205 protein-coding genes (2 of these 205 only partly in view) are annotated in these 228379 nt (G+C 69.3%); 95 read left to right on the top strand and 110 right to left on the bottom strand.

The window, feature by feature from the left end; all coding sequences use genetic code 11:
- The 3 genes from AC0662_RS04270 to AC0662_RS04260 all read left to right on the top strand — a co-directional run.
- On the top strand, positions 1 to 1141 hold the 3' portion of the coding sequence (locus AC0662_RS04270; RefSeq protein ID WP_478298428.1) for a sensor histidine kinase. Its footprint begins 608 nt before the window's first position; 1141 of the gene's 1749 nt are visible here — the last part of the coding sequence; the start codon falls outside the window, past its left edge; its stop codon occupies positions 1139 to 1141.
- Positions 1142 to 1336: 195 nt separating this feature from the next.
- Positions 1337 to 1711, top strand: a complete 375-nt coding sequence (locus AC0662_RS04265) for a hypothetical protein (RefSeq protein WP_478298426.1) — start codon at positions 1337 to 1339, stop codon at positions 1709 to 1711.
- A gap of 82 nt (positions 1712 to 1793) precedes the next feature.
- The gene (locus AC0662_RS04260; RefSeq protein WP_452200381.1) at positions 1794 to 2033 is read left to right on the top strand and encodes a hypothetical protein; all 240 of its coding nucleotides are present in this window, start codon (positions 1794 to 1796) and stop codon (positions 2031 to 2033) included.
- Positions 2034 to 2283: 250 nt separating this feature from the next.
- Here the strand turns inward: AC0662_RS04260 and AC0662_RS04255 are convergent, their stop codons facing one another.
- Positions 2284 to 2514 (bottom strand): hypothetical protein, encoded by a 231-nt coding sequence (locus tag AC0662_RS04255; RefSeq protein WP_452200383.1) that lies wholly within the window; start codon positions 2512 to 2514, stop codon positions 2284 to 2286.
- A 281-nt stretch (positions 2515 to 2795) separates the two neighbouring features.
- Positions 2796 to 3101: a hypothetical protein gene (locus AC0662_RS04250; RefSeq protein ID WP_452200385.1), complete on the bottom strand. Its 306-nt coding sequence runs from the start codon at positions 3099 to 3101 to the stop codon at positions 2796 to 2798.
- Between the two features lie 333 nt (positions 3102 to 3434).
- Here AC0662_RS04250 and AC0662_RS04245 point away from each other — a divergent pair, with 333 nt between their 5' ends.
- Positions 3435 to 3692: a hypothetical protein gene (locus AC0662_RS04245; protein ID WP_478298423.1), complete on the top strand. Its 258-nt coding sequence runs from the start codon at positions 3435 to 3437 to the stop codon at positions 3690 to 3692.
- Positions 3693 to 3841: 149 nt separating this feature from the next.
- A complete protein-coding gene (locus tag AC0662_RS04240) occupies positions 3842 to 5074 on the top strand; it encodes an NAD(P)/FAD-dependent oxidoreductase (RefSeq protein WP_478298421.1) in 1233 nt (410 codons plus the stop codon).
- On the opposite strand, the gene AC0662_RS04235 is transcribed toward AC0662_RS04240, so the two are convergent.
- Complete coding sequence (locus AC0662_RS04235; RefSeq protein ID WP_478298419.1) at positions 5068 to 6414, bottom strand: TIGR01777 family oxidoreductase; 1347 nt, start codon at positions 6412 to 6414, stop codon at positions 5068 to 5070. The two genes, AC0662_RS04240 and AC0662_RS04235, sit on opposite strands and share 7 nt — an antisense overlap.
- Before the next feature lie 142 nt (positions 6415 to 6556).
- On the opposite strand from AC0662_RS04235, the gene AC0662_RS04230 reads away from it, so the two are divergent.
- The 4 genes from AC0662_RS04230 to AC0662_RS04215 are packed head-to-tail and all read left to right on the top strand — an operon-like array spanning position 6557 to position 9426.
- Complete coding sequence (locus AC0662_RS04230; RefSeq protein WP_478298417.1) at positions 6557 to 7396, top strand: DUF4397 domain-containing protein; 840 nt, start codon at positions 6557 to 6559, stop codon at positions 7394 to 7396.
- Complete coding sequence (locus AC0662_RS04225; RefSeq protein WP_452200395.1) at positions 7393 to 8070, top strand: class F sortase; 678 nt, start codon at positions 7393 to 7395, stop codon at positions 8068 to 8070. The genes AC0662_RS04230 and AC0662_RS04225 overlap by 4 nt, the downstream gene beginning before the upstream one ends.
- A 53-nt stretch (positions 8071 to 8123) precedes the next feature.
- Entirely contained in the window at positions 8124 to 8702 is a 579-nt protein-coding gene (locus AC0662_RS04220; protein WP_452200397.1) for an RNA polymerase sigma factor, read from the top strand.
- Positions 8683 to 9426, top strand: a complete 744-nt coding sequence (locus AC0662_RS04215) for an anti-sigma factor (RefSeq protein ID WP_478298415.1) — start codon at positions 8683 to 8685, stop codon at positions 9424 to 9426. The genes AC0662_RS04220 and AC0662_RS04215 overlap by 20 nt, the downstream gene beginning before the upstream one ends.
- Here AC0662_RS04215 and AC0662_RS04210 read toward each other — a convergent pair.
- Positions 9388 to 10281 carry a MerR family transcriptional regulator gene (locus tag AC0662_RS04210; RefSeq protein ID WP_452200401.1) on the bottom strand — a complete coding sequence of 298 codons (894 nt, stop codon included), beginning with the start codon at positions 10279 to 10281 and terminating at the stop codon, positions 9388 to 9390. The two genes, AC0662_RS04215 and AC0662_RS04210, sit on opposite strands and share 39 nt — an antisense overlap.
- Before the next feature lie 308 nt (positions 10282 to 10589).
- Positions 10590 to 10730: a hypothetical protein gene (locus AC0662_RS04205; RefSeq protein WP_478300222.1), complete on the bottom strand. Its 141-nt coding sequence runs from the start codon at positions 10728 to 10730 to the stop codon at positions 10590 to 10592.
- A gap of 114 nt (positions 10731 to 10844) precedes the next feature.
- On the opposite strand from AC0662_RS04205, the gene ligA reads away from it, so the two are divergent.
- The 3 genes from ligA (at position 10845) to AC0662_RS04190 (ending at position 16734) form a co-directional block, all read left to right on the top strand.
- Entirely contained in the window at positions 10845 to 12842 is a 1998-nt protein-coding gene (ligA, locus tag AC0662_RS04200; protein WP_478298413.1) for an NAD-dependent DNA ligase LigA, read from the top strand.
- A 70-nt stretch (positions 12843 to 12912) separates the two neighbouring features.
- Positions 12913 to 14520 carry a DHA2 family efflux MFS transporter permease subunit gene (locus AC0662_RS04195; protein WP_452200404.1) on the top strand — a complete coding sequence of 536 codons (1608 nt, stop codon included), beginning with the start codon at positions 12913 to 12915 and terminating at the stop codon, positions 14518 to 14520.
- A gap of 93 nt (positions 14521 to 14613) precedes the next feature.
- Positions 14614 to 16734, top strand: coding sequence for a hypothetical protein (locus AC0662_RS04190; protein WP_478298411.1), 2121 nt, complete (start codon positions 14614 to 14616; stop codon positions 16732 to 16734).
- A gap of 19 nt (positions 16735 to 16753) precedes the next feature.
- Here AC0662_RS04190 and AC0662_RS04185 read toward each other — a convergent pair whose 3' ends face one another.
- Complete coding sequence (locus AC0662_RS04185; protein WP_478298409.1) at positions 16754 to 18859, bottom strand: transglycosylase domain-containing protein; 2106 nt, start codon at positions 18857 to 18859, stop codon at positions 16754 to 16756.
- Positions 18860 to 18949: 90 nt separating this feature from the next.
- Here AC0662_RS04185 and AC0662_RS04180 point away from each other — a divergent pair, with 90 nt between their 5' ends.
- A complete protein-coding gene (locus tag AC0662_RS04180) occupies positions 18950 to 19591 on the top strand; it encodes a GntR family transcriptional regulator (RefSeq protein WP_452200410.1) in 642 nt (213 codons plus the stop codon).
- Positions 19588 to 20817, top strand: coding sequence for an MFS transporter (locus tag AC0662_RS04175; RefSeq protein WP_478298407.1), 1230 nt, complete (start codon positions 19588 to 19590; stop codon positions 20815 to 20817). Before AC0662_RS04180 ends, AC0662_RS04175 begins: the two co-directional genes overlap by 4 nt.
- Here AC0662_RS04175 and AC0662_RS04170 read toward each other — a convergent pair.
- The 4 genes from AC0662_RS04170 to AC0662_RS04155 all read right to left on the bottom strand — a co-directional run bounded on the left by AC0662_RS04170 (position 20804) and on the right by AC0662_RS04155 (position 27053).
- Positions 20804 to 22534, bottom strand: a complete 1731-nt coding sequence (locus AC0662_RS04170) for a redoxin domain-containing protein (protein WP_478298406.1) — start codon at positions 22532 to 22534, stop codon at positions 20804 to 20806. The genes AC0662_RS04175 and AC0662_RS04170 overlap by 14 nt on opposite strands.
- An 82-nt stretch (positions 22535 to 22616) precedes the next feature.
- Entirely contained in the window at positions 22617 to 24407 is a 1791-nt protein-coding gene (locus AC0662_RS04165) for a hypothetical protein (RefSeq protein WP_478298405.1), read from the bottom strand.
- 65 nt (positions 24408 to 24472) lie between these two features.
- Positions 24473 to 26482 (bottom strand): MMPL family transporter, encoded by a 2010-nt coding sequence (locus tag AC0662_RS04160; protein ID WP_478298403.1) that lies wholly within the window; start codon positions 26480 to 26482, stop codon positions 24473 to 24475.
- 97 nt (positions 26483 to 26579) lie between these two features.
- The gene (locus AC0662_RS04155; RefSeq protein WP_478298401.1) at positions 26580 to 27053 is read right to left on the bottom strand and encodes a MarR family winged helix-turn-helix transcriptional regulator; all 474 of its coding nucleotides are present in this window, start codon (positions 27051 to 27053) and stop codon (positions 26580 to 26582) included.
- Positions 27054 to 27180: 127 nt separating this feature from the next.
- Here AC0662_RS04155 and AC0662_RS04150 point away from each other — a divergent pair, with 127 nt between their 5' ends.
- The gene (locus tag AC0662_RS04150) at positions 27181 to 28005 is read left to right on the top strand and encodes an SCO6745 family protein (RefSeq protein ID WP_478298399.1); all 825 of its coding nucleotides are present in this window, start codon (positions 27181 to 27183) and stop codon (positions 28003 to 28005) included.
- On the opposite strand, the gene AC0662_RS04145 is transcribed toward AC0662_RS04150, so the two are convergent.
- Positions 27996 to 28925 carry an alpha/beta hydrolase gene (locus AC0662_RS04145; RefSeq protein ID WP_478298397.1) on the bottom strand — a complete coding sequence of 310 codons (930 nt, stop codon included), beginning with the start codon at positions 28923 to 28925 and terminating at the stop codon, positions 27996 to 27998. The two genes, AC0662_RS04150 and AC0662_RS04145, sit on opposite strands and share 10 nt — an antisense overlap.
- A 100-nt stretch (positions 28926 to 29025) precedes the next feature.
- Here AC0662_RS04145 and AC0662_RS04140 point away from each other — a divergent pair, with 100 nt between their 5' ends.
- Together AC0662_RS04140 and AC0662_RS04135 are read left to right on the top strand one after the other, a co-directional pair.
- A complete protein-coding gene (locus tag AC0662_RS04140) occupies positions 29026 to 29853 on the top strand; it encodes a helix-turn-helix transcriptional regulator (protein ID WP_478298395.1) in 828 nt (275 codons plus the stop codon).
- Positions 29850 to 30827, top strand: a complete 978-nt coding sequence (locus tag AC0662_RS04135) for a helix-turn-helix domain-containing protein (protein WP_452200427.1) — start codon at positions 29850 to 29852, stop codon at positions 30825 to 30827. The genes AC0662_RS04140 and AC0662_RS04135 overlap by 4 nt, the downstream gene beginning before the upstream one ends.
- 1 nt (position 30828) lies before the next feature.
- Here the strand turns inward: AC0662_RS04135 and AC0662_RS04130 are convergent, their stop codons facing one another.
- Positions 30829 to 31359 carry a helix-turn-helix domain-containing protein gene (locus tag AC0662_RS04130; protein WP_452200429.1) on the bottom strand — a complete coding sequence of 177 codons (531 nt, stop codon included), beginning with the start codon at positions 31357 to 31359 and terminating at the stop codon, positions 30829 to 30831.
- Positions 31360 to 31532: 173 nt separating this feature from the next.
- Here AC0662_RS04130 and AC0662_RS04125 point away from each other — a divergent pair, with 173 nt between their 5' ends.
- Positions 31533 to 33113, top strand: coding sequence for a DUF4139 domain-containing protein (locus AC0662_RS04125; protein ID WP_478298392.1), 1581 nt, complete (start codon positions 31533 to 31535; stop codon positions 33111 to 33113).
- A 2-nt stretch (positions 33114 to 33115) separates the two neighbouring features.
- Here AC0662_RS04125 and AC0662_RS04120 read toward each other — a convergent pair whose 3' ends face one another.
- Together AC0662_RS04120 and AC0662_RS04115 are read right to left on the bottom strand one after the other, a co-directional pair.
- Positions 33116 to 34711, bottom strand: coding sequence for a multicopper oxidase family protein (locus tag AC0662_RS04120; protein ID WP_478298391.1), 1596 nt, complete (start codon positions 34709 to 34711; stop codon positions 33116 to 33118).
- A gap of 4 nt (positions 34712 to 34715) precedes the next feature.
- Complete coding sequence (locus AC0662_RS04115) at positions 34716 to 35111, bottom strand: hypothetical protein (protein ID WP_478298389.1); 396 nt, start codon at positions 35109 to 35111, stop codon at positions 34716 to 34718.
- A gap of 121 nt (positions 35112 to 35232) precedes the next feature.
- Between AC0662_RS04115 and AC0662_RS04110 the strand changes: the two genes are divergently transcribed.
- Positions 35233 to 36117 (top strand): LysR family transcriptional regulator, encoded by an 885-nt coding sequence (locus tag AC0662_RS04110; protein WP_452200436.1) that lies wholly within the window; start codon positions 35233 to 35235, stop codon positions 36115 to 36117.
- Here AC0662_RS04110 and AC0662_RS04105 read toward each other — a convergent pair.
- On the bottom strand, positions 36109 to 36606 hold the full coding sequence (locus tag AC0662_RS04105) for a DUF2505 domain-containing protein (RefSeq protein ID WP_478298386.1): 498 nt from the start codon (positions 36604 to 36606) through the stop codon (positions 36109 to 36111). The two genes, AC0662_RS04110 and AC0662_RS04105, sit on opposite strands and share 9 nt — an antisense overlap.
- A 61-nt stretch (positions 36607 to 36667) precedes the next feature.
- Positions 36668 to 37117 (bottom strand): N-acetyltransferase family protein, encoded by a 450-nt coding sequence (locus AC0662_RS04100; protein ID WP_478298384.1) that lies wholly within the window; start codon positions 37115 to 37117, stop codon positions 36668 to 36670.
- A gap of 227 nt (positions 37118 to 37344) precedes the next feature.
- On the opposite strand from AC0662_RS04100, the gene AC0662_RS04095 reads away from it, so the two are divergent.
- From AC0662_RS04095 to AC0662_RS04085, 3 genes are all read left to right on the top strand, one after another.
- Positions 37345 to 37923, top strand: coding sequence for an RNA polymerase sigma factor (locus tag AC0662_RS04095; protein ID WP_478298382.1), 579 nt, complete (start codon positions 37345 to 37347; stop codon positions 37921 to 37923).
- Positions 37924 to 38074: 151 nt separating this feature from the next.
- Positions 38075 to 38599: a hypothetical protein gene (locus AC0662_RS04090; RefSeq protein ID WP_452200443.1), complete on the top strand. Its 525-nt coding sequence runs from the start codon at positions 38075 to 38077 to the stop codon at positions 38597 to 38599.
- Positions 38600 to 38613: 14 nt separating this feature from the next.
- Positions 38614 to 38850: an antitoxin gene (locus AC0662_RS04085; RefSeq protein WP_452200444.1), complete on the top strand. Its 237-nt coding sequence runs from the start codon at positions 38614 to 38616 to the stop codon at positions 38848 to 38850.
- Positions 38851 to 38921: 71 nt separating this feature from the next.
- Here AC0662_RS04085 and AC0662_RS04080 read toward each other — a convergent pair whose 3' ends face one another.
- From AC0662_RS04080 to AC0662_RS04055, 6 genes are all read right to left on the bottom strand, one after another.
- On the bottom strand, positions 38922 to 39383 hold the full coding sequence (locus tag AC0662_RS04080; RefSeq protein ID WP_478298379.1) for a hypothetical protein: 462 nt from the start codon (positions 39381 to 39383) through the stop codon (positions 38922 to 38924).
- 173 nt (positions 39384 to 39556) lie between these two features.
- Positions 39557 to 40777 (bottom strand): sensor histidine kinase, encoded by a 1221-nt coding sequence (locus AC0662_RS04075; RefSeq protein WP_478298377.1) that lies wholly within the window; start codon positions 40775 to 40777, stop codon positions 39557 to 39559.
- A complete protein-coding gene (locus AC0662_RS04070; RefSeq protein WP_478298376.1) occupies positions 40774 to 41433 on the bottom strand; it encodes a response regulator transcription factor in 660 nt (219 codons plus the stop codon). Before AC0662_RS04070 ends, AC0662_RS04075 begins: the two co-directional genes overlap by 4 nt.
- A complete protein-coding gene (locus tag AC0662_RS04065; RefSeq protein ID WP_478298374.1) occupies positions 41430 to 42173 on the bottom strand; it encodes an FAD:protein FMN transferase in 744 nt (247 codons plus the stop codon). Before AC0662_RS04065 ends, AC0662_RS04070 begins: the two co-directional genes overlap by 4 nt.
- Complete coding sequence (locus AC0662_RS04060; RefSeq protein WP_452200453.1) at positions 42170 to 43240, bottom strand: glycosyltransferase family 4 protein; 1071 nt, start codon at positions 43238 to 43240, stop codon at positions 42170 to 42172. Before AC0662_RS04060 ends, AC0662_RS04065 begins: the two co-directional genes overlap by 4 nt.
- Positions 43237 to 44247: a lysylphosphatidylglycerol synthase transmembrane domain-containing protein gene (locus AC0662_RS04055; protein WP_478298372.1), complete on the bottom strand. Its 1011-nt coding sequence runs from the start codon at positions 44245 to 44247 to the stop codon at positions 43237 to 43239. The genes AC0662_RS04060 and AC0662_RS04055 overlap by 4 nt, the downstream gene beginning before the upstream one ends.
- An 81-nt stretch (positions 44248 to 44328) precedes the next feature.
- Between AC0662_RS04055 and AC0662_RS04050 the strand changes: the two genes are divergently transcribed.
- Positions 44329 to 45141: a PIG-L deacetylase family protein gene (locus AC0662_RS04050; RefSeq protein ID WP_478298370.1), complete on the top strand. Its 813-nt coding sequence runs from the start codon at positions 44329 to 44331 to the stop codon at positions 45139 to 45141.
- Here the strand turns inward: AC0662_RS04050 and AC0662_RS04045 are convergent.
- Both AC0662_RS04045 and AC0662_RS04040 read right to left on the bottom strand, forming a co-directional pair.
- A complete protein-coding gene (locus tag AC0662_RS04045) occupies positions 45128 to 45358 on the bottom strand; it encodes a DUF6069 family protein (protein WP_478298368.1) in 231 nt (76 codons plus the stop codon). The two genes, AC0662_RS04050 and AC0662_RS04045, sit on opposite strands and share 14 nt — an antisense overlap.
- Before the next feature lie 102 nt (positions 45359 to 45460).
- Positions 45461 to 45886, bottom strand: a complete 426-nt coding sequence (locus AC0662_RS04040) for a MarR family winged helix-turn-helix transcriptional regulator (RefSeq protein WP_478298366.1) — start codon at positions 45884 to 45886, stop codon at positions 45461 to 45463.
- Positions 45887 to 46041: 155 nt separating this feature from the next.
- Here AC0662_RS04040 and AC0662_RS04035 point away from each other — a divergent pair, with 155 nt between their 5' ends.
- The 5 genes from AC0662_RS04035 to crcB (AC0662_RS04015) all read left to right on the top strand — a co-directional run bounded on the left by AC0662_RS04035 (position 46042) and on the right by crcB (AC0662_RS04015) (position 49871).
- Positions 46042 to 46980: a hypothetical protein gene (locus AC0662_RS04035; protein WP_452200463.1), complete on the top strand. Its 939-nt coding sequence runs from the start codon at positions 46042 to 46044 to the stop codon at positions 46978 to 46980.
- A gap of 117 nt (positions 46981 to 47097) precedes the next feature.
- Positions 47098 to 47295, top strand: a complete 198-nt coding sequence (locus AC0662_RS04030) for a hypothetical protein (protein ID WP_478300221.1) — start codon at positions 47098 to 47100, stop codon at positions 47293 to 47295.
- Complete coding sequence (locus AC0662_RS04025; RefSeq protein WP_478300188.1) at positions 47292 to 48899, top strand: molybdopterin dinucleotide binding domain-containing protein; 1608 nt, start codon at positions 47292 to 47294, stop codon at positions 48897 to 48899. The genes AC0662_RS04030 and AC0662_RS04025 overlap by 4 nt, the downstream gene beginning before the upstream one ends.
- A gap of 124 nt (positions 48900 to 49023) precedes the next feature.
- Positions 49024 to 49506 carry a fluoride efflux transporter CrcB gene (gene crcB / locus AC0662_RS04020; protein WP_478298364.1) on the top strand — a complete coding sequence of 161 codons (483 nt, stop codon included), beginning with the start codon at positions 49024 to 49026 and terminating at the stop codon, positions 49504 to 49506.
- Complete coding sequence (crcB, locus tag AC0662_RS04015) at positions 49503 to 49871, top strand: fluoride efflux transporter CrcB (protein ID WP_478298362.1); 369 nt, start codon at positions 49503 to 49505, stop codon at positions 49869 to 49871. The genes crcB (AC0662_RS04020) and crcB (AC0662_RS04015) overlap by 4 nt, the downstream gene beginning before the upstream one ends.
- Here crcB (AC0662_RS04015) and AC0662_RS04010 read toward each other — a convergent pair whose 3' ends face one another.
- On the bottom strand, positions 49872 to 50438 hold the full coding sequence (locus AC0662_RS04010) for a putative glycolipid-binding domain-containing protein (protein WP_452200471.1): 567 nt from the start codon (positions 50436 to 50438) through the stop codon (positions 49872 to 49874).
- A gap of 35 nt (positions 50439 to 50473) precedes the next feature.
- Between AC0662_RS04010 and AC0662_RS04005 the strand changes: the two genes are divergently transcribed.
- Together AC0662_RS04005 and AC0662_RS04000 are read left to right on the top strand one after the other, a co-directional pair.
- The gene (locus AC0662_RS04005) at positions 50474 to 51829 is read left to right on the top strand and encodes an ADP-ribosylglycohydrolase family protein (RefSeq protein WP_452200472.1); all 1356 of its coding nucleotides are present in this window, start codon (positions 50474 to 50476) and stop codon (positions 51827 to 51829) included.
- The gene (locus tag AC0662_RS04000; protein WP_452200474.1) at positions 51829 to 53022 is read left to right on the top strand and encodes an MFS transporter; all 1194 of its coding nucleotides are present in this window, start codon (positions 51829 to 51831) and stop codon (positions 53020 to 53022) included. The genes AC0662_RS04005 and AC0662_RS04000 overlap by 1 nt, the downstream gene beginning before the upstream one ends.
- Here the strand turns inward: AC0662_RS04000 and hpnH are convergent.
- From hpnH to hpnC, 7 genes are read right to left on the bottom strand one after another with little or no spacing between them, the layout of a single operon-like run.
- Positions 53019 to 54014: an adenosyl-hopene transferase HpnH gene (gene hpnH, locus AC0662_RS03995; protein ID WP_452200510.1), complete on the bottom strand. Its 996-nt coding sequence runs from the start codon at positions 54012 to 54014 to the stop codon at positions 53019 to 53021. The genes AC0662_RS04000 and hpnH overlap by 4 nt on opposite strands.
- 2 nt (positions 54015 to 54016) lie before the next feature.
- Entirely contained in the window at positions 54017 to 55477 is a 1461-nt protein-coding gene (ispH, locus tag AC0662_RS03990; RefSeq protein WP_478298359.1) for a 4-hydroxy-3-methylbut-2-enyl diphosphate reductase, read from the bottom strand.
- Positions 55474 to 57393 (bottom strand): squalene--hopene cyclase, encoded by a 1920-nt coding sequence (shc, locus tag AC0662_RS03985; protein WP_478298357.1) that lies wholly within the window; start codon positions 57391 to 57393, stop codon positions 55474 to 55476. The genes ispH and shc overlap by 4 nt, the downstream gene beginning before the upstream one ends.
- Positions 57390 to 58400, bottom strand: coding sequence for a polyprenyl synthetase family protein (locus tag AC0662_RS03980; RefSeq protein WP_478298355.1), 1011 nt, complete (start codon positions 58398 to 58400; stop codon positions 57390 to 57392). The genes shc and AC0662_RS03980 overlap by 4 nt, the downstream gene beginning before the upstream one ends.
- Before the next feature lie 14 nt (positions 58401 to 58414).
- Positions 58415 to 59767, bottom strand: coding sequence for a hydroxysqualene dehydroxylase HpnE (gene hpnE, locus AC0662_RS03975; protein ID WP_478298353.1), 1353 nt, complete (start codon positions 59765 to 59767; stop codon positions 58415 to 58417).
- Complete coding sequence (locus tag AC0662_RS03970; RefSeq protein ID WP_478298351.1) at positions 59764 to 60636, bottom strand: squalene/phytoene synthase family protein; 873 nt, start codon at positions 60634 to 60636, stop codon at positions 59764 to 59766. The genes hpnE and AC0662_RS03970 overlap by 4 nt, the downstream gene beginning before the upstream one ends.
- Positions 60633 to 61466 carry a squalene synthase HpnC gene (hpnC, locus tag AC0662_RS03965; protein WP_478298349.1) on the bottom strand — a complete coding sequence of 278 codons (834 nt, stop codon included), beginning with the start codon at positions 61464 to 61466 and terminating at the stop codon, positions 60633 to 60635. The genes AC0662_RS03970 and hpnC overlap by 4 nt, the downstream gene beginning before the upstream one ends.
- A gap of 142 nt (positions 61467 to 61608) precedes the next feature.
- Between hpnC and AC0662_RS03960 the strand changes: the two genes are divergently transcribed.
- Entirely contained in the window at positions 61609 to 62811 is a 1203-nt protein-coding gene (locus AC0662_RS03960) for a PucR family transcriptional regulator (protein WP_452200488.1), read from the top strand.
- Here AC0662_RS03960 and AC0662_RS03955 read toward each other — a convergent pair.
- The 3 genes from AC0662_RS03955 to AC0662_RS03945 all read right to left on the bottom strand — a co-directional run bounded on the left by AC0662_RS03955 (position 62767) and on the right by AC0662_RS03945 (position 65341).
- Positions 62767 to 64047, bottom strand: a complete 1281-nt coding sequence (locus AC0662_RS03955; RefSeq protein ID WP_478298347.1) for a wax ester/triacylglycerol synthase domain-containing protein — start codon at positions 64045 to 64047, stop codon at positions 62767 to 62769. The genes AC0662_RS03960 and AC0662_RS03955 overlap by 45 nt on opposite strands.
- Complete coding sequence (locus tag AC0662_RS03950) at positions 64044 to 64817, bottom strand: SDR family NAD(P)-dependent oxidoreductase (RefSeq protein ID WP_478298345.1); 774 nt, start codon at positions 64815 to 64817, stop codon at positions 64044 to 64046. Before AC0662_RS03950 ends, AC0662_RS03955 begins: the two co-directional genes overlap by 4 nt.
- A gap of 98 nt (positions 64818 to 64915) precedes the next feature.
- Complete coding sequence (locus AC0662_RS03945) at positions 64916 to 65341, bottom strand: PRC-barrel domain-containing protein (protein WP_452200493.1); 426 nt, start codon at positions 65339 to 65341, stop codon at positions 64916 to 64918.
- Positions 65342 to 65526: 185 nt separating this feature from the next.
- Between AC0662_RS03945 and AC0662_RS03940 the strand changes: the two genes are divergently transcribed.
- Positions 65527 to 66327 (top strand): NPP1 family protein, encoded by an 801-nt coding sequence (locus AC0662_RS03940; protein ID WP_452200495.1) that lies wholly within the window; start codon positions 65527 to 65529, stop codon positions 66325 to 66327.
- Between the two features lie 64 nt (positions 66328 to 66391).
- Here the strand turns inward: AC0662_RS03940 and AC0662_RS03935 are convergent, their stop codons facing one another.
- The 16 genes from AC0662_RS03935 to AC0662_RS03860 all read right to left on the bottom strand — a co-directional run bounded on the left by AC0662_RS03935 (position 66392) and on the right by AC0662_RS03860 (position 89032).
- On the bottom strand, positions 66392 to 66979 hold the full coding sequence (locus AC0662_RS03935; RefSeq protein ID WP_452200497.1) for a TetR/AcrR family transcriptional regulator: 588 nt from the start codon (positions 66977 to 66979) through the stop codon (positions 66392 to 66394).
- Positions 66976 to 67914 (bottom strand): GTP-binding protein LepA, encoded by a 939-nt coding sequence (locus AC0662_RS03930; protein WP_452200499.1) that lies wholly within the window; start codon positions 67912 to 67914, stop codon positions 66976 to 66978. Before AC0662_RS03930 ends, AC0662_RS03935 begins: the two co-directional genes overlap by 4 nt.
- A 167-nt stretch (positions 67915 to 68081) precedes the next feature.
- Complete coding sequence (locus AC0662_RS03925) at positions 68082 to 70559, bottom strand: X2-like carbohydrate binding domain-containing protein (RefSeq protein WP_478298341.1); 2478 nt, start codon at positions 70557 to 70559, stop codon at positions 68082 to 68084.
- A gap of 48 nt (positions 70560 to 70607) precedes the next feature.
- Positions 70608 to 72239: a carboxylesterase/lipase family protein gene (locus tag AC0662_RS03920; RefSeq protein ID WP_478298339.1), complete on the bottom strand. Its 1632-nt coding sequence runs from the start codon at positions 72237 to 72239 to the stop codon at positions 70608 to 70610.
- A 92-nt stretch (positions 72240 to 72331) separates the two neighbouring features.
- Positions 72332 to 73774 (bottom strand): glucose-6-phosphate dehydrogenase, encoded by a 1443-nt coding sequence (locus AC0662_RS03915; RefSeq protein ID WP_478298338.1) that lies wholly within the window; start codon positions 73772 to 73774, stop codon positions 72332 to 72334.
- Positions 73775 to 74013: 239 nt separating this feature from the next.
- A complete protein-coding gene (locus tag AC0662_RS03910; protein WP_478298336.1) occupies positions 74014 to 75285 on the bottom strand; it encodes a hypothetical protein in 1272 nt (423 codons plus the stop codon).
- A 54-nt stretch (positions 75286 to 75339) separates the two neighbouring features.
- Positions 75340 to 77391, bottom strand: a complete 2052-nt coding sequence (locus AC0662_RS03905; protein ID WP_478298334.1) for a HelD family protein — start codon at positions 77389 to 77391, stop codon at positions 75340 to 75342.
- Between the two features lie 126 nt (positions 77392 to 77517).
- On the bottom strand, positions 77518 to 77910 hold the full coding sequence (locus tag AC0662_RS03900) for an antitoxin YezG family protein (RefSeq protein ID WP_452198910.1): 393 nt from the start codon (positions 77908 to 77910) through the stop codon (positions 77518 to 77520).
- Positions 77907 to 78563 (bottom strand): DNA/RNA non-specific endonuclease, encoded by a 657-nt coding sequence (locus AC0662_RS03895; RefSeq protein ID WP_478298332.1) that lies wholly within the window; start codon positions 78561 to 78563, stop codon positions 77907 to 77909. Before AC0662_RS03895 ends, AC0662_RS03900 begins: the two co-directional genes overlap by 4 nt.
- 40 nt (positions 78564 to 78603) lie before the next feature.
- Entirely contained in the window at positions 78604 to 81342 is a 2739-nt protein-coding gene (locus AC0662_RS03890) for an alkaline phosphatase family protein (RefSeq protein WP_478298330.1), read from the bottom strand.
- A 13-nt stretch (positions 81343 to 81355) separates the two neighbouring features.
- Entirely contained in the window at positions 81356 to 82717 is a 1362-nt protein-coding gene (locus AC0662_RS03885) for an ABC transporter permease (protein WP_478298328.1), read from the bottom strand.
- Positions 82717 to 83655, bottom strand: coding sequence for an ABC transporter ATP-binding protein (locus AC0662_RS03880; protein WP_478298326.1), 939 nt, complete (start codon positions 83653 to 83655; stop codon positions 82717 to 82719). Before AC0662_RS03880 ends, AC0662_RS03885 begins: the two co-directional genes overlap by 1 nt.
- A gap of 148 nt (positions 83656 to 83803) precedes the next feature.
- Entirely contained in the window at positions 83804 to 84820 is a 1017-nt protein-coding gene (locus tag AC0662_RS03875) for a ferritin-like domain-containing protein (protein WP_452198901.1), read from the bottom strand.
- A 96-nt stretch (positions 84821 to 84916) separates the two neighbouring features.
- The gene (locus AC0662_RS03870) at positions 84917 to 86710 is read right to left on the bottom strand and encodes an ABC transporter ATP-binding protein (protein ID WP_478298323.1); all 1794 of its coding nucleotides are present in this window, start codon (positions 86708 to 86710) and stop codon (positions 84917 to 84919) included.
- Entirely contained in the window at positions 86703 to 88454 is a 1752-nt protein-coding gene (locus AC0662_RS03865) for an ABC transporter ATP-binding protein (RefSeq protein ID WP_478298321.1), read from the bottom strand. Before AC0662_RS03865 ends, AC0662_RS03870 begins: the two co-directional genes overlap by 8 nt.
- A 119-nt stretch (positions 88455 to 88573) precedes the next feature.
- Positions 88574 to 89032: a nuclear transport factor 2 family protein gene (locus tag AC0662_RS03860; RefSeq protein WP_478298319.1), complete on the bottom strand. Its 459-nt coding sequence runs from the start codon at positions 89030 to 89032 to the stop codon at positions 88574 to 88576.
- A 53-nt stretch (positions 89033 to 89085) separates the two neighbouring features.
- On the opposite strand from AC0662_RS03860, the gene AC0662_RS03855 reads away from it, so the two are divergent.
- On the top strand, positions 89086 to 89592 hold the full coding sequence (locus AC0662_RS03855; RefSeq protein WP_478298317.1) for a winged helix-turn-helix transcriptional regulator: 507 nt from the start codon (positions 89086 to 89088) through the stop codon (positions 89590 to 89592).
- Here AC0662_RS03855 and AC0662_RS03850 read toward each other — a convergent pair.
- Genes AC0662_RS03850 through AC0662_RS03840 form a run of 3 tightly spaced genes read right to left on the bottom strand, consistent with a single transcriptional unit; the run spans position 89569 to position 91590 of the window.
- The gene (locus tag AC0662_RS03850) at positions 89569 to 89973 is read right to left on the bottom strand and encodes a hypothetical protein (protein ID WP_452198891.1); all 405 of its coding nucleotides are present in this window, start codon (positions 89971 to 89973) and stop codon (positions 89569 to 89571) included. The genes AC0662_RS03855 and AC0662_RS03850 overlap by 24 nt on opposite strands.
- Positions 89974 to 89989: 16 nt before the next feature.
- The gene (locus AC0662_RS03845) at positions 89990 to 90349 is read right to left on the bottom strand and encodes a VOC family protein (RefSeq protein WP_452198889.1); all 360 of its coding nucleotides are present in this window, start codon (positions 90347 to 90349) and stop codon (positions 89990 to 89992) included.
- A 44-nt stretch (positions 90350 to 90393) separates the two neighbouring features.
- The gene (locus AC0662_RS03840; RefSeq protein WP_452198887.1) at positions 90394 to 91590 is read right to left on the bottom strand and encodes an ROK family transcriptional regulator; all 1197 of its coding nucleotides are present in this window, start codon (positions 91588 to 91590) and stop codon (positions 90394 to 90396) included.
- 119 nt (positions 91591 to 91709) lie between these two features.
- Here AC0662_RS03840 and AC0662_RS03835 point away from each other — a divergent pair, with 119 nt between their 5' ends.
- Genes AC0662_RS03835 through AC0662_RS03810 form a run of 6 tightly spaced genes read left to right on the top strand, consistent with a single transcriptional unit; the run spans position 91710 to position 98367 of the window.
- Positions 91710 to 92657 carry an ROK family protein gene (locus tag AC0662_RS03835; RefSeq protein ID WP_478298314.1) on the top strand — a complete coding sequence of 316 codons (948 nt, stop codon included), beginning with the start codon at positions 91710 to 91712 and terminating at the stop codon, positions 92655 to 92657.
- Positions 92658 to 92688: 31 nt separating this feature from the next.
- A complete protein-coding gene (locus tag AC0662_RS03830) occupies positions 92689 to 94407 on the top strand; it encodes an ABC transporter substrate-binding protein (protein ID WP_478298312.1) in 1719 nt (572 codons plus the stop codon).
- A 45-nt stretch (positions 94408 to 94452) separates the two neighbouring features.
- On the top strand, positions 94453 to 95451 hold the full coding sequence (locus AC0662_RS03825; RefSeq protein WP_452198881.1) for an ABC transporter permease: 999 nt from the start codon (positions 94453 to 94455) through the stop codon (positions 95449 to 95451).
- A gap of 6 nt (positions 95452 to 95457) precedes the next feature.
- Positions 95458 to 96390 (top strand): ABC transporter permease, encoded by a 933-nt coding sequence (locus tag AC0662_RS03820; RefSeq protein WP_478298310.1) that lies wholly within the window; start codon positions 95458 to 95460, stop codon positions 96388 to 96390.
- On the top strand, positions 96371 to 97348 hold the full coding sequence (locus tag AC0662_RS03815; protein ID WP_452198877.1) for an ABC transporter ATP-binding protein: 978 nt from the start codon (positions 96371 to 96373) through the stop codon (positions 97346 to 97348). The genes AC0662_RS03820 and AC0662_RS03815 overlap by 20 nt, the downstream gene beginning before the upstream one ends.
- Complete coding sequence (locus AC0662_RS03810; RefSeq protein WP_452198876.1) at positions 97345 to 98367, top strand: ABC transporter ATP-binding protein; 1023 nt, start codon at positions 97345 to 97347, stop codon at positions 98365 to 98367. Before AC0662_RS03815 ends, AC0662_RS03810 begins: the two co-directional genes overlap by 4 nt.
- A 64-nt stretch (positions 98368 to 98431) precedes the next feature.
- Here the strand turns inward: AC0662_RS03810 and AC0662_RS03805 are convergent, their stop codons facing one another.
- Positions 98432 to 102043 carry a GH116 family glycosyl hydrolase gene (locus AC0662_RS03805; RefSeq protein WP_478298307.1) on the bottom strand — a complete coding sequence of 1204 codons (3612 nt, stop codon included), beginning with the start codon at positions 102041 to 102043 and terminating at the stop codon, positions 98432 to 98434.
- 135 nt (positions 102044 to 102178) lie between these two features.
- Between AC0662_RS03805 and AC0662_RS03800 the strand changes: the two genes are divergently transcribed.
- The 3 genes from AC0662_RS03800 to AC0662_RS03790 all read left to right on the top strand — a co-directional run bounded on the left by AC0662_RS03800 (position 102179) and on the right by AC0662_RS03790 (position 107093).
- Complete coding sequence (locus tag AC0662_RS03800) at positions 102179 to 103552, top strand: MFS transporter (protein ID WP_452198873.1); 1374 nt, start codon at positions 102179 to 102181, stop codon at positions 103550 to 103552.
- 137 nt (positions 103553 to 103689) lie between these two features.
- Positions 103690 to 105684 (top strand): heparinase II/III domain-containing protein, encoded by a 1995-nt coding sequence (locus tag AC0662_RS03795; RefSeq protein ID WP_478298304.1) that lies wholly within the window; start codon positions 103690 to 103692, stop codon positions 105682 to 105684.
- A 65-nt stretch (positions 105685 to 105749) separates the two neighbouring features.
- Complete coding sequence (locus tag AC0662_RS03790; protein WP_478298302.1) at positions 105750 to 107093, top strand: peroxidase family protein; 1344 nt, start codon at positions 105750 to 105752, stop codon at positions 107091 to 107093.
- Here AC0662_RS03790 and AC0662_RS03785 read toward each other — a convergent pair.
- The 3 genes from AC0662_RS03785 to AC0662_RS03775 all read right to left on the bottom strand — a co-directional run bounded on the left by AC0662_RS03785 (position 107071) and on the right by AC0662_RS03775 (position 110084).
- The gene (locus AC0662_RS03785) at positions 107071 to 108411 is read right to left on the bottom strand and encodes an NAD(P)/FAD-dependent oxidoreductase (protein WP_478298300.1); all 1341 of its coding nucleotides are present in this window, start codon (positions 108409 to 108411) and stop codon (positions 107071 to 107073) included. The two genes, AC0662_RS03790 and AC0662_RS03785, sit on opposite strands and share 23 nt — an antisense overlap.
- 20 nt (positions 108412 to 108431) lie before the next feature.
- Complete coding sequence (locus tag AC0662_RS03780; RefSeq protein ID WP_478298298.1) at positions 108432 to 109142, bottom strand: alpha/beta fold hydrolase; 711 nt, start codon at positions 109140 to 109142, stop codon at positions 108432 to 108434.
- 75 nt (positions 109143 to 109217) lie between these two features.
- Positions 109218 to 110084 carry a LysR family transcriptional regulator gene (locus tag AC0662_RS03775; RefSeq protein WP_478298296.1) on the bottom strand — a complete coding sequence of 289 codons (867 nt, stop codon included), beginning with the start codon at positions 110082 to 110084 and terminating at the stop codon, positions 109218 to 109220.
- An 83-nt stretch (positions 110085 to 110167) separates the two neighbouring features.
- On the opposite strand from AC0662_RS03775, the gene AC0662_RS03770 reads away from it, so the two are divergent.
- The gene (locus AC0662_RS03770; protein WP_452198861.1) at positions 110168 to 111022 is read left to right on the top strand and encodes an EamA family transporter; all 855 of its coding nucleotides are present in this window, start codon (positions 110168 to 110170) and stop codon (positions 111020 to 111022) included.
- A gap of 64 nt (positions 111023 to 111086) precedes the next feature.
- Here AC0662_RS03770 and AC0662_RS03765 read toward each other — a convergent pair whose 3' ends face one another.
- The 6 genes from AC0662_RS03765 to AC0662_RS03740 all read right to left on the bottom strand — a co-directional run bounded on the left by AC0662_RS03765 (position 111087) and on the right by AC0662_RS03740 (position 115133).
- The gene (locus AC0662_RS03765) at positions 111087 to 111758 is read right to left on the bottom strand and encodes an NADPH-dependent F420 reductase (protein ID WP_452198859.1); all 672 of its coding nucleotides are present in this window, start codon (positions 111756 to 111758) and stop codon (positions 111087 to 111089) included.
- Complete coding sequence (locus tag AC0662_RS03760; RefSeq protein ID WP_452198857.1) at positions 111755 to 112795, bottom strand: LLM class flavin-dependent oxidoreductase; 1041 nt, start codon at positions 112793 to 112795, stop codon at positions 111755 to 111757. The genes AC0662_RS03765 and AC0662_RS03760 overlap by 4 nt, the downstream gene beginning before the upstream one ends.
- Before the next feature lie 85 nt (positions 112796 to 112880).
- Positions 112881 to 113237 carry a nuclear transport factor 2 family protein gene (locus AC0662_RS03755; protein WP_452198855.1) on the bottom strand — a complete coding sequence of 119 codons (357 nt, stop codon included), beginning with the start codon at positions 113235 to 113237 and terminating at the stop codon, positions 112881 to 112883.
- Between the two features lie 12 nt (positions 113238 to 113249).
- Complete coding sequence (locus AC0662_RS03750) at positions 113250 to 114134, bottom strand: RNA polymerase sigma-70 factor (protein ID WP_452198854.1); 885 nt, start codon at positions 114132 to 114134, stop codon at positions 113250 to 113252.
- 19 nt (positions 114135 to 114153) lie between these two features.
- Positions 114154 to 114375, bottom strand: coding sequence for a hypothetical protein (locus AC0662_RS03745; protein ID WP_452198852.1), 222 nt, complete (start codon positions 114373 to 114375; stop codon positions 114154 to 114156).
- 2 nt (positions 114376 to 114377) lie between these two features.
- Positions 114378 to 115133, bottom strand: a complete 756-nt coding sequence (locus AC0662_RS03740) for an SDR family oxidoreductase (protein WP_478298292.1) — start codon at positions 115131 to 115133, stop codon at positions 114378 to 114380.
- 167 nt (positions 115134 to 115300) lie between these two features.
- Here AC0662_RS03740 and AC0662_RS03735 point away from each other — a divergent pair, with 167 nt between their 5' ends.
- Positions 115301 to 116494: a low temperature requirement protein A gene (locus AC0662_RS03735; RefSeq protein ID WP_452198849.1), complete on the top strand. Its 1194-nt coding sequence runs from the start codon at positions 115301 to 115303 to the stop codon at positions 116492 to 116494.
- Here AC0662_RS03735 and AC0662_RS03730 read toward each other — a convergent pair.
- Positions 116484 to 117047 (bottom strand): TetR/AcrR family transcriptional regulator, encoded by a 564-nt coding sequence (locus tag AC0662_RS03730; RefSeq protein ID WP_478298290.1) that lies wholly within the window; start codon positions 117045 to 117047, stop codon positions 116484 to 116486. The genes AC0662_RS03735 and AC0662_RS03730 overlap by 11 nt on opposite strands.
- Before the next feature lie 83 nt (positions 117048 to 117130).
- On the opposite strand from AC0662_RS03730, the gene AC0662_RS03725 reads away from it, so the two are divergent.
- On the top strand, positions 117131 to 118036 hold the full coding sequence (locus AC0662_RS03725; protein WP_478298288.1) for an SDR family oxidoreductase: 906 nt from the start codon (positions 117131 to 117133) through the stop codon (positions 118034 to 118036).
- Here AC0662_RS03725 and AC0662_RS03720 read toward each other — a convergent pair.
- The gene (locus AC0662_RS03720) at positions 118033 to 119025 is read right to left on the bottom strand and encodes a Gfo/Idh/MocA family protein (protein WP_452198844.1); all 993 of its coding nucleotides are present in this window, start codon (positions 119023 to 119025) and stop codon (positions 118033 to 118035) included. The genes AC0662_RS03725 and AC0662_RS03720 overlap by 4 nt on opposite strands.
- Before the next feature lie 11 nt (positions 119026 to 119036).
- Entirely contained in the window at positions 119037 to 120017 is a 981-nt protein-coding gene (locus tag AC0662_RS03715; RefSeq protein ID WP_452198842.1) for a Gfo/Idh/MocA family protein, read from the bottom strand.
- Positions 120018 to 120199: 182 nt separating this feature from the next.
- Between AC0662_RS03715 and AC0662_RS03710 the strand changes: the two genes are divergently transcribed.
- Together AC0662_RS03710 and AC0662_RS03705 are read left to right on the top strand one after the other, a co-directional pair.
- Positions 120200 to 121348 carry an ROK family protein gene (locus AC0662_RS03710; RefSeq protein ID WP_478298285.1) on the top strand — a complete coding sequence of 383 codons (1149 nt, stop codon included), beginning with the start codon at positions 120200 to 120202 and terminating at the stop codon, positions 121346 to 121348.
- Positions 121349 to 121444: 96 nt separating this feature from the next.
- A complete protein-coding gene (locus AC0662_RS03705; protein ID WP_478298283.1) occupies positions 121445 to 122875 on the top strand; it encodes a DUF4832 domain-containing protein in 1431 nt (476 codons plus the stop codon).
- On the opposite strand, the gene AC0662_RS03700 is transcribed toward AC0662_RS03705, so the two are convergent.
- The 4 genes from AC0662_RS03700 to ftsH all read right to left on the bottom strand — a co-directional run bounded on the left by AC0662_RS03700 (position 122865) and on the right by ftsH (position 131163).
- Complete coding sequence (locus AC0662_RS03700; RefSeq protein WP_478298281.1) at positions 122865 to 127670, bottom strand: Ig-like domain repeat protein; 4806 nt, start codon at positions 127668 to 127670, stop codon at positions 122865 to 122867. The genes AC0662_RS03705 and AC0662_RS03700 overlap by 11 nt on opposite strands.
- Before the next feature lie 26 nt (positions 127671 to 127696).
- A complete protein-coding gene (locus AC0662_RS03695) occupies positions 127697 to 128464 on the bottom strand; it encodes a cobalt transporter (RefSeq protein ID WP_478298279.1) in 768 nt (255 codons plus the stop codon).
- Complete coding sequence (locus tag AC0662_RS03690; protein ID WP_452198835.1) at positions 128461 to 129126, bottom strand: hypothetical protein; 666 nt, start codon at positions 129124 to 129126, stop codon at positions 128461 to 128463. The genes AC0662_RS03695 and AC0662_RS03690 overlap by 4 nt, the downstream gene beginning before the upstream one ends.
- A gap of 135 nt (positions 129127 to 129261) precedes the next feature.
- The gene (gene ftsH / locus AC0662_RS03685; protein ID WP_478300186.1) at positions 129262 to 131163 is read right to left on the bottom strand and encodes an ATP-dependent zinc metalloprotease FtsH; all 1902 of its coding nucleotides are present in this window, start codon (positions 131161 to 131163) and stop codon (positions 129262 to 129264) included.
- Positions 131164 to 131284: 121 nt separating this feature from the next.
- Here ftsH and AC0662_RS03680 point away from each other — a divergent pair, with 121 nt between their 5' ends.
- Together AC0662_RS03680 and AC0662_RS03675 are read left to right on the top strand one after the other, a co-directional pair.
- The gene (locus tag AC0662_RS03680; RefSeq protein WP_478298277.1) at positions 131285 to 132214 is read left to right on the top strand and encodes a nucleoside hydrolase; all 930 of its coding nucleotides are present in this window, start codon (positions 131285 to 131287) and stop codon (positions 132212 to 132214) included.
- Between the two features lie 81 nt (positions 132215 to 132295).
- Positions 132296 to 132985 carry an ATP-dependent Clp protease proteolytic subunit gene (locus tag AC0662_RS03675; protein ID WP_452198829.1) on the top strand — a complete coding sequence of 230 codons (690 nt, stop codon included), beginning with the start codon at positions 132296 to 132298 and terminating at the stop codon, positions 132983 to 132985.
- 71 nt (positions 132986 to 133056) lie between these two features.
- Here AC0662_RS03675 and AC0662_RS03670 read toward each other — a convergent pair whose 3' ends face one another.
- From AC0662_RS03670 to AC0662_RS03650, 5 genes are read right to left on the bottom strand one after another with little or no spacing between them, the layout of a single operon-like run.
- Complete coding sequence (locus AC0662_RS03670; RefSeq protein WP_478298275.1) at positions 133057 to 134031, bottom strand: quinone oxidoreductase family protein; 975 nt, start codon at positions 134029 to 134031, stop codon at positions 133057 to 133059.
- 11 nt (positions 134032 to 134042) lie between these two features.
- Complete coding sequence (locus AC0662_RS03665) at positions 134043 to 134402, bottom strand: hypothetical protein (protein ID WP_478298273.1); 360 nt, start codon at positions 134400 to 134402, stop codon at positions 134043 to 134045.
- Positions 134399 to 135262, bottom strand: coding sequence for a DODA-type extradiol aromatic ring-opening family dioxygenase (locus AC0662_RS03660; protein ID WP_478298271.1), 864 nt, complete (start codon positions 135260 to 135262; stop codon positions 134399 to 134401). Before AC0662_RS03660 ends, AC0662_RS03665 begins: the two co-directional genes overlap by 4 nt.
- Positions 135263 to 135273: 11 nt before the next feature.
- Positions 135274 to 136050, bottom strand: a complete 777-nt coding sequence (locus AC0662_RS03655; RefSeq protein ID WP_478298269.1) for a citryl-CoA lyase — start codon at positions 136048 to 136050, stop codon at positions 135274 to 135276.
- Positions 136050 to 137183: a CaiB/BaiF CoA transferase family protein gene (locus AC0662_RS03650; protein ID WP_478298267.1), complete on the bottom strand. Its 1134-nt coding sequence runs from the start codon at positions 137181 to 137183 to the stop codon at positions 136050 to 136052. The genes AC0662_RS03655 and AC0662_RS03650 overlap by 1 nt, the downstream gene beginning before the upstream one ends.
- Before the next feature lie 178 nt (positions 137184 to 137361).
- Here AC0662_RS03650 and AC0662_RS03645 point away from each other — a divergent pair, with 178 nt between their 5' ends.
- Genes AC0662_RS03645 through AC0662_RS03635 form a run of 3 tightly spaced genes read left to right on the top strand, consistent with a single transcriptional unit; the run spans position 137362 to position 140121 of the window.
- A complete protein-coding gene (locus AC0662_RS03645) occupies positions 137362 to 138801 on the top strand; it encodes an amidohydrolase family protein (protein ID WP_478298265.1) in 1440 nt (479 codons plus the stop codon).
- A 19-nt stretch (positions 138802 to 138820) separates the two neighbouring features.
- Entirely contained in the window at positions 138821 to 139642 is an 822-nt protein-coding gene (locus AC0662_RS03640) for an IclR family transcriptional regulator domain-containing protein (RefSeq protein WP_452198815.1), read from the top strand.
- 47 nt (positions 139643 to 139689) lie between these two features.
- A complete protein-coding gene (locus AC0662_RS03635; RefSeq protein WP_452198813.1) occupies positions 139690 to 140121 on the top strand; it encodes a VOC family protein in 432 nt (143 codons plus the stop codon).
- Positions 140122 to 140133: 12 nt separating this feature from the next.
- Here AC0662_RS03635 and AC0662_RS03630 read toward each other — a convergent pair whose 3' ends face one another.
- The 3 genes from AC0662_RS03630 to AC0662_RS03620 all read right to left on the bottom strand — a co-directional run bounded on the left by AC0662_RS03630 (position 140134) and on the right by AC0662_RS03620 (position 143913).
- Entirely contained in the window at positions 140134 to 140595 is a 462-nt protein-coding gene (locus AC0662_RS03630) for a hypothetical protein (RefSeq protein ID WP_452198811.1), read from the bottom strand.
- Positions 140596 to 140601: 6 nt separating this feature from the next.
- Positions 140602 to 141186 carry an RNA polymerase sigma factor gene (locus AC0662_RS03625; RefSeq protein WP_452198810.1) on the bottom strand — a complete coding sequence of 195 codons (585 nt, stop codon included), beginning with the start codon at positions 141184 to 141186 and terminating at the stop codon, positions 140602 to 140604.
- Positions 141187 to 141252: 66 nt separating this feature from the next.
- The gene (locus tag AC0662_RS03620) at positions 141253 to 143913 is read right to left on the bottom strand and encodes a CHAT domain-containing protein (RefSeq protein WP_478298262.1); all 2661 of its coding nucleotides are present in this window, start codon (positions 143911 to 143913) and stop codon (positions 141253 to 141255) included.
- A gap of 49 nt (positions 143914 to 143962) precedes the next feature.
- Between AC0662_RS03620 and AC0662_RS03615 the strand changes: the two genes are divergently transcribed.
- Positions 143963 to 145237 carry a S8 family peptidase gene (locus AC0662_RS03615; RefSeq protein ID WP_478298260.1) on the top strand — a complete coding sequence of 425 codons (1275 nt, stop codon included), beginning with the start codon at positions 143963 to 143965 and terminating at the stop codon, positions 145235 to 145237.
- Between the two features lie 176 nt (positions 145238 to 145413).
- Here the strand turns inward: AC0662_RS03615 and AC0662_RS03610 are convergent, their stop codons facing one another.
- Positions 145414 to 145719 carry a hypothetical protein gene (locus AC0662_RS03610; protein WP_478298258.1) on the bottom strand — a complete coding sequence of 102 codons (306 nt, stop codon included), beginning with the start codon at positions 145717 to 145719 and terminating at the stop codon, positions 145414 to 145416.
- A 235-nt stretch (positions 145720 to 145954) separates the two neighbouring features.
- Between AC0662_RS03610 and AC0662_RS03605 the strand changes: the two genes are divergently transcribed.
- On the top strand, positions 145955 to 147403 hold the full coding sequence (locus tag AC0662_RS03605) for an alkaline phosphatase PhoX (RefSeq protein WP_478298256.1): 1449 nt from the start codon (positions 145955 to 145957) through the stop codon (positions 147401 to 147403).
- On the opposite strand, the gene AC0662_RS03600 is transcribed toward AC0662_RS03605, so the two are convergent.
- Complete coding sequence (locus AC0662_RS03600) at positions 147372 to 148445, bottom strand: serine hydrolase domain-containing protein (RefSeq protein WP_478298254.1); 1074 nt, start codon at positions 148443 to 148445, stop codon at positions 147372 to 147374. The genes AC0662_RS03605 and AC0662_RS03600 overlap by 32 nt on opposite strands.
- Positions 148446 to 148524: 79 nt before the next feature.
- Between AC0662_RS03600 and AC0662_RS03595 the strand changes: the two genes are divergently transcribed.
- Positions 148525 to 149109 carry a TetR/AcrR family transcriptional regulator gene (locus AC0662_RS03595; protein ID WP_478298252.1) on the top strand — a complete coding sequence of 195 codons (585 nt, stop codon included), beginning with the start codon at positions 148525 to 148527 and terminating at the stop codon, positions 149107 to 149109.
- On the opposite strand, the gene AC0662_RS03590 is transcribed toward AC0662_RS03595, so the two are convergent.
- The 3 genes from AC0662_RS03590 to AC0662_RS03580 form a co-directional block, all read right to left on the bottom strand.
- Complete coding sequence (locus AC0662_RS03590) at positions 149075 to 150250, bottom strand: MFS transporter (protein WP_452198798.1); 1176 nt, start codon at positions 150248 to 150250, stop codon at positions 149075 to 149077. The genes AC0662_RS03595 and AC0662_RS03590 overlap by 35 nt on opposite strands.
- A gap of 23 nt (positions 150251 to 150273) precedes the next feature.
- Complete coding sequence (locus AC0662_RS03585; protein ID WP_478298249.1) at positions 150274 to 151575, bottom strand: BNR-4 repeat-containing protein; 1302 nt, start codon at positions 151573 to 151575, stop codon at positions 150274 to 150276.
- A gap of 108 nt (positions 151576 to 151683) precedes the next feature.
- The gene (locus AC0662_RS03580) at positions 151684 to 152124 is read right to left on the bottom strand and encodes an SRPBCC family protein (protein WP_478298247.1); all 441 of its coding nucleotides are present in this window, start codon (positions 152122 to 152124) and stop codon (positions 151684 to 151686) included.
- Positions 152125 to 152374: 250 nt separating this feature from the next.
- Here AC0662_RS03580 and AC0662_RS03575 point away from each other — a divergent pair, with 250 nt between their 5' ends.
- Positions 152375 to 153067, top strand: coding sequence for an isochorismatase family protein (locus AC0662_RS03575; RefSeq protein ID WP_478298245.1), 693 nt, complete (start codon positions 152375 to 152377; stop codon positions 153065 to 153067).
- Here AC0662_RS03575 and AC0662_RS03570 read toward each other — a convergent pair.
- Positions 153064 to 156489, bottom strand: a complete 3426-nt coding sequence (locus AC0662_RS03570) for an error-prone DNA polymerase (RefSeq protein WP_452198791.1) — start codon at positions 156487 to 156489, stop codon at positions 153064 to 153066. The genes AC0662_RS03575 and AC0662_RS03570 overlap by 4 nt on opposite strands.
- 227 nt (positions 156490 to 156716) lie before the next feature.
- On the opposite strand from AC0662_RS03570, the gene AC0662_RS03565 reads away from it, so the two are divergent.
- From AC0662_RS03565 to AC0662_RS03555, 3 genes are all read left to right on the top strand, one after another.
- A complete protein-coding gene (locus AC0662_RS03565; protein WP_452198789.1) occupies positions 156717 to 157505 on the top strand; it encodes a GNAT family N-acetyltransferase in 789 nt (262 codons plus the stop codon).
- 2 nt (positions 157506 to 157507) lie between these two features.
- On the top strand, positions 157508 to 157732 hold the full coding sequence (infA, locus tag AC0662_RS03560) for a translation initiation factor IF-1 (RefSeq protein ID WP_452198787.1): 225 nt from the start codon (positions 157508 to 157510) through the stop codon (positions 157730 to 157732).
- Between the two features lie 92 nt (positions 157733 to 157824).
- Complete coding sequence (locus tag AC0662_RS03555; protein WP_452198786.1) at positions 157825 to 158160, top strand: hypothetical protein; 336 nt, start codon at positions 157825 to 157827, stop codon at positions 158158 to 158160.
- Here the strand turns inward: AC0662_RS03555 and AC0662_RS03550 are convergent.
- From AC0662_RS03550 to AC0662_RS03540, 3 genes are all read right to left on the bottom strand, one after another.
- Positions 158147 to 158284: a hypothetical protein gene (locus tag AC0662_RS03550; RefSeq protein WP_452198784.1), complete on the bottom strand. Its 138-nt coding sequence runs from the start codon at positions 158282 to 158284 to the stop codon at positions 158147 to 158149. The two genes, AC0662_RS03555 and AC0662_RS03550, sit on opposite strands and share 14 nt — an antisense overlap.
- A 7-nt stretch (positions 158285 to 158291) precedes the next feature.
- On the bottom strand, positions 158292 to 160343 hold the full coding sequence (locus AC0662_RS03545; protein WP_452198782.1) for a transglycosylase domain-containing protein: 2052 nt from the start codon (positions 160341 to 160343) through the stop codon (positions 158292 to 158294).
- Between the two features lie 78 nt (positions 160344 to 160421).
- Positions 160422 to 165896 (bottom strand): ATP-binding protein, encoded by a 5475-nt coding sequence (locus AC0662_RS03540; RefSeq protein ID WP_452198780.1) that lies wholly within the window; start codon positions 165894 to 165896, stop codon positions 160422 to 160424.
- Between the two features lie 235 nt (positions 165897 to 166131).
- Here AC0662_RS03540 and AC0662_RS03535 point away from each other — a divergent pair, with 235 nt between their 5' ends.
- Genes AC0662_RS03535 through AC0662_RS03525 form a run of 3 tightly spaced genes read left to right on the top strand, consistent with a single transcriptional unit; the run spans position 166132 to position 169424 of the window.
- Positions 166132 to 167499: an FAD-binding oxidoreductase gene (locus tag AC0662_RS03535; RefSeq protein WP_452198778.1), complete on the top strand. Its 1368-nt coding sequence runs from the start codon at positions 166132 to 166134 to the stop codon at positions 167497 to 167499.
- Between the two features lie 27 nt (positions 167500 to 167526).
- Positions 167527 to 168687, top strand: a complete 1161-nt coding sequence (locus tag AC0662_RS03530; protein ID WP_452198777.1) for a pyridoxal phosphate-dependent aminotransferase — start codon at positions 167527 to 167529, stop codon at positions 168685 to 168687.
- Entirely contained in the window at positions 168684 to 169424 is a 741-nt protein-coding gene (locus tag AC0662_RS03525) for an alanyl-tRNA editing protein (RefSeq protein ID WP_452198775.1), read from the top strand. The genes AC0662_RS03530 and AC0662_RS03525 overlap by 4 nt, the downstream gene beginning before the upstream one ends.
- Before the next feature lie 11 nt (positions 169425 to 169435).
- Here the strand turns inward: AC0662_RS03525 and AC0662_RS03520 are convergent, their stop codons facing one another.
- Complete coding sequence (locus tag AC0662_RS03520; protein WP_478298241.1) at positions 169436 to 169801, bottom strand: DUF5997 family protein; 366 nt, start codon at positions 169799 to 169801, stop codon at positions 169436 to 169438.
- Between the two features lie 33 nt (positions 169802 to 169834).
- Here AC0662_RS03520 and AC0662_RS03515 point away from each other — a divergent pair, with 33 nt between their 5' ends.
- Positions 169835 to 170512: a LysR family substrate-binding domain-containing protein gene (locus tag AC0662_RS03515; protein WP_452198771.1), complete on the top strand. Its 678-nt coding sequence runs from the start codon at positions 169835 to 169837 to the stop codon at positions 170510 to 170512.
- Between the two features lie 32 nt (positions 170513 to 170544).
- Entirely contained in the window at positions 170545 to 171060 is a 516-nt protein-coding gene (locus AC0662_RS03510) for a VOC family protein (protein ID WP_452198769.1), read from the top strand.
- 79 nt (positions 171061 to 171139) lie between these two features.
- On the opposite strand, the gene AC0662_RS03505 is transcribed toward AC0662_RS03510, so the two are convergent.
- Positions 171140 to 173101, bottom strand: coding sequence for a GMC oxidoreductase (locus AC0662_RS03505; RefSeq protein ID WP_478298239.1), 1962 nt, complete (start codon positions 173099 to 173101; stop codon positions 171140 to 171142).
- A 33-nt stretch (positions 173102 to 173134) separates the two neighbouring features.
- On the opposite strand from AC0662_RS03505, the gene AC0662_RS03500 reads away from it, so the two are divergent.
- Together AC0662_RS03500 and AC0662_RS03495 are read left to right on the top strand one after the other, a co-directional pair.
- The gene (locus tag AC0662_RS03500; protein WP_478298237.1) at positions 173135 to 173905 is read left to right on the top strand and encodes an SDR family NAD(P)-dependent oxidoreductase; all 771 of its coding nucleotides are present in this window, start codon (positions 173135 to 173137) and stop codon (positions 173903 to 173905) included.
- Between the two features lie 60 nt (positions 173906 to 173965).
- Complete coding sequence (locus AC0662_RS03495) at positions 173966 to 175063, top strand: aldo/keto reductase (protein WP_452198763.1); 1098 nt, start codon at positions 173966 to 173968, stop codon at positions 175061 to 175063.
- Here the strand turns inward: AC0662_RS03495 and AC0662_RS03490 are convergent.
- Both AC0662_RS03490 and AC0662_RS03485 read right to left on the bottom strand, forming a co-directional pair.
- Positions 175050 to 175634: a TetR/AcrR family transcriptional regulator gene (locus tag AC0662_RS03490; protein WP_452198762.1), complete on the bottom strand. Its 585-nt coding sequence runs from the start codon at positions 175632 to 175634 to the stop codon at positions 175050 to 175052. The genes AC0662_RS03495 and AC0662_RS03490 overlap by 14 nt on opposite strands.
- Before the next feature lie 22 nt (positions 175635 to 175656).
- Positions 175657 to 176667: a hypothetical protein gene (locus tag AC0662_RS03485; RefSeq protein WP_452198760.1), complete on the bottom strand. Its 1011-nt coding sequence runs from the start codon at positions 176665 to 176667 to the stop codon at positions 175657 to 175659.
- A 62-nt stretch (positions 176668 to 176729) separates the two neighbouring features.
- Between AC0662_RS03485 and AC0662_RS03480 the strand changes: the two genes are divergently transcribed.
- Positions 176730 to 177374: a TetR/AcrR family transcriptional regulator gene (locus tag AC0662_RS03480; RefSeq protein ID WP_478298234.1), complete on the top strand. Its 645-nt coding sequence runs from the start codon at positions 176730 to 176732 to the stop codon at positions 177372 to 177374.
- Here AC0662_RS03480 and AC0662_RS03475 read toward each other — a convergent pair.
- From AC0662_RS03475 to AC0662_RS03465, 3 genes are all read right to left on the bottom strand, one after another.
- Complete coding sequence (locus AC0662_RS03475) at positions 177323 to 177697, bottom strand: DoxX family protein (protein WP_478298232.1); 375 nt, start codon at positions 177695 to 177697, stop codon at positions 177323 to 177325. The two genes, AC0662_RS03480 and AC0662_RS03475, sit on opposite strands and share 52 nt — an antisense overlap.
- A gap of 99 nt (positions 177698 to 177796) precedes the next feature.
- Positions 177797 to 178330, bottom strand: coding sequence for a chloramphenicol phosphotransferase CPT (cpt, locus tag AC0662_RS03470; RefSeq protein WP_478298230.1), 534 nt, complete (start codon positions 178328 to 178330; stop codon positions 177797 to 177799).
- Positions 178327 to 179574: an MFS transporter gene (locus AC0662_RS03465; RefSeq protein ID WP_452198754.1), complete on the bottom strand. Its 1248-nt coding sequence runs from the start codon at positions 179572 to 179574 to the stop codon at positions 178327 to 178329. The genes cpt and AC0662_RS03465 overlap by 4 nt, the downstream gene beginning before the upstream one ends.
- A gap of 76 nt (positions 179575 to 179650) precedes the next feature.
- On the opposite strand from AC0662_RS03465, the gene AC0662_RS03460 reads away from it, so the two are divergent.
- The 6 genes from AC0662_RS03460 to AC0662_RS03435 all read left to right on the top strand — a co-directional run bounded on the left by AC0662_RS03460 (position 179651) and on the right by AC0662_RS03435 (position 185907).
- The gene (locus AC0662_RS03460) at positions 179651 to 181579 is read left to right on the top strand and encodes a potassium transporter Kup (protein ID WP_452198752.1); all 1929 of its coding nucleotides are present in this window, start codon (positions 179651 to 179653) and stop codon (positions 181577 to 181579) included.
- Between the two features lie 8 nt (positions 181580 to 181587).
- Complete coding sequence (locus AC0662_RS03455; RefSeq protein WP_478298228.1) at positions 181588 to 182436, top strand: DUF6597 domain-containing transcriptional factor; 849 nt, start codon at positions 181588 to 181590, stop codon at positions 182434 to 182436.
- Positions 182417 to 183637 carry an FAD-binding oxidoreductase gene (locus tag AC0662_RS03450; RefSeq protein WP_452198748.1) on the top strand — a complete coding sequence of 407 codons (1221 nt, stop codon included), beginning with the start codon at positions 182417 to 182419 and terminating at the stop codon, positions 183635 to 183637. The genes AC0662_RS03455 and AC0662_RS03450 overlap by 20 nt, the downstream gene beginning before the upstream one ends.
- Positions 183634 to 184194, top strand: a complete 561-nt coding sequence (locus AC0662_RS03445; RefSeq protein ID WP_452198746.1) for a dihydrofolate reductase family protein — start codon at positions 183634 to 183636, stop codon at positions 184192 to 184194. Before AC0662_RS03450 ends, AC0662_RS03445 begins: the two co-directional genes overlap by 4 nt.
- Complete coding sequence (locus AC0662_RS03440) at positions 184191 to 184805, top strand: DinB family protein (protein ID WP_478298226.1); 615 nt, start codon at positions 184191 to 184193, stop codon at positions 184803 to 184805. Before AC0662_RS03445 ends, AC0662_RS03440 begins: the two co-directional genes overlap by 4 nt.
- A gap of 100 nt (positions 184806 to 184905) precedes the next feature.
- Positions 184906 to 185907 carry a glycoside hydrolase family 43 protein gene (locus AC0662_RS03435; protein ID WP_478298224.1) on the top strand — a complete coding sequence of 334 codons (1002 nt, stop codon included), beginning with the start codon at positions 184906 to 184908 and terminating at the stop codon, positions 185905 to 185907.
- Position 185908: 1 nt separating this feature from the next.
- Here AC0662_RS03435 and AC0662_RS03430 read toward each other — a convergent pair whose 3' ends face one another.
- Positions 185909 to 186517, bottom strand: a complete 609-nt coding sequence (locus AC0662_RS03430; protein WP_478298222.1) for a maleylpyruvate isomerase family mycothiol-dependent enzyme — start codon at positions 186515 to 186517, stop codon at positions 185909 to 185911.
- 88 nt (positions 186518 to 186605) lie between these two features.
- Here AC0662_RS03430 and AC0662_RS03425 point away from each other — a divergent pair, with 88 nt between their 5' ends.
- The 6 genes from AC0662_RS03425 (at position 186606) to AC0662_RS03400 (ending at position 194494) form a co-directional block, all read left to right on the top strand.
- Entirely contained in the window at positions 186606 to 187820 is a 1215-nt protein-coding gene (locus tag AC0662_RS03425) for a helix-turn-helix domain-containing protein (protein ID WP_452198738.1), read from the top strand.
- 196 nt (positions 187821 to 188016) lie between these two features.
- A complete protein-coding gene (locus AC0662_RS03420) occupies positions 188017 to 189843 on the top strand; it encodes a YncE family protein (protein ID WP_478298220.1) in 1827 nt (608 codons plus the stop codon).
- Between the two features lie 50 nt (positions 189844 to 189893).
- Positions 189894 to 191768, top strand: coding sequence for an NHL repeat-containing protein (locus AC0662_RS03415; protein WP_478298218.1), 1875 nt, complete (start codon positions 189894 to 189896; stop codon positions 191766 to 191768).
- 31 nt (positions 191769 to 191799) lie between these two features.
- Entirely contained in the window at positions 191800 to 193029 is a 1230-nt protein-coding gene (locus AC0662_RS03410; protein WP_478298216.1) for a DegT/DnrJ/EryC1/StrS family aminotransferase, read from the top strand.
- On the top strand, positions 193029 to 193769 hold the full coding sequence (locus tag AC0662_RS03405) for an amidohydrolase family protein (protein WP_452198730.1): 741 nt from the start codon (positions 193029 to 193031) through the stop codon (positions 193767 to 193769). Before AC0662_RS03410 ends, AC0662_RS03405 begins: the two co-directional genes overlap by 1 nt.
- Positions 193763 to 194494 carry an amidohydrolase family protein gene (locus AC0662_RS03400; RefSeq protein ID WP_478298214.1) on the top strand — a complete coding sequence of 244 codons (732 nt, stop codon included), beginning with the start codon at positions 193763 to 193765 and terminating at the stop codon, positions 194492 to 194494. The genes AC0662_RS03405 and AC0662_RS03400 overlap by 7 nt, the downstream gene beginning before the upstream one ends.
- An 18-nt stretch (positions 194495 to 194512) precedes the next feature.
- Here AC0662_RS03400 and AC0662_RS03395 read toward each other — a convergent pair whose 3' ends face one another.
- The 4 genes from AC0662_RS03395 to AC0662_RS03380 form a co-directional block, all read right to left on the bottom strand.
- Entirely contained in the window at positions 194513 to 195049 is a 537-nt protein-coding gene (locus tag AC0662_RS03395; RefSeq protein WP_478298212.1) for a GNAT family N-acetyltransferase, read from the bottom strand.
- Positions 195050 to 195110: 61 nt separating this feature from the next.
- On the bottom strand, positions 195111 to 195440 hold the full coding sequence (locus tag AC0662_RS03390; RefSeq protein ID WP_452198724.1) for a hypothetical protein: 330 nt from the start codon (positions 195438 to 195440) through the stop codon (positions 195111 to 195113).
- Between the two features lie 80 nt (positions 195441 to 195520).
- Entirely contained in the window at positions 195521 to 196309 is a 789-nt protein-coding gene (locus tag AC0662_RS03385; RefSeq protein WP_452198722.1) for a CPBP family intramembrane glutamic endopeptidase, read from the bottom strand.
- Positions 196310 to 196312: 3 nt separating this feature from the next.
- Positions 196313 to 196897: a TetR/AcrR family transcriptional regulator gene (locus tag AC0662_RS03380; protein ID WP_452198721.1), complete on the bottom strand. Its 585-nt coding sequence runs from the start codon at positions 196895 to 196897 to the stop codon at positions 196313 to 196315.
- 46 nt (positions 196898 to 196943) lie between these two features.
- Between AC0662_RS03380 and AC0662_RS03375 the strand changes: the two genes are divergently transcribed.
- On the top strand, positions 196944 to 199349 hold the full coding sequence (locus AC0662_RS03375) for a glycoside hydrolase family 3 protein (protein ID WP_478298209.1): 2406 nt from the start codon (positions 196944 to 196946) through the stop codon (positions 199347 to 199349).
- A gap of 19 nt (positions 199350 to 199368) precedes the next feature.
- Here AC0662_RS03375 and AC0662_RS03370 read toward each other — a convergent pair whose 3' ends face one another.
- Positions 199369 to 200340 (bottom strand): ArsR/SmtB family transcription factor, encoded by a 972-nt coding sequence (locus tag AC0662_RS03370; protein WP_478298207.1) that lies wholly within the window; start codon positions 200338 to 200340, stop codon positions 199369 to 199371.
- Between the two features lie 59 nt (positions 200341 to 200399).
- Between AC0662_RS03370 and AC0662_RS03365 the strand changes: the two genes are divergently transcribed.
- From AC0662_RS03365 to AC0662_RS03355, 3 genes are read left to right on the top strand one after another with little or no spacing between them, the layout of a single operon-like run.
- On the top strand, positions 200400 to 201647 hold the full coding sequence (locus AC0662_RS03365; RefSeq protein ID WP_478298206.1) for an MFS transporter: 1248 nt from the start codon (positions 200400 to 200402) through the stop codon (positions 201645 to 201647).
- Positions 201586 to 202401 (top strand): ABC transporter ATP-binding protein, encoded by an 816-nt coding sequence (locus AC0662_RS03360; RefSeq protein ID WP_478298204.1) that lies wholly within the window; start codon positions 201586 to 201588, stop codon positions 202399 to 202401. The genes AC0662_RS03365 and AC0662_RS03360 overlap by 62 nt, the downstream gene beginning before the upstream one ends.
- Positions 202398 to 203051: a hypothetical protein gene (locus AC0662_RS03355; RefSeq protein ID WP_478298202.1), complete on the top strand. Its 654-nt coding sequence runs from the start codon at positions 202398 to 202400 to the stop codon at positions 203049 to 203051. Before AC0662_RS03360 ends, AC0662_RS03355 begins: the two co-directional genes overlap by 4 nt.
- Here the strand turns inward: AC0662_RS03355 and AC0662_RS03350 are convergent, their stop codons facing one another.
- The gene (locus AC0662_RS03350; protein WP_478298200.1) at positions 203052 to 204107 is read right to left on the bottom strand and encodes a LacI family DNA-binding transcriptional regulator; all 1056 of its coding nucleotides are present in this window, start codon (positions 204105 to 204107) and stop codon (positions 203052 to 203054) included. It lies immediately after the preceding gene.
- 4 nt (positions 204108 to 204111) lie between these two features.
- On the bottom strand, positions 204112 to 206472 hold the full coding sequence (locus AC0662_RS03345) for a glycoside hydrolase family 3 N-terminal domain-containing protein (protein WP_478298198.1): 2361 nt from the start codon (positions 206470 to 206472) through the stop codon (positions 204112 to 204114).
- A 266-nt stretch (positions 206473 to 206738) separates the two neighbouring features.
- Between AC0662_RS03345 and AC0662_RS03340 the strand changes: the two genes are divergently transcribed.
- The 3 genes from AC0662_RS03340 to AC0662_RS03330 all read left to right on the top strand — a co-directional run bounded on the left by AC0662_RS03340 (position 206739) and on the right by AC0662_RS03330 (position 210078).
- Positions 206739 to 208094, top strand: coding sequence for an extracellular solute-binding protein (locus AC0662_RS03340; protein ID WP_478298196.1), 1356 nt, complete (start codon positions 206739 to 206741; stop codon positions 208092 to 208094).
- A gap of 141 nt (positions 208095 to 208235) precedes the next feature.
- On the top strand, positions 208236 to 209171 hold the full coding sequence (locus AC0662_RS03335) for a carbohydrate ABC transporter permease (RefSeq protein WP_452198706.1): 936 nt from the start codon (positions 208236 to 208238) through the stop codon (positions 209169 to 209171).
- 1 nt (position 209172) lies between these two features.
- Positions 209173 to 210078, top strand: a complete 906-nt coding sequence (locus AC0662_RS03330; protein WP_478298194.1) for a carbohydrate ABC transporter permease — start codon at positions 209173 to 209175, stop codon at positions 210076 to 210078.
- On the opposite strand, the gene AC0662_RS03325 is transcribed toward AC0662_RS03330, so the two are convergent.
- Complete coding sequence (locus AC0662_RS03325) at positions 210068 to 210427, bottom strand: DoxX family protein (protein ID WP_452198703.1); 360 nt, start codon at positions 210425 to 210427, stop codon at positions 210068 to 210070. The two genes, AC0662_RS03330 and AC0662_RS03325, sit on opposite strands and share 11 nt — an antisense overlap.
- Before the next feature lie 75 nt (positions 210428 to 210502).
- Here AC0662_RS03325 and AC0662_RS03320 point away from each other — a divergent pair, with 75 nt between their 5' ends.
- Together AC0662_RS03320 and AC0662_RS03315 are read left to right on the top strand one after the other, a co-directional pair.
- Complete coding sequence (locus AC0662_RS03320; RefSeq protein WP_478298192.1) at positions 210503 to 211078, top strand: TetR/AcrR family transcriptional regulator; 576 nt, start codon at positions 210503 to 210505, stop codon at positions 211076 to 211078.
- Between the two features lie 47 nt (positions 211079 to 211125).
- A complete protein-coding gene (locus AC0662_RS03315; protein ID WP_452198699.1) occupies positions 211126 to 211782 on the top strand; it encodes a hypothetical protein in 657 nt (218 codons plus the stop codon).
- Here AC0662_RS03315 and AC0662_RS03310 read toward each other — a convergent pair.
- From AC0662_RS03310 to AC0662_RS03300, 3 genes are read right to left on the bottom strand one after another with little or no spacing between them, the layout of a single operon-like run.
- A complete protein-coding gene (locus AC0662_RS03310; protein WP_452198697.1) occupies positions 211748 to 212536 on the bottom strand; it encodes an FAD:protein FMN transferase in 789 nt (262 codons plus the stop codon). The genes AC0662_RS03315 and AC0662_RS03310 overlap by 35 nt on opposite strands.
- Positions 212533 to 212994 carry an FMN-binding protein gene (locus AC0662_RS03305; RefSeq protein ID WP_478298189.1) on the bottom strand — a complete coding sequence of 154 codons (462 nt, stop codon included), beginning with the start codon at positions 212992 to 212994 and terminating at the stop codon, positions 212533 to 212535. The genes AC0662_RS03310 and AC0662_RS03305 overlap by 4 nt, the downstream gene beginning before the upstream one ends.
- 5 nt (positions 212995 to 212999) lie before the next feature.
- Entirely contained in the window at positions 213000 to 214382 is a 1383-nt protein-coding gene (locus tag AC0662_RS03300) for a ferredoxin reductase family protein (protein WP_478298187.1), read from the bottom strand.
- A gap of 238 nt (positions 214383 to 214620) precedes the next feature.
- Between AC0662_RS03300 and AC0662_RS03295 the strand changes: the two genes are divergently transcribed.
- Genes AC0662_RS03295 through AC0662_RS03285 form a run of 3 tightly spaced genes read left to right on the top strand, consistent with a single transcriptional unit; the run spans position 214621 to position 220489 of the window.
- Positions 214621 to 216870 carry a HelD family protein gene (locus AC0662_RS03295; protein ID WP_478298185.1) on the top strand — a complete coding sequence of 750 codons (2250 nt, stop codon included), beginning with the start codon at positions 214621 to 214623 and terminating at the stop codon, positions 216868 to 216870.
- Positions 216867 to 218711, top strand: coding sequence for an ATP-binding cassette domain-containing protein (locus AC0662_RS03290; RefSeq protein WP_478298183.1), 1845 nt, complete (start codon positions 216867 to 216869; stop codon positions 218709 to 218711). The genes AC0662_RS03295 and AC0662_RS03290 overlap by 4 nt, the downstream gene beginning before the upstream one ends.
- Positions 218708 to 220489, top strand: coding sequence for an ABC transporter ATP-binding protein (locus AC0662_RS03285; protein WP_478298181.1), 1782 nt, complete (start codon positions 218708 to 218710; stop codon positions 220487 to 220489). The genes AC0662_RS03290 and AC0662_RS03285 overlap by 4 nt, the downstream gene beginning before the upstream one ends.
- Here the strand turns inward: AC0662_RS03285 and AC0662_RS03280 are convergent.
- Both AC0662_RS03280 and AC0662_RS03275 read right to left on the bottom strand, forming a co-directional pair.
- On the bottom strand, positions 220480 to 220884 hold the full coding sequence (locus AC0662_RS03280; RefSeq protein WP_452198688.1) for a (R)-mandelonitrile lyase: 405 nt from the start codon (positions 220882 to 220884) through the stop codon (positions 220480 to 220482). The two genes, AC0662_RS03285 and AC0662_RS03280, sit on opposite strands and share 10 nt — an antisense overlap.
- 4 nt (positions 220885 to 220888) lie before the next feature.
- Positions 220889 to 221770, bottom strand: coding sequence for a helix-turn-helix transcriptional regulator (locus AC0662_RS03275; protein WP_478298179.1), 882 nt, complete (start codon positions 221768 to 221770; stop codon positions 220889 to 220891).
- 101 nt (positions 221771 to 221871) lie between these two features.
- Here AC0662_RS03275 and AC0662_RS03270 point away from each other — a divergent pair, with 101 nt between their 5' ends.
- Positions 221872 to 222909: a zinc-dependent alcohol dehydrogenase family protein gene (locus tag AC0662_RS03270; RefSeq protein ID WP_478298177.1), complete on the top strand. Its 1038-nt coding sequence runs from the start codon at positions 221872 to 221874 to the stop codon at positions 222907 to 222909.
- Between the two features lie 123 nt (positions 222910 to 223032).
- Entirely contained in the window at positions 223033 to 225462 is a 2430-nt protein-coding gene (locus AC0662_RS03265) for a transglycosylase domain-containing protein (RefSeq protein WP_452198682.1), read from the top strand.
- A 28-nt stretch (positions 225463 to 225490) separates the two neighbouring features.
- On the opposite strand, the gene AC0662_RS03260 is transcribed toward AC0662_RS03265, so the two are convergent.
- Positions 225491 to 225742: a hypothetical protein gene (locus AC0662_RS03260; RefSeq protein ID WP_478298175.1), complete on the bottom strand. Its 252-nt coding sequence runs from the start codon at positions 225740 to 225742 to the stop codon at positions 225491 to 225493.
- Between the two features lie 149 nt (positions 225743 to 225891).
- Here AC0662_RS03260 and AC0662_RS03255 point away from each other — a divergent pair, with 149 nt between their 5' ends.
- Entirely contained in the window at positions 225892 to 227283 is a 1392-nt protein-coding gene (locus tag AC0662_RS03255) for a hypothetical protein (protein WP_478298173.1), read from the top strand.
- 63 nt (positions 227284 to 227346) lie between these two features.
- Positions 227347 to 228379, top strand: partial view of a WD40/YVTN/BNR-like repeat-containing protein gene (locus AC0662_RS03250; RefSeq protein ID WP_478298171.1) — the beginning only. Its footprint extends 1361 nt past the window's final position; the window shows 1033 of its 2394 coding nt (coding positions 1-1033); the start codon lies at positions 227347 to 227349; the stop codon falls past the right edge of the window.

Here is a 228379-nt window from a genome sequence, read left to right as displayed (position 1 = left end):
CGCCCGCTTGTACGCCGACACCGAACGCCGCCGGCGCTGGCACGAGGTCACCGTCGAGATCACCCAGCTGATGCTCGGAGAGTTCGACCCCAAGGACATTCTCCAGCTCGTCGCCCGCCGGGCTCGGGAGGTCTCCGCCTCCCGCATCGGTGTGGTGCTCCTGACCGACGACGACGGGCTCGTGATCGAGGCGATCGACGGACCCGACGACCTGCAGCGGTACGTCGGACGGCGGATCGCGGCCGACTTCCCGGTGCTCGGTGACGCGGCACGGGGCGACAACCAAGAGGTGGTCGACGATCTCGCCCAGGTGCTGAAGGACATCGGGCCGCCCGTCGACGATCTGCCGGAGGTGCTGTCGCTCGGGCGTGCGGTCATGGCACCGATCCCGGCCGGCAGTCACGCGACCGGTGGACTGCTGCTCGTGGCCGCCGAGCGCGGCGCCGTCCTCGGCGTCACCGAAGGCACCGACCTGGTCAAGATGTTCGCGAACCAGGCGACCCTGGCGCTGGACCGCGCGCAGGCCCAGCGTGACCAGGCGATGATCGCCGTCCTCGAGGACCGGGACCGGATCGCCCGCGATCTGCACGACCTCGTCATCCAGCGGCTGTTCGCGACCGGCCTGCAACTGCAGTCCATGCAGCATCTCGTCCAGCCGGAGGCCCGGGGGCGCATCGGGAATGCCGTCGAGGACATCGACACCACGATCCGGGACCTGCGCGCGGCGATCTTCGAACTGTTGCACCAACCCGGCCGCAGCTCGCTGCGATCCGATGTCCAGTCCCTCGCCGCGGAGTACGCCGAGCCGCTCGGTTTCGCGCCGCGGCTCAACTGCGTAGGACCGCTCGACACCGTCGTACCGACCGTGGCGCGACCGCAGATCCTGGCCACGATCCGGGAGTCGCTGTCGAACGTCGTACGCCACGCCCGCGCCACCGCGGTCACCATCGATGTGGTGGTCACCGGCAACGAGGTTGTCGCCCGGGTCGCCGACAACGGGGTGGGAATCGGCCCCGGCGAGCGGCAGAGCGGCCTCCGCAACCTCCGCGAACGGGCGGAGGCGCTCGGCGGCTCGGTCAGCGTGCGCCCGAACGAACCCCACGGCACCGTCGTAGAACTCACCGCTCCACTCGACGCGTAACCTCCCCGTGCCCCTCCGGCCCTCGAGACCGGCACGAAAGCCCCCGCAGATCCGGGACCGTCGCCTCTGCTGACAACCGTTCCTGCTCCGTCAGACTTCTCTCCGGTGGTCGCAAGGACCACGTTCGGAAAGGGAGATGATGATGTAGTACCTCGTTGGGTTGGCGGTCGCTCGGTCGTGCTGATCGGGTGTTCCGTGCCGACCGACTCCGGTTCGGAGCCTGGGGCAACGAAAACCGCCGCGGCCGCGACCCGGAACGATCCGCGCCCGGTGCAGCCCGGCAAGGCGTTCACGCTCGGGAAGCACCAGCTGAACGCCGGCTGGAAGGTCGTCTACCAGGAGTACCTCGGCACCAAGGTCACCGGCACCGTGACAAACGTGTCGAAGTCCACCAGCACCGCCTTCTTCCACGTGAAGTTCCTGAACGGCAAGAGCGTCGTCGCCAACATGCAGTGCGCGTCCGACGACCTGGAGCCGGGACAGTCCCAGCCGATCGAGTTCCTGAACACCGTTCCCGGCGAGGGCAAGCTGCCGAAGTACACCAGCGTCACCGCCGAGGCCGATTTCTGAGCCTTGCCGGGTCCGGAACTGCGGGTCGACGATCACAACCAGGGGTGGGCGCTGCCGCACGGCAGCAGGCTGAGGGGTGGGAATGAGCGAGACATACACCAGCGACGACGAACCAGGTGACCAGCAGGCCGGGCTCTGGAGGGTCAAGCTGACCTTCCGGGCCGGGGGCATGACCGAGCAGGCGATCGACGATCTGTGCACCAAGCTCGAGGCGGAACTCATCGAGCAGCTCGGTGACCAGCTCTCGCACCCGATCTTCCTGATCGGCGGCCCGTTCCCCGACCACGAGTCCCTCGCGCACTCACTGGCCGAGGACATCTGACGGACACACCCGGCAGCCGGCTCCAGTCCATGGAGCCGGCTGACGTACTGGACGCCGCCGGCCGGGCCGCGCTGAACCGGTCGATCCAGGCGGCCGATCTGCGGGCCGATGGCGAGGTCATCCGAAGTCCCAGCCCTGCGGCTGACCCGTCGGAGGTACTTGGTTGCCTGGAGCATCACCACTCGACGCCGGCCATGTTCGCCCCCCATCGTGTTCGCGTTCCTGGTTCGATCGGACCGTCAGCCACGCCCTAGCTCGGAGCTCGCCGTCGGTGCTTTCCCCGCTGGTCCAGTTCGCGTTGCACGCGGAACCGGTAGACCTGCAACCTGATGTTGAGTACCCGCGCCCGGCCCTCGCGCTGCTGCCACCGTTTGTCGACGATCTCCTCGATCGTCGCCAGGGCACCGACCAGATCCTCGGTCGCCCAGTTGTCCAGGCGTTGCGCGCGCGCCAGCCGATCCAGATACTGCGTCCCCACCACTGGTTCATCCCCGGCAGTCATGACAATCGCCGCCCTCGGACCCTCTGGACACCAGAGTGAGAACGGCGAGACGATCATGCATAGATGGCACCTGACCCCCCAGGGCGTAGTAGCTTCGCCGCCGGGGTCCAGGGCAGCCTCAATGGACACCAAACGCTACCGCTCGACCCCGGGATGTCAAGTAGACCTGAACTCCCGGGCCGGACGGGGTGCAGCCGATTCGGTCCGCGGGACCCCCTGATACCCGCGGACCGAATCACCCCTCCGAGCCGGTCAAGAGGTCAATGGCTGTCGAGCGTCCCCAGGGCCGGGGCCACACCGGCGCGACGGTCGAGTTCGTACTGCAGCCGGCGCCGGTAGATGGCCAGCCTGATGTCGACCGTGCGCACCCCACTGCGCAACCGTGGCCGCTCGGCATCGAGTACGTCCATCACTGCCAGTGCGGCACGCAACTCGCTCGACGGCCAGGACGACAACCGCTCCGAATGGGCGAGCCGATCCAGCAGATCCGCACGTTTCCGTTGCGCCACAGCGCTCAACTCCTCGGGAGTTTTCTCCGCACCGAGGTCCAGGGCACGTGCCGTCAACACCTCGACGATAGCCCTGCCCGCGGCCTGGGACCAGAACGTCCGTAATACCCTCCGATAATCGTTGGCCGCGCCTACAGATCCGCGGAATGCGACAAACGATTGAACCTCGGTGGACCGCCCGGCAGCTGCGCCGACTGCCTGGTGGCCGGGCGGCGCCGGCAGTAATCTGGGAGCACTAATCCAGGCACGCCCCAGACCCCGGCGCCGACAGATCAGCGCCTTGGGGAGGGCACGGTGCACCGATCGTCTGATGACGCGCGGTCGCCTGCCGCGGGGATCGCGGCACGCGGTCGATCACTGCGGCTGTTACCCGCACAATCGCCCGAATGGGTGATCGTGCAGGTGATGCGGGACGCCCAGGGTCCGGAGTGGACTCCGGCGTCGGCGGCCGACCGCCTGATCGATCGGGTACCGGACCCGCGGGTACTCCGGCATGCCCGCGCGCATCTACGGACCATCGCCGGCAAACGGGTGACGATCCACCGATTGCGCGCGGTCGCCACCCTCAACCTGGCGATCCACCGCCTCGAGGACGGTACCCCTCCGGTCGCCGCCCGTAGTGCTACAGCGGCATCAGACGGGGGTTGACGGGTCGTGGTCGAGCCGACCCAGCTCGCGCTCGGGCAAGCGCTCGCCGACGCGGCCTGTTCCACAGCGTTGCCGCACGCTGCGCGAGTGCTGTCGCCGAGCTGCATCGATTGTGCACCAGTTTACCGCGACCGAGCCGGAGGTAGGACATGGACGACGCGGACGTCATTGTCGTCGGGGCAGGACTGGCCGGACTAGCGGCCGCGATCACACTGCAGTCCGCCGGACTTCAGGTCGCGCTGCTCGAGCAGGCCGACGAGGTCGGCGGCCGGGTTCGCACCGATGAGGTCGACGGCTTCCTCCTCGACCGCGGCTTCCAGGTGCTGCTCCCGGCGTACCCCGAGCTCCGGCGACTGCTCGACCCGGCGGCTCTGGATCTGAGGCCCTTCAGCCGCGGAGTCCTTGTTCAGGGCCGCGACGAGCGCTGGGACCTCGGTACGGCGTACCGGGACCGGAGCACTGTCGCGTCGCTGGCGCGGTTCGCCGGCAAGCGACCGCTCGACGCGCTCGCGGTCGGTGCGTTCAGCGTGCGCGACGCGGTCGTCGACGCGGCCCGGCTGCGCGGCGCGACCCCGAGGGAGACCGGACACGAGCTTCGTCGGTGGCATGTCTCGTCGCGCACGACCGAGGAGATCTTCCAGCCGTTCCTCGCCGGGGTGTTCCTCGATCCGGACCTGACGACGAGCTCCAAGATGTTCCACCTGCTCTGGCGATGCTTCGTCCGAGGCGGCGCCGCGGTTCCGGCCGGTGGCATGCGCGCCCTGCCGGAAGCCCTCGCGGACCTGCTCGTCGACGACGCGCTCCGACTCTCCACCGGTGTCGAGTCGATCGAGTCAGGCCTCGTCCGAACGGCGGGTTCCACCACCCCGCTCAGTGCCCGGGCCGTTCTGGTCGCGACGGACGGCACGGACGCCTCCGGACTGCTCCCGAGCGTCAGCGCACCCGAGTGGCGCGGCGTCACGACCTGGTACTTCGCGGCGCCGGACGCACCGCTCCACCGGCCGACCCTCCTGCTCGACGGCGCCGAGGGCTCACTGATGAACACCGTCGTGATGAGCGAGGTCGCCGCGACGTACGCACCGCCGGGCCGCGCCTTGATCGCCGCCTCGGTTCCGAACACGGCCTTCAGCACCGACGGAGCGCTCGCCCTGCTGGGCCGTCTGTATCAGACCTCCACGGCGGACTGGGAGCTCATCAAGGAGTACCGCATTCCGCGGGCACTCCCCCGGATGACGTCGAACCATCTCCTCACCCACCCCGCCAAGGTCGGCCCCGGCCTCTACGTCTGCGGAGACCATCGCGACACCAGCTCGATCCAGGGCGCTCTGTTCTCAGGCCGGCGCGTCGCGACCGCGGTCGTGCAGGACCTGACGCGTCACTGAGGAGAGTCTGCCGTTCGGCCGAGGACATGCCGGAGCGTGTCCTCGAGCTCGGGACGGCGGAACGTGTGCGCCAGATCGGTCAGGCGGCTCGGCAGCACTCGCTGGGATGCCAGCGCCAGTTCGTCGGCGCCTTCCTGGCCGAGGAGAACGCGCGGGCCGATCGAAGGAACGCGGAACAGCGCGGGCCGCCGGAGCACGCGCGCGAGCGTCGCGGAGTACTCGCTGTTGCGTACTGCAGTGGGCGCAACCGCGTTGACCGGGCCGGACAGACGGTCGTCGTAGAGCGCGCGGTGGTAGATGTCCACGAGATCGTCGATTCCGATCCACGACTGCCACTGGCTGCCGTCTCCCAGCGGGCCGCCGAGGCCGGTTTCGAAGAGCGGGTACTGCAGCTTCAGGACGCCGCCGGCCGGCGTTTGCACCAAGCCGGTCCGGACCTTCACGACGCGCAGACCGCCGTCGATCGCAGGCTGGGTCGCCTGCTCCCAGTCGTCGACCAGGCCGGCCAGGAACCCGTCACCACGGTCGCTGGTCTCGGTCAGTTCCTCGTCACCACGGTCGGGACCGTAGTACCCGATGGCTGAGGCGCTGACGAAGACCTTGGGGCCGTTCTCGGTCGCGGCGGCGGCTTCGGCCAGGGCGCGCGTCGGTCCGATCCTCGACGCTCGGATCGTGTGCCGATGCGCGTCGGTGAAGCGGCCGCCGATCGAGGCGCCGGCGAGATGGACGACAGCATCAACGCCCTGCAGCAGGGTCCGGGACGGTAGCTCCGGGTCCCAGAACCGCTCGTCCGGGTTGTCGGTCGGGCGCCGGACGAGACGGATGACGGTGTGTCCCGCCGTACTGAGCAATGCGGTGAGGGCCTGGCCGATGGTCCCGTTGCTTCCGGTGACGGCAACGGTCAGCGAACGCATGCCACCATCGACAGCGCGGTGCAGCGCGGACAGGTCGTCGGCGAGCTGCCGGTGCCGGTACGCGAGCATGGACTTCAGCAGCAGTCCCGGCACGTTGCTGTCGATCCGGTCGGTGATCCGCGTGCGATCCGGACCGAGCGCCTCGAACTCGTGGGTATGGCGCCAGCGCACAGCCCAGCGCAGCGGGGCCGAGTCGAGTTCGTCGACGAAGCGCTCGGGGGCCTCTGCACCACCGTGGCGAGCGACCCAGCGCAGCCCGAGCGGGAACCCGAGCACGGCCACACCGTCCGACAGGGAGTCGGCCTCCTGCTCGATCCGCACCGGCATCCACGGCGGGGTCAGCCGCACGATGGCGCCCGGCCGCCCGTGCCAGCCGTAGACCTCGTCCCGCGGAAAGTCCACCACACTGCTCTTGGTCAGGCCCACGACCACGATCCTTTCCTCGGCTGGGACGAGGCGCGTAGCTCCCGTCTGCACCACCTTTGCACAACTTTTCTGGTTGGTGCTGCATCCGGCCCGCCGACTCCCGCGGAAGAGGAGAGAAGAACCCGATCCCTAGGAGGGCTTCATGTCCGTGCGACGAGTCACTGCCCTGCTCGCCACCGGCCTCTTGGCCGCCATCGCCCCAGCCGTGGCTGCGACCGGCGCCGAGGCCAGACCGACGGCGACAGCGACCGTCTCCGTGCTGCACGCCGTGCCTGGTCCGACCGTCGACGTGTACGCCAACGGCAAGGCACTGCTCACCAACTTCAAGCCAGGTACCCTCACCGACCCGGTCAAACTCCCCGAAGGCACCTACGACCTGAAAGTGACCGCGGCCGGAGCCGGACCGAAGGGTGCGGCGGTCATCCAGGCGAACGACGTCAAGGTGCCCGGCGGCGCCAACATCACCGTCGTGGCGCACTTGTCAGCGGCCGGCAAGCCGGTTCTGACGCCGTACGTCAACGATGTCTCGAAACTCGCGGCCGGCCAGGCGAGGATCACCGTGCGGCACGATGCGGCGGCGCCCGCTGTCGACGTCCGCGCGGGCGGCAAGCCGGTGTTCAAGGGGCTGACCAACCCGAAGGAGGCGAAGGCCGATCTGCCGGCCGGCACGGTCAAGGCCGACGTCGTGCTCGCCGGTACGTCGACGGTCGCCATCGGCCCGGCCGACGTGAACCTCAAGGAGGGCACGAACACGATCGTGTACGCCTGGGGCAGCGCGTCCGGCAAGAACCTGAAGCTCGCCGTACAGACGATCTCCGGCCTGCACGGCAACCCGTCCGGTGTCCCGGGCGGTACCGGCGGTCAGGCCGCCGAGGTCGGCAACTCGAACAGCTCGCCGTGGCTGATCGGCGCTCTGGCGCTCGCCGGTCTCGCCGTGGTCAGTCTCGGTACGGCGGCGATCCGGGGGCGTGCCCGGTCGTGATCCGGCGTCGTGGTGCGGCCGTCCTCGTGATGGCCGCACTCCCCCTCCTCGGCCTGACCGGCTGCGCGGCATCGGACGGTGCCGTCGCCGGCGACCGAAGCGGGCGGGCGGAGCAGTCAGCTGCCACCCCTCCCCCGGCAGCGTCGCCAGCTCCGTCCGCTCGACGCCCTGAACCGGCGTACGGCGGAATTCGGACCCACTCCGCCGACCTGTCCACGACCGCGAGTACGGCGCAACCGCTGCGCCTGCGACTCGCGTCCGTGCGGATCGACGTACCGGTCGTCCCGGTAGGAGTCGCCGCGGACGGACAGATGCAACTCCCACCGAATCCGGCGACGATCGGCTGGTATCGGTTCGGTCCCAGCACCGCCGATACCCACGGCTCCGTGGTCCTGGGCGGTCACGTCGACAGCAAGCAGTACGGCGTCGGGCCGCTCGTTCGGCTCCGCACGCTCCGGGCCGGCGCGGCTGTGGTCATCGGACTGACCGACGGCACGGCGACGACGTACCGGGTCCAGAGTGTCCAGGACATTCCCAAGACGAGCATGGCGTTCGACCAGGTCTTCGACCGGGACGGCGCGCGGCTGCTGCGGATCGTCACCTGCGGCGGGCCGTACGACCCCGACCGCGGCGGCTATCAGGACAACCTCGTCGTCACGGCAGTCCCCGTATGACGCGGGACCTGTCGGCGAGCGTCGGACCGTGGGGTTTCGCTAGAGTTCCGAACGTGACCAGTACCGGGGCCGGGGAACCGTCTCCCGCGGACATCGCGAAAGGCTTGGCCGCCGGCCGCGAGGACAGCCTCGCGGATGCGTACCGGCGCTGGGCCGGCCTGGTCTTCACGCTCGCCCTCAAGGCGCTCGGCGACCGGGACGACGCGGAGGACGTCACCCAACAGGTGTTCGTGTCCGCCTGGCGCGGGCGGCACAGCTTCGACCCCGATCACGGTCAGCTCGGCGCGTGGCTGACAGGCATCACCAAGCACCGGATCGCCGACCGGCTCGCCACCCGGCACCGCGACCACCGCAACGCGGCGGCCGCGGCCGACCTGCTGGACGCCGAGGCGGCACCCGAGCAGGTGGACCAGCACACCGTCGATCGAGTACTGCTCGCCGACGAGATCGCGAGGCTCGACGATCCACGGCGAACGATCCTTCGGCTCGCGTTCTACGAAGACCAGACGTACCCGGCGATCGCGGAGCAACTCGCGTTACCGCTCGGGACCGTGAAGAGTCATGTCCGGCGCGGCCTCCTGCACCTGCGGGACCGCTTGGAGGAGGTGAAAAGTGACGACACATCTCGATGAGGAGCTACTGGCCCAGTGGGTCATCGACGGCGACATCCCCGATGACGCCGCCACCGATCACCTCCGGCGGTGTGCCCCCTGCAGCGAACGCTTGGCCGAACTGCGCACGATCGCGGGCGACCTCGGCGAACTCCCCCGGCTGGAGAACCCACCGAGCCACGTCTGGGACCGCGTCGGCGCCGAGCTCGGCTTCCAGAACGGCCGCGGGCACGCCCCGGCGATCGACCGTTCGGCGCCCGCGCAAACCGCCGTACCTGCTGAAGATGGGCGGCGTGGGTGGCGGCCGACGCGTACGGCGTTCGCGATCGCGGCGAGCGTTGCGGCGATCCTCGGCGCCGGTGCGGGAATCGTCGGCACGCGGTTGGCGACCTCGGACAACGCGGCGCAACCGACCACCGAGGCGGCGATCAGGCTGGAACCACTCGACGGCAAGTCCGGCGCCGGTAACGCCGACCTGGTCCGGGACGCCGGCGGCAGCCAGCTCCGGGTCACCGCCAGCGGCCTCAGCAAGACGCCGGGTTTCTACGAGGTCTGGCTGATCAACGAGGACGGCAAACGCATGGTCTCGCTAGGCGTCCTGGACCCCAGCACCGGCGGAACCTTCCAGGTCCCCACCGGCCTGACCAGCCAGGGCTACCGGATCGTCGACGTCTCACTGGAACCTGACGACGGCAATCCCGAGCACTCACACGACAGTGTGGTCCGGGGTTCGCTGCCTGGCTGAGGAGCGGTAGACGTCGATGACCTGGGCGACGGCCGCGTCGAGGTCATCGAGGTCGCGGTCGGGCCGCAGCCATCCGGGACCGGCCGTCAGCACCTGGTGCCCGTGGCCCTCGACGCGTCGTCTCAGCACGCTCTGGCCGGTCCGCCGGATGGTCGTCCACAACACCACCACGGCCGGCGCGGCACGGTCGGCCGCGGCCAGGATCGCCGCGTCGTTGCCACCCGCGGCGAGGGCGATCACCGGGATACCGCGTTCGAGCAGTACGGCGCGCAGTACCGTCAGCGGGACGGTATGACGCTCGTCCGGGCAGGGCACCAGCAGGCACGGCGTCCCGTGGTGCTGCAGTCCGCGACGCACGATGTAGCGCTCGATCGCTTCGTCGACGGTGCCGGCCAGCAGGACGGTCAGGTCGATGCAGTCGCCGGCATCCGCGAACCGCCGTTCGAGCTCATGGAACGCGGGCGCGACCACCTCGGTCCAGACGCGGGCTATACCGCGACTCTCGATCGACCGGTCGAGCATGTCGGCCATGGCGGCCACGTGGTACGTCTCCGCGGACGACAGCAAGGCGCTGGGTTCGGACACGGCCGGTCCGATCGGCGCGCTGAGGCGGGCGGCGTCGACGGGCGACGTACCGCCGGCGATCAGCGCGATCATCTGCCGCAGCCGGGCGACGTCCTCGGCGGAGTAGCGCCGATGCTGACCGGCGCTGCGTAGCGAGGGGCCGATCCCGTACCGGCGCTCCCAGCTCCGGATCGTCACGGTAGGGACGCCGAGCATCTCCGCGACGCGCCCCACCGGCCACACCACCTCCCCCGAGGCGGTGTACTGCGTGGTGCCCGAGCGACTTGCCATTTCACTACGATGTCACGAAACCCGCCCGCCGACACCGCTCTTCCCGGACTTCGTCAGGCGGTCCAACGGCTCCGAGTCCTCGACAGCGTGACGATCGGACCCGTCGGCGCGCGCATCCGTCAGTTCGGCGATCGTGGGTATCTGCACCGAGTCGGCGAAGTAGAACCGGCTCAGCGCGGCCCGGATCCGATCCCGCCGCCGGTGCGGCCGGACGACACCGTTCGCATCAGACGATCAGCACCCGGCAGGCCCAGGTGATGGTGTTGATCGACATGTGGAGTGCGTGGCGATCGGGTCGTTGCCGCTGTTCAGCCACCGGCGAAGAAGAAGAAGAAGAAGAAGAAGCCACCCGCCTTCGCGGCGTAGACCGGGAACAGCGGGAAACCGACCACGTTTCGCTCGGTCCGGCCGGGCCGCGGTACTGCGTGTGCTTGTGGTACAGCCTCCAAACGTGCTGGACGTCCGGGTTCAAACTTATGCACAGTTGATGCACATTTGGTCGCCCGAGGCAACCGCTCCGTGTCCGTACGGCCGTTGTCGGTGCCGACCGGTAGTGTCCGGACGTGGACGTTGGGGAGCGGATTCAGGACCTTGCCGATCGGATCGTCGTACTGCGGGACGCGTACTACCGCGGTTCGCCGGCGGTGGCCGATGCGGAGTACGACGCGATCGAGGACGAGCTGCGGGCGCTGATCGAGGCCAACCCGGAGTTGACGCCGATTCCGAACCCGCTGGACCAGGTCGGTGCGCCGACGGTGCTGCACGCACCGGTGCGGCACTCGCGGCCGATGCTGTCGCTGGAGAAGGCGACGCGTCCGGAGCAGGTCGAGGCGTTCTTCGGCCGCTTCCCCGGCCAATCGGTCGTGGTGATGCCGAAGCTCGACGGTCTGTCGCTGGCGCTCGTCTACGAGAACGGTCAGCTCGCCCGCGCGATCACCCGCGGTGACGGTACGACGGGTGACGACGTGACGCCGCTCGTCCGCGCCCTCACCGACGGGGTCCCGCAGCGCCTCGACGTACCGGATCGGATCGAGGTCCGTGGTGAGGCGGTGATGTTGCGTTCCACGTTCGCGGCGTACAACGCAGCGCATCCCGACAAGCCGCTGATCAACCCGCGGAACGCGGCCGCGGGCACCCTGCGCGCCAAGGATCCGGCCACGGTCGCCGAGCGGCGCCTGCAGTTCCTGGCGTTCGATCTGCTGAGCGACCGCGACGCCACGGACGCCGACCTCGAGCGCGCGCTGAAGGAGATGGGCTTCACCGCCGCCGACATGCGGCACTGCTCCGACGCGGCCGCGGCTCAGGCGGTGATCACCTCGATCGAGCGGCAGCGCAACGAACTCGACTACGACCTGGACGGCGCCGTCCTGCGACTGGCCGATCGCGACGCCTTCGCGGCCGCCGGCACCCGGTCGAGCTCGCCGCGTGGCGCGCTGGCGTTCAAGTTCGCCGCCGAGGAGAAGACCACGGTGCTGGCCGACGTGGTCTGGGACGTCGGCAAGACCGGCAAGATCGCGCCGGTCGCCTGGCTCGAGCCCGTCTTCGTCGGCGGTACGACGGTCACGCGCGCGACGCTCGCCAACCAGGAGGTGATCCGGGCCCGGGACATCAAGATCGGTGACACGGTCCTGGTCCGCCGCGCGGGCGACGTGATCCCGTTCGTGGCCGGCGTACTGGACGCCTCGAAGCGCACGGGCGCGGAGCAGGACATCGTGCCGCCGAGTGTGTGCCCGTCCTGTCAGCAGCCGCTGACCGAGCAGGGCAACAGCCGCGAACTGTTCTGCACGAACGTCTCTTGCCCGGCGCAGACCGTCCGGCGGCTGATCCACTGGGCGTCCCGCGCGGCTGCCGACATCGACGCGATCGGCGGGGTCTGGATCGAGCGGCTCGCCGAGGCCGGGATCCTCGAGAATCCGTCGGACTTCTACCAACTGACGGCGGAGCGGCTGCTGGAGTTCGACCGGATCGGCGAGGTCTCGGCGGCCCGGATGATCGAGTCGATCGACACCAGCCGCCAGGTCGGGCTGCGCCGCGCGCTGATCGGCCTCGCCATTCCGATGGCCTCCGAAGGCACCGCGGCCCGGCTGTGCCGAGCCGGCTTCGGGTCCCTCGAAGCGGTCGCGGACGCGGGCGTCGACGGACTCGTCGCGGTCGAGGACATCGGCCCGAAGGTCGCCGCCTCACTGATCGAGCACCTCACCCGGCTACGCCCCGAACTCGAACGGCTCCGCTCGGCAGGCGTCTCGCTCGACGTCCGCGAGGAGGACCTCCCGCCGGTCGTCGCGGCGGGCGCGCCGCTGGCCGGCAAGACGGTGGTCGTCACCGGCGCGATCAGCGACCCACGCTCCGGCGAGAAGGTCGCCCGCCCGGCGTTCCAGCGGCTCTGCGAGAAGGCCGGCGCCACCATCGCGTCCTCGGTCTCGGCGAGCACCGACCTGTTGATCACCGGCGCGGATGTCGGCGCCGCCAAGATCGCCAAGGCCGAGAAGCTCGACGTCACCGTCCTCGACCAGTCCGAGATCTGGCGGCAGCTCGAGGAGGCCGATCTCCTCCAGAATTGACACCGCCTTTTGTCGGAATCCGCGAGTAGTCTCGGGTCAGACATGAATCGTGCCCGAGGGGGGAACGACCGTGACCCAGCCCGCTACTCATTCCGACCAGCCCGACTATCCGGACAACATCGACGCCGCGGTCCTGAAGATCGCCGGCGTCGTTGTGCTGGGCGCCGTGATGTCGATCCTGGACATCACGGTGGTGAACGTCGCGCTGCCGACCTTTCAGATCGAGTTCGGTTCCGCGGAGAACCCGGTCTCGTACGCGCATGTCGCCTGGACCGTCACGGCGTACACGCTCGCGCTCGCGACCGTGATCCCGCTGACCGGCTGGGCGGCCGACCGGTTCGGCACGAAGCGGCTGTACATGATGGCGATCTTCTTGTTCACCGCCGGCTCGGCGCTGTGTGCGACCGCGTCGACGATCAACATGCTGATCGCGTTCCGGGTCCTGCAGGGGCTCGGAGGCGGCATGCTGATGCCGCTCGGGATGACGATCATGACCCGGGCCGCGGGACCGCACCGGATGGGCCGGCTGATGGCCGTCCTCGGCGTCCCGATGCTGCTCGGCCCGATCCTCGGACCGATCCTCGGCGGCTGGCTGATCGAGGTGGCGAGCTGGCACTGGATCTTCCTGATCAACGTGCCGCTCGGTGCGATCGCGCTGGTCTACGCCTGGTTCGCGCTGGAAAGGGACCACGCGCGCCGGTCGGAGTCGCTGGACATCGTCGGCGTCGCACTGATGTCGCCCGGTCTCGCGTTGTTCCTCTTCGGCATCTCCTCGCTGCCTGCCGAGAACGGTGACTTCGGCGCGCCGCGCGTGTGGGTCTCCATGCTGGCCGGGGTACTGCTGATGGCGGCGTTCGTCTGGCACTCCTTCCGGCCGGAGCATCCGCTGCTGGATCTCAGGCTGTTCCGCGACCGCAACCTGACGATCTCGATCATCACCATGTTCCTGTTCGCCGCGGCGTTCTTCGGCGGGCTACTCCTGGTGCCGACCTACTTCCAGGAGATCCGCGGCGAGTCGACGCTGCACGCCGGTCTGCTGGTGGCGCCGCAGGGGCTCGGCGCGATGGTGACGATGCCGATCGCCGGCCGGCTGGTCGACAGGGTGCCGGTGGGCCGGATCGTACCCTTCGGGATCGGGCTGATCATCATCGGCATGTTCGGGCTCACCCAGCTCACCGCTACCACGCCGTACCCGCTGATCATCGCGATGCTGGTCGTGATGGGCTTCGGGATGGGCGGCACGATGATGCCGTTGTTCACCACGGCGCTGCGGACGCTCGCCGGGCCGCAGGTCGCGCGCGGGTCGACGCTGCTCAACATCAGCCAGCAGATCGCCTCCTCCTGTGGCGTCGCGACGATGTCGGTCATCCTGACCAACCAGCTCAGCAACTCGCCGGTCATTCCCGGGACCGAGAACGTCCCCGGCCTCAACGGCGGGCTGCACGAGACCCAGGCAGCGATCCTGGCCAACACGCACCCGGAGAGCCTCGCCTCACTGCACATCGACCCGGCCGCCCTCGTCCGCGGTCTGGTCGATGCGGCCGCGGCCTTCGCGCACACCTACTGGGTCGCCTGGGTGCTGGTCGTTCTCACACTGATTCCCGCCCTGATGCTGCCGCGAAAACGTGCTCAGGCCGTCCCCGTCGACACCAAGGCGCCCGGAGCCGTCGTGGAGTGACGCGGGAAATCGCTGTCCAGAACCTGACGTCATGCTGGCGCCGGTGTGCCGGACCCGACAGGGTTGGCGGCAGTCGACGAACGGGAAGAGCGCATGACGACGAACAGCACCGACAAGCACGGCGAGGCAACCGGCTTCCAGGAGCAGGCGCCGTACGAGGCATCGATCGACCTCCGCACCGACTTCGTGATGGTGTACGGGCTCAACGAGAGCACACCGGAGCGCATCGCCCGCTGGCGCGAGGCCGGTTACCGGGTACACCTGATGACCGGCATCTCGTGGGGCACGTACCAGGACTACCTGGACGGCCGGTTCGACGGAGCCCGCCACTGGGCCGACGCCCAGACCGCCGGCGACGGCTCGCCGATCCTGCACGGGAAGAGTCCCGATATCCCGTACATGGTGCCGACCTTCGCCTTCACCGAGTACCTCGTGCAGAAGCTCCGACCGATCATCGAGCTCGGCGTCGAGGGCATCCACCTCGAGGAGCCGGAGTTCTGGGCCCGCGCCGGGTACTCGGAGTCGTTCAAACGCGAGTGGCAGGCGTTCTTCGGTGAGCCGTGGCAGGCCCCGCACAGCACCGCCGAGGCGCACTTCCGGTCCGGACAGCTCAAGCAGCACCTCCTGTCGCGCAGCCTGGATCGGGTCACCTCTGTCCTGCGCGACGATGCCCTCCAACAGGGTCGCGAGGTGCGTTTCTACGTCCCGACGCACAGCCTCCTGAACTACACGCAGTGGCAGATCATCAGCCCCGAGTCGCGGCTGCGGAGCCTGCCCTCGATCGACGGGGCCATCGCGCAGGTGTGGACCGGCACCTCCCGGACCCCCAACGTGTACGCCGGGAAGGTCGCCGAGCGCACGTTCGAAACGGCGTACCTGGAGTACGGCATCGCGCAGGACCTCACCCGCGGCACCGACCGCCGGATGTGGTTCCTGCACGACCCGATCGAGGACCACCCGGACCGCACCTGGGAGGACTACCTGGCCAACTACCAGCGCACCCTGATCGCATCGCTGCTGCACCCGGGCGTCTCGCGGTACGAGGTGGCGCCGTGGCCGAACCGGATCTTCAACCGCCCGTACCTGCGCGAAGGCTCGACCGAGCGCGAGCTGATCCCGCCGGACACCGCGACCAGCTACCTGGTCGCGATGAACAGCCTCCGGGACCTCGACCAGCCCGATGTGCGCTGGGCGAACGAAGGCCCGCGGATCGGCGTCGCGCTCTCGGACACCGCGATGTTCCAGCGCTGGGCGCCCGGTGGCGAGAGCGGGCATTACGACGGCCTACAGGACGCGCTGGCGCTGGAAGGTCGCGAGCAGCTGCACTTCTCGGACTTCTATGGTCTCGCGCTGCCACCGCTGTGCGACGGGCAGAAGGTCTGTCCGGTGCAGCTCGAGAACGTCATCGACACCCCCGACGCGCTGGACGATGTCGACGTACTCGTCCTGAGCTACGAATTCCAGAAACCGTTGGCGCCCGGCATCCACTACGCGCTGGCCGGGTGGGTCAGCCGCGGGGGCAGCCTGTTGTACGTCGGTGACGGCGCCGACCCGTACCACGAGATCCGCTCCTGGTGGACGGGTCGGTACGAGACCTGCGCCGACCACCTGGCCGAGGCACTCGGCGTGGACCGCAAACGGGACGGCGTGCAGCTGGTCGGTCAGGGCCGGGTGCGGTTCGTGCCGTCCAGGCCGGCCGAGTTCAGCGAATCACCGGAACGCGCCGCCGAGCTGGTCGCGGCGATCCGCGAACTGGCCGAGGCCGGTGGTCATACCTGGGAGACCACCAACTGGCTGTCGGTGCAGCGTGGCCCGTACCTCGTCGGCGCGGTGCTGGAGGAAGCAGGCGGCACGCATGTTGTCGAAGGCAAGTACCTCGACCTCCTGGACCCGCAGCTCGGCATCGTCCGGCAGCGGGAACTCGGCCCGGGACAACTGACCTGGCTGCGCGACCTGACCTATGACGACGAACCATTGCTGGCCTCCGCCGGCCGAGTCGTCGACTGGCAGCACGACGAGACCACGATTCGCTACAGCTGCGAGGCGCCGAGCAGCGTGCATGTCACGACCGCACTGCGCGTCCCGTCCGAACCGTCCGCCGTCACCGCCGACGGCACCGAACTCACCGACGTCCGCCACGACCCCGAGACCGGCATCCTGTGGTTGCGCCATCCCGGCGTACCCGGTGGAACCGCCATCGAGATCAAGCTCTGACACCCCTGCCCCGGGCGGGTCAGCCGCCCGGGGTATTCGTCGGGGACGGGGAGGCGGAGCTGGAGTTGGAGCTGGCGAAGCTGCCGAGGACCTGGTCGGGTGGGGCGGTGAACCGCTCCACCGGCAGGCCGTGCAGGGCGCCGCGCATCGTGGTCTCCCAGATCGGGCCCGCGGTACCCGATCCGGTCGGGTCGATGATGTCCTGGCCGTCGAGCCGCTGGCCGATCAGGTTGGTGTACGGCGGTGTCGCGTCGGCGACCACCGCGGCAGCGGCGAGGTTCGGGGTGTAGCCGGAGAACCACACGGCCAGGTTCTGGTTGATCGTGCCGGTCTTGCCGGCCAGGTCCCAGCTGCCGAACTTCAGGTGCCCGCCGGTCCCACCGGGTTCCATGACCGCGCTGAGGACCCGGTTGACGCCGTCGGCCACCCACGGCTCGAGAACCTGCTTGCAGGACTGCGCGGGAGTGTCGATCGGCTGGCCGTTCAGGTCGGTGATCGAGGTGACGAGCAGCGGCTGGCAGTAGACACCGCGGGCGGCGAAGGTCGCGTACGCGTTCGACAGCATCAGCGGCGTCACGTACCCGACGCCCAGCGTCATCGACACCACCTGGTCGAGCGGCCCCATCGTCTGCGCGTTGTACATCCCGAGGTCGGCGGCGATCGTCGCGATCGGGCACAGTCCGGTCTTCCGGGACAGTTGCAGGAAGTAGGTGTTCACCGAGTAGCGGGCCGCGTCGACCATGGTGAAGTCGCCGCTCCGGGTGGAGTTCTTCGGCTGGTAGTTGAAGTCCCGGGTGTACCCGTGGCAGGTCCGGTACCGGACGCCGCTCAGGTCGATCTGGCCGGGCGAGTTGATCTTGTAGTCGATCGGGATGCGCTGCTGGATCGCGGCGGCGATCGTGAACGCCTTCATCGTCGACCCGTTCTGGAACCCGCCGTACCCACCGGCGTACGACTTCTCGACGTTGTAGTTGTACGCCGTCTCGTGCCGCCCGTTGCCGTACGGCTTGCTCTGCACCATCGCCTTCACCAGCCCGGTCCCCGGCTCCACCACCGTGACCGCGGCGATCGTGTTGTCCCTGGGCTTGCTGTGCTTGTCGATCGAGAACTGTGCGTTGGCCTGGATCCGCGGGTCCAGTGACGTCCACACCGTCAGGCCACCGGCTTTCACGGCGTGGTCGCGTTCCTGCACGGTGGCGCCGAGCGCGGGATTCTGCAGCAGCTTGGAGACGACGTACTGGCAGTAGAAGGCGTACGCCGAGTTCGCGCAGCCGTTGAGTTCGGGGCGCACCTGCGACAGGTCGATCACCGGCGTCCGCAGCGCCGAGTTCGCCTCGGCGACCGAGATGACGCCGAGCTGGAGCATCCGCTCCAGCACCGTGTCCCGGCGCTCGCGGGCCGGCCCGGGGTTGGTCACCGGGTCGTAGCCGCTCGGATTCTTCACGATGCCGGCCAGCATCGCGGACTGCGCGAGGCTGAGGTCGGCGGCGCCCACACCGTAGTAGTGCTGGGCTGCCGCCTGGACGCCGTACGTGCCGTCACCGAAGTTGGCCAGGTTCAGGTATTTGTCCAGGATCTGGTCCTTGGAGTACGTCTGCTCGAGCGCGATCGCATAGCGCAGCTCGGTCAGCTTGCGCTGGTACGTCGGCGCGATCGCGGCCTGCTGCTCGGCCTTGGTGCGGGCGTTCTCCAACAGGGTCAGCTTCACGTACTGCTGGGTGATGTCCGAGCCGCCCTGCGTGGTCCCGTCGGTGTGGTTGCGGATCAGCGCCCGGAGTGTGCCTTTCAGGTCGAGCGCGCCGTGCTGGTAGAACCGGGAGTCCTCGATCGCGACGATCGCCTGCCGCATACTCGGCGCGATGTGCGCCAGCCCGACCGGGACCCGGTTCTCGTCGTACAGGTACGCGATCAGGCTGCCGTCGGCGGCCAGGATCCGGGTCCGGACCTCCGGTGGCTGCGATCCCAGCTGCTGCGGCACCCGCTGCAGCGAGCTCACCATCTGCTGACTGCCGACCCCGACCAGTCCGGCGAGCGGGATCACCAACCCGGCCGCCAACGCACCCGCCAACGCGCTGACGCCGAAAAACCGCGTCAGCAGTCGTACCCGCTGCCCCGCCCCACGCATCTGTCCAGGCTAGGTCGCTCCTCCGCCCGAGGCACGTGGCTCTCAGCGCCCTACAAGGTTCTTGCATGCAAGGTTGTATGCTTAGGACTTGTGACCGAGATTCCTGCAGCCGAGCGCGCGTACCTGTCACTGAAGGACGGCATCCTCTCCGGCACTGTCCGCGGTGGGGATCTGCTGAGCGAGGTCGAGGTCGGCGCACCGCTCGGGATCAGCCGAACCCCGGTCCACGAGGCGTTCCTGAGACTGCAGGCCGAGGGGCTGTTGCGACTGGTGCCCCGACGGGGCGCGGTCGTGGTCCCGGTCGAGCCCGGCGAGGCAACCGACGTACTGGAGGTTCGGCGGGCCCTCGAGACCGCCGCCGTACGCCGGCTCGCGGCGACCGGCAACGGGGAACTGCACGCCACGCTCATCCGGTTGCTCGCGACGCAGCAGGAGCTCGCGGACGCGGGCGACGTGCAGGGCTTCGTGGTGGCCGACGAGCAGTTCCACAGTGCGATCGTCGCGGCCAGCGGCAACGCGCTCTCGCTGCGGTTCTACTCGACCCTCACGGATCGGCAGCGCCGGATGGCCCTGAGCTCGATCGGCGCCCGCACCGAGCACCTCGCCACCCTGGTCGCCGAGCACCGCCGACTGGCCGAGTTCATCGAGCAGGGCGATCCGAACGGCTTCGACACGTCGTTGACGGCCCACCTCACCGCAACCCACGCGGCGTTTCTGGGTGGCGCCCAGTGACTGCTGACGTCCAGGTGCGGGCCGTTCCCGCGGTCCGCGTGGCGGAGCGCGCCTGGTGGCCGGTCGGCCTCGCGATGCTGGTGATCGGGTGGGGCGGCAACCAATTCACGCCGCTGTTGATGGTCTACCGCCAGCACGGCGGGTTCTCCCAACTCGATGTCGACGTCTTCCTCGGCGCGTACGTCGTGGGCCTCGTGCCCGGCCTGCTCATCGCCTCCGGACTGTCCGACCATTTCGGCCGCCGCCCACTGATGCTCGTCGGACTCGCGTCTTCCTTCACTGGCAGCGCTTTGCTCGCACTGGGCGACGTGGCCGGCTACCCCGCACTCTTCGCCGGCCGCGCACTGTCCGGCATCGCAGTCGGCATCGCCATGGCTGTCGGCACCGCCTGGGTGACCGAACTGTCGGCGTACGCGACCCCCGGAGCGGGCGCGCGTCGATCCGCGATCCTGCTCACGACCGGCTTCGCCGCCGGTCCCGCGTCGGCAGGCCTGCTGGCCGAATGGACCTCTCCCGCTCTCGTCTGGCCGTACGTCGTGCACCTCGCGCTGTGCCTGCCCGCGCTCTGGCTCGTGCTGACCTCATCGGTCGAGACGCGACGCGAGTCCGGCAAGGACATCCGGCTGCTCGACAGGCTGCGGGTTCCTGGCGTCGCGCATCGCCGGTTCCTGCACGTCGTCCTGCCGATGGCGCCCTGGATCTTCGGCTCCGCCGGCGTCGCGTACGCGATCGTCCCGCAGGTCGTCGACGCGTCCCTGGGCAAGTGGGCGCTGTTGTTCACCTCCGGCCTGACCGTCGCCACACTCGTCACCGGAGTGCTCGTCCAGCCGATCGCCCGTCGGCTCGACGACCGTTCCACCGCCCGCGCGGTCGTGGTCTCGATGGCGTTGATGACCGTCGGTATGGCGTTGGCGGCCCTGACCGCTGTGGTGGCCCGTCCGTGGCTCGCCGTACCGGTCGCGCTGGTCCTCGGAGCGGCGTACGGGATCGCGGTCGTCTCCGGACTCCTCGAGGTGCAGCGCATGGCCCGGCCCGAGGATCTCAGCCGACTGACCGGCGTCTACTACGCCCTCGCGTACGTCGGGTTCCTGCTGCCCGCCACGCTGGCCTTCCTCGGTCATTGGTTCGGCCTCCCGGCGATGCTGACCGCCGTCGCCCTGACCTGTCTGGCCTGCACACTGACCAGCTCGTCGGGCTGGTCGCGCCACCTGGTCAGCCGAAGCTGAAGGTGTAGGCGGAGACGCCCGGCGAGTACTTCAGCGTCATGGTGTCGCGGTGGACCACCTGGGTGTCGACGAGCGGGTAGGCGTTCGGCGTACCGTTCACGGTGATCGTTCGGTCCGGCTGCCCCGGAATCGAGACCGTGACGGTGCCGTGGCCGGACAGCACGTGGTAGACCTTCGCGGCGCGGTAGTTCAGACGCCCCTGGGCGCCGGTCGCTGCTGTGACGTTCTGCGTGCCGACAGTCCAGTTGCCACCCAGACTGTACGTGTCGTCGGGCTGGTAGGCGTTCAGCCCGAACGCACTCGCGGTCTTCCGCGGCGCCATCGAGCCGGTGCCTTTGAAGTTCTTCGACCGCGAGTACCCGAGATAGGTCTCCGGCGTCAGCCCCTTGCCCGCGACCTCGGCACGCACGCTCCCGTCCACGGGGTCGGGCAGCTTGATCCCCGGGTGTGCCTGGGTGAGCAACTCGCGGATCTGGTTCTCGGTCTGCGCGTAGGACCCCTCACCGAACTTGATCGACCGTACGACGCCGTTCGCATCGATCAGGTACTTCGCCGGCCAGTACTGGTTCCGGTACGCCGTCCACGTCGCCAAATTGTTGTCCTGAGCAACCGGATAGCGGATGCCCTCGGCACGGATCGCGGCGACGACGTTGCCCGCGTCCTTCTCGAACGCGAACTCCGGCGAGTGGATCCCGATGATCTCCAGCCCGAGGTCGCGGTACGCCTTGTCCCAGGCGAGCAGGTGCGGGGTGGCGCGCTGGCAGTTGATACACGAGTACGCCCAGAAGTCGATCAACACCACTTTACCCTTGAGGTCGGTGAGATTGACGGGCTTGCCGTTGAACCACTGCTGCGTGCCCTGGATCGCAGGCGCCGTACCGCACTCGGCGAGCTCGGCGGCGCCGGGCGTGCACTTGGACAGCTCGGTCGACGCGTTCCCGATCGCCGGTGCGAGCGCACCCTGCACGGTCTTGTTCTCCGCGACCTTCTGCTCCAGCCCACTCGTGTACGACGGCAGCGCGCGCTGGATCACGTCCGTGATGTTGAACGCCAACGCCACCGCAAGCGCCAGCATCACCACTCCCCCAGCGATCCGGAAACCCCGCGCCCGATCCCGATACGCCTTCACCCGCTGCGAAATCCGCGAACCGGCCGACGCGAACACCAGCAGCGGCAGCGCGGCACCGATCGCGAACGAGACCGTCAGCACCACGGTGCGCCAGCCGATATGTCCCGTCGCACCGGCGACCGTGATCGCGGCCAGCACCGGGCCGGCGCACGGCACGTACAGCGTGCCGAGACCCAGACCGAGCACGAACGCGCCACCGTCCTGACGATTGACCTTCGGCAACCGGTAGAACGGCCGCTCGATCAGATGCCCGAGCGCCGGGAAGATCAACCCGAGACCGACCAGTCCGAGCACCACGAGGCCGACCCAGCGCAGGAAGCTGTCGGGCAGTCCGAGCGCGGACAGGATCACCGAGCCGGTCAGCGTGAACAGGCTGAAACTGATCACGATCCCGGCGATGATCTTCAGCGGCCGCCCACCACGGCGGACCGGTGCCTCGTCGACCAGGACGCCGCCGCTCGCCGATTGCGCGGGCGCAGATCTTCCCGTCGTACCGGCGAAGAAGATGATCGGCAGCATCGGCAACACACAGGGCGAGACCCCGGTGATCAGACCACCGAGCAGACCGATGAGGGCGAGAGTGACCATGGTGCGACTCCAACGATCGACGACCGAAGCAACACCATCTCTTCGGCCCCGACGTCACCTCGGATGGGCCGAAGGCCCGCGATCAGCGCGCGGCGCGAGTGAGAGCCGGGTTGATCAGACCGGGAATCGTCGTTCCGGTGGTTTCCTTGCCGGCGATGCTCGTGACCGCGGTGCCTGAGAGGAACGGGAGTGCGACCGGTGTGCCGTACGTCTGCGCGCCGCGGTTCTCGCGGACGGTGATATGCGAGATGCGGCGGCTGCCCGCGGCCAGCAAGTAGGAAGCGCGGTTCGGGGCGCGCCAGAGCGTCGCGGCGACCACGTTCTGGGAAAACCGGCTGCAGGCGCTGGTGTTCGTCGCCGCCGACACGGGCAGTGCCGCACCCGAGGGAGGCTCCAGCCGGATGCTGGCCTGGCCGCCGCCGGTCCAGGTATCCAGCCGCAAGCACGTCCAACGAGCCGTGCCACCCGTGGGGAGCGTCTGTTCGGCGAACGCCCAACTGTTGATGAGCCGCGCCGAACTGTTGCGCCAGGCATCCAAACTGCACGCGTGCAAGGCCCACGAGTTGCGCGCGTCGGTGCTCAGCACCTCGCGCGGCGGGCGTGCCGCTCCCCCGTCCGGCGCCGGCATATAGGTGAGGTGCGTGGGCACGAAGGCATCCAGGTCCGCGAGCACGAACGCGTGCTTCTCCGCCACCGCGGGCGAACTGCGCAGTTCGAGAACGAACCGGCTCCGGCAACCGGCACCGCCCGCGGGAACCGCAGCGGTGAGCCCGTTCGTCACCGCGAGCGGACGCGACACCGCATCCCGTACGGCGAGATCGCGCACGCCGGCACCGGCGATCCACGGCGCGAGCAGATACCTGCGGCCCTGCGGACCACGGCTCACGACGAGCGCCGCCGACGTCATCAGATCCGCCGAGTCGACCCGGTCCAGCCGCAGACTGCCGCGGCCGCCGGCCTCGGTGTAGCGGCCGAGCCGCTGACCGTCGTACACCACCACGACCAGGGATCCGTCGACGTTGCCGGCGTACAGCACCGAGGGCGGGGTCGTCGGCGCCACGGTCGACGTACCCGGGGCCGCGTCGATCTGCGCTTGCTTCTCCCAGAAGCGCCACATGCGGTCCTGCAAACCCTTGTCCTGCAGGAGTTCGCCGCGCGCGGGCCACGCACTGAAGTCGAGCTTGGAGGTACGGCGCCACTCGTCGTCCGAGGCCGCCGCGCTGAAGGAGGCCTGCCGCGCCGGGCCGCGCGAGTCCGCCACGCCCATGCTCGTCGCCTGCGGCTGCGTCGTGGAGTCGCCGTTCAGCCGCCAGATCAGGCCGGCCGCGACCAGACCGAGCACCACGAGCACGGCCGGGATCGCCAGCAGCGCGAACCGCGGTCGCGTCCGCCGATTCCACTCCGGCGCCAGCTTCACCGCGCACGGGTCGAAGATCTGATCGGCCGGAACCGAGATCTGCCGAGCCGCGGCGAGCACATTCTCCGGCGCGGTGATCCCGGCATCGCGCAGTACCCCGACCAGCGCATCGTCCTCGAGCCCGGACCGGTGCAGCAGCGCCCACGCCGCACGCACCTCCGGCGCGGACCGGTACAGCTCGACCTCGCTCTGCAGCGGCTGCAGCGAATCGGTCACCGGGAAGAACCGCAGTCCCCGAATCCCCATCCAGCGCGGAACAGAACGCGCGACCAGAGCTTCCCTGATCGCCACGCTGAACACCGTGTCCGGCGTACCGTCTTCGAGGCCTTGGACGATCGCGTGCGCGAGCAGCACTCGGCGGTGCCGGCCGAGTCTGACCGGGGTGGCCAGAAAGACGACGTTCACCAACGCGTCGTACGACTGGGGAACCACCGTGCCGGCTTGTCCGCGACGCATGAATCTACTTCCTGTCAGGCCCCGTACTGCTCAGACCGAACTACAACGAGTAGTCATCGATCGCGTTACGCCACTGATCGATCGGCGCGTCCCGGCCACCAGAAACGGTCTCCCAGCAGGAAAGCCAGCGCCGGTACGACGACAGTCCGCACCAGCAACGTGTCGAGGAGTACGCCGACGCACACGATCACACCCACCTGCGTCAGCGTGATCAACGGCAGCACGCCGAGTACCGCGAACACGGCCGCGAGCAGCAACCCAGCGCTGGTGATGACGCCGCCGGTGACCCGCAACGCGGTGAGCATCCCGTCGCGCGTGCCGGACGTGGCCGCCTCCTCGCGGGCCCGTGTGGTCAGGAAGATGTTGTAGTCGACCCCGAGCGCGACCAGGAACAGGAACGAGAGCAAGAAGACCGAGCCATCCAACGCGGGGAACCCCAACAAGTGGTCGAACAACAGCCAACTCGCACCGAAGCTCGCGAAGAACGACGCGATCACCGTCAACAGCAACAGCACCGGCGCGAGCACCGACCTGAGTACGGCGACCAGCACCGCACCGACCAGCAACAGGATCAACGGGATGATCAGCAACCGGTCGCGCTGATCGGCCTTGTCCACGTCGAGTGTCTCGGCAGGGCCGCCGCCCACCAGCACCGACCCGCCGTCGACGACATCAAGCGCACTCCGCAACCCGCGGACAGCATCGACCGACTGGGGACTCCCCGGCTCGGACGACAGTACGACGTTGAAGGACACGACCTCGTCGCTCTTCCGGTCCGGCGTCACTTGAGCCACGCCGTCGACCGTCCGTGCGACCCGGGCGATCTCGTCGGCCGCCGAGGCCGGCCCGACGACAACCACCGGATCGGTGCTGCCAGCCGGGAACGCCTGCGCCAATACCTTGGCGCCCTTGACCGCCTCGGGCTCAACGCGGAACTGCTCGTTCTGTGCGAGTCCGGTGCGCGCGCCCAGTCCACCGATGGCGAGCCCGGCCAGGACGATCAGGGACGCGACCAGGATCAGGGCGGGTCGCTTGAGGACCGCCGTACCGAGGCGACCCCAGAGCTTTCCTTCGGACGCCTGGTCGCCGACGCGCGGGACGAAGGGCCAGAAGATCCGCCGCCCGAACAACGCCAGCGCGGACGGCAGCACGACCAGCCCGGCGAGCATCGCGAACGCGATGCCGATGATGCAGGACACCGCGATTCCCTGCAGGGTCTCGGTACTGGCGAGCAACAGCAGGGCCAGCGCGCCGATGACCGTTCCACCGCTGGCGAGAATCGGTTCCGCGACCCGGCGTACGGCGATCTGGAGTGCGACCAGCGCATTGTCGTTCTGCCGGAGTTGCTCGCGGTACCGGGCGATCAGCAGCAATGCGTAGTCGGTCGCCGCGCCGAAGACGAGGACGCTCGCGATGCCGGAAACCTGTCCGCCGCCGGGGAGGCCGAGCCGCGCGAGCACCTGCTCGGACAGACCGGTGGTCGTCTGCTCGGTCAGGCCGACAACGAGCAGCGGCACGAGGACGAGGCCTGGGCTGCGATAAGTGATCAGCAGCAGGATCGCGACCACGATCGCCGTGACGAGGATGAGATTGGTATCCGCGCCGTCGAAGACCCGGACGAGGTCAGTGGTGAACGCGGCCGGGCCGGTCACCGCCGCCTGCACACCGGAGGGCAGGTCCTTCAGGTCGGCGCGGAGCTTGTCGACCTGCTTGCTGATCTGATCGTCGTCGCCTGATGGCAGCGTCAGGATCGCCAGCGCGACTGTTCGTTCCTCCGACACCTGAACGGGCACCCGTACGCCCAGTGCCGAGGCGCGCTTCTGGATCTCGCCCTGTTGTGCCGCGTCGAGTGCCGCGCCGTCCGGCCGGTTGAAGACGATCAGCGCCGAGGTCTCGTCGGTGGCGCCCGGCAACTGGTCGCGGAGCCGCTCGACCTCGGCGGACTCGACCGACGACGACAGTCCGGTCGCCGAACGAGCCGTCGCGGCCTCGGGCTTCGGACTCAGCAGGGCGACGGCCGCCACCGCCAGCCCGAGCAGGACGAAGACCACCGCGGCGCGTCGGGAGGACGGCAAAGCTTTAACTCGGAACACAAGAATCTCCAGAATCTAGTATCTCGATTATCAAGATATTAGACCGTGGCGTTCCGCAGCCTCTCACCGGGTCCGGGGCTCAGGCCTCGTCGGCGAGATCGGCGCGGTACTGCTGGAAGGCCTCCAGGGTCGCCGAGAGGTAGCGCGCGACGACCGCGAGCTCGGCCTCGCTGAACTGCCGCATGACGCTGTCGTGCAACTCCCCCAGCGGGCCGAAGAACCGCCCGGCGAGCTCCAGACCGGAGTCGCCGTAGTGCAGGATCACGCGGCGTCGGTCGGCGGTGTCCCGCTCCCGCCGGACGTGACCGGCGCGCTCGAGCCGATCGATCAGGCTGGTCACCGTACCGGTCGAGAGCCCCAGGTCGGTGGCGAGTTCACCGGCCGTGAGCGGATGCCCGGAGCGGCCGGCAACCAGGATCCGGGTCAGCGCCTCGACATCGGTCGAGTGCACGCCGTTGCGCTGGCCGAAGACGTGACCGATCCGCTGACCCTCGGCCACCAGCGCCTGCGTCAGCCGGGTCAGCTCATCGCGACGACGGCCCGTTTCTCCCATCGCGACGACACCTCCGAGAAAACTCGACAACCGAGATAAATTACCATGTCGAAAGGCGTCGTCCCCGTTCGTAGCGAGGGTGAGAGACCGGCAACGGACCGGTCCGGTCATCGCTAGGAGCACTCGGATGGAATCCATCGCGCGCCGCCTCTGCCAGCAACTGCTGGAGCCGATCCACCTCGTCGCCTACATGGCCGAGGAGCCGACCGAGGAAATCAACGCGCTCGGCTTCGAGGGCTACTGGCCGGGGTACTTCGCAGCGCGGTCGGCGCCGCTCGGCAAGGTACCCGCCGAAGTCGTCGACGCCCTCTTCTACAACTTCGCCCCCGGCGAGGTCGCCGCCTACATCCCGAGCGTCTGGGAGGTCACCACTCCCGAAGCGGCGCTCGCCGCCCGCGAGCGGGGCGCGGTCAAGGCCCTCCGCCGCATCCTCGGTGACCTGGCCGACTCCCCCGAACTGGCCCGCGCCGCCGACCTCGCCACCAAGATCGCGTTCAACGCCCCGCCCGCGGGCCGCATCCTGTACGCCGGTCTGCGGTCGCTCCCGGTTCCGGACGAGCCGGTCGCCCGGATCTGGCACGCGGCCACGCTGCTCCGCGAACACCGCGGCGACGGCCACACGATCGCGCTGGTCGCCGCCGGCATCGACGGGCAGGAAGCCCACGTGTTCCAGGCGATCGACTGGGGCATGAAGCCGAGGGACTACGGACGGCTCAACCCCCTCACCGACGACCAGCTCGCCACCGTGGTCGACGGCCTCCGCGCCCGCGGCCTGGTCGACGAGTCCGACCAGTTCACCCCCGCCGGCTGCGACCTCAAGAACCACATCGAGTCCGTCACCGACACCCTGGCCGCACCGGCCTACGTGATCCTGAGCCCCCACGACGTCGACCAACTCACCGCCGACCTCACCCCAATCGCCGCCCACATCGCGGCCAACGGCTACAGGTAGGTGCTGAAGAAGGTCGTCAGCCTCGCCACGGCAGGTGTCACGTACTCCGGCTTGTCGTAGAGGTCGACGTGAGTTGCGCCGTCGATCCGCGACAGTTCCTTGGGGCCTTGGGCTCGTTGATAGGCCTCGACGCTCATCCACGAGGTGACGGCTGCTGAGCCGGCGATGAGGAGCAGGGGGCGTGGGGCGATCAGGTCGACTGTGCGGAAGGCGTCGAAGGTGATGATGCGGTCGACGCTCGACCAGGTCAGTGTCTTCGCGGAGCGCGGGTGCATTCCGCGCGGCGTGCAGTAGTACTCCCAGCCTTCGAACACGTGCTGACCACCCTGCCGCGCAACCTCTTCGGTCGCCGGGAACAGGTCGAAGGACTGGACGCCGCCGTCCCGAGCTTCCGCCGTACGAGCAGCTGCGGCGGCGTCGAGCAGGGACTGCAGTACGGCGGGATCCTGCGTGCCGTCTGCGCCCAGCCGGAACTGGCGGGCGATGTCGGCGGCGCTCACGGTCGCCACCGCCTTGATCCGGTGGTCGGTGCCGGCCGCGGCGAGGCTGTAGCCGCCGGACGCGCAGATGCCGAGGACGCCGATCCGGTCCGCATCGACGTCCGGCCGGGTGGTCAGGAACGACACGGCGGCCTTCAGGTCCTCGATCCGCTGCGCGGGATCCTCCAGCCCGCGCGGCTCACCGTCGCTCGCTCCCTGGTACGCCGCGTCGAACGCGAGCGTGACGAAACCCTGCTCGGCGAGCAGGCGGGCATACAAACCAGCCGCCTGTTCCTTCACGCCACTGCCAGGGTGGCCGACGACGACCGCCGGAGCGGGTCCGTCGATGCGAGGTGCGTAGAGGTGTCCGGCGAGCTTCAGGCCGGCGCTGACGAAGCTGACGTCGATGGGTTCGACTGCGTCCTGCTGTTGTTCGGTCATGGCTCCACAGTCCGCGCCCGCCGAACATGGTTCCAGGGAGGGTCTTGCCTAGGCAAGCCAGTACCAGGCACATATGCCATCCCTAGGAGACACTTGGATCATGAACGAACTCGGCGAGTTCCTCCGCTCGCGGCGCGCCGCCCTCGAACCGCATCAGGTGGGACTGCCGGACGACGGACGCCTTCGCCGAGTGCCCGGCCTCCGCCGCGAGGAGCTCGCCCAACTCGCGCACGTCAGCATCGACTACATCGTCCGCCTGGAACAGGGCCGCACCCGTCGCGTCTCGCGGCCCGTTCTCGACGCCCTCGCCGACGCGTTGCAACTCGCAGACGACGAGCGCTCCTATCTCTTCACCGTCGCCGACGTCGCACCCACTCAACGCCCGACCCGACCGGCGGTGGCACCGCACCTCCGGCAACTGCTCGACACCATGCACGACGTCCCCGCGATGGTGCTCAGCCGCACCATGGACGTGCTGGCGTGGAACCGCGGCGCCGTCGCACTCCTCACCGATTTCGAGGCCTTGCCGTCCGCGCACCGGAACCTGATCCGCCTCACCTTCCTCGACCCGCAGTTCCGTTCGCTGTACGCCGACTGGACGCGATCGGCCCGCGAGTGCGTCGCCGTACTGCGGATGGAGGCCGGCCGCACCCCTGGCGATCCGGCGCTGAACTCGTTGATCGGTGAGCTCAGCGTCCACGACGCCGACTTCCGGAACTGGTGGGCGACCCATCAAGTTCGTGGCCCGCGGCAACTGACCAAGACCTACGTGCACCCGGTCGCCGGCGAGCTCACGCTCGACGTGCAGCAGTTCACCGTCGACACCCACCCGGAGCAGTTCCTGGTCGCGTACACGGCCGCCCCCGACACCCCGTCGTACGACGGACTTCGCTTCCTGCTCCAGATGGCTGAGTACACACCGCGATGACGTCGACGGCCGGAGTGCGGCGCGAGAGTCTACGAGCATCTGGCCTGGACGCGGCCGTGCAGATGCTGAACCGCATGTACCCGGCCCGGCTGCACCTCGTCGGCCGGAACCGTGACGACGGCTTCCTCGCTCTCAGTACGGCGGACGGTGGCGGCGTCGGCGCCGATCGGTGCCGAATGCAGATGAGCTTCAACAGCCGCATCTACTCGTGGCGGGACCTCACCGCGGTCTGGCTGGTGAACGGCCGGCTCGGGGCCGACGACCGCGCCGGCGCGCACAACCTCACTGCCGGCGACTCCTTGATGTACTCGAGCAACGACATGATGAACTTCCGCGCCGAGCCGCTCGAGCTCGTCGTCGTGCGGGTCCCGCAGGCCGAGGTCGACCGAGTGGCGGCCCGGCGGTGCGACGTCGTACCGAAGCAGCTGTGGCCCGGCGCCGGCCGGCCGGTGTCGCGGGCGATGAACCTGCACTGGCAGGCACTCAGCGGTTTCGTCCGCCAGACACTCGGCACGGCACCGTCGATCGCCGACAACCCGCTGGTCGCCGCGCAGCTGTTCGAGTACGTCGCCACGTCGATGCTGACCGTCTTCCCGAACGCGACGATGCAACTCGACCACCTGCCGTCCCCCGGCTCGGTCGGTACGGCGAGTCTGCGCCGCGCGACGGCGTACGCCGACGCGAACGCGGCCGAGCCGATCACGGTCGAGGACATGGCGACGGCCGCCGGCACCAGCGCGCGGGCACTGCAGTACGCGTTCCGCCGGCACCTGTCGTGCACGCCACGTCAGTACCTCCGCCGCGTCCGGCTCGAAGGCGCGCACCGCGAACTCCAAGAGGCGGACCCCAACAGCGGCGACACCGTCGCCGACATCGCGCTCCGCTGGGGCTTCGCCTCAACTGGTTGGTTCAACCAACACTACCGAGCGACATACGGCCAGTCGCCCGGTACGACGTTGCGCGACGGTTGCTAGGTCAGGTCATCGCAGCGACGCGGGTGGCGAGTTCGTGCCGGTACACCGGCCGCGCCACGTCGGTGGTGTGGGTGAGCGTGCCGTCGCGCAGCATCTCGTGGATCTCGTCGACGCCGACACTGAGACTGCGCGCGGCGACCGACAACGGCAGCCAGCCCTGGCGCAGCCGCGCGAGCACCTCCACGTCCTGATGTCGCAGCGGGAATTCCTTGCCGTAGGCATGCAACAGCCCCGCGGCGATCAACCGCCGTACCCCGGTCTGGCCGAGGCCGAGCTCGGCGCCGGCCTCCGCGACGGACATCCATCGGTCCAGGCCGACCTGGACGACGTCCGAGAGCAGCAGCCGGCGATGCGCACGCGACCGGGCCGGCAGCCGTCCCGCGCGCACCAGCCCGACCACCCGCGGTGGCGACACGCCGAGCAACGCCGCCGCCTGAGCGGTTGTGATCAGCGGATCGTCGACCATGATCGGCTCCCCGAGCAACTCGGCCAACCGCTCCCGATACTCCTGCCCCAATGCCTTTTCAGCCACTGCAGCCCCTCCCCAGTTCGCTGCCGCACGCGAGCGGTTGACGGACAACACGCTCTGTAGCCATTGACTCATGATCAGATCTACACGGGCGAGGATCGAAATTCGCTCTCCGGCCGACCACTTCGGATTCCGGAGTCCAGCCGGCAGGTGGAGCGGCTGGCTACTGTCGTTGTATGAGTCGACTCGTGGTGGATGCGCCGATCGTTGGTGTGACTGTGTATCCGGATCGCGCGCGGGTGACCCGGCGCGGGCGGATCGCGGTGCCGGCCGGGGACCAGACGGTGTCCCTCGAACCGCTCCCGCTGTCCCTCGAACAGGACTCGGTCCGGGTCTCCGGCCGCGGGCCGGCCGCCGTGCTGGGTGTGGACATCGCGACACAGCACCACCCACAGGCACCTGACGAGGCCGTCGCCGAGCTAGAACGCGAGCGCCTCGACGCCCAGAACCACGTCGCCGAGCTGACGGACGCCGACGACGTACAGGCGCAGGTGGACGCCTTTCTCACTCAGCTCGCTCGGCGCGCCGGGGGGAGCTTCGCGCGGACGCTGGCGTCGAGCGAACCAGGCGCCGAGCTGGGTGACTTCACCGAGTCGCTCGCCGCCCGGCTCTCCGCCGTACGGGCCACGCGCCGGGAGCTCGCCGCACAGCGGCACGACGCGGACCAGCGTCTCGCGGCGGTCGAGCGTCGGCTGACCGCGATCACGAAGCAGCGCGTGCCGGACCGGCACGCCGCCGCCATCGCCTTGGCGGTGGAATCCCAGGCCGAGGTCGAGATCGAGCTCTCGTACGTCGTCCCCGCCGCCGGCTGGACCAGCTCGTACGACGTCCGTCTGACCGGCGACCGCCTCACGCTGAACTGGTACGGCCTCGTCACGCAGCAGACCGGCGAGGATTGGCCGGAGTGCGACCTGACACTCTCGACCGCGCGGCCGACCGTCACGGCGAAGATCCCCGAGCTCGACCCGTGGTACCTCGATCGCTTCCAGCCGCCGGTGCCCGTCGCCGCCCCGGCGCCCGGCGCCTGGGACGGGACCGAGACATTGCAGTCCGCGCCCGCCGGACCACGTCTCGGGATGCAGATGGCGGCACGCCGAGACCGGGCGTTCGCCGATTCGGAAGCGATCGTCGAGCAGGGCGTCACCGCCGCGAGCTACACGCCGCCCCGGCCGATCGCCGTCCCCGCGGACGGCGCGACGCACCGCGCCACGATCACGGCGATCGATCTCGAGGCCGAGCTGGACTACGTGACCGCGCCGGTGCGCTCGACCGACGTCCACCTGCGCGCGACCGTCGTGAACTCGTCCGCGCACACCCTCCCCGCCGGCCGCGCCGCGGTCTTCCACGACGCGGACTTCGTCGGCTCGGCCGCGCTCCCGCTGTGGGCCCCCGGCGAGGACGTCGAACTCGCCCTCGGCCTCGACGACCGCATCCGCGTCGAACGCAAGCTGGTACGCCGGGAAGCCACCAAGGCGACCCTCGGCTCGACCCGGCGCCGTCAGGTCGAGTACGAGACCCAGATCGAGAACCACACCCCACGCAGCGCGCGGATCACGGTCCTCGACCAGCTGCCGGTGGCTCGCGACCACGAGATCACCATCAAGCCGATCAGCACCCATCCGGACCCGGCCGAGACCACCGAACTCGGCGTCATCACCTGGAAGCTCGACCTCGCCGCCGGCGCCGAAACCACCGTCCGGCTGGGTTTCCGCGTCGACACCGGCAAGTCCGTCGATCTCACGGGCTGGCGCGAATAGGCTCAGGTGATCTCGAGGTTGGCCATCATCCCCATGTCCTCGTGTTCCGCATTGTGGCAGTGGAACAGGTACCGCCCGCGGTAGCCGTCGAATCGAGTGATGATCTCGGCGGACTCCCCCGGGCGCAGCGACACCGTGTCCTTCAGGCCCGCGTCGTGCGGAAGCGGCGCGTGGCCGCCTCGGGACAGCACCTGGAACCCCACGAGGTGCAGATGCACCGGGTGGTGGACGTCGGCAATCAATCGCCAGATCTCCACATCTCCCAGCCGCGTGGTGACATCGGTGCGATCCGGCGCGAACGGCCGGCCACCGATCAGCCATCCGTGCCCATCCCCGAGTTGCCCGGCGCGGAACGCGAAGTCACGGACCCGCACCGCCTCCGATCGCTGCCACTGCGGCAGATCCTCCGACAGCACAGGAGGAATCCGGCTCGGGTCGGCCGCCTTCTGTACGACGTCGAACGCCATCACGTCGCGCGTCCGCCCGGTCCCCGCGCGATTCACGATCCGCACCCGGCTTCCTACCGGGACCTCGGTGAAGTCGACAACGACGTCGTACCGCTCGGCGGGCGCGATCGGCAGGTTGCGATGCCTGACCGGTTCCCGAAGCAGGCCCTGGTCGGCGCCGATCTGGACGAGATCGAGTCGCCGTCCGTCGTCGAGTACCGCCTCGAGGTCGTAGTGCCGGGCGTTCGAGGCGTTCAGGATCCGTAGCCGGTACCGGGCCGCGTCCACCTCATGCACCGGCCACGGGGCACCGTTAACCAGGATCACATCACCCAGAACCCCTGCCATATAAGGCTCCTGGACACCCGGCTTGGACCGCAGCGTCGGATCCAGGGCGGGATAGCTGAACGATCCGTCGGCGGCGAAGGCCCGGTCGGCGATCATCAACGGCAGCTCCCGCGCCCCCGCCGGCAGACCGAGCGAGTCCTCGGCGTCATCGCGGACGATGTGCATCCCGGCCAGCCCGCGCCAGATCGCCGGCGCGGTGAAGTCCATCCGGTGATCGTGGTACCAGAGCAAGGTCGGCCGCTGATCCAGCGGGAACGTGTACTCCCGTGTCACCTCGGTCGTCGTCGCCCGCGGATCGTGCATCCCTTGCATTCCTTGCATACCAGTCATTCCCGGCATCTCGTGGGACAGGTGATCCGGGACCCAGCCCGTCGGCAGCACGAGGTCGGTCGGGTAGCCGTCGGACGCCGGCGGTGTCCGCCCACCGTGCAGGTGCACGACCGTCGGCACCGGCAACTCGTTGCGGTGCGCAACAGTGATCGCCTGGCCCCGTCGCGACTCGATGGTCGGTCCGGGGAACGTCCCGCCGTACGTCCACAACCCGGTCCGCAGCCCCGGCAGGATCTCCGCGGTCACCTCCCGCTGCACGATCTCGTACCGCTTCACACCATCCACCACCTTCACCGGCGCCAGCACCGAAGGCACCGGCAACGGCACCTCGAACGCCGGCGGCAGCGGTACGTCGCTCCGCAGCAGCGCCCCCGTCTGCGCCGGACGCCGCGCCAGCGCCGCAGCACTCGACAACCCACCCGCCGCGACCACCCCGAGCGCGCCACCGATGCCGAACAGTTGCCGTCGGCTCATTCGCTCAGGCAATGTCAGCACCCACCTCAGGCTCGGTCCGACGCACAATCGGCTGACGCCAGACGGATACGAACAGCAGGACCACTGCGGCCACCGTGATCACCCCGAGCGGGATGTGCAGCCACAACGCACCGTCCATTCCGGCGAAGTACTGGACCGTCTCGGCAGCCACCACCGCCAGCGATGCGACGAACGGCCAGACCTGCCGCAGCCGCCCCCAGACGACGACCGCGACGATCACTTGCAGATAGCCGATCGACGTCACCACGTCCGCGCCGGCCGCGTGCAACCGCAGACCGTCGAAGTCACCACTCAGATACACGCCGGCGAACACCGGCTGGGCGCAGATCGCCACCAGATGCGCGCTCACCACGCTCCGCAGTACCCACCCGCTGGTCATCGGGCAGCCTCCTCACTCAGGTTCTGGATGCGAAGCGACACTATGATTCGAGAGTTATGAGCGTCCAAGACCAATATCGCTATCCAGTTATGATCGAAACGGCATAACCGAGAGGACCGCGGTGGATCTCACCATGCTCCGGCAGTTCGCCGTCGTCGCCCGGCTCGAGCACCTCAGCCGGGCCGCCGACGAACTGCACGTCGCCCAGCCATCCCTCAGCCGCACCATCGCCCGCCTGGAGAGCGAGCTCGGTACGCCGCTGTTCGACCGCGCGAACCGACTGCGCCTCAACCCGACCGGGGAACTGTTCCGCGGGTACGTCGAACGCGCGCTCGGTGAGCTCGACGCCGGTCGCCGGGCCGTTGCCGAGGCGACCGAACAAGGCTCGGGTGCCGTGCGGGTCGCCGCCGAGACCTTCCTGGCCCTGACCGAACCGCTGGCTGCCTTCAAGCGCGATCATCCGGGCATCGAGATCGAGCTCCGGCAGATGTCGCCCGCGGACATGCCCAGCCAGTTGCGCGCACAGGACGTCGACTTCTGCGTCGCCTCCCAACCGGTGCCCAGCGCCGGCTTGGAATCAGCCGTCCTGCTGGACGAAGCCGTGTACGTCGTGACGCCGCTCGACCATCCGCTCGCAGGCCGCACCACGGTGACCGTCGACGACCTCGCAGACGAGCCGTTCGTCACGGCCCGGAGGGGCCACTGGCAACGACGCTTGCTCGACCGACTGTTCACCGAGAGGGGTCTGACACCGCGGGTCGTCTGCGAAAGCGACGAGGCGGGGACGATCCAGGAGCTGATCCGGACCGGCCTCGGCATCGGCTTCAATCCGGAGATCGCCCGCCGATCGATGCCCGACTATCCAGTCGCGTGGCTCATCGTCGACCATCCCGAGTGCCGGCGTACGCTCTCGTTGCTTTGGAGTGCGGACAGCCGACTGTCGACGGCCGCGCAGTTGCTGCGGACCGCTATCACCGGGTGGGACTGGACGCCTCGATCAGAGTGAGCCGTCCAACCAGGACCTGGCAACCTCGAACTTCTTCTCCAGCCGAGCCCGGACGGCATCGGCGACGAGCTGCTCGAGCCGGCTGCCGACCACCGGGACGGACGCCGTCACCTGCAGGTCGAACGCCTGCGCGGTCCCCCGGCCGTCGGGCACGATCCGCGTCGTGCCGATCAACTTCACCGGTACGCCGGTCAGCTCGCCGTCGACATCCGCCTCACGCGCACCGTTGACATCGGCGCGATGCCAAACCTTGCTCTGCGCAAGCTCCAGCGTGCTGCCCACGAACCGTCGCGCGACCACCGGGACGTCGGAGGCCTTCGTCTGCCAGTGGAACCGCACCGCCAGGTCGTCACCGTCGTCCCCCACCACGACGTCGTACGACTGCGCCCGCATCCGCTCGAACACCTGCTGCTGGAACGTGACATCGGTGATCATCGCGAACACTTCCTCCGGAGAGGCGTCGTACGACGTGGCGAGAGACAAATCCATGCGCCCATCTTGCCCGACCCCTACCGAGCGGTCACGAGTACTGCAGCTTCCGGCCTCCCGATCAGGACAGCACCAGCCGCAGCCGCAGCTTCGGCGGTTCCTCAGCGATCACCTGAAAACCAAGGCGTTCGTACAACTCCCGCGCACGATTCAGTTGCAGCACGTGCAACTCGACGGCCGCCGCACCTGACTCTCGCGCACGCTCCACGAGCCGCCGCAACAACGTCGTACCGACACCCCGCCCCTGCACCTCGGGAGCGATCTCGATGCGGGAGATGTAGTAGATGCCGTCCGCGTCTGGAGCGGCCTGCAGCATGCCCGCGCGGCGGCCGTCGACGAGCACGATCTCGATCGTCTCCGGACGGAACCAGTTCCGGTGGAACTGCCGTTGCACGGCGTCGTCCCACGGGCCCCAGGTCGCCTCGATCACGTCGCCCAGCGTCCGGCGGTGCAGGTCGTACAGGAACTCGCCGTCGGCCGACGTGGCAGGTCGCAGCCGGACGTCTTCCACGCCCCCTCCTCACACCTGTTGCCCTACGCAACTACCAGTCGCCGTCGCGTCAGGGCCGGCACGACGACGTAAGCGATATCGAAGTGATTTTCGGTACGTAGTGAAAGGGGCGTGACACGATGCGCAACCTTGTGTAACCTTTTCGTGATGTTCACGGCGTAGCTGACTGAGAACGGGGCTTGGGAAGCGCATGGAGCATTTCGCACCGGGCGGTGCATGACCGAGACATGTCCACACATGTGTCTGTACACACGCATACCGCCACCGACACAGACGACGAGGACGCACTGATCCGGCTCGCGCAAGCGGGCGATGGACCGGCCTTCGGCCGGCTCTACGATCGGTACCTGCCGTCGATCTACCGCTACACCTACAGCAAGACCTCGTCCCGCAGTGTGGCCGAGGACCTGACCAGCGAGACGTTCCTGCGAGCGTTCCGCGCGATCGGCAAACCACGGGCGCGGCTGAACTTCGCGGCGTGGCTCGTCACCATCGCCCGGAACGTGGTGATCGACCATCACCGGTCCGGCTGGAGCCGGCTCGCGGTCGTCACCGACGAGGTCGATCCACAGGTCGACGAGTCGGCCGGACCGGAGCAGGCGGCGCTCGCGTCGGTGAGCGAAGCCGCACTGCGCGGCGCCATGGCCGGGCTGCCCGACGACCAGCGTGAATGCCTGCTCCTGCGGTTCTTCACCGGCTTGTCGATCAGCGAGACCGCGGCCGCGATGGACCGCACCGACGGCGCGGTGAAGCAACTGCAGTTCCGCGCCACCAACCGCCTGCGCGGATTGATCAAGGATCGTTGAGGTCTGCGGGAGGCGCCGTGGATGAACGCGGGCGAAACACCGACGCGGAGTCCTTGCGCACCTATCTACCTTCCGGTAGGAAAGGGCGGGTGCCATCCGGCTCACGGCCGTGACACGGCCGATCCATCCATATCTCACGGGGAGATATCGCATGAGCAATCCTTACGACGACAACGGATCGTCGGACCGTTCCGGTGACCAGGGCAACGACTTCGGCGCGGATTCCAGCGGAGGGGAATCCCGCGGCGACAGCTCGTACGGCCAGGGCAACCAGGGCGACGACGGCAACGACAGCCAGGGCGGTTACGAGAGCCGGGGCAACGAGAACGACAGCGACAGCCAGGGCAATGACTACGGCCAGGGTGGCGGGTCGGAGCGCTCCGGCAACGAGTCCGGTGGTGACTACGGTCAGCGCGAGGAGTCGGGTAGCAGCAGCTACGGCTCCGGCGACGACTCGCGGGGCGGGAACGACTACGGCCAGAGCGGTGACTCCGGCGACGACTCGCGCGGTGGTAACGACTTCAGCCAGGGCGGCGAGTCTGGTGGTGACAGCGGCTACGGTCAGCGCGAGGAGTCCTCGCAGCAGGGCGGCTACGGCCAGGGTGGCACCGAGGGTTCGTCGGACGGCGGCTTCGGCTCGTCGAACGACGGCGACAACAACAGCTACGGCAACTGAGCGGAGATCTGACCATGGGTGTCTTCGACAACATCAAGAACGCCGCGGAAGGCCTGAAGGACAAGGCCACCGACCTGGTCGACGGCCACGGTGACAAGGTCGGCGAGGGCCTGGACAAAGCCGGCGACTTCGTCGACGAGAAGACAGGCGGCCAGTACGGCGACAAGATCGACGCCGGCGTCGACAAGGCCAAGGAAGGGTTGGACAACCTGGACGGCCAGAACGACGACATCCCGGACAACCAGGGCTGATCCGGCCCTGATCGAACTGCCGGAGGCGGTCGTGGACCTTGTCCGCGGCCGCCTCCGGCACGTCCGGCCTGCTAGAAGTCGTCGTCAGGCATGTCGACGGTGGCCAGCTCGATCAACCGTTCGGCGACCTGCGCGCAGCGTTCCTCGGCCCGGCCGCGCGCCGCACCGGCGTACCGCAGGCGGGCGGTCGCGGTCAGTGGGTCGGACCAGACTTCAATCAGCGCCCCGCCCGGTCGCGGCTGCACCTTGACCGCGATCCGCACCCAGCCACCCAGACCACTGCGCAGCCGTACGACGAGTTCGTGGTCCGGCCGCCAGCTCTCGACCACCGCGACGATCAGGTGCCGGTTGTGCGCGTGCCGCGCCCGCAGCTCCTTGCCGGTGTCGCGTTCCAGCGTGCTACCGGCCTCGGGCCAGTTGTGCGCGGGCCGGAGCTCGGACGGTACGGCGATCATCCAGTCGGCGAACGTCGCGGGATCCCGCAGCACCGCCGTCACGGCGTCAACGCCAACGGCGCCGAACCGCCATGCCATTACCATCCGAAGCCGCTTCCCTGTCCGCTGCCCGTACCTGGACCTGGACCTGTGTCTATCAGGTAGCGCCCTCGCCCGGCACTCTTCCTCGCCCGGCAGCACCGGCATCGGCGATTCCGATGCCGCAGGCAACATCGCACCACAGTCGGCCCGCAAGGTCTGCCGGACCGCGGTCACGGGTCCACCATAGCGGCGGGCAGGACCAGTTCGAAGGTCGCGCCGACCGTGCTCGGGGCGAGCCGCAACTGGCCGCCGAACCGGTTCGCCACGTCGTGCGCGAGCGCCAGGCCGAGCCCGTAGTGGGCCCGACCACTGCGCGGTCCGCTCGAGTCGAACCGCCGCAGGACCCGTTGCGCCGCTTCGGGATCGAGTCCGGGCCCGGTGTCACTGACCGCGAGGATCACCTCCGCGCGCTGCCGCCGTACGGCGATCCGGACCTCTCCCCCGCGCGGCGTGTGATCGATCGCGTTGTCCACAAGGGAAATCGTGGCCCGGCGAATCGCGCTCGGCGAGCCGATCGTCACCGCGCTGCCGTCGTCAGCGACCCACCGCAGCCGTACGCCGGCCTGCTCCGCATGGGCCGTCGCCGAGTCGCTCACCTCGCGCGCGACCCGGGTCAGGTCGATGGGTTCCTGCTGCTCGGCGCCGCGCGGATCGGCCGCCGCCAGCAGGTCGTCGACGACCTCCGCCAACCGCCGTGTGTCACGGATCACTCCGTCCGCGTCGCCCAGGACCTCGTCGCCGGCACCTTCGCGCCGGAGCGTCCGGCCGAGCAGTTGTGCTCGCGTGCTCAACAACGTCAACGGCGTCCGCAACTCGTGCCCGGCATCGGCCACGAACGCCCGCTGCAACGTCAACGCCTGCGCCAGCGGCCGGACGGCGCGACGTCCGATCACCACGCCCAGCAAGCCGGCGAGCAACAACGCCGGCACCGCGGCCAACGCCATCGACTGCACCAACCGTGCCTGGGCCTTGTGCGCGGCCTCGAGATCGAGGATCGCCTGCACCGGGCGGCCCTTCACCATCCCGGTCGCGACCCGGTACTCGCCGTCGCGCTCCGCGACCGTGCTCACGTCGATCTCCGGCGCGGCATCGGTTCGCAACGCCACCAGCTCCGGACTGAGATCGTCCGGCAGCCCGGGTGACGACGTCGTCCCTGACGGACCGGACAGAACCAGCCACGTGCCAGCCGGCGGATCACCGACGTCGTCGGCCGTCGCGACGGCGGATCGCAGCAAGTCGTCCGCCGCATCGGACTGTCCACGCACCACGACGACCGTGACGAGCGCGATCAGCAGCAGCATCGCCGCTGCCACCAAACCCGCGGCGCGGACGGCGACTCCACGGGCAGCTCGCTGGACGAGCACCTCGTCGCCGATCAGCTGTCCACTCATGTCGCACCCAGCCGGTACCCGAGCCCCCGTACCGTGCTGATCACGCCCCGTCCCAACTTGCGCCGGCAGTAGTGCACGTAGGTGTCTGCCACGCTCTCCGACTCCGCGTCGCCGAACACCAGGTCGAGCAGTTCCGACCGGCTGAAGACCACCCCGGGCCGCGCCGCCAGCAGACCGAGCAGTGCGGCTTCCCGCTCCGACAACTCCACGGTCCCGCCCGCGTTCCGGCGTACCGTCCGGCCGGCCAGGTCCAGTGAGCCACCAGGTACGGCGAGGTGGACGGCCTGATCGAGATGACGCCGGAGGAGGGCCCGCACCCGGGCCAGCAACTCGCTCAACTCGAACGGCTTCGTCAGGTAGTCCTCGGCGCCCGCGTCCAGACCGGCGACCCGGTCCTCGGTGCTGCTCCGCGCCGAGAGCACCAGGATCGGGGTGCCGACGCCGCGGCTCCGCAGCCGGGCGATCAGATCCAGCCCCTCGACGGCGGGCAGGCCACGGTCGACGATCATCGCGTCGACCGGACGCGTCAGCGCCAGATGCAGACCGGTGTGGCCGTCGCCGGCCCGCGTCACGGCGTACCCCTCGTCGGTGAGCACTCGGTCGAGCATGCCGATCAGGTCGGCGTCGTCCTCGACGAGCAGGATCCGTGCGGTCACGAGGTTCCCCAGCCGGCCGTCGAGAACATGTTGCCGTCAGCAAGAATGCCGAACCCCTCGAATCCCGGCAGCAGGATCGCGGGCCAGTCGTCACCGGCCACGAACGCGGCGGTGGCGAAGATGTCGGCGTACTCCAGGGACGGGCCGCTGACGGACACCGAGAGCCAGCGGCCTCGCACCGGACGCCCGGTCCGCGGGTCGTAGAGGTGCTCACCGCGCGCCGCCGTACCGCTGGTGGCCACCGCTCCCCACGTCCGGTCCAGGCTCGCGACGACCCGGCCCGGGTCCCGCGGGTCCTGGATGCCGATCGTGAACGCCTCGGCGCTGGGAGAGATGACGAGGACGTCGCCGCCCGCGTTCAGGCACCAGTCCACGTCGGCCACCGCGCGCAACCGCTCACCGGCGCGCTCGACGGCCCATCCCTTGACGAGCCCGGACGGATCCCAGCCACCGTCCGGCAGGTCGGCGTCGAACAGGCCGCCCGTCATCTCCCGGGCCGCGGCACACCGCTCGCAGACCTCGAGCACATCGAAGCCGGCATCGCTCCAATCGACCTCGCCGCGCATCAGCAGACTGACCACGCTGTCCGGCTTGTACGGCGAGAACAGCCGGTCGATGTCGCCAAGCTCGGCGTACAGGTCCTGGACGGCGGAATCCGCCGCGTCCGAGCCGGCCTGAGCTCCTCGGGCGAGCACACTGATGGGCATTCCCATCAAATGCTCGACCCAGCTCCGCCTCATGTAGCCGACGCTAGAGAACCTTCCCTGAGAGCCCGCTGAGCTGTGTACGCCGCGACGTGCTGCGCGACCACGCGCTCCCACGTCATCACCGGATCGGTGAACCGGTTGTGCTGCTGCATCCGGTTCAGTACGGCGGTGTCGGACAAGAGTGCCGCGACGGTCCTGGCCATCTCGGTGTCGGACTCGACCAGGAACCCCTCGACACCAGGACGGATGAACTCGCGCACGCCACCGGACGCCATCGCGACCACCGGAAGACCGGCGCAGCGCGCCTCGAGCGCCGCGACCCCGAACGACTCCAGCTCCGCCGGCGCGAGGTAGACGTCCGCCGACGCGTACAGCTGCTGGATCTCGTACCGCGTCAGGCGACCCGGCAGCTCGACCCACGGCGTCAGCGAACGGCGTCGGCTCTCCAGCGCGCGCTCGCGCGGTCCGGCGCCGACGATGACGCCCCGGAGCGGGACCTCGGGCGGCACGAGCTCGCGGATCGCTGCCAGGGTCCGGAGCAGCGCGGTCGGACGCTTCCGCCGGGACAGCCGCATCGTGCTGACGATCGTCAGTGGATGACTCACCCGTCCGGCGAGCCGCCAAGCGGTCGGTTCGACGCCGTTGTGCAGTACGTCGACCGCGCGGCCGGGCAGCGCCCGCCGGACGACGTTCGCCACCGCCTCACTCACCGCGGTCCAGGCGACGCCACCGCAGTACTTGTCGATCTGCGCGATCGGCCACGGCATCGTTGGACCGGGCAACGAATGCACGGTGATGATCGCGGTATCGGCCAACCGCGCCGCACGCCAGGCCAGCGGGGACACCAAGGACGAGTGAGCGTGGACGAGGTCGAACGTCGCCAGCTCGACCCGCAGCCGTTCGACGCCCGCAGCCGTTGGTACGCCGGCCGCGGCGGGCAGTCTGACGACCGGGACACCGCCGGAGGACGGCCCCTCCGTGATGGTGAACACCGTCACGTCGTGTCCGGCCCGGATCAGCTGGACGGCGAGATCGTGAACCTGCAACTCGATGCCCCCGAGGCGTGGCAGATAGCAGTCGCTGACCAGCGCGATTCTCATCCGGCCACCGCCTGCAGACGCGACGCGCGGTGCTGCAGCGACGACCAGATCGCGAGCAGGATGCCACCCACCGGGATCTCCATCAGGAACGTGAACCCGCGGAACAGCAGCAGGCCGGCCGCGACACCGGCCGGATCGCCGCCGAGGGCGACCAGCGCCGCCGTCGTACCGATCTCGACGACTCCCGCGCTACCGGGGGTGATCGGAACGAGGGTCAGCAGCCGCTCCACGGCCAGTGCGGTGAACAGCACCGGGAGGCCGAGCGGCACGTGCAGGACGTGGAAGCACAACCACAGCAGGGCGAGCTGCAGCGCGAGGTACGCGATCATGCCGACCGTCATCGTCCGCCAGCCGGTCCGCATCACGTGCAGCGTCGTACGGCGGAACCTCGGAAGTCGCTCGGCCATTCGCGACCGGCGGAACACCTTGTCGATCCCGCGACCGATCAGTGTCGCGGCGCGCTCGTCGACGAGGATCCAGACGCTGACCAGCACCGCGATCGGCACCGGCAGGAACAGCAGACTGCCCTTCCCGAACGCGGACGCACTGTGCAGGATCGGTGCCAGCGCGAGCGCGACCGCGATCACCCCGAGCTTCGAGAGGACGTTCAGCAGGGTGGTCACGGCGAGGAACCCGCCGAACGCGCGCCGTGTGAAGCCCCAGCGGCGGACCATGCTGAAGTTCAGCGCGGTGCCGACGGCGCCACCCAGCGGGAGAACGTTTGCCACCGCGCTGCCGGTCAGGCTCAGGGTCAGCCCGCGGCGCTTCGTCAGCCCGGGCAGCGACGCCGCGAGGACGAACGAGTGCGCCCAGAGGCCGGAGATCCACACCACTGCGAGCAGCAGCAGCGAGACCAGCGACACCCGGGCGAGGACGTCGCCGATCTGAGCCCAGGTGGCACCGACCGCTCGCGGTAGGAACACCACGAGCGCCGCCGTCACCAGCCCACTCAGGACGGAGGTCGTCAGGCGCCGCCGCCATCCTTTGCGCTGTTCGAGATCACTCATCGGTACCAGCGTGGAGCCCGGACGCTGAGAGGGTGCTGAGAGCAACTAGGCCGGATCGTGAGGGCGTGTCATCCTCGTAGGGTGGGCCAATCTTTCACCCTCGTGGCGTTTCACGCGCACCCTGACGACGAGGCGCTGCTGATGGGTGGCACCCTCGCGCGCCTCGCCGCGGAGGGGCATCGGGTCGTGCTGGCGATCGCTACCGACGGTGAGGCCGGCGCGGCGGCTTCGGCGTACCGGTCGGGTGGCGGGCTGGCGGCGTACCGGCGTAGTGAGCTGGATCGGTCGGCGGCGGCGCTGGGGTGTGCGCGGGTGGTGCGGTTCGGCTTCACGGACTCGGGATCGTCGGGACCGTCCGCGGAGGGCGGTTTCAGTACGCTCCCGGTCGAGGAGGCGGCGGCGCCGTTGATCGCACTGCTGCGCGAGGAACAGGCCGACGCGCTGACCATCTACGACCCGTCGGGTGGCTACGGTCACCCCGATCACCGGCAGGTGCACGCCGCCGGGACGTACGCCGCGGCCGCGGCGGGTACGCCGTTGGTGCTCGAGGCAACGATCGATCGGCGATTGATCCGGCGGCTGATCCGGATCGTCGAGGCCATCCCGGGCGTACTGCCCGAGGTCTCGGCGGCGGACTATGACGACGCCTACTCCCCCGGCACCGCGATCACGCACCGGGTCGACGTCCGCAGGTACCTGCCGGCGAAGCGTCAGTCGTTCGAAGCACACGCGAGCCAGGCGAGTGCCGACCAGGGCGATCGGACGCTCGCACTCCTGCTCAAGCTGCCGCCGTGGCTCTTCCGCCTGCTACTCGGCCGCGAGTGGTACGTCGAACACGGCCGCACCCCAGGCGCCCGACTCGACGACCTCTTCGCAACCCTCAGATCTTCCTGACGAACTGGAACGCCGGTACGGCGACCGCGGTGACGACCACATGCATGACCATCAGACCCGCGACCGCGAGGCCCGAGGTGCCCGGGATGAACTTCGTGGCCAGCAGGATCAGGTCGGGGATCAGTGAGAGCACCAGGACAGCGGGAACGAGCCACCGAAGGACGGCCTGCGGTCGCGCGAAGCGCCGTACGGCGGCTGTCCAACCGACATGCTGCACCTCCGCGTTCCGATCAGTACGAATCTCGTACCAATGCGAAGGTAGCCGACAGCGCCCCCGCGACACCAGGGGGAATGGCGAATTAGTCCGACACTCGTACTGTTAGTTCGCGTCTCCGGCGAGCAGCGCGGTCAGGAGTACGCCGAGCGTCTCCCGCTCCGCCGGGTCGAGCACCCGGAGCATCCGGCGTACCTCGGTCCGCAGGCGGCGCTCGAACTCCTCGGCGACGGCGACCCCGTGCTCGGTCGGCCGGACGACGAAATTACGCCGGTCGGTGTCGTCCGGTACGCGGACCACCAGGCCCGCCGATTCCATCCGGGCGACCACGCCGGTCATCGTCGACTTGGTCAGCCGCAGCTCCGCACCGAGGCCGAGCATGTTCGTCGGCTGCCGGTGCAGGATGAACAGCAACCGGGCCTGCTGCATGGTCAGCCCGAGGTCGGAACTGACGCGCTCGTAGTGCTCCGTGACGGCGGTGGCCACCCGGATCAAGGCCGGTCCGGCCGCCAGCACCTTCGGCTTCGACATACGTCCCTTCCCGTCCCCCGATCAGGCCTCACCTTAGTCCGATAACGAATGAGATCTTCCCGCAACGCGGCTGTGAACTTTTCGGCGGCAGCCGGAATCCAATGCGGTACGACGGAGGCTGGGGTGCCTCCGCGGCATTGGGGAGGACGATCGAGATGTTTCGTAAGACCGTAGGTCTGGCCTCGGCCGGCATGCTCGCGCTGGGACTCGGAGCGGCGATGGTGCCGTCCGCGCAGGCCAAGTCGTCGGCAGCAGACAGCACGACGGCGACCACCGCGGCGTGCGCGCTGCGGCTCGGGTCGGTGACGTCCACCGGGGCGTTCACCAGCCGGATGATCAATGCCACCGCGCCGATCACCGTCGGCGGCGTCCGTGGCACGGCCGGGGTGTTCGGTGCGAACCAGGTCCAGCACATCACCACCGTCGTCGGTACGCCGCTGGCGGGCAGCCTGGAGGCGCGGTCCGGGCTGACCGTGATGGGCGGCGCCTTGTACTCGAGCTCGTTCGTGGTCGACGGCGAGAGCCAGCTCGACCCGCACTACCCGCACAACAACCTCCGGGTCGGGGGCGGTTGGGCGAACTACCGCTGGATCGAGCAGTCGGTCCTGCAGCCGGTAAACGCCGGTGACCCGGCCCGCACCCTGCTGTACGGCCAGAGCACCAACGGCAGCACCACGCGCTGGATCTCCGACGGCAGCGGCTGGCGTGTGACCGCCGGCGTCGGCGGACTCAGCACGGTCAAGGGGATCGCACTGATCAACCGCACGAACATGTCGGAGACCTTCCTGGCCACCACCCGGTCCGGTGCCCTGGTGACGGTCAACTGGCCGACGAAGTACCTCAGCCCCGCCTCCAGCAAGGTCGTCCGGGGGTCGACCTGGCAGGGCTTCGAGCAGCTGATCGCGACCAAGTGCGGCGCGAACGGCACGTTGCTGCTCGGCATCGACCGGGACACCAAGTCCGGTTACCTGTACGCCGTTGGGCACGCCAACGGCACGGCCACGGCGATCAAGAGTCTGGGCAAGGTCCCGCTGACCTTCTCCGACCCGCAGTACTTCCGGATCGCCCCGAAGTACGACGTACTGAACGGCTGAAACATCTGATCCGGGGCCGGCCGCGCTGCTGCGGCCGGCCCCGGTGTGCTGTGACTTCGACGGGCGGTAAGTGCAGACTCGTGCCTAGTACGCGACCCCTGGCGGAGGGAACGGCACATGACCGACGACACGGCGAATTCCGGCGGCGACGGGCCGGCGGCCGACGGTGAGTGGTCGCAGCAGGACTACCAGCACCCGTCCGCCGGCTGGGGTGCGGCGAAGTCCGTGGCCTCGGTTCTCGGCCGCGAACACGCCGTACTGTCCGGGCCGCGGGCGATGTTGAAGATGAACCACGAGGACCCTCCGGCCGGCTGAGCAACGAGGCGACCTTCCTGTATCAGCTGTTCACCCGCGAGTACGGGACGAACAACCTGCCCGACTGCTCCAACATGTGCCACGAAGCCTCCGGCCGCGCCCTCCAGGCCGCCCTCGGCACGGGCAAGGGTACGGCGGACCTCCGCGACTGGGAGAACGCCGAAGCGATCTTCGTGCTCGGTGTGAACGCGGCGTCGAACGCCCCGCGGATGCTCACCGCGCTGTCCGACGCGTACCGCCGCGGCGCGCAGATCGTGCACGTCAACCCGCTCATCGAGGCCGCGGCCGGGCGGACGATCGTGCCGCACGAGTTCGTCGACATGGCGTTGTTCAAGGCCACCCGGACCGGCACCCTGAACCTGCAGGTGCGCGTCGGCGGGGATCTGGCCCTGCTGCGTGGCATCGCGAAGGCAGTGCTCGAGGAAGCACGCACCGATGACAAGGCGCTCGACGAGGTGTTCCTGGAGCGGTACACCGACGGCTTCGCGGCGTACCGGAAGGTGTGCGAGGAGACCGACTGGGCGGACCTCGAGAAGCAGTCGGGGTTGTCGGAGGCGGACATCCGGCAGGCGGCGACGATCTACTCGCGCTCGCGGCGCACCTTGTTCAGCTGGTGTCTCGGCATCACGCAGCACGAGCACGGCGTGGACACCGTCCGGACGATCGCCGCGATGCGTACCGGGGCGGTGCGGGTGTTCGTCGGGATGGGCGGGAACTTCGTCCTCGCTGCGCCCGACACCGTGGCGACGTCCGAGGGACTCCGGTCGTGTGACCTGACCGTCCACGTCAGCACCAAGCTGAACCGCAGCCATCTCGTCCACGGCCGCCACGCGCTGATCCTGCCGTGCGTCGGCCGCACCGAGATCGACGTCCAGCCCGGCGGGCCGCAGTCGGTGTCGGTCGAGGACTCGATGAGCATGGTGCACCTGTCGACCGGCCACAAACGCCCGGCGTCACCGCACCTGCTGTCCGAGCCCGCGATCATCGCCGGCATCGCACAGGCGACGCTGCCCGCGTCCCGGACGCCGTGGACCTGGTACGTCGAGGACTACGACCGGATCCGCGACATCATGGCCAAGGCCCTCGACGGGTTCGAGGACTTCAACCGCCGGGTCCGCAACCGCCTCGGCTTCCGGCTCCGGCAGCCCGCCCGCGAGCTCGTCTTCCGCACGCCGAGCGGGCGCGCCGAGTTCTCCACGGCCGACCTGCCGGACGTGGTTCCGGCTGAGGACGACGTCCTGATCCTGCAGACCATGCGGTCGCACGACCAGTGGAACACCACGATCTACTCCGACAACGACCGCTACCGCGGCGTGAAGAACCTCCGCACCCTGATCCTGATGAACCCGGACGACATGCGCAGCCGAGGTCTCGAGCAGGGCGCTCTGGTCGACATCATTGCGACCGCGCGAGACGGGTCGGTGCGCGAACTGCGCCAGTACCGCGTTCTGCGCTACGACCTGCCACGAGGCAACGCCGCCGGGTACATGCCGGAGATGAACGTGCTCGTCGCCGCGAACGACTACAGCACGCAGAGTGACCAGCCCCTCATGAAGAACATCCGGGTCCGCGTGACGCCCGCACGCGACCGACCGGTAGGATGACCGGACGTTAGACCGGCGGTGGGGCTCGCCGGACCGAACTGTCGCCATCCGGTGGCCAACAGTCCCTACCCAGGTAACCTCGCGGCGTCATGCCGGGAGGTCAGTCCAGGTAGGAGGCCTGTCTGTGGAGCACCGCCCTGTCGAACCCCTGCCCAAGGGGCCGGTCGATTCTGACGTCGATCTGCGGATCGACGGCCGCGCGGGACGTGCGCACGACCCGGTGATCCTCGGCGCGATCGCGATCGGCGGGGCGTTCGGCGCGACCGCTCGCTACCTGGTCGGGCTTGCCTGGCCGACTCCGGCGGGCGGGTTCCCGGTGAGTACGTTGCTGATCAACGTCGTCGGCTGCGGACTGATCGGGATCCTGATGGTCGTGGTGACCGACGTGCTGACCCGGCAGCGGCTGCTGCGCCCCTTTCTCGGGACCGGAGTGCTCGGCGGGTTCACGACATTCTCGACGTACGCCGTCGACATCCAGCGGCTCGTGACGGGTCAGCATGCCGGGACCGCGCTGCTGTACCTCGTCACGACGATCGTCGGCGCGTTGCTCGCGGTACGGGCCACGGTGTCGGCGACCCGCGCGCTGATCACCTGGAGGACGCGATGACAGCGCTCGTCCTGGTGATCGCCGGCGGCCTGATCGGGGCCCCGCTGCGGTACGTCGCCGACCGCGCCGTCCAGGCCCGTCACGACTCGCCGTTCCCGTGGGGCACGTTCAGCGTCAACGTCCTGGGTTCGCTGGTCCTGGGATTCCTGGCCGGTGCTTCGTCCGCGCTTCCGCAGGAGGTCCAGCTCTTCGTCGGTATGGGGTTCTGCGGCGCGCTCACGACGTACTCGACCTTCTCCTACGAGACGATCCGGCTGTTCGAGGACCGCGCGCGCTTCCTGGCCGTCGCCAACGTCACGGCGAGCATCGTCGCCGGCCTCGGCAGCGTCTTCCTCGGGGCCGCCGTCAGCCAGGCGCTCTTTTAGCTAGCGGTCGCGGGTGGCGATCCCCGGATAGTCGAGGACAAGGCCCGCGGCGTCGAAGGTCAGCTCGCACTCGAAGTCGAAGGTGGCGGACAGGTAGTGGAACACGTGCCGGTCCGCATCGGAGCTGAGCAGGGTGTAGCGCTGCTCGAGCCGCAGCACGCTCAGATCCTCGGCCTGAACGAACGCGGCCGGTATGTCGACGGGCGTGCCGACCACGAACGGCAGGCGGTGGATCGGCAGGGTGTTCGTCACCGCCGACGACTCGAAGTCCACGTCGTGGCAGTCGTCGAGATCCGGACGGGCCACCCCGTCGACGGTCCAGCCGATCCCGTCCCGCTCGAGCCGGACCTCGCGGTCACCGGCCGCCGTCGAGTTGACCGCGCGCACCGTCCGGGTCGTCCAATCGGCGTTCACCGCGATGTCGTAGCCGACGTACCAGGTCGCCTCCTGTTCGCGGGCCGACGTCCGGCCCCGGAGCCGGCCGGGAGCGGTGAAGAGAACCTCGAATCCGGCGCGAACGCCGGCATGCGTCCACGAGGCGGCGGCGGGCAGCGCGTGGAACTCCATGACGCGACCCTAGCCGGACATGATGGACTGTTCCCGTGACCGACGGACAGGTGGAGTTGGGGCCCGGGTACTCGAGTCAGTTCCACGACGCGATGCGACCGGTGAACCTCTTGTACGACGAAGTTCGGCAGCGGCGCGAGACGGGGTACGACGTCGACGCGCTGGTCACCGAGGCGAACCGGACCGACCCGAACGATCGGGAGGCCGTGCTCGACCTGGTGGACCGGATGTCGCTCGCGGCCCGGGCGCCGGGCTGGCGGTACGTCGAACCGGACGAGCTCGTCGACATCGAGGACACGCTCGGCGCGCTGCCCGAGGCTTCCGGCGTACCGGAGGCGGAGCTGGCGGACAAGATCCAGGCGGGGTGGCTCGGGCGGATCGCGGGGTGCAACGTCGGCAAGCCGGTCGAGTCGGGTGACTACTGGACGTCGGACCGGATTCGCGACTACCTCACGCTGGCCGACGCGTACCCGCTGCGGGACTACGTGCCGGTGCTGGACCCGATGCCGGACGGGTTCCGGCTGATCGCGTGCTGGCCGGAGACGACCCGCGGCAACGTCCACGGGTCGGCGCGGGACGACGACATCGACTACGCGATCCTGGCGCTGCACCTGCTCGAGACGCACGGCTCCGGGTTGCGGCCCGCGGACGTCGGCGTGGCGTGGACGCGGCTGTTCCCGATCGGCCAGGTGTTCACCGCCGAGCGAGCGGCGTACCTGAACCTGGTCAACGGGTTCACGGTGCCCGAGGTGGCGCGGCGGCGGAACCCGTACCGGGAGTGGATCGGTGCGCAGATCCGCGGCGACGTGTTCGGGTACGTGCGCGCCGGCGACCCGTGGGCGGCTGCGCGGCTCTCGTACCAGGACGCGGCGCTCTCGCATGTCGGGAACGGGATCTACGGCGAGATGTGGGCGGCGGCGCTGGTCGCGTCGGCGTTCACGGCGTCCGGTCCGCGCGAGGTGGTCGAGCGGGCGCTGGCCGTCGTACCGCCGCAGTCTCGGCTGGCCGAGGCGATTAGGGACGTGCTCGCGCAGCATGCGGCCGGGAGCACCTGGGAGGACGCGCTCACCGCGATCCAGCAGCGGTACGGGCGCTACTCGTGGGTGCACGCGATCAACAACGCGGCGCTCGTTGCCGCCGCGTTGCTCTGGTCGGACGGCGATTTCGTCACCGGGGTCGGCCGGGTGGTGATGAGCGGCTGGGACACCGACTCGAACGGTGCCACCGTCGGCTCGGTCCTCGGCGTCCTCACCGGCACCCGCGACCTGCCCGAGCACCTGATCGCACCCCTGGAGGACCGGACCCGCTCGGCCCTGTTCGGCTTCGACAACTCCCGGATCTCGGATCTCGCCGCCCGTACGGTGCGCCTCGCCGTACAGGGTCTCGAGTGATGCTCGATCGGTCCGAATCCGCGCTCGGCATCGTCCTCCGCTCCCGGTTCTACCGCTCGGCGTTCCTGTCGCTGCTGATCGCCGGTATCGGGGTGTCGGCGGCAACGCCCCAGTTCACGCTCTTCCTCGTCCGCGACCTCGGTACGCCGCTCCCGGTCGCCGGCCTGTATTACGTGACGAACCTGGCCGCCCCGGTCGCCGGATTCCTGGTCGGGCGCTGGTCCGACCGCAGTCACGACCGTCTGCTCTGGTTCCGGATCTGTGCGCTCATCGGGTCGGCGGGCTGGTTCGCAATGGCGGCGACCAACGCGATCTGGATGCCGTTCGTGATCAGCGTCCTGGCGTTGAGCGTCGCCGGCGGGTCGATGGCGCAACTGTTCGCCGCCTGCCGCGACGAACTCAGCCGCCACCCGACCCGCTCCGAGAACCGGGTGATCGCGACCATCCGGATGGCGTTCACGACAGGCTGGATCCTCGGCCCGGTGTTCGGCAGCTGGTTCGGCGGCGTGTTCGGTCTGCGCGCGCTGCTGATCGCGACCGCGGTGTGCGTATTCGCCCAGATCCTCCCCCTCGGCCGCCAACGGGTCGAGCGGTACGACGCTCCGCCCGTCGACACGCCCGTGGAACGCCGAAGCATCGACCACATGATGCCGCTGCTGATCTTCACCGCGGTCTGTGTGCTGGCGATGACGGGTGACACCATCAAGTTCGGCTACCTGCCGATCTACATGGCCGAAGAGTTGCATGTGTCGGACTCGCTGCGCGGTGTCGTGATCGGCGTGCAGCCGCTCCTCGAACTGGCCCTGCTCCCCGTGGTGGCCCGGCTCGCCGACCGGTACGGCGCGATGCGCGCGATGACGGTCGGCGCGATCCTCGGACTGGGCGGAAACATCGCCTACGCGCTCAGTACGTCGGTCGCCGGCCTGTTTCTCGGACAGACCCTGACGGCCGGTCTGTGGGCCTGCGTCGGCGCGCTCGGCGTCTCGATCGCCCAGCGTCTCTACCCCGAAGGGGTCGGTACCGCCTCCGGGGTGTTCCTCAGCGCGATCCCGCTCGGCTCCGCGATGGGCGGCACCATCGGCGGTATCGGCGTCGCGGCGATCGGCCTCCCCCACGTCTTCTTCATCCCAGCCGGCCTGACCGGGCTCGCGATCGTCGCCTTCGTGATCCTCAGTATGCGTGAACAGGTCTAGCTGACGGCAGCGCGGATCGACTCCCTCAGCGAGCCGAGCGTCGCGACCACCGCGGTCGGTTCGTAGCCGCAGTGCGCCATGCAGTTCGCGCACCGCGGGTCCTTGCCGCGCCCGTACGTGCTCCAGTCGGTCTCGTCGAGGAGCTCCTGGTACGTCGCGACGTACCCGTCGTCCATCAGGTAGCAGGGGCGTTGCCAGCCCTTGAGCGAGTACAGCGGGATCGCCCACGCCGTACAGCTGAAGTCGACCTTGCCCTCCAGGAAGTCGAGGAACAGCGGCGAGTGGTTGAGCCGCCACTTCTTCCGGCGGCCGTCGGCGAAGGCCTTGCGGAACAGCTGCCGGGTCTCCTCCGGGCCGAGCCAGTGCTCCTGGTCGGGCGCCTTGTCGTACGCGAACCCGGGTGAGATCTGCATGTTGTCCACGCCGAGGTCGTCGTTCAGATAGTCCAGTACGTCGATGACGTCCTGCGGGCTGTCGGTGTCGAAGAACGTGGTGTTCGTCATCACCCGGAACCCGGCCGCCTGCGCCTGCCGGACCGCGTCCACGGCCTGGTCGAACACGCCGTCCTTGCACACCGACTGGTCGTGCCGCTCGCGCAACCCGTCGATGTGCACCATCCAGGCGAAGTTCTTGTGCGGCGTGAACTTGTGCAGGTGCTTGGGCAGCAGGACGGCGTTGGTGCACAGGAACACGATCTTGTTCCGCGCCAGCAACTGCCGGACGATCTCGTCGATCTCCTTGTGCATCAGCGGCTCGCCGCCGGCGATCGACACCATCGGCGCGCCACACTCCTCGACCGCCGCGACCGCCTGCTCGACGGACATCCGCCGCTTCAGCCAGTCGTGGGTCTGCTGGATCTTGCCGCAGCCCGCGCACTTCAGGTTGCAGGCGTACAGCGGTTCGAGCTCGAGCAGGATCGGGAACTTCTCCCGGCGGCGGAGCTTCTGCTTCATCAGATATCCGCCCAGGCGGATGGACTGCCGCAGCGGCATGCTCACGGCTGAGTCACCTCTTTCGGTAGCGCGAAGCGGACGTCCTCGATCAGGCTTCCGTGCTCGCTGAGGCTGATCGGGCCGAGTCCGGACAGGCCGCGGACCAGGTCGTCGACGAGGGCCGGCGGGGCCGAGGCGCCGGCGGTGATGCCGATACGTCGTACGCCTGCGAGGCGGTCTAGTTCGAGCTCGCCCGCGTCGTCGACGAGGACCGCGTGGGCTCCGGCCGCCTCCGCGACCTCGACGAGGCGTCGGGAGTTGGAGGAGTTCTGCGAGCCCAGGACGACTACGAGGTCGGAGCGTTCGGCGATCGCGCGGACGCCGGCCTGGCGGTTGCTGGTCGCGTAGCAGATGTCGTCTCGGCGCGGAGCTGTCAGGTTCGGGAAGCGTCGGCGAAGTACTGATGCCGTCTCGACGGCTCCCTCGACGGCGAGAGTGGTTTGCATCGCGTAGCCGACGTTGTCGGGATTGGGCACCTCGACCGTCTCGGCTTCGGCGGGGTTGGCGACGACGATCACGTGGTCCGGGGCTTCGCCGACGGTGCCGATGACCTCTTCGTGGTCGGAGTGGCCGATCAGCAGGACGGTGCGGTCGCGGGCGGCGTACCGGCGTACCTCCTGGTGGACCTTCGCGACGAGTGGGCAGGTGGCGTCGATGACGTGAAGGTTGCGCGCCGCTGCCTGCTCGCGGACGGCCGGGGTGACGCCGTGCGCGGCGAGCACCAGGCGGCTGCCTTCCGGGACTGCGTCCACTTCCTCGACGAAGACGGCGCCGCGGCGCTCCAGGTCGCTGACGACGTGCCGGTTGTGAACGATCTGCCGACGGACATAGACCGGGGCGCCGAAGGTTTCGAGCGCGCGCTCGACGGTCTCGATGGCACGCTCGACGCCGGCGCAGAACGAACGCGGTGTGGCGAGCAGCAGCTCCCGCTCCCCCGTCGCCGCGGCCCACGCGTCGATTCCCGGCGCGGTCCGTCGCAACTGTCTCAAAGCCTGTGCTCCCCGGCGCGGCATCCCGATCCCCCGCAGCTGCCGCGACGGCGTATCCACGACCACCCGAACTACGACCGTCAGTCCGTCATCGCCCGCCAGCAATCCCGACTCGGTGTCGACGGCGATCGCTCCACTCGCAGCAAGCTCGCCGCGTTCCCGGGGCGAGTCGACGACGTGATCGCTCGTCACGGTCGGACCGGTGTGGACCGTCAGCCCGAGCCGCCGCAGCTCTCCCGCGACCAGCTCGGCCGCGCGACATGGCTTGACGCTCTGCCGGTGCCGAACCTCGGTAGCCACCACCACGTCGCCGACGGCGATGCCGTTGGTCAGCGCGCCGGCGACGCCCGCGACCAGCGCTGGGCCTTCGGTCGATCTGCCTTTCGATCGACCGGTGTGGATGACCCAGGTCGCGAGGTCGCCTCGCAAGGCCAGCCACTCGGCGAGCAGTGGTGTGTAGACGGTCGCCGTCATCGCGGGCTCCCGAGGTAGCGGCCCAGCGCCCAGATGGGGAAGACCAAGCGATAAAGGTGATAGCCGATGCAGAAGTCGCCGGGGAAACCCGTGCCGGTGTAGCGGTGCTCGTCCCAACCGCCATCCGCTCGCTGAGTGTCGACTAGGTAGCCGATCCCGCGCGCCACGGACTCACGACGCTCGTCCGCGGGGAGTAACGCGAGCAGAGCCCAGGCGGTCTGCGACGGTGTGGAATCGCCACGGCCGATCCAGGACGGATCGACGTACGAGCGATGGTCCTCACCCCAGCCGCCGTCCGGGTTCTGATGCTCCGCCAGCCAGCGCACGGCCCGCCGTACGACGGGATCGCGCGGTGACATCCCGGTCGCGATCAGCGCCGGTACGACGGCCCCGGTCCCGTACACGTGATTGGTCCCCCACCTGCCGAACCACGATCCGTCCACCTCCTGGGCATCGAGCAACCACCGCACGCCCCGACGGCACTCCTCCGACTCGGTCCGTCCCTCAGCCGCCAGCATCTCCACGACATGCGCCGTGACGTCGGCGGACGGCGGATCGATCACCGCGCCGAAATCGCAGAACGGAAGCTTCAGCGGCGTGGTGTCGGTGTTGTCCGCATCGAACGCGCCCCACCCGCCGTCGGCCGACTGCATCCCGGTCGTCCACGCGACCGCGTCGTCGAGCGCCATCCGCAACCGCGCCGGCTCGGGATGATCCACCCGCCGCAGCGCGAGCACGATCTCGGCGGTGTCGTCGGTGTCCGGATACCCGTCGTTCGCGAATTCGAACGCCCACCCGCCGTTGACCAGGTCCGGCCGCCGTACCTGCCAGTCCCCCGGCGCGTCGATCTGCTCGGTCAGCAGCCAGTCCGTTGCCTTGAGCACCGACTTGTCGTCACCCGGCACTCCGGCGTCCAGTAGCGCCGCGACGGCGAGCCCGGTGTCCCATACCGGCGACTGACAGGCTTCGAGCCAACGCACCGGCCCGTCGGCGGTCTCGGAGTGGACCGTGAACCCTTCGAGTCCGCGCAGGCCCGCCTCCATCACTGGATGGTCGAGTGGGTACCCCATCAACCGGAGCGCGATCAGCGAGTACACCCACGGTGGCTGGATCCCGCCCCAGCTGCCGTCCGCCTCCTGCCGCGCCACGATCCACTCGGTCGCCCGTCGCATCGCCAACCGCCGCAGTCCCTTGAACACCCCGCGACGGGTGTACCAGTTCAGTACGACGTCCAGCCGCTGGAAGGCTCCGTCGAGTCGCCAAGGCGATGCGAGCGGCGCGGACGGCGTACCCGCGCGCAGCAGGTCGACCGTGAAGTCCGCCGGATGCACCGGCCGGTGCGCGCTCACGATCGTCAGCGGCACGATCGTCTGCCGCGCCCAGCACGCCCAGTTGTAGATGTTCAACGGGGCCCAGCGCGGAAGGAAGATCAGCTCCGGCGGGAGGTCCGGGCAGTCGTCCCACTTCCAGAGCCCGAACAGCGCGAGCCAGATGTGTGTGAACACCCGCGCCTTCTCGACACCACCGGCGGAGCGGATGAACTCCGCCGCGCCCGTCATGTGCGCCGCCGCGGGATCGTCGCCCGCCATCCGCAACGCCACCCAGGACTCCACCGTCGTCGACAAGTCACCAGGTCCACCCGGGTACGTCGCCCACGTCCCGTCGTCCCGTTGCTGCGACCTGATCCACCGCGCGGTCTCCGCATCGGTCTGCGCTGACGCGACGCCGAGGAAGTGCCGCAGCATCAGATCCTCGGCGTCCATCGTCACGTTCGTCGCGAGATCACCCTTCCACCAGCCGTCTTCGTGCTGCAGCGACCGCAGATACTCGACCGCCGCGTCCAAACAGTCCTGTACGCCGGTCCGTTCGGCGAACCGTCGCTCGAGCCGTTCTTGGGGCACCCGCTCCGCCGTCACAGCTGCCGCTCCGCGACGAACTGGGCCAACTGGTCGAGCTGGTCCCGGTTGGCCGGCGCGATACCCGCGGCGTCCAGTGCCTTCCCGGCCTTCCGCACCCGTTCCTCCGCTTCCGCGAGCGCCCACTCCCGGCCGCCTGCGCGCTCGACGAGCCCGGCAGCTTCCGCGGCGTCGTCCGCCGGGTCCGCGAACCAGGCCGCCAGCTCGCGGCCGGGCGCACCGCCGTACTGGAGGGACCAGACGACGGGCAGCGTCTTCTTGTGCGCGAACAGATCCGAGAAGACGGGCTTCCCGGTCTTCTCCGGCGTACCCCAGATGCCGAGCAGGTCGTCGACGAGCTGGAACGCGAGGCCGAGCTCCCACCCGTAGCTGCGGAACGCTTCGCAGGTGGTCCGATCGGCACCGGACAGGATCGCGCCCAGCTCGGCCGCCGCCCCGAGCAGCGCACCGGTCTTGCCCGCCGCCATGTCGAGACACTCGGCCAACGTCACGTCGTTCCGGCGTTCGAACGCGACGTCCAGCACCTGGCCGCGGATCAGTTCACGGGTGGCGATCGCGAGAGCGTGTCCCGCGGGCCCGGCGTACGGCGTGTTGCTCTCGGCAAGTACTTCGTCGGCGAGACAGGCGAGCGCGTCACCGACGAGCACCGCGGTCGCGTCACCCCAGATCGCCCAGACGGTACGCCGGTGGCGCCGCTTGGTGTCACGGTCCATCAGATCGTCGTGGATGAGCGAGAAGTTGTGCACCAGCTCGACCGCGACGCCACCCGGCACCGCCGGTTCCGGTTGCCCGCAGACTGCCTCGCCGACCAGCAGCGTCAGTCCGGACCGGATCGCCTTGCCGGAACCTCCGGTGGCCGGTTGTCCTTCCTCGTCGCACCATCCGAGGTGATAGGACGCGACCAGCCGGCTGTGGTCGTCGAGCCGGTCGAGCGCCTGCCGCAGCGGCGGGTCCACCAGCTCTCGTCCCCGGGCGAGCAGCCCGGGTACCGTCGTTGTCTCCAGCATCCTCTCCACCGCGGTCACGAGACCACGTCCTTCGCGACCACGTCGGCGGGCTTGAGGCCGGTGATCCTGCTGGGCGTGCGCAGGACTGAAGCGGCAGCCGCCTCGCCGCTGCGGACCGCGCCCTCCATCGTCGCGGGCCAGCCGGTGGCGGTCCACGCGCCGGCCAGATGGAGCCCGGGCCGGCGAGTGGTCGCGCCAGGACGGAAGCGACCGGTGCCTGGCGCCGGTCGGAAGGTCGCATGTCGCTCTCGGGTCACGAAGAACTCCCTCACACGTGCGTTGGCCGCTTCCGGGAGCAGCCGCCGAACAGCAGGAACCAGCACGTCCCGCACCTTGGCCACCGGGGCAGCGATCAGGTCGTCGGCCGCCGACAACGAGACCGCGAGATACTGCTCGCGACCGTTCAGGCCGCGGTCGAACACCCACTGCAGCGGGCTGTCCACGGCGGCGACGAAGTGCTCGTCCAGGACCTGGCGATCGAACATCAGGTGCGCGTTGACGATCGGCGAACTGCCGAGCGCCTCGGACCAACCGCCGGGGACATCCAGCGCATCGTCGGGCAACAATCGCGCGGCTTCGTCGGGCGGGACCGCAAGTACCACGTCGTCGTACCGCTCGCCCCCAATCGTCCATCCGCCACCGGCAGCTGCCAGGTCACGCACGCGGGCACGCACCCGAACTCCGACACCTGCAGCCGCCAACGCCCGCCGGGCAGCGTCGCCGTGCAATTGCTGCAGGGGGACCAACGACCACCCGATGTCCGCGGCATCGGCCTGCTCCAGCAAACCGATCTGGAACACCGTCGCGGCGACCGCCAGCGATGCGTCATCGGCGCGCGCGTTCAGCGTCGCCACGCCGATCAGTTCCCACAACGCCTCGATCGCGCGAGCGTCCTGACCGTGCGCAGCCAACCAGCCGCCGAACGACTCCGCATCCGTCGCCGCCGCGTTCCGATCCACGCGCCCCATCGCCAGCGCACCCCGCACGGCGGCAACCCGCTCAGCCAAACTCAACCAGCGGTACGTCGCCAACGCGGGCCCAAGATGCAACGGCGCCGGCATCCCATTGCGCCAGATCCGCCCGACCCCGGGGCGCGTTCCGCTGCGTACCGGCACATCCAGTCGCGGCTGCAGATACACGTGCTCCCGCACCCCGAGCCGCTCCAGCAGGCGCAGGTACGACGTACAGCACCGCAGGAACACGTGTTGGCCGTTGTCGATCCAGCGCCCGTCACGCTCGAACGAGTGGGTCAGCCCACCGAGCTTCGGGCGACCCTCCAACAGCACGACCTCGCATCCAGCATCAGCCAGCGCCAGCGCGGCGGTGATCCCGGCGAGACCACCTCCAACGACCGCCACCCGCCTCACGACCGGGCTCCCGCCAGCGAAACGATCGCGACTTGTGCTTTCTCCCCCGCCGACAACGACAACCGTTGGTCGTACACCAGCACCGGGTTTGCGCCGATCCGCTGCAGCAGGTGGTGGTAGATGCCGGACATCGCGCGGCACGACGCACCGCTGCGCCAGTCCAGGTACGGCAGCAGGCGCCACCCCAGCGAGTACCAGTCCTGCGCGCGACCCGCGGCGTACCGGATGTAGCCGGCCAACCTGCCTTGCGGATCGTCGAGCCTGCCGTGCTCGTCGAGGGCAATCCGGACCCCGAAGCGTTCGAGCTCGTCGGCCGGGAGGTAGATCCGGTCGTTGATCAGGTCTTCGCGGATGTCACGCAGGATGTTCGTTTGCTGCAAGGCGATCCCGAGCTGGTCGGCGTACTGCGAGAGTGTCTCGACGTCGGCGCCGGCCGTCGCGGAGCCGAAGATCGACAGGCACAGTCGCCCGACTGAACCGGCGACGCGACGGCAGTAGACGACGAGCTCGTCGAAGTCACCGATCCGTACGTCGGCCAGATCCGTCTCCACCCCGGCGACCAACTCCTCGAACGCGCCGAGCGGCACCGGATAGCGACGCGCGGCGTCCGCGACCGCGACGTACACGGGCTCGTCCACGTCGTCCAGGCGACCGAGATCCTTGCGCACCCGCACGAGCGCCGAACGCTTGTCCTCCAACGGAAGATCACCGTCACCGATATCGTCGATCCGCCGGGCCAGCGCATACAGAGCGGATAACGCGTTGCGCTTCGGCGGCGGCAACAACCGGATGCCGTAGTAGAAGTTCCTTGCCTCGTTCCGGGTGATCTCCAGACAGGCGTCGTACGCCGCCTCGACAGTCGACGTCATCGCGACACCGCCCGGATCAGCAGTCGCACCGTGTCCACCTTCGAGGGCCGCGCCGGTCCGGCCAGCACCTCACCCCCGGTACGGCGCAACGCGTACACCGTCGCCTGTCCACCGGCCACGAACCCGGCCACCGCCACTCGCGCCCATCCGTGCAGTCGTCGCACGATCTCCGCCCCCTCGTCGAGCATCGCCGCGGCCCGGTCGGTCTCGAACCTCATCAGCGCGCGCACCTGCGGCGTCGCCCGATCCCGCTCGAGATCGCTCGCGGCGACGCCGTACTTTCGTAAGTCCTGTTGTGGCAGGTAGATCCGCCCGGCGCGGCAGTCCTCGCCGACGTCCTGCCAGTGCTCGACCAGTTGCAATGCCGAGCAGACGAGATCGGACAGCCGCTCGGTCCCCGGGTCGTGCACGTCGAAGACACCGAGCACCATCCGGCCGACGGGGTCCGCGGACAGCCGGCAGTACTCGATCAGGTCCTCGAAAGTCTCGTAATACTTGACGTTCTGGTCCTGCAGGTTGGCTTGAATCAAATGCTGGAAAGGTTCCGCGGTCAGCTCGTGCGCCCGGACCACGGGCAGCAGCCGACGCAGCACCGGGTGTTCCGGGTGCTGGTCGGTCCAGATGCGGTCGAGGTCGGTCGCGAACGCGCGCAGGGCCGCCGTACGGTCGCCCGGATGGCTGTCGCCGAACTCGTCGACCGTGCGGGCGTAACCGTAGACAGCGTGTAGCGCTTCTCGATGTCCGGAGGGCAAGAACTTCAGCGCGACCGGGAAGTTCTCGCCCCGCTCCTTCCTGCCCAGTTCCTTCTGCAGTCCGTCTGGATGCACCATTCCATGATCCGAAGCGGTTTCCTGCCAACTCTGCCCCGGTGGAGAACATTCGGCCGGGGAGAATTTGTCACGGAGTTACAGTTGCCTTGGAGCGGACAGTTGCCTTCGAGGGGGGCAGCTGCCGTCAAGGGGGTTGGCAGGCATGACCATCACGACTTTCGATCGCGCGAGTCTTGAAGAAGCGCTGCTCGACGGACTGCCCGCGCTGGTCGCCGAGGTGCGGGACGGACTGGCCGAACACTGGCCGGACTACGCGGCGTTCCTCGACGCCGACCGGGACGCGGTCGTCAAACCCGCCGCGTTGTTCGTGCATCGCCTGCTGGACATGTCGATCGCGAACCTGAACAGCCCGGACCGCACCACCGTCGACCGCGCGCTCGACCTCGCGGACGAGACGGTCCGGCGGGTGTTCGAGGAGATCGGCCGCCGGCAGCTGCAGGAGGGCAACGATCTGACCCGGCTGCTCACCGCGTTCCAGCTCGGCGCCCGGGTCGCGTGGCGGCACGTCGCCGCGACCGCACTCCAACTGGACTTCGCGCCGGACAATCTCGCCGCACTCGCCGACTCGGTGTTCGTATTCGTCAACCAGCTGTCCTTCTCGGCCGCGAACGGATACCTCCAGGAGCAGATCGACGACGCGATAGCGCGGGAGCGGCGCCGCGAGGAACTGGCCAACCTGTTGCTGTCCGGCCGCGCCGGCAGCGAGGCGATCCAGACAGCAGCGTCGCAGGCGGCCTGGCGGATTCCGGCGACGGCCGCGGTCGTGATCTACCGAGACGGTGAAGACGAACCACCCAGCACGCTGGTCGCCCGCCTCGAACCAGGCGCCCTGCCGATCCGTCGCAACGGAGTCCTGATCGGTGCGATCGTTCCGGAACCGTCCGGTCCGGGGCGCCGGCTGCAGCTCAGCCGGGACCTCGCCGGACGCGGAGCGGTGATCGGCAACTCGGTCGCGCCGGAGCAGCTCCCGCGCAGTCTGGAGATCGCGCGGATCGCGGTCCGGCTGCGGCGGACCGGCGTACTCACCGATGACCCTGTCTTCGCGGACGAGCATCTGGACGCGTTGATCGTCTGGCGGGACGAGTCGCTGGTCGCAGCGTTGCGCGAGGAGATGCTCGCGCCACTGGCCGGCCAGACCGTGGCCGCGCGGGAGCGGCTCGCCGAGACGCTGGCGAGCTGGTTGCGGCACTTCGGTGACCGGCAGGCGATCGCGCACGAACTGAGCATCCACCCGCAGACGGTGCGTTACCGGATGGCGCGGCTCAGGGCCTTGTACGGCGACCGCCTGGACGACCCCGAGTCACGCGCTCGTCTCTTCCTCGCCCTGGAGTGGCCCGGCCCCTGACTCGCGACGCAACCTCTCCAAGACACGATCGAGGTACGCCGCCAGCGCCGGCCCGTCGACCAGCTCGGGATCCGTCGCCAGCCCGATCCCGAGTACGCCCGACCAGCTGAGCGCGCCCACAGCGAGCGGCGTACCCGGGACCAACGGCAGGATCGGGTACGCACAACGATGCGGTACGCCGGCGAACGTCAGCGGGATCGTCGGTCCGGGCATGTTCGACACCACCGCGTGCAGGAACCGTGGCCCGTAGACGGTGCGCGCGAACCACCGGACGAACGGTTCCGGAACCACCCGCAGTCCGGTCGCCATCACGAACCGGGACGCCAGCGCCCGGGTCGGCCGGCGCAGCCGCTCGGTCCGCCGCGAGACCTCGGCGAGCAACTCGTCGAACGGACGTCCGTCGACCGGCACCTCCACCATGATCGCCGCCGTAGCGTTCCCCTCCGCCGAGCTCTCGGGCGTCCGCACCATCGTGGTGACCGAGAACCGCATCCGGTCACGCACCGGCTGCGGGAGCGCGGGCGAAACGGCGTACAGGCCGTCGGCGAGGAGGGCGAGGAGCAGGTCGGTGACTCGGACGCCGCGTGCCGTCGCGACTCGTCGTACGACGTCCAGTTCGACTGCGGCGACGCCGAAGTCGCGGCGCAACGATCCTGGTGGCAGCGGTGCGGAGGTGCCGTCGGTCGCGAGTTGTGCGAGGCCCACGGTCACTGCTGCCGCGCGGGCGAGTCGACCCGGCCCGGCGCCGGACGGCATGGTGAGCGTGGGACGGGGTTCGAACAGGCTGAGGCCCTGCAGCACCGTTCCGATGCCGTCGGCAATCGAATGGTGCACAAGCACCACCAGGGCATCGGCCCCGCCCGGCCCGACGTCGCGAACCCTGACGATCCGCCACATCGGTCGGTCCCGTGGCATCGGTTGCTCGGCGATGTCGCCGATGAACCGCAGCAGCCCGGGTACGCCGTCCGGCGACCGGTACTCGATCACGTGCCAATCCAGGTCGACGTCGCCGGCCTCGATCCAGCGCGGCCGACGCCACTCGGACGACGGCGCGAGCCGCTGGTGCATCCGCGGCAGCCGGGCGAACCCGTCTCCGACCAGCTTGCGGATCTCGTCGATCGACGGCCGCTGATCGGTCGGCTCGAGCATCACCACCCCGCCAACATGCTGAGCCGCGCCGGTCCGCTCGATGTGCAGGAAGAACGCATCGGCCGACGGTACGACGATGCCCTTCACCGGAACTCCTTCCGCGACTCCACCTGCGCCCCGAAACGCGCGGAGAGCCGCCGGTACGCGCCAGGGGCAACCGCGCGGACGGCAGGCGCGACGCGCAACCACCCCGGCACCCAAACCTCCGCCCGATCGTTGGCGATGCCATCGACCAGCGCCCGCGCGACGTCCGCGGCGGGCACTGGCCGGGGAAGCCTGCGGTCGTACGGCCGGCCGCGCGCCATGAAGAACCCGGTGTCGACAACGCCCGGGACCGTCAGACTCACGGTGACGCCGGTACCGCGAAGTTCCAGCCGCAGACTCTCCCCGAAGATGTCGACAGCCGCCTTCGTGGCGGCGTACACGGCCTCGCCCGCGACCGCGGTCCGCCCGGCAACCGAGCCGACGAGCGCGATGTGGCCGCTCCCCCGCTCGACCATCAGCGGCAAGAACCGGTGGACCAGCCGCAGCGGCGCGAGCAGATCGACTGCGACCAGCCGATCGATCTCCTCGTCCCGCATCTCCACGAACGGCCCCGACCACCCGACCCCGGCATTCGCCACGAGTACGTCGACCCGCCCGTGCGCGCGCAGCGCCTCGTCGGCCACCACGTCGGGCTCGGCGAGATCACCGACGACCGGCACTCCCCCGACCCGTGCCGCAACCGCTGCGGTCCGCTCATGGTCGCGGCCGTGCACGACCACCCGAGCGCCCGCGGCCGCGAGTCGCTCCGCCACCGCCGCCCCGATGCCCGCCGAACCGCCGGTGACGAGTGCAACGTTGCCGTCCAGTCGCATCGCACCCTCCCCACCCCAGGATGCACCCTACCGGCGACGGTGGCACGGCACCACCGTCGCCGGGTGCTGACGGCAACTACTCCGTCAGGTGAGGGAACTCAGCCGCGGAACGGGAAGCCCGGATAGCGATAACCCGGGGTCCAGAACGGGGTCATGCCGTAGTAGCCGTACACATCGTTGAGGTCGTCGGCAGGCTGGAGCTCTGCCAGGTCCGGATCGTACCCGGGAGCCTTGGCGATCTCGGCGCGGGTCCGGCCGATCGTGACCTGGTCGTCTGACACCTTCACGACGGCGTCGACAGGGATCAGCCGGTGCTCAGCGCCCAGCCCCAGCAGTCCGCCGGACTCGACGTCGAGCAACCGGACCCGGCGCTCGTCGGCGTCGACGAACAAACTGCGGACCTTGCCGATCTCGTCGCCGTCGGAGCCGACCACGGTCAGGCCGCGGACATCGTCCTCGGTCTTCGCGAGCGTCAGGTCCGTGTCGTCCATCCGAACGAGGCCGAGCGGTTCCTTCTCGGTCATGGTGTGCCACCTCCAAGAGACCTCCGGGTACCCACGCGCCCCGCCCGCCATTCGCACGCGCGCCGGGCCCGGACGTTCACGCACCGTCAACCTGTAGCCACGTGACGTATAGGCGATCGTGCACCGGTGCTGTCATTGTCGTGTCGTTGTTTTCCGCCCTGAAGTAAGTCCCGAAGGAGCGATCGATGCAGGACTCCGCCCCGCCTCCTCGTCCGCGCCGCGTCCGCCGGCTGCTCGGCGTCGTACTCGGAACCACCGGTCTGATGGTCACCTCGGCCGCGCTGGCGTACGCCGCCCCGCCGCCGAACCTCCCGCAGAACGCGGGCGGGTACGAGCAGTCGTTCTCGCCGGCCTACGACTACGACACCGACGGCTGCTACGCCACCCCGGCCATCGGACCGGACGGCACGCTCAACCCCGGTCTCAACCCGACCGGCGCCGTGAACGGCAACTGCCGTGACCAGTCCGACCTCGACAACTCCCAGACCTACGCCCGCTCGAAGTGCAACAACGGCTGGTGCGCGATCGTGTACGCCAGCTACTTCGAGAAGGACCAGGCAGTACCTGGTAGCAGCCTCGGCGGTCACCGGCACGACTGGGAGCACGTCATCTCCTGGGTGAACCAGGCTTCCAACCAGGTCGAGTACGTGAGCACCACGCAGCACTCCAGCCAGGTCACCTACACCCGCTCGCAGGTGCGCTTCGATGGCTCGCACCCGAAGGTCGTCTACCACAAGGACGGCGCCAGCACGCACTTCTTCCGGCTCGCCAACACCAACGACGAGCCGCCGGAGAACCACTACCACGACTGGCGCTACCCGCCGCTCGTCGGCTGGGACGGCTACCCCAGTACGTCGTTGCGCGACACCCTGATGACCGCCGACTTCGGCTCCGCGACCATCAAGATCACCGACTCCGGCGACCGGTTCCGCAACCTGCTGAACGCGTCCAAGCCGTCCGGGATCCCGTTCGACCCCTGGGCCTGACGACCACCGGTGGGCGCACTCAGGCCAGGCTCATTCAGGTCTGGCGCAGTCAGGTCTGGCGCAGTCAGGTCTGGGCGCGTCCACCGCAGGTCAGCGACTCCGCGATCAGGTCGATCATCGCCGCGTGCCGGTTCGTGGCGGTGTCGGCCTGGCTGAGCGCGAGCGTGTCGAGGAACACCCGGCTGACCACGAGCTCGGCCGCCGCCTGCACCCGCGCCGGATCGGCCACCACGTCACTCGCCCCAGCGAGTACGTCGGCCACCGTCTCGGTCGCCTCGGCGAACAGCTCGGCCGCGCGGGACGCGATCTCCGGCCGGGCCTGCGCCTCCCGGAACACGATGATGCGCGCGGCGCGGTCGTGCTCCAGTTCCTCGGCCATCGTCGCCACGATCGCCCGCAACCGGCGGCGTACCGTCCGGCCGCGGGCCGCGGAACGCAGTACCTCGCTCGGGGCCGGGCGTTCCTGGACGATCGCGAGCAGCAGGTCGAGCTTCGTCGCGAAGTGGTAGAACACCAGCCCCGACGGTACGCCGGCCTCGTGCGCGATCCGGGCCGTCGACGTGGCGTCGTACCCGTGCTCGGCGAACAACCGCTCGGCGGTCTCGATGATGACCTGCCGCTTGGTGTGGCGCGCGTGCGCCGGTGCGGTCATGATCCTGCTGGTTGGGCGGCGGGCCAGACCTCACCTTTCCGGTCGGCGGCGAGCTCGGCGGCCCGCCGCAGGGACTTGAACACGTAGTCCGGGACGCGGAGCCCGCGCCGGTGCGCGAACATCAGCTCGTACTCGGCCCGCCCGACCTGCCGCGCGTACTCCCGCAGCTCCGCCTCGCCGCCGTCACTCATCTTCAGCGCGTCCATCACGTCACCGAACTCCGCCACCTGGCGCTTGTTGTAGGCGCCCACCACTTCGAACGTACGCTTCCGCAGCCCGCGTGTCAGCCATTTCTGCCAGCCCGACAGCTGGTCCCACAACTGCTGCGCGGCCATCTGGTAATACGCGAAGTGACCCGGCTCCTGGCGCCGGATCGGCGCGATCACAGTCGCCGCGATCGCCCGCTCCCCCAGCTCGAGCAGCCCGGTGTGGAACTTGTTGTAGGCAATGACCGCGGAGCGCTCGGTAGCCAGCCCGGTCAGGTAGTACAGCATCCGGCTGATGTCCTGGATGCCGCGCACCCGGCCGAGCGCGCCGAGGAACTTGTAGCTGAACGAGACGTCGGCGAGGTTCGGATCGTGCGGGTCCACGCCGATCAGCTCCTGCAGCTTGTCCAGGATCTGCCCGTGCCGGGTCTCCTGCGGCATCCACACGTCGGCGTAGAAGTGCTTGTCGACCTCGGGCGGGTCGGGCAGCAGGATGTTCAGCTCCAGCACGTTGCGCTCGACCTCGAGCTCGACCCGGGTCATGTAGGCCAGCACGGACCCGAACTGCTCGGCCAGCACGTCCGGATTGTTCATCGTGTAGTCGACACTGTCGAGCGGGATCGGCGGGTGCTCCTCGCCGAGACGGTCGACGTGGTCGGCCAGCCGTGAGTCCTCCCGGCGGCGCCCCCGGCGCGACCTGACAGATGTGGTGACATCGCTCAACGACATACGCGGAACCTCGCTCCAAGGACGGAGATGCGGGCTCGAGCCCCCGGGCTCCAGAATAACCAGGTGACTGACTGATCAGTCAGTTTATTTCGGTGTGAGCCCGTGCACATACGCCTGCGGGTGGCGATCCCGAAGGACCACCACCCGCAGTTGTATTGGTGCCCGAACTATTTCGCGATCGTGTAGCGGATCGTGTCGTTGCGGAGTACGTCGCCGTTGACCTTGACGATCCGCACGGTGTGCGGCCCGTTCTTCAGGCCGGTCGCGCTGAACGCCTGCTTGGCCGTCACCCGGGTGTCGTTGTGCAGGTTCACCCGCTGGGCCAGCTTGCCGTCGACATACACGTCGGCGTCTCCCTGGTCCGGAGCCAGTGCGGTGATCCACTGGACGCCCGTACCGGTGAAGGTGAAGTTGACCGCGGCACCGTCCGCCTTCGTCGAGTGGATGTCGTCGCGGTAGTCACCACGGAACCGGAAGTCCAGCGACGTGTTCCCGACCGGCAGCGTCGCGAGGTACGCCTTGCTCAGCGTCACCGTGCCGCCAGTCATCGTGTAGTCGGTGCCCGCGACCAGGTCCTGACCCGCCTTCGAGATGCCGGCCAGCTCGCCCGGGTCGCGCCCGAGCTGAATGCTGACATCGGCCGGGGCGTTCTTGTCGAAGGCCGCCGTGTCCGGGTTCAGCAGGCTCTCCTGCCGGATGTTCAGCTTGTCGAGCAGCATGAACTGGCCGGACTTCTTCACCCCGCGGATCGTGTGCGTGCCGTTGGGCAGGTCCGAGATGCTGTACACGACCTGCTGCGGCTTGTTGTGCCCCTCCGCCGGATCGATGCGTGTACTCACGGTCTGCTTCAGCTCGCCGTCGATGTAGATGTCGACGTCGCCCTGACCGGGATCGGTCTCCGTCACGTAGTCGACGCCGGTCCCGACGAACTGGTACGAGAACGAGTCGTTGTTGCCCTCGGTCCACTGCACGTCGTCCTGGTAGTCACCGAGCCCACGGCCGGAGCTGTAGTTCCAGTTGCCGGTGTAGACGATCTGCGAGTTGTTGTTGTTGATCTCAACGGTCCGCGTCGCGACGTCGGCAGTCTTCGCCGCCGCCTTCGACTGAGCGGAGGAGTCCGTCACACCCACGGTCAGCGCCTGCGAGACGGCCGGGACCTCGTAGTTGTTGTTGCGCTGCCACGAGCCGTCGTACGTGACCCGCAGGTCGTCGTCGTTCACGCTGATCGCCGCGTTCTTCTGCGGCGTCACCTTCAGCAGCCGCACGCCGTGGATCGGTACGTTCTGCGCGGTGAAGCTGGCGTCGTACGAACCGACGTCCTTGCGCGCCCAGAGGTCACGCACCTTCGCGGGACCGTTCAGGCCGAGGTCCGCGAAGTTCACCGTCATGTCGGCGTCGGTCTGACCAAGGTTGAACAGGGCAACGGTGTACGAGCTGTCCGGGTTCAGCGAGAACCACACCTGCCGGTTGGTCTTCGTGGACAGCGGCTGCGCCGGGCGGCCGGCCTGGTCGACCGCGATCACCTCGGGGTTGGTGAGCAGGTCGAGACCGTACGAGTCCAGCTTGGTCATGTCGTTGCCGATGTACATCGGCGCCGCGGACACCGCCCACAGCGTGGCCGCCGTACGACGCTCGTCCTTGGTGAGACCGTCCATCTGGCCGTTGCCGACGTCGAGCGAGTCGAGGTCGTTCCAGCCGCCCGGCCCAGCGTGGCGCCACCAGTCGGCCAGCTTGGGGAACAACCGGTTGATGTTCGGCCACGCGGTCAGCGCGGTGCCGGTGCAGTAGCACTCGACGTCCCAGTCGATCCGCCAGCCGTTCGCGTACTGCTTCCAGTAGTCGGCGTAGTTGATGTCGAGCGCCCAGGAGATCTCGAGCCAGATCTTGTGCCGGGCGAGCCCCTGTGACCACGCCTTCACGTCGTCACGGGCGTCGACCGACAGGTCACTGATCCCCGAGCCGGGGGTCACGCTGTCGAACTTCAGGAAGTCCAGCCCCCAGGAGCCGAACAGGTCCGCGATCGAGTCGACGTACTTCTGCGCGCACGGCTTGGAGAAGTCGATGCGGTAGCCGATCCCCCAGTAGTCGCCCTTCTGCAGCGGCAGCACCGGCAGGTCCGCGGTGGTGCACTCCGGGGCGCCGTAGATCGGGAGCTTGGCGTCGATGACCGCCTTGCTGATCCCCGGGATCGCGTACAGCCCGACCTTCTGGCCGTTCGCGTGGATGTGGTCGATGACCGCCTGCAGGCCGTTCGGGTAGAGCTTCTTGCTCGGCGTCGGCCGGCCGTAGGCGTCCATCCCGTCGTTCCAGCCGGCGTCGATGTTGATGTAGTTGTACCCGTACGGCTGCAGCTTGGTGTGCATCGCGTCGGACTGCTTGATCAGCTGGTCCGCGGTGATCCAGCTGCCGCCGTTCGGGTTGTAGACCTGCATGCTGTAGCTGCTCCAGCCCATGTAGGGCCTAGCCGCTGTGTCACCTGCCGGACCGGCAAGTGGGGTCGTCGCGGTTGTCGTGGCGGTCGTGGCGGTCGCGCTGGTATGGGCCGGTGCTGCTGTCGACGTACTCAAACCTGCCGGCAGCAGCCCGGCGACCACGAGACCGGCAAGCGCGGCCCGCAACACCCTGCTCCGAACGGATCTGGTCATGGCGGTGACCTCTCTGAGAGAACCGAATCGGATAGGATATTGGAACTATTACTTAACCTTGTCAAGATTCTGTGCGAAAGTGGTGCAGTGATGACGCGCGGCGAAGTCCGTCGACAGCTGCGGCGCCGAAGTGGCGAGCGAGACGACCGTGCCGTTGTGCCCGAAGGACGGCCAGCCCGCGGCCGGCTTGCCGGTCTTCGCGAAGCTCACCCAGGCGGCCCGCATCGTGTCGGCGAGCTTGGTCTGCTCGGCGTTCAGCGCCACCGGGAACGGCGCGTTCGGCAGGTCGAACAGGTACCACATCTCCGACCCGTGGGTGGCCACGGACAGCGTCCCAGCCGGCGCGAAGATGAACGGCGCCGTGTCGTCGTTGAACTCGTACCCGTACGTCGGAACGTGCCGCCCGGCCCACGTGTTCACCTGAGCCGCCCCACACGCGAACGTCGCGTCGCCGATCAGCGTCCCGAACGCCTTGTCAGCCGTCGGGTACGACGCCAGCGGGTACTCGCCAGCGATCGCGGCGGCCTGAGTCGGCGTGACCCGGAGCGCGGACGCGATGTTGCTCTCGTAGTTCTGCGCCGTGACCGGGCTCGTGTAGGCGACGTTGTACCCGCGGCTCACGACCCGGCCGCCGAGCGTGAACAGCGCCTCCTCGTCGTGGTTGCTGCCGTTCAGGATCGGAACGTGGTTGAAGTGGCCCGCGGCGAGCGCCGTACCGATCGACTCCTTCAGTACCGCGCCGTCAACCACACCCGGAATGAGGGCGGTCGCCGTTGAGACGTTGTCCACCAGCGTCTGCGCAGGCACCATGCGCAGGCAGTCCGCGGACTGGTCCGCACAGCCGACCTTCGCGGCGAAGTCGGTACCGAACTTCTCGGCCTGCGCGAGCGACTCCTGCTGCAGCGCGAACGCGCCGCTCTCCACGATCGCCCGCTGGAACAGTCCCGCCGAGCCGCGTGACGCGACGTGCGCGAGGACCGACAGTCCACCGGCCGACTCACCGGCGATCGTGACGTTGTGCGCGTCGCCACCGAACTGGCCGATGTTGCGCTGCACCCAGCGCAGCGCCGCCTGCTGGTCCATCAGCCCGTAGTTGCCGGCCGCTCCCCCGGGCCGCGACGCGAGCGCCGGGTGGGCCAGGAAGCCCAGTGCGCCGAGCCGGTAGTTGATGGTGACGACCACCGCGCCGGCCTTGGCGAGCTTGGTGCCGTCGTAGTTGGAGCCGCTGTCCTGGATCAGACCGCCGCCGTGGATCCACACCAGCACGGGGCGCTTGGTCGCGGAGCGCACCGCCGGCGTCTGGACGTTCAGGTACAGGCAGTCCTCCTGCAACTGCCCGGGCGGCGCGATCCCCGGAGCCTGCGGACAACCGGGCGCGTACGACGTCGCGTCGCGCACCCCACGCCAGCTCGCAGCGGCTTGTGGTGCCCGCCAGCGCAGGTTGCCGGTGGGCGGCGCGGCGTACGGCAGACCGCGGAAGGCGGACGTGCCGTCGACGGTCAGACCCCGGACCACACCGTTGCCTGTGGCCACGACCGGGTCGGTGCTGGAGGTCCTGGCGTTGGACGTTGTGCTGGCGTCGGCCGCGCCGGTGACGGTCAGGCCGCCGACCAGGGCTGCCAGAGCGGCGGCACCCGCGGCGAACACGACGCGGGTGCGTCGCGAGAGAGCGGTTCTCATAGTTCGTTGCACCTCATGCTGGAGAGTGATTCCGTTTACGGATTCACTCTCCAGCCGCCGCCGCTGCGTCGCCCCAGGGAGAGTCCCTGGTGTCAGGCCGCGGACTCGCTGGGCTCCCGCCAGTCGGCCGGGCCGTCCGAGCCCGCGTCGTACTCCTGCAGCGGGACCTCACCGGCGCGCCACGCGGCGAGCACCGGTTCGACGATCTCCCAGCAGCGCTCGGCCACGTCACCGCGGACCGAGAGCAGCGGGTCGCCGCGCAGGATGCCGTTCAGTACCTCGCCGTACGGCAGCACCGGGGACGACGGGAGCGTCGCGTCCAGGAAGACCTGACCCATCGTGTACGGGCCGTCGACGCCGAGCGCCGGGACCGACAGCGACAGCTCACCCGGGTTCAGACCGATGCGTAGCGTCTCGCCGTCCCGGCCGCCGTGCAGGCCGGACGGCAGGTGCCGCAGCGGCTTGAACTTGACCACGATCTCCTTGCGCGCGACCCCGAGGGCCTTGCCCGACCGCAGCGTGAACGGGACGCCCGCCCAGCGGTTGGTGTCCACCTCGACAGTCACCTCGGCCAGCGTCTCGGTCTCCCGCTCCGGGTCGACACCCGCCTCGGCCGCGTACGCCGGAACCACGCGATCGTCGGCGATCCCGGCGGTGTACTGCGCCCGTCGGCCGGCCGCGGTCGCGGATCCGCGGTGCAGCCGCACGCTCCGCAGCGCGCCGGCCATCTCGCTGCGGACCTCGACGGCGTCCATCGTCGACGGGGCGTCCATCACGAGCAGCGCGAGGACGAGCAGCAGGTGGCTCTGGATCATGTCGACGAGCGCGCCGGCGTTGTCGTAGTACTGCGCGCGGCCCTCGAGGCCGAGCGTCTCGTCGTACACGATCTCGATGCTCTCGATGTGCTCGGCGTTCCACACCGGCTCGAACAGGCGGTTGGCGAACCGCAGGCCGATCAGGTTCAGCACCGCGGTCCGGCCGAGGAAGTGGTCGACGCGGTGCACGTTCTCCTCGGGGACGAGGGAGCCGACGAGCCGGTTCAGCGCGGCGGCGGACGCGGAGTCGGTACCGAACGGCTTCTCGAACGCCAGCTCCGTCCCGGCCGGGAGGTCGACCTCGCGGAGCTTCTCCACGATCGCGGTCGTCACCGCCGGCGGCAGCGAGAAGTACAGCACCGGCGCCGGACCGGCGAGCTCGAGGAGCGTGCGCAGGTGCTCGGTGTCGGTCGGGTCACCGGCGACGTACTCGGTGGTCGCCAGGGTCTCGGCCGCGACCGGGCCGATCTCGCCGCGGGACGCGAACGCCGACCGGACCCGGTCCGCCCACTCCGCCGGGCCGAGCGCCGAGCGGCCGGTGCCGATGATCCGGACGCCGGTCGCGCGCGGTCCTGCGAGCAGACTGCCCAGACCGGGCAGCAGCAACCGTGAACTCAGGTCGCCGCTGGCGCCGAAGATGACCAGCGTCCGCTGTTCCGTCCCCGCCGGCCGAGCCTCGACCGGCAGCAGGGCCGTCTGCGTAGTGATGATGCCTCCCAAGACTGTGCCGTGTGGCTTCACCTGTGGAGCCACACACCCTCAGACGCAACCGCGAGGAGGGTAACCGCATTCCCGTGTAGGCGCATCTTCCTGTCTCACGCCGTAGCGAGCAGGTGCTCGGCGGAGTGCCTCGGCGCGCTGGAGGGGAGGGGTCGATGTGGTTTCATCGTTCCCTCTCCTCCAGCGCGTCGAGGTGCCCGCCGAGCGCCGCGCAGTAGGCGTGAGACAGGAAGATGCGCCTACTGCGTCCTGGACGTCTCAAGGGCTGGGTACGGCGAGTCTGGCAGGCCGAGGTTCTTCCAGACGAAACGTGGCACCCGGGCCAGGAAACCGCGGATGAACTCCGAGCTGTGCGCGATCGCCGGCTGGCTGTGCTCGCCGGGCGAGACCCAGGCCCAGTCCTCCTCGATCGAGAACGGCGCCGGCGGGTTCGCCATCAGGTACTCCATCTGCCGTGGGTGCATCACGTCGTACGCGAACTTCGTGTCCGGCGAGTTCACCGCGAACCGCTTGTTGAACTCGGCGCTCTCGAAGCTGATCCCGCGGCTCAGCCCCTTTCGCCCGACCTGGAGCCGCGGCATCCGGATCGGCAGCTGGAACCCGAGGATCGGCTCACTGTGGCTCTCGGTCACGGTCCGGGTCTGGGTCCGGCCCTCGCTGTCGGTGTAGGTCTCGGTGCGCGTCGTCTTCCAGTGGTGCTCGAACGCGACGAACGGCGGCCCTCCGGCGTCCTGCCCGCGGACCACGTCGGTGGTCTTGTGGTCGTGCCCACCGCGATTCACCGGCGTGAACTGCAGCAAGCTGTCGTCGACGCCGACCCAGTACCAGTCCGGGTGCTGGTAGAAGGTCAGCCGCTGCGGTGGCTCCGGCTGACGCCAGCCGTCGAGCGGTGCGGCATCGATCGCGGCCGCGACGGCACCGAGCTGCTCCAGCCACGGGCCGAGCTTGTCGAGGTCCTTGCGCGGCGGGTCCAGGACGACGAGCTGGTCGCCGTCGATGCTCATGTTCACGCCCGGCTGCCCGGCTGCCAGCGCGTTCAGCTGCGCGGACAACTGCGGCGTCATCACCTCGGCCGCGAACCCCGGATCCACGACACCGACCTGCCATCCCGGTCCCAGCTCGGCCGGTGCGGGTACGGCGGTCACGCGGACGCCGTACCGCGGTTGGGTCTCGCCGCCGGTGATCCACAGCTCGGGAAGCCGGCGGGACAGCGTGACCATCCCGAGCCAGCCCGACCAGTAGGTGGAGGCGTACTCGATCACCTGGAACGAGCGGCCCGACGCGGTCACGCCGGTGATCTGGTCGTCGGGCTTGCGGTCGAAACCGATGCCGAACGGCGGGTTGCTGAGCCGCGCCACCGCGTCCCACGTCGGCGTGTTGACGAAGTTCCAGCCACGCCGGCGGATCGCGTCGATGTACTGCTGGCGGCGGACGAGCGCGACGATCCCCCAGACGATGCCGGCCACGGCGAGCACCGCGACGACCAGCAGAACGATGACCAGTGCGCTCACGTATGTCTCCCCAATCAGGCTACTTGCACACCGGACGATAGCGCCGGGACGGGATCAGGCCAGCGGTCCGGGCAGCGGGTCGGCGTGGATGATCTGCAACCGGCTGACCGCGCGGGTAAGGACGACGTACAGACGGTGCAGGCCGCGGGGCTCGGCGGCGACGATGCGGGCGGGCTCGGCCACGACGACCGCGTCGAACTCCAGTCCCTTCGCCAGCGTGGCCGGCACGCAGACCAGCCGGACGGTGTCGATCTCGTCCTCGGTCTCCCCGAGCAGCGCCGCTTCCAGGCCCGCTGCGGTGAGCGCGTCCCGCAGTACCGCGATCTGGTCGTCGGCGGCGATCAGCGCGACCGAGCCCTCACCGGCCAGCGCCGCCCGGCACTCGGCGACCACCTGGTCCGCGAACGTCGCCTCGTCGGCCCCGACGATCCCGAGCGCGTCCGCCACCGTCCGTACGCCGCTCGGTGTGCCCAGCGTCGGCGCGATCTCGGGAAGCAGCTTCGCGGCGAAGTTGATGATCTGCGCCGGCACCCGGAACCCGCGGTCCAGCTCGGCCACCACGCCGTCGCTCTTGTCGAGATGACCGAGCACCCGGTCCCACGAACCCGCGGCCCACGGCGTCGTCGCCTGCGCCAGGTCGCCGAGCACCGTCGCCGAACCGGTCCGGCACCGGCGGCCGAGCGCTCGCAGCTGCATCGCTGACAGATCCTGCGCCTCGTCCAGCACCAGGTGCCCCAGCGAGCCGGTCCGGCGCTCGATCAGGTCCTCGAGCTCGTCGAGCAGGACGGTGTCGGCGAACGACCACTTCGTCGACTTCCACGAGCGCGGCGGCTTGGTCCAGAGCAGCGCCGTACGCTCCTCGTCGGTCAGGTCGGCAGCTGCTTCGGCCAAGAAGTCGGCGTCGGCGAAGAGCCGGTGCAGGATCTGCTCGGGGACGACCCGCGGCCAGACCGAGTCGAGGACCTCCTTCACCGGCTTCGAGCGCGCCACCGCGTTCTGCACCCGGTCGTCCGGGGACTCGGCGCGTTCCTCCATCCGGACCAGGACGACGTGCGCGATCCGCTGCGCGAGGGCGTTCCGGCCGGGCGCGTAGCGGGTCGACTCGCGCAGGTCCGAGACGATGTCGACAACCTCGTAGTCGTGCACCCGGTACCGCCGGGATCCCTTGCTGTACAGGACTCCGTCGGTCGGCGTCCCGACGTACGACCACAAGGCGCGACGCAGTACGGCGGCCATTCGCGCGTCGCCCTTCAACGCCTCAGCCTCGACCGAGTCGGTCGCGGCGGTCGGCCGGGTCAGCAACTCGTCGATGGTGATCTGGCGTACGTCGACCTCGCCCAGCGCGGGCAGCACCTTGCGGATGTAGGACAGGAACGACTTGTTCGGGCCGACGATCACGACACCGCCGCGGCCGAGGCGCTCGCGCTCGGTGTAGAGCAGGTACGCGACGCGGTGCAGGCCGACCGCGGTCTTACCGGTGCCGGGCGCACCCTGCACACACACGCTCGGGTGCAGCGGCGCGCGGACCAGGTCGTCCTGCTCGGGCTGGATGGTGGCGACGATGTCGCGCATCGGCCCGGTACGCGGCCGCTCGATCTCGGCCCGCAGGAACGCGTCCGCCTGGTCGGTCTCGACGACCCCGGTCAGCGGCTCGTCCTCGAACCCGGTCAGCTCGGCGTGATCGGAGAACCCGTACCGCCGGCGCATCAGCACCTGCTGCCGGTCGCTCTGGGTCGCCCGGTAGAACGGCACCGACACCGGCGCCCGCCAGTCGATCACCAGCGGTACGCCGGACCCGTCGTGCACATGCCGGCGGCCGATGTAGATCTGGTCCAGGTCCGGGATGGTGCCGTGCTCGTAGTCGAGCCGGCCGAAGAAGAGCGGTACGTCGGGCAGGTCGAGGAGCGCGTGGGTGCGCATCTCCTTCGCCCGCTGGTTGGCCTCGTTGGTGAAGCGCTCGTCGTTGTCCTCGCCGCCGATGATCTGGACGTCGCGGTCGACGACATCGGCGTACATCATCCGCAGCGCGGCGCGGGCAGTACTCAGGTGGGCGCGTTCGGAGGTGAGTTCGGGCAGGGGTTCAGGTTGCGGTGCAGGTTGGGCCATCGGAGAGCAAGCCTCGAATCGTGAGCTTGGCTGGGTCCCGCCCCGGAGCAGATCCATCCGGTTCGATTCGATCCCGAAAAGACAGGCCCGCGACGTTACCACCCGCCCAGACGGGCTGCGACCGATTTACTGGAGCCAGTCGGGCGTGTGCTCCGCGTCCCGCGGGAACTCGGCCAGATCGGCCGGGTAGATGTCCCGGTCGACGTCGATCGACCACTCCGGCTCGTGGTCGTAGTCGAAGTCGGTCTCGAAGTGCCCGGTCGACGTGACCGTGAGCCGGGCCGTCAGCCAGGTGCCCTTGCCCGGCTGGTACATCGCCCGCCGCAGCTCCTCGAAACGGTCCTCGAGCCCGGCCGGCAGCTTGCGCAACTGCGTCGTCCCCGACGGACCGAGCACGTCGGCGTCCAGCTCGGCGTACGACGTCGTGGACCGGTAGACCGCGCTCACCTCACGCCACCCGGCGGGCAGGTCCGCGACCAGTGCGCGCGCGATCGTGTCGATCACACCGATCTCGCTCATCGCGCTCCCCGGGCCGTGGGTTTGGTCTCCTTGAAGGTACGCCGTGGGTCGCGCCGGCCCTCGTGCAGGGCCACCACGGTTCGGCTCGACGGTCGGCGCGTCGACCGGTTCGGGTGCGCGACGTCGATGGTCGCGTGCACCTGGATCCCGGCGGCCCGCATCGCCTGCCAGGTCTGTTCCATCCGGCGCCAGTTCTCGCTGCCCTTCACCGCCTGGTTCTGCGAGCGGGACTGGGCGGTCAGGTTGATCGACTCCCCCGGCCCGTTGAACGACGTACCGAACAGGTGGCCGCCGTCGTCCTCGCGTTCGCGGTCGGGCTTGCCGGCGTCGCGCTGCGCGTCCAGGTTGCGGCGTTCCTCGTTCTGCTCGTGGGGCAGCCAGCCGAGCCAGCCCTCGGCGTGCTTCACCCGGCCCTCGTCGTCGGTGACGTACAGGTAGCGCTCGTCGACGATGTAGACCGCCGACGGCTCCGGGTCCATCAGCCGCTCGTTCCACTCGTCCGCGCGGCCGGACTCCTCCTTGTGCACCGGCAGCCCGGCGTACTCCTCCGGCACCACCGGGACGTCACGGGGCCCGTAACCGACGTCGCGGACGTCGGCCGGATCGGCGTGCTGCTCGATCCGGGCCGGCGCCCGCGTCGCTCGTTTCGGCATGCGCTGTTTCTACACGCCGAGTGTTAACAAGGGGTAGACCTCAGCCGTCGTTCTCGGCACCCGGGATGACAGCACCCGGGACGTTCTGCGGCGCGAAGATCTGGGCCTCACCGGGGTACGGCGTGGACCAGTTGTGCGCCTCGTACCAGTTGTAGTGGTTCATCTGCGCCGGGTTGGCGAAGTCGGCCTTGGCGTTCGGACCGGTGGTGCGCTGCTGGTCCTTCCACGCCGACCACTGCGCCGCCGTCGCCTCCATGCCCGCCGGGACGGACGCCGTCGGAGCCGCCGCCACGTTCGGGTTCTGCGCCGCGGGGGTGTCCGCGCCACAGGTCGGCAGCGGGTTCACGCCACCGGTCAGCGAGGTCCGGTTCGGGACCGCGGTGAACGGGGTGAGGTTCGGCTTGTTGGTGAACGCGCCGAACATCGGGGTGGCCGCGGTGTCCTTCTGGTTCATCGGGTGGATCCCGAGGATCTGCTCGATGGTGCGGATCATCGTGATCTGCGTGTAGTAGTGGCTGTCCACCGCGCCGTGCTGGGCGTACGGGCTGATGATCTGGATCGGCGCCCGGTGCCCGTCGACGTGGTCGAGACCCGCCTGCGAGTCGTCCTCGACGATGAAGATCGCCGAGTCCTTCCAGTACTTGCTGTGCGTGATCGCGTCCACGGTCCGGCCGACGGCCAGGTCGTTGTCGGCCACCTGCGCCGGGCCGTTCGCCGTCCCGCCGGTGTGGTCGTTGGAGTACCAGAACATGTTCAGGTTCGCGGGACCGTTCTTCTTGAAGTCCTTCTCCCAGACCTGTTCCTTGTAGATGTCCGGCACCGTGGTGTCGAACTGCGGGAAGCCCTGCACCGCGACCTTGTTCAGCGACGGGATCGCCGAGCCGACCTGGATCGGGTACTTCGTGTCGGCGCCGCCCTGCATCGCCAAGGTGTCGCAGTACAAGTTCTGCCAGCTCGCGCCGGCCGGCTTCTGCTCGATCGACAGGAACTCGCCGAAGTCCTTGACGGACTTGCCGGCCGCCTGCGCGCCGGTCCAGATGAAGCCGCTCTTCTGGTGGCCGAGGGCGTCGTTCTCGGTGTCGTAGCTGCGCAGGTACTCACCGGCCGAGGACTCGGTGTACTCCGGGTTGTCGGCCTGCATCAGCCAGTTGTGACCCTCGGCGGAGTTCGTGCCGACGTCGTAGGTGTTGTCGTACAGCCCGAACTGCTTGGCCAGCGCGTGCTGGTTCGGCGTCACGTTCTCGCCGTACTGCGCCAGCGCCGGGTTGCCGTTGCCCTCCGGGATGTCGCCGTACACCTGGTCGTAGGTGCGGTTCTCCTTGACGAGCAGGAACACGTGCTTGATCGTCGACGGGTCGCCGAGCTTCGCCGGGACCGCGACCGGGCTGCGGTGGTCGTTGCTGGTGGCAACCTGTGCCGAGCCCTTGGTCCAGCCGTTCTGGTCGAAAACGGTCCGGGTGTACTTCTGGATCGCGTGGTCGTCCGGCAGCTGGAACTTGGTCAGGCTCGACGTGGTGTCGTGCGTGGCGTGACCGGCGGCCGTGGTGTCCCGGCGGGCGTCGACGCCGCGGGTGTTCGACACCACGATGTCCTTGCCGACCTGGGCGAGCTCGGCCGGGAAGTAGTCCGTCGGCAGCAGACCGACGTAGCTGACCGGCTCGAGCGGGTTCTTGTACTTGTAGACCGCGACCGCGTTTGCTCGGCCGAGCGAGACCAGCAGGTGGCCGTCGTCGGTGAGCGTGACACTGTTCGGCTCGTACCCGACCGAGGCCTCCGGCCACGGCTGGGTCGCGATCGTCTGGGTGACCTTGTTCTTCGTCGCGTCGATCACCGAGACGGTGTTGCTCGACGTGTTCGTGACGAACACCGCGCCGTACTTGGCGTACACCGCGGTCGGGTGCAGACCCACCGCGATACTCGCCGGTGCGGCCGACGCGTTCTTGGTGTCGATCACGGAGACCGTACCGGTGGTGGTGATCGCGTCCTGGTTCGCGACCACGTTCGTGCCGTACGAGTTGACCGTGCTGTCACCGGCCTGCGCCGTCCGGCCGCCCTCGTTGCTCACGTACAGCTTGTCGCCGACCATCACCAGGTCGCGCGGTGCGTTGCCGGTCGCCCAGGTCTGCTTGATCGCACCGGTCGCGGTGTCGATCGCGACGACCTTGTTCTGGCCGTTCACCGCGGCGTACACCGTCGAACTGTCCGCGGAGAACACGGCTTCCGAGGCCAGCGCGCGCTTGCTGCCGTCGGCCGGGATCGCCACGAACGCCGGGTTCGCGAGCGAGCCGTCCGAATTCACGGTGAACTTCCGGTAACCGTCGGCCTGCCCCAGCCAGACCTGCTTGCCGTCCGGCGAGTACGTCGGTCCTTCCTGGCCGATGTCGTTGCCGGGGATCTTCAGGTCGGCCGCGTTGTTGTTGCCGACGTACTGCTGGACCTTCCAGTTCTTCAGGTCGACGATCGCCAGCGCCATCCCGCCATCGGTCACCCCGGCGGCCATGTGGCTGCCGTCCGGGCTGACCGAGGACGACATGATCTTGCCCTTCTGGAGGACGAGACGGTCGCCGATCGGCTTGATGTACTGGTCGGAGGAGATCACTTGACCCTTGTCCGTGACCTGCCCGACCTGCTCCTTCCCGAACCCGGTCGTGGAGGCGACCGCGGTGCCGGCGAGGGCCACTGCGACGGCCGTGGCGCCCGCCGTGACCAGTGGTACTCTGCGCCGAAGGGGGCTGGACGGGCCCTGTACGTCACGCCTGCGGCGGCGTGTTACCTGCATGGGAGACATCCCTTCAGTGGGTGGGTAGCAGTTCGACTGTGCCGTCGAACTGCCACAGGGGGTTCGGTTCGTCCCCGGACCGGGTGCGGACCAGGAAGAAGCCATTCACTTCTTTCGGTCCGTCCCCGTCGGACACGTACCGACCGAGTGGGTTGATGTCGAGTTGGTAGATCGCCGAGCCGGCTGCCTCCACCCCCGGGATGTGCCAGCTGACCACGCACCGCCAGTCGTTGCCGGGCCCGCGGGCGGCGACCTGGTCGCCACCCTTGGTGCACTCGGCAGCGGTCTGCAGTTGCTCCTCGGTGACATCGGCCCGATTGAGCTGTCTGGTCTGCAGACGGTAGAGATGCGCGAACTCCACCGCGACCGCACGCTGCACCTTGTCCTGGTCGATCCCTGAACCGAATCCGGTCACCGGCGTGAGGACCGCGGTGGTCAGACCGAGCAGGACGACGAGGGGCAGCAGACCAGCCGTCAGAGCGCGCCGGCCGGAGCCGTCGTGCGTCGGGTTGGTGAAGTCGCGGCGGACGAACAGGAAGTAGGCCAGGCCGGTCGCGGCAAGCGTCCAGACCAGGCTGACGACGACACCGATCAGCAGCGGGCCGACCTGTGCCGGTGCGGTGAACAGACCGTTCCAGCTGACGAACGCGTAGCCCGGGAGCGCCAGCCGGAACGCGACCGGGACCGGCAGTTGCTGGACGATCTGCATCGCGAGCGCGACGACGGCCGGGAGCAGCAGGCCCATCGGTGAGCGGCCGAGCGCGACCGAGCCGAGGAGACCGATCGCCGCGAGGGCCAGCGTCGGAGCGAGCGCACACAGCCAGGCGAGCAGCACGGTCCCGGCCGCGTCGCCCGGCGAGAGCAGGTGGCCGTCGAGACCGATCAGCGCACGATTGCCGATCACCAGCAGACCGCTCACCGTGCTCGACACGACCAGGCCGAGTACCAGCGCGACGATCACCGTCAGGCTCGCCAGTGCCTTCGAGACGAAGATCCGGCGCGGCGAACGGACCGCCACCAGGAGGTGGCGCCAGGTGCCGAGACGGTCCTCGGAGGCGAACACGTCACCGGCGATCAGCGAGGTCAGCAACGGGAGTGCCCACGAGCCGGAGAAGCCCAGCAGGACCAGCGGCCCGGCCCAGCCGGTCGCGTGCATCATCCGGCCGAACAAGGTGTCGACCGGTAGCGAGGCCTGCTGGCTGACCACGGCGACGAAGACCGCGGGCGCCAGCCAGCACGCGACGATCAGGACGCGGACCCGCCACTGCGTGAGCAGCTTGACGAGTTCGAAACGGTACCCACGGACGAGTGGGACGCGGTGGGCGCCAGGGGTATCGGGCGCAGGGATGTCGGGGGCAGCCACAGTGGCCGTCATCAGTTGGTCTCCTGCTGCTCGGTGAGGGCGAGGAAGGCGGCTTCGAGCGGCGACACCACTGGCGCCAGCTCGCGGACCGCGATGTCGTCCTGGACCAGCCGCTTCACGAACTCATCGAGGGCTGGAACCGGCGCCGAGATCACGAGCAGCTCGACGTCGTCCTGGACGACGGCTTCGTCGCGCAGGCGGACGCCCTGGACCTGACGGGCGAGCCGGCGGGCCGCGACCGGGTTCGAGGTGCGGACCCGGTAGTCGAGTTCGCTGGTCTCGCACGCGAGCTTGCTGATCGGTCCGGTGAACGCGACCCGCCCGGTGGCCAGGATGGTGACCTCGGAGCACAGCGCCTCGACGTCGTCCATCCGGTGACTCGAGAGCATCACCGCCGTACCGTCGGCGGCCAGGCGGGTGAGGACGCCGTACACGTGTTTCTTGCCGGCCGGGTCGAGGCCGTTGGAGGGCTCGTCGAGGATCAGCAGGCGGGGCTTGGTGAGCAGCGCGGCGGCCAGGCCGAGGCGCTGGCGCATGCCGAGCGAGAAGCCGCGGACCCGGTCGTCGGCGACGTCGGTGAGGCCGACCTGGTCGATCGCGTCCTCGATCTTCAGCGTCCCGCCGTCGTCGCCGCGGAGCTGGGCCAGCGCCGCGAGGTTCTGCCTGGCGGTCATCGACGGGTACAGCCCCGGGCCGTCAACGAACCCGGCGACCCCCGCGGGTACGGCGAGGGCGCGGCCGACCGGCGTACCGAGAATCTCCAGGGTGCCGCGGTCGGCGACGGCGAGGCCGAGCAGGAGGCCGAGGAGCGTGGTCTTGCCGGCTCCGTTGGGTCCGACCAGACCGTGGATCTGGCCGGGGGCGACGTCGAGATCGACACCGTCGAGCGCGATGACCTCGCCGAAACTCTTGGCGAGGCCGCGGGCACGGACAGCGGGCGGAGTGTCCATGGTTAATACATTAGAAAGCAATGTACGGAGAGGTGAAGACCGAAGGTTAATGATTGTCAAACTGGGGGCGTCTTTTTTCCGGGACGCTCTCAGCCGGCTCTCAGTCACCGACCGCCCGAGCGACGTTTCACTGACTAGTTCGTTGGCGTCACCGCCGGTCCTCCGGAGCGACGTACTGGAAGGTCGGTCCCGCGGTGGAGCGACCGTCTTCGCTGAGCTGCATCAGTTTCAGGGCCTCGCCCTTCAGGGCGAACATCGCGCGGGTCGCGTCCCGGATCAGCGCGGGCTCGCCGGTGAAGGCCTGGTCGAGGAGGTACAGCAGGGTGCAATAGGCGCTGTCGAACTCCGCCTGTGCTGCCCGGATCTGGGAGTTGGCCGATCGGCGCGGGTTCGGTTGCATCGGAGAGACTCCGGTGGGATCGAACGTCACGGGCTCGCCGCCGGGGCCGGACTCCGGGGTGTCGCCACGCTGGTAGCGGCGGCCGAGTTTCAGCTCCTCGAAGCGGTAGTAGTGCGCGACCTCGTCGCGGTCGGGATGGAAGATGTCATGGTCGCCGTCCCAGACCTCACCGCGTGACGTCCCTTCGCCCTGCTCGACGATCTCCTCCAACGCAGCCAGCGCCGACGCGAGGCCGGTGACCGGTCGCAGTACGCCGCCGGTGTGGTGGAACGGGCCGGCGGTCACCTGGCGCGCCGGGTCACCGGAGAACACCTTGTCCTCGCCAAGGGTGTCGGTCAGCGAGCGCAGGCCGTCCTCGATCGCGTCGTAGAACTGGCCGATCGTCTCGTAGTGGTCGCTCTCCCCCGGTGCACCCGGCTTCTCGGGTTTCTCCAGCCGGAGGAACATCTCCAGCGCCTCCGAACCGAACGGGAGCAGCGACAACTCGATCGACCCGTGCGGCAGCCGCCGTGGATACCCGGGCAACATCTCCGGGACGTCCAGCCGTGGCTCGCCACCGACCGCGTTCAGCAGGTTGGACGCCAGCGCGAGGTGGATCATCTCCTCCACGAACACGCTGCTCACCAGCTCGACCGCGTCCGCGTTCCGCGCCGGGTCGAGCGAGTACAAGGCACACAGGTACGGCGGGATCGTGGCGTGCTCGAGCTCGATCGCCCATTGCAGGTGCTGATGAAGACTGTCGATGGTGTCGATGCGCTGACTCATACCTGGTGAGACAGCACAGACACCTCACCTGTGACGGTCGGGTAGGTCGTCGAAGGGAAACGAGCTCGCCGAGCGTGCCGGGCGGCGCGCCGGCGATCAGCGGTAGGCGCGGGCCTGGAGTTCGAAGAGGTCGGCGTAGCGGCCGGCGGCGGCGAGGAGGTCGGGGTGCGTGCCGAACTCTTCGATGCGGCCGTTGTGCATGACGACGATCAGGTCGGCCATCCGGACGGTCGAGAACCGGTGGGACACCAGCACGGTGATACCGCCGGTCTCGGCCGCGGCGACCTTCGCGGCATCGGCGTACTGCTCGTACAGCCGGTGCTCCGCCTCCGGGTCGAGCGCGGCCGTCGGCTCGTCGAGCAGCAGCAACAGCGGCCGCTCCCGCATGAACGCCCGCGCCAGCGCCAGCCGCTGCCACTGCCCACCGGACAGCTCGACACCGTCGGCGAACTTCTTGCCCAACTGTGAGTCGAGCCCGCGCGGCAGTCCGGCGATCACTCCCTCCGCGTCGCCTCGCGCGATCGCTGTCCGAACCGCATCGTCGTCGGTGGCCCGCGCCAGGTCGCCGATCCCGACGACCTCGCGCGCGGTCAGCTCGAACTTCACGAAGTCCTGGAACCCCGCCGACAACTGCGACCGCCAGTCGTCCGGCCGGATCGTCGCGAGGTCCACACCGTCGACGAGGATGCTCCCGGTCGTCGGGTCGTACATCCGCGCGAGCAGCTTCACGAGCGTGGTCTTGCCGGCCCCGTTCTCGCCGACCAGCGCGACCGCCGACCCGGCCGGCACCTTCAGGTCGACCCCGCTGAGCACCGCGGACTCCGAACCGGGATAGGAGAACCCGACGTCCCGCAGCTCGATCCCCGAGGTCAGCCGCTCGGGCGCCGGCGTGACGCTGGACTGCCACGCGTTCTGCTTCGCGTACTCACGCAGCCAGTCGTACCGGCTGAAGCTCCGCACGACCTCGCCGACCCAGTACACGTTCTGCGCGATACCGCCGGTCATCTGATCCACCTGCGGCGCGAGCAGCAGCACGAGTACGACGTCACCCGCGGACGACTGCCCGTTCCGCGCGCGAACGACGACCCAGACGACCGCGGCGGCGTACGCGACACCGAACACGAGCCGCACCACCCCGTCGACCTTCCCACCCCAGCGGGCGGCCTCGACGCGACGGTTGAACCGCTCGGTCTGCAGCGTGAAGATCCGCTCCAGCAGCACCCTGCCGAGCCCGAAGACCCGCAGCTCCAGCCCGGTCCGCGGATCTTTCGCGACCTCGATCAGCCGATCGATCAGGCGCTCCTGCGGCATAGAGTCCTCCCAGGCCTTCTGCTGCCTGGTGCTGCTCAGGTACGCCGACCAGATGCGGGCGCCACCAAGCAGCGGGAGCACGAGGAGCACCGGGTGCACGGACCCGAGCAGCGTGAGGACCGTCGCGGTGTTCGTCACCGTCGCGAACGCCCACAGCAGCACCTCGGCGCCGACGCCCATCCGCCAGGCCCGCTCCCGGACCAGCTCGAGCCGGTCCGCGACATCCGGCCGCTCGTGGTGCGACAGACCTGGAATGCCGGACGTCACGTCGAGCAGATCCGCGTGCACGCGACGGGCCATCCGCTCCTGCGCGGTGTCCTGCAGCGGCCACCCGAGTCCGTCGGCGAGGAACGAGACCGCGAGACCACCGACGATGATCCCGATCCCGAGCGCGATCGTGCTCGACTCGTCCGACGCGATCCCGTCGACCAGCCGGCTCACGCCGTACGTCTGGGTCGGCGCGGTGATGGCGCGGGCCGCGACCAGGATGGTCGAGATCGCCATCAGGCCCGGCGCCGCCTTGAACGACGTGGACAACCACAGCCACAGGATCCGCAGATTTCGGGTCGAGTTACGCATCGACGGCCTCCGGTCCGGTCACGTAGCGCTCGGCCTGCAGCCGGAACATCCCGGCGTACTCCCCGTCCTGTGCGAGCAGCTCCTCATGCGTGCCGTCCTCGACGATCTGGCCGTCGGAGAGCACACAGATCCGGTGCGCGTTCCGCACGACGGAGAAGCGGTGCGAGATGATCAGCGACGCGACGCCCGAGGTCAGCTCGAGGTACCGCTCGACCAGCTCCGCCTCCGCCCGTACGTCGAGCGCCGCGGCCGGCTCGTCGAGCACGAGCACCCCCGCGCCGGCATGCACCGCGAACAGCGCCCGCGCGAGCGCCACCCGCTGCCACTCGCCGCCGGACAGGTCGACACCACCGTCGAACGTCTTGTCCAGCACGGTGTCCCAGCCCTTCGGCAACCCGCGCACGACCTCGTCGATCCCCGACTCGCGCGCGACCCTGGCCAGCGTCAGCTCGTCGCCTGCTCGCTCGACCGCGCCGAACACCACGTTGTCCGTCACCGACAGCGGGAACCGCAGGAAGTCCTGCACGATCGCCGCGACCCGCCGCTGCCACACGGCCAGGTCGAGCTCCGCGAGGTCCACTCCGTCGACCAGGATCCGGCCACTCGTCGGCCGGTACGCGCCGCCGAGCAGCTTCACCAGCGTCGACTTGCCGGCGCCGTTGACACCGACCAGCGCGAGAGCTTCCCGCGCGCGGATCGTGAGGTCGAGATCCCGCAGTACGTCGACTTCGGAGCCCGGGTAGCGGAAGCTGACCTTCTCGAAGCGGATCTCGCGGGCCGGCATCGTCTCGATCCGGTGCTCCACGCTCGCGACCGGCTCCGGGTGCCGCTCGGCGATCGTCGTCGGCAGGTCCCGCATCGCGCGGTACGCCGAAAGTCCGCGGCGGACCTGCACCACGCCGTACCCGTTGTTGGTCTGACCGATCGCCAGGATCGCGGGCAGCGTGGTCGCGACCTGGGTGAGCGGCAGCGAGCCGTTCAGCGCGGCGCGGCCGACGGCGAGGATCGCGATGCCGTTGGCCACCAGGTGCACGCCACCGAACAGGATCGACCACTTCGCGTTCCGCTTCCGGCGGGCCCAGACCGGGCGGTAGCCGGCCGTCCAGTCGCGGAAGTACCGCTCGACCAGCCAGGTGTGCAGACCGAAGACGCGCAGCTCCTTCGGAGCGTCACGCATCCCCAGGTTGAACAGGTAGTGCGCCCGGCGCTGCTCCTCGGTGTTGCCCCACCAGACGTCGATCTCACCCTCGACGAGGCGTCCGCCGTACCACTCCACGATCAGGGCGACGCCGACCAGCAGGACCGCCACCCACCAGGAGAACATCACGCCGACGATCACCGCGGAACCGAACAGCGTGACCCGGCTGGCCAGCAACCAGGGCAGCTGTCCCATGCCCTGCGCCAGATGGAACCCGCCCTTGCCCTTCGCCCGCTCCTGCACGTCCAGCACCTCGGCGTCCTCGAGATGCTCGATCCGGCGCGGCGTGAGCAGCGGCTCGGAGATGCCGGTGCCGATCGCGCGGACCAGGCCGGCGTCCATCATCAGCGACGCGACCTGGCGCAGCGCGGGCAACAGGCTGTCGACCACGAAGACCACCAGCAGCGCGCCGAGCAACCAGCCGAACTCGGCCAGCGGCATCGCGCCGGGGCGATTCTCGATCACCCCCGGAACCGCCCCGACGACCCGCCCGGTCAGCAGCGTGACAGCCATCCCCAGCAGGGCGCCGAGGATGGTCAGACCCATCGTCAGAAGGGTGCTTCCAGGTGCAACGCGTACGCCGTAACGGAACAGGGTCAGCACCTGATCGACCGTAACCGCGGCCACCGACAGTTCGCACCCGAGTTTCCGGCCGGGCCCGCAATTCAGCCGACGATCGGCTCCGCGTGCGCCTCGGCGTACCCGGCCGCGGCGAGCCGGTCGAGGGCGCGTTCCGGGACGGCGGTGTCCTCGAGCGTCCGCACCTCGGTGATCTTCCCCCACTTGATCCGCAGGAACTGGTGCACCACGTTCTCGTACGCCGACCCGTCGACCACCGTGACGTGCACGGTGACCGCGGTCGCGACCTGGGTGTTCCACGGCGGGCCGGCGACGACGACGTCCTGGACGTCGAACGTGGTGCCCGGGAGCAGCCGGTGGCAGCGATCCCACCAGCGCCGCAGCGCCTCGTGGGTGTGCCGCTCACCGCCGAGCGCGTGCTCACCGTAGAACCGGTAGCTGAACGACGGCGCCATGCCGGACACCATCGCGTCCGAGTTGCCCGCACTGATCTGCGCGAACGTGCCGCGCACCTTCCGCGCCACGATCCGGTGGTAGATGCCCATGACGGCAGCCTAGGAGTAGTGAGTTCAATAACGCAACTGACTAGACTGCGGACATGCGGAACACCAGCTTCGCCTCGATGCACTGCTCGCTCGCTCAGTCTCTGGAGCTGATCGGCGACTGGTGGACACCGCTCGTGCTGCGGGACCTGTACCTCGGTCTGAACCGCTTCGACCAGTTCGTCACCGACCTCGGGATCTCCCGCAATCTCCTGACCGACCGCCTCGCCACCCTGACCGAGGGCGGGCTGGTACGACGCACGCCGTACCAGCAGAATCCGGTGCGCTACAGCTATGAGCTGACCGAAGCGGGGCGGGAGCTCGTACCGATCTTGATGGCGCTGACGGCGTGGGGCGATCGCTGGGCGACTCCCCCGGCCGGCCAGCCGATCCGGTTCACGCACACGACCTGCGGCAACATCACGACGCCGTCGGTGTGCTGCTCGCAGTGCGGCGAGGCGCTGCGGATGGACGACGTCGCGCCGTCTCCCGGACCGGGCGGCCGAACGGCACCCGGTACGGCGTTGATCGCGAGTGTGCTAGGACTCGAGCCGAAGGCGTAGCAGGTCGGCGAGCGGCATCGACTCGCCGTCGCGCGCACCCTGACCGACGACGAGCGGCGGGTCGGACGGCAGCACGTTCACCCCGGCGACGCGCGACTTCAGACTCGCCGGTACGCCGAGGATGTAGAAGTTGCCGTCCACGTCGACGGCGAGCGAACGGTTGCGGCGCAGGTACCACCCGGTGAGGTTGGTGCGGTAGCTGGCGCTGGAACCGATGACCTGCGCGCGCAGCGGCTCGGGCTCGACCCCACGCTCCTTCAGCGTCGCGATGAACCCCGTCAGCAGCTCACGGGCCTGCGCGGTCTCGGAAGCCTTCTTCCGCTCCAGGGCAGCCGCATGCTCGGCCGCGGCCGCCCGTCGTTCATCGCGCCAGCTCGTCACACCGTCACTCTATTTGTTAGTCGACGCAGAGGCAGAACGGGTGGCCGGCCGGGTCGAGGAAGACGCGGAACGACGTACCCGGCTGGTGTTCGGGTTTGGTGGCACCGATCGCCAGTACCTCGGACTCGGCCTCGTCGAGGTCGCGGACCATCACGTCGAGGTGGAGTTGCTGCGGCACGTCCTGGGTCGGCCAGGTCGGTGTCTTGTAGTTCGCGACCTGCTGGAAGCAGATGCAGTTGCTGCCGTCCTCGGGGCGGATCTCGGCCCACCCGTCGTCGGTCTTCACCTTCCAGCCGAGCAGCTCACCGTAGAACTGCCCGAGCTGGGCCGCGTCCGGACAGTCGAGGACGAAACTGGGGTACATCGCGATAGCCATGGATCGCACCTTACTGAGCATTCCGGACGTTCCGCGTCCGTTACTCAGACAGAACTCCCGGCGCGGCCGGCCAGGGTCAGCCAGGCGCGGTCGAGACCGGAGGCGATGCAGCCGGCTACGACGGTTTCGGAACCGAGCACACTCGCCTTCACCTCAGGCAGCACCGGCGCGAGCTGACGCAACTGCCGGGTGACCGCCTCCAGAAAGCCAGGCGCCTGCCCGATCCCGCCACCCAGGACCACTAGGTCGGGATCCACGACCGTGATCACCGTGCACACCGCCTTGGCGACGAGCAGTGCTTCCTCGGCGACGACCGCCGCGGCCAGGGCGTCGCCCCGAGCCGCGGCCGCGAACACCTTCTCCGCCGTCGAAGCCCCACGGACCCCGGCTCGGCGCGCCGCCCGGACCACCGCTGCCGCGGACGCCGACGCGTCGAAACCACCGCGTTTGCGAGCGTCCCGCGGATCACTCCCGCTACCTTCCGTGAACGGCAGGTAGCCGATCTCACCCGCCACTCCGTGCGAACCGTGCCGGAGCTTGCCGTCCAGGACCAGGCCCATGCCGATACCGGTCCCGACCGAGACGAAGGCGAAGCTGTCGACGTCGCGGCCATGTCCGTGCACCCGCTCCGCGAGCGCGGCGGCGTCGACGTCGTTCTCGATCATCAGCGTCGGGCCGAACTGATCGCGCAGCGCCGCGAGCGTCGCGGGCGAATCCCAGCCGGACAGCCGCCCGGTCAGCGTCAGCGCATCGAGCCGCGGATCGTAGACGCCCGGGCTGCCGAGCACGGTCTGGGTCAGTTGCGTGACCTCGATACCGGCTTCAGTCGCGAGCGTCGCGGCCAGGACCGCCAACTCCTGGATCCGCGCCATCGCGTCCCCCGCCTTGGTCCGCACACTCAACCGCGCCCGCACCGTGCCGGCGAGGTCCGCGATCGCACCCCGGAGAAACTCCCGCCCGACATCAAGTCCGAGGACGTACCCCGCCTCCGGGCGCACCTCGTACAGACTCGCCGCCGGGCCGGGTACGCCGGTGCGCTGGCCGGTAACGTGCACGAGACCGGTCCGCTCCAGCGAGCTCAGCGCGGCCGACACTGTCGGCTTCGACAGTCCGGTCAGACCGGCGAGCTCGGTCCGCGAGAGAGGCCCGGAGCTGCGGATGTGGTCGAGCAGGACCTGCTCGTTGATCTCGCGGATCAGCTGTGGGCGCGCTGCGGCAGCACCACCGGCGACAACCGTCACGTCGACCCCCTTCTCGCTAACAACTCGGCCACCAAGTCGGAGTTAAGCCTTGTGGGCCGCGTGGTTGTTAAGTTAGTTTCCAATCGATTCTATTGGTCGGCACGAGGAGGTGCCACCCCGTGATTCCAGCGCCGGTCGTCCTCGGACTCGACTTCGGTGGGACGAAGATCGCCCTGGCTGTCGGTGACCTCGCCGGCCGCCGTCTGGGCGACCGCACCATCGACAGCCGGGTGGACAGCCACGACGGGTCCGGCGGTGCCGCGGCGGCACTGGCCCGCGGCTTGACCGCGGCCCACGAACTACTCGCTGATGTCGCCCCCGGCCAGCAGCTCGCCGGTGTCGGCGCGGCTACTCTCGGCATCCCGTACGACGACCGCGTCGAACTGGCCCCGACCTTTCCCGGCTGGGGCGAACTGCCCTTCGGGCGACTCGTGCGGGACGCCTTCCCCGGCGTACCCGTGCGGCTGGCCACCGACGTGAAGGCGGCCGCGGCGGCCGAGCTGCGCTGGGGCGCGCTGGCCGGCTGCGACCCGGGCCTCTACCTGAACCTCGGCACCGGTCTCGCGATCGGGATCGTTGCCGGCGGCACCGTGATCACCGGGGCGCACGGCGCCTCCGGCGAGATCGGCTACAACCTGCGCTCACCCGCCGACGTGTACGTCGACGAGGGCGGGCGCACGATCCTGGAGCACGTCGTCAGCGGCCAGGCGCTCGAGACCACCGGGACCACCCGGCTCGGGCGACCGGTCACGGCCGCCGACGTCTTCACGATGGCGCGGACCGACCGGGACGCCGCCGTCCTCACCGACGAGTTCGTCCGGGAACTGGCGATGCATCTCGCCAACCTGACCATCGCCGTCGATCCGGAACGGATCGTCGTCGGCGGTGGCCTGGTGCGTTCCTGGGACCAGATCGAGACCGGTCTGCGACGCGCCCTCGCCGCGGCCGTTCCGTTTCCGCCGGAGTTGTCGGTGGCGCGCTTTCCTTCGGACGCACCGCTGATCGGGGCGCTCGCTCTCGGCGTCGAGGCGGCCGGTGCCGCCCTCGGCGAAGAGGCATTCGCATGAGCAGGATTACCAGGAGCGAAAGGCAGAGACGATGAGGGGCATCACACGCATCGGTGTCGCCGCGATCGCGGTCGGCACACTGGCCGCGGGCTGCGGCAGTGGCGACAAGCCGATCGGGAACGCGGGATCGTCCAGCCCGTCGTCCACGACGAGCGCCAGTGGCGGTAGCGGCAACGGGCAGTACAAGAAGGGCGGCACCGTCACGATCGCCAACGTCGGCGGGCAGACCTGGCCGTGCCAGTTCAACCCGTTCAACCCGGCGGTCAACCAGGAGGCTCTCGGTTTCGTGTACGAGCCGCTGACCTTTGTGAACGTGCTGAAGAGCGGCGCCACCACGCCGATGCTGGCCACCGGCTTCAGCTGGTCGCCGGCGAAGGACTCGATCGTCTTCACCATCCGCGACGGTGTGAAGTGGAGCGACGGGCAGCCGTTCACCGCCGACGACGTCGTCTACACCTTCAACCGGATGAAGGAGCAGCCGGCGCTCGACCTGTACTCCTTGTGGACCGGCGCCGGCCTGAGCAGTGTCACGGCCGCCGGCAACAAGGTGACGCTGAAGTTCAAGGCCGCGGCCGAGCCGTACTTCTTCAACTTCGCCAACCAGGTCGGCATCGTGCCCAAGCACATCTGGTCCACCGGTGAGGCGGCCACCAAGCCGGCCACCTGGGCGGACCCGAAGCCGGTCGGCACCGGGCCGTTCACCGTCGAGTCCTGCTCCAGCAACAACATCACGTACACCGCGAACCCGACGTACTGGCAGCCGGGCAAGCCGTACGTCGAGAAGGTGCAGTACCCGGCGTACCTGGACAACAACCCGGCGAACCTCGACCTGGCCAGCGGCAAGGCGCAGTGGGGTGGTCAGTACATCCCGAACATCGACAACTTCTACAAGGCGAAGGCGCCGGAGAACAACTACTGGTTCCCGCCGACCGCGAACGTCGCGATCGTCGCGAACAACGACCCGTCCCGCCCGGCGACCAGCAAGCTGGCGGTCCGGCAGGCGATCGCCTACGCACTCGACCGCGAGCAGGTCTCGAAGATCGGTGAGAGCGGCTACCAGCCCGCGGCGAACCAGAGCGGTGTCGTGACGCCGACGTTCGACAAGTACTACGACAAGGACGCGGTGGCCGCGGCCGGCTACGACAAGCCGAACATGGACAAGGCCAAGCAGCTCCTGCAGAGCGCCGGGTACTCCGACTCGAACCCGCTGAAGCTGAACATCATCACGGTCACCGGCTACACCGACTGGGACGCGTCGCTGGCGGTCGTCAAGCAGCAACTGGCCAAGGTCGGCATCGAGCTGACCATCCAGGACCTGCAGCAGCAGTCGTACAACCAGAAGCTGTACACCGGCGACTACGACCTCGCGTACTCCAGCCAGGCCGGCGGCCCGACGCCGTACTACGAGTTGCGGCAGCTGCTGTACTCGAAGAACAGCGCCCCGATCGGCAAGCAGGCGAGCTCCAACTACTCGCGCTACATGAACCCGGCGGTGGACAAGCTGTTCGACCAGTACGCCGCCGCGGACCCGGACACGCAGGTCAAGCTGGTCAAGCAGATCTCGTCGTACATGATCAAGGACGTGCCGGTCATCCCGACCACCGAGTCGGTCGACTGGTACCAATACAACACCAAGGACCTGCAGGGCTGGCCGACGCAGGACAATCCCTACGCCCAGCCCGCGCCGTACAACATCCCCGACGTGGGACAGGTCCTGACCAGTCTGTACTCGAAGTCCGCCCAGAAATAGGCCCAGAAGTAAGGAATCTCGCGTGAGCACGAGGAGCTGGTGGTTGTGCGATACCTGATCCGACGGCTCGGGTTCTTCGTGCTCACGTTGTGGGCGGCGATGACGCTCAACTTCTTCATCCCGCGGATGATGCCGGGCAGCCCGGAGGACGCGCTGCGCGCGCGGTTGAGCAAGGGCGGTTCGGTCGTCACGGAGGAGCAGTTGCGCACCGTGCTGGCCGAGTTCGGGTTCGACCCGGGCAAGAACCTGATGCTGCAGTACCTGGAGTACCTGAAGTCGATGGTCAGCGGTCACTGGGGCGTGTCGATCGGCAGCAGCCTCGGCGTACCGGTGACGTCGCTGATCGGTGCCGCGTTGCCGTGGACGCTCGGCCTGGTCGGGATCACCACGATCCTGGCGTTCGCCCTCGGCACGCTGATCGGCACCATCTCCGGCTGGCGCCGCGGCGGGCTGATCGACGGCGTCGTACCGCCGGTGTTCATCGTCACCTCGGCGCTGCCGTACTTCTGGGTGGCGCTGCTGCTGATCTCGACGTTCGCGATCGGCAGCAACCCGGTGCTGCCGAACGACTTCAACTACGACCAGGGCCTGACGCCGGGATTCACCGGTGAGTTCGTGCTGAGCGTGCTCAAGCACGGGATCCTGCCGGCCGCGACGATCCTGATCACCGCGGTCGGTGGCTGGATCCTGACCATGCGGAACAACATGATCACCACGCTCGCCGAGGACTACGTACGGATGGCCCGCGCGAAGGGCATCCCGAACCGCAGGATCATGTTCGGGTACGCCGGGCGGAACGCGTTCCTGCCGAACCTGTCCGGTTTCGCGATGTCGCTCGGCTTCGTCATCTCCGGCACGATCCTGGTCGAGTACGTGTTCAACTACCCGGGTCTGGGTTACATGTTCTACAACGCGACGGTGAGCACCGACTACCCGTTGCTCCAGGCCCTGTTCCTGCTCGTGACGCTGGCGGTGCTGATCTGTGTCCTGCTCTGCGACATCGCGGTGTTCCTGCTCGACCCGCGCGCCCGGACGAAGGGGTAGCTGCCGATGAGTGCGATTGTTGCCGGCACCGCCGCGCCTACCACCGCCTCGACCCGCCGCCCGCGCGGTGGCCTCTTCCGAGCCGCTCTGCGCAACCGCAAGGCCATGGTCGGTGCGGCTCTGCTGCTGCTGTTCATCCTGCTCGCCGCGTTCCCGCATCTGTTCGTGCCCTGGCTGCACGGCGATCCCCGCGCGATCGGCGATACCCCGTTGGCGAAACCGTCCGGCGCCCACTGGCTCGGCACGACCGGCCTCGGCCAGGACGTGTACGCCGAACTCGTCTACAGCACCCGTGAGTCCCTCGTCATCGCGATCGTCGCCGGTCTCGGCGCGACGATCCTGTCGGTGATCATCGGCGTCTCGGCCGCCTATCTCGGCGGATTCGCCGACGACGGGTTGTCGATGCTGACCGACATCTTCCTGGTCCTCCCGACGTTCCCGCTGATCATCGTGCTGGCGACGTACGCCGGCAAGGGCAACCTGACCGTGATCATCATCGTGCTGATCCTCACCGGCTGGTCGTACGGCGCCCGGCAGATGCGGGCGCAGGCACTGTCGCTGCGGAACCGGGACTTCCTCGAGTCGGCGCGGGTGCGGGGCGAGCGACGCTCGTACATCATCGTCGTCGAGGTGCTGCCGACGATGATCTCGCTGATCGTCGCGAACTTCCTCGGCGCCGCGCTGTACTCCGTGCTCACCGCGGCCGGACTGCAGTTCCTCGGGCTCGGCGACCCCAACTCACTGAGCTGGGGCACGATGCTCTACTGGGCGCAGAACCAGGGCGCCCTGGTGAACGGCCTGCCCGCGTGGGCGCTCTCGCCGGGTCTGGCGGTCGCGCTGCTCGGTGTGTCCTTCGCCCTGCTCAACTACGCGTTCGACGAGATCAGCAACCCCGCACTGCGGCCGGTTCGGAGGCGACGTGCCAAAGCCACTTCTTGAGGTTCAGGACCTCACGGTCGAGTACGACACCGGATCCCGTCCGGTCGTCGCGGTCGACCACGTGGATCTCGACGTCCACGCCGGTGAGTTCGTCGGCGTGGTCGGCGAGTCCGGCTGCGGCAAGTCGACGCTGCTGTTCGCGATCGCGCAACTGCTCACCTCACCGGCCGCGATCACCGGCGGCAGCGTGACGTTCCAGGGCCAGAACCTGGTGACGATGAACGAGCGGAAGCTGTCCGCGCTGCGCTGGCGGGACTTCTCGGTCGTGATGCAGAGCGCGATGAACGCGCTGAACCCGGTGAAGAGCATCGGCGCACAGTTCAAGGACACGATCATGGCGCACGACGAGGCGGTCGACGAGAACCGTCCGGCCGAGGTACTGCGCCTCGTCGGCATCGACCCGATTCACCTGCGCAGTTACCCGCACCAGCTGAGCGGCGGCATGCGGCAGCGGGCGATGATCGCGATGGCGCTGCTGTTCACCCCGGACCTGATCATCATGGACGAGCCGACGTCCGCGCTCGACGTGGTCGCGCAGCGGTCGCTGATGGTGCAGATCAAGGAGTTGCAGCGCAAGCTCGGCTTCGCGGTCATCTTCGTCACGCACGACATGTCGCTGGTCAGTCACTTCTCCGACAAGCTGGTGGTGATGTACGCCGGTCAGGTGGTGGAGTTCGGTGCCACTCGGGCGGTGTTCGACCATCCGGAGCACCCGTACAGCGCCGGGCTGCTGGACGCGTTCCCGTCGATCCGCGGGCCGAAGGTGCCGCTGACCGGGATCCCGGGCAGCCCGCCGAACCTTGCCGATCCGCCGAGTGGCTGCCGGTTCCAGCCGCGCTGCCCGAAGGCGTTCGAGGACTGCCCGAAGATCGCACCGGAGCTGTACTCGGTCGGCGCCGTCGAAGCGCGCTGTCTGTTGCACGCACCATCGCTGGAATCCGCCCGGGAGGTGTCATGACGAGCGTCGACGCCGAGCAGACCGAGGCCACACCGGCCAGCACACCGTTGCTCGAGGCAAAGGAGCTGACCCGGCACTTCCGGGTCGGGCGCGGGTTGTCGCGGCAGTTGCTGCACGCGGTCGACGAGGTGAACTTCACCATCGGTCAGCAGGAGATCGTCGCGCTGGCGGGTGAGAGCGGGAGCGGCAAGAGCACGATCGCACGGCTGCTGGCGGGCGTGTACAAGCCGACGAGCGGCGAGATCTACTACCAGGGCCGGGCACTGTCGACCTACCGGTCCCGGAAGGATCAGCTCGCATACCGGGCCGACGTACCGATGGTGTTCCAGGATCCGTTCAGCTCGCTGAACCCGGCGTTCCGGGTGTCGCACGGGATCTTGCGCAGCCTCAAGCTGCACCGGCCGGAGATCAACCGGCAGCAGCGGTACGCCGAGGCCGAGCGGGTCGCCGAGGCGGTCGGGCTGTCACCGGCCGGGGACATCATGAACCGGTTCCCGTACGAGCTGAGTGGTGGCCAGCGGCAACGGATCGGGTTCGCGCAGGCGCTCGCCCACAAACCGAAACTGATCCTCGCCGACGAGCCGGTGTCGATGCTCGACGTGTCGATCCGGATCGGCCTGCTGAACCTGATGGCCGAGCTGCGCGGCAAGGAAGGGGTGTCGTTCCTCTACATCACCCACGACATCGCGAGCGCCCGCTACGTCGCCGACCGCCTGATGATCATGTACGCCGGCCACGTCGTCGAGACCGGCCCCACGGAGTCGGTCCTCCAGAACCCGAAACACCCCTACACGGACCTGCTGCTCGGCGCGGTTCCCGACCCGCGGGCTCCCCTCTCGACCGGCATCGAAGGCGACACCGGCGAGCCCCCGAAGGTCATCGACCCCACCCCCGGCTGCCGCTTCCGCTGGCGCTGCCCGCTCGCAGTCGACAAGTGCCACGAGGTCACCCCACTCCTCCGCCCGATGGGCGACAACCACCAGGCCGCCTGCCACGTCGCCGAGCCCGACCCGACCTAAGACACCTCGTGGTGACTGGAGACTACCTATAGCAGGTCTCCAGTCACCGGTGCGGGTCTCAGCCTCAGGTGAGAGTGATCTGCAGGGCGCCGGCTGGGGTGATCGCGGCTGGGCGGGTGAGGGTGACTACGGCTCGGTTGCCGGTGGCAACTACGGTGGCAGGGACCGAGGCGCTTCCGATGCGAGCCTTGACCTGGTGTGCGGGGCGTGCGGTTTCGAAGGACAGCGTGGTCAGGGACGCCTGGCCGTAGCGGATGTCGATGGTGGCTGTGAGGGTGGTTGGGGTTCGGCGTTGGGTGTAGAGACCCCAGCCTTCGGCGGTGGTGAAGGCGGAGCGGAAGTTTTCTGGGTGGATGCGTGGGGCGAAACCGAGGTGGCCCTTGGGGCCGTGGTACTCGTAGCCGCAGGCTGCGAGGTAGACGCCGAAGCCCATCATGGCGCGTGCGTAGTGGTCGCTGGCCTCGATCTCGTTGTAGGGATTGCGTTTCGTCGCCGAGTAGCGCTCGTACATCGCCCGCGTGACCGCGAGGCCCTCCGACGTCATGCCCTCCGAGAACAGGTGCGCGGCGAACTGGTACTCCTGACCGGTCCACACCTCGTTGAAGTACATCAGGCCGCGGGTCTCGTCCGACCCGCCGTGCGGCCAGGTCGCCATGATCACGCCGCTCTCGCCCTCGGTGGTGTAGACCCGGCCCACCCCGATCCCCGGCGGCCGGTACGTTCCCGGCTCGACCCGGAAGTTCGACTCGTACAGCCGTGACAGCGCCGTCCGCGCCTGGTCCGCGGGAAACACCCGGGGCAGCCCGAGCTGAGCGGCGTACGTCTGGCCGTACATCTGGTCGACGAACAATCCCCGGTTGCTGTTCTCCGCCGTCGGATGCGCCGGATCGACCTTCTGCACGTAGTACCCGTACTCGTCGTTCCACAGCTTCCCCGACAGGTACGCCGACCCTCGGTCGGCGATCGCCGCGTACCGGGACGCGCTCGCGGTATCCCCCACCTCACCGGCCATCGCGGCGGCCGCTCGCAGAGACGCGACGTACAAGCCACTGATCCACGGAACCTCGCCGAACCATTCGGTGTCGAGCGTGTTCCACTGGCTGCCGCGGAAGATCCCGTCCTCGTCTTTGCCGTCCCGCTGCGTCACCAGGAACTCGACAGCGGTCCGCACCCGGGGCCAGACGCGGCGCAGGAACGTCGCGTCCTTGCTCATCTGGTGCTCGCGGTAGATCCGCAGGATCGTCCCGGTCTGCCCGTCGGCGAACGAGCTCGACGCATCGCCCGACTCGCCACGGTTCCCGATCTCGCCGGTCGGCCGGAACGCGATCCCGAGGTCGACGCGTTCGCGGGTGTCGCGTTCCAGGTCGGGGAACAGCCGGCCGATCGCCTGCGCGTAGTTCCACACGTGCTCGCAGGTGCCGGCGCAGCAGTACGTGCCTTCCCACGCGTAGAAACGGCCGTCGTCCCAGCGATAGCACGTACTGGTGGCGATCGTGGACGCGGTCGCGAGCGTGCGTTCGAGGAACCAGTGCGGCAGTGACGAGTCGTCGTACCACGTCTTCACCCAGGTTCTCGTGTCGCGCTCGAGGCGGTCGACGTGCTTGCCGACGTACTCGACGACTTCGCGGGCGGACGCGAACCGGCTCGCGTAGTGGCGGCGGAACGTCGAGGCGCCGACGAGCTCGGAGAAGAGCTCGCGTTCCGGGTTCGGGAAGAACCACCCGTAGGCGAAGCGGATCGTCCTGGACTCCCCCGGCGCCAGCGTGACGCTGACCGCGACGGTCCCGGCCTGCGGACCGTCGGAGTCCACCGGACCGGCGACCGAGTCGAAGAGCTGGGCAGTGCTGTCCCACTTCGCGATCGACGGCCGGGCGACCGCGCCCGGTGCGAGCGCGGCCAGCGCGAACGTGCCGCCGTCCGGCCGCTCGGCCACGGGCTGCCGCCGGATCGGGCGGTCACTGAACAGGATCCGGTCGACGTTGACGTGGCCCCAGCCGCCGGTGTTGCTGTCGACGATCTGGATGTGCGCGGTCCGCCCGGCGTACTTCCCGACATCCATCGACACAGCATTCAGCGGCTCGACGTCGGTACCCGCCGTGCTCGCCACAACCTGACCGTCGACCACCACGTTCAGACAGGTCTCCGCCTTGTGGTGCCCGCCACCGACCCACGCCGTCACGAAGCGGCGCTCGATGACGAAGTCCCGGCTCGTCAACGACCCGGTGTACCGATCCGGATCGCCGGTGCCACGGAAGTTGTACGACGTGACGAACCGCCCGCTCACGTTCAGCTCGGTCCGGACCCCGAACGGCCGCCGGAACCCGTCCGGCGTCTCGGCCGCGGTCACCGGCCCGGCCCCGAACGCCTCACCGGCCACTGTCCAGCCGTCGTACGTCGTCTTGTCCCAGTTCTCGAACACGATGTCCGGGCGGTCGGTGAACACGATCGCGTCGCAGCTGATGTGTCCCCACGCACCCGTGGTCGCGTCGACGATCTCGATCCGCGCGGTGCGGCCCTGGTAATCGCCGACGTCCAGCATTTGCGCGACCAGCGGTTCGCTCTCGTCACCTGTCGCCGACGCGACGACCTTGCCGTCGACCACCACGTTGACGCCGGCCTGGCGTCCGCCGCTCACCCCGACCGCGACGTACCGGCGCTCGATGGTGAACTCGCGGCTTGTCAGCTTCCCGGTCGCGCCGTCGTTGCCGCCACCCCGGAAGTCGTACGACGTGACGTATCGCGTCCCCGACACGTTCAGGTCCCCGAAGCGCTTCATCAGGTTCGGTACGTCGAGCGGCCGCACGGGACCCGGCCCGAACGCGTCGCCGGTCACCGTCCAACCGTCGTACGTGTCCTTCTCCCAGTCCTCGAACAGAATGTCGCCCTGCTCGGCCGCCAGGTCGTCGACCGCGCCGAACTGGATCCCGCTCGAGAAGCTCCGCGCCTGCAACGTGGTGGGTTGGCGATCGCGGCTGTCGATGCAGACCGGGTTCTCGGCGTACCCGAGCAGTGTCGCGTGCACCGCCGCGGCGGACGTGTTCCGCAGCGTGAACGCCATGATCGTCGTCGGCAGCGTGGAGTCCAGCGTGGCGAGCGGGATGAACGGCGAGAAGGCGTCCAACTCGACCGCGACCGGGCTGGCGGAATCGGCGTACGAGACCTGGCCGATCGGATACGTGCCGGTGAACCGGACGTCGCGGAAGCCGGCCGCGTCGACGGTCCGCGTCGTCGCCCGGCCGCGCGTGGTGGTCCGCAGCGCGAAGCCCTGACCGAACTGGGACGCGCCCGGCTGGTCGGCCGAGAGCGGATCCGCGTAGTTGTGCCCGGAGAAGTCCGCGCCACCGAGCGGGAACGACGACGGGTTGAAGATGTCCCACGCCCACAGGCGTCCGTCGCCGGCGAGGTACACCTGGCCCGTCGTACCGCCGCCGACCGGCATCCCGATCTTGGGCAGCGCGGCGCCGCTGTACGTCGTCGGCTTGCCGCGGTCGAAGAGCACACTCGGGTCCGGAGCCGGCGGTGCGGCGAACGCGGCGACGGCTTGGCCCGGGACGGCCAGCGCACCGGCGGCACCGGCCCCGAGGGCGATGAAGGTACGGCGACTCAGATGGGCCCGGGGACAGTCACCGGCACAGGAACGGTTCGCACAGCCGGGCGGAAGATCGCTGGCGGTCATTCGGTTCTCCTGACGGGCGGTGTGTGGGAGAAATCGATTTCCGACACCGTAGTCAGGACCCGCGCGTAGGTCAACGGGTCCCGTCGAGTGGTCTATTGTTCGACGCGTGTCAAACAATGTCGTAGGGTGAGTTCCATGCCCGTCGAACACCGCCGGTCCGTCGTCGCCCTGGCCCTGATCGCCTCGTTCATGGTCTTCGTCGACAGCACGATCGTGAACGTCACCTTGGCCGAACTCGGCACCCATTTGCACGCGTCGCGGGCCGAGCTCGAGTGGTCCTTGAACGCCTACACGCTGTCGTTCGCTGCACTGATGCTCGGCGCCGGAGCGATCGCGGACACCCTCGGCGCGAAGCGGGCCTTCCTCACCGGGCTCGTCGTCTTCACGCTGTCGTCGGCTGTCTGCGCGGCGGCCGGCTCGATGCTGATGCTCAACCTGGCCCGGCTCGTCCAGGGTGCGGGCTCCGCGCTGCTGCTGCCGAGCGCGCTCGTCCTCGCAACCGCCTCGGCCACCGACGAGCAAACGCGGCACCGCCTGGTCAGTTGGTGGGCGGCGGCCGGCGGCGCCGGCATGGCGGCCGGTCCGTTGCTCGGTGGCGGTCTGGTGGCGCTCGCGAACTGGCGGGCCGTCTTCGCGGTCAACGTGGTGATCGGTATCCCGGCCGCGATCTGGGCGCTGCGCTCGATGCCGGCCGTCGTACGCCGTGGTCGTCGGCTCGATGTCGGCGGAATGGTCGCCGCCACGGCTTTCATCGGCGGTCTCGTGTTCGCCCTGATCGAGGCGCCGTCCCGTGGCTGGCTCGATCCAGCGATCCTCACGGCGGGCGCGTTGACCGTCGTCGGTCTGGTGGGCTTCGTCCTGGTCGAGCGCTCCGTCCGCGGCCCGCTGCTGCCTCCAAGGCTGTACGCCGATCGCGGGTTCGCGGCCGCCGCGCTGCAGGGCAGCCTGCTGAACTTCGCCTTCTACGGCGTGCTGTTCTCGATGAGCCTGTTGCTCCAGCAGGGTCGCGGCCTCAGCGCACTCGTGACCGGATTGCTGTTCCTGCCGCTGACCGGCCTGATCTCGATCGCCAACCTCTGCTCCGCGCCCCTGACCCGCCGGCTCGGCCGCCCGACCGTGCTCGCCCTCGGCCAGGCCGTCCTCACCATCGGACTGCTCGCGCTCGCCTGGGCCAGTACGGCGTCCGCAGTCTGGCCGATGGTCCTCGCGCTGCTCCCGATCGGCTTCAGCTCCGGAATCCTCGTACCGACCATGACCGCGCAGTCCATCGCCGCCGTCGAGCCCGACCTGCACGGCGCGGCGTCGGCAGCGTTCAACACCTCCCGCCAGATCGGCGGCGCGATCGGTGTGGCGACGTTCGGCCCGCTGCTCGGCACCGCCCACAACCTGAGCACTGGCTTCGTCACCTGCGCGATCGTGGCCGCCGCGGCCAGCGTCGCCGGTCTCTGCGTGACCGCCCTCGGCCGCCGCGCGCCCGTCCTCGTACCCTCGGCGGCCTGCGACTCGTGATGCGGGTAGCTTGTCTGCGGGTCACCGGCCGGGGCTTGAAGAATTCGCTCGTACGAGCTGCAATCGACCAACCGGGGCCGGATGCAACCAATCGGGGGACTCGGAGCGTCTAGTTCTCGGAAGGGTGGTGGGGGCGGGTGGGTGCGCGGCCGGCGAGGCGGTGGGGGACGACCGTCGCGCTGACGCTTGTCTGCGTCCTGGTCTGTGGTGTGGCCTTCGCGGGCGCCGTCTTCGTGCTGATGCCCGGCGCCCGCGACCGCAGTACGCCGGTCGCCGCGAGCGGATCGCCGACGCCCAGCACACCCCGCCCGAACACGCAGCCCGCCGCGACCCCGAGCGTGCCGTCGTCGACCGACGAGCCGCTGCCGGGTGTCGACACCCCGGCCACTCCCCCGCCGTCGACGCCGGTCGCGAACACCGGGACGTACGAGTGCCCCGGCTTCAGCGGGATCGACTCCAAGGTCCCGGTGTCGATGCTGATGAACGACACCTTCCTCTGGGGCGACGACCCGGCGTACAAGGTGGGGAACGGCAAGGGCGACATCAACTGGCGCTCGAACCCGTACCAGAAGCCCAGCTGGTACATGTGGCTGCACTCGTTGCGCTGGCTCGGCCAAGGCATCGCCGCCGGGCAGCGCGGCGACCGCAAGACGCTGAACCACGTGCTGGCGATCATCCACGACTGGGTGCAGGACAACCCGTACTCGTGGAAGGGCGACGTTGGCGCCTGGGAAGCGACCATGCACCGCACGAACGTGCTGCTGTGTACGCGGCAGGCGGTGCTCACCGGGATGCACGTCCGCACGCTGCCGACGCAGTACGCCTGGCTCGACAAGGCGCTCGTCGACCATGCGCAGTTCATGATCGCGAACTGGAGCGGCTCGTCGAACCACGGGACGGACGAGAGCATCGCGATGTTCGGCGTCGGCTGCACGCTCAAGCGGCCGGAGCTGAAGAAGCTGGCGGTCGACCGATTGACCCAGGCGATCACGATCGCGATCGACCCGCAGGGGTCGACGAACGAGCAGTCGGTCGGGTACGCGATGTTCAACTACCTGCTCTGGGGTCGCGCGACCACCGCCCTGCAGCGCTGCGGGTCGGATCCGGGCCAGGTGATCTCGCGGCGCCGGGCCGCGCTGTCCGAGTGGCTCGCGCTCGCGACCAAGTCGACCGGTGAGCTGCAGCAGGTCGGGGACGCCGTACGGCAGAAGCCGACCGGGGCCGTCGGTACGTCGCTGGACTACGTCGCCTCGCTCGGGAAGCAGGGCAAGGCGCCGGCGAAGCGAGTCGCGGTGTTCGACGCCGGGTACGTCTTCGGGCGGACCGGATGGGGCCAGACGCGACCGTTCGCGAACGAGTCGACGTACAGCATCAGGTACGGCGTAGCGCGGCGGCTGCACGGGCACGACGACCACATGTCGATCACCTACTCCTCGCACGGGCGGGACGTCCTGATCGACCCGGGGCACTCGGGGTACCAGCTCGACAAGTGGCAGGCCTGGTCGAAGAGTCAGGCCGCGCACAACGTGATGACGATCCCGTCGGCGCAGACGGCTTCCGTCGAGACCCGGCTGGTGCGCGCCGCGATCACGCCGACCTGGGAGTCGTACTCCCTCGAGGACTCGCCGGCGCCGGAGGTGACCCGGAAGCGGGACGTGCTGGTGCTGAAGGACCCCGACCTGATCATCACGCTGGACCGCGGCCAGTCGACGAGCAGCCAGCGGTACGAGACCCTGTGGCATCTGGCGCCGGACCAGAAGGTCACCGTCCAGTCCCCCACCACCGCGATCGCGAGCAAGCCGGGTGACAAGACCAAGACCCACCTGCTGCAGATCCCGTACCAGCAGCAGCCGCCCGCTGACGGCATCACGGTCGTCCAGGGTCAGCAGGACCCGGTCCAGGGCTGGTACTACCCGGACATCTTCCACCGGCAGCCCGCTCCGGTCGTGAAGTTCAACCGCAACGGCACCAGCGCCAGCATCCTGTCCGCTGTCGTCCCTGCCGGCGCCACCGAACCGGTCTCCTTCACCACGCGCACCGTCGGCACGATGTTCTTCGTCGACCTCACCGTCGGAGCCCGCAAAACCACCATCCGGGTCCTCCCCGACGGCCGCCTCACCCGCATCAGCTGACCCCTCGTCACAGGGGGCCGAGGTGTGCTGTCTTTCTTGTGGAGACAACGCTGAGGAGGACTGGGATGAGTACGCATCCGGCGGCGCGCGACCACTGTTTGAGCTTGGTGCGGAGCGTGGACCGACCGACAGGTGGGGCGCGGTACGGGCGGATGTTCGGGGGCCTCGAGCCGCTCGGGACGGATCCGCACGTGTTGATGCGGGCCGGTGCGGACGGCGGGGTCTGCGACGCCGCGGCCGCGCTGGATCTCGGGAGCGGTGGTGATGACGCAGAGCAGGCGGCCGGATGGCCGTTCTTCGGGCAGTTGGTGGCGCACGACACGACCGCGGACCGCTCACCGATCGCCGGGGTTCCCGCGGACACAGACGGTTTGCGGAACGCCCGCTCGCCTCGGCTCAACCTCGAGATGCTGTACGCCGACGGTCCGATCGGCACGCCGTACCTGTTCGACGTGGACGACCCGGCCAAGTTCCTGCTCGACCCCGACGGGTACGACGTACCGCGGAATCCCCAGGGTGTGGCGCTGATCGGCGACCCGCGGAACGACGTACACCTGTTCTCGTTGAGTCTGCACGTGGCGTTCCTGCACGCGCACAACCGGATCGTGGACCGGCTCAGGGCGAGCGGCGTGGCCGAGGAGGACGTGTTCGAGAAGGCCCGGGTGACGCTGACGTGGCATTACCAGTGGATCGTCGTCCACGACTTTCTGCCGCGGCTGGTCGGCCGCGAACTGGTCGACGAGGTGCTCGACAAGGGCGGCAGTTGGTTCGCGCCCGAACCGTCGCGGGGGTTCATCCCGCTGGAGTTCGCGGATGCGGCGTACCGGTACGGGCACGGGCAGATCCGGCACAAGTACCGGCTGGTCGAGGGCGGCTCGGAGTACCCGCTGTTCCCCGACCTGGTGGGTTTCGGACCGCTGGCGGCCGAGCGGCGGCTCGATCTCGCGCAGGTCTTCGACGTCCCCGGACGTCCGCGGGCGCAGCGGTCGAAGCGGCTCGACGGGCGGCTGGCCGCGAGCCTGATCGGGCTGCCCGAGCGAGTGACGGGTGCGGTGGACGAAACGGCGTACCGGTCGTTGGCGGTGCGGGATCTGTTGCGCGGTGACACCACCGGCCTGCCGAGTGGCGAGGCGGTGGCCAAGCTTCTCGGCGTACCGGCGCTCACCGAGGAGACCTGGCCGGGCGGTACGCCGTTGTGGTTCTACATCCTGAAGGAGTCGGAGTACTTCGCTCACGGCGATCGGCTCGGGCCGGTCGGCGGGCGGATCGTGACCGAGGTACTGATCGGGCTGCTGCGCGCGGACCCGGCCAGCTACCTCAGCCTCGAACCGGACTGGCAGCCGACACTGCCGGCCGCCGGCGCCACGTTCGGCCTGCCCGATCTGCTCATCCCGGGCGGGACGCGCTGAGCTTCGGTGCCTTGGCCTCGGTCGTGAACGCCTCCCGTGGGCTCTGGACCGAGGCCAGCGACACGATGTCGCGGCCGTAGACGAACGACACCAGCCAGATCGCCAGCACCCGCACCTTGCGGTCCCACGTCGGCACCGCGAGCACGTGGTACCCGCGGTGCATCAGCCAGGCCGGCAGACCCTTGATGACGAGCCGCCGGTACTGGAAGATCCCGGTGCCCAGGCCGAGCGTCGCGATCGCACCGAGGCTGTGGTGCACGTAGTTCTTCGGCGCCCGTCCGCGCAGCGATCGCAGCAGGTTCTTCGCCAGCAACTTCCCCTGCCGTACGGCGTTCTGCGCGTTCGGCACCGTGTACGCGCCCTCGCTCGACGCGGCGAGATCGGGCACCGCCGCGTCGTCACCGGCCGCCCACGCGTCCGGGACCACCTCGTTCGCGGTCCCGATCCGCAGGTCGGCCCGCACCTGGACCAGACCGCGTTCGTTGTGCGGCAGGTCGGTGTGGTTGCGCAGCAGCCGGGTCGCGGCGTTGCCGGCCGTCCAGACGATCAGCTCCGAGTCGAACTCCGACCCGTCGGACAGCACCACGTGCCCGTCCGCGGCCGACGTCATCGTGGTCTTCAGGTGCACCACCGCGCCGCGCTTCTCGAGCATCTTCACCACCCACTCGCCGGGCCGGTCGCTGACCTCGGGCAGGATCCGGCCGGTCGCCTCGACCATGTGGAAGGCGAGGTCGTCGGCCGACAGCTCGGGGAACTTCTTCAGCGACGCCCGGGCCAGCGACTGCAGCTCCGCGAACCCCTCGACGCCGGAGAACCCGCCACCGACGAAGGTGATCGTCAGCAGCTTGCGCCGCAGCGGCCCCGGCTCCAGACCGGCCGCCTGGTCGAAGGCGGTGAACAGCCGGTCCCGGATCGCGACCGCCTCCTCGACGTGCTTCATGCCGATCGCCCGCTCCGCGACGCCGGGGACGTCGAACGTGCGGGTGACCGCGCCGGCGGTCACCGCGATCACGTCGTACGACAGCTCGTAGTCCGGTCCGAGCGCGGGGCGGATGGTGACCGTCCGGTCGGCGTGCGCGATGTGGGTCACCATGCCGTCGACAATCCGCGTCCGGCGCAGGTTCCGGCGCAGCGAGACGGCCGCGTGCCGGGCCTCGACCGAGCCGGCCACCACCTCGGGCAGGAACGGCTGGTAGGTCATGTAGGGCCGCGGATCCACCACGATCACCTCGGCCTCGCCGCGCCGGAGCTTCTTCTCCAGCCGCCACGCCGTGTAGAACCCGGCGTACCCTCCGCCCACCACCAGGATCCTGCGCATCCGTCTTCTCCGTCCGATCGTCAACTCCCCATCGCGTCCAGGATCGTAGTCGCGACGGCCTCCGGCTGCGAGACGCTGACCGCATGCGAAGCACCGGCGATCTCGCGAGTGACCTTCGCGCCGGCACGCTCGGCGAGGAAGCGGTGCAGAGCGACCGGGATGTTCAGGTCCTGATCGCTGAACACGAACCAGGACGGGATCGTCCGCCACGCCGGCGTGGACGTCGGCAGCGGGTCCGTCAGCGCCGCCTCGGTGGCCGGACGCTGGGTGGCCGCCATCAACGCGGCCTGCTCGGCGGGTACGTCGGCGCAGAACTGGGTCCGGAACACGTCGGCCCGGATCGCCAGCTCGTTGCCACCGCTGCTGACCGGATAGGCGTTCAGCGCGTCACCGAGCGTGCTGCCCGGGAACTGCAGCGACAACTGGAACGCGGTCTCACCGTGGTCCGGCGCGAACGCGCAGACGTAGACCAGCGATCGCACCGCGTCGTTGTCCGCCGCGGCCTGCGTGATCACCATGCCGCCGTACGAGTGCCCGACCAGGACGACCGGTTTGCCGATGCCCGCGATCACGTCCCGGACGTACTGCGCGTCGCCCTCGAGACTGCGCAGCGGGTTTGCGACGGCGACCGTCTCGATCGACCGGGCTTGCAACCTCTCGACGACACCGTTCCAGCTGGCCGACTCGGCGAACGCACCGTGCACCAGGACGACGACCGGACTTTCACTCATGGGTCTTCCCTTTCCTCGATCTTGTTCCCCGAGCTATTGAGAAAGACCGGGCAGCCGGGCGGTTTGTGACCGGGGTCAGTGCAGGTGGCTCAGAACCAGTGACAGTGGCGGCCAACCGGTGCGTCCGGCGCGGGTCAGGGCGTACGCGCGGATGCGTGGCTCGGGGTCGCGGAGGCGGCGGAGCGAGACGCCGGTGGTTTTCGGGTAGGCGGCCGGGAGGAGGGCGACGCCGAGGCCGGCGACGATCATCTCCTGCACCAGTTGCAGGCTGTCCGCACGTTGCGTGACCCGCGGCTCGAAGCCGGCGAGCGCAGCGATGGTGCGAATGACCTGTTCGTCGGCGACGTGACGGGAGTTCACGATCCAGTCACTGTCGGCGAACGCGCCGAGCACGTCGGCCGCCGTACCGGAGGTGCGGCGGGAACGCGACGGTACGGCGAGACTCCACGCGGTGTCCCAGAGCGGGGTGGCGTGCAGCGCCGGGTCGATCGCCGCGGGCGCGAGGTTGTAGTCGTAGGTCAGGGCGAGGTCCACCTGATCGCGCTCGAGCATCGCCAGCGCGTCGGGTGGCTCCTGCTCCTGGATCTCCAACCGCACCGCCGGCGGCAACTGCGGTACGACGGGCAGCAGGCTGTCCCGGATCGCGGTGTGGAACGCGGCGACCCGGACCGTTCCGGCAGGTTCCGCGGACGGATCGAGATCGGCCCGGGCCGCCTCGTGCGCGGCGAGGATGTGGACGGCGTGCGTGGCGAGCCGGCGACCGGCCGGGGTGAGCCGGACGCGACGGCCGTCGGGTTCGACGAGCGGCAGGCCGACCTCTTTGGCGAGTGCGGCGATCTGTTGCGAGACCGTCGACGTCGCGACACCGAGCGTCTCCGACACCGCATGCATCGAGCCGAGCCGGGACAGCGCGAGCAGGAGTTCGAGACGGCGTACGTCCATCTCGTCATTGTTCAGCGATCCCGAACGATCTGTCCATGATTCTCACGTGGACGCGAACGGAATCGCGGGCTTCACTGGACAGCATGCGCACACGTGACACCGGTATCGCCTTCGCGGTGCTGTCGATGACGATGGTCCAGCTGGGACTGGCCGCGTCGGTCGGGCTGTTCGACCGCGTCGGGCCGGAGGGTGCGGCTTGGTTGCGGCTGGTGTGCGCGGGGCTGATCGTGCTGGTGCTGTTCCGGCCGCGGCCAAGCTCGTTCGACCGCAAGTCGTTCCTGGCCGCGGTCGGGCTCGGTGTCGCGACCGCGGGCGTCACGTTGCTGTTCATGGCCGCGGTGGCGCGACTGCCGCTCGGGACGGCGAGCGCGCTGGAGTTCCTCGGTCCGCTGTCGGTCGCCGTACTGCGGAGTCGCGGGCGACTGGTGTGGCCGGGGCTGGCGTTCGCCGGTGTGCTGTTGCTGACGCAGCCGTGGCGTGGAGCGGTCGACCTCGTCGGCGTGCTGTTCGCGCTGGGTGCGGCGGCGTGCTGGGCGGCGTACATCGTGCTCACCCAGCGCGTCGGGAGCAGCGTGACCGGACTTCAGGGCATGGGCGTCTCGCTGCCCGTCGCCGCCGTCGTCGCCACCGCGGTGGCCGGGCCGAGCACGATCCCGGTCATGACCTGGCAGCTCGTGATCATCGGCTTCGGGCTGGCGCTTCTGCTTCCGGTCATCCCGTTCAGCCTCGAGTACCTCGCTCTGCGCCGCCTCGACGCCGGAGTCTTCGGGACCTTGATGAGCCTCGAGCCCGCCTTGGCGCTGCTGGTCGGCTGGGTCTTCCTCAGCCAGTCCCCCACGCTGCTGCAGGCGATCGGCATCGCCTGCGTCATCGCCGCCGGCATCGGCGCAGAACGAGCCGTCCGCCCGAAGCAGCAACAGCAGGTCCTCGCAGCCTGACCCACTGGCGCGTTGTTTCACCGCTGACGCGGTACAACACGCCAGCGGTCGCACAAGCCGCCAGTCAGCCGGCCCGGACTTGCGCTACCTCCTGGCCCTGCACTGTCGACGGGTAGCGGGCCAGCATCTCGCGGAGTTCGTCCGCGTCCACGTTGGCGCCGAACGCCTCGGTTCCGGGCTCCAGGCGTTTGCCGTGGGACAACGGCCCGGACGGAACGGGCTCGAAACCCAAGGCGTCGACAACGGCCGCAACTTCCGCGACGTCGTCCGGCTCGCCGGCGATCGCGATCGCCTTGCGGTCCGGGGCGCCGGCGGGGCGGGCGCCCTCGTCCAGGTCGTGGTACCCCATGTGGTTGAACGCCTTCACCACCCGGGCCCCGGCCAGGAACTCCTGGACGATCTCCGACGACGACGTCCGCTTGTCGGTGAGATCGTCGCGGATCCCGTCGACCTCCCACCAGTAGTTCATCGCGTCGATAACGAGCTTCCCGCCCAACGCCGCAGCCGGGATCGTCTGGAACTTGCCGAGCGGCAGCGCGAGGATCACGACGTCCGCCTCAGCGACCGCCTCGGCCGCTGTCGTCGCGACGGCGCCCGGGGTGACGACCTCGACGATCAGGGCGATCTTCGAGACGTCACCCGAGCCGGCGATCAGGACGCGGTAGCCCGCCGCGACGGCGAGCCGCGCCAGCACGGTGCCGACCTTGCCGGCCCCGAGAATCCCGATCGTCGTCACTCCGACTCCTCCGCGAGCAGCTCCCGCACCATCGGGACGACCTTGGTCCCGTAGAGCTCGACGGCCTTCGTCCGCGCGCTGACCGGCAGCGGTCCACCTGAGTAGATCAGGTCGAACCGTCCGACATCGAGCGTCTTCACCGCGGCAGCGATCCGCCGCGCGACGGTCTCGGGCGAGCCGACGTACATCGACCCGTGCAGCACCTCGGACTCGAACTCCTCACGCTTCAGCGGCGGCCAGCCGCGCAGCGCGCCGATCCGGTCCCGCATCACCTTGTACGGCGCGTAGTAGATCTCCTTCGCCTGCTCGTCGGTCTCGGCGACGAACCCCGGCGAGTGCATTCCGATCGGATGCGCGACGCTCCCGAACTGCTCCGCGGCCCGCTTGTACAGGTCGACATACGGCCCGAAGCGCTCCGGCGATCCGCCGATGATCGCGAGCATCAACGGCAGTCCGTAGTACGCCGTCCGGACGACGGACTGTGGCGATCCACCGACACCGACCCAGGTGGTCAGCCGGCCGGACTCGGTCTTCGGGTACACCTCGATGTTGTCGAGCGACGGCCGCACCGTGCCTTCCCAGCTGACCGGCTTCTCGTCGAGCAACCGTACGAAGAGCTGCAGCTTCTCCTCGAAGAGCTTGTCGTAATCGGCCAGGTCGTACCCGAACAGCGGGAAGGACTCGGTGAACGAGCCGCGCCCGAGGATCACCTCGGCCCGCCCGTTCGACAGCGCGTCGACGGTCGAGAACCGCTGGAAGACCCGCACCGGGTCGTCCGAGCTCAGCACCGTCACGCCGGAGCCGAGCTTGATGTTCGAGGTCTGGGTCGCGATCCCGGCCAGTACCGTCTCCGGTGTCGAGATCGAGAACTCCGGCCGGTGGTGCTCACCGAGGGCGATCGCGTCCACGCCGATCTGGTCGGCCAGCACCGCCTCGTCGACCACCTGCCGGATCGCGGCCGCCGCCGTCACCGGCGCGCCGCTGTCGTCCACCGGGATGTCCCCGAAGGTGTCGAGGCCGAACTTCACCTCAGTCATGTCCGCACGCTCCTTGTCCACTCACACCAAGTCTAGGTTGACACGTCAACACCAGAGTGAGTGGGGTTCATTCCCGGGAGCGGCATCAGCCCCAGCCGCGCAGTTTGTCCGGGTTCAGCACGATCCACACCGCCGCCACTTTCGCCCCGGTGAGCTTCAGGCTGACCACCGCGACCACGCCCGCGGTCCCCCGCAGTACGACGCCAGGCTCCCCGTTCACCGCCTCGACGGTCAGCGCGATGTCCGGACCGAGCAACTCGGTCACGCACCGGGCCACCTGCTCCGGTCCGTGGACCGGACCGAGCGCCGCGGGCACCCGTCCGCCGCTGTCGCTGACCGCGACGACCTCGGGCGCGAGCAGGCTGCGGATCGCGCCCGGACTGCCCGCCCGCCACGCGGTCGCGAACCGGTGTACGACGGCATGATCGCCCCGCTTCGACACAGCTCCTCCAGCTCAGGCGATCGCGGTCAGCTTCGCCGGGTTCATCATCCACAGCACCTCGTCGATGCCGTCCTCGGATGCGGTCACGGTGCACACCGCGAACGTCGTACCGTCGCGCCGGAGCAGCGACACCGCGCGGCCGTTCGCCATCCCGAACTCGACGTCGACACCAACCCAGAACCGGGTGTGGAACGCCCTGTGGTACTTCGCCACGCGCAGCCGCCCGACGACCGGGAACTTCGACGCCCGCGCCGCGCCGCCGCCGTCGGAATAGCTGATCGCATCTTTCGCGAGCAGAGTCTCCAGCGCGCTCAGATCACCCGACCGCGCGGCCACGATGAACGCCGACAGCAGCGTCTGCTGCTCGCTCCCACTGACCTCGGTACGCCGTTCCGCGCGGATCCGTTTACGAGCCCGGCTGACCAGTTGCCGTACGGCCGGTTCGGTCGACTGCAGCATGGTCGCGAGCTCGCCGTACGAGTAGTCGAACGCCTCCCGCAGCACGTACGCCGCCCGCTCGGTCGGCGACAGCCGCTCGAGCACGAGGAGCACCGCGAAACTCAGCGCCTCCCCGCGCTCGGCTCCCAGGTACGGGTCGGCGCTGGTGTCGACGGGCTCGGGCAGCCACGGGCCGATGTAGGTCTCCCGGCGGGCGCGGGCGGACTGGCTCGCGTTGATCGCGAGCCGGGTGACCGCGGTCGACAGGTACGCCACCGGGCTCTGCACCGCGGCCCGATCGGCGGCCTGCCAGCGCAGCCACACCTCCTGGACCAGGTCCTCGGCCTCGGAGTGACTGCCGAGCATCCGGTACGCGATCCCCATCAGCCGCGGCCGCACCTCGTTGAACACGGCGACCGCGTCGTCCAGGTCACCCACGTCGTCCACGTCGTCCACCATCGGACAACCCCCTCGGATCTCAGCTGGAGGATACGTTCGGATCCACCCCCGAATCACCCTCCAGGGCCTCGATCGCGCCGTGCAGGCTGTTCAGGTCCGCGGCCTCCGCCTCCACCTCGAAGGGATCGGCCAGCCACTCACTCGGCGGCTCGTCGTCAGGTGCGGTACCGGCCGCGTTCAGCGCGATGTCGGCCTCGACCTCCACGTCGAGCGCACGCAGGAACGGATCGTCGCCGGCCATCGTCACTGACCGTCCTGTGCGGCGTACCACTTGTCGTAGTGCCATTCCCCCAGCGTCGCCTCGCCGACCGGCACCAGGCTGCGCTCGGTGAGCTCGGAGCCGAAGTACCGCGCGTGCTCGTCGGCGACCACCTCGCGGGTGTCCCCACGCTGCGCGAGGGCGGTGCGGAAGAACTCCTCCATCCGGTACTCGTCCGGGCCCGCGATGTCGATCCGGGTGTTCAGCGGCGCACCGGTGGCGGTCCGGCCGAGGATCGCCGCGACGTCCTCACCCGCGATCGGCGCCCAGGCGACCGGCGCGATGTGCACCTTGCCGTCGTTCCAGGTGCCCTCGTCGGCGATCGCCGCGACGAACTCGAAGAACTGGGTCGCGTGGATCAGCGAGTACGGGATCCCCGAGCCCTTGATCAGCTCTTCCTGGGCGATCTTGGCAGCGAAGTAGTGGTTGTCCGGCATCCGCTCGGTGCCGACGATCGAGATCCCGACGTGGTGCCGGACGCCCGCCGCGGCCTCGGCCTGCAGCACGTTCCCGGTCGAGGTCCGGAAGAACTCCATCACCGGCCCGGCCTCGAACGACGGCGAGTTGGCCACGTCGATCACCACGTCGGTGTCCTTCAGGACATCCGCCAGGCCTTCGCCGGTGATGGTGTTCACTCCGGTGCTCGGCGCGGCCGGCACCGCCTCGTGGCCGTGCTCGGTGAGCTTCGCCACCAGCTTCGTACCGATCAGGCCGGTCCCGCCGATCACGACGATCTTCATCGCTTGAACCCTTTCGTTGACGTTTCGTTGACGTGGGCGGTGGATTCCGCCCTTGTCATGAGGTGAGACAGGGCAGTACGCCGTCTTGTGACAGCTCCCGTCCGGTCACAGCCGAGGTTTGTGCGCTGTCTCACTGGATGAGGACGTCCGACGAAGGGAGCCCGCAGGTGTCAAGCCCAGGAATCCGCATCCGGGTGCGGATGACGGCGCGGCCGATCGACGAGCCGCACCGGGTGTCCAGTCAGCTCGAGCTGCTGTTCGACCTGACGTTCGTGGTCGCGGTCGCCGCGGTCACCGAGCAGTTCGCGCACACCATCGCCGACGGTCACGCGAGCGACGGCGTACTGCCGTTCCTGCAGGTGTTCTTCGCGATCTGGTGGGCGTGGATGAACTTCACCTGGTTCGCCTCGTCGTACGACACCGACGACGTCACGTACCGGATCCTCACGATGGTGCAGATGGCCGGCGTACTGCTGCTCGGCGCCGGCGTCCCGGCCGCAGCGGACCACGGTGACTACCTGATGATCACGTTGGGCTACTTGATCATGCGGCTCGGGTTGATCTCGCTGTGGTTGCGCGCCGGCATCGAGGACCCGGCCTCCCGGCGTACGGCGTTCCGCTATGCGTTCGGGATCGGGATCCTGCAGGTCGGCTGGTTCGGCCGGCTGTATCTCGCGACCACGGGCGCTTCGGATCGCGTCCTGCTCGTCACGTTCGTCGTCCTGGCCGCCCTCGAGTTGTGCGTGCCGCTGTGGGCCGAGCGTCCACACTCCACGAACTGGCATCCGCATCACATCGCCGAGCGGTACGGCCTGTTCACGATCATCCTGCTCGGCGAGGCGGTCCTGGCCTCGTCCAACGCCGTACGGCGAGCTGTCGTGGCGACCGCGGTGAGCGCGGAACTGATCGCCGTCGCGGCGTGTGGACTGGTGATCCTGTTCGCCCTGTGGTGGCTGTACTTCCTGCGCCCGGCCGGTCCGCGGCTCGAGGACCGGCGGGACCGCTCGTACCGCTGGGGCTACGGTCACTACGGCATCTTCGCCTCGCTCGCCGCGCTCGGCGCCGGCCTCGAGGTCGCGGTCGAACAGACCAGTCACGAGCTCCATCTGTCCCCGACCGGCGCGAGCTACGCGGTCGCCGTACCGGCCGCCTGCTTCGTCCTCCTACTCTGGGCCGTGCACCGCTGCGTCGGCGAGCCGTCCCGCGCCCACCTCGGTACGGCGGCCGGTGGCGCCGCGGTACTGCTCGCACTGCCGCTCGCGACACCGCAGATCGGATCGGTCGCCGACCTCGCCCTACTTGCGGCGACCTGCGTTGCCCTGGTCGCAGTCGCCTCGTGGACCGAGACCGTCAGGCAGTGAGCTCGGACAGCGTCTTCAGCGTCGACCGGATCACCTCAGTGATCGGTACGTCGTCGGACGCCGCGATCCACCGCTCGAACGACACCCGGAACACGGCGACACCGGTCTCGGCCGCCAGCGCTGCGACGTCCCGATCGACGCCCCGGTCGAGCAGCGCGTTGGTGATCCCCGCCGTCAGCGACGCCATCTTGATCAGCTCGCGCTCTCGCAGCTCCGGCGTCGAGGCGATCACCGTCGCCCGGCGGCGCGAGTACTCCCGGCGGATGTCGTCGAAGAACTCCGCCGACGCCAGCACCCCGGCCACGACCGCCTCCATCGGCGTCGCGGTGGGTGGCGCCTCCCGGAGTGCCTTCACCATCTGGTGCTCGAGCATCTCGGACCCGGCGAACAGCACCTCGCGCTTGTCCGCGAAGTGCCGGAAGAACGTGCGGGCGGTGACGCCGGCCCGGTCGGCGATCTCGGCGACGGTCGTGCCGTCGTACCCGCGCTCGGTGTAGAGCGCCATCGCCGCCTCGCGCAGCCGCCCGGCCGCGCCCGGTTCCCACCGTCCCATGGCTCGATCCTAGCCGATGTCATTCAATGACATCAGGGTGTACGGTCGTGATGTCACACACTGACATCACGAAAGGAAGCAGCATGCGCGTCTTCATCACCGGAGCGTCCGGGCACGTCGGGTCCGCCCTCGTCCCCGAGCTCCTGCACAACGGCCACCAGGTTCTCGGCCTGGCCCGCTCCGACGATTCCGCCAAGCGGTTGACCGACTGGGGCGCCGAGGCGATCCGCGGCGACCTCCACGATCTCGACCGGCTGCACGCCGCGGCCACGGCCGCCGACGGCGTCGTCCACCTCGCGTTCCGCCACGATGCGATGGCGGCGGGCGACCTGGCCGGTGCCGCGGAGTCGGATCTCGCCGCCCTGCGGACGATCGGCGACGCTCTCGCCGGCACCGACAAACCACTCGTGAGTACGTCGGGCACCGGCATGCTCGCCCAGATCGTGCGCGACCGGACCGCCACCGAGGAGGACTACGACCCGAACGGCGGCTACCGCATCGACGCCGAGAACTTCGTCGTCGACCTGGCTGCCAAGGGAGTCCGCTCGTCGATCATCCGGCTGCCGCAGATCACCCACAGCCGCCTCGATCTGCACGGTTTCGCGCCGACGCTGATCGCCTTCGCCCGCACCAACGGCTTCGCGGCGTACGTCGGTGACGGGACGAACCGCTGGCCGTCGGTCCACACGCTCGACGCCGCCCGGCTCTACCGGCTGGCGCTGGAGTCCGCCCCCGCGGGCAGCCGGCTGCACGCGGTCCAGGACGAGGGCATCGAGTTCCGCACGATCGCCGAGGCCATCGGTCGCGGCCTCGACCTTCCGGCGCGCTCGGTCGCCGCTGAGGACGCAGCGCAGTACCTCGGGTTCCTCGGTCGGTTCGCGAGTATGAACAGCCCGACGTCGGCGGCCCGGACAAGTGAGCTGCTCAACTGGCAGCCCACCCATCCGGACCTGCTCGCCGACCTGGCGGCCGGGTTCTACTTCGGTTAGACCTTGAGGACCGGGGCGATGACCTTCGTCCGCGAGCCCTCGTACGCCGCGAGCAGGATCCCCAGGACGGCGATCCCTTCCTCCTCGGTGTGCAGCGGACGCGTCTCGTCGGCCAGCGAGTCGGCGAAGTGGCCGATCTCGGCGACGAAGGTGTCGACCGGTTCGAACGAGAAGGTCTCGGTCTCGCCGGAGCGGAGCCGGTACGACAGCGTCGTACCGTCGCTGGTCAGGGAGCCGAGCTCGCCGACCACGGAGAAACGCTCAGTGCCCTCGGCCGGCTGGTAGGCCCAGCTGGTCACCATCTGGCCGACGACCCCGTTGTCGAACCGGATCAGGACCTGCGCGGAGTCCTCGCCCTCCATGAACTTCAACCGGTGCGTGGAGAGCAGTGCGGTGGCCTCGACCGGCAGCCCGCCGGCCAGGTGCAGCATCAGGTAAGTGGGGTGGTACCCGGTGTCGATGAGCTCGCCACCACCACTGGTCTTGCTGCTCGCCCGCCAGCCCATCGAGCTCGGGTCGAAGTCGTTGTAGAAGCTGTCGGTCGTCCGTACTTCGTAGACGGTGCCGATCGTCCCGGCCGCGAGCAGTTCCTTGGCCTTCGCCACCGCCGGCATGAACAGCTGGTTGTGCGCGCACATCAGCGTCACGCCGGCCTTGGTGACCGCTGCCCGGACGTCGGCGGCCTCCTCCGCGCTGAGGCACAACGGCTTCTCGCAGAGCACGTGCTTGCCCGCCTCGGCCGCCGCGACGATCGCGTCCCGGTGCAGATGGTGCGGCAGGCAGATGTCGACCGCGTCCAGCTCCTCGTTGGCGAGCATCTCCCGATAGTCCGTGTACGACGTGGCGCCGAGCTCCTCGCCACGCTTCTTCGCGGTCTCCGCGACCGCGTCCGCGACCGCGGTGATGCCGATCTTGTCCGCGTGCTCGGCGTACCCGCGGATGTGCGCCGAGGCGATTCCACCGGCGCCAATGAGCCCAACCTTGATCATCGGAACGCTCCTCAGCTGTAGGAAATGACGCGGTTCGACTCGGCGGCCGCGTTCGCCGCGACCACCAGGCGGGTCAGCTCGATCGCGCGCGCGATGTTGTCGTCGGCGCGGGTGTCGTTGGCGATGTGATCGACCCACTGCGCGAACGCGTCGGTCGAGTGCTCGGGCACCGGGACCTGTTCGCCGTTCACCGTGAGCACGTTGCCCGCGTCGGTGTACGTGAGCGTGCCCTCGGTCCCGAACAGGTCGATCGTGAACGGGTTGCCGCTCGCGAATCCGGCCTCGATCACACCGATCTTCTGGTCGCCGTACCCGGCCACCACGACAGCGTTGTCTTCCAGACCACGACCGGCCACCGAGCGGTACGTCGCACTCACCGTCTCGGGCGTCGCGCCGAGGAAGAGCTGTGTCAGGTAGACCGGGTGACACCCCAGGTCGGTGAGCGCGCCGCCGATCGCGGACTTCGGGTCGAAGAACCGCTGCGGCAGCCAGCCCTCGTTGCCGTCCCGCCCGATCGCGCCGTCGTGCGACAGCCGGACCCGGCCGTACGTCAGCTGACCGAGGGTTCCCTTGTCGAGTACTTCGCGGATCGCCGTCGTGTACCCGTGATACAGCCGCGGCAGCGAGACGATCAGCTTCACGCCGGCCGCGTCCGTCGCCGCGACGATCTCCTCGGCCTCCGCGACCGTCGGCGCCAGCACCTTCTCGGTGAAGATGTGCTTACCGGCCTGCGCGGCCTTCACCATGATGTCGCGGTGCACGTCGGTCGGGGTGGTGATCACCACGCCGTCCAGGTCGTCCCGGGCGAGCAGCGCGTCGAGGTCGTCGGTGTACTCCACGCCGAACTTCTCGGCGCCGGCCTTGCCGCGCTCGGCGTCGTCGTCCCAGACGGCCACCAGGTCCGTCCCCGGGTGCGCCTGAGCCTGCCTCGAGTAGTCGCCGGCGTGCACGTGCCAGAAGCTGAGCGTGGCGATCTTCAGTGGATTGGACACGCAGGTCCTCCTCATTTCGGATGCGTTCGGAAACGTTTCGGATCGACCGTCGGCTGATCACGGTACAACGTTGTCAGGAGGTCTGGACAGGGGTCTGGCGCGCCCTTTCACACGCTGAGACCGGTGCGCAGACGCGGTGCTTATAGTTATCCAGGAGTCCTGGATTAGGTGAGGAGCCGCGGATGACTGAGGAGCCGGCCGGCGGGGACCTCTCGCGGTTGCGCCAGCTCAACGCGGTCGCCGTACTGCGGGAGTTGCGCGGGGACCAGCCGCTGACGCTCACCGAGTTGTCCAAACGCACAGGACTGTCGCGCGCATCGACCGAGGACGTCGCCCGGGACCTGCTCGGACGCGGCTGGCTGGCCGAGGTGGCGCCGGCCGTGGGGTCGGTCGGGCGGCCGGCGCGGCGGTACCGGTTCAACGCTGGGGCCGGGCGGTTGCTCGGGGTGGACATCGGTGGGCACAAGGCGCTGGCGGTCGTCACGGATCTGGACGGCGAGGTGCTGCATCAGACCCGGGTCGAGATCCGCGCCGAAGCCGGCCGCCGGGAACGCCTCGCCGCCCTCGACCGCTGCGTCACCAAAGCCCTCGCCGGCGCGCGCGTCGACGCCGGGTCCGGCGAGATCTGGGCGACCGGCGTGGCAACCACCGGCCTGGTCGACGGCGCCGGCAAGGTGATGCTGTCCGACTCCCTCCCCGAGTGGACCGGAGTGGATCTCGCCGCGCACGTACGCCGCCTGGTCCCCGGCCCCGTCCGCGTAGAAAACGACTGCAAACTAGCCGCACTCGCCGAGACTTGGCGAGGCGTAGCCCGCTACGCCAAAGACGTCGTCTTCCTCCTAGCCGGCCTCCGCACCGGCGCCGGCCTAATCATCGACGGCAAACTCCACCGAGGCTTCGCCAACTGGTCCGGCGAAATAGGAGCGCTCCCAGCCGCAGGCTGGCAGGAAGCCCCCAAACACCTCCAAGCCTGGCTAGCGAAAACCGCGCCGCCTACAAATGGTTCGGGTGAGTTTGAGCGGGTGTTTGTGGCGGCTCGGGAGGGTGATGCGGGTGCTCTGGAAGCGGTGCGGGGGTATGTGAAGGATCTGGCGGTGGGGGCCTCGGCGCTCGTGCTCACACTCGACCCCCAACTGGTGGTGATCGGGGGTGGGTTCTCGCGGTCGGCGGATGTGATGGTGGAGCCGTTGCGGCGGGAAGTGGATCGATGGTGTCTGCGAACGCCGGAGATCCGGGTGTCCGCGTTCGCCGACGAGGGGGTCGCGCTCGGCGCGGTCCGGCTGGCGCTCGAGGAGGTCGAGTCGACGATCACCTCCGGCCTGAGACCTTGACATAATTTCCCTGGACTCCATGATTATCCCCATCGCCACGCCCAGCGAAAGGGACGCTCGCTCCTGCACACCGCCAGCATCAGCTAGGAGACGACCATGAGAAAGCTCGCTGCAGCCGTCGCCGCGATCGGCCTGCTGCTCCCCGCCCAGCAGGCAATCGCCACACCGAACACAACACGCACCTACACCACGTTCGACGACGTGATCGCCAACCAGGAGCGTGGTTTCTACCACCACACCGAGACGCATTACCGGGCCGACAACACCGGGTACGTCCCGCTCGACGTCACCACCCTGCGCGGCTTCCGCACGCAGGAAAACATCACCCAGATACTCCGCGTCTTCTACCTCGAGAAGTTCGCGACCCAGGACACGCTCGACAAGCAATACCTCGACCTGGTCCGCGCCGACTTCCGCACCGCCCGTGCAGCCGGCGTGAAGGTGATCGTCCGGTTCGCGTACGCCCTGCCCGGTGACGGCTGGCCACCACCGACGCCGTACGGCGATGCTCCGGTCGCGCGCGTCCTGAAGCACATCCAGCAACTCACCCCGGTGCTGCGCGAGAACTCGGATGTCATCGAGCTTGTCCAGTCCGGTTTCGTCGGGCTCTGGGGCGAGGGCTACTACACCGACCACTTCTCGAACCCGCAGGACCCGAGCCAGGTCTCGGACCAGAACTGGCTCGACCGCCGGGCCGTCATCGACGCACTCCTGAAGGCCTTGCCGAAAGACAAGATGATCCAGGTCCGTACGCCGTACATGAAGCAACGCATGTACGGCGTACCCACCGGCACCGCTGGCGCGTTGACCGCGCAGCAGGCGTACGACGGTTCGGCGCTGGCGCGGATCGGGCACCACAACGACTGCTTCCTCGCCAGCCCGGACGACTTCGGCACCTACCTGAGCGACCCGATCCAGCTCGACAAGGACTTCGTTGCCCAGGACACCAATTACGTGCCCGAAGGTGGTGAGACCTGCGCAGTGAACTCACCACGATCCGACTGGCCGTCGGCGTCGGCCGAAATGGCCCAGCTGCACGTGTCGTTCCTGAACACCGATTACAACAAGGACGTCCTGAACACCTGGGGCGACAACATCACGACCGCGAAGCAGAAGCTCGGCTACCGCTTCGCACTGACGCAGAGCACGGTCACGAGCCGCCGCGGGAAGGTCCAGGTCGACCTGCAGATCCGCAACGACGGCTGGGCAGCGCCGTTCAACCCGCGACAGGTCCAGCTGGTGTTCCAGAACGACAAGCACACGTTCAAGGTCGACGTACCCGCCGATCCCCGCCGCTGGGGAGCCGGCGGCTCAACCGACCTCACCTGGACCGTGCCCGCTCCGCCGGTGCCCGGGAAGTACAAGGTGTTGCTGAACATCGCCGACCCGAAGCTGCAGTCCCAGGCCCGCCTGCCAGGTTCCAGCGAGACCTACAACGCTGTCTACGCGCTGCGTCTCGCCAACAACGGAACCTGGCAGCCGAGCACCGGGTACAACGACCTCGGCCAGACAGTGACTACCGGATAGGCGTCCAGGGCCCGTACGGATCGCCCGGAGCCTGGTTCCGGGTCCACCACTTGGCCTGGTACCGCTTGTCCTTGAACAACACCACGTCACCCTTCTCGAAGATCCGGGACGCGGTCCACAACGTCGTACCGTCCTCGGTCATCGCGAGCTCCTGCCAGGCGCCGTACGGGTCCCCCGGCGTCTGGCGGATGCTCGCCCAGGCGGCCAGATACGGCTTACCCTGGTACGAGACCGTGGCGTCACCCTTGTACAGGGTCTTCGCGTTCCACACCGGTGGCAGGGCGACAGTGACATTCACCGCGCCCTGCGCCGGCTCGAAGGTGTCGCTACCCGAGTACGCCGCGGTCAGTGCGTGCGCACCGGCACTCAGCCCGACCGGCAGGGTGAACGTCGCCTTGCCACCCGAGACCGGAGCCGCACCCCGGACCTTGGTGCCTTCTCGAAGCTCGACCGTGCCGTCGACCGGCAGGTTGCCTGCGGCAACGGTGACAGTCACCTTCGCCGCCCTACCCCACGGTGTGGTCACCGCCGGAGCCGTGACGACCGGCTGACCCTTGCGAGTCCGGAACACCGACGGCTGCGCAACCGCCGTACCATCGTCCGCGCTCCGAGCCGTGACGATCCAGCCGTACGACGTAGCGGGGGTCAACCCGTTCCACGTCGTGGTCGCCGTACCGTTGGCGGTCACGGTGTCGGTGCCGATCACACCGTTCGGCACGTACGCCGCCAGCGAGTCGGTGCTGAACGACGTCTTACGCGTGCTCAGGTCGACCGGCAGCGTGAGGTTGTCCTCGGCACCGTTGTACCGCGGCTTCGTCTGGCTGCCGTCCTGGCGCAGGTCGTACTCGGTCGCCCCGAAGTTGTTCAGGAACGGCGAGTACGTGTCGATGTGCATCTCGGCCCGCTTGACGTCGAACTGCAGCAGCCGCAGGAAGCTCGCGCCGAACTGCAGCCGGTCGGTCGCCTTGTGGTCCGGCGTACCGTCACCGTTGACGTCGATGTTGCCCGAAGCATCGACCAACGACGGCCACAGCTCACCGGCCGGCACCGTGTAGAACTGGTAGTCCGCGAGCAGCTCCACGACATCGTGCGCGACCGTCACGCCGACCTTCGTCTTCAGGTTGGTGCCGACGCCGTGCTCGTGACCGGCGAGCACCAGGAAGACGTTCGGGTTACTCTCGACGACCTGCTTGTACAGCGGCGAGCCGTCCGGTGCCGAGAAGCCGGCGTCGCGACCGTCCGGGTTGGTGGACGGGCGCAGGTAGTCGTGCGACAACAGGATCCCGTTGCGGTCCTTGTACCGCTTGAAGATCGAGTCCGCCCAGTTCGCTTCCTGCGGAGTCACGCCGTACGACAGACCGACCGCGACGAAGTCCAGACCGCCGGCCGAGAACAGCACGTAGTTGTTCTGGTTGTCCTTGCCCGGGGTGATCGACCCGTCGGCGTTCACCTTCTCGTCCCAGGCGTGGTACTCCGCGCCGGCCGGCCAGCCCTTCGCGACCTCCTGGTACCGCTCGGCGCTGAACGTCTTGCTGAACCGCGACGCCGGGCCGGTCTCCGCACCCAACTGGTTGTCGTGGTTACCGGCGATGACCTGGTTGACGACGCCCTTCTTGTCGAGGATCGCCTGGTAGCTCGACGCCAGCGCGAGCTCCTTCTCCACCTCTTCGTTCAGGCCGGGTCGTTGCAGCGAGCCGTCCGGCTTGGTCGCCAGCGGGTCGTAGTAGTCGTTCTCGATGATGTCGCCGGTGTGCGCGGCGTACTGAATCTTGCGGCCGGCGCTGTTGTCGGCGATCCACTGCACCTCGTTGCGGTACGCCGCCGCCCAGATCGCCTGCTCCTCGGCGGTCATCACGTCGCTGGGCTCCTTCACGCCGTCCCAGTCGTCGTAGGTGCCACCGGCCGCGCCCTCGGTGAGGTACTGCGTGTCGGTGAAGTGGGCGATCGCGAAGTCGTACGACGCCGGGTCCTCGAAGTGGTCCTTGTCGTTCTGGGCCGACGAGTCCCGCGGCGACAGATCGTCGGCGAACGGGTCCTCACCGGTCACGAGCACGTGAACGACGCTGCCGTCCCGGTACTGGTTCTCGACCTGCGTAGTGAGGACAGTGGTCCGGCCGGTCTGACCCCGGCCGCTCGTCAGCGCGACCCACTTCTGCGCCTTCGGATCCCACGCGCGCAGTGCGACAACGCGCTTCGGGTCGATCGTCCCCTCCCACCGCAGCGTCGGCGGCGAGGGCGTGGCGCCCAAGTTCAGGTCGTATCGCTGGAACACCACGGCCCGGCTGGACACCGTGTCGACGGTCTTCCCGTCGAGCGGCCGGAGCGACTTCACGTCGACAGTCTTGTCGTGCGCGACGTCCAACGTGGTCGGTACGTCGGCCGCCTCGCCCTGGTACCCGGTCGACGGGACAAACTCGTCCGCCTTCGTGAACGTCGCCGTCAGCGGTACGCCGTCCTCACCCGGAATCTTCGCGGACAGCGTCGCTGCCTGCTCGTTCACCCCGCTGACCGTCGTACCGAGATCGGTCGGCACATCCGGGATGCTCGCGCTGGTGAACTTGATCTCGCGGGTGGCCGTGTTGCCGAGCGTGTCGGCCGCGGTCACCGCAAGAGTGTGCGCGCCGGCCGGCAGGCCGTGACCGATCTGGTCGCCCTGCTTCACCGGCTTGCCGTCGAGCGTGATCAGCGGCGTACCGGACAGACCGGTGGCGTCCTTGACGTTCACCATCAGCGCGACGGTCGAGGTCAGTCGTTGGCCCGCGGCCGGGACGCTGTTCTCGACGGTCGGTGCAGAGTTGTCGACGGTGAAGTGCCGCGTCGCGGTCTTGTCACCGACGACCGCCTCGATCGTGTGCGCGCCGTCCGCGATCCCGGTGGTGTCGACATCGGCCCGGCGGCCGCGCGCCGCCAGCGGCGACCCGTCCGTCGCGGTCACGTCGAACAGGATCGTCTTGCGTACTTCGGCATTGAAGCTGCTGCCACAGCTGCCGTCCCCGATGTACACGGTCACCGGCGAACCGGCCGGGTACGTCGCGCCGCCGATCGTCACGTTGCTCTCGGCAACCGACTTGGTGAGCTGAGTGGCCTTGCCCGCGGCCGGGGTGAGCTCGAAGTCCCGCAGCGTGTAGTCGTCGTAGTTGTCGCACCCGCCGGGCTTGGCGCTGCCGTGGTCGGTACCGGCCACGAACTCGATCACGTTGACGCCCGGGACCAGCCACTCGTTCGGGAAGGTGAGGTCCGCGGTCTCCTTCTCCCAGATCCCCAGGTCCAGCGGGATCCCGTTCACGAGCACCTTGTTGTCGTACCCGTTGTCGGCGCCGTTGCCACCGACGTACACCTTCAGGTGCGCGTCGCCCGCACTCCCGAGCGTCTCGACCGTCCTCGTGGTCGGAGCATCCGCGATCGTGAAGTGGAACTCGGCCTCCTTGTTCGGCCCACACGTGCCGTCGCCCAGCGCGAGGATCGCGTCGCTCGTCGCGGCCTTCGTGGTGGTCGAGCCCGTCGTCGTCAGCAGGTACGTCGTACCGCGCGTGACCGTGCCCGCGGCGCTGAGGACCGGAGCGCTGATCTTGAAGTCGTCGTGGTTCGCGCAGGTCGCGCCGTTCAGCGTGCCGTTGTAGTCGCCGGTCTTCAGCTGAACGGTGTTGTCACCGAGCTTCAGGAAGCGCTGCGGGAGCTTGATCGAGACCGGCTCCGCGCCGCTCACGCCGTAGTCACCACCGAGGTCGACGCGCTTGCCGTTGACCAGCAGGTAGTTGTGGTAACGGGCCTCGACGGAGTTCCCTGCTTCGACCGTGAGGCCGAAGGTCGCCGTACCCGCGGCCAGGGTCTCGTCGTTCTGCGCGGGCGCACCGTCGATCGCCAGCGAGTCCACCTGGGCGTCACCCGGGACGGCGGCGATCACAGGCTGCTCGCCCTTCACGACCGTGCCGTCGGCCGGGGTGATCTTCGGGGCGCCGGCGGGGGCGTTGTTGACCTGCACGGTGGCAGTCGCGGTCGCGCCGGAGGCGGTCGTTGCCGCGATCGTGTGCTCGCCGTTGGTCAGCTGCGTGGTGTCGAGATCCTTGCGGAGTCCCGCCGTACTGCCGGGCTCGCCGGAGACCACGAAGGTCAGGTCCTGGGTCAGTAGGTGCTTCGAGCTGCCGCAGGTGCCGTCGCCGAAGCTGTAGCTGAAGTCGTTCTGCTCGCCGTCGATCGCGGTCCCGAGCAGGCTCAGGCCGATGCTGCTCAGCGGGAAGTCGTCGTAGTTCGGGCAGCGGCCGCCCTCGCCGTACGGGAGCACCTCGTAGCCGACCGCGGCGGTGTTGGTGGTGTCCACCCAGGCGGCGCCGGCGTGCACGGTGACCGTGTTGACGCCGGTGTGCAGCCACTCGCCGGGGATGTCGAGGCGCCCGCTCTGGCCGCCCGCGATGTCCGGGAAGAACACCTTCTCGGTGCGGCCGTTCACGGTGAGGTAGTTGTGGTACCGCGCCTCGGTGCCGTTGCCGCCCATGTCGAACGCGAAGTGCGCCGTACCAGCGGTCTTCGCGGCGTCGACCTGTGCACCGTCGACCTTGAGCGCGACCACCGAGTCGTTCTCGGCGGACGGCTCGGCGGTGACGGCCGCCGTACCCTCGAGGGTCTGGCCGTCGCGGACGTTCAGGCTCGGCGCGCCGGTGGACTCGGCCGCGGCGGCGGCCTCGGCTCCTGACGTGGTGGAGACGATCGCGGCGCCGGAGCCGGCGACCAGCGCGGCCGCGAGCATCGCCGAGACGGCGCGCGCCCGTCTGAATCGGTGTCTCAGGGCAGGTGTCATGGCAGGGAACTCCTTCATAGGCGGATTTACAGTCGAGCTGAAAGACGGATGGCGGCGTCCGCGGTGATCACGACGCCGGCCAGGGTGATGCCTGCGGCGGCCAGCAGGGGTGCCACGCGGGTGGCGACGGACAGCAGGTGGTGGGAGCGGCCGCCGCGGACGACAACGTTGCTTCCGGCAACGGCGAGCAGGCCGACGCCGAACAGCACCACCGCCATCCCGACGCCGAAGGTGATGACGAGCAGCAGCGCGAAACCCGCGCGGCCGAGGAAGAGCCCGGCCACCAGGACGAGGAACGCCGACGGCGAGGGTGTCAGCCCACCGGAGATCCCGAGCAGCACCAGCCCCGGCCGAGAAGCCTGCCCGTGGCCGTGTCCGTGGCCGTGTCCGTGACCATGTCCGTGACCATGTCCGTGACCATGGCCGTGACCATGACCGTGGCGCTGCTTGTGACGGCGGAACAACCAGAGGCCCGTTGCCACCACCAACAGACCACCGACCAGTTGCAGCCCAGCAGTCAGCTGCTCCAGCTGCACAAAGTCCGCCAGCGACAGGAACGTCCACGCGACACCGATCACCAGCACCGACACCGTGTGCATGACCGCGACCGATCCACCCAGCCACGCCGCGTCCCGCACCCGGCCGCGCTCCCCCACCAGGTACGCCGCCGCGAGACTCTTCCCGTGCCCCGGCATCACCGCATGCCCGGCCCCCGCCGCGAACGCCAGCACGAACGCGAGCGGCGGCACCCCCGGCGAGTGGACGAAACCCTCGAGCTGATCCGCGACGCTCACGCGCGCCGCCAGCGCCGTACGCCGAACACGCCACCGACCGCCAGCACCAGCACGGCAAGCGCGATCGCTCCGACCTGGATCGCGGCGCTCCGCCCGAGGTGCGTGTCCTCGACGGAGCCGACGGTCCAGTCGTGCCGCTCGTTCCCGTCGCCGTACATCGCGCGAGCACCGTTGGGCCCGGTCGCCAGCGTCTTGTACGCCGGGTTCAGATCGGTCAGCGTCGTCACGGTCAGCGCGATCTCGCCAACCGCGGCGGGACACGTGTAGTCGATGGATACACCAGCCTTCGCCACATCGGCCGCCGACGTGACCGAGCCCGGGCAGTCCTTCCCGCGACTGGCGACCGTGATCCGGCGCAGCAGGTAACCGGTGAACTTCGGCGACGGGCCGATCGCGGCGCTGTCGGCCGGCTGATACATGACCGCGCCGTCCATCAGCACGCGGTCCTGCGGCAGTACGCCGAGGGCGACGCCGAGCAACGTCAGGTCGTCGAGCCCGCCGACCTTCCACCGCACGTGCACGACCGCACGGTCCGTGCCGTCAGCGGTGATCGACACCGTCTGCGGATCCCCGAACGGGTGCGCCGCCGCCGGCGACATCCCGGCGATCACCAGCACCACTCCGGCGGTCAACCCCAGACCCAGCCGCCTGAACCTGCCCACGCGTCAACGCTCCGAATGCTCACGGTCCCCCAAGACACGCGCATACGCGACCGGCGCGAAATCTGTCAGTGAGCAGGTAACGGTCCACCCCCGCCCGATGGTCAACAAGCGACTCGGAGGTGAACGATCGACGCCCTAGGCGCCGTCCCGCGGCGCCGCCTGCGACTGCCGCGCCGGTTCCGCGACCGGTTCTGCCGCTGATTCCGCGGCCGCATCGGGGACTGCGGGCTCCGGTGCCGGGAGCTGACGGGGTTCGTGCGCGATCCCGGCCGCGGCGTACGCGTCGGCCTCGTCGAGGGTCTCGTGGATCAGCAGCTGACCGGCGATCGAGTCCAGCTTCGCACGGTTCTCCCGCAGCAACCGGCGCGCATCGGCGTAGCACTGCTCGATCAGCCGTCGTACCTCCTCGTCGACGGTGTTGAGGAGCTCGTCGGACACCCCGGCCGTGCGCGCGTCGCCTTCCGACGGCAGCACCGACACCGGCCCGATCGCGTCCGACATCCCCCAGCGGCCGACCATCGAGCGGGCGATGCGGGTTGCGGTTTCGAGATCGCTCTCCGCGCCGGTGGTGACCATCCCGAGTACCTCCTGCTCGGCGGCCATGCCGCCGAGCGCCCCGATGATCCGGCCGCGCAGGTAGTCCACGTCGTACCCGTAGCGGTCCGTCTCCGGCGTCGACAGCGTGACGCCGAGCGCCCGTCCGCGCGGGATGATCGACACCTTCCGCACCGGGTCCGCGCCCTTCTGGATCATCCCGAGCAACGCATGCCCACCCTCGTGGTACGCCGTCCTGCGCCGCTCCTCCTCGGGCATCACCACGTTGCGCGCCGTACCGAGCTGGATCTTCTCCAGCGCGTCGGTCAGGTCGCGCTGGGTGATCTGCGACTCGCCCTGCCGCGCCGCCGCGAGCGCCGCCTCGTTCAGCAGGTTCGACAGGTCGGCGCCGGTCATCCCGGGTGTGGACCGGGACAACGCGGCCAGGTCGGCGTCCGGCGCGAGCGGCTTCCCGCGCGCGTGCACCTTGAGGATCGCCTCGCGCCCGGGCTGGTCCGGCGCGTGCACGGTGATCGTCCGGTCGAACCGCCCGGGCCGCAGCAGCGCCGGGTCGAGCACGTCGGCCCGGTTCGTCGCCGCGAGCACCACGACCCCCTCGGTGCCGGAGAAGCCGTCCATCTCGGTGAGGATCTGGTTCAGCGTCTGCTCGCCCTCGTCGTGCCCACCGACCGACCGGGCGCCGCCGCGGGCCCGGCCGATGGTGTCGATCTCGTCGATGAAGATGATCGCCGGCGCCACCTTCCGCGCCTCGCCGAACAGCTCCCGCACCCGGCTCGCGCCGACCCCGACGATCATCTCGATGAACTCGGACGCGCTCGCGGAGAAGAACGGTACGCCGGCCTCGCCCGCGGTCGCCCGCGCCAGCAGCGTCTTGCCGGTGCCGGGCGCGCCCGCCAGCAGCACACCCTTCGGCGCCCGCGCCCCGAGCCGCCGGTACTTGTCCGGGTCCTTCAGGTAGTCGACGACCTCTTCGATCTCGGCCTCGACCTCGTCGATTCCGGCGACGTCGGCGAACGTCACCCGCACGGTGGTCGGGTCGACCGGCTTCTTCTGCTGGCCGCTGCCCCCGAGCAGCCCGCCCAGACCGCCGCCGGCCCGGCTACGCCGGATCAGCCACCAGTAGAAGGCCGCGATCAGGACGAACGGGCCGAGCGAGATCAGCAGGTTCCAGAGCACGCCACGCTGCGCGACGACCGGCGTCGCCCGGACCGTGGCGCCGCCCTTCTGCAGGTCGCCGTACAGGTTGTCGTTGGCGAACGTCGGCCGCTCGGTGGTGAACTTCGTGAACGTCGAGCCGCTCTTGCCCGGCACCGGCGCGGCGTTCTTCAGCCGGCCCTCGATGGTGTCGCCCCGGGCGAAGATCTCGGCCACGTTCTGCTTCTGGACCTGCGCGGTGAAGTCGGTGTAGGCGATCGTCTGTTCGCCGCCGGACAGCTGGTCCTGCATCGTGGTGAGCAGGAAGAGCACCAGGTAGCCCCCGATGATCCAGGCGGTCGGCCGAGGACTCGTCCTTCGCCGGCTGATCCTTGTCGGTCATGCAGCCCAACATAGGACCTCGAACCGCCTGCCACCCAGCACCAACCCGAACGACGTACGCTGGCGCATGCCCACCCCGCTGGTCCTCGACTGCGATCCCGGCCACGACGATGCGATCGCGATCCTGCTCGCGGTCGCCGATCCAGCGATCGACCTGCGCGCCGTGACGACCGTGGCGGGCAACCAGACCGTCGAGAAGTGCACCCTGAACGCCCGGCGCGTGCTGTCCCTCGCAGGTGCGCCCGACATCCCGGTGGCGCGTGGCGCAGAGCAGCCGTTGGTACGCCGATTGCGGATCGCCGACGACGTCCACGGGCAGACCGGTCTCGACGGCCCTCAATTCGCGGACGAACCGTCGGTCCCGGAGTCGCCGTACTCGGCCCAGCAGATCCTGACTGACGTACTGCGGACCGGGCCGGCGACGATCGTGGCGACCGGAGCGTTGACGAACGTCGCGCGCCTGCTCTCCGAGGAACCCGGTCTCGCGTCGAACATCACCGAGATCGTCTGGATGGGCGGTTCCACTGGCCGCGGGAACATCGCCCCACTCGCCGAGGCCAACGCCGCCGTCGACCCCGAGGCAGCCGATCTCGTGGCCCGGTCGGGAGTCCCGTTCACGATGTGCGGCCTGAACGTCACCCATCAGGCGCTCGTGACCGACGAAGTGGTCGCCCGTCTGGACCGGATCGGTACGCCGCTGGCGCGGGTCTGCGTCGAGTGGATGACGTTCTTCGCGTCGACGTACCAGGAGCTGTTCGGGTTCGTCGCGCCGCCGCTGCACGATCCGGTCGCGGTCGCGCGGGTGATCGACCCGGCGATCGTCCGGTGCGTCGAGGCCAACCTGGTCGTCGAGACCCAGGGCGAGTGGACGGCCGGCGCGACGGTGGTCGACCTGGATCACTACACCGGCCGCCCGCCGAACGCCCGGATCGCGATGGAGCTCGACCGCACCGCGTTCTGGGACCGGATCGTCGGCGCGATCACCACGCTCGGCTGATCGCATTCGTCTGCTGACAGCGGAAGAGGGTTCTCCGAGCCGTCCGCCTACCGCAAGGTGGAGAGGTCGAAGGAGGACACCATGTACGTCGAAAAGCCCGCCGCGACCTGGCCGGGCAAACCCGAGATCCCGCAGCCGAATCCGGGAACGCCACGACCCGGCCCGTTCCCCGGTCTGCCGCAGCCTGACGCGCCGCAGCCTGGAACGGTGCCGCAGCCGATCCTGCCGGCTTGGTTCGAGCCGATGTCGATCAGCGTCGAACAGGAGATCGCCGACCGGTTGCTCGCCGAGCGGGTGCTGATCATCGGCGGCCACCTCGACGACCGGCTGGCGAATCACGTCACCGCGCAGCTGCTGCTACTCGATGCCCGCAGCAACGACCCGATCACCCTGCAGCTGTCCGCCACCGAGTCCGACCTCGAGGCGGCGCTCTCGGTCGTCGGCGCGATCGGCCTGATCAGCGCCCCGGTGCACGCCGTCGCGCGCGGTACGGTCCGCGGCCCCGCGATCGCCGTACTCGCTGCTGCCGGACAGCGCGAGGCGCAGCGGCACACGATGTTCGTCCTCTCGGTCCCACACTTCGCGGCCGAAGGCACCGCCGACGAACTGGCGACCCTCGCCGAGCAGCACACACGCCAGACGGCCCGTCTCCGCGACCTGATCGCCGACGCAACCGGTCGCTCGCCCGACGAGGTCGCCCACGACCTGGAAGGCCGCGTCCTCTCCGCCGAGGAAGCCCAGACGTACGGCCTCATCAGCCGCCTGCTGTGAGGGTGGCCGCTGGCAGGTTGTTTCACCGGTGCCGTGTTACAACACGCCGGCCGGCAAACAACCAGCCAGCGCTAGCCGTCGATCGTCAGGACCAGGCGGCCCGAGGTGTCGCCGGATGACTGGCGCGACCAGGCGGACGCGACGTCGGTGAGCGTGACGGTTTCGTGGGCCACGGCGATGGCGCCGGTCGCCGCGTGCTCGAGTACGGCGGTCAGCGCGTCCCGCCGCTGGTCCGCCGTCAGCGCGTTGTTGGTGTACCCGAGCACGCTCGCCGTCTTGCTCCGCAGTACCGCCGACGAGAACACCGCCTCGTCACCGGACGACCCGCCAAGGTTCACCAGCCGCCCGCCCGCGGCCAGCACCCGCGCAGCAGCCGTCGCGGCGACCCCGAACACCGGATCGATCACCACGTCGTACGTCGGTTCGCCCAGCCGCCCCGTCAACTCGTCGACATCCGTGCTCAGGGCAACCACCTCGTCAGCGCCGGCCGCCAGCGCGCGTTCCCGCGACGCGTCCGACCGCACCACCGCCACCACCCGCGAGGCACCCAGTACTTTGGCGGCCCCGATCGCCACCTGACCGACCGCGCCACCACCGCCGAGGACCAGCACCTGCTCCCCCGCCTGCATCCCGGCCCGCCAGGTCAACGTCATCCACCCGGCCACGCCGGACAGTCCGATCGCAGCCACCGCGGCGTCCGAGACGGCCTCGCCGCCGGTCAGCCGGATCAGGTCCTCGTCCGGCACCGCGGCACGCTCGGCGAAGCTCCCGTCCCCCGCGGCCATCCCGGCCGACGTCGCGAAGAACACCCGCGTCCCGGGCGCCACCACCTCCGACTGCTCGACCACGCCGACACCCTGGACACCCGGTACGTACGGAACCGCCGGCGGACCGAAGTACGACGTACCGGAGGCGCACAGCAGGTCGAGCGGGACCACCGGCGCAGCAGTCACGCGGACGATCGACAGCCCGGCCGCGGCGACCGGATCGGGGTGTTCGGCGTGGGTCGGTGGTTCACCGTGGGTTTGCAGGACTGCTGCGCGCACGCGAGCTCTCCTCAGGTGGCGACGTCGGGATAGGGCAACGACAGGTGCTGCAATGCGCGACCATACGCCTTCTGATATTCCAGCGGTCCGTGGTCCCGTTCGAACATCGCGATGAACAGCGTCAGCGTGAGGAACGGATGCGCGCCGAGGCCGAACAGCGCGACGTGATCGTGCTCCCGCAGTGCGCGCCGCTCCTCCTCGGTGAACTCCTGCCAGGTGGACTTCTCCGCGACCGCGCAGTTCAGGAGCTGGTTGGCGATCTCCTGCTCCCACCAGGCCACCGTCCCGGCGGCGTCGTCGCGGTACCGCTCGACCAGCTCCGGGTCGCGGTCGACGGTGTAGAGGAACTTGTTCAGCAGGTACTTGCTCATGCCGGCACCCCGTTCGGGTACCAGGTGAAGTAGGCCTCCATCGTGTGGAACAGGTCGAGCGAGTCGACGTGGTCCGCCTTCTGTCCCGCGCCTGCGACGCCCATCATCAACATGAAGTCCATGAACCCATGGGTCGCGTTCCCCGGCTGATGCAGGCTGTCCAGCGTCACCTCGGACAGGCACCCCTCGATGTCGCCGCCGGCGATCCAGTCCACCGCCTTGCGGTCGAACTCCGGGTCCGGCCCGTGCGCACCGAACTGCCGCGGCCCGCCCAGCTCCAGCGACAGGTGCCCGGTTCCGATGATCGCGACCCGCTTGTCGATCGGCCACGACTCGACCAGCTGCCGGATCGTCCGCCCGAGCTCGACGAACCGGCCGGGACGCGGCAGTGGCGGCGCGAAGATGTTGGTGTAGATCGGCACGATCGGCAGGTCCGCCTCCGGCCGCAGCGTGATGATCGGGCAGGTGATGCTGTGGTCGATCCGCAGTTCGTTGCTGAAGGCAAGATCGAACCCGGCGTCCAGCCCGTTCCGCAGGATGTGCCCCGCGAGCTGCTCGTCCCCGGCCAGCCGCATCCGCGGCAGCCCGAACTCGCGCTCCTCGTTGTACCAGTTGGCATCAAAGTACGGCGCCTTGCCGACCAGGAACTGCGGCATGTTGTCCAGCCACAACTGGTGGAAGTGATCGCTCCCGACCATCACCAGGATGTCCGGTCGGGCCTTCGTCAGCGTCTCCCGGAACGCCTCGATCTTCGCCACCCACTCGTCGGCGAACGGCGGCCGGTCGGCACCCGTGGCGGTGCTCGCGCGGTAGTAGAACGGGTGGTGGGTCGAGGCGATCACCGCGGCGACTGTGGCCATCTGGTCCCCCTTCAGGACTCCGGATCGACGTACTCGGCGTTGCGGTCGACGGTCAGGTAGGCGTCCATGCCGATCGGGCGGCGGCGCTCCTCGGCGATCTGCCCGAGCAGGCCGGCCGCCCGCGCGAGCAGCGCGAATCCGCGCAACAGTTCGACCGGCAGCCCGAGGTCGGCCAGCGCGGCGCCGCAGACCCCGGCGCCGTTCAACGGCAGCTTGCGCCCGAGGACCTGTTCATGGACCCGCCCGATCGCCTCGAACAACCGCAGATGGTTGCCCCGCAGGCCCTCCTCCTCAGCGATCCCCAGCAGCACAGGCGTGCGCGGGTCCTGCACCTTGTGCACCGGATGACCGAGCCCGGGGATGTATTTCCCGTCTGCTCGCGCCTTCTGGACAACGGCAAGCGCGAGCTCGTCCCAGCCGGCGTCGTCCGTCGGCACGTCGTGACCTTCCAGAGCCCGGTGCAGGAACAGCCCGCAGTCCTCGGTCACTCCGAGGAAACGCGATCCCCCACCGAGCAGCCCGGCAGCGAGCGCCCCCTGTAACGAGTCCGGCGCCGACAAGTACGTCAGCCGCGCGGCGATGGCCGTCGGCGTGAACCCGTGATCCGCGAGCGCGACCAGCACGGCCTCGAACACGCGCGTCTCGGACGGCGTCGGCCGCCGTAACGCGACCAGCCAGAACGCCAGCTCCCCGAACCCGACCTTGCCCATCAGGTCCGCGGTGAGATCCTGCCCGAGCAGCCGGATCTCGTCCTCCGTCGACGTACCCAGTGATGTCGGAAAGGTCATCAGGTCAGCCACTTCCTCAGCTCGTCACCGTGTTCGTCCAGGGACGGCGGCGGCAGCCGGTACGACGCTGCACTATCCGTGCCTCCCGTGAACGTGATCGGATTCCGCACCGTCGGGATCCCACCGACGGTCACCACCGGGTCCAGCCCGATGTCCGTGGCGAACGCGACCCCGCCGTCGACGGAGTTGATCGGTCCGCACGGCACCCCGGCCGCGATGATGTCGGCGAACCACTCCAGCTTCGTCCGCGTCATCAACCGGTTGACGAGCAGCGGCCGGAGCTCCTCCCGGTTCGCGGTCCGCTTCTCGTTCCGGTCGAACCGCGGGTCGTCGGCCAACTCCGGGACCCCGAGAACCTCGACCAGCTTGCGGAACTGGCCGTTGTTCCCGGCAGTGATGATCAGCTCCCCGTCCGCGCACGGCAGTGGCTCGTACGGGAACAGACTCGGATGGCTGTTCCCCATCCGCCGCGGCACCACGCCACCCGCGACGTACGCACTCGACTGGTTGACCAGGCCGGACAGCGCCGACGACAGCAGGTTGACCTCGACGTGCTGACCGCGACCCGTCTCGTGCCGGGCGTTCAGCGCGGACAGTACGCCGATCGTCGCGTGCAGCCCCGCCATCACGTCGAACACCGAGATGCCGGCCCGGAACGGCTCGCCGTCCGGATCGCCGGTCAGACTCATCAGCCCGGAGATCGCCTGCACGATCAGGTCGTACCCGGGCAGCTCGGCACCCTTCGGCCCGGACCCGAACCCGCTGATCGACGCGTACACCAGCCGTGAGTTGCCAGCGGCAACGGTCTCGTAGTCGAGCCCGAACCGGGCCAGCCCGCCCGGCCGGAAGTTCTCCACCAGGACGTCCGCGCGCCGCGCCAGCTCCTGGGCCGCGGCGAGATCACCGGAGTCCTTCAGGTCCAGCGCGATCGACCGCTTGTTCCGGTTCACCGCCAGGTAGTACGTCGAGATGCCGTCGCGGACCGGCGGCTGCCAGGACCGGGTGTCGTCACCGGCCGGCGCCTCGACCTTGATCACGTCGGCGCCGAGATCGGCGAGCAGCATGGTCGCGTACGGACCGGCGAGGATCCGGGAGAAGTCGGCCACCAGCAGGCCGGACAACGGACCGTTCACCCTGACCTCCCGGCGAGATCTACGGACATCTGTCCGCACCAGTTTCCGCACGCCTTCCGTCGCCTGTCAACCACCCGGCGCGACCTCTTGACAGGGTCCACGAGCGCTCCAATAGTGAGCAGCAGCGCCCCATGTGACCGTGATACGGACGTCTGTCCGAACTGTTCTGGAGGGGATCATGACCAAGTTGCTGCTGCGGGGCGGGACCGTACTGACGATGGACGACCGGCACACGATCGTCGAGGACGGCGACGTGCTGGTCGACGGCGACCGGATCGCGGCCGTCGGCCGGGACCTCGACGTCCCGGAGGGGACCCAGGTGATCGACGCGTCCGGCGGCATCGTGATGCCGGGCATGATCGACACCCACCGGCACATGTGGCAGACCGCGATGCGCGCGTACGGCGCCGACTGGACGCTCACGCAGTACTTCGTCTGGTACTACCTGGAGCACGGGAAGACGTTCCGGCCCGAGGACATCCACGCCGGCAACCTGACGTCGGCCTGGGAGTCCCTCGAGGCCGGTGTCACCACGACCGTCGACTGGTCGCACGGGTTGCAGACCGTCGATCACGCCGAGGCGGCGGCCGACGCGTTGCGCGCCGTACCCGGGCGGTTTGTTCTTGCCTACGGCAACATCCAGGCGGGGCCGTGGGAGTGGACCGCGGACCCGGCGGTGCGGGCGTTCCTGGAGCGGATGCGGGACGACTCGCAGCTGGGCCTGCAGCTGGCGTTCGACGTCACCGGCGACCCGGCGTTCCCGGAGCGGCCCGCGTTCGAGGTGGCGCGCGAGCTCGGGCTCGGTGTCACCACGCACGCCGGGGTCTGGGGTGCGACCAACGACGACGGCATCCGGCTGATGCACGAGAACGAGTTCATGACGCCGCAGAACATCTACGTGCACGCCGCGTCGCTGAACACCGACTCGTACCAGCGGATCGCCGCGACCGGCGGATCGATCTCGGTCTCCACCGAGTCCGAGCAGAGCGCCGGTCAGGGCTACCCACCGACCTGGCAGGTACGCCGCCACGACATCCCGGTCTCGCTGTCGCAGGACACCAGTGTGTGGTGGAGTGGCGACCTGTTCAGCGCGATGCGGACCACCCTCGGCGCGGACCGCGCCCGCGAACACCTCGAGGCGCACATGAAGGGCGCCACGGTGACGCACAGCCATCTGCGCGCCGAACACGTCGTGGACTGGGCGACCCGCGGCGGCGCTAAGGCCCTCGGCCGCGACGACCTCGGCAGCCTCGAACCGGGCAAGAAGGCCGACGTGGTGCTGATCAAGAACGACGCGTCACCGGTGTCGTTCCCGTTGATCAACCCGTACGGTCAGGTCGCGTTCCAGTCGCAGCGCGGCGACGTCCACACGGTGATCGTGGACGGTCGCGTGGTGAAGCAGGATCACCAGCTGGTCGGTTGCGACCTGGCCGCCGTACGGCGGGAAGTGGAGGCGACCGTCGACCACCTGCGCTCGTCGCTCGGCGAGGAGGCCTGGCGGAACGGGATGAACCCGGAGCTGCCCAAGGGCGAGGTTCTCGACAACCCGTACCAGTACACCGAGTACAAGTCCGACTCGACCCGTGAGGCACGTGGCACCATCTTCGGTGAGTCGTAGTCGACCGACGGAGGAACAGATGGCAGGGCGTGGCGCAGGGCCGGATTTCGTCGAGGCGCTGGCTCGCGGGCTGGACGTGCTCGCCTGCTTCGACGCCGACCACCGGACGATGTCGCTCACCGAGGTCGCGACCGCGGCCGGCCTGGCCCGGCCGACCGCGCGCCGGCTGCTGCTCACCCTCGAGGAGCTCGGCTTCGTCCGCACCACCGACGGCGCCTTCCAGCTGACCCCGAAGGTGCTCACCCTGGGGATGGCGTACGTCGGTTCGCTCGGCCTCTGGGACATCGCGAAACCGCACCTCGAGGCGCTCGTCGCGCGCACCGGCGAGTCCTCGTCGATGGCCCAGCTCGACGGCTCCGACATCGTGTACGTCGCGCGCGTGTCGGTACCGAAACTGATCGCGCTGCGCGTCGACATCGGCACCCGGTTCCCCGCGGCGCAAACGTCGCAGGGCAAGGTGCTGCTGTCCGCGCTGACCCCGGACGAACTGGCCGACGTCCTCGCCCAACCGAGTCGCGCCGGACTGCCGCCGTACATCGGAAGGACCGCGGAGCAGCTGCGGGACGAACTCACCGAGATCCGGGCACGCGGGTGGGCGCTGGCGGACGAGGAGCTGGCGCCCGGCGTCCGGTCTGTCGCAGCGCCGGTGCGCGACGGCAACGGGACGGTCCGGGCGGCGATGAACGTGACGGTGCACGCCGCCGAGACCTCCGTCGAGACGTTGCTGCACGACCATCTCCCGCTGCTGCTCCGGACCGCGGGCGACGTCAGCGCGGAGTGGGCGTTGTGGCAGTCCCGCCCGCACGTCGAGTCCGGCCAGCGGAACGCGACCACCGCCTGAGCTGCCTGGAGCTGCCCTGCGCCCGAACGTAGGCGACGATGGACGCCATGACCGTTCTCGACTCCCCCGTTCCCCGTTTCCACCTCGCGATGCCGGTCGACGACCTGGACGCGGCCCGGCACTTCTACGGCACGGTCCTCGGCCTCGAGCAGGGGCGCAGCTCCGAGACGTGGATCGACTGGAACCTGCGCGGCCACCAGTTCGTCACGCACGTCGCTCCCGAGCGGCAGCAGCGCATCCACAACCCGGTCGACGGTCACGACGTACCGGTGCCGCACTTCGGGCTGATCCTGAGCGTCGAGGAGTTCCAGAAGTTCGCCGAGCGGTTGAAGGCGGCCGGTACCGAGTTCGTCATCGAGCCGTACGTCCGGTTCCAGGGGCAGACCGGTGAGCAGTGGACGATGTTCTTCCTCGACCCGGCCGGGAACGCCCTGGAGTTCAAGGCGTTCGCGGACGACTCGCAGGTGTTCGCCGCCTGAGCAGCACTATCCCTACGGCGTGATCCAGCCGGTGAGGATCGTCGTACCGGACGCGGTGGTGCAGGACAGCCGGTAGGGAATAGTCGGTGGTGGGCGCAGGACGAAGAACCCGAGGTCGTCGATCTCCGCGGTCGGCCAGTTGCCACCGGCCCCGCGGACGGCGACCGTCCCGGCCTCGGGCGGGTCCAGTTGCCCGAGGACGGCGTCCGGGGTCAGCTCGACCTCGACCGTCCAGCCGTCCGAGGCGAAGGTCAGCGACCGCAGGATCGCGCTCTCGGAACGAATCGCCAAGGCGTCCAGCGAGTCCCACGCCGAGTCGTAGGTGAGCGCCGCGAGTTCGGCGTCGATGGTGCGCCACGCGAACGCCGCCTTACCGGCCTCGACGAAAGCCTCCGGCACCTCGCCGGCCGACGCCAGCGCGTCCCGCAGGGCCTCGATCAGCTTCTCGTCATCGCTCCACTCGGGGTCCAGCACGGTCGCTCACCTCCTCGTCGGGTCATCGGGTCCGTCCGCGACCAGCACCGCGAGCGCGGGGGTCTGCCGGAGCCGGGTCAGGCAGCGGGCCCGGTTCGGCCCGATGCTGCCGATCGGTAGCCGCAGCGTCCGGCCGATCTCGTCGTACGGCGTCGGCGGGTCCTGCATCAGCAATGCGAGCAGGAGCTGGCACTTGCGCGACAGCTCGGCGAACGCGGTCCGGAGGATCCGCCGGCGTTCGTGCCGCAGTACTTCCTCCTCGGCGATCGCCGGCTCGGGTACGTCGGCCGACTCGGCCGGATCGACGGGTTCCACCCGGCTCGTCGAACGGATCAGCCGGAAGCACTCGCGCTGCGTCGTGGTCGCGATCCAGCCCGGCAACGCGGCCGGCTCCCGCAACCCCGGCAGGTGCTCGACCAGTCGCAGCCACACACTCTGCCCGACGTCGTCGATATCCGCCTGCGGCAGCCGGTATCGGCGGCAGACCGAATAGACGAGCGGTGCATACCGCTCGACCAGTTCGTCCCACGCGCTCTTGTCGCCGTCCCTGGCCCGGGTGACCAGGTCGACGACCGACGGATCGTCCCGCATGCCGTCCCCCTCTCGCACCGGACCGCTACTTCTACAGAGACAGTCCGGATGTCCGCTGATACAAACTCAGGCCCCGAGTGCGACGAAGGATCGCCCCGCCGCCAGCGCCACCGGATCCCCGCGCGCCGCCGACCGCGCACCGGCGAACGCGGCCGCCAGCGGCTGACCGGCCCGCAGGTTGTCGTGCAGCGCGAGCATCAACGGCGCCGTCGCCGGATCGTTCACCGGTACGACGCTCGCCAGGATCCCCGCCGCGCCCAACGGGATCAGGCTGCTGCTCAACCCCAGCAACTCGTCGGCCCCGACCGGCTTCGCCAGCCCGGAATCGCAACTCGACAAGACCATCCGGTACGGCGCTCTGCGCAGCCGCTCGAAGTCGTACACGGTCAGCGGGCCGTCGTCGAGCCGCAGCGACGAGAACAGCGGACTGTCCGCGCGGAAGGTTCCGTGCGCGGCGATGTGCGCGATCCAGGCACCGTCGAGCTCCCGCAGTACCTTCTCCGCGGTCGCCTCACCGTCGGCGAGGACGGTCGCGTCGGGGTACTTCTTGGCCAGCCGCAGTACCTCGGCCCGACCGGCCGACAAGCCTGGCCCGAGCACCAGCACGACTCGCCGGTCGGCGGGTGGTCGCACTTGCCGGGCGCGCAACCAAGACGCGGCCGAGGGCACAACGTTGACCGGCCGATCGGCCAGCTCCGGTACCAATCCCCACGGCAAAGCCTGCAGGCGAGCAGGCGGCACCATCACCACCGGACGATCCCCGAGCAGCTCCAGCGCCGACCCGAGAATCGCTCCCCCGAGCCGAGCACCCAGCACCTCCAACGACGGCCCCAGCTGCATCTGCCCCCGGCCCTCACCGTTGGACCGTCCAATCACTCGGCCGTTGCCGTTGGGCCGTCCTGGGGAGCGGCCGTGGGCCAGTCGCCGCAACCGGAAACGCGAGCGCTCGACCTCGAGGGCCGCCGCGGCCATCGGCCCGACTTCCCGCCGGGTGATCCGGCCGTCCCGCACCACCACCGCATGCAACACCCCGTCGACCTCGACCAACTCGACGAGCACCGTGTCGCCCAGCGCGCCGACCAACTCGTCCAAGTCGAGCCGCGATGCCCCACCACCCAAGGCAGCACCTTGCGCCAGCAACGCCCGGTCGCGAACGGATTTCTCCAGTCGCCGCCGCTCCTTCTCCAACCCCGGATCGGGATCCGCGTCCGAGCGCCGTACGACATCTCGCAGGGCGGCAAGCTCCGCAGCGAGGTGCGTGTCGTCCGACGACCGCACCGGCGGTACGTCGAGCGCCGTGGCCCGCCATCGCTCGGCCCACACCAGCAATCGCCGCGGATCATCACGCCGTACCGCGTCCCGCAACGCCAGCCCCGCCAACTCGGCACCCTGCCCGGTCGCCAACGCGCGCAACTCGGTCGCACCCATCAACAACCGATGCTCGTCGAGTGCGTCGAGCCCACGACCACACGCCGACAACATGCCGCGCACGTCCGCCCGCGCCTCGGCCCGCAACGCCCTCCCGAGCCAGGCCGCGCTCCGCGCAATCGGCGGGGCGCCTTTCGCGTGCCGGCCGGCCGACTCCAACTGACGATCCGCGGTCCGCGACCGCCCGTCGGCCAGCGCGATCCGCCCCGCCAGCAGATGCGCGGCCGACGCCTCGGAAGATCCCAGCGCATCGAGCCGGCGCGCGACCTCGCTGACCCCTCGCAGCAGACGCGGCCCCCGCTCGCCCGCCTGGTAACGGGCCTCGAGCAACACCAGCGACGACCGCACCGACCACCACTCCCGACGGTGCGCCGAGAACGACCGGCGCGCCCGCTCGGCCCGCTGCCGCGCGGCTTGCGGATCTCCGGCCGCCAACGCGGCCGTCGCCGCTGCGAACAACAGCTCGCCGCGCTTGGTCGCCGTACCGCCGTCGGCATCCATCCGGGCGATCGCCTGGTCCATCTCCGCGAGCGCCTCGGTGCTCAACCCGGCGGCCAGCAGTACGCCGCAGCGGTCGATCGCGAGGTCCGGCCAGACCACGCCGACCGCGGCGAACCGGCGGCCGGCGTCGTCGAGATACCGCAAGGCCGCCGGTAAATCGCCGCGCGCGTACGCGACCAGTCCACGGTTCTGCCGAGCTTCGGCGTACTCGAACTCCTGACCCGTTGCGGCGTACAACTTCTCGGCGACCGCGAAATCCGCGTCCGCCCGTTGCGTCCCGCCCAACGCCAATTGGATGAATCCACGGTAGTTCCGCGACCGCGCTTCCCAGACCTGGTCGCCGGATCGCCGCAACCGGGTGATCGCCGACCGCAGATCGTCGAGCGCCTCCCGATGCCGCCCGAGCACCAGCAGTACGTCGGCCCGCCGCAACAACACCCGCCCGGTCAGCGCACCGCGGCTCAGGTCGACGGCCCGGTCCAGCCGCTCGAGCCCCTCCCGGCTGCGGCCGGCCCGGCCGAGCGTTGCGCCCAACGTGGCAAGGACATCCGCCTCCCGCTCGGACCGCCCGGACTGCTCGGCGAGCCGCAGCGCGGTCCGCAACTCACGCACCGCCCGGGTCACGTCGCCGAGCTGGCGCAGGCCGATGCCCCAGGCCTGGTGCGCGATCGACGCCTCGCGGGCGGCCGGAGCGGCGGCAAGCAGCAGCCGCGCCGACGCGATCGCGTCGTGCGGACGTGACAACGCGAGCGGCAGCAGATTTTCCGCTGCTTCGGCACTCCCCCCGGCCGTCGGCACTCTGGAATGATATCGGTCATTTCGCTGATTCAGAGGGGGAATGCCGGAAATGGAAAATCAAACGACCGAGCGAAAGTACATCGCCCAGATCGAGCTGATTCTCGAGGCGTTCGGGCGCGCGGTCGAGGTTTACCCGGAGGACTGGGAGAAACGCCCGGAAGGGGCCGACTACCTGTATCGGACCGGGGTGGTGCTGGTCCGCGACGAGGACCTCGCCCGAGTGGTCGAACTGTTCGAGGGCGGACGCCCGGCCGAGGGCGGGATCGGCGGCGTCACCCGGCTGCTGCTACCGGACAAGGTCCCGGCCGACGCACCCGAGGATCGTTCGCCCACCCAACGATTCCTGAGACATGCCGATCTGCGGCTCGGTCGCGGCGTGGTCACCCCGGAGCACCTGTTCTACGTGAGCCCGAGTGTCAGCCCGTGCCCGGCCACCGAGCCCGAGGAGGTACCGCCGGGGATCCCACCGGATCCCGTACTACCGACCCCGTTCCTGCCCGCGGGTGCCGCGGACGGTCGCGGGGTGAAGGTCGTCGTACTCGACGTGGGGTGGTCCGACGCGCCGGCGGCGTACTGGCTGAACGGCGTGACGGGTGATCCGGAGAACGCGTTCGACGGGTCCGGGCGAATCCGGCCGTACGCGGGCCACGGGACGTTCATCGCCGGCGTACTGCGGGCGATCGCGCGGAACGTGGAGGTCGTGGTGAAGAGCTACTTCACCGCGGCCGGCGCGATGTGGGAGTTCGACCTCGCGCAGGCGCTGGACGAAGTACTCGATTTGGCGCCGGACATCATCAGCCTGTCGGCCGGGACGCGGACCCGCTTCGACCTGCCGGCGCTCGGGCTGGACGTCTTCATCCAGACCCGGCTGAACCGTGTCAACGGACTCACCCTCGTCGCCGCCGCAGGCAACGAAGCGAGCCGGGACTACTTCTGGCCGGCCGCGTTCCCGGAGACGGTCGGCGTCGGCGCGCTGGCCGACAACGGCCGCGACCGCGCGTCGTTCAGCAACTTCGGCGGCTGGGTCGACGTCTATGCACCGGGCGAGAACCTGGTGAACGCCTTCCTCACCGGCGACTACGAATGCACCGAACCGCCGAACACCGGCCAACTGCGCTCCTTCGCCGGTATGGCGCGCTGGAGCGGTACGTCGTTCGCGACGCCGCTCGTCGCGGGCCTGATCGCCGGCCGGATGTCGGTCACCGGCGAGAACGCGAAGCAGGCCGCCGACGCCCTGCTCGCCTTCGCGTTGTCCCAGCCCGAGCCCGGCACCGGTCCAGTCCTGCGGGCCGGCGACGCATTGGCGTCACTCGAGCAGCTCTAGCTCCACGCTGACGCGGTGCGGGCTCCCGGCCTCATCGGCCAGGCCCCCGCACCGCGTCACCCCCCTCTACGCACCTGCGCGCCGTTCTCCCTCCTGCAACGGCCCGAAGGCTTCCCCCCTATTGCTGCGGAGTCACCCTCGGCCTGCGGTGATACACCGCGTCCCGAGGAAACTTTTCAACGCGCCGGACCCTGCGGATGCTCACAGAGGAACGGCGCCCGGTGCCCGCCGGAGTGGTACTGGTACTGCTTGCCGCCGGCCTCGAGGATCGTCCGGTTCCCCGGCACCAGCGCCTGGGTGTACCGCATCCCGGGCTCCGGGCAGCCGAGGCTGCCGTCCGGCCAGGTGACCTCCTCGGAGCTGACCACCGTCACCTCTGCGGCGGCGACGCCGAGCCGCGTGGCCAGGTCGGCCTTGGCCTGGTCGGCCGGTCCACCTGACGGCACGCTGCTCGACGGGCTGCCTGTCGGGGTATCGCTCATCGAAGGGGTCCCTCCCGATCCGGGGTCATTGCCGCAAGCAACCAGCAGTCCGGCCACCAGCAGCACGACGCTCACTGTGCGCATCACCATCACCTCCCACAGTAGACGCCGGGGGCTGTGCATTCGTTGCAGATGGATCGCACGAATGTTGTTCAGGTGTTGTTTCCCAGCCGTCAGTCCACGGCCTGAAGGATCTGGGCAACTCGGGAACCGCTTTTTCCAAGGAGTCAACACCATGTCAGTCGATCGTCGTTCCGTCCTGCGCGGTGCCGCCGTCGGCGCCGCCGGAGTCGGCATCAGCACCGTCGGCGCGATGCCGACGCTCGCCGAGGCCGCACCCGCGTCGCACGCCGACCGCTCGCCGTTCCCGCAGCACCGGCCCTTCCCGCCGCTGCTCGACGACCCGAAGGGCCTGCTCGCGCTGCCGGCCGGGTTCAAGTACAAGGTCGTCACCCAGGCCGGCCAGACCAAGCTCAAGACCGGCCAGCCGACGCCGACCCTGCACGACGGTACGGCGGTGTTCAGCGCCGGCCAGGGCCGCTACCAGCTGATCCAGAACCACGAGGTCGGCAGCGCCAACGCCCTCGGCGTACCGCCGGTCGAGGGCACCGTCTACGACGCGGGTGTCGGCGCGGCCGGCGGCTGCACGGTCATCGACGTCGACAAGGACGGCAACAACCTCGGCGAGTGGGTCGGCATCTCCGGCACGCTGACGAACTGCGCCGGCGGCCCGACCCCGTGGGGCACCTGGATGACCTGCGAGGAGACCGAGAACAAGGCCAACGGCACCACCCGGCTGAAGGACCACGGGTACGTGTTCGAGGTCTGGGGTGACGGCAAGACCGCGCACCCGGTGCCGCTGAAGGCGCTCGGCCGCTACGCGCACGAGGCGCTCGCGATCGACGAGGACCGGACCCACGTCTACCTGTCCGAGGACGCCTCCGGCCCGAACGGCACCTTCTACCGCTGGTCGGCGCCGCGCGGCTACAAGCTCGGCCCGCGCAGCTGGCAGGACCTGCAGAACAAGGACTTCGGCACCCTCGAGGCGCTGGCCATCCTCGGTGACGACGGCAAGCCGATCCCGGACGTCGCGTACCTGACCTCGGCCCAGCTGCTCCGCCCGTTCCGGGTCAAGTGGATCCCGGTGCCGGACCGCGACGGCGCCACCACGTCGGTCCGCAAGCAGTTCACCGACGGCCAGATCACCCGCGGTAAGAAGTTCGAGGGCGTGTTCGGCACCAAGAAGGGCGTGTACGTCGTCAACTCGTACGCCGAGTCCGGCACCGCCGACCTGCCCGCCGACGCCGTACCGCACGACGGCATGGTCTGGTTCTACGACTACGACGCGCAGACCATCCAGCTGGTCACCTACTTCCCGGAGAACGCCGCCGCGAACAAGGGCCGCGCCGACGTGAAGTACGACGACCTCAACTTCGACGGCCCGGACAACGTCACCGTGACCCCGTGGGGTTCGCTGATCCTCGCCGAGGACGGTCAGGCCAGCAGCCACGTGCTCAGCGCCACGCCGGGTGGCCCGACGTACGCCATCGCCCGGAACATGCTGAACGACTCGGAGTTCACCGGCCCGGCGTTCTCCGAGGACGGCAAGGTGCTGTTCGTGAACATCCAGACGCCGGGGATCACGCTGGCCATCACCGGCCCGTGGCGCGACTACCTCGGCTGAGCGCTCCCAGCAGACTGAGCGGGCGCCCGTCCGGAGCGGCGCGCACCTCGTTCATCAGATAGGAGTAGGCGGTCTCGCGGCCCGGCCAGGCGCCGTGCCGCGAACCGCCCGCTCCGGCGTGACCGAACGCGTCCGCCGGTCCGTCACCGGTCTGCAACTCGAACCCGGCGCCGTAGGCCATCGGACTCCCCCACGTCGGCTCGATGCCGCGCCGGATCTCCTGGCGCCCGAGCTCGACGGTCGCCGGCGCCAGCACCCGAACGCCGTCCACCTCGCCGAGCAGCGACGCGTAGAACCGCGCCATCCCGCGCGCGGTCGCGTACCCACCGACCGCGGCCAGGCCGGCCGATCGGTACTCGTCACTGTTCCAGATCTTCTCGGCACCCGGCACCCACAACGGATTCGGCCCGTCGAACAGCACACCCTCCGGCGCGACCATCGTCGCCGCCCGCCAGTGCAGCTCCGCCGGCAACCCGATCCACACCTCCAGCCCCAGCGGTACGGCGAACTCCGCGGCGAAGAACTGTCCCACGGTGCGACCGTCGACCCGGCGTACCAACTCGTCGAGCAGCCAGCCCCACGTGATCGCGTGGTAGACGAACCCGTCCCGAGGATCGGCCGACGGCGCCTGCGCCGCCAGGTGTGCCGCCATCACGTCGTGGTCGAGAAGGTCGGCGTACCCCGCCTCGACGTGCGGCAGCCGCGCCTGGTGGGACAGCACGTCGGCGATCGTGACGGATTCCTTGCCCTCGGCACCGAACTCGGGCCAGTAGCGGCTGAGCGGATCGGCCGGCCCCACCTGCCCGCGTTGCACCAGCAGCAGGACGCACGCGGTCGTCAACCCTTTGGTGCCCGAGAACATCAGGTGGATGGTGTCGCGGTCCCACGCCCGTCCCGTCTCAGGGTCGGCGGTCCCGCCCCAGAGGTCGACCACCAACCGGCCCTGGTGGTACGCCGCGAACGCCGCGCCGACCTCACCGCGTTCGACGAAGTTGCGCTCGAAGGCCTCGGCCACGCGCTCGAATCCTGCCGCTGTCCACATGACGTTGATAGTACCGATCGTTCTTATCTACGTCCAGATAACACCGATCGGTATTATGGAGTCCGGAGGTGGTGACCCGATGCCGGTCAAGGCAGGTGAACGACTGGACCCGGAGGCGACCAGGGCCCGGATCCTGAAGGCGGCGGCGGACGTGTTCGGCCGCCGCGGGATCCACGCGGCCGGGATCAACGAGGTGGTCGAGGCGGCCGGCGCGTCCAAGCTGACCATCTACAAGAACTTCGGCTCCAAGGAGGGCCTGGTCGAGGCCGTCCTCACCGACCGCACGCACCGGGTCCGCGCCTGGCACCACGAGGCCGTCGCCGCGGCACCGCCCGGCCGCGACCAGGTCCTCGCCGTCTTCGACCTGGTCGCGACCTGGTACGCCGAGTCCGGGTTCCGCGGCTGCGCGATGATGAACGCCGCCACCGAGGACCGCGGGTACGACGGGGCGCCGCGCCGGCTCGCGCGGGACCATCTCACCTTCTACCGCGAACTCTTCGAACGCCTGCTCACCGACGCCGGCGCCCGCGATCCCGAGACGACGGCGCGGCAGTTGGTCGTCGTACTGGAAGGGGCGACGCTGATCAGTGCGGTTGACCAGGATCCGGGGCTCGGTGCGGAGGCGCGGGTCATCGTGGAGACACTGCTCGCCGCGGCATTCTGAGCAGTACGGCGACACAGGCGACGCCCGCTCCGGCCGCGAGACCGAACGCGGCCGGATAGCCCGCGCGGTCCGCGGTCAACCCGCCCAGCGGACCTGCGACCATCACGCCGAAGTCCCAGAACGACGTCATCACGCCCATCGAGACGCCCGGCCGCAGACCACGGACGCGATCGAGCGTCATCGAGACGCAGGCCGGATAGATCAGCGCCATACCGACGCCGGCGAGCGCGGTGAAGACGAGCGCGCCGGCCGGGCCGTCGACTTTTGCGAGGCCGAGCAAGGCAACGATCTCGATCGTGACGGTCGTTGCCGCGACGACGCGTCCGCCGTACCGATCGACCAGTGGGCTGCCGGCGAAGCGCACGATCAGGAAGGCGAGCGCGAAGACGGCGAGGGCGATGTTGTCGACGCCGATCGCGTCGGCTCTCAGTCTGAGGACGAGTAGCGCCGCCACGGTGCCGTAGCAGTAGGCGGCCAGGCCGATGATTGCTCCCGGCAAGGGAACGCCGACGGGGATCAGATCCCGGATACTGCGGATGCGTGTCAGCGGCTCGCTTCGGCCTGGATCGCGACGGGTCGTGAGCACCAGCACCACGGACACGAGCGACAACACCACGACCGCCCACCAGACGACATCCCCACCTGCGCCGCCCGCACCGCCCCCACCACCCGCGCTTCCCGCACTCCCGACGATTGTCGCGAGGACCGGGCCGCCGGCCAATCCGCCCCACATGGACAGGCCGAACCATCCTGCCAGCCGGCCGCGATGGGCCATCCGCGTTCCGGCCAGCACCCAGGGCAACGCCGCCGAGAACAGCGCCGCCTCGCCCGCGCCCATCACCAGTCGCGCGACCAGCAGCACCGCGAGATCCGGCGCCAACAGTTGCCCCAGGCCTCCAAGCGCGGCCAGCACTCCCCCGGTCAGCACGACCGGTCGCGACCTGCCCGCGTCCGCCAGCCGACCGGCGAACGGGCGCCCGAGAGCCGTGGCCAGAAACGCGATCCCGACCGCGGTCCCGCTGGCCAGCGCGCCACCGCCGTACCTGCTCGGCACGTACGACGGCAGCGCCTGCAACGCGGCTCCGAACGCGAGGTATCCACACAGCACCGCTACCCACAACCGCCGAACCGGCACACCCATGGGTCAGATGGTACCGCTTGTTACTATGTCTGTCGCGGCTGATCCCGGAGCACGACCTCACACGCGTAGTGCTGCGAGGCCGTCATCTCGCCGCGGAACCACAGCAGCGGGACCCTCCCCGGATCGCCTGGCGCGACGATCGGCCGGAGATTGTCACCGGTCGAGTTCTCCGTCACTGGTGTCCACGTCCACGTCGCGCCGCCGTCCGCCGTACGGGCGTGGAAGATCTCGTGGTGCTTCAGGGCGGCGCCGTCCCGCGGGTCGATCGGCGTGGAGACGTACAGCGAGTCGAGGTCGTACGGGTCGATCGCGACCAGGCCCGTGTAGTCGTTCTCGTGCGGCAACAGACCGTGGCCCGCCTTGGCGAGTTGGTGAACCTGCCAGGTCCCGCCGGGCGCGAGGCGCGCGTAGAAGAAGCGGTGGTCAGGGACCGGGTGCAGCCGCTCGAAGGCGTCCTCCGGCTTCTCAGGCGTGTCGTGGCGAGCGGTCAGGACCGCCACGATCGTGCCGTCGTCGCCGCGGCGGATGTCGGTCGTCCAGCAGTGCGTCATCGGTTCGCCACCCCAGACCGAGTCGGCGGCGAGGAGAGTGGTCAGCTCGACCTGCGAGGGTGCGTCCGCGTCGAGCGCGACCTCGTCCACGACGGTCCCGTCGGTGCGGTGCAGCGCGCCGGCTTCCAGGTACCCGTGGTAGATCGAGTTGTTGTAGTCGCGCGGGTGGTGGTCGGTCGTGATCAGGTCGACGCGCTTCGGCGTGGAGACGTAGCGGGTGTAGCCGTTGACGTACCCGATCTTCGGGCGCGTGAACAGCTTCCCGGCGTACGTCCAGGTGTCGCCCTCGTCGTCGGACACCAGCGCACACGGGTCGTCGTTCACGGCGCGCGCGAAGCAATAGAGACGGCCGTCGAGCTCGTGCAGGTTCGAGTAGGTGACGCCGCGGCCGCCGGTGAACTCACTCCAGTCGAACGTCTGCTCCGGGCCCCACTTCCGCGGATCGCCGGGCTCGCTCACCCGCCACCGCGTCAGGTCGTCGGTCTTGTGCTTGGTGTAGACCGCCAGCCACCGACCGTCCCGCCGCCGCCACAACGCCGGTACGTCGTGGTCGTCGGCCTCGAACTGCTCATGCAGGACCACGACGTCGGTCGCACCGGACCGCAGATCGACCACGGTCAGCTCGACATTGCCGGCCCGATCAGCGCCACCGGGACCTTCCGGCGCCGCGATCGACCCGACGACGAGGACCCCGTCATTCGGATCGACCAACGCCCGCTCGTCCTGGAACCAGCACCACGCACCGTTGTCATTGATCACCAGAGGCGAAGTCATGGACACCCAGTGTGGCAGAGTTCGACAGCCTTCGGTAAGCGCTTGCCAGCATGTGGTCACCTTGGCGCACGAGAGTTGCTGGAGGCACAGATGTTCCCACCGGCCTTCTCAGCGCGACTCGAGAACCTGCCTCAGCCGCGCGAGATCCTTGGTGTTCGCGCGCCGCATCGCCGCCGCCATCAGCGGCGCCGCAACCCCGGCGAACCCGCTCGGCTCACCCCGATTCCGCAACGTCATCCGCGTGGCGTCCTCGCTCACGGGAGACCACTCGTAGCTCGTCTCCATCGGGAACGGCCCCTGCGCGGTCCGCATCACCAGCCGACGCCCCGGCACCAGTTCGACAACCTCGTACGTATAGGCGAGCCGACGCCCGAGAAAGTGCGCAACAAAGTCCATCCGCGAACCAACCCCGACCGGCGGTTCCGTCTGCCACTGCACCGACTCGATATTCGAGTACCACGCCGGCGCATTGCCCGGATCCCCGACGTACCCCGCCACAACATCAACCGCCCGAGCAATCACGCACTCGGTCACGACATCAACACCCACAACCCGACTCTACGACTCCCTCACGCTTCAACGCCGTACCAGCACGACCGGCCGACCTGCTCCGCCGAGTCGTGAGGAACGGCTCGACAAACCCAACCCCAATTCACGATTCGCCAATCAGGGCACGAACCAAACGCCACGACTCGGCGAACGCGGAGATGGCGCGCGGGCAACCGGCGCTCGAAGCGGGTACTGCGAGAGTTTGCGACAACTCGGAGATCTGTCGGTAGCGGCTGACATGCTCTGGCGCATGACGGAGACTGTGGTTCCGAAGCTGCACCAGTGGACGATCGAGGCACGCGAGTACGCGCGGCACGAGGCGCGGCGCGGGAAGCGGCACGCTTACCAGGAGCTGGTGCCGGAGCGTACGGCGCTGGTGGTCGTCGACATGGTCTCGTTCTTCGTCGAGCACGACGACTACGCGCGCGGCATCGTGCCGAACATCCAAGCGCTCGCCGGCAACCTTCGCTCCCTGGGCGGCACGGTCGCGTGGGTACTGCCCGGGCGCACCGAGATCACCCCCGTGACAGTTGAGTTCCTCGGGCCTGAGATCGCCAGAATGTTCAGCGAATCGGGAGGTACCGGTCCGTTGCGAGACCGCGTCTGGCGCGAATTCGACGTACGGGACGAAGACCTGATCGTGGAGAAGACCGCCACCAGCGCGTTCTTCCCAGGCCGTTGCGACCTGTCGGACCTGCTGGCAGAACGCGGCATCGACACCGTCCTGATCACCGGCACCGTGGCCAACGTCTGCTGCGAATCAACCGCCCGCGACGCCAGCACCGTCGGCTACCGCGTCGTCATGATCGCCGACGCCAACGCCGCCCGCCGCGACCAAGACCTCAACGCCACCCTCCACACCCTCTACCGCACCTTCGCCGACGTCCGCCCCACCGCCGAAGTACTAACTCTCCTCCAACCCCACCCGACCAACCGTTTCTAGCGGAAGTCGCGGGATTTGGTTTGGGCGGCTAGGGGGAGGCGTTGGAGGTGGTCGGCGGAGAGGTTGGTGACTTCGCCGGCGCGTTCTACGCGGCCGCGGATGATCAGGGCGGCGGCGTTGCGGGCTACGGCGGCGTGGCGGTGCCAGCAGCCGACGGTGATGACGATGTTGGCCATGCCGGTCTCGTCCTCGAGGTTCATGAACGTGACGCCGGAGGCGGTCGCGGGGCGCTGGCGGTGGGTGACGACGCCGGCGACGCGGACCCGGGCACCGTTGGGGGCGGCCTTCAGTTCGGCCGCGGACAGGATGCCGTCGGCACGGAGCTGGTCGCGGACGCGTTCCATCGGGTGGTTGGTGGTGGTGATCGAGGTGGACCACAGGTCCGCCATGTCGGCCTCGATGTCGCTCATCCCGGGCAGTGTCGGCGGCGGGCCGGCGGCGGTGATACCGGCCAGCTGTCCCGGGCGTTCCTCGGCTGCCCGGCCGGCTTCCCACAACGCCTGCCGGCGGTCGAGCCCGAAGCAGTCGAACGCTCCCGCGGTGGCCAGCGCCTCGACCTGGGCCGCGGTGATCCCGGTACGCCGGACCACGTCCGCCATCTCGGTGAACGGTCCGCCCCGCTCCCGCTCCTCGACGATCAGCTTCGCGCCCTTCTCCCCCACCGTGCGGACCTCGGCCAGCCCGAGCCGGACCGCGAACACCCCGTCCCGCCGATGACTGGTGGTGTCGAACGGTGCCTTCGGGTCGAACGGACCGACCAGCGGCTGCGGGTCCTCCAGGCACTGCGGCGATCCGGTCGGCCCGGTGCGCTCCTGCCCCTCGACCAGCAACTCCAGCCCCGCGTCGACCCCGGACAGATGCAGGTGCGGACGCCGTACTTCGACACCGTGGCGGCGCGCGTCGGCGACCAGGGACTGTGGTGAGTAGAAGCCCATCGGCTGTGCTCGCAGCAGCGCGGCCAGGAACGCGGCCGGGTAGTGCAGGCGCAGCCACGTGCTGGAGTAGACGAGCAGCGCGAAGCTGATCGAGTGCGACTCGGCGAACCCGAAGTTCGCGAAGGCCTCGATCTTGGCGTAGATCTCGTCGGCCAGGTCACCGGTGATCCCGTTGCGCGCCATCCCGCCGTACAGCTTGTCCTTCAGGGAGGAGATCTTCTCGATGCCGCGTTTGGAACCCATCGCGCGGCGGAGCAGGTCGGCCTCGTCGCCGTCGATCTCGCCGACCGCCATCGCCATCTGCATCAGCTGCTCCTGGAACAGCGGCACGCCCATCGTCCGCTCCAGCACCGGCCGCAGCTTCGCGTGCAGGTACGTGACCGGCTCCTCCCCGGTCCGGCGCCGGATGTACGGGTGCACGGCGCCGCCCTGGATCGGGCCGGGCCGGATCAGCGCGATCTCGGTGACCAGGTCGTAGAACCGGCGGGGTTTCAGCCGCGGCAGCGTCGCCATCTGCGCGCGGGACTCGACCTGGAAGACACCCACCGAGTCGGCCCGGCAGAGCTGGTCGTAGACCCCGGCCTCCTCCCGCGGGATCGTGTGCAGCTCCCACGACTCCCCGATCCGCTCGCGGACCATGTCCAGGCAGTACTGCAGGGCGGCGAGCATGCCGAGCCCGAGCAGGTCGAACTTCACCAGCCCCATCCAGGCGCAGTCGTCCTTGTCCCACTGCAGGACGGTGCGGTCCTCCATCCGGGCGTGCTCGATCGGCACCACCTCGCCGACCGGGCGCTCGGTCAGCACCATCCCGCCGGAGTGGATGCCGAGGTGCCGCGGGAACTTCAGCAGCTCGGTCGCCATCGCCACCACCTGCGGCGGGATGTCGTGCTCGGTCGAGGTGATCTCGGGGCTCCAGCCGTCCACCTGTTTCGACCAGGCGTCCTGCTGACCGACGGAGTACCCGAGCGCCTTGGCCATGTCGCGGACGGCGGACTTCGGGCGGTAGGAGATCACGTTCGCCACCTGGGCCGCGTTGCGCCGGCCGTACTTGGCGTAGACGTGCTGGATGACCTCCTCGCGACGCCCCGAGTCGAAGTCGACGTCGATGTCCGGTTCCTCGGCCCGCGTGGTGGCCAGGAACCGCTCGAACGGCAGGTTGTAGAGGATGCTGTCCACCGCGGTGATCCCGAGCGCGTAGCAGACCGCCGAGTTCGCCGCGGATCCCCTGCCCTGGCAGAGGATCCCGTGGTCGTGGGCGAACCGGACGATGTCCTCGACGATCAGGAAGTACCCCGGGAACCCCTTCTCCTCGATGACGTCGAGCTCCCGCGCCAGCCGCTCATACGCGTCCGGGCGCTGTTCACGTGTCCCGTAACGCTTCAGAGCCCCCCGGAACGTCAGCACCCGCAGCCACGACATCGGCGTCTCCCCCTCCGGTACGTCGCGGAGCGGGAGCTTCGGTTTCGCTCGGGCGAGATCGAACGCGAGCTGGTCGGCCAGCGTCACCGAACGCGCGACCGCCCCGTCGAAGCGCCGGAAGCGGACGGTCATCTCCGCGCCCGACCGGACGAACGCCATCCCGCCCGCCGGCAGCCAGCCGTCCATCGCGTCCAGGTCGCGGCGGGCCCGGACCGCGGCCAGCGCGGCGGCCAGCTTGTGTTTGGCGGGGGTCGCGTAGTGAACGTTGTTCGTAGCAACGACCGGGAGGCCGCGGTCGGCGGCCAGGGCGGCCAGGATCCGGTTCCGGGTGGTGTCGGCGGGGAGGTGGTGGTCCATCAGCTCGACGACCACTCGGTCCTTGCCGAACAAGGTGGTGAGCCGGTCCAGCTCGCGCCCCGCGGCGGCCGGGCCGTCGGCGCGTCCACCGAGCTCGAGCGCCTGCCGGACCAGCCCCTTGCGGCAGCCGGTCAGGATCATCCAGTGGTCCTTCCCGCGCGCTGCCAGCTCCTCCAGGTGGTAGACCGGCTTCCCCTTCTCGCCACCGGCCAGCTGCGCTTCAGTGATCTCACCGGCGAGCTTGTGATACCCCTCCTGTCCCTCGGCCAGCACCAGCAGATGACTGCCCTCCGGATCGGCCACGCCGTTCTGCGGGCCGGTCAGCTCCAGCGACAGCTCCGCGCCGAACACGGTGGGCAGCGAGTACGCCGCGGCGGCCTCGGCGAACCGCGCCGCGCCGTAGAACCCGTCGTGATCGGTCAGCGCCAGCGCGTGCAGCCCTTGCCGGACGGCGGCCTCGACCAGGTCCTCCGGCTGGGAGGCGCCGTCCAGGAAGGAGAAGTTCGAATGGACATGCAGCTCGGCATAAGGCACCGCGTGGTCAGGGCGGTGGACGGGCTCGGGCACATAGGGCCCGCGGTGCTGGGACCAGGCCGGGCTGTCTCCGCCGTCAGCGGTGACAGGACGGCCGCCGTGGCTGCCCGGGCGGTGGCGGTCGGACAGCTTCCGCTCCAGCTCCGACCACTTGATCGGCGGATTGTTGTATCCCATCGCACACCTCCATCCGAGATCAAGAATAGAACACTTGTTCGAAGGACCAAAATCGGTGGCCCACCCGACGGCGCGGTTGGTACCGTTCTGTGGTCCGTGACATCACACCTGGAGGTGAGGCCCCGATGAACGCTGCAACGCAGTGGGTGCTCCCCCTCTCGTGGTCACGGGCGGGCTGACGTAGGTGTCGTCGGGAGCGCCCCCAGAAGCTCCCGAAAGGAACACCGATGAACTCTTTGCCTTTCAGTCCGGGCGTTCACGCCCACAAGGTGACCGTCTCACGCGTCGCCGACAATCAATGGCATGCGATCGAGAACGACCTGGTCGTCGGTCGCGGCCACGCCAGCCGTCGGCTCGACGGCCGAACCTTCCTCAGCATCGACACCTGGCGGGACGAGGTCTTCGACCGGCTCGCCGCCGCGATCCTGGCCGACCAGCCGGCCCCGCGCTACACGGTTGTCGACGCGACCGACCACGACCTCACAGCCCAGTGGATCCGCGCCGGGTTCACGATCTGGCGGCGCGAGGCGGAGTACGCCGTACCCACAACACCAACTGCCACGACATCTGGGCTGTCCATCCTGACCGGTGACGACGTGGCCGAGGCGCCGTTGCGCGAGCTGGACCAGGCGATTCGCGCCGAGGTCGGGTCCACCGTCGGATGGCACACGATGCCCGCAGAGGTCCTGCCCTGGCAAGGTGGGACGAGACCGCTCGACCCGTCGAAGTACACCGTCGCGGTCCGGGACGGTCGGTACGTCGGCCTGCTCCGGCTCGCGACGATGACCCGACTCCCGCGGATCGGACTGGTCGCGGTCCTCGCCGCCGAGCAACGATGCGGGATCGCCCGGGCCTTACTGGCTCACGCCCTGACCCAACTGCACCACTCCGGCAAGGAAGCGGCGACGGCAGAGGTCGACGAGACCAACACCGCCGCGACAAGGCTGTTCGAAGGTTTCGGCGCCCACCGAACGGGCGGCAGCCTGGAACTGGTCAGCGGACCGGGAAAGGCCTGACGATGCCCAGAACAGCAGGCGGTCTCGAGATGGAAGGCACCGTCGTCGAGTGCCTCCGGAACGCCAACTTCCGGGTCGAACTCAGCAACGGTCACCGGGTCCTCGCGCACATCAGCGGGAAGATCCGGAAGAACTACATCAAGATCCTCCCCGAGGACCGCGTCCTGGTAGAACTCAGCCCCTACGACCTGACCCGGGGCCGGATCATCTTCCGCTACCGCAACTGAGTCCGGCCGGGCGCACCGTGTCGTCCATCGCACACACCTCCTGTCGACATCAAGACTAGAACATATGTTCGACAAGGCGGTAATCTGAAAACATGCTTGGTCGGTTCACGGTGCGCCCGTCCGACGACGGAACCAACAGGTTCGGCGTCTGGGACGGTGCGGTCAACGGGTGGCGTGCAACAGGGATCGACGACGAGACGGAGGCCCGGCAGGTGGCCTCCGATCTCGACGTCCAGTACGACGCCCACGGGCCCCGGCCCGCGGACGCGATCCGCAAGGTCGATCCCAGCCAGTCGGTCCAGCGCGCCACCTGGGCGGCCGGCGAGCTCGACATCTGGATCCGCGACAACGGCGAATGGCTCGGCCGCTTCCGCGACAAGGACGGCGAGATCGCCTGGGTCCCGGGCTCGGACCTCAGACCGCTCTAGGCGCGGGTGAGCAGCAACCAGGTCGGAGTACGCCGTGGGTGTAGCCGGCGCCGAGCGCGAGCAGCAGGATGCCGACCAGCGTGCCGAGCGACCCGTCGAGCGCGATCAGCAGGGCGCTGGTCACGCTGGGCTCAGCGGGGACTGTTCGGTGTGGGCTTCCCCGAGGCCGGGGGTTTCGGGTTGCCGATCATCTTGCGCGGCGGGTTGGCGAAGCGTTCGACCGGGAGGCCGTGCAGGGCGCCCTGCATCGCGGTCTCCCACAGCGGACCGGCCGTACCGGAGCCGGTCGGGTCGACGATGTCCTGACCGCCCAGCGTGTGGCCGTACATCAGGTTCGTGTACGGCAGGTTCGCGTCGGCGACGACCGCGGCGGCGGCGAGATTCGGGGTGTAGCCGGAGAACCACACGGCCAGGTTCTGCTGGATCGTCCCGGTCTTGCCGGCCATGTCGCGGGTACCGAACCGCAGGTGGCCACCAGTACCGCCCGGCATCATCACCGCGCTGAGAACCCGGTTGACCCCGTCCGCCACCGCGCGCGGCAGCACCTGCTTGCAGTCGAAGCCGGGACCGGGAATCGCCTTTCCGGACTTGTCCCGCACCGAGGTGACGACCAGCGGGTTGCAGTACTTCCCGCGCGCCGCGAACGTGGCGTACGCGTTCGACAGCATCAGCGGCGTCACGTACCCGACGCCCAGCGTCATCGACACCACCTGGTCGAGCGGCCCCATCGTCTGCGCGTTGTACATCCCGAGCCGGGACGCGATCTTCGCGATCGCGCACAGACCGGTCCGCTGCGACAGCTGCAGGAAGTAGGTGTTGGTCGAGAACCGCGCCGCCTCGACCATCGTCAGGTCACCGCTGTGCGTCGAGTTCTTCGGCGTGTACGTCGGGTCGCGGGTCGTGCCGTGACAGGTCTTGAACTTCGTGTTCCGCAGGTCGATCTGCTCCGGCGAGTTGATCCGGTAGTCCATCGGGATGCCCTTCGCCAGGGCCGCCGCGATCGTGAACGCCTTCATCGTCGAGCCGTTCTGGAACCCGCCGTACCCACCGGCGTACGACTTCTCGACGTTGTAGTTGTAGTTCGTGTGGTAGCGCCCGTTGCCGTACGGACGGCTCTGCACCATCGCCTTGACCAGGCCGGTGCCCGGCTCGACGACGGTGATGGCAGCGATCGCGCTGTCCTTGCGCTTGGTGTGCTTCACGATCGACGCCTGGGCGGCCGCCTGGATCCGCGGGTCGATCGAGGTCCGGATCAACAGGCCGCCGGTCTTCAGGTAGTGGTCGCGGTCCTTGACGGTCGCGCCGAGCTCCGGATTGGCCAGCAGCTTGGAGACCACGTAGTCGCAGTAGAACGGGTACCGCGAGTTGGCGCACCCGTTCGGCACCGGTTCGACCGCGGCCAGGTCGATGACGGGCGTGCGGAGCGCCTGGTTCGCCTGCCGGAGGGTGATCGCGCCGAGTTCGTGCATCCGTTTGATCACCACGTCCCGGCGGGCCCGGGACCGTTGCAGGTCGTTGGTCGGGTCGTACCCGCTCGGGTTCTTCACCAGGCCGGCCAGCAGCGCCGCCTGCGGGAGCGTGAGCTTGTCGGCGGTGGTCCGGAAGTAGTGCTGCGCCGCGGTCTGGACGCCGTACGCGCCGTCGCCGAAGTTCGCCAGGTTCAGGTACCGCTCGAGGATCTCGTCCTTGGACAGCTCGCTCTCGACGGCGATCGCGTACCGCAGTTCGGTGAGCTTGCGCTCGTACGAGACCTCGGTCGCCTTCTGCCGCTCGGCCGCCGTCCGCGCCTTCTCGACCAGGCTCATCTTCACGTACTGCTGGGTGATGCTCGACCCGCCCTGCTGGACCTCGCCGCCGGTCGAGTTCCGCACCATCGCGCGCAGCGTGCCCTTCAGGTCCAGCGCGCCGTGGTCGTAGAACCGGGAGTCCTCGATCGCGACGATCGCCTTGCGCATGATCGGGCTGACCGTGCCCAGCCGGACCGGGACCCGGTTCTGTTCGTAGAGGGTGGCGATCAGCGAGCCGTCCGCGGCCAGGATGCGGCTGCGGACGGCGAGCGGATCGGTCTGGAATTCCTTCGGAAGGTTCTGGACGGTCCCCGCGACCTCAGCCGCACCACGTCCGGCGAAGCCCGCGAACGGCACCGCCAGCCCGGCCGCGAGCGCACCCGAAAGTACGCTCACGCCGATGAACGTGATCAACGACCGAGCCCGACTGCGACCGCCCCTGTCGGTACGCACCCTTCCAGGCTAGAGGAATCATCACAGTCCGGGTACCCCGGAATTGATTGCCTCGATCAACTGTGGCCGCAACTCGGCCGCGCTGATCACCGCGTCGACGGACCCGACCTCGCGGGCCCGCTGGATACTGTGCACCCGGTCGAACTCGGCCGCGACCTCGCCCAGTTTCTCCGCCCGGACGACGGTTCGGACGTCCGCGAGCTCGGTCGCCAGCGCCGCGCGCTCGGCTCCGGTCGCCTCGCCGACCCGCTCCGCGAGCGTCGCGACCCGCGGGTCTGCGGCCGTCCGCGCGTCGACCTCGGCCGCGAAAACGACCGCCGCGGCCGGCGCGCCGCCGAGTACGGAGGCGAACGAACCCTCCACCGCGAGCACCGTCATCGACGGATTCAGCGACTTCGAGAACACCACGAACGCGCCGCCGTGGTACCGCGAGACCACGCAGAAAACGATCGGTCCCCGGAAGTTCACGATCGCGCGCCCGATCTCCGCGCCGTACTCCAACTGCAGGTTGCGCATCGAGTCCGGCGAGCCGTCGAATCCGGACAGGTTCGCGAGCACCACCAGCGGCCGGTTGCCGCTGGCGGAGTTGATCGCCCGCGCGACCTTCTTAGACGACCGCGGGAACAACGTGCCCGCGGTGTAGGTGTCCGGGCCGTCGGTGGGCGGGAAGCCCCGGCGCGGCACCGACCGGGACTCGATCCCGACCAGACAGACCGGGTACCCACCGAGGCGCGCGTCCTGCACGACCGCGGTGTCGGCGTCGGCCATCCCGGCCCAGCGCTCCAGCACGGGGTGGTCCTGGTCGGTCACCGCCCGCATCAGGGTGCGGATGTCGAAAGCCTTCTTGCGGTCCGGGTTCGTCGCCGCCGAGAAGATCTCACCGATCGTCTTGAAGTCGCTCCCGGCGACATCGTGCGGGTACGGCGTGACGTCGCGATCGACCGGGTCGGTCGTGACCGCGCGCCGTGGACCGTTCTCGCCCGGCAGGACGTAGGTGTGGTCGTAGTGCGTCATCAGCACGTCCCGGGCGCCCTTCAGGTCCGGCGCCCAGTACTGCGCCTGGCCGTTCGGGCCCATCACCCGGTCGTACCCACCGATACCGAAGTTGTCCTCGGCCGAGACGCTGCCGGAGAAGTCGAGCGTTTGCTTGCCGGTCAGCACCATCGCGCTGTCCGGCGTCATCACCAGGATGCCCTTGGTGTGCATCAGCATCGTGGCCTCGGCGTTCCAGTACGGCTGCGCGCCGACGTTGATGCCCGCGACCACGACGTTGATCTCGCCGCCGGCCTGGGTGAACTCGACGATCCGCTTCAGCGCCTTCGCGACCCAGTCCATGTTCTCGGTGCCGGAGTCCATCGAAATCCGGGCACCGGCGGACAGCGAGTACCACTCGACCGGGACCTGCATCCGCTCGGCCAGGTCGAGGGCCGCGATGATCCGCGAGCACTCCGCCTCGGCGACCGCACCGAGCGCCTTCGTCGGGTCGCCGCTGAGCGCCACCCGGGTGACGCCCTCGGGGTACCGGTCGGTCGGCGTGGTGACGAGGCCGAGGATCACGCCGGCCTTGTTCAGGCCCTTCGGCCGGTCGACCGGGACCAGGTTGCCGCTGTCGTCGAGGTCGTGCTCGACGAACCTGCCGCCCTGGCCGGCGACCATCCCGCTGACCTCGTACGGGTAGATCGTGTTCCGCCGCCGGGACCGCTGCACCTTCTGCGCGTAGTCGTCGAGCGGCAACAGCCGACCGGTCGGCGGCTGCTCCACCGACGTCACGACGCCGGCGCCGTGCTGGTAGTAGAACCGGGCCGTGACCGGGTTGATCGTGCCGTCCGGGGCCGCGACGCGACCCTGGACCAGGACCTCCTCGATCCCGGCGCCGGCGGTCAGCGGGGCGATGTTGCGCTGCAGCGCGGTCACCTCGTCGACCTGCGCCTCGACCACCGGCCAGATCTGCACCCAGACGTGGTTCATGTCGAGCTTCGCGCCCGCCGCGCCGCGCGCCGTCCGGGCCCGGCGGATCGCCTCCAGGCAGTTCGCGATCGCACGCTCGGCGTGCGGCAGCGACGTGACCTGGCCGTCCTCGTCGCGGACGACCGCGAACTGACGGACCTGGGCCAGCGCGACGAGCCGCCGGTCGGCCTCGTTGTCGCGGGCGACGCAGTAGTACAGGAGTACGTCGTCCGGCGCGTCCAGGCGGGTGATCCGGAAGTCGCGCAGTCGCCACAGGTTCAGGCGGCGGCCGACCATCGGGTGCACGCCGCGGACGTTGTCGTCCTCGGCCATCGAGCCGCCCGCGGGGCGGTAGGTGAAGTAGGACACCGGCTTGCCGTGGCCCGGGGCGATCGCGACCGAGATCCGGCGTACCCGCTGGGCGATCGGCAGGTCGGCGACCAGCCGGCGGTAGCGGTCGGAGGCCTCCTGCTGGGACTCGGGCAGCTCCGGGCCGTGCAGGTAGAGCTCGACGACCGCCTCGTGACCCGCCGTACGGGCGTCGATCTGCGCGGTCAGCGCCCGCGACAGGTCGCTGTCGGGGTCGGCGAGCTCGGCCACCGTGCCGACCGTCGTGACCAGGTGACTCGGCTTCTCGTCGATCGAGTAGCTGGCGGTCGCGAACGGCCGCCCGTCGACCGCGAACTCCCGCAGGTCGTGCAGCTCGTACTCGCGGTAGTGCCGCCGGACAAGCACCGCGAGCATCGGCTCGCGCTCGCTCCAGCCGCCTTCCAGCCGCTCGGCGAGGAACCGGACGATCGGCTCCGGGATCGCGGCCAGCGCGTCCACCCGCTGCTGCCGGTCCGGCGCGTCCGGGTTCGCGGCCAGGTCGGCCACCTCGTCACCGACACCCGCGATGATCGACGCCCGCTCGGCGTCCACCTGCGGCTGGTCGAACCAGCGGAACCGGACACTCCGTGCCAGGTCCCCGACCACCGGGAACCGCAGCTGCGTGGCCAGCACCAACCGGTCCAGCAGTTCGTGCACCGACTCGCCGTACGGCGTCTCCGGCAGTGGCTCGGCGATCCACCGCTGGAGCACCGACGTCACGATCAGTACGTCGGGAGTCGAGCGCAACTGTGCCAGGAAGATCCGGAAGACCGCCTCCTCCAGCTCCGGGCTCCGCTCCAGCGCAGTCACACCGTAGTGACTCAGCACCCGCGTCAGACGCCCCTGGAACTCGGCCGGCAACCCACCACGGTCCGGGTCCAGGCTCTGCAGGTAGGTGTAGAAGTACTCGCGCGGGCTGTGCACCCGGTTCTCGATGCTGGTGTCCGCTCCGGCGGGCCGGTTCCGGCTCAGCTCGGCGAAGTCCGCGAACACCGTCAGCAGCTCGATCTCGGCGCCGACGGGCGGCCCGGACTGCTGGTGCGCGAGCTCCGACCGGGCAGCGAGGTAGTCGGCCAGCATGCCGCCCTCGTCCTGCGGGTCGATGTCGAACCCGAGCAGCATGCTCCGCAGGTCGTCCAGCCCGCGCTCGACGCGCTCGACGGCGGACTTCTCCCCCGTCCCGTTCGGCAGGTCCAGCTCGACGCCGTTCTGCACCGGAGCAGCCGCCTCCGCGGCACCCTCGTCGGCGGCCGGCTCCAAGCGGAGCAGCGGCGCACCGGTCTCGACCTGGCTGCCGGTCGAGACCTGCAGCTCCTTCACGGTCGCCTTGAACGGCGCGTACAGCACCGTCTCCATCTTCATGCTCTCCAGCACCAGCACGGGCGCGCCGGCCTCGACCTCGGCCCCCGCCTGCACCGGCGTCGCCACCACGAGCGCCGGCGCGGGCGAACGCAGTACGCCGCCCTCGTCGCGGCTCACGCGGTGGGTCACGCCGTCGACCTCGACCAGGTGCACCGGGCCGTGGGTCGCGGTGACGAGTCGGAACCGCTGCCCTCCGACCAGTAGCCGGCTCGTGTACTCGTCCAGGCGCTCCAGCTCGGCGTCCACCATCTTCAGGTGGTCGTTGCCGTTGCCGACACCGACCCGGAACCGGTCCGGACCGATCCGCGCCACGGTCACCCGGTAGCTCGCGCCGCGCAGCTTCAGGTCGATCGCGCGACCGACCTCGTGCTGCACCTGCGGACGGCCGCCGTGCGCGGTCTCGAAGAGCCGGATCCGCTCGACCTGCTCGGCGTCCTCGTACCCCTCGATCGCGGCCGCGACCAGCGCAACGCCGGAGTGCCGGTGCGATACCAGGCGGCCCTCGCCGCGGACCCGGTCGATCCAGCCGGTGTCCGCGCTGCCGTCGATCACCTCGGGCTGGTCGAGCAGGTCGAGGATGAAGCTCTTGTTGGTCGCACCGCCCTCGATCAGCACGGTGGTCGCCTGCATCGCCCGCCGCAGCCGCGCCATCGCCTCCTCGCGGGTCCGGCCGTAGCCGATGATCTTCGCGATCATCGAGTCGAAGTCGGCGGGGATGCTGTCGCCGGCGCTGACGCCGGTGTCGACCCGGATCCCCGGACCGGCCGGCAGGTCGAGGACGGTGATCCGCCCCGGCGACGGCGCGAAGTCGCGGTCCGGGTCCTCGGCGTTCAGCCGGGCCTCGACCGCGTGGCCGCTCTCGAGCGGCTTGCTGCCCTCCAGCCGGCCGCCCGACGCGACGTGCAGCTGGGCCTTCACCAGGTCGAACCCGGTGGTCAGCTCGGTGATCGGGTGCTCGACCTGGAGGCGGGTGTTCACCTCGAGGAACGCGAACGACTTCTCGCCCGGGTGGTACAGGAACTCGACGGTCGCGGCGCCCTGGTAGCCGACCGCGAGCGCCAGCCGCTCAGCGGACGCCTTCAGGTCCTCGACCTGGGACGCGGCGAGCAGCGGCGAGGCCGACTCCTCGATCACCTTCTGGTTGCGGCGCTGCACCGAGCAGTCGCGGACGCCGAGCGCCCACGCCGTACCTTGGCCGTCGGCGATCACCTGGACCTCGACGTGCCGGGCACCGGTGACGAGGCGTTCCAGGAAGACGATGCCGCTGCCGAAGGCGCGGGCCGCCTCGTCACTGGTCCGCGCGTACGCGTCGGACAGCTCGTCCGCGGAGCGCACCACCCGGATGCCGCGGCCACCGCCGCCGGCCGTTGCCTTGAGCATCAACGGGTAGCCGATCCGCTCGGCCGCCTCGAGCGCGGCGTCCAGCGATTCGACCGCCCCGCGGCTCCAGGGTGCGACCGGTACGCCGACCTCCTCGGCGATCAGCTTCGAGCCGATCTTGTCGCCGAGCTTGCGCATCGCCTCGGCCGACGGGCCGATGAAGGTCACGCCGATCCGCTCGCACAGCTCGCCGAACGCCGGGTCCTCGGCGACGAAGCCCCAGCCGACCCAGGCCGCGTCGGCCCCGGTCTCGCGGAGCGCGCGCTCCAGGACCGCGAGGTCCAGGTACGGCCGGGCCGACGCCGGGCCGAGCGGGTACGTGATGTCCGCCGCCCGGACGAAGGTCGCGGCACGCTCGCCGTCGGTGAACAAGGCCACGGTCTCGATCGGGTCACCGCCTTCGGCGTTGACTTCCCGGACCGCGTTGATCAGCCGCATCGCGGCTTCTCCCCGGTTCACTATTGCGATACGCTTGAACACCGACCGCCTCCATGTCTCACCCTGAGCTTCGCGGGCAGACCTCTCCCCTGGATCGCAGAAGACAGCTGCCGCTGGCACAGGCTTTCAGTCCTTGGCCGTTACCGTCGAGTCGGCCCCCTCCCCAGGCGTGTTTTCGGGCTCTGCTACGTGACCCCGCCGTGCGCGAAACTGCCCGGCAGGGAGGGAACAACACATGACTCAGGAAATGATCAACCGGCTACGCAGCGAAGTCGCCGGGCCGGTGCTGACACCGGAGGCCGAGGGGTACGCCGAGGAACTGTCCGGGTTCAACCTTGCCGTGACGCACACACCCGACGTGGTGGTCGGGCTGACGTCCGAGGCCGACGCGGTCGCGGTGGTCCGCGTGGCGGCCGAGAGCGGTACGCCGGTCCGCGTGCTGGCGACCGGCCACGGGATCCCGAACCCGATCCAGGACGGGATCGTGGTCACCACGACACGGCTCACCGGCCTCACCGTGGACCCGGACGCGAAGATCGCACAGATCGCGGCCGGGAACCGCTGGGCCGAGGTGATCGCGGCCGCGGCGCCGCACGGTCTCGCACCGATCACCGGCGGCTCCGACGCGGTCGGCTGCATCGGGTACACGCTCGGCGGTGGACTCGGTCCGCTCGCCCGCACCTACGGCTTCTCGTCCGACTGGGCCCGCGGGTTCCGCGTCGTCACCGGGACGGGCGAGATCGTCACCGCGAACGCGACCGAGAACGCCGACCTGTTCTGGGCGCTGCGCGGCGGCAAGGGCGGCTTCGGCATCGTCACCGCGATGGACTTCGCCCTCGTCGAGCTGAGCACCCTGTACGGCGGTTCGGTGTTCTTCGACGCCGAGTACGTCGCGCCGGTGCTGAGCGCCTGGGCCGAGTGGACCAAGACGCTGCCCGAGGAGGCCAACTCCTCGGTGGTGATCCTGCGGCTGCCACCGCTCGAGTTCATCCCGGAACCGCTGCGCGGCAAGACCGTCATCAACGTCCGGTTCGCGTACGTCGGTGACGCGACGGAGGGCAAACGCCTGTTCCAGCCAATCCGGGACGCGGGGACGGCGCTGATCGACGCGGTCGGTGAGATGCCGGCGAGCGACATCGCACTGATCCACAACGATCCCAAGGCCCCGACACCGTCGTGGGACCGCGGGCTGATGCTGACCGAGATGGACGCCGGCTTCGTCGCCGCGTTCCTGGACGCGGTCGGCCCGGACCAGCAGGTGCCGTTGGTCGCGGTCGAGCTGCGGCACCTCGGCGGGGCGACGGAGCGGGACGTCCCCGAGGGCAGTGCCGTCGGCGGCCGGTCCGGGGCGTTCACGATGACGATGATCGGCGTACCGGATCCGGGGCTGTTCGAAAAGGTGCTTCCGGCAACGGTTGACGGGGTGCTGGCGGCATTGCGGGACTGGGTGTCCGACGAGACCACGGTGAACTTCGCCGGTGGGTTCGCGCTGCCGGGCTCGTACGAGGCGTCCTGGCCGGCGGCGACGTTCGCGCGGCTGGCCGGGATCCGGGCGGCGTACGACCGGAACCGGCTGTTCCCGTACGGGCCGCACCCGGCTTGAGATCAGATGTGAGATTAGGCTGAGGCCGTGAAGCTTGCTGCGCGGATGGACCGGCTGGGCACCGAATCGGCGTTCGAGGTGCTCGCGAAGGCGAAGGCCCTGGAGGCCCGGGGTCGGGAGATCGTGCACCTGGAGATCGGTGAGCCGGACTTCGATACTCCGGCGCACGTGATCGCCGCCGCGCAGCAGGCCCTGGACAAGGGCTTCACGCACTACGTGCCGGCCCCCGGCATCCCCGAGCTGCGGACCGCGGTCGCGGACTTCCTCGAGCGCACCGGTCGGCTGCGGACGACGCCGGACCGGGTGCTGATCACGCCCGGTGCGAAGCCGATCATGTTCTTCACCATCCTCGCCCTCTGCGAGGAAGGCGACGAGGTGCTGTACCCCGACCCCGGGTTCCCGATGTACGCGTCGATCGCGTCGTTCGCCGGGGCGAAGCCGGTGCCGGTGCCGCTGCGCGAGGAGAACGGGTTCGCCATCGACCCGGCCGAGCTGCGGTCCCTGGTCACCGAGCGGACCAAGCTGCTGATCCTGAACTCGCCGCACAACCCGTGCGGCAGCGTCTCCACCCCGGAGCAACTCGCCGAGATCGCCGAGATCGCGATCGAGCACGACCTCGTGGTGCTGAGCGACGAGGTCTACTGGGCACTGCGGTACGACGGTACGCATCACAGCGTCCTCGACTTCGACGGGATGGCGTCGCGGACGATCCTGCTCGACGGGTGGTCGAAGACGTTCGCGATGACCGGCTGGCGACTGGGCTTCGGGGTGTTCCCCGAGCCGCTGGTCGAGCCGGTGACCCGGCTGATGATCAACTCGGTGTCGTGTACGTCGGCGTTCAGCCAGCACGCCGCGATCGCCGCGCTCGAGGGTCCGTGGGACGACGTCGACCGGATGCTCGCAGCGTTCCGCGAACGCCGCGACGTGATCGTGTCCGGCCTGAACGCCGTACCCGGTGTGTCCTGCGTCGAGCCCGAGGGCGCCTTCTACGCGTTCCCGAACATCACCGAACTCGGGATGCCGGCGGCGACGCTGTCCGACCGCCTGCTCGACGAAGCCGGCGTCGCCTGCCTCCCCGGTACGTCGTTCGGCGCATACGGCGAGAACTACCTGCGCTTCTCGTACGCGAACTCGGTCGAGAACATCCGCAAGGCACTAGACGCCTTCACCGAACTGGTGGAGTCATGAGTGACACGGGCAGTCAGCATGGGCACACGGATCGGCTGGATCTTGGCGACGCGTCGGTGCGGGAGTGGGACGCGACGGTCGTCGGCGTGGATCCGGACCGCGGGATCGTGCTCGATCGGTCGGCGTTCTACCCGGGCGGTGGTGGGCAGCCGCCGGACGAGGGCGTGCTGCTGTGGGGCGGCGTGCGGACGCGGATCGTGGGGACGGTCAAGGGCGACGATTTGTACCTCGTCCCGCACGAGGGCGATCCGGTGCCGCCGGTCGGGACCGCGGTGCGGGGTGCGCTGGACGACGAACGGCGTACCCAGTTGATGCGGACGCATTCTGGGCTGCACGTGCTGACCGGCGTGGTGTTCCGCGACTTCGGGGCGCTGGTCACCGGCGGGAACATGGAGCCGTTGTCGGCGCGGATGGACTTCGACCTGGCCGAAGTACCGCCGGACTTCAAGGACCGGGTGGCCGAGGCCGTCAACGCCGAGATCCGTACCGACCGCCGGATCACCGTCAGCAACCTGCCGCGCGAGGAGGCGTTCGCGATCCCGGACATCATCCGGACGGCGACCAACCTGCTGCCGCCGGACATCGAGATCGTCCGGATCGTCGACATCGCCGGCCTCGACACGCAGGCCGACGGCGGCACCCACGTCGCCTCCACCGCCCTGATCGGCCGGATGGACGTGGTCAAGATGGAGAGCAAGGGCCGCGGCTTCCGCCGCCTCCGGGTCCGGATCGGTTAGGGAGACACGCCCTAGTCGCGGGCCTTCTGGTCGGCGGCCTGGCGGCGGACCTCCGCCTGGGTGGCGCGCTCGTGCTCGAGCCAGTCGGGGTTGTCCGACTTGATGTCCTCGATCTGCGCGGTGGTGAGCGCCTCGGTGACACCGGCCCGCGCAAGCCCGCTGATCGACACACCGAGCTTCGCGGCCACCACCGCGCGCGGGTGCGGACCGTCGCGGCGCAGGTCGCGCAGCCATTCCGGCGGGTCCGCCTGCAGCGCGTTCAGCTCGTCGCGCGACACGACTCCGTCCTGGAACTCCGCGGGCGTGGCCTCGAGATACACCCCGAGCTTCTTCGCCGCCGTCGCGGGCTTCATCGTCTGCGTCTTACGCGCCGTCATGGGAGCAGCGTAACGCCCGGTAACCTCAGCACCGTGACCGGATTCCGGCTGGGCTACGTTCCCGGCGTGACCCCCGCGAAATGGGTGCGGATCTGGGCCGAGCGCCTCCCCCGCGTCCCGCTCGAACTCGTCCAGGTCACCGCCGCCGAGGCGCCCGACCTGATCCGCCGCGCCGAGGTCGACGCGGTGCTGCTGCGCCTCCCGATCGACCGGACCGGCCTGCACGCCATCCCGCTGTACGTCGAGCAGACGGTGGTCGTGGTTCCGAAGGACCACGTGATCACGGCCGCCGACGAGGTCACCGTCGACGATCTCGCCGACGAACTGGTGCTGCACCCGCGGGACGACGTACTCGACTGGGAACGGCCGCCCGGCCGGCTGATCGAGGAGCGGCCGGCGCGGACCGGCGACGCGGTCGAGCTGGTTGCCATGGGCACCGGTGTGCTGGTGGTCCCGCAGTCCCTCGCCCGGTTGCATCACCGCAAGGACCTGACGTACCGCCCGCTGACCGGCGTACCTGAGTCGCAGGTCGCGCTCAGCTGGCCCGAGGACGAGACCAGCGAGCTCGTCGAGCACCTGATCGGCATCGTCCGCGGACGCACCGTGAACAGCACCCGCGGCCCCGCCAAAACCACGCGGGAGCCGAAGCGGACGACCAAGGCGCCGGCCCAGCGGAAAGCGCCGCAGAAGAAGCCTCGCCGTCGCCGCTAGAATTCGGTTGAGTCTTCAACTACTATGGCGGTATGGCGATCTTCCGGTTGAACCACGCAGTTCTGTACGTACGCGACGTCGCGGCGAGCGTCGCGTTCTACCGAGACGTCCTCGGCTTCGGGTACACCGAGACCGGTGACGCGATCCAGGGAGCAGCGTTCCTGCGGGCGCCCGGTTCCAGCAACGACCACGACCTCGGCCTGTTCCAGATCGGATCCCAGGCCGCTCCGTCGGGCGCCGGGCGGACGTCGGTCGGGCTCTACCACCTCGCGTGGGAGGTCGACACGCTCGGTGACCTCGAGGAACTGGCCGGCAAGCTGAGCGAGCACGGCGCCCTGGTCGGCGCGTCCGACCACGGCACCACGAAGTCGCTCTACGGCAAGGACCCGGACGGCCTCGAGTTCGAGATCGTCTGGATCATCCCGGCCGACCTGCTCACCGACGAGGACCGCGAGAAGACGGGCATCTCCCGCCTGGACCTCGCCGCCGAGATCACGAAGTACGGCCGCGAGGCCCGCAGCGGCGTCGGCATCTCCCGCGTCGGCTGAGCCGTTACGGCTGGCGGGTTATGTCAGCGGTGGCGGGTTGCAACACGCCCGCGGTCAAGCAACCCGCCAGCGACGGGGCTCAGGCGCGGGTGATGTGAGTGGCGACGCGGAGGGCGTTGGCCAGGACCGTCAGGACCGGGTTTACGCCGCCGTTGGTGACGTGCAGCGACGCGTCGGCGATCCAGACGTTCTCGTGGCCCCAGAGCCGGCCGTTCGGGTCGGTGACCGAACGCGTCGGGTCGTCGCCCATCCGGCAGCTGCCTGCCTGGTGCTGGCCGGTGCTGGCCTGGCCCAACGTACCTAGGCCGCCGACGGCTGTGCGGGTCGCACCGGCCTCCTCCAGCCACGTCCTGGCCTTGGCGCTCATGAAGGCCTGGGCCCGGGCGTCCTCGGGATGGATCGAGCCGCTGGTGACGACGACCGGGTTGCCGAAACGGTCGACCACCGAGGGGTCGACGCGGACCCTGGACTCCGCGGACGACACCTCCTGGATCGGACCGACCACCCGCAGCATCCGGCGGAGCTCGCGCCGCATCGCCTGCTGACTCTCCACCCCGGCGACCGGAATCATCCCGGCCCCGGTCAGATAGTCGTACGTCGAGGCGGGTGTCGGCACGAACTCGTTCGCGAGCATCCCGCCGCCGACGATCCCGTCGTTCCCGTGCCGGAAGTCGCAGGTCGCGATCGACACCCCGGGCCCGACGAGATCCATCACCTCGTCCTCGAACAGCCCGACCGCTCCGGCGTACACATGGGCCTGTAGATGCCGGCCGACCTGGTCCTGGTCGTTGCCGAGACCGTTTGGCTCGCCGTCGTGCGCGCTGTTCAGCAACAACCGCGGGGTCTCCGACGCGCCGGCGGCAACCACGACCTCCGCGCACGCGACGGTGCGTCGCCAGATCCCGCCATACCCGTCACTCGCGGCCAGCGCGATGCCGACGACCCGGCCGGTCGAATCGGTCACCAAGCGCTCAGCCGTCGTCTCGGTGACCAACGTGCAGTTGCCGGTGGCCAACGCCGCGGGGAGCGCGGTGTTATGGGTCCCGCTCTTCGCCTCCACCGGACACGCGAACCCGACGCACTGCGCGCACCGCACGCACCCGGACCGCCCTTGATAGTCGACCGAGTTGATCAGCAGCGGTACGTCGAGAGTCCCCCACCCCAACCGCTCCGCGGCAGCCGCCAACCGATGCGCCGGCCCGGTCCTCGGCAACGGCGGCATCGGTAGCGGGATCGATCGCGAGTCGTGCCAGGGGTCGACGCCGCCGCCGCTCACTCCGAACCGCTGCTCCGCCAACGAGTAGTAAGGCTCCAAATCGTCGTACGAGATCGGCCAATCGGCCAGCGCACTGCCTTCCGGTACGCCGTACGTCGTCGCCATCCGGAAGTCGCGCGGGACGAACCGCCAGGCCTGCGCGCCGTACACGCGGGTGCCGCCGCCGACCGTGAACGCGTTGTTCCCCCACCCGCCGTCGGGCGGCAGCACCTGGCTCCGGACCCCATCCACGACCGACACCCGCGGCCGCCCGGTCGGGTCCGGATCCGTTGCCGCCGGCAACCCCACGACCGACCGCGGGTTCCGCAGGTGGTCGTGCGAGAGCGACTCCGTCGACGGGTAGCTCCCCAGCTCCACGACGAGCACCGATCGCCCCGACTCGGCGAGCACCTGCGCCGTGGCACCTCCGCCGGCGCCTGAGCCGATCACGATGGAGTCGTACCGCTCCCCCAGGTCCTCGCGCGCCGTGACGTCGAGCGACGTCTGCACCGGCGCGAACTCCGGCGTACGCCAACCGACCGACTCCCAGGAGCCGGGCTGCGCGTAGTACCCCTGCGCGATCAACCGCACCAACCAGGCACCGTCCGGGTCGTCCAGCACCCGATCGAGCTCCACCGCCAGCCCACGCTCGACCCGCGCCAGCCAGTCGGGCCGATCCACCGTCACCACCTGCTCAACGAACCCGACCGCCCCACCACCCGCCCCAGGCACGGCAAACTCCGCCAACCGCTCGAGCACGATCCGTTGCTGTTCAGACAGGCCCATCGTCAAATCCTTTCACGCACTACCGTTTGGCGCATGAGTGAGATCTTCGGCCTGTCGGGTACTGCTGCCGTGGTGACTGGGTCGAGTCGTGGGATCGGGTTGGCGATTGCGCGGGTGTTGCTGGGGCAGGGGGCCTCGGTGGTGGTGAACGGGTATGCGGCGGACGAGACGGCGGCGGCCGTGGAGCAGTTGGCCGTGGAGTATCCGGGGCGGGTCGTGGCTGTCGCCGGTGACGTCGTGGATGCGGGGGTGGCGCGGCAGCTGGTTGACGCGGCGGTGCGGGAGTTCGGGCGGCTGGATCACGTGGTGTGCAACGCGGGGATCGACATCATCAAGCCGGCGATCGAGTACACGCCGGACGAGTGGGACCGGATCCTCGCGGTGAACCTGCGGGGTGCGTTCCTGCCCGCACAGGCCGCGGCGCGGTACTGGATCTCGGAGCGGAGCGGCGGCTCGGTCACGATGACGTCGTCGATCGCCGGCCAGGTGGGGATCCCGACGCTGGCGCCGTACGCAGCCAGCAAGGGCGGGATCAACCAGCTGGTCCGGACGCTCGCGGCGGAGTGGGCCGAGCACGGGATCCGGGTGAACGCGATCGCCCCCGGGTACGTCGCCAACATCATGGACAGCGTCACGGCGCATGACGACCCCGCCTCCGACCGCCGGATCAGCACGTTCACGCCGCTCGGCCGGCGCGCGACGGTCGACGAGATCGCGGCGCCGTACGCGTTCCTCGCCTCGCCCGCGGCCGCCTACGTCACCGGTGCCGTGCTGCCCGTCGACGGTGGCTACACGGCCCTCTGAACCCACAGGCACCGAGTCTTTGTACTTGCCGGTCCATTTTTCCCGAGCAACGCTGTGGTCATGGCACTTGACGACTATTACCTGCTCGGCCGCTCCGGACTGCGCGTCAGCCGGCTCGCGCTGGGCACTATGAACTTCGGCCAGGCGGGTTTCCACGCGCCGTACGGGAAGACCGAGGACGAGGCCCGGGCGATCTTCCGGGCCTACATCGAGGCGGGCGGCAACTTCATCGACACCGCCGACTTCTACACCGCGGGTGAGAGCGAACGGATCCTCGGCCGGCTGATCGCCGAGGCGGGCGTCCGGGAGCGGATGGTGCTCACCACCAAGGCGACCAACAGCGTCGACACCGGCGACCCGAACGCGGGCGGCAACAGCCGCAAGCACCTGATCCGCGCCCTCGACGAATCGCTGCGCCGGCTCGGCACCGACTACGTCGACCTCTTCCTGCTGCACACCTGGGACCGCATCACCGGAGTCGACGAGGTACTGCGGACCCTCGACGACCTCGCCCGCGCGGGCAAGATCCGGTACGCCGGCCTGTCCGACGTACCGGCCTGGTACGCCGCTCGCGCGCAGACTCTCGCCGACGCGCACTCGCTGACACCGATGGTCAGCCTGCAACTGCCGTACTCGCTGATCGAGCGGACCGTCGAGACCGAGCACGTCCCGATGGCGCAGCAACTCGGGTTGGGGATCACCGCGTGGAGCCCGCTCGGCGGTGGCTTCCTGACCGGGAAGTACCAGCGCGACGCCGCGCAGCAGATGGCGGGCGAGGGCCGGCTCACCGGTGACGGGGCGGCCGGACAGTCCTGGACCGACCGGCAGTGGGACCTGCTGACGACCGTGCGGGAGGTGGCGGACAAGCTGGGCGTGACGATGGCGCAGGTGGCGGTCAACTGGGCCGCAACTCAACCGGGCGTGGCCTCGGCGATCGTGGGCGCGAGTCGCCCGGAGCAGCTCGAGTCGAGTATCGCGGCGCTCGACTTCGAGCTCCCGGCCGAGCTGCGGGCGGCGCTCGACGACGCGAGCGCCGTACCGCCGTCGTCGGTGTACCGGATGTTCACGCCGGAGTACCAGGGCTGGTTGGTGAACCCCGGCGTGAAGGTCGCTGACAAGCCGGTCGGGTATCAGCCGCCGGTGCTCAATTGGCGCTGAGGTAGTCCAGGCACAGGTCGAGCGCGTACTCCAGATGGGTCGACGATCCGGACGACAGCAGGATCGCGACGCCGCCCTGGATCGCGGCGATCAGCGCTGCCGAAGCGCGGGCGGGATCCACGTCGGCACGGATCTCGCCCGCCGCTTTCATCTCCTCGATGCCGGTCGCGAGCCGCTCCTGCCACTGGGCGAGCAGCGTCGCGGTGACCGCTTGCGCGGCGGGCGTGTGCCGGCCGATCTCGGTGATGAGGACACCGAGCGGGCAGTTCACGCCCTGCCGCCGGTACTTCTCGACGACGACGTCCCGCCATTCGCGCCAGGCGTCCCAGCTGGTCAGCTGTCCGAGCTGCGGCTCCTGGTCCTCGAGCACCCGCTCGGCCTCGCGCTCGGCGACAGCGAGCAGCAGCTGCTCCTTGCCCTCGGGGAAGTAGTGGAAGAGCTGGCTCTTCCCGGTCCGGCTGCGCTGCCCGATGTCGTCGAGCTTCACCGCACTGATCCCACGCTCGCGGATCTCGGCCGCGGCCGCCGCGACGATCCGCTCCCGCGTCGCCGCACCCTTCGCTGTCAACACATCAGCAAATGTACCCGCCGGTCTAAGACCGCCGACTGTTCAGCTCCGCGAGCGCCCCGAACACCCGCTTCGGCGTCCGCTCCCCGTCGTCCCCGACCGCGACCAGCCCGTACGACGAGAGGTCGAGATCGTGCTCCGGATCGTCCGGGCGGTGCGGCAGACCGAAGCCGGCGTAGCTGAACCAGAACGCCGCCGCCAGCTCGATCCGGTCGAACTCCTCGACGAGTCCGTACAGGTACTCCACTTGTTCCTCCTCCCGTCGCTCGTAGGCACCGTTGAGCGCCGGCGGGTCGACACTGCGGTTCACGATCATCCAGCCGGTCCCGCCGCGGTCTCCGGCGCCGCGGTACGCGCAGCAGCCGAACTCGGTCGCGACGACCGGCTTCCCCCACTTCGACCGGGCCCCGAGCTCGTCGGCGAAGGTCGCCCGGTTGGCCGCGTCCCGGTACGCGTCGACGCTGACGATGTCGAAGAGGTCCCAGTTCACGTCCTCCCACATCCCGGCGGCGTACGTGATCCGGCCACCGAACGCCGTACGCCCGGCCGACACCAACTGCTGCTGTACGTCGCCCCAGCGCGCGAGCCCCGCCTGTAGCTCGGTCAGCTTCGCCGGATCGGTCCAGGTCGCCGGGTCCGCCATCAGCGCGAGCCGCTCCCCCGACGTCGCTCCGGGAATGAAGCCCTTGCAGAACACGGACAGCTCGCACCCGAGCACCAGCACGACCTCGCCACGACCGGACTGCCGCAGCTGCTCCGCCCGACCGGCACAGTCGGCCAGGAAGGCGATGAACTCGTCCGGCTCGAGATCCATCGGCACCGGCGAGAACCACAGATCGAGCCCGGCCGCGAGCGCCGCCTCCCCCGCGATCGCCAGCCGGTCCGGATCGTTCCCCGAGACCCTGACCGCGGGAGCCCGCAGCTCGTTCGCGATCACCGCCAGGTCCTGGCGTACGACGTCCGCGTCGAAGCGCTCGTGTGTGTCCCGGCCGTCGTACCGCAGGCCGGTGTCGTAGTTCACCCCGATGGCTCGCATGCTCCGCAGCCTAGCAATCAAAGTCATACTCGGTACATCTTTTTATCCGGTATGGTTCAAGCGTGAACCAGAACGGCCGCCGGGAGCGGAAGAAGGCCGAGCTCCGCAGCCGGATCTCGGAGGTGGCGACCGGGCTGTTCCTCGAGCGCGGGTTCGACGCGGTGTCGGTGTCCGAGATCGCCGAGGCGGCGGATGTCGCGCGGCCGACGGTGTTCGCGCACTTCGCCCGCAAGGAGGACCTGCTCTTCGACCGCTATCCCGAGGCGGAAGCGCTGGTCGTTGGCGCGATCAACGACCGGCCGGCCGGCACGTCCGCGGTTCTGGCGCTGTCTGATCTGCTGGTCGCCCTCGCCGACGCCGGGCACCCGCTGTCCACGATCCGCGCGAGCTTCCGGCGCTTCTGGGAGGTCATCGCCGAGTCCCGCGCGTTGCAGTCCCGGGCCCGCGAGCTCACCGACCATGTCGAGCGGGCGATCGCCGCCGCGATGGCGAGCACAGCCGTCCCCGATCCCGAACTGACGGCCGCACTCAGCGTCGCGGCGTACCGGACCGTCCATCTGCACGCGGTACGGCGGATTCTCGCCGGCGAGGACGAGGCGCCCGTGGTCGCGGAGCACCGCGCGCGGACGATCCACGCCCTCGCCGTCGTCGACAGTCACCTGACCGGCTTGCGGAACCAGACCACGACACCGGCCACCAGCAGGTAGACCACCGGGAGCACCGGCGACGCTCCCAGCACGAACAGGTTGGTGATCGTCGCGCCGGCCATCAACGCCACCAGCCCGAGCGCCGCGATCCGGCACACCCGCGGCACGAGCAGACCGATCGCTCCCGCGAGCTCGAGCGCACCGACCAAGTACCGCAGCCACTGACCGGCGCCGACCTCGGCGAACATGTCCACCATCGCCGCGTTCCCGGTCAGCTTCGGCGCCGCCGCCATCACGAACTGCGCGGCGAGCAGAACCTGCACCACCCACAAAACCACCGTCCGGGGCCGGACGGTCCGCTGGGTCGTCACCGACGTACTCATGAGCTTCTCCTTCGTCGTTGTGTTCCGGTACGACGAAGGTCCCGCGAACCGCCCGCGACAGGCATCCGTGGTGACCACGGATCCACCACGGAACGACCGCTAGTTCACGTGGCTCGCGATGGTGTGGGCGCAGGTGATGGATTCGGTGTGGGAGGTGTCGACCTCGACGTCGTACGTGATGCCCTCGTGGACTACATGGGCCTGCTTCTCGGCCATGCCTCCGGCGCGGTTGCCGCGGGCGATCTCGCGGCCGGCGGCGATCTCGGGAGCGCAGTGGACGCCGACCCAGAGCGTCTCGAGGTCGCCGATCGCGTCGCGCCAGCGCTGTTGCGAGGCCGGGCCGCCGAGGAACACGTCGTCGACGATGACGCGGCCGCCGGCGCGACACATCGCGACGAGCCCCGCCGTCCAGGCCGCTTCCAGTTCACGGAACGCCGGCCCGACGGACACCTCGCCGCCCGGGCCGATCAGGATGCCGTCCGGCGAGCCCTCCAGATCGGCCGGCAGCGCGTCCACGAAGTTGTCCACGCTGAGCGCCAGCCACGGTTCGGCCAGGACCGCCTGCAGACACCGCACGATCCCGGTCTTCCCGGAACTGGACCCACCGTTGATGATGATCAGTCGAGCCGTCACGCCCGCAAGACTAGGGTCTCGGTCCGCGGGCTCTCGACCGGTTTACGCCGCGCCAGCGCGAGGAACGGTACGGCGAGCGCCTGGATCACCGCCGACACCAGGTACGCCGTCCCGTACCCCCACACGTCCGCGGCGCGACCGAGCGTCGGCTGGATCACCACGCCGCCCGCCGACCCGAGCAGGTTGTCGAACGACAGCACCGTCGCCCGCTGCTCCGACGGGATGTGACTGTTCAGGTACGCCTGCCGCACCGGCGACATCGCGGCGAACATCGTCCCCCACCCCATCAGCAGCACCAGCGCGAGCCCGAACGACGTCACCAGCCCGATCGACGCGATCAGGACGCCGGACACCAGGATCGCCGCGATCAGCGTCCGGATCCGGTCCCGGAAGATCCGCGCCAGGGACGACGCCGACGCCCCGCCCGCGATCTGCGCCCCCGCGACGATCCCGGCCGACAGACCCGCGACGGCGTACGAGTCGGTGTGCCCGTACAGCTGTAAGAGATATGGTTGCGCGGCGTAGAACCCGTACACGCTCACCCCGGCCGTGAACGGTCCGGCCAGCATCACCCAACGCACCCGCCGGTTCAGCAGGCCGTGCCGCAGCGAGGCCCGGACGATCCCGCGCATCTCACCGCGTACCGAGACGCGCGGCTTCGGCGTGAACCCGATGTCCCGCATCGAGCGCCACGCCACCGCGAACGTGGCCAACAGCAACAAGGCGCGCACGACGTACGGCATCCCGAGATTCGTGAGCTGCGCGAGCACGCCACCGCCGATCGATCCGGCCAGCATCGCGATCCCGTTCGCCACCTGTCCCTTCGCGAACGCGTCGTCCAGCGAGCCGCGGTACCCGGTCGCATGCAGCCCGTCGACCAGCCACGCCTCGGTCGCGCCACTGAAGAACGTGAACCCGAGACCGAGCAGCGCCGACACCACGGCCCACCACACAAACGGGGCGTGGGTGCGCCACAGCAACAGGTAGAGCAGCGTCGTGCCCATCAGCGTGGCGGTCCCGAGCAGGTACGACGCACGCCGGCCGACCGTGTCCGCGACGACGCCGGTCGGGACCTCGAACAGCACCATCCCGGCGGTGAAGAACGCGTTCGCGGCGAACGCCTTCCCGACGCTCAGACCGGCGTCCAGCAGGAACAATGTGTTGATCCCCCAGATCATCGACGACGCGCCCGTCGACACCACGACCAGCGTGAGGTAGGTCCGCAGTACTCGCTCGGCTGTCATACCCGGTACGTCGGAGCTGTCCGTCCCGACTCGACATGCGCGCCGTGAGCTCTCCAGGCGGGTAGTGTCCGGGGACGTGACGGATCAGCAGGCGCACAGCGCCACAGCGCGCGACACGGTCAAGCTCGCAGTGGTGGTCGGCGCACTCGGTGTCGTTTTCGGCGACATCGGTACCAGCCCTATCTACACCCTCCAGACGGTCTTCAACCCCGAAGACCCGCACCCGGTGCCGCTCAGTGACCACAACGTGTACGGCGTCGTGTCGCTGATCTTCTGGTCGGTGATGATCATCGTCACCGTCACGTACATCCTGCTCACGATGCGCGCGGACAACAACGGCGAGGGCGGCGTGGTGGCGCTGATCACGCTGCTCCGCAAGTGGACCCGTACGCACCCGGGCCGGAAGGCCTCCGGGGTGCTGGCGACGGTGGGTCTGTTCGGTGCGGCGCTGTTCTTCGGCGACGGCATGATCACGCCGGCGATCTCGGTGCTGTCCGCGGTCGAGGGCGTGAAGACCGTACAGCCGTCGCTCGGCGAGTACGTGATCCCGATCACCGCGGTCATCATCATCGGGCTGTTCATGGTCCAGCGCCGCGGCACCGAGCAGATCGGCCGGGCGTTCGGGCCGGTGATGATCGTGTGGTTCGCCGTGATCGGCGCGGCCGGGATCGGCGGCATCCTCGAGCACACCGCGATCCTCAAGGCACTCTCCCCGACGTACGCGGTCGGCTTCCTGGCCGGGCACTTCCACATCGCGTTCTTCGCGCTCGCGGCGGTCGTGCTGTCGATCACCGGCGCCGAGGCGCTGTACGCCGACATGGGGCACTTCGGCCGGAAGGCGATCAGCCGGGGCTGGCTGTTCCTGGTACTGCCGGCCCTCACGCTCAGCTACATGGGCCAGGGCGCGCTGATCCTGAAGAACCACGAAAACATCAGCAGCCCGTTCTTCCTGCTCGTCCCGAGCTGGGGCCGGCTGCCGCTGGTCCTGCTCGCGACGGCCGCGACCGTGATCGCGTCGCAGGCCGTCATCACCGGTGCCTACTCGGTGATGGCCCAGGCCGCCCGGCTCGGGTACCTGCCGCGGCTGCGGGTGACGCACACGTCGGCGACGACGATCGGCCAGATCTACGTCCCCTTCGTCAACTGGCTGCTGTTCGTGTCGGTGCTGACGCTGATCTTCGCGTTCCGCAGCTCGGCCGCGCTGGCGTACGCGTACGGCATGACGGTGACCGGGACGATCACCATCACCACACTGCTGTTCTTCTACGTCGCGCACTACCGCTGGAACATCCCGAAGTGGCTGATCCTGCTCGGCGCGGTCCCGCTGCTGCTGATCGACGGGCTGTTCATCGCGGCGAACCTGACCAAGCTGCTGCACGGCGCGTGGCTGCCGCTGCTGATCGCGCTCACCGCGTTCACCGTGATGACGACCTGGCAGCGTGGCCGCGAGGTCGTCACCCGGGAGCGGGAACATGCCGAGGGCTCGCTGCAGGAGTTCATCGACGAGCTGAGCTCCGGCATGCTGCCGGTCCGCACAGTGCCGGGGACGGCGATCTTCCTGAACCGCGGCGGGACCAGCGCGCCGCTCGCGCTGCGGGCGAACGTCGAGCACAACCAGGTCCGGCACCAGCACGTGGTGATCGTCGCGATCGACACCGAGCCGGTGCCCCGGGTCCCCGAGGACAAGCGCGTGATGGTGAACGACCTCGGGTACGGCAACGACGGGATCACCCACGTCACGATCAAGTTCGGGTACATGGAGCGTCCCGACGTACCGGCGGCGCTCGCGCGGCTCGATCCGGATCAGTCGGAGGGACCGCTCGATCTCGACAACGCGTCGTACTTCCTGTCGAAGATCGAACTCCGGCGCGGGCAGGCGCCGACGATGGCGGGCTGGCGTAAGCAACTGTTCCTCGCCACGTCGCACATCACCGCGGACGCGGCCGAACACTTCGGTCTCCCCCGCGACCGCACCGTCATCATCGGCTCCCACATCGAGTTGTAGCCGCCGCCATGGACCAGACGTACGACGAGAGTCCGCCGGTGCCTGCACTGGCCGGCCTCGTCCGTACGGTCTGGATCCAGCGCACGGGATCGCGGCCGTACGCGCAGCGCGATCTGCCGACCGGTGGTGTCGAACTGCACTGCCCGGTCGGCGGCGTTCCGCGGTTGATCGGGCCGCTCACCCGGGCGCACCTGCAGACGATCCCGGCCCGGACCACGATCGTCGGCGTGCGGTTCATGCCCGGTGCGAGTACGCCGTTGCTCGGCGTACCGGCGGATGAGCTCGTCGACTGCGCGGTGGATCTGTGGGGTCCGGCGGCCGAGGCGATCGGGTGGGCGGTGGCTGACGCCGCGACACCACAGGCGGCGTTGCTCGACGTCCAGCGGTATCTGGCCGGGCAGCCGGTGCGGCCGGACTCGGTTGTGACGGAGATGGTGCGCCGGTTGATGCCGTGGGAGCCGACCGGGATCGCGACGCTGGCCGACGATCTCGCGCTGTCGGAGAGTCAGCTGCGGCGCCGGTGCCTGACCGCGATCGGGACCGGGCCGAAGGCGTTGCAGCGGACGCTGCGGTTCCAGGGGTACCTCGCGCTCGCGCAGGCCGGGTTCGGCAGCGGGCTCGCCGACCTCGCGGCCGAGACCGGTTACGCCGATCACGCGCATCTGACCCGCGAGTGCGTACGGCTGACCGGGGTGACGCCGCGCGACCTGCTCGGCGACAAGGCCGACCGGTGCGACTGCGGGCACGACCACTCGGCGTCGTACCGGCCGTTCCTCGCCGGGTGGTACGACCGTTTCGTTCAAGCGCAGCGCGGTCGTCCGCTTCTAGCGTCGACCCATGGAACTGATCGGTCCTGACCACGAGCAGTACGACGTCTTGCGGCGGCCGGCGCACCCGCAGTACGCCGGGATCCGTCCACACGTCGTCGCGCGGTGCGAGTCGATCGACGACGTGGTCGAGGCGCTGTCGTACGCCCGCTCGAAGAACCTCCCGCTGACTCCGCGCGGCGGCGGCCATTGCTTCGCGGGCCGCTCCTCCACCACCGGCGTGATGCTCGATCTGTCGGCGCTGAGTGCGATCTCAGTTCAGGACACGGTTGCGACGATCGGCGCCGGGGCTCGGTTGGCGGCTGTTTACCGGGAGCTGCACCAGCACGGGCTGACGATTCCGGCTGGGTGTGGGCCGACGGTGGGGATCGCGGGCCTGACGCTCGGGGGTGGGCTTGGTCTGCTCGGGCGGCGCTACGGCCTCACCTGCGACCGGCTCCTCGCCGCGACCGTGGTACTTGCCGACGGCAACGTTATGACGTGTGACGCGGAGCGAGAACCCGATCTGTTCTGGGCCTTGCGCGGTGCGGGTGGCGGGCAGTTCGGGGTCGTCACGTCGCTGACCTTCGACGCCGTACCGTCGCCGCACGCGACGCTCTTCGTCATCACCTGGCCCCGCGCCCGGGCCGCCGACGTGATCGCCACGTGGCAGGACTGGGCGCCGGACGCCCCGGACGACATCACCGCATCCCTCGAGGTGACCGTGGACGGGGTGAAGGTGTTCGGCGCGGCGCTCGGCCGCTTCGATGCCGGGCCGCTCGGTGACGGTGCGGTCGAGGTGCGGGATGACCTCAGTTGGCCGGATCTCAAGCGTGTCCTCTCGGAAGGCGAGCCGGACGATCGGGTGATTCACAGCAAGTCCGAGTTCGTCGGGGCGCCGCTGCCGCCGGACGCGATCGCCGAACTCGTACGGAGCGACTGCGAGCTGCACTTCACCCCGATGGGCGGCGCGTACAACCGCGTCCCCGCCGGCGCGACGGCCTTTCCGCATCGCAGCGAGCGTTTCCTCCTCGAACACGTCGGCCCTGATAGCGACGCGGTACGACGGTCCTGGGCGCTCGCCCACCGGTACGCGTCGGGCCGGGTCTACCAGAACTTCCCCGACCCTGAGCTGTCCGATTGGGCGGCGGCGTACCACGGGGAGAACCTCGGGCGGTTGACCGGCATCAAGCAGAAGTACGACCCCGACGGTGTGTTCCACTTCCCGCAAGCACTTGGAGGTGCCCGATGATCGTGCTGTACATGAGCATGTCGCTGGACGGTTTCGTGGTCGGACCGGACGACAGCTTCGACGAGCCGATGGGTCGCGGCGGGTTCCGGCTCTTCAACTGGCTCGACGATCGCAACAGCGACGGGCCGAGTGGACAGGTGTACGCCGAGGGTCAGGCGACCGGTGCGTTGATCGCGGGACGGCGTACGTTCGAGCACGCTCGTCGGTGGCAGGGTGACCACCATGACGGTGTACCGATGTTCATCCTGACGCACCAGGTGGACCCGAACGACGTACCGCCCGGGACCGCGCGGTGGGTCACCGATGTCGCCGAGGCGGCTGCGCTGGCCAAGGCCGCGGCGGGCGAAAAGAACGTGATGGTCCACGGCGCCGGGGCCGCGCAGGCGCTGCTCCGCGAGGGGCTGATCGACGAGATCGAGCTGCACGTCGTCAACGTTCTGCTCGGCCAGGGCCGACGCCTGTTCGACAACTTGCCCGCCGAGTACATCGAACTCGAGCAGGTCCGCCAGCTCCCCGCCCGCGACGTCACCCACCTCCACTACAAGGTCGTGAAGTGACTCCCGAGAAGACCCGCCTGCTGAAGGAGCTCGACACCGTCCAGACCTCGCTGATCTGGAAGGTCGAGGGCCTCACCGACGACGAACTCCGGCGTCCGATGACGATGAGCGGGACGAACCTGATCGGCATTGTGAAGCACCTGACCGGGATCACGCACGGGTACTTGTGTGTGGCGTTCGGGCGGGACGTCGACATGTTCCCGGAGTGCACCGACGAGGAGTTGTGGTTCGGGCTCGACATGTGGGCGACGCCCGACGAGTCGCCGGCGGAGATCGTCGACGGGTACCGCCGCGCGTGTGCGGCCGGCGCACGGTCGGTCGAGGAGCTTGATCTCGAGACGACCGGCACGCACCATTCCGGGTCCACGGTCACGGTGCGGGACATGGCATTCACCGTGCTCCTGGACACGACCCGGCACGCGGGTCACGCGGACGTGACGCGGGAGCTGATCGACGGTCGGATCGGGAGCCGGCCGGGCGACCCGATGTCGCCGGACGATCCGGAGTACCTGGGGATGTACCGCGCCCGCATCACTGGCGAGATCGACCGCGAGACCTGGATGACGTACGTCCGCAGCCGCCCGGAGTACCAGCCTCGCGCGGACTCTTAACTCCAGGTGGGAAAAATGTTCGGCCTGCGCTCTTGAGGGTGTTGGAATTTGGCCTCAGGATGTGGTGCGACTGATCCACGCCCCTGGGGAGGTTGTCCGCATGTGGAAAGCTCTGCTGCTGGCCGTCGTCGGCGCGCTGGTGATCGTGTCACCCGCCCAAGCGGCCGTGCCCAAGCCCGTGTACGCACCCAGCAACTCCGTCGCCGATCCCGGCATCCTGCGCTCCGGCGGTGACTTCTACGCGTTCACCACGGGACCGAGCGGACGCGTCAGCCGCGGCGACACCGCGAGCGGACCATGGTCGAGCGTGGGTACGGCGCTCGCGACCGCACCGGCGTGGATGGACACCACCGCGGACGTGTGGGCACCGGATGCCTGGCAGACGTCCGCCGGGTACGTCCTCTACTACTCGGCCGTCGCGAAAAGCTTCGGCGGGCAACGGTGCATCGGCGTCGCCACGTCGTCGCAAGCCGGCGGGCCGTACCAACCGATCGGCGACGCTCCACTCGTCTGTCCCGACGGGCAACACGGCGCCGAGGACGGCGTACCCGGTCGGCCCATCGCGGCGGCCGGCGTGATCGACCCCTCCCCCTTCCAGGACAGCGACGGGAACCGATTCCTGCTGTACAAGACCCAGCAGATCCCGTCGTCGCTCCGAATGGTGCCGCTCGACAGTGCCGGTCTGCACGCGACCGGCGCGAACAGCCGCGAACTGCTGCGACGCGACGGCATCATCGAGAACCCGACGATGGTGCAGCGCGGATCGCAGTACATCCTGTTCGCTTCTCGCTACGGCTACGACAACTGCAGCTACGCGACCGTCTGGCTGCGCTCCGCCGATCGCTGGACCTTCGCCGCCGCCACCGAGAACTCGCTGCTGACCTCAGCCGGCACCGCCCTGTGCGGTCCCGGCGGCGCCGACGTCACCCCGTCACTCGACGGCGGCTGGCGGATCTTCCTCCACGCCTGGGTCTGCGGCACCGGTACGACGCCTTGCACCGATGCCCAGATCACGAACGGCGTCACCCACCGCCGAGTCCTCTACGCCGCCATCCTCAACTGGTCCGCGGACAACACCCCATCCGTCGGCGCCTTCCTCTAGCTCAGAGCCAGGGCGGGAGGGGCTGTGCGGGAGCGCCGTCCGCGGTGGTGACGTCGGAGTAGGCGCGACCGGACAGGTATGCGGCTTGGTCCGGAAGGGGACCCTCGATCGTCGGTACGTCGCCGCGCTTGGTGCGGATGTCGTCGCAGAGTGCTTCCAGGAAGTCCGTCGGGAGGTCGGCGAAGGTGAGCCCGGTGCCGAGGTCGACGGCGTGGATCAGCACCTCGCGGCTGCGCATCCACGGAATGTCGGTGGCCGGGATCGGGAGCCCCTGGGCGGTTCGGACCGTTGCCTTCCACTGCTCCGGACTCAGCTCGGCCATGGCGCCCGCGAGAACTGCCGCGGACGAGTCGAACCACGCGCGCAGGTCGGACCGCCCAGCGCTCGCCTCGATGTCGGCGTTGCGAGCCTCGGCTGACGGGTACATCGGCCGTTCCTCGCCGGTGCGCGCCCAGTACACCAGGTTGCCCAGCGCCTCCGCGTTCAGCGACAGATGCGCCGCCACGTGCCGCCGCGACCACCCGGGCAGCAACGACTGCGCTGCAAGATCAGCGAGCGCCTCGCGGCACAGCGCCGTACCCTCGTCGATCCACTCGTGCACGCGCTCCATGCTGCGAACCTAGCCGACCGACGGCGCGGGTTCTTGCTCCGGTGGGGTGTTGTGGTGAGACTGAGCCGATGAAGGAGGGGACCCTCGGATGGTGACGACGATCGGAGTGGTGGGACCGTCGGACCTGGTCACCTCCACGAGCCGGATCGTCAAAGGGCTGCGTGGAGTAGAGGTCGTCCCACTGCGGTACCGGCGCGAGACGGACACGCCCAAGGTGATGGCCGACGCGCCCGGCAGCGTCGACGCGTGGTTGTTCACCGGCGTGGTGCCGTATCAGATCGCGGCGGCGCAGGACCTGCTCGACCGTCCGGCCGCGCACGTCGAGTACACCGGCGCCACTCTCATGCGCGCCCTCGTCCAACTGCTCCGCGAGGGGCGGGACGTGACCTCGCTGAGCATCGACGTACTCGATGAGGCGGAGGTCCGCGAGACGTTCGACGAGGTCGGGCTGCCGACCCGTGGCGTTCGGGTGTTGCCGTACCGTCCGGGGCTGAGCCTCGACGACATCCTCGCCTTCCACCACGAGGCCGGCGCGACCGTGGCGATCACCTGCCTGCGGTCGGCATACGAGAAGCTCCGCACCGAGCAGACGACGCTACGGCTCGCGCCGTCGGTGCACTCCGTCCGCAGCGCGGTGAACAGCCTGCTGCTCGTGCATGACGCTTTGCGCAGTGACGATGCGCAGATCGCGCTCGGTCTGGTCGAGATCTCCCCCGACGCCGAGAGCGCGCTCCAGCGCGAGGCCGGCTCGCTGGGCGGCAGCGTGCTCCGGTACGACGACAAGCGTTGGCTGGTGATCGCGACCCGCGGACCGCTGGAGCAGGCGACCGCCGCGTTCACCGAGCTGGGCATGCTGACCCGCCTGAAGGAGCAGTTCGGACCAGTCCGGATCGGGTTCGGTATCGGCGGTTCCGGGACCGAGACCGAGGCGCTGGCCCGGCGCGCGCTCGGCCGGGCGAAGACCGCGGGGCGGACCGCGGCGGTGGTGTCACTGCGCAACGACATCGACCTGGTCCTGGTCGGCGGCGCGGCGCCGCGTGCTCAGCAGCGGTCGAAGCTGCAGCTGCTCGCGCAGCGTGCCGGGCTCTCCAAGGCGACCCTCGAGCGGTTGCAGGAGCTCGTCCACAGCACCGAGGAGGACGGTCTGACCACGCGGTCGGTGGCCGACTACCTCGGCATCCAGCCGCGCACCGCACGCCGGGTCCTGAACCGGCTCGAGCGGGCCGGGCTCGCGGATGCGACCGGCACCCAGCTCGGCACCGGCAGCGGCCGCCCGCTGGTCGTCTACCGCGTTCATCTCTGAGTTCATTGCTGATTGTTTCCCGAACGGTTGACGCACTGCTGCACGTCCGGCTAATTTCAGCCATGACCGTAATTCAGTGCGCACTGTCCCGGGAGGCCTTGTGGACAAGCGATTCGCACGGGGATTGATCACCACCTTGGTCGTCTGCGCAGGTTTCGTGAGCGTTTCCGCTCCGGCCCGCGCTGCTATTCCGGTCGTGACCGAAAGCCCACAGGTCACGAACCTCGGTCCGGCCTCGGCCGTGACCTCGACGAGTGTCGCCGAACAGGTCGGCGACCGGATCTGGACCATCACCTCCGGCGTCTCGCCCGTCCAGGTCGGCGCCTTCGACCCGGTCGGCCGGACCGTCGACCGCAAACTCTCGCTGCCGACCGGCGCCGGCGCCTGGGCGATGACGCACATCGGCACCGACCTGTACGTCGGCCTGTACACCCCGGGCGACGTCTACAAGATCGACACCACCACCGGGACCGCCACCAAGGTCGCTCAGTTCGGATCGTTCATCTGGTCGATCGCGGCGACGCCAGACGGCAAGATCGTCGCCGGCACCTACCCGGACGGCGCGGTCCACGAGTACGACCCGTCCACCGGCGGCACCAAGTCGTACGGCGCCGCCGTACCCGGTCAGCAGTACGTCCGAAGCATCGCCGCCGACGCGACCACGATCTACGCCGGCGTCGGCACCCAGGCGCACCTGATCGCGATCGACCGCGCCACCGGCACCCGCCGCGACGTCCTGCCGGCCGCGTACGCCGACCGCACCTTCGTCGCGACCCTCGCCCTGAACGGCACGAAACTCGCCGCGGGCCTGTCCCCCACCGGCACGATGCTCGTGTTCGACACCACCGACCTGAGCCACCCGGTCGAGGTGCAGACGCCCGGCGGCGATCAGTACGTCACCGCGATCACGCTGGACGGCGCCGACATCTATCTCGGCACCCGCCCGTCCGGGACGCTCTACCGTTACCGCGACAACACGCTGACGAAGCTCGGTTCGCCGTACGACGGGGCGTACTTCAACCGGATCTTCGTCGAGGGCTCGACGATCCGCGCCGAGCTGACCAGCCAGGTCGTCGACTTCGACCAGGCGACCGGGACGTTCACCGGCACCGACCTCGGTCAGGCCGGGCTGCCACCCGCGCCGGAGCAGGCGATGGCGATCGCCGCGACGCCGACGTCGGTCCTGGTCAGCGGCAAGGCCGGCGTCCAGGTTCACGGCCTCGCCAATGGCACCAGCACGCGCACCTTCCTTCCCGGCGAGGCGAAGACCCTCACACCGGTCGGCCAGAGCGTGTACCTCGGCGTTTACACACTGGCCCGGCTCTGGCAGATGAAGCCCGACGGCACCGATCTCCACGAGCTCGGGCAGATCGGCAACGAGCAGACCCGGCCGACCGACGACGCGTACGACGCCCGCTCGCGCACCTGGCTGATCTCCACCGAGCCCGACTACGGCAAGTACGACGGAACGCTCGTCGAGCAGCACCTGGACTCGGGTCAACGCGAGGTCCACCGCGGCGTCGTACCGCACCAGTCGGTCCGATCGGTCACCACCGCGGACGGGATCGCGTACCTCGGCGGCGCCACCCGGAACAGCCTCGGAACGGACCCGATCTTGCCCGAGGCAACCGTCGTCGCGTTCGACCTGAAGCGCAACCAGGTGCTGTGGGAGAGCGCTCCGTTGCCCAAGGCACAGAGTTACAGCGACGTTGTGGTCTATCGCGGCCGCCTCTACGCGACCACGGACGACGGACGGCTCGCCGTACTCGATCCACGCACCGGCAAGCTGCAGGACACCGCGACGATCGGCACCGGGCAGAGCCGGCTGACGATCGCCCGCTCCGGTCTTTATGGCACCGACAGCAAACGAGTCTTCAAGGTCGACGGGGCCAAGGTCACCACCGTGGTCGACGGCCTGGCCGCGCAGATCTACAGCTACCCGCTGATCACCACATCCCACAACGGCGACGCGCTCTACACGATCAAGGGCCGCGACCTGGTCCGCATCGGCGGTCTGCGATGAAGCTCCCGCGCAGGACAGTGTTGGCGACCGCGGTCGCAGCCGCCAGCCTCATGAAACTTCCCGCCTACGCGGAGGACAGTCCCATCGACGGCTCGACGCTGCCCACGTTCGGACCCGCCTGCCTGACCGCCGCTGTCGTCGCGACCGCCGTCCACGACGGTCACGCGTACGTCGTCAGCCGCGGCATCGTCCCGCCCCGGCTGACCGAGCTCGACCTCAGCACCCGGAAGGTCACCAGGACCGTCGAGCTCCCGGTCGGCGAGGGCGGCTGGGCGATCACCGTTGCCGCCGGCAAGATCTACGTCGGCCTGTACCCGGTCCCCGAGGTCTACTGTTTCGACCCCGCCGACGGCTCGCTCGCCCGGGTCGGCAGCCTCGCGGGCGCCGACGGCTTCGTCTGGGACCTGACCACCGCCCCGGACGGCCAGGTCTTCGCCGTCAGCTACCCGAACGGGACGGTCTGGCAGATCGATCCCGCCACCAACGCCCTGACCCGCCTGGGCGCGCCGGTCGCGGGAGCGCAGTACGGCCGGTACGTCGGTGCCGCCGGCGACCGCGTCTACGCGGGGATCTACACGCCCTCGCAGCTCGTGGCCTACGACCGCACCTCGGCGACCTTCCGCGACCTGACGCCGGAGTCGATCCGCGGCCAGAAGTTCGGCCCGTTCGCGGCGACCGCGGACCGCCTGTACGTCGGCAGCGACGGCGCGCTCACCACGATGGCGCTCGACGGCACCGACGTCCGGATCACACCGCTACCGCCCGGCGAGACCGGCATCGACACGCTGACGGTCGGCCCCGACGGGACGGCGTACGTGACGACTCGTGGATCCGGCACCGTCTGGTCCTGTGCCGGCGACACGTTCACCGCGATCGCGACACCGGCGCCGCAGGACGAGCACCGCCGGATCGAGTTCCTCGACGAGAAGACACTCCTCGGCTCGACCGGTTCCGGCGTTCTGTGGTGGCTCGACATCACCACCGGCTCCTTTGAATTGCTCGACCTCCTCGACGCCGGGTTCACCGCGGCGGCCGACAAACCGCAGTCGATCCTGCTCGGCGACCCGCATCTCTACGTCGGCGGCCACTGGGTGATCACCGAGCACGCCGGCGACGAGACCCGCCGTTTCCGGGTCGCGGGTGAAGCGAAGACACTCTCCTGGATCCGCGGCGAGCTGTACTCCGCCCTGTACCCGAGCACCGAGATCGTCCGCCTCAACCCACGCACCGGCGCCGTCCACTCCTTCGGCACCATCGGTCACGACCAGCTCCGCCCGTGGCAGGCGGCGTACGACGAGACCACCAGGCTGCTCGCAGTCGCCACCGCGCCCGGGACCGGCAAACTCACCGGCGCCCTGACGCTCGTCGACGTCCGGACCGGCGAGCTCGACGTCCACTACGGCGTACTCCCCGACCAGAGCGTCATGACGGTGGCGATCGCGGACGGCATCGCGTACCTCGGCGGCGACGTGGTGGGCGGTGGCGGTGTCACCCCGACCCGCACATCGGCAGCGATCGCGGCGTTCGACCTGCGCCGCCGCAAGCTGCTCTGGACGGCCGAACCGTTCGCCGGCGAGCGTTCGATCCAGAGCGTCGCCGTCCACAACGGCATCCTGTACGGCGTCCTGAAGCGCACCAGCGGCGCCTGGTTCACCTACGACCTGCGCACCGGGATCGCCACCCGTGGCGCGAACAAGCTCTCCGGCTACGGCCAGATCCACACTGACCGGACCGGGGTCTACTGTGAAACGAACTTCGGCGGGAACCTGTACCAGCTCGGACCGGGCCTCACCGAGGCGAAACTCCTGGTCGACAAGCTCGGTGACGGCTGGTTCACCGTGCCGCAACTGACACCGGTGCGCGGCAAACGGCAGACCGTCTGGGGTCTGGCGGACCGCGACCTCGTGCAACTCCCGTTGCCTTAAGCAAACATCGCCCCAAGGAGGGACTGCCGCTATGCAGAACACCCAACTCGCCCGGGACGGTGGTACGCCGGTCCGGACCGAGCCGCTGCCGTCGGTGATGAACGCCACCGGCCGCCGATTCGGCGACGACGAGGTCAAGGCGGTCGAGCGGGTGCTCCGCAGCGGCATGCTCTCGGCCACCTGGGGTGCCGAGGTGCCCGCGCTCGAGCTGGAGTTCGCCTCCTTGCTCGGCGCCGGGCACGCGGTCGCGTGCAGTTCGGGTACGGCGGCGCTGCACCTCGCCGTCGCCGCCGTGAACCCGGACCCGGGCGACGAGATCATCACCACTCCGATCAGCGACATGGGCACCGTGTTCCCGATCATCATGCAGAACGCCGTACCGGTGTTCGCGGACGTGGACCCGATCACCGGGAACCTGACGCCGGAGACGGTCGCCGCCGCGATCACGCCGCGGACCAAGGCGGTGATCGTCGTCCACCTGTTCGGCAAGCCGGCCGCGGTGCGGGAGCTTCGTGAGCTGTGTGACCAGCACGGGATCCTGCTGATCGAGGACTGCGCGCAGGCGTACCTCGCGCCGGTCGGCGACAGTTTCGTCGGCCGGATCGGGCACATCGGCTGCTTCAGCCTGCAGCAGACCAAGCACATCAGCGCCGGCGACGGCGGGCTCACCGTCACCGATGACGCGCAGCACGCCCGGCGGATGCGCCTGTTCGCCGACAAGGGTTGGCCGCGGGACACCGACGAGCGGACCTACCTCTTCCTGGCCCTCAACTACCGGATGACCGAGCTGGTCGCGTCCGTCGCCAGGGCCCAGCTCAACCGCCTGCGGGGCGTCGTCGAGGACCGTCGTACGGCGGCACTCCGGGCGACCGCCGCGATCGAGGACCTCGCCGGGGTCACCGCGCCGCCCGACGGACACGACCACGTCTATTGGCAGTACCCGCTGATCATCGACGTGGCGGCCGGTGACATGCGTGAGTGGGCCGCGGCGCTCACGGCCGAGGGCATCCCGGCCAACGGCGGCTACCTGACCAGCCCGCTGTACGCCGCGCCCGCCGTCCGCGAGCGGATCACCTACGGCCGGTCCGGGTTCCCGCTGCAGGACGTCGAGTATCCGGTCGGCCTGTGCCCGAACGCCGAGGCGCTGATCAACAGCCGCCTGCTCGTGCTCCCCTGGAACGAGAACTACACCGAGTCCGACGTCGACGACATCGTCGCGGCGATCCGCAAGGTCCATAGCGCACTGGCCCGGGAGGCCTGATGAGTGACGCTGTGACTGACACTCCCCCGCTGCTCGACTGCGACATCCTCGTCGGGCACGAGGTGACCACCGGTCGTTGGGGCCGCGCCGAAGACATCCGGAAGGTGCTCACCGCGAGCGGGATCTCCGGTGGTGTGGTGTCCGGGCTGCGGGCGGTGCACTTCGACGTACCGTCCGGGAACGACGAGGCGCGGCAGGTTGCGGACGGCAACGGGTGGACGGCGTGCCCGGTGTTGGACCTGCGCGATCCGCTCGGCGCCGAGAAGGAACTCGAGCGGCAGCTGGCCGGTGACGCGCCGCCGCGGGCGGTCCGGCTGGCCCCGACCGCGCAGAGCGTCGAACCCGGGTACCCGGCGTTCGGGCACGTCGTGCAGTTGCTGGTGAACGCCGGACTGACGATCTTCACCGAGGGCGACGTACGAAAGGTCGGACCGGCGCTGCGCGGGCTCGGTGCGCGCGTGGTGTTCCTCGACACGCACTTCTACTACCTCGGCGACTTCGTGATCATGGCGCGGTCGGAGCCCGGGTTCCACACCTCGACGCGGATGCTGACCGGGCCGGACTCGCTGGAGATCGTGGCCGCGGAGGTCGGCGCCGAGCGGCTGGTGCTCGGCTGCCGGACGCCGTTCCACGAGACCCGGTCGGTCGTCCGCCGGCTGCTCACGTCGAGACTCGGCCCGGACGAGATCGCCCAGGCCGGCAGCCGCAGCCTCGAGACCCTGCTGGAGCCCGCATGCTGATCGACGTACACGCCCACTGGGGTCCGTGGTTCTTCTCGATGGAGACCACGAGCATCGACGTGAACATCGACCTGATCGACCGGTTCGGCATCGACCTCCAACTGGTCTCCGCGATCGAGGGCATCGTGTACGACGCCCCGCTCGGCAACCGCTCACTCGCCGAGCAGCTGCCGGCCGACCCGCGGCTGCGCGGGATGATCGTCGTCGACCCGCGCCGCCTGGACGAGGCCCGGACCGACCTGGACGAGCTGCTCGCCGGCGACGGGCGGAGCCGGTGGGTCGGCGCGAAGATCCACAGCGAGTACAGCCGGACGCCGATCAGCTCACCTCGGATGCAAGCAGCGATCGAGCTCACCACGGAGTACGGCCTGCCGACGCTCGTACACACCTGGGGCGACACCGTCGTCGATCTCGCCGACGTCGCCGCCCGGATCCCGCAGGCGCGGGTGCTCGCGGGTCACATGGGCGCCAACGGCTGGCCGCGGGTCCCCGAGGCGGCGGACCGGTCCGACCGGATCTGGTTCGAGCCGTGCTGGTCGGCGCCGGAGGCGAACCGGATCCGCTGGATCCTCGACCAGATCGGCCCGAGCCGGCTGATGTTCGGCACCGACGCCACCCTGATCGACCCGTCGGTCGCCCTCGGCGCTCTGGAGGCCGCCGACCTCACGCCCGAGGAGCACAAGGCGATCACCCACGAGAACGCGATCGAGCTGTTCGGCCTCTGACCCTGCGGAACCGATGCGTCAGGTTTCTCTGCGCGGAGGCGCGACGAAGACCAGGATGTCGTGCTCGGGGCCGCGGACCTCGGGTTCCTGCCAGCCGAGGTGGCGGTAGAACGCGATCGCGGCGTGGTTCTGGTCCCACGCCAGCAGCCACGCCCGCGGGTGGTCCCGGGTCGCCGCCGCGAGCAGGCGGCGCGCCAGACCGGTACCGCGGGCGTGCGGCAGCACCCCCAGCTCGTCGACCTCGAAAGCTCCGACCAGCAACTCGTCGACCTGCTCCGCCCCGAGCCGGTCGAGGACGCTGCCGTACGACCGGTCGGTCCGGAACGGCGCCGACGTCGTCCAGCCGGTCACGAACCCCGCGATCCGCCCGTCACCGGACCGCTCGAACCACGCCTGGAACCCGGGCCGCTCCGCGTCCCCCTCGAGCCGCTTGCGGAACGCGCTCCGCGTCTCCTCCGGATCCCGGCGCTCGAACGGCGGTGCCGTGAACACCTCGACGTACGCCGTCGTCAGTTCGTCCGCAATCTCCAGAACATCCCGCCCACGCGTCAGCACCGCTCCAACCTAGCGATGGAGCGGTGCGTGCGACGATCGATTGGCAGCTACCTGCAGTTGTTCACTTGCTCGACACGGTGGCCGGTACCGCGGGCGCGTCCTGGGGCGCCACGGCCGGCGCGGTGATCGCGGCGTCCGGCGTGGCCGCGATCGTCTCGAGCTCGGAACGGAACTGCGGCAACATCCAGCGCAGCGGCTGGTCCAGGACCCGGGCGATGGTCGCCCCGTCGACCTTCAGCAGGTCGCCGATCCGGGCGAGCGCGTCCGGCTCGTCGATGGCGGCGTACAGCAGATGGACGACCTCGTGCCGATGCGCGAACACCGCGAGCGCCGCGGCAGCGAGTCCGGCATCGATTTCTGGCGGACTGGTGATTTCCCCGTTGACTGTCACAGCAGTGTCAACCCGTCCGGGCCCCGATCGGTTACGTGTCAGTCTTTACACCTGCCCAAATTCCTGGCCCAAAAATTCGCTCAGTGGGGCAGCCAGGACACCTTCCCGAGCAGGTACGTCGCACCGACCAGCGCGCCCGTGTCGATCAGCGTGTGCGCGACCACCATCGGCATCACCCGGCCCCACCGCCGGTACAGGTAGCCGAAGATCACGCCCATGATCACGTTCCCGACGAACCCACCGAGCCCCTGGTACAGGTGGTACGACCCGCGCAGCAGCGCGCTCGCGGCGACCGCACCCCGCGGCGACCAGCCGAGCTGATCCAGCCGGTGGTTGAGGTACCCGAGCACGATGACTTCCTCGAGGACGGCGTTCTGCGCGGACACCAGGACCAGGATCGGGATCCGCCACCAGTAGTCCGGCAGCTGCGACGGGTCGACGGTCAGGTTCACGCCGGCCGCGTGGGCACCGATGTAGAGCAGCAGCCCCGCTCCCCCGATCACGGCGGCGATCGCCGTCCCGCGACCGAGGTCGCGCCACCGGTCCCGCAAATCGAACCCGATCGCCCGGAACGACTCGTGGCCGCGCGCCAGCAGATGCCCGACCAGCGCGACCGGCACCAGCGCGGTCACGATCGCGAAGAGCTGCCAGGACAGATCCAGCCAGGGTCGCCCCGGAGCCCGGGAACCGATGATCACCGCCGTCTGCCCGCTGATCGGCTTGGCCGACGTCAGCACGCCCGCGAACGAGATGATCGCCGACACCCCGGACGCCCCGAGGGACAGCGCGAGCACCAACCAGATCTCCTTGGTCAGCACCCGCCGGTCCGCGCCTGCCGCGGTCGCCGGCCGTTCAGCAGGCTTCGTCATGGCTCAACTATCCCGCGCGGGACCACCCAGCAGGTCGAGCAGGTGGCCGAACAGGTCGGCCGGATCGGCGTCCAGCGCGTACTGCGTCTGGACCTGGAGACCGTCGGACAGCGCGATCAGCAGCGTCGCGATCGTCTCCGGGTCGGCCGCCGGGTCGAGTGTACCGGCCGCCTGGCGGGCCCGGACCGCGCCGGCGAGCGCCTCCCGAAGTCCGGCGTACCGCTCGACGAAGAACTGGTGGGCGGTGTGCTCGGGGTCGCCGGCCTCGGCGGAGAACGTCGAGTAGAGCTGGACGAGACCGGGCACCGACCGGTTGTGGCCCGCGATCGCGGTCAGCCCGTCGATCGCGTCAGCGGCGTCGAAGCGGTCCCGGTCGGCGTCGTCGCGGGCCCGCAGGACGGCCTCGAAGAGCTTCTCCTTGGAACCGAAGTAGTGCAGCATCCCGGCCTCGCTGAGCCCGGCCGCCGCGGCCAGCTCGCGGGTCGACGTCTTCCGGTACCCGTGCCGGGCGATCACAGCGAGCGCGGCCCGGAGGATCTCGGCGCGCTTCGCGACCCCCTTCGCGTACGGACCGCGGGATCTGGCCATACTCAAAACCTAGCATCACTTGGTTTTCGGTCGTAGCATCGTCGCCATGAACGTCGACGACCTGCTCGGCCGGCTCTCCCTGGAGGAGAAGGTCCGGATCCTCACCGGCCAGGACTTCTGGTCCACGCATCCACTGCCCGCGATCGGGCTGCGCTCGATGGTGCTGTCCGACGGCCCGAGCGGCGTCCGCGGCGCGGCCTGGGACGAGCGCGATCCGTCGCTCAACCTCCCGTCCGCGACCGCGCTCTCGTCGTCCTGGGACGTCGACATCGCCCATCGGTACGGCGTGGTGTCGGCGCTCGAGGCGCGCCGGAAGAACGTCGACGTCGTGCTCGGCCCGACGATCAACTTGCACCGCTCCCCGCTCGGCGGCCGGCACTTCGAGGCGTTCAGCGAGGACCCGGTGCTGACCGCGGAGCTCGCCGCGGCGTACGTCGCCGGCGTCCAGGAGCTCGGCGTCGGCGCGACCCCGAAGCACTACGTGGCCAACGACTTCGAGACCGACCGCTTCACCGCGAACGTCGTGGTCGACGAGCGGACGCTGCGCGAGGTGTACCTGCTCGCCTTCGAGAAGGCGGTCACGGACTCCAAGGCGTGGCTGGTGATGAGCGCCTACAACTCGATCAACGGCGCGACCGCGTCCGAGAACGACCTGCTCGAGACGCCGTTGAACACCGACTGGGGTTTCGACGGCGTCGTGGTCAGCGACTGGACCGCCGTCCGCAGCGTCGAGAGCGCGAAGCACTCGCAGGACCTGGCGATGCCGGGCCCGATCGGCGCCTGGGGTGACGCGCTGGTCGCGGCCGTGCGCTCGGGCGAGGTCAAGGAGGACGCGATCGACCGCAAGGTCCGCCGCATGCTCGCGCTCGCGGCCCACGTCGGCGCGCTCGAAGGCTTCGAGAAGCCGGCTGACCCGCCGCACATCGACGGTGTCGCGTTCGCCCGAGTAGCGGCCGCCGAAGGCACCGTGCTCCTCCGCAACGAGGCAGCGCTGCCGTGGAAGGCCGACGAGCTCACCCGGGTCGCGGTCATCGGGCACAACGCCCGCGACGCCCGGACCCAGGGCGGCGGCAGCGCGACCGTGGTCCCGGAGAAGGTCGTGTCGCCGCTCGACGGGATCCGCGCCGCACTCCCCGGCGCCGAGGTCACGTACTCGATCGGCGCGGTCGTCCAGGAGGGCGTCGCCGAGTTCGCGCCGGCCACGATGACCAACCCGGTGTCGGGTGGGCCCGGCGCCCGGGTCCGGTTCCTGGCCGCCGACGGTTCCGAGGTGTTCGCCGAGGACCGGTTCGCCGGCACGCTCGTCTACCTCGGCAGCGACGCGCCGATCGGCGACGCCGCTGTCGTCGAGTTCCGGACCACTTGGACGCCGGCCGAGTCGGGCGCGGTCCGGCTCGGGTTCGCGGCGGTCGGCCACGGCCGGATCTTCGCCGACGACACGCTCCTGCACGAGGGATCCACGGGTCCGGTCGGCGACGACCTCGGGGCCGCGATCCTGTTCCCGCCGTCGATCTCCGTTCCGCTCGAGGCGACCGCCGGCCGGCCGGTCGACGTCCGTGTCGAGCTCGACGTCCCGAAGGGCGACGACAGCCTCGGCGGCGCGCTGAGCATGACGGTCGGCACGGAACCTGGCGATGCCGACCCGCAGGCGCTGATCGACGAGGCCGTCGCCGCCGCACGCACCGCCGACGTCGCGGTCGTGGTCGTCGGCACCAACTCCAAGGTCGAGTCCGAGGGCTTCGACCGCACCTCGCTCGCGCTTCCCGGCCGCCAGGACGACCTGGTCCGCGCGGTCGCCGCCGCGAACCCGCGCACCGTCGTGGTCGTCAACGCCGGCTCACCAGTGCTCCTCCCGTGGCGCAACGAGGTCGCCGCCATGCTGGCGACGTACTTCGGGGGCCAGGAGTACGGCGACGCGCTCGCCGACGTGCTGCTCGGGCGGACCGAGCCGGGCGGCCGCCTCCCGACGACCTGGCCGCGCGAGCAGGCCGACGTACCGGTGCTCGACGTGACGCCGCGGGACGGGGTGGTGCGGTACGACGAGGGCATCCACATCGGGTACCGCGCGTGGCTGAAGGCGGGCGCGGAGCCGGCGTACGAGTTCGGGCACGGGCTCGGGTACACCACCTGGGAGCTGTCCGGTCTGCGGGCGAACGACCCGACGTCGGTCGCGCTGACGGTCCGCAACACCGGCGACCGCGCCGGCAAGCACGTCGTCCAGGTGTACGTCGAGCGGCCCGACAGCACCGTGGACCGCCCGGTCCGGTGGCTGGCCGGGTTCGCCGTCGTCCGGCTGGACGCGGGGCAGGCGCGCGAGATCACGGTCCAGCTGCACAAGCACGCCTTCGAGCACTGGGCGGACGGTTGGACGACCGAGCCCGGTGCCTTCACGATCCGAGCCGGCTCGTCGGTTTCTGATCTGCCGCTCGGGACCGAGCTGCAGATCCGTTAGCTGCCCGGCTGCACGAGCTTCATCGGGGCTCGGAAGAGTTCGATGCCGGCCGCCGTACGACGCGGCGGCCGGTGTCGGACTGCCAGTACAGAACCGACCGTCCGGATCGGCGACGCTCCAGCAATCCGGCGTCGGTCAAGACCCGGAGGTGGTCCGAGATCGTCGCGAGGGATAGTCCGGTGGATGCCACCAGCAACGTGGTGCTCACGGGTGCGGCGGCCTCGGCCAGGATGCGGGCGCGATTGCGCCCAAGCAGCTGCACCAGGGACTCGTCCGGTGGCGCGGCGTTCGCGAAGATCCCGGTCACCGGGTACGTCAGCGCGAACCGGTCCGGCAGCCGCCAGCTGACGTTCACCCGCTGAGTGTGCGCCGCGAGGAACATCAGGTCGCGCCCACGGACGTCGGTCACCGGGTAGTCCCAGCGGTTCACCTGGATCCGCCCGTCCCCGAGCCACCGCACGTCCGGTCCGAGCCCACGCAGTACGGCGGACCAGCCCTGCTCGCTGAGTCGCGAGGTCCGGGACACGATGTCGGCCTGCAGTACCCGCAACCGCCGCGACCACTCGGGCTCCACCGTCGCCTTCCACACCCACTGCAACAGGGCCGCCGCCTCCGCGGCCAGCCCGGTCGACCTCAGCAGGATGTCCGGCAACGGCGTCCGTACGACGCTCAGGTCCGCGCGGATGTGATCGTCGTCCAGCGACGTCAGGTACTCCAGCTCGGCGTCCAGCGTGAGGTCCGGCTCGAGGGGCGGCACGGTGAAGAAGTCCGCGACCCAGCTCCGCCCGAAGGCGCTGTCCAGCAACGCGGTCCACAGCGGATTCGCCGCTACCTCGGCCCGGAACGCGGTGACGTGCGTGTCCTTCCACGGCCGGAACCACGGCTCGACCGGCACCCGCAGCAGCTTGAGCGCGGACACGGTCTCGGTGAGTTGCGACGTACCGAAGCGGGCGTTCGCCAGGGTGTCGGCATCGACCAGGAACTCGGACAACGTTTCGCCTCCACCCGAAACTGTAGGCGGCCGACGGGCCGGAGTCGATGCTGCTCGGCATGAGCACCTATGGGGCGATCTTCGCCAACCGAGAGTTCCGCAGTCTGTGGATCGGCAGTGCCCTCGGGAACGCGTCGTCGACGATGACGAGCCTGACCCTGGCGATCCTGGTCGACGCGACGACCGGGTCGGCGTTGCTCACGGCGGCGATCATGTTCGGCCCGTCGCTCGCGCAGGTGCTCGGCGTCTCCACGCTGATGTCGGCCGCCGACACCGCGCGGCCCCGGCAGGTCCTCACCCTGCTCGCCGTCCTGTCGACGGTTGCGGTCGGCATCCAAGCGGCCGTGGATCTGTCGGCGGGCCTGCGGCTGGTGCTCTCGCTCGCGGTTGCCTACGGCCTGTCGATCGGCGGCGGGGTTCGGTGGGGGCTGCTCGGTGAGGTAGTGCACGAGGACCAGTTCATCCTCGGGCGCTCGGCGATGAACCTGTCCGTCGGCGCGATGCAGATCGCCGGCTTCGGCCTCGCCGGCGTGCTGCTCCAGGCGGTCGGTCCGTCGACCGTGCTGTGGATCGCCACCGGTTGCGCCGCCCTCGCCGTACCGGTCGTCCGCTTCGGTCTGCGGGACCGTGCGCCGCGCCGGGTCGCGCGAACCGGGCTCGCCGAGACCTGGCGGGGCAACCGCACGCTGCTCGCGCAACGCCGTACCCGTCCGCTACTGCTGGCGCTCTCCCTCCCCAACGCCCTGATCGTCGGCTGCGAAGCCCTCTTCGTCCCGTACGCCGGTTCGCGCGCGGGCTGGCTGCTCGCGGCCGGAGCCGCCGGCATGATGACCGGCGACCTCGTCGTCGGGCGGTTCCTCACCCGCAACGGTCGCCGGGCCGCGGCCCGCTGGTTGCGGCTGCTGCTCGCGATTCCGTTCCTCGGCTTCGCCTTCGATCTGCCGCTGGCTGTGCTCTGCGTGCTCGTCGCGTTCGGCTCCAGCGGGTACTCCGCCTCGCTCGCGCAGCAGGAGGTCCTCGTCGAGCTCACCCCGAGCGAGTTGCGGGGTCAGGTGCTGGGTCTGGAGTCGGCGCTGCGGATGACAATGTTCGGCATCACCGCCATCGCGGCCGGCGCCATCGCGGATCTGACCGCGGCCGGTCCGGCGATGACCGGATTCGCGGCGGCCTCGCTGCTGGTGTCGATCGTCCTGACCCGCCCACTGGCCCGCGTGATGAGCCCCGAGGTCTGGATAGGCTCGCCGCATGGAAGTGGTCCGGCTGCAGAGCGTCTCCAAACGGTACGGACGACAGGAGATCCTGACTGACGTCGACCTGCAGGTGAACGCGGGTGAGCTGCTCGCCTTGGTCGGAGCCAACGGCTCCGGCAAGTCCACGGTTCTCCGGCTGATGGTCGGGCTGTCGCGGCCGTCGGAGGGCTCGGTGGAGCGGAACGCCCGCGTGGTCGGTTACGTGCCCGACGTCTTCGCGTCCCACGATCGCCTGTCCGCTTCGGCGTACCTGCGGCACATGGGACGGATCCGCGGGCTCACCACGACGGCGGCGCGAGCGCGTACGGACGAACTGCTGGAGCGGCTCGTGCTGTCGGGCGGCGCCGACACCCCGATGCGCAAGCTGTCCAAGGGCAACGCCCAGAAGGTCGCGGTCGCGCAGGCGCTGCTCACCCCACCTGAGCTGCTCGTCCTCGACGAGCCGTGGGCCGGCCTGGACGTCAACGCCCACGCGACGCTGCGCGCGCTACTCGCCGAAGCCGCTGACCACGGGGCTGCCGTCGCGTTCACCGAGCACTCCGCCGACACCGTCCACTCGACCGCGACCCGGGTCTGCGCGATCGAGCACGGCACGCTCACGACGACCGCCCAACAGCTCGCCCTCACCGAGGTCTCGCTGGTTCCCGGCACCGAGATCGACTGGACGCAACACCCCGACGTCCTCGAGGTACGGCGGCACGCTGGCAACGTCACGCTCACGCTGCCGACCGGCCGCCACGACTCGGCACTGCTGGTCGCGCTGAACCACGGCTGGTCGGTCACCATGGTCCGGCAGGTGAAGTCCCGATGACCGCGCACTACCGCTACCTGCTGCACAGCGTCCTGCTCTCGCAGCGCTACCTCCCGCCGATGCTGATCTTCTTCGGCGTCATCGCGGTCGGTACGACGTCCGACAACGGGCCCGTTCAGTCGGCGTACGGCTTCTGTGTGCTAGTGATCCTGGTCTGCTCGACTTGGATGGCGGTCGCGATCGTCAATCACGAGGACCCGACGCAGCGCCAGATCACCGTGGTCACGCTCGGGAGTTCACTGCGCGTCCTGGCGATCACGGTCGCCGTTGTCATCACCTGGTGTACGCCGCTGTTGGTGTTCGGTCTCGTCTGCCCGCTCGTCACCGGTGATCACCACGCGCAGGCCGGCGACGTCCTCGTCGGCGCGGTGGCACAGCTCGCGGCGGCGATGATCGGGATCGCTATCGGCGTGTTGTGCTCGCGGCTGGTGATCCGGCGGATCGGGATCGCGATGCTGACCGCGGTCACCGTGCTCCTGTTCATGCTCGTTCGCGGGGTCTCCCCGATCCGCGCGCTGATGAAGGTGCTGTCGAACGAGAAGTCGGCCGGCGCCAACGCCGTACCGACGACGTTGTGGGCCGTGCTGTGCCTGGCCGTCCTGGTCGCCGCCGTGCTGGCCACGCGGACGATCGCGGACCGCAGGGAGTGATCAGGAGGCTGCGACCACGTTGTCGACCGCCAGCTCGTGCGGTGCGGCCGAGCCGCGGATGATCAAGGTCGTCGCCAGCTCGACGTGGTGGGACGCGACCGGCTCCCCCGCCGCCAGCTGCAGGGCGGTCCGGAGCGCGACCGCGCCCATCTCGCGCAACGGCTGCCGGACCGTCGTGAGCGGCGGCGACGCCAACCGTGCGACCTCGGTGTCGTCGAACCCAACCAGGCTGAGATCCTCCGGCACCCGCAGCCCACGGGCCCGTGCGGCCTCCAGGACGCCGACCGCGATCTCGTCGCTGCCCGCGAAGATCGCGGTCGGACGGTCTGCGAGGTCGAGCATCTTCGACCCGCCGGTCAGCCCGTCGTCGTACAGGAAGTCGCTCAGCCAGATGTACTCCGGCGGCACCTCGGCACCGACTGAGTCCATCGCGCTGCGGAAGCCGCTCAGCCGGGCCTGGTTGCAGCCGGACGTGGGCTGACCACCGACGTACCCGATCCGGCGGTGGCCGAGGGACAGCAGGTGCTGGGTGGCGGCCATCCCGCCGGCGAAGTTGGTCGAACCAACGCTGGTCAGGTCCGGCTCCGGGATGTTCGCCGGGTCGACGACCACCAGCGGCAGCCGGGCCCGGGCGAGCGCGGCCAGGTCGGCGTCGGCGAGCTGACTGGTCAGGCCGATCGCGGCGTGCCGGCCGTTGCCGATGAGGTCGCGGATCCACCGGGCGGCGCGGCCGCTGCTCGACGCCTGCGGGTGCGGCGGGTGCGCGTTCAGCACCACGTCGACACCGGCCGTCTGACCGGCCTCGACGACACCTTGGATGACCTGCACCGAGTACGCGTTCAGCACGCCCTGGTAGAACAGCTCGACCGTGTCCCGGCTCACCGGGTCCGGGCGGCGTCCGACGTACCCGTGCTTCTCGAGGGTGTCCTGGACCCGCGCCCGGGTCGCCGCCGAGACGTCGCTGCGGCCGTTCAGCACTTTGGAGACCGTGGCGACCGAGACCCCGGCCGACCCGGCCACCGTGGCCAGGGTGACACGACCCTTCAACCGCGACATCTCATCACCCTCCTCCAGGATCTTTGCTGATCGTGACCGGCGTGGTGAGCACCCGGTCGTGCCCCACCACCCTCACATCCCCCTTGATCCGCAGCATGGCACGACACGGCAGGTCGAGCGACGACGTGCCCACCATCACTTCGAAGTCCCCGGGCTCGACGATCCGGCGCAAGTCGGGACCGGTGTACGCCGTGCGATCGGCGTGCACCAGAAACGTGACGTCGGCCGCCTGACCGGGCGCGAGCGACACTCGCGCGAACCCGGTCAGCAGCTTCAACGGCCGCGCGACCAGGGCCACGAGATCACGCAGGTACAGCTGGACGACCTCGTCGCCCGCCCGGTCGCCCGTGTTCGTGACGCGCACCGTGGCGGTGAACTCGCCGGCACTGCCCATCTCCGGCGCGCTCATCCGGAGATCGCCGATCGTGAAGTCCGTGTACGACGCTCCGTACCCGAACGGATACAACGGTCGGGTCTCGAGCCCACTGATCCCCGCGCTCTCCGCACTCCCGAGCGCCGGCTGCAAGTACGTCCCGGGCTGCCCGCCGACGTGCCGCGGGATCTGCACCGGCAGCTTCCCGCTCGGCACGATCCGCCCACACAGTACGCCGGCGATCGCGCCGGCCCCTTCCTGGCCCGGAAGGAACGCCTGCACCAGCCCGGCGGCCCGCTCCGCGAACAGCCCGAGCGCGTACGGACGCCCGGAGACCACCACGACGACGACCGGCTTCCCGGTGTCGAGCAGCGCGTCCAGCAGATCGCCCTGGACACCCGGCAGTCGCAGGTCTTCGGCGTCGCATCCTTCCCCGGACGTCCCGTGACCGAACAGTCCCGAGAGATCACCGACGAACGCCACACACACATCCGCGTCCTGCGCCGCCGCGACGCCCGCGGCGAACCCGGTGCGGTCGTCCCCCATCACCTCGCAACCCTTGATATACGACAGATCCACACCCGTCAGTTCGTTGCGTAGGGCATCGAGTGGCGACGCGATGTCGATCCCCAGGCTGCGGTCGGGATAGCGCGGCAACACGTGGTTCGGGAATGCGTAGCAGCCCATCAACGTCCGCGGGTCGTCCGCACACGGCCCGACCACCGCGACCTTCCCGCCGTTGGTGAGCGGAAGTACAGAGCCGGCATCCAGCAGTACGACGGACTTCTCCGCGAGCTCGCGCGCGAGGTCGCGGTTCGCCGGGGAGTCCAGGTCGACGCCGGGGGTGACCGAACCCTCGGGTGTCCAGTCCTCGTCGAGCAGACCGAGCTCCACCTTCTGCAGCAGCACTCTTTGCGCCGCCCGGTCGACCAGGTCCTCAGGCACCTCACCGGCCTTCACCTTGTCCAGCAAAGCGGCGTACCCGATCGTGTCCGGCAGTTCGACGTCGGTGCCTGCGGTCAGTGCGACGACGCCGGCATCTGCGGTGTCGGCGGCGACCCGGTGCATCGACGAAAGGAACGGCACCGCCCAGTAGTCCGAGACGACCGTCCCTTCGAAACCCCACTGTTCACGCAGTACGTCGGTGAACAGCCAGGGATCCGCACTCGCGGGCAGTCCGTCGAGGTCGGCGTACGAGCTCATCACCGAGCCGGCGCCGGCCGTCGCGATCGCGGTCTCGAACGTGGGCAGGATGATGTCGAGCAGCTCGCGCTTGCCCATCGACACCGGACCGTGGTTGCGGCCGGCCCGCGAAGCGGAGTACCCGGCGAAGTGTTTGAGGGTCGCGACGACGCCCGCGCTCTGCAGACCACGCACGTACGCCGAGCCCAGGATCCCTACCAGATAAGGGTCTTCGCCGATCGTCTCCTCGACGCGGCCCCATCGGTAGTCACGCACGACGTCGAGCACCGGTGACAGTCCCTGGTGCACGCCGACGGCCGCCATGTCCCGCCCGACCGCCGCCGCCATCCGCTCGACCAACTCCGGGTCGAACGTCGCACCCCACGCGATCGACGCCGGGTAGACCGTCGCGCCGTACGTCGTGAAGCCGGTCAGGCACTCCTCGTGCACCAGCGCGGGCACCCCCAACCGGGAGTCCTTCAGCACCACCTCGTGCTGCCGGATCACCTCGGCGACGCCTTCCTCGACCGTCTGCGGATAGCTGCCCCAGACCCGGGTCAGGTGCCCGAGACCCTCGCGGCTGGCGTTCTCGAGCGACAGCGAACCGCCGACCGTGAAGACGTCCTCCATCGGCGCGACGTTCATCGTTTCGTCGGCGGGCAGTTCGGCGTCGCCCATGTCGTTGCCGACCCAGCGACTGCCGAGCTGGGCGATCTTCTCCTCCAGCGTCATCGCCCCGAGCAGCAGGGCGGCCCGCTCCCCGGGCGCTAGAGCCGGGTCGCGCCAGGGCCGGTCGGTCGAGATGGACAAGAAAATTCTCCCTTGTTGCACTTTCGTTTCGGTGAGCAATTATCGAAAAGTTTTCGAAGCTCCCGATCGAACCTGCCTAGCTCGCGGACGATCGTTATTCGCCTGTGACAGCAGGAGTTACGAGACCCAACTGTGACCCTGGCATGGGCTTTGTTCAAGTCTTGACAGCACAATCTCCGAAATCTATGTTTCGAAAACAAGTCATATCGGCGGGTGCTTCCGCAACCTGCGGGGCAGCACGGAGTACGGAGATCACAGTGGATCCCATGACGACATCCCGGCGTAACTTCCTCGGCCTGGTCGGCGGTGGCGCACTCGCGGCCGGGCTCGCCGCCTGCGGCAGTTCCGGCCCGAGCAGCACGCCCGGTTCCACGGCCAGCAGCGGCGCGGCGGCCGGCAGCGGTACGACGTACTGGTTCCTGACCGGTCAGCCGCAGCAGGGCATCCGCGAGGCGCAGGTCAAGCGGTTCAACGACGCCAACCCGAACACCAAGATCAAGACCACCGAGTTCCAGAACGACGCGTTCAAGGCCAAGATCAAGACCGCGATCGGGGCCGGCCAGGGCCCGACGCTGATCTGGGGCTGGGGCGGCGGCGGTCTGAAGGCCTACGTCGAAGCCAACCAGGTCGAGGACCTGACCGACTGGCTCAACAAAGAGCACGCGGACCTGAAGAACTCGATCTTCCCGTCCGCCTTCACGGCCGCGACCGTCAACGGCAAGATCTACGCGGTGCCGGGCGAGACCGTGACGCCGATCGTGCTGTTCTACGACAAGCGGTCGTTCGAGAAGGTCGGTGCCGAGCCGCCGAAGTCGTGGCAGGACATCATGAACCTCGTCCCGAAGTTCAACGACAAGGGCATCGCACCGTTCTCCCTCGGCGGACAGTCGCGCTGGACCAACATGATGTGGCTGGAGTTCCTGTTCGACCGGATCGGCGGCAGTGAGGTCTTCCAGAACATCTACGACGGCAAGAAGGACGGCTGGTCCGACCCGTCAGCGCTGAAGGCGCTCGAGGAGATGCAGAACCTGATCAAGGCGAACGGCTTCATCAAGGGCTTCTCCTCGATCACGGCCGACTCGAACGCCGACCAGGCACTGCTGTACACCGGCAAGGCCGCGATGATGCTGCACGGCGCCTGGACCTACGGGAACATGAAGGCTTCTGGTGGCGACTTCGTGACCGGTGGGCACCTCGGCTACATGAACTTCCCGCCGTACGAGGGCGGCAAGGGGGATCCGACCGACACCGTCGGCAACCCGGGTCAGTACATGTCGATCTCCTCCAAGGCGAGCCAGGCCGACAAGGACACCGCGAAGAAGTTCATCGCGAACAACACGCTCGACGACGCCACGGTGACGGACTGGGTCAAGTCCGGCAACATCCCGGTCGTGAAGAGCGCGAAGGACAAGCTCTCCTCGATCACGGACAAGAACGACTCCGCGTGGCTGAACTTCGTCTACGACACGGCGGCGAACGCGAAGAACTTCGCCCAGTCGTGGGACCAGGCGCTCAGCCCGACGCAGGCCGAGACTCTCCTCGACAACATCGCCAAGCTGTTCCAGCTGTCGATCTCCCCGCAGCAGTTCGCCACCAACATGAACGCGGTGATCGGCCAGTGACGTTGCTTCTCAGCCAAGGCCTGGAGGCGCCATGACTGTGTTGAATGCCGCGACTCCGTCGCGGCGGTCATGGCGCTGGAACTCCCGGTCTTCCCTCGTCACTCCAGTCCCTGCGCTCCTCAGTCCAGGCCGGGAGGCGCCATGACGGCGACCGCTCCGCCTACCCGGCCGCCGATCCTGTCGACGCCAGTGCGGTCCACGTCCGGCGCCGGGCGGAGCGGTTCGGTCACCTGGATGGTGCTGCCCGCGCTGGCGCTGTTCGTGCTGTTCGGGGTCGTCCCGCTGATCGGCGTCCTCGTCCTCAGCTTCACCCAGTGGGACGGTCTCGGCGCGATCCAACCGGCCGGGATCAGCAACTGGCGGTCGGTGCTGTCCGATCCGCAGTTGCCGCACAGCATCCTGGTGACCTTCGAGATCATGATCCTCTCGTGGGCGGTGCAGACCCCGATCAGCCTGCTGCTCGGAACGTTCCTGGCCGGACGGCAGCGCTACCGCGCGTTCCTCGCGGTGCTGTACTTCATCCCGCTGCTGCTCAGCTCGGCCGCGATCGCGATCACCTACAAGGCGCTGCTCGACCCGAACTTCGGACTCGGGCCCGGGCTGCACATCGGCTTCCTCACCCAGGACTGGCTCGGCAACAGCACCCTCGCGGTCGGCGTCGTGGTCTTCATCGTCTCCTGGCAGTTCATCCCGTTCCACTCGCTGATCTACCAAGGTGGCGTCCGGCAGATCCCGACCACGATGTACGAGGCGGCCTCGATCGACGGAGCCGGCCGGGTCCGGCAGTTCTTCAGCATCACCGTGCCGCAGCTGAAGTACACGATCATCACCTCGTCCACGCTGATGGTGGTCGGTTCGCTGACCTTCTTCGACTTGATCTTCGTGCTCACCGCGGGTGGTCCCGGCGACGCCACCCGAGTGCTCGCCCTCGACATGTACAAGCGGGGCTTCATGTCCAACCAGATGGGGCCGGCGAGTGTGATCGCCACGATCATCGTGCTGATCGGTCTGGCGCTCGCGCTGCTGCTGCGCCGGCTCGGTGGCTCGACGACGGCCAGCCAGCAGGAAGGTGCCTGACATGGCCACAGGTTCGAACACGGTGGCCACCAGTGGTGCCAGTACGGCGACCCACCAGAGCCACGGCGGTCCGGTCCAGGCGCACAAACTGCTGCAGCTGAACTGGTTCGGCGGACTGGCCGGCTGGATCTGGCTGGGTGTCGTGCTGATCCCGCTGTACTGGATCGTGGTCACCAGCTTCAAGGATCAGAGCGCCTACTTCAGCCAGAACCCGTTCGCGCTCCCGTCCGCGCCGACCATGAGGAACTACAAGCTGGTCATCGAGTCCGACTTTCCGCGGTACTTCGTGAACAGCGTGATCGTCACGATCGGGACGATCATCCCGGCCGTCGCGATCTCGTTCATGGCGGCGTACGCGATCATCCGCGGCGCCGGGAGCAAGTTCCTGGCCGGCGTGAACGGGATGTTCCTGATGGGGCTGGCGATCCCGCTGCAGGCCACGATCATCCCGGTGTACCTGCTGATCATCCGGATGCACCTCTACGACAGCCTGATCGCGCTGATCCTGCCATCGATCGCGTTCTCGATCCCGCTGTCCGTGCTGGTGCTGTCGAACTTCGTCCGCGACGTACCGAAGGAGCTGTTCGAGTCGATGCGGGTGGACGGCGCCAGCGAATGGGACATGCTCCGCAAACTGGCGCTGCCGTTGACCCGGCCCGCGCTGGTGACGGTCAGCATCTACAACGGCCTCGCGGTGTGGAACGGGTTCCTGCTCCCGCTGATCCTGACCCAGAGCCCCGACAAGCGCACGCTGCCGCTGGCGCTCTGGACATTCCAGGGTCAGTACAGCGTGAACGTCCCGGCGGTCCTCGCGTCCGTCGTCCTCACCACCCTGCCGATCGTCATCCTGTACGCCGTGGGTCGCCGGCAACTGCTGAGTGGTCTGACGGCCGGGTTCAGCCGCTGAGTCGCCTGTTCCGGGGACGGATCGCCCACGACGCGAGCGCCAGCGCGGCGAACGTGAGCGGGGCGATCATCCCGGAGAACTGATGCGCGGCGGCGTTCGACGCCGCCGCGCCGATCATGTTGATCAGCACCCCGGCGTACGCCCACTCCTTCAGCCGCGGGAGCCCCGGCGCGATCACGATCGCCGCCGCGATCAGCTTCGCGGTGCCGAGGATCGTGGCCAGGTAGCTCGGATACCCGAGGTCGATCATCATCGGGTAGAACGGCGGCAGCCGGAACAGGTCCATCGTGCCGCCGACGGCACACTCCCCCACCACGATCGCGGTCGTCGCCCAATAAGTTGCCCGCATCCGGCTCACCAGCTATCGAGACGGTTCCGTACTCTTCCGCTAACGGTACGATAGCGTTTCGATGGAGGTGGATCAATGGTCTCTCGTGGAGACGGCGCGCGGCAGCGGATGCTGACCGCAGCCCTCGACGTCCTCGACGACGCCGGCCTGGCCGGCTTCACGATGGAGGCAGTCGCACGCCGAGCCGGCGCCAGCAAAGCAACCCTCTACCGCCGCTGGCCCACCACCGGCGCATTGCTCGTCGACGCGATGGACGCGACGTACCAACCGCTGCCGGGCCCCGACACCGGCTCGGTCGTCAAGGACGCCACCACGATCCTGACCGCGTTCGTCACAGTCCTCGAACGGACGCGGTTCCCCCGGCTGCTCGCCGCCTTCATCGACGCCGCCGAACGCGACCCCGCACTCGCGAAACTCCACCAGGACCTGACGAAACGCCGCCGCGAGCCGATGCTGATCGCCCTAAAACGTGGCCGCGATCGCGGCGAACTACCACCCGACGCCGATCCGGAACTCACCACCGACCTCCTGACCAGCCCCTTCTTCTACCGCCACTTCGTCGCCCACCGCCCGATCCCGCGACGGATGGTGGCCGAGGTGGTGTCACGGGTCCTGAATCCAGGTAGTGCTCGCGCCCTCACAGACTGCTAACCTCAGCGACCTACGGAGACGTTTGAGCGCTGGGGGCGATGCGGACGATGGCCGACGACGACGCTGAAGAAAACACCTCGTCCTCCCGCGGCGGCTGGTTCGACAGGCACCAGAAGGGCGCCTGGATCGCCGCCGGGGCAACGGTTTTCGCTGCTCTGATTGCAACGCTGGTGCCGGTGTTCGCGTCGTCCGGCGATGACAAGGACGCCGTCAGCGGGCCGGTTGCGGCACCTAGCTCAGCCGTTTCCGGCCCGACGCAGCAAACAACACCCAGCACGCCCCAGTCACCCAGCGAGTCGTCGTCACAAACCCCGACGGCTACTCCCGCCGGAAGCCAGCTCTGGCACGGAACGCTGTCGCTCGATCACGAGGCCAAGGATCTCGACGCGGTGCCACCGCAACGGGCCGCGTATTCCGACGAAGGCGACATCTACATGCTGTACGAGAACGAGATGAGCGGCTGGAACAATGTCCTGATAGCGCCGTGGCCGGACCCCGCCGGCACCCTGCCGGGCCCTCAGGAGTGCTCGGATCTCGCGACGACGCAGGGCAGCCGCGACGACTTCAAACTCACGAAGAAGACCGTGCTGTGCGTCATTACCAGCGACCAGAACATTGCGCGGCTGAAGGTCTCCGCTCTCGGCGCCGGTGGCGCGCTGGACTCACGCGCTACGTTCGACGTGGTGATCTGGAAAGCGGGCTGAGCCCGTCGGCCCGGGGCTTCTCCCCGAAAACCTGACGCGTTCCGTCGGCCAGGATCACCAGGCCGGTGCGGTTGGGGCGGGACTGGAGCCAGGTGAGGGCGGCGGGGCCTAGGACGAAGGCTGCGGTGGCGTCGATGTCGGCTTGGGTTAGGGAGCGGTGGAGGACGGTGACCGAGGCCAGGGCCGTTGGGGTCGTACCGGTGCGCGCATCGATCAGGTGTGAACCGCGGCGGTAGAGGCCGGAGGTTGCGATCGCGCCGTTGCGGATCGGGACGACGGCCACCACCTTCTGCGGGTTGAACGGGTCCTCGATACCGATGCGCCAGGCCTCGGCGTCCTGCGTGGAGACTCGGCAGGTCATGTCGCCGCCGGCCGAAAGGCAGTAGTCCGTGGCGGCGAGTTCGTTCAGGGGTTGTGCGGCGCGTTCGACCGCCCAGCCCTTCACCACGCCGCTCGGGTCGAGGCCCGAGGAGCGGCGGACGTCGAAGGCGCCGTCCGACTCGAGGCGGGCCTGCTCACCGAGTGCGAGCACCTCGGCGACCTCGGGTGGGCAGTCGGCGACGGTCAGCTCTTCGCGGTTGAGGCGGGAGATGTAGGAGTCCGGACGGTACGTGCTGAACACGCGATCCGCCGTACGGAGGATGTCTAGGGCCGCGGCCCAGGCGTGTGCCGCGGCCGCGTCGTCGGTGTGGCGGCCGCGCAGCGCCAGGCTGATGGGCATTCCCATCAGGTGTTCGACGTACCGGGTGGTCATTTCGACTGGTCCAGGGCGCTCTGCAGTGAGCGGATGTAGCCGTCGCTGGTGACGGTCGCGCCGCTGACCATGTCGATCTGGGCGCTCTGCGCCTGCACGGTCTCGTTGATCAGGATCGGCAGCGCGTAGTCGTTGATCTCGGCGTCGCGGTGGTTCCCGTTCGGGTACTGCACGACGTTGACGGCCGTGATCTTGCCGGATTGGACGGTGAGCTGCACCTGGACCGGGCCCCACTGCGTCTGCGCCACCTGACCCGTCACAGTCGCCGAGGCCGTCGAGGACGACGGTGTCGATGAGGGTTCGGTGGAGGGTGCCGTGGAGGGGGTCGGTACGGGAGTGCTGCCGACGGTTCCGCCGGCCAGTGGTGTGGTTTCCGGGCCTGAGGTCGAGGTGTGGTACCCGAACATGAGGACGACGGCCGACGCCGTACCGAGGAACCAGAGGACGATGCGTTTCACAGCGGTCACCACTTGAAGGATTCGAGATGGAGCCGTTCGGTCGGCAGACCGGCGGCGGTGAGGGTGGCCCGGACCAGTTGGGTCCATGCCTCGGGTCCGCACAGGTAGACGTCGCGCTCGGCGATGTCCGGGATCCAGTGCAGCAACGCGTGCAGGTCGTCGAGTTCCCCGACGCCGGCGCCGAACCACGAATCCGGGCTCCGCCGCGGACCGGGCAACGTCAGCAAGGACAGCCCGCGGTCGCGCCACAGCGCCTGGAACTCGTCGTAGAACAAGGGCTTGTCGGTGTACCGCTGAACGAGCACAGCATCGCCGGGCGCATAGCTGAGTCCCTCGGCGAGCGCGCGCAGCGGCGTGACTCCGACGCCGGCTCCGATCAAGGCGATCTTGTGCTGGGTGCGGGCTCGCGGACTCATCCGGCCGAACGGTCCCTCGACGAGAACGCGCGTACCGGGCTGCACCGAGCCGAGGGCTTCGCTGCCGTCACCGGCGTATTGGACGGTGATCCGCAGACCGCGTCCGTCCGGTGCAGCCGACAGGGAGTACGGGTTCGCCCGGGTCCACCCCGGCCGGCCGAGGAACCGCCATGAGAAGAACTGACCCGCCTCGGCCGGCAGGCTTTCCAGTCGCCGACCAGCGACGTACACGGACACGATCTGGTCGGTCTCCGGTACGACGGCTGTGACGCGAAGCCGGTGTCGCGCGTTGCGCCAGACCGGCAGCCCGATCCGGTAGACCAGGACGGTCGCGGCGCCGACCGCCCACGCCGTCCACCAGAACACCGTCCGGCCGGTCGACGACAGGAACTCCTGTCCGGTCCAGAGCTGATGCGGGAGGGCGAGCCCGACGCCGAGGTACGCGTACAGGTGCAGCAGGTGCCACGACTCGTAGCGGATCCGCCGGCGGGCGGCGCGGATACTGGTCAGCACGCTCAGGCAGAGACCGATGGTGCCACCAACGGCGAGCAGCATGCCCGGGTAGTTGACGGTCAGATCCCACAGGGTCGCCGGCGTCTGGTGCAACTCCCCCGCCGCGTAACCCCAGGTGATCGTGACCAGGTGCGCGAGCATCAGGTTGAACGAGGTGAACCCGGTGACGCGGTGGATCCGCGCCAGGTGATCCTGGCCGAACGCCGCTTCCAGCAGCGGTACGCGGGCCATCAGCACGACCTGCGCCAGCAACAGCACCGCCGCGGCCAAGCCGGTCAAGCGCCCGAGCGACGTCAGGCCCGTGGCCCAGCCGCCGAGCTCCTGGATCCCGCCGTCGACGACCCACCAGTACGTGACGAGCAACAGGCTCAGCCACAGGACCGCCAGGGCCCCGAGCCGTACGGCGCTGTCGTTGCGGGCCCGCCGGCCTGACAGCACGGCGACGGGCGAACCGGTCATGGGCGACTCCTCGCTGGGGTGAACTCACCTCAGTGTCGAGTCGCGCGCTGAGCGGATCCTTCGGCTTTCCTGGCAGCCTGCTGTGAAGCGGTTGTTTGAGAAGAACCCATTGCCGCCGAACCCCGGAAAAGGTATCGTTGGGTATTTGTATGGGAAATGAAAAGAAGCCCTCTCCGGGGCTTCTGAATTCAGAATATCAAACCATTCCGGGTTTACGCAAGAAGGGATCGGGGGCAGCGTGCTGGAACAGGAGATCGCCGCGGAACAGGGCGACGTGACGGCGATGTACGAGCGGCTGGACGAGCTGCGGGACAAGGCCCGCGGCGAGCTCGGCCGCGTGCAGCTGGAGGAGACCACCGGGACGGATCAGGCCCGGACCGAACGGGAATCGTTCACGGACCTGTTTTCCGGACGGTTCTCGCAGTTGTCGTCGCTGGAACGCGGATTGTGTTTCGGGCGGATCGACGAGACCGCCGGCGAACGCTTCCACATCGGGCGAATCGGATTGTTCGACGACGACTACAATCCGCTGCTGATCGACTGGCGGACGCCGGTCGCGCAGGTCTTCTACCGCGCCACCGCGGCCGAGCCGCTCGGGGTCAAACGCCGGCGGCACATCCGGTTGCACGGCCGGACTGTGGTCGGCGTGGACGACGACGTACTCGATCTCGAGGCGCTGGCCGACGGCGAACGCGGCACGCTGATCGGTGAGGCGGCGCTGCTGTCGTCACTCGGTGCGAGCCGCACCGGCCGGATGAACGAGATCGTCGCGACGATCCAGTCGGAGCAGGACGAGATCATCCGGTCCGGGCTGCCCGGCGTGCTCGTCGTCCAGGGCGGTCCGGGCACCGGTAAGACCGTGGTCGCGCTGCACAGGGCGGCGTACCTGCTCTATACGTACCGCGAGCAGCTCGGGCGGAGCGGCGTACTGGTGGTGGGGCCGAACACCACATTCCTGCGCTACATCGACCAGGTGCTCCCCTCGCTCGGTGAGAACGACGTGGTGCTCGCGACGGTCGGCGAGCTGTTCCCGGGCGTGGCCGGTACCGCGCCGGAGTCGGCCGCGGCGGCGCGGATCAAGGGCGAGTCGGCGATGGCCGAGGTGATCGAGCGGGCGATTGCCGGCTTCCGGGTCGTTCCGGCCGAGCCGATCCGGTTCAAGGCCAACCAGGACGAGCTCGTACTGCGACCCGACGCGATCCGCAAGGCGCAGAAGGGCGCGCTGGCGGCACAGAGCCAGCACAACCGGGCGCGGCCGATGTTCGTCCGGAGGATCCTCAAGACGCTGACGAACCAAATCGTCGACCGGATCGGCCGGCAGTACGTCGGCGACGCGGACATCGAGGACATCCAGCAGGAGCTGTTCGAGGACGACCGGGTTCTGGAACTGCTCGACCGCTTGTGGCCCGAGCTCACGCCGCAGCTCTTGGTGTCGCTTCTGCTCTCGTCAGGCGATCGGCTCGCCGCGGCCGCGCCGTACCTGACCGGTGCCGAGCGTTCCGCCGTACTGCGGCCACTCGCAGCCGACTGGACGCCGTCGGATGTGGCGCTGCTCGACGAAGCGGCCGAACTGCTCGGCGAGACCTCGGAAGTCGTTGCCGGACGCAAACGTCGCGCCGCGGAAGAGGACGCCGCGGAGGAAGCGGGCCGCGAGTACGCCCGCGGCGTCGTGGACATCGAACTGACCGCCGAGCGGATCACGATCGAGTCGTGGGAGATCGAGCAGTTCAAGGACCTGATCGCCCAGCGCACCCGGCAGTTCGACCGGCCGTCGGATCCATCCGAACGCGCCGCATACGACCGCGACTGGGTGTTCGGGCACGTCATCGTCGACGAGGCCCAGGAACTGTCCGCGATGGACTGGCGGATGCTGATGCGCCGCTGCCCACGCCGCTCGATGACGCTGGTCGGCGACATCGCGCAGACCGGCTCGGCCGCCGGCGTCCGCTCGTGGGCCGAACTCCTCGACCACTACGCACCCCGCCGCTGGCGGACCGCCGAACTCACCGTCAACTACCGCACCCCGGCCGAGATCATGACCGTCGCCGCCGACGTCCTCGCCGCGATCGACCCCACCCTGCAACCACCGACCTCGGTCCGCGAGACCGGCACCGAGCCCTACATCGACCCCGTCCCCGCCGACGCTCTCGCCGACACCCTCCACGCCGCGATCAAGTCCGAGCAGGACACCATCGGCGACGGCCGCCTCGCCGTCATCGTCCCGGCCTCCCGGTACGACGAGTTCGCCGCCGTACTCCCCGACGTCGCCCACACCCACGACCCGTCCGTCCTCGACGGCACGGTCGCCCTACTCGACGTACCCCAGTCCAAAGGCCTCGAGTTCGACGCCGTTCTGATCGCCGACCCCGCCGGCATCACCACAGACTCCGACCGAGGCCTCTCCGACCTCTACGTAGCCATCACCCGAGCCACCAAACGCCTCACCATCCTGGGAAACCTCCCCGAGGTTCTCCAGCGGACATCATGAGGAGCGCTGTCGACGGACTGTCTCGCTACCTGCAGCACACGGCGGTGCTCTGGCGCGCCTCGCCGCTCTGGTCGACATCGGCGCTGGTGCTGACGGTGCTCGAGGCGACCGCTCGTACATTGCTGATGATCGCGATCGGTCAGTTCGTGGGGTCGCTCCCCAGGTCCGGCGCCGCCGACGAGATCTGGCGATGGTTCGTCGTCGTGGCTGTCCTGTTGCTCGTTGGTCCGGTCCTGCAGTCGGCGCTGACCGCGGTCACAGCGAGGTGCTCAGCGGCGTACCTGGTTCACGTCCTCGATCTGGTGACCGAGGTCGGGGTTCATCCGCACGGGATCGGGCACCTGGACTCCCCTGATTCGTCGAGCCGGATTCGGGCTGTCGTGGACGCGACCCAGGACTGGTCCTTCGTGGCAGGTGCCGGTGCGACGTGGTCGATCATCGGCCCCCGGCTCGCCGGGGTAGGTGCCATCGCGGTTCTGCTCCCGTGGCGGTGGTGGGTGCCGTTCGTGGTGGCGGCTTCGTTCCTGCTGGTCTCCCATGTGTTCATGGGCTGGATCAGCCTTGCCTTCGACAAGCTGTTGGAGACCACCGGCGACGAGCGCCGCCGCGCGAGTTACCTTCGCGGTCTGCTGGTCCGGCCTGAATCCGCGAAAGAGGTCCGGTTGTTCGGTCTGACCGACTGGCTCACCGATGTGTACCGCTCGACCTGGTTCGAGGCGATGACGCACCTCTGGCGGGCGCGACGCAGCGGCCTCGGTCCCGTCCTGCTCACCTGTCTGACGATGGCACTGACCGTTGGTGGGGCCTTCGCTCTGATCGGGCTCGACGTCGCAGCGGGAACGGTCTCGCTCGCCGGTGCGGTCACGATGGCACAGGCGATCCTGCGTCTGCAGAACTTCGGCGTCCTCGGTGATTCCGGTACGGCGCTCGCTCGGAGCACCTCCTTGCTTCGTGCGCTGGTCAGCATTCGCCAGGATCTCGGTCTCCCTGCCATCAAGCCCGTCGGGCATGGAAGTTCGGAAGCCCCCACCGCAGCGCCAATCGGCGCTGCCGAGGTCCGGCTCGAAGGTGTCGGTTTCGGCTATCCGAGCCGTACGACACAAGCCGTGTCCGACCTGACCCTGCGCATCCCCGCCGGCCAGTCGATCGCCGTCGTTGGTGTCAACGGCGCGGGAAAGTCCACACTGATCAAGCTCCTGTGTGGGCTGTACGAACCGGATCAAGGGACCATTCGGGTCGACGGAGCCGATCCGGCCGTCGACGACGGCGCCCGCCGCCGCGTGGCAGTCATCTTCCAGGACTTCGTCCGATACCACCTTCCGCTCCGGGACAACGTCGTACTCGGCGACGCGAGCCACGATGACGGCGTAGTGCGTCAAGCGTTGACCGACGCGGGCGGGCTGCCGCTGTTGGAGGGCCTGGAGGCAGGGTGGGACACGGTGTTGTCCGCGGAGTACGACGGCGGCACGGACCTGTCAGGCGGTCAATGGCAGCGGGTCGCGCTGGCGCGTGCCCTGGCGGCGGTCGCCGGTGGCGCCGGCGTACTGGTGCTGGACGAACCCACGGCGGCGTTGGACGTGCGGGCGGAGGCCGCGCTGTTCGATCGGTTCCTCGACGTCACCCGGGGCGTGACCACGATCCTGGTCAGCCACCGGTTGTCGAGTGTTCGGCACGCCGAACGGATCGTCGTACTCGCCGATCCTGCTGACAACGAGCACGGCATCGTCGAGGACGGCAGTCACGACGAATTGATGCGTCTCGGCGGCCGGTACGCCGCCCTGTTCGCGCTGCAGGCCCGCCGATTCGCGCAGGACGACGACCCGGCACCGGTGGTGTCATGACTCGGGCACTGCGAGGGATGGGTCTGGTGCTCGCCACCGCTGTTCGGGTCGGTCCGTGGCAGTCCGTGCTGTGCCTGTTCGAGACGCTCGGCAAGGTGCTCGCCGCGTTGTCCCCGCTGTTCATCGGAATCTTCGCCGCCGGCGCGCTCGCGCAGGATCTCGGCCGGATGTTGTTCGCGAGCGCGGCCTTGGTCGGTTCGACCGCGGCGAACACGGCGCTACAGGCGGTCGGCGTCAACGCCCGCGTTCGGCAACTCGAGCTGGTCGGCCACATCTTCGACGCGCGGATCGCCGAGCTGACCGCACGGATCCCGACGCTCGACCATCTGGAGAGTGCTCGCTTCCACGACGAGCTGCAGATCCTGCGCGACAACGAGAACGCCCTCGGTGGCGCACTCAACACGTTGCTCAACACGGCGAACACGGTCGCCTACGCGATCAGCGTGCTGCTTGTCGCAGTCGCGGCTGACTCGCGTCTGCTGATCCTGGTCGCGGTCGGCGCCGCGCGATTGTTCACCGCCGGATGGTCGATGCGGTGGGAGAAGCGCGCCGAGAAGGACAGCGCGGCGCCGGGTCGGTTGACGAGGCACCTGATCGACCTCGCCACCTCCCCAGCCGGCGGCGCCGAGACGCGAGTGTTCGAGCACGAGCGTGAGCTGCGGGTGCGCATCAGAGGCGCAGCCGGCCGATGGCGGCGGCCAGCGGTCGGCTCCGCCGACCGCAACGCATGGCTGGCTCTCGCGAACTCGAGCCTCTTCTTCGTCACCGCAGTTGTCGTGCTGATGTGGATGACTCGGGACGTGCTCGCCGGATCGGTCTCGGTGCAGTCCCTGGTGGTCGCAATCGGCGTACTGCAGGGCCTCCAGAGCGTCAGTTCGTCGTTTGCCGGCGCGATCGGCAGCATCACGAAGGTTGGACGGAACTGCGCCAGGTTCCTTTGGCTCCGCGACTATGCGGACGAGGCAACCGCTGCACAGACCGGCCGGAAGACGCCACCGGACCGGCTGTCCGACGGGATCCGGATCGAAGGACTCAGCTTCAGGTACGGCGAGTCCTCGCGCGACTCGTTGACGGACATCACCGTGGATCTGCCGGCTGGTTCGGTTGTGGCACTCGTCGGCGAGAACGGCGCCGGCAAGTCGACGCTCGTGAAGATCCTCGCCGGGCTCTACCGGCCCATTCAGGGTCGCGCCCTCGTCGACGGCTGCGACCTCGCCGATCTGGATCTGATCAGCTGGCGGTCCCGGATGTCCGGAGCGTTCCAGGACCATGCCAGGTTCGAGCTCGTTGCCCAGAGATCCATCGGCTCGGGTGATCTCGCCGTACTGGACGATCGCGAACGCGTACAGCGGGCCCTGCAGGACGCCGCGGCCGAGGACCTCCTGGCCGCACTTCCGGCCGGGCTCGACACCCAACTGGGCACCACCTGGCCCGGCGGGGTCGATCTGTCCGGCGGTCAATGGCAGCGGATCGCCATCGCGCGCGGCATGCTGCGCCGATCGCCGCTGTTACTGATCCTCGACGAACCGACCGCCGCCCTCGACGCTGCCACCGAACACGCACTGTTCGAGCGGTACACCGCGGCAGGGCGCGAGGCTGGCCGGAACGGCGGAGTCACGCTGCTGGTGACGCACCGGTTCTCCACCGTGGCCGCCGCCGATCTCGTCGTGGTTCTCGACCGCGGCCGAGTCATCGAGGTCGGCTCGCACACCGAGCTGCTCGCCAACCAGGGCCACTACGCCGAGCTGTACGAGCTCCAAGCCCGCGGTTACCGCTGAGGTACGACGTACTCCGCTTCGGTGACGTGGTCGCCCCATTCGGTTTCGGGGTCGTCTGTCGTGGGGGCTTCCCAGATGGCGGTGTGGGTCATGAAGTTGTCGGGGCAGGCGCCGTGCCAGTGCCATTCGCCCGGGGGCGTGTAGATCACGTCCCCGGGGCGGATCACGGTGACCTCGCCGCCGCGGGACTGGACCAGACCGATGCCGTCGGTGACGTGCAGGGTCTGGCCGTTCGCGTGCCGGTGCCAGGCGGTGTGCGCGCCGGGGGCGAAGCGGACGGTGTTCACCCGGACGCGGGACGGGGCTTCGCCGCGGATGATGACGTCGAACCAGACGTCGCCGGCGAACCACTCCGCCGGGCCTTTTCCGGTCGGCGGTTTGGGGAGGATCTGCACAGAACTATTCCTTGTCTTGAGCAACCGAGTCTTGAGCAACGGTTTCTTGGGTGGCCGCCCAGCTGGCCAGCAGCTGCAGCGCGTCGGCGGTCGGGCTGCCGGCGGGGGCGGTGTAGACGACCAGGGTCAGGCCGGGATCGGAGGGGAACTCCATCGCCTCGAAGTCGATGTCGAGGTCGCCGACCACCGGGTGGTGCAGCTTCTTGCGGCCGGACCGGTGGAAGCGGACGTTGTGGTCCGCCCACCGGGTCCGGAAGGTCTCGCTCCGCGTGGACAACTCACCGATCAGGTCGCTGAGCGCCTTGTCGTGCGGGTTCTTCCCGGCCTGGAGACGCAGTACGGCGGCGATGTCGTCGGCGGCCCGCTCCCAGTCCACGAAGAACTCCTGCGCGACCGGGTCGAGGAACGTGAACCGGGCGGTGTTCGGCGGCCGGTGCGGGTCGGCGAACAGGGCGGAGTACAGCGTCCGTGACATCCGGTTCGCCGCGAGAATGTCGAACTGCGCGTTGCGGATCCAGGCAGGCGCGTCGGTGATCGCGTCCAGGACCTGCTGCAGCGCGGGGCGGATGCCCTTGGTCGCCGGGCGCCGCCGTACCGGGGTGGCGTCGGACTCACGGGCGAGCGCGAACAGATGATCGCGTTCGGCATCGTCCAGCTGCAGCGCCCGTACGAGCGCCTCCAGGACGCTCTCCGACGCGCCGGCGAGGTGCCCGCGCTCGATCCGGACGTAGTAGTCCACCGAGACACCCGCGAGCAGGGCGACTTCCTCGCGCCGCAGGCCTTTCACGCGGCGATTGCCGCCGTACGCCGGCAGTCCCGCCTGCTCGGGGGTGATTCGAGCACGCCGGGAGCTGAGGAATTCCTTGATCTCGGCCCGGTGGTCCATGACTTCCACAGTACGGACGGTCGTGATGATCAGGGAGGCACTGGCATTACCTGGAACGACAGGCACTGCCACGGGCGCGCCCGTGGACCTTCACTGGAGCCATGCGAGCGACTTACATCTACGGCGCCGGAGACGTGCGCGTGATCGACGTACCGGATCCGGTGATCCAGCAACCAACGGACGCCGTCGTGCGGGTGGTCAGGTCCTGCATCTGCGGCAGCGACCTGCACCCCTTCCACAACCTGCCCAGCACACCTGACGGCAAGACGATCGGCCACGAGTTCGTGGGAGTCGTCGAGGACATCGGCCACGACGTGACCACACTGCGGAAGGGCGACTTCGTGATCGCACCCTTCGCCTGGTCCGACGGTACCTGCGACTTCTGCCAGGAGGACCTGCAGACGTCCTGCCGGCACGGCGGCTTCTGGAACGCCAACGGGGTCGATGGCGGTCAGGCCGAGGCGGTCCGGGTGCCGCAGGCGGACGGGACCCTCGTGAAGGTCCCCGGCGGCGAGGACCCCGCGCTGCTCCCCTCACTGCTGACGTTGTCCGACGTCTACGGCACCGGGTACCACGCGGGGCTCAAAGGCGGCGTGTCGGCGAAGACCACGGTGACCGTGATCGGCGACGGCGCGGTCGGGCTGCTCGCCGTCCTCGCGGCGAAGCAGTTCGGCGCCGAACGGATCGTGCTGATGGGCCGGCACAAGGACCGGACCGACCTCGGCGTCGAGTTCGGCGCGACCGACGTGGTCGCGGAACGCGGCGCGGAAGGGATCGCCAAGGTGCGGGAGCTGACGGGCGGCGACGGGACGCATGTCGTCCTCGAGGCGGTCGGCCACTTCCCGGCGTACGAGCAGGCACTCGGGGTCGTGCGTCCGGGCGGCGTGATCAGTCGCGTCGGAGTCCCGCAGTACGACGAGGCGCCGATCGGCTTCGGGACGCTCTTCCTGCCGAACATCACCCTGACCGGAGGTCCGGCGCCGGCCCGCGCGTACATCGAGCGGCTCCTGCCGGGTGTCCTGGACGGGACCGTCAACCCGGGCAAGGTCTTCGACCGCACCGTCGACTTCGACGGCATCGCGGACGGTTACCGCGCCATGGACAACCGCGAGGCCCTGAAGGTCCTGATCCGGCCATGACCGTAGAGTTGGGCGGCACGGCGTGAGGAATCGGTCACTTGTAGTGAGATCTGTAGCCAAATGTGTAAATTCTGTAACGAGGAGACTCCCGGAAAGCCCTCACCTCACGTAACCTGCCCAACCATGCACAGAGGCGAACGGCGGGCCAAGCGGCCCAACGTCGTGTGGTCGGTGTTCGTGTTCCTGGTGGTCAGCTTGCTGGCCGGAGCACTGACCGCCGGGCTGGCCCTCCCGTTCGCCGGGCTGGCCGGCGTCACCGCGGCGACAGCGCACGACACGGTCCAGTACCTGCCCCAGGACCTCGAGACGGCACCAGTGGCCGAGAAGAGCGTCATCCAGGACTCCGAGGGCCGGACCATCGCGACGCTGTACCAGCAGAACCGGACGCCGGTGACGCTGAAGCAGATCAGCCCGCTGATGCTCAAGGCAATCGTCGCGATCGAGGACGACCGCTTCTACGAGCACGGCGCACTGGATGCCAAGGGCACCTTCCGCGCGCTGCTCCGCAACCAGTCCGCCGGCGGCGTGCAACAGGGCGGCTCGAGCATTACCCAGCAGTACGTGAAGCTCAGCCTGATCAACAAGGCGCGCACGCCGCAGGAGGTCAAGCAGGCCACGGCCGAGACCTACGAGCGGAAGATCGCCGAGGTCCGGTACGCGATCGCGGTCGAGAAGGAGCTCAGCAAGAACGAGATCCTGAACCGCTACCTGAACCTGGCCTTCTTCGGCGACCGCTCGTACGGCGTCGACGCGGCGGCCCAGCACTACTTCGGCGTCCACGCCGCGAAGCTGAACCTCCCGCAGGCCGCGATGCTGGCCGGCCTGGTGAAGAACCCGACCGGGTACGACCCGATCGACAACCCGAAGCGCGCCAAGGCCCGGCGCGACGTCGTCCTGCGGCGGATGCAGGAACTGAACGTCATCACCCCCAAGCAGGCCGCCGACGCGCTCAAGACCCCGGTGATCGACCCGAAGAAGGTCCGCGTCATCCCGAGCGGCTGCGCGAACTCGAAGTACCCGTTCTTCTGTGAGTACGTCGTCTCGAAGCTGAAGGCGAACGCGGCGTTCGGCAAGACCGCCGAGGAGCGCGAGAACTACATCGAGACCTCCGGTCTGGTGATCAAGACGTCGCTCGACCAGCGCGTCCAAGCGGCGGCGCAGGCCTCGATCAATCAGCACTCCAAGGCCGGCGACCAGGCTGTCGCGGCGGTCACGATGGTCGAGCCCGGCACCGGTCTGGTGAAGGCGATGGCGCAGAGCCGTGCGTACGGCAGCAAGAAGGGGCAGACGGCGTACAACTACAACGTCGAGAAGTCCTACGCCGGCGGGTACGGCGGGTTCCAGAACGGCTCCACGATGAAGGCGTTCACGATCGCCGCCGCGCTCGGTAAGAGCGTACCGACGACGTACCGGATCAATTCGCCGCAGCGGCTCGACCTCAGCGGCAAGGTGTTCAGCACCTGCAGCGGGACCACATCGGCCCCGGACTACACCCCGAAGAACTCGACCAAGACGATCGCCGACCCGTCGATGGTCGACGCGGCCCGGGCCTCGACCAACACCTACTTCCTGCAACTGTCCGAGCAGATCGGTCTGTGCCCGATCGCGACGATCGCGTCCAAGCTCGGCATGTACGACGCGCAGACGATGAAGCCGCTCCTGCAGGTGCCCTCGTTCACGCTCGGGTCGGTGGGTCAGGTCACGCCGCTGATGCTGTCGAACGCGTACGCGACGTTCGCCGCGCGCGGGATGTACTGCAACCCGCAGATCATCCTCTCGATCACCTCGCTGAAGACCGGCAAGTCGACCCCGACGCCGGGCCCGAACTGCCACCGGGTGCTGTCGCCGGGGGTCGCGGACGGCGTCAACTACGTGCTGCAGCAGGTGATGGTGAAGGGCGGCACGGGCGCCAAGCTGAAGTTCGGCAAGAGCGCCCTGGCCGGTAAGACCGGTACCATCAACAACAACTTCGCAGTCTGGTTCGCCGGCTACTCGTCCAAGATGGCCGCCGCGTCGGTGGTCGCGGACGCGGATCCGAAGTACGAGGACCTCGCGAAGCTGACGCTGAACGGTAAGAAGATCGGCGACGCGTCGGGGTCGGGAACGGCCGGCCCGGTCTGGGAGACCGCGATGCAGTTGGCGCTGCAGGGGATTCCGACCAGCACCTTCGTCAAGCCTGACGACCTGATCATCCGCGGTAACGTCAAGGATCTGCCGTACCTGAAGGGCATGACGCCCGCGGACGCCGCCGCGAAGCTGCTGTCGATGGGCTTCAAGGTCCAGATGGACCACGGCCCGCAGGTCGATTCGGATGCACCGGCGGGCATGGTCGCCCGGACGAACCCGCGGCAGGAGGACGGTGCACCGGCCGGCGCGATGATCCTGCTGTACATCTCGAACGGCAGCAGGGCGAAGCCGACCACCCCGCCGCCGGTGACGCCACCGGTCACTCCGCCGCCGCCAGGGACGCCGCCGACCATCAAGCCGCCGCCGGGCTTCCCGACCTGTGGCCCCTGGGACCCGCGCTACCCCAAGTGCAAGGGCCAGGGCTGACCCTGCCGCTCCCCTACCCTTCGGAGGTCTAACCGACCTGGGGGGTGGGGACAGTGCGGCGTCGCAAGATCGCGGTCACTGGTCTGATTAGTTTCGTGCTGGGGGCGCTGATCGCCACCGTCATCGTCGTACTGGTGACGCGCGACGGCACGCCGGCGGACGCGTCGGCGAAGAAGGCCGGGAAGGCCGGCGCCTCCGCACCACCGCCGGCCAGCGGAACGGCTCCGGTGCCGACCGCGACGCCGATCACCGCGAAGCTCCCGACCCTCAACCTGACCACGGCGAAACCGTCGTACGCCGGTCCCCGGGCTGCCGGACTGGAGCAAGGCCGGGTACCGCGAAGGCGCCGGCCTGCCCGACGACTCGAAACTCACGCCGGACCAGAAGTGCCGCATCAGCGCCGACCGCCTGCAGAGCGAGTACGGCGTCGTGCCGAACGACTCGAAGGACGACTGCGATGGTCTGCAGAAGCCGATCGACGCGATCCGGACCGGCTGCTCGGCGCAGGCGTCGTACGACAAGCTCTCGCTGATCGAGCTGCCCGCGGGTCAGCTCGACGTCTCGAAGCAGCTCGGCGTCGACGCGGACTACCTGGTGGTCCGTGGTGCCGGGGCGGACAAGACCACGTTCGTGTTCCGCCCGGACGAGAACACCCGGTACGACGCGCTGACCAAGGACGGCGGCGACTGGGACGAGGACGGGATGGAGTTCGAGGACGGTACCGGGGGCTGGCTGTGGCCGGGCCGCGGGCTGTTCCGGGTGCAGAGCCGGGCCGTGGATCCGGACTACCAGGAGGCATACGAGAAGGCGCCCGCGAACCGCAAGGACCTCTTCGAGGGCACCGTCAATGTGCACTGGAAGGCGGGCCTGAAGCTGCGCGAGAAGCCTGGTGGTGCGGGCTTCTCGGCGAAGACCGGCGAAACGGTGATCTACCTGGACGAGAAGGCCAAGCTGGACACCGTGAAGCCCGGCGGGTACGTGAACGTCCGGTCCGCGAACACTATGAAGTTCTACCAACAGCAGCAGGCGTTGCCGACCGACCACGACCTGCAGAACCTGCACATGCGGCAGCAGATCTTCACCGTCAAGGCAGTCGACGAGGCACAGCACACCGTCACGATCGACAAGCCGCTGGAGTACGACGTACCGGTCGACTCGACGTCGGACGGGTCGGAGAAGATCGCCAAGAAGGTGTATCCGTCGAAGCTCTCGCCGCTCGTCGACCCGGTGCTCGGCGTCGGCCTGGAGAACTTCTCGATCACCCAGCCGGTCGACGCCAAGCCCGCCGACGCGGTTCACAACTACGGCAACCTGGCGCCCGCCGACGAGGTGCACGGCATCGTGCTGAAGTGGGCAGCGAACTCGTGGGTGCGCGGTATCCGGACCACGATGACCGGCTCGCACGCGATCGTCACCGAGGAGGCCAAGCACCTGCAGATCCAGGACAACGTCTTCGACGGCGCCTGGAACAAGGGCAAGGGCGGCAACGGGTACCTGCGCGGTTCACGGGTCTGGGACTCGATCTACGCCCGCAACATCTCCCGCGGCCTACGACACCTGACGCTGCAGTGGTCCTCCTCCGGAAATGTTGTCATTGGCAACGACCTGGACTCCGACCTGAACCTGCACGGCGGCTGGGAACGCCGCAACCTGTTCGAGCTGAACACGGTGCACGTCCCGTTCGAGCACCGCTCGTCGAACTGCAAGTCGAACTGCGGTGGCGAGGGCGGCGAGGAGAAGGACGACTCCACCCGGTCCAACGGCGTCGACGCCACCAAGACCGACGCCGGCCAGTCGTTGTTCCTGACAACAATCGGTTGAAGTTATCCACAGGTTCCATCTCGAAGCCCCACAGCGCCGCTGACTCTCCGTAAACTTCCATGCATGAAGCGCCTGGGGCTCCGCATCATCACCACCTGCCTGGTCATCGTCCTGGCCGGCTGTACGTCGTCCGCCAAGTCAGACCCACCCGCCACCGACCAGCCGGCGGCAAAGCCCGTCGACTTCAGCCAACCAACAACCCCACAAGCAGCCGAGAAGACCGCACCCGCAGGTGATCGGACCAATCAGGCCCTGCAGACAGTTGCCGCCCGCGGCCAGCGAGTGGTCGCCGGTGGGTTCGAGGAATCGGACAACCTCAGCAGAGCCCTGTTCCTGAGCAGCGACGACGCGGGCAAGACCTGGACCCGCGGCCATCTCGACACGGATTCGGTCGCCCGATCGCACCCCTTCGAAGGCGTGACGGAGATGGCCGCCGGACCGGCAGGATTCGTTGCCATCGGCGACGGACCGAGCACGGTCCTGTGGCACAGTGCCGACGGGACGACGTGGCAGCACCTGGCCGACGATCCCAAGGTGATCCGGAAGACGGACTACCTCAGAGATGTCACCGCCACCGCGACGGGGTTCGCGATCGTCGGCGGCAGCACCGTCGGCGGCAATCACCTCGTCTACTGGCAGTCCACGGACGGTGTCACCTGGCGCCGCACCGAAGGTCCCTCGATCGGCCTCGAACAGACCGTCCCGGGCGAGGTGACCGGCGACGACATCGTTGCCTCCGGCAAAACCATCGTGATCGCCGGAAACCTGTCCACACCGGACAATGCCAAGCAGACCGACCGGCTGCAGTACTGGTACTCCACCGACGGCGGTCAGCACTTCCGGACCGCTGCGGTGCGGGGCGACGTCGCGAAGGACTACAGCGTTTACAACAACGCGCTCGCCGTCGGCGACGGGAAGTTCGTGGCGCTCGTCCAGGGCGGTGGCTTCGACGAGGTGAACAACTCGTGGGACACGCTCGTGGTCGAGGGCGGTCCCACTGGCGCCTCGTGGCAGGTCGCGGCGACTCCGTGGACGCTCGGCTCGGCGTACGAGGACATCCCTGGCACGCTGGTCAAAGCCGGGAAGGACTGGGTCG

Source organism: Kribbella sp. NPDC043289 (assembly GCF_056436705.1).
Note: the sequence above shows the minus strand (reverse complement) of the source record. Positions and strands in the feature narration are given on the sequence as shown.

What these genes read in the sequence shown, in the direction of transcription:
- AC0662_RS04260 (WP_452200381.1), top strand. Translation starts at nt 1,794, where the DNA reads ATGAGCGAGACATACACCAGCGACGACGAACCAGGTGACCAGCAGGCC.
- AC0662_RS04240 (WP_478298421.1), top strand. Translation starts at nt 3,842, where the DNA reads ATGGACGACGCGGACGTCATTGTCGTCGGGGCAGGACTGGCCGGACTA.
- AC0662_RS04230 (WP_478298417.1), top strand. Translation starts at nt 6,557, where the DNA reads ATGTCCGTGCGACGAGTCACTGCCCTGCTCGCCACCGGCCTCTTGGCC.
- AC0662_RS04210 (WP_452200401.1), bottom strand. Translation starts at nt 10,281, where the DNA reads ATGGCAAGTCGCTCGGGCACCACGCAGTACACCGCCTCGGGGGAGGTG.
- AC0662_RS04190 (WP_478298411.1), top strand. Translation starts at nt 14,614, where the DNA reads ATGACGACGAACAGCACCGACAAGCACGGCGAGGCAACCGGCTTCCAG.
- AC0662_RS04185 (WP_478298409.1), bottom strand. Translation starts at nt 18,859, where the DNA reads ATGCGTGGGGCGGGGCAGCGGGTACGACTGCTGACGCGGTTTTTCGGC.
- AC0662_RS04170 (WP_478298406.1), bottom strand. Translation starts at nt 22,534, where the DNA reads ATGGTCACTCTCGCCCTCATCGGTCTGCTCGGTGGTCTGATCACCGGG.
- AC0662_RS04165 (WP_478298405.1), bottom strand. Translation starts at nt 24,407, where the DNA reads ATGCGTCGCGGACAAGCCGGCACGGTGGTTCCCCAGTCGTACGACGCG.
- AC0662_RS04155 (WP_478298401.1), bottom strand. Translation starts at nt 27,053, where the DNA reads ATGGGAGAAACGGGCCGTCGTCGCGATGAGCTGACCCGGCTGACGCAG.
- AC0662_RS04150 (WP_478298399.1), top strand. Translation starts at nt 27,181, where the DNA reads ATGGAATCCATCGCGCGCCGCCTCTGCCAGCAACTGCTGGAGCCGATC.
- AC0662_RS04145 (WP_478298397.1), bottom strand. Translation starts at nt 28,925, where the DNA reads ATGACCGAACAACAGCAGGACGCAGTCGAACCCATCGACGTCAGCTTC.
- AC0662_RS04140 (WP_478298395.1), top strand. Translation starts at nt 29,026, where the DNA reads ATGAACGAACTCGGCGAGTTCCTCCGCTCGCGGCGCGCCGCCCTCGAA.
- AC0662_RS04135 (WP_452200427.1), top strand. Translation starts at nt 29,850, where the DNA reads ATGACGTCGACGGCCGGAGTGCGGCGCGAGAGTCTACGAGCATCTGGC.
- AC0662_RS04125 (WP_478298392.1), top strand. Translation starts at nt 31,533, where the DNA reads ATGAGTCGACTCGTGGTGGATGCGCCGATCGTTGGTGTGACTGTGTAT.
- AC0662_RS04120 (WP_478298391.1), bottom strand. Translation starts at nt 34,711, where the DNA reads ATGAGCCGACGGCAACTGTTCGGCATCGGTGGCGCGCTCGGGGTGGTC.
- AC0662_RS04115 (WP_478298389.1), bottom strand. Translation starts at nt 35,111, where the DNA reads ATGACCAGCGGGTGGGTACTGCGGAGCGTGGTGAGCGCGCATCTGGTG.
- AC0662_RS04105 (WP_478298386.1), bottom strand. Translation starts at nt 36,606, where the DNA reads ATGGATTTGTCTCTCGCCACGTCGTACGACGCCTCTCCGGAGGAAGTG.
- AC0662_RS04095 (WP_478298382.1), top strand. Translation starts at nt 37,345, where the DNA reads ATGTCCACACATGTGTCTGTACACACGCATACCGCCACCGACACAGAC.
- AC0662_RS04090 (WP_452200443.1), top strand. Translation starts at nt 38,075, where the DNA reads ATGAGCAATCCTTACGACGACAACGGATCGTCGGACCGTTCCGGTGAC.
- AC0662_RS04085 (WP_452200444.1), top strand. Translation starts at nt 38,614, where the DNA reads ATGGGTGTCTTCGACAACATCAAGAACGCCGCGGAAGGCCTGAAGGAC.
- AC0662_RS04080 (WP_478298379.1), bottom strand. Translation starts at nt 39,383, where the DNA reads ATGGCATGGCGGTTCGGCGCCGTTGGCGTTGACGCCGTGACGGCGGTG.
- AC0662_RS04075 (WP_478298377.1), bottom strand. Translation starts at nt 40,777, where the DNA reads ATGAGTGGACAGCTGATCGGCGACGAGGTGCTCGTCCAGCGAGCTGCC.
- AC0662_RS04065 (WP_478298374.1), bottom strand. Translation starts at nt 42,173, where the DNA reads ATGAGGCGGAGCTGGGTCGAGCATTTGATGGGAATGCCCATCAGTGTG.
- AC0662_RS04060 (WP_452200453.1), bottom strand. Translation starts at nt 43,240, where the DNA reads ATGAGAATCGCGCTGGTCAGCGACTGCTATCTGCCACGCCTCGGGGGC.
- AC0662_RS04055 (WP_478298372.1), bottom strand. Translation starts at nt 44,247, where the DNA reads ATGAGTGATCTCGAACAGCGCAAAGGATGGCGGCGGCGCCTGACGACC.
- AC0662_RS04040 (WP_478298366.1), bottom strand. Translation starts at nt 45,886, where the DNA reads ATGTCGAAGCCGAAGGTGCTGGCGGCCGGACCGGCCTTGATCCGGGTG.
- AC0662_RS04035 (WP_452200463.1), top strand. Translation starts at nt 46,042, where the DNA reads ATGTTTCGTAAGACCGTAGGTCTGGCCTCGGCCGGCATGCTCGCGCTG.
- AC0662_RS04030 (WP_478300221.1), top strand. Translation starts at nt 47,098, where the DNA reads ATGACCGACGACACGGCGAATTCCGGCGGCGACGGGCCGGCGGCCGAC.
- crcB (WP_478298362.1), top strand. Translation starts at nt 49,503, where the DNA reads ATGACAGCGCTCGTCCTGGTGATCGCCGGCGGCCTGATCGGGGCCCCG.
- AC0662_RS04010 (WP_452200471.1), bottom strand. Translation starts at nt 50,438, where the DNA reads ATGGAGTTCCACGCGCTGCCCGCCGCCGCCTCGTGGACGCATGCCGGC.
- AC0662_RS04000 (WP_452200474.1), top strand. Translation starts at nt 51,829, where the DNA reads ATGCTCGATCGGTCCGAATCCGCGCTCGGCATCGTCCTCCGCTCCCGG.
- hpnH (WP_452200510.1), bottom strand. Translation starts at nt 54,014, where the DNA reads ATGCCGCTGCGGCAGTCCATCCGCCTGGGCGGATATCTGATGAAGCAG.
- ispH (WP_478298359.1), bottom strand. Translation starts at nt 55,477, where the DNA reads ATGACGGCGACCGTCTACACACCACTGCTCGCCGAGTGGCTGGCCTTG.
- AC0662_RS03980 (WP_478298355.1), bottom strand. Translation starts at nt 58,400, where the DNA reads ATGCTGGAGACAACGACGGTACCCGGGCTGCTCGCCCGGGGACGAGAG.
- AC0662_RS03970 (WP_478298351.1), bottom strand. Translation starts at nt 60,636, where the DNA reads ATGACGTCGACTGTCGAGGCGGCGTACGACGCCTGTCTGGAGATCACC.
- hpnC (WP_478298349.1), bottom strand. Translation starts at nt 61,466, where the DNA reads ATGGTGCATCCAGACGGACTGCAGAAGGAACTGGGCAGGAAGGAGCGG.
- AC0662_RS03960 (WP_452200488.1), top strand. Translation starts at nt 61,609, where the DNA reads ATGACCATCACGACTTTCGATCGCGCGAGTCTTGAAGAAGCGCTGCTC.
- AC0662_RS03950 (WP_478298345.1), bottom strand. Translation starts at nt 64,817, where the DNA reads ATGCGACTGGACGGCAACGTTGCACTCGTCACCGGCGGTTCGGCGGGC.
- AC0662_RS03945 (WP_452200493.1), bottom strand. Translation starts at nt 65,341, where the DNA reads ATGACCGAGAAGGAACCGCTCGGCCTCGTTCGGATGGACGACACGGAC.
- AC0662_RS03940 (WP_452200495.1), top strand. Translation starts at nt 65,527, where the DNA reads ATGCAGGACTCCGCCCCGCCTCCTCGTCCGCGCCGCGTCCGCCGGCTG.
- AC0662_RS03935 (WP_452200497.1), bottom strand. Translation starts at nt 66,979, where the DNA reads ATGACCGCACCGGCGCACGCGCGCCACACCAAGCGGCAGGTCATCATC.
- AC0662_RS03930 (WP_452200499.1), bottom strand. Translation starts at nt 67,914, where the DNA reads ATGTCGTTGAGCGATGTCACCACATCTGTCAGGTCGCGCCGGGGGCGC.
- AC0662_RS03925 (WP_478298341.1), bottom strand. Translation starts at nt 70,559, where the DNA reads ATGACCAGATCCGTTCGGAGCAGGGTGTTGCGGGCCGCGCTTGCCGGT.
- AC0662_RS03920 (WP_478298339.1), bottom strand. Translation starts at nt 72,239, where the DNA reads ATGAGAACCGCTCTCTCGCGACGCACCCGCGTCGTGTTCGCCGCGGGT.
- AC0662_RS03905 (WP_478298334.1), bottom strand. Translation starts at nt 77,391, where the DNA reads ATGGCCCAACCTGCACCGCAACCTGAACCCCTGCCCGAACTCACCTCC.
- AC0662_RS03900 (WP_452198910.1), bottom strand. Translation starts at nt 77,910, where the DNA reads ATGAGCGAGATCGGTGTGATCGACACGATCGCGCGCGCACTGGTCGCG.
- AC0662_RS03895 (WP_478298332.1), bottom strand. Translation starts at nt 78,563, where the DNA reads ATGCCGAAACGAGCGACGCGGGCGCCGGCCCGGATCGAGCAGCACGCC.
- AC0662_RS03890 (WP_478298330.1), bottom strand. Translation starts at nt 81,342, where the DNA reads ATGCAGGTAACACGCCGCCGCAGGCGTGACGTACAGGGCCCGTCCAGC.
- AC0662_RS03885 (WP_478298328.1), bottom strand. Translation starts at nt 82,717, where the DNA reads ATGACGGCCACTGTGGCTGCCCCCGACATCCCTGCGCCCGATACCCCT.
- AC0662_RS03880 (WP_478298326.1), bottom strand. Translation starts at nt 83,655, where the DNA reads ATGGACACTCCGCCCGCTGTCCGTGCCCGCGGCCTCGCCAAGAGTTTC.
- AC0662_RS03875 (WP_452198901.1), bottom strand. Translation starts at nt 84,820, where the DNA reads ATGAGTCAGCGCATCGACACCATCGACAGTCTTCATCAGCACCTGCAA.
- AC0662_RS03870 (WP_478298323.1), bottom strand. Translation starts at nt 86,710, where the DNA reads ATGCGTAACTCGACCCGAAATCTGCGGATCCTGTGGCTGTGGTTGTCC.
- AC0662_RS03865 (WP_478298321.1), bottom strand. Translation starts at nt 88,454, where the DNA reads ATGGGTCTGACCATCCTCGGCGCCCTGCTGGGGATGGCTGTCACGCTG.
- AC0662_RS03860 (WP_478298319.1), bottom strand. Translation starts at nt 89,032, where the DNA reads ATGGGCATCTACCACCGGATCGTGGCGCGGAAGGTGCGCGGCACGTTC.
- AC0662_RS03855 (WP_478298317.1), top strand. Translation starts at nt 89,086, where the DNA reads ATGCGGAACACCAGCTTCGCCTCGATGCACTGCTCGCTCGCTCAGTCT.
- AC0662_RS03845 (WP_452198889.1), bottom strand. Translation starts at nt 90,349, where the DNA reads ATGGCTATCGCGATGTACCCCAGTTTCGTCCTCGACTGTCCGGACGCG.
- AC0662_RS03830 (WP_478298312.1), top strand. Translation starts at nt 92,689, where the DNA reads ATGAGGGGCATCACACGCATCGGTGTCGCCGCGATCGCGGTCGGCACA.
- AC0662_RS03820 (WP_478298310.1), top strand. Translation starts at nt 95,458, where the DNA reads ATGAGTGCGATTGTTGCCGGCACCGCCGCGCCTACCACCGCCTCGACC.
- AC0662_RS03810 (WP_452198876.1), top strand. Translation starts at nt 97,345, where the DNA reads ATGACGAGCGTCGACGCCGAGCAGACCGAGGCCACACCGGCCAGCACA.
- AC0662_RS03805 (WP_478298307.1), bottom strand. Translation starts at nt 102,043, where the DNA reads ATGACCGCCAGCGATCTTCCGCCCGGCTGTGCGAACCGTTCCTGTGCC.
- AC0662_RS03800 (WP_452198873.1), top strand. Translation starts at nt 102,179, where the DNA reads ATGCCCGTCGAACACCGCCGGTCCGTCGTCGCCCTGGCCCTGATCGCC.
- AC0662_RS03790 (WP_478298302.1), top strand. Translation starts at nt 105,750, where the DNA reads ATGAGTACGCATCCGGCGGCGCGCGACCACTGTTTGAGCTTGGTGCGG.
- AC0662_RS03785 (WP_478298300.1), bottom strand. Translation starts at nt 108,411, where the DNA reads ATGCGCAGGATCCTGGTGGTGGGCGGAGGGTACGCCGGGTTCTACACG.
- AC0662_RS03780 (WP_478298298.1), bottom strand. Translation starts at nt 109,142, where the DNA reads ATGAGTGAAAGTCCGGTCGTCGTCCTGGTGCACGGTGCGTTCGCCGAG.
- AC0662_RS03775 (WP_478298296.1), bottom strand. Translation starts at nt 110,084, where the DNA reads ATGGACGTACGCCGTCTCGAACTCCTGCTCGCGCTGTCCCGGCTCGGC.
- AC0662_RS03770 (WP_452198861.1), top strand. Translation starts at nt 110,168, where the DNA reads ATGCGCACACGTGACACCGGTATCGCCTTCGCGGTGCTGTCGATGACG.
- AC0662_RS03760 (WP_452198857.1), bottom strand. Translation starts at nt 112,795, where the DNA reads ATGACTGAGGTGAAGTTCGGCCTCGACACCTTCGGGGACATCCCGGTG.
- AC0662_RS03750 (WP_452198854.1), bottom strand. Translation starts at nt 114,134, where the DNA reads ATGGTGGACGACGTGGACGACGTGGGTGACCTGGACGACGCGGTCGCC.
- AC0662_RS03745 (WP_452198852.1), bottom strand. Translation starts at nt 114,375, where the DNA reads ATGGCCGGCGACGATCCGTTCCTGCGTGCGCTCGACGTGGAGGTCGAG.
- AC0662_RS03740 (WP_478298292.1), bottom strand. Translation starts at nt 115,133, where the DNA reads ATGAAGATCGTCGTGATCGGCGGGACCGGCCTGATCGGTACGAAGCTG.
- AC0662_RS03730 (WP_478298290.1), bottom strand. Translation starts at nt 117,047, where the DNA reads ATGGGACGGTGGGAACCGGGCGCGGCCGGGCGGCTGCGCGAGGCGGCG.
- AC0662_RS03725 (WP_478298288.1), top strand. Translation starts at nt 117,131, where the DNA reads ATGCGCGTCTTCATCACCGGAGCGTCCGGGCACGTCGGGTCCGCCCTC.
- AC0662_RS03720 (WP_452198844.1), bottom strand. Translation starts at nt 119,025, where the DNA reads ATGATCAAGGTTGGGCTCATTGGCGCCGGTGGAATCGCCTCGGCGCAC.
- AC0662_RS03710 (WP_478298285.1), top strand. Translation starts at nt 120,200, where the DNA reads ATGACTGAGGAGCCGGCCGGCGGGGACCTCTCGCGGTTGCGCCAGCTC.
- AC0662_RS03705 (WP_478298283.1), top strand. Translation starts at nt 121,445, where the DNA reads ATGAGAAAGCTCGCTGCAGCCGTCGCCGCGATCGGCCTGCTGCTCCCC.
- AC0662_RS03700 (WP_478298281.1), bottom strand. Translation starts at nt 127,670, where the DNA reads ATGACACCTGCCCTGAGACACCGATTCAGACGGGCGCGCGCCGTCTCG.
- AC0662_RS03680 (WP_478298277.1), top strand. Translation starts at nt 131,285, where the DNA reads ATGCCCACCCCGCTGGTCCTCGACTGCGATCCCGGCCACGACGATGCG.
- AC0662_RS03675 (WP_452198829.1), top strand. Translation starts at nt 132,296, where the DNA reads ATGTACGTCGAAAAGCCCGCCGCGACCTGGCCGGGCAAACCCGAGATC.
- AC0662_RS03665 (WP_478298273.1), bottom strand. Translation starts at nt 134,402, where the DNA reads ATGAGCAAGTACCTGCTGAACAAGTTCCTCTACACCGTCGACCGCGAC.
- AC0662_RS03660 (WP_478298271.1), bottom strand. Translation starts at nt 135,262, where the DNA reads ATGGCCACAGTCGCCGCGGTGATCGCCTCGACCCACCACCCGTTCTAC.
- AC0662_RS03655 (WP_478298269.1), bottom strand. Translation starts at nt 136,050, where the DNA reads ATGACCTTTCCGACATCACTGGGTACGTCGACGGAGGACGAGATCCGG.
- AC0662_RS03645 (WP_478298265.1), top strand. Translation starts at nt 137,362, where the DNA reads ATGACCAAGTTGCTGCTGCGGGGCGGGACCGTACTGACGATGGACGAC.
- AC0662_RS03640 (WP_452198815.1), top strand. Translation starts at nt 138,821, where the DNA reads ATGGCAGGGCGTGGCGCAGGGCCGGATTTCGTCGAGGCGCTGGCTCGC.
- AC0662_RS03635 (WP_452198813.1), top strand. Translation starts at nt 139,690, where the DNA reads ATGACCGTTCTCGACTCCCCCGTTCCCCGTTTCCACCTCGCGATGCCG.
- AC0662_RS03625 (WP_452198810.1), bottom strand. Translation starts at nt 141,186, where the DNA reads ATGCGGGACGATCCGTCGGTCGTCGACCTGGTCACCCGGGCCAGGGAC.
- AC0662_RS03615 (WP_478298260.1), top strand. Translation starts at nt 143,963, where the DNA reads ATGGAAAATCAAACGACCGAGCGAAAGTACATCGCCCAGATCGAGCTG.
- AC0662_RS03610 (WP_478298258.1), bottom strand. Translation starts at nt 145,719, where the DNA reads ATGAGCGATACCCCGACAGGCAGCCCGTCGAGCAGCGTGCCGTCAGGT.
- AC0662_RS03605 (WP_478298256.1), top strand. Translation starts at nt 145,955, where the DNA reads ATGTCAGTCGATCGTCGTTCCGTCCTGCGCGGTGCCGCCGTCGGCGCC.
- AC0662_RS03600 (WP_478298254.1), bottom strand. Translation starts at nt 148,445, where the DNA reads ATGTGGACAGCGGCAGGATTCGAGCGCGTGGCCGAGGCCTTCGAGCGC.
- AC0662_RS03595 (WP_478298252.1), top strand. Translation starts at nt 148,525, where the DNA reads ATGCCGGTCAAGGCAGGTGAACGACTGGACCCGGAGGCGACCAGGGCC.
- AC0662_RS03590 (WP_452198798.1), bottom strand. Translation starts at nt 150,250, where the DNA reads ATGGGTGTGCCGGTTCGGCGGTTGTGGGTAGCGGTGCTGTGTGGATAC.
- AC0662_RS03585 (WP_478298249.1), bottom strand. Translation starts at nt 151,575, where the DNA reads ATGACTTCGCCTCTGGTGATCAATGACAACGGTGCGTGGTGCTGGTTC.
- AC0662_RS03575 (WP_478298245.1), top strand. Translation starts at nt 152,375, where the DNA reads ATGACGGAGACTGTGGTTCCGAAGCTGCACCAGTGGACGATCGAGGCA.
- AC0662_RS03570 (WP_452198791.1), bottom strand. Translation starts at nt 156,489, where the DNA reads ATGGGATACAACAATCCGCCGATCAAGTGGTCGGAGCTGGAGCGGAAG.
- AC0662_RS03565 (WP_452198789.1), top strand. Translation starts at nt 156,717, where the DNA reads ATGAACTCTTTGCCTTTCAGTCCGGGCGTTCACGCCCACAAGGTGACC.
- infA (WP_452198787.1), top strand. Translation starts at nt 157,508, where the DNA reads ATGCCCAGAACAGCAGGCGGTCTCGAGATGGAAGGCACCGTCGTCGAG.
- AC0662_RS03555 (WP_452198786.1), top strand. Translation starts at nt 157,825, where the DNA reads ATGCTTGGTCGGTTCACGGTGCGCCCGTCCGACGACGGAACCAACAGG.
- AC0662_RS03540 (WP_452198780.1), bottom strand. Translation starts at nt 165,896, where the DNA reads ATGCGGCTGATCAACGCGGTCCGGGAAGTCAACGCCGAAGGCGGTGAC.
- AC0662_RS03535 (WP_452198778.1), top strand. Translation starts at nt 166,132, where the DNA reads ATGACTCAGGAAATGATCAACCGGCTACGCAGCGAAGTCGCCGGGCCG.
- AC0662_RS03525 (WP_452198775.1), top strand. Translation starts at nt 168,684, where the DNA reads ATGAGTGACACGGGCAGTCAGCATGGGCACACGGATCGGCTGGATCTT.
- AC0662_RS03520 (WP_478298241.1), bottom strand. Translation starts at nt 169,801, where the DNA reads ATGACGGCGCGTAAGACGCAGACGATGAAGCCCGCGACGGCGGCGAAG.
- AC0662_RS03510 (WP_452198769.1), top strand. Translation starts at nt 170,545, where the DNA reads ATGGCGATCTTCCGGTTGAACCACGCAGTTCTGTACGTACGCGACGTC.
- AC0662_RS03505 (WP_478298239.1), bottom strand. Translation starts at nt 173,101, where the DNA reads ATGGGCCTGTCTGAACAGCAACGGATCGTGCTCGAGCGGTTGGCGGAG.
- AC0662_RS03500 (WP_478298237.1), top strand. Translation starts at nt 173,135, where the DNA reads ATGAGTGAGATCTTCGGCCTGTCGGGTACTGCTGCCGTGGTGACTGGG.
- AC0662_RS03495 (WP_452198763.1), top strand. Translation starts at nt 173,966, where the DNA reads ATGGCACTTGACGACTATTACCTGCTCGGCCGCTCCGGACTGCGCGTC.
- AC0662_RS03485 (WP_452198760.1), bottom strand. Translation starts at nt 176,667, where the DNA reads ATGCGAGCCATCGGGGTGAACTACGACACCGGCCTGCGGTACGACGGC.
- AC0662_RS03475 (WP_478298232.1), bottom strand. Translation starts at nt 177,697, where the DNA reads ATGAGTACGTCGGTGACGACCCAGCGGACCGTCCGGCCCCGGACGGTG.
- AC0662_RS03465 (WP_452198754.1), bottom strand. Translation starts at nt 179,574, where the DNA reads ATGACAGCCGAGCGAGTACTGCGGACCTACCTCACGCTGGTCGTGGTG.
- AC0662_RS03455 (WP_478298228.1), top strand. Translation starts at nt 181,588, where the DNA reads ATGGACCAGACGTACGACGAGAGTCCGCCGGTGCCTGCACTGGCCGGC.
- AC0662_RS03450 (WP_452198748.1), top strand. Translation starts at nt 182,417, where the DNA reads ATGGAACTGATCGGTCCTGACCACGAGCAGTACGACGTCTTGCGGCGG.
- AC0662_RS03445 (WP_452198746.1), top strand. Translation starts at nt 183,634, where the DNA reads ATGATCGTGCTGTACATGAGCATGTCGCTGGACGGTTTCGTGGTCGGA.
- AC0662_RS03435 (WP_478298224.1), top strand. Translation starts at nt 184,906, where the DNA reads ATGTGGAAAGCTCTGCTGCTGGCCGTCGTCGGCGCGCTGGTGATCGTG.
- AC0662_RS03430 (WP_478298222.1), bottom strand. Translation starts at nt 186,517, where the DNA reads ATGGAGCGCGTGCACGAGTGGATCGACGAGGGTACGGCGCTGTGCCGC.
- AC0662_RS03425 (WP_452198738.1), top strand. Translation starts at nt 186,606, where the DNA reads ATGGTGACGACGATCGGAGTGGTGGGACCGTCGGACCTGGTCACCTCC.
- AC0662_RS03415 (WP_478298218.1), top strand. Translation starts at nt 189,894, where the DNA reads ATGAAACTTCCCGCCTACGCGGAGGACAGTCCCATCGACGGCTCGACG.
- AC0662_RS03410 (WP_478298216.1), top strand. Translation starts at nt 191,800, where the DNA reads ATGCAGAACACCCAACTCGCCCGGGACGGTGGTACGCCGGTCCGGACC.
- AC0662_RS03405 (WP_452198730.1), top strand. Translation starts at nt 193,029, where the DNA reads ATGAGTGACGCTGTGACTGACACTCCCCCGCTGCTCGACTGCGACATC.
- AC0662_RS03400 (WP_478298214.1), top strand. Translation starts at nt 193,763, where the DNA reads ATGCTGATCGACGTACACGCCCACTGGGGTCCGTGGTTCTTCTCGATG.
- AC0662_RS03385 (WP_452198722.1), bottom strand. Translation starts at nt 196,309, where the DNA reads ATGACGAAGCCTGCTGAACGGCCGGCGACCGCGGCAGGCGCGGACCGG.
- AC0662_RS03380 (WP_452198721.1), bottom strand. Translation starts at nt 196,897, where the DNA reads ATGGCCAGATCCCGCGGTCCGTACGCGAAGGGGGTCGCGAAGCGCGCC.
- AC0662_RS03375 (WP_478298209.1), top strand. Translation starts at nt 196,944, where the DNA reads ATGAACGTCGACGACCTGCTCGGCCGGCTCTCCCTGGAGGAGAAGGTC.
- AC0662_RS03365 (WP_478298206.1), top strand. Translation starts at nt 200,400, where the DNA reads ATGAGCACCTATGGGGCGATCTTCGCCAACCGAGAGTTCCGCAGTCTG.
- AC0662_RS03360 (WP_478298204.1), top strand. Translation starts at nt 201,586, where the DNA reads ATGGAAGTGGTCCGGCTGCAGAGCGTCTCCAAACGGTACGGACGACAG.
- AC0662_RS03355 (WP_478298202.1), top strand. Translation starts at nt 202,398, where the DNA reads ATGACCGCGCACTACCGCTACCTGCTGCACAGCGTCCTGCTCTCGCAG.
- AC0662_RS03350 (WP_478298200.1), bottom strand. Translation starts at nt 204,107, where the DNA reads ATGTCGCGGTTGAAGGGTCGTGTCACCCTGGCCACGGTGGCCGGGTCG.
- AC0662_RS03340 (WP_478298196.1), top strand. Translation starts at nt 206,739, where the DNA reads ATGACGACATCCCGGCGTAACTTCCTCGGCCTGGTCGGCGGTGGCGCA.
- AC0662_RS03335 (WP_452198706.1), top strand. Translation starts at nt 208,236, where the DNA reads ATGACGGCGACCGCTCCGCCTACCCGGCCGCCGATCCTGTCGACGCCA.
- AC0662_RS03330 (WP_478298194.1), top strand. Translation starts at nt 209,173, where the DNA reads ATGGCCACAGGTTCGAACACGGTGGCCACCAGTGGTGCCAGTACGGCG.
- AC0662_RS03325 (WP_452198703.1), bottom strand. Translation starts at nt 210,427, where the DNA reads ATGCGGGCAACTTATTGGGCGACGACCGCGATCGTGGTGGGGGAGTGT.
- AC0662_RS03320 (WP_478298192.1), top strand. Translation starts at nt 210,503, where the DNA reads ATGGTCTCTCGTGGAGACGGCGCGCGGCAGCGGATGCTGACCGCAGCC.
- AC0662_RS03315 (WP_452198699.1), top strand. Translation starts at nt 211,126, where the DNA reads ATGGCCGACGACGACGCTGAAGAAAACACCTCGTCCTCCCGCGGCGGC.
- AC0662_RS03310 (WP_452198697.1), bottom strand. Translation starts at nt 212,536, where the DNA reads ATGACCACCCGGTACGTCGAACACCTGATGGGAATGCCCATCAGCCTG.
- AC0662_RS03300 (WP_478298187.1), bottom strand. Translation starts at nt 214,382, where the DNA reads ATGACCGGTTCGCCCGTCGCCGTGCTGTCAGGCCGGCGGGCCCGCAAC.
- AC0662_RS03290 (WP_478298183.1), top strand. Translation starts at nt 216,867, where the DNA reads ATGAGGAGCGCTGTCGACGGACTGTCTCGCTACCTGCAGCACACGGCG.
- AC0662_RS03285 (WP_478298181.1), top strand. Translation starts at nt 218,708, where the DNA reads ATGACTCGGGCACTGCGAGGGATGGGTCTGGTGCTCGCCACCGCTGTT.
- AC0662_RS03275 (WP_478298179.1), bottom strand. Translation starts at nt 221,770, where the DNA reads ATGGACCACCGGGCCGAGATCAAGGAATTCCTCAGCTCCCGGCGTGCT.
- AC0662_RS03270 (WP_478298177.1), top strand. Translation starts at nt 221,872, where the DNA reads ATGCGAGCGACTTACATCTACGGCGCCGGAGACGTGCGCGTGATCGAC.
- AC0662_RS03265 (WP_452198682.1), top strand. Translation starts at nt 223,033, where the DNA reads ATGCACAGAGGCGAACGGCGGGCCAAGCGGCCCAACGTCGTGTGGTCG.